Genomic DNA, 165,349 nt, shown 5'->3' with positions numbered 1-165,349 from the left:
CGGACTGTCAGACCTTCCTCGCGGTAAAGCCGCTGTGTCTTCTTGCGGTTGATCGTGATGCCCTCCCGCCGCAGCAGGATGTGCAACCGCCGATAGCCGAACCGTCGGCGCTGCTGCGCCAGCTCGCGCAGACGCGACCGAAGGTCGCCATCATCTGCCCGGCTTGAGCGATACCGCATGCTCGTGCGATCCGCCCCGACGACAGCACACGCCCGCCGCTCGCTCATCCCCAGCGCCGTCTGGAGATGCGCGACCGCTTCCCGCTTCGCGGCGGGCGTCACCATTTTTTTGCCAGCAGGTCCTTCAGACCTGCGTTGTCCAGCATCGTGTCCGCGAGCAGTCGCTTGAGCCGGGCGTTCTCCTCCTCGAGCGCCCGCAGCCGCTTCGCATCGGACACCTCCAAGCCGCCGAACTTGGCTTTCCAGGCGTAATAGGTCGCGCTCGACATCCCGTGCCGCCGGCACAGATCCGTCACCACCGCACCAGCCTCGGCCTCCTTCAGGATGCCGATGATCTGCTCTTCCGAAAACTGCTTCCGCTTCATCTGTCCGTCCCTTTCCGGGGTCGGACTCTAGCTCCAACTGGAGGAAAAAACGGGGGTCACGTCACGCGCGATGTCCTTTGTAACTCTGGATCCTGACTTTCGTCAGGATGACAGGAGGCGGTCCGCCCGCCATCAGCGGACCGCCTTTCCCACCAGATCACGCCCGCGGGATCAAAGGCCCCACGACAGACGGATATAGCCGAACTGCCCCGGCACGTCATACGTGGTCGGATCGTAATTCGGCCCGGTGCAGCTGAAGCAGGCCGGCGGGTCCTGGTTGAACACGTTGTTCACGCCGATCGTCAGCCCCAGCCGGTTCTGCAGCCAGCCCGGTGCCAGCGTGACCTGAACGTCGCCGTAGAACGTGCTCTTGAGCTTTTTGCCATCGGCTTCCTTCACGCTGTCGATATAGCGGCCGGTAAACGACGCGCGCGCTGCGCCGATATCCCAGTCGATCACCCCGTTTCCCTTGAGCTTGGGGTAGGATTGATCCGGAAAGCCGCGGGTCGTGCCGCGATAGTCGGTGGTGGTGAAGCCCGTCGCCGCCGGGAAGGTCTCGGCATATTTCAGCAGGATATTGCCGTTGAGCGACAGCCCGAACGTCCCCGCCGAGGTGCGCGGCGAGCGGTACACCATCGTCACGTCGACACCGCGGGTGCGGATCCCGCCGATATTCTGCAACTGCGCGTTGATCCGCGAGATCAGCCCGTTCGAGGTCCGCGTGATCGCCGCACAGCTCAGCGCATCGCCCGATTCCGCACAGCGGCTCAACGTCAGCTGCGCTGCGACGGGTGCGATCGCGTCGGTCACCTTGATGTCGTAATAATTGCCCTCGATGCTCAGCTGGCTCGCAAAGCCGCTGTTCCTCGCCCAGTTCGGAGCATAGACGCCGCCGAACAGCCAGGTCCGCGAGGTTTCCGGTTTCAACGCGGTGTTGCCGCCCGTCAGCACGCCGAGCTGGCCGCCATTCGGCTCCTGGTAACTCCCGTTTGCCGGCACGCCGTTTGCAGTGCAGTTCGCACGCACCGTGGCGGACGTCTGGTACGGCGACCCGGCGACGTTGGTGCAGGGATCGTCGATCGGTGCGTCCGAGCGGGATTCCGCCCCGAACAGCTCGCCGATGCTCGGCGCACGGAAGCCCTGCGCATAGGACGCCCTGAACAGCAGGTCGCTGACCGGCTTCCACAACCCGCTGCCGGTGTAGGTCGTGTTGCTGCCGCTGGTCGAATAGTTCGAATGCCGCACCGCGCCGCCGACTTCGAGCGAATGGATCAGCGGCGTGTCGTGGATCAGCGGTACGCGCAACTCGGCATAGACTTCGTCCGAATTGAAATTGCCGCGTGCGGGCTGCGCCGGGATGTCCGCACCGAGACCCGCGGTGATCAGAGGATCGGGCGTAAAGCTGCCATATTGGACGCGGTGCTCATAGCCCGCGGCGATGCCGACCGGCCCAGCGGGGAGGTCGAACAGGTCGCCCGATATATTGGCGGTGTAATCCTCCAGGCTCTGCGAACTACGCGCGCGCTCGTCGAACGCGATATAGGCGAGCATCTGCGGGGTAACGGAGCCCGCGCCGCCGAAGATGTTGAACGGGACGCACGCCCCGGTGCAGTTCGCGACCGGGCCCAGCGCCTGTTGTAGAAGCGCCGCATTGATGTTGCCGGTGAACAGCTGCTTGGCATCGTTGAAGCCGAGCACCGCATTGGCGTCCCAGTAGAATTTACGGCTGCCGACGGTGAACGAGCCGTCGAGGGTCGCGGTCGCCGACATCGTGTCGACGGTCTGCGAATAGGTCCGCTGCCCCGCCTCGACGAGACGACGCCGCACCGTCGAATAGTTCGCCGGCGCGTTACCCGCGCCGCCCGCCGACAATGTGTAGCCGAACGGGTTGAACGGGTTGGTCGCATCGATCGAGATCGTGTCGAGCAGATTGCCGTTGCCGGCGTCCGGCCCGACGAACAGCGGCAGGAATGCCGCCTGGTTTTGCGAATTGCGCCGCGTGTAGTTCATCTTCACGCGCAGGTTTACGCTGTCGGTCAGCTCCTGCTTGGCGCTGACGAAGAAGCCGTACCGCTCCGACGGTGTCAGGAAATAGTTGAACGGCGCGAAGTTGAACCGGTCCGACGCGGTGAGCAGGCGGAAGTCGCTGTTCGCGCCCGTGGGGTTCGCCGCATCGTAGCGCGGTCGGCCAAGGATCGGCGCGGATTTGAGCGTCAGCGCGGCGCCGGTGAGTTGCACATAGCCGTTCACCGTCGCGCTCGAACAGCCGCCGATCGGATCGGTGCAGCTCGTCTGGCCGGGGTTGGGGAATTGCGAGATCGCGCGGTCGCCGGTGCGCACCGCCTCCTGCTTCACATAGCTGCCGCCGAACACCACGCTCGTCCGCGGCGCCTGGATCCCGTAGCTGACATTATAGTCCTGCGTATGGCCGTCGCCCTGCCGGAACGTACCGAACTGCGCCGACGCCTTCAGCCCCTTTTGCTGCGACTTGGTGATGATGTTGACGACGCCGGCCAGCGCGTCCGAGCCATAGAGCGGCGACTGGCCCGACTGGAGGATCTCGATCCGCTCGATCGAGCCGACCTGGATCGTGTTGAGATCGACCGTCGAGGGGATACCGCTCGCCGAGGCGCCGTTGACGAAGCGCAGGCCGTCGACCAGCACCAGCGTCCGTTTGGCGGTGAGGTAGCGCAGGTCGATCTCCGCCGACCCTGCACCGACGCCACCGCCGTCGGGCGGATTGCCGATGTTCCCCGAATTGTTGACCTTCGAGTTCAACCCGCCCGCCGCGCTCGGCAACCGCTGGAGCACGTCGGCGACCGACGACAGCCCGGTCCGCTGGATCGATTCCGCATCGACCGTGATGACCGGCGACGGTTGATCGAGCGGACTGCGACGGATGCGCGACCCGGTCACGACGATATCGCCGCCGGTCTCATCGTCGGCTACCGGCGCCGCTTGCGTGGCTGGCGTGGTCACGGTCTGGGCTTGGGCCGCCGTCGCCGCCAGCATCGTTGCCAGCGCCAACCCCCCGGCGCTTGCATAGGAAAACGTCTTGAACGCGCGCATGAACCTGTCCCCCTGTTCGTGTATCCGTCCGGCATCCGCTCTATTTATTTTGTATACGGATCACGGCTTGGGCGTAACGAAGCAAGGTGATATCGGTCTATGCGACAACTTTATTGCGAAATATGTCGGTTCTGTTGCACGAATGCCACGTTCGAGGGTTAGACCAGAACCGGCGCGGCCGCGCGATCCGCTTCGCCGAACACGCGTAGATAGCGAGCGATCTCCGTCGGTTCGCCCGTCGCCTTGGCGGGATTGTCCGACAGCTTCACCGCCGGGCGCCCGTTGGCCGCTATCACCTTGCAGACCAGCGAGATCGGCTCCAGCGCAGTCGCCCCGTCCGGATCGCAGCCGCGGAAGTCGTTGGTCAGGTTCGTCCCCCAGCCGAAGCTCATGCGCACCCGGCCGTGGAAATGCCCGTAAACCTGCTCGATCGTGTCGATGTCCATGCCGTCGGAAAAGATCAGCAGCTTGGTCTTCGGATCGACCCCCTGTTCCTCCCACCAGCGGATGATCTGCTCCCCACCCGCGATCGGCGGCGCGCTGTCGGGGCGGAAACCGGTCCATTCCGCCAGCCAGTGCGGCGCGTTGCGCAGGAACGCGGTCGTTCCGAACGCGTCGGGCAGCGCGATCAGCAGGTTGCCGTTATAATGCTGTCGCCAATGCTCGAGCACGCGGTAGGGCGCCTCGGCCAGCTCCGCGTCGCTGTCGGCCAGCGCGGCGGTGACCATCGGCAGTTCGTGCGCGTTCGTGCCGATCGCCTCCAGATCCGCATCCATCGCCAGCAGTACGTTCGACGTGCCGATGAACCGGTCGCCGAGCCCTTCCTTCAACGCCTCGACGCACCAGCGCTGCCAAAGAAAGCCGTGCCGCCGCCGCGTGCCGAAGTCCGACAGCACGAGGTCGGGCAGTTCGCGCAACCGCTCGACCTTCTCCCACAGCTTGGCCTTGGCGCGCGCATAGACGATGTCGAGCGCGAACCGCCCGCGATCGCGCAGGGCTGCGCGCGATTTCAGTTCGTTGATGATCGTCAGCGCTGGGATTTCCCACATCGTCGTGTGCGACCAAGGGCCCTCGAAATGCAGCTCGTACTGGCCGTCGACTTTGCGCAGATCGTATGCCGGTAGCTGGAACTCGGCGAGCCAGCCCAGAAACTCCGGCCCGAACATCTTCTGCTTCCCGTAGAAGCTGTTGCCCGCGAGCCAGATCAGCTCCTTCTTCGCAAACCTGAGCGTCCGCGCGTGATCGAGTTGCGCGCGCAGTTCGGCCTCGTCGACGATTTCCGCCAGCCGCACGGTCTTCGTCCGGTTGATCAGCGCGAAGGTCGCGGTCACGTCCGGATAGACCTGCCGGATCATCTGCAACATCAACAGCTTGTAGAAATCGGTGTCGAGCAGGCTGCGCACGATCGGATCGAGCCGGAAATTGTGATTATACGTCCGGGTGGCGATATCGGTCACGGCCATGCGCGTGGGCTCCTGCGTTGCGTTAGGCGGCGGGTGTCCGAGAAGACGCGAGTGTGTCAAGCAGCGGGCAAAGGAGACGGGCGATGGCGCGGTTCGTGGTCGTGGTGGATACGCAGTGGGATTTCATGGCGGAGCAGGGCGCGCTGAGCGTGGCGGGAGCGGCGGCTCTGGTCGCGCCGATGCAGGCGTGGCTCGCGGCGCTGAAGCCCGGCGAAACCGCGGGCGTCCTGTTTACCTTCGACACGCATTTCGTCGAGACCTATCCGACGTCGCCCGAGGCGAAGATGTTCCCGATCCACTGCGTTAAGGGTACGCAAGGGTGGCGCAACATGCTCGACGTGGCACTGATCGAGCCGGCGATCCCGGCGTGGCGGATCGAGAAGGGGGTGTTCGACATGTGGGCCGAACCGGCCCTCGCGATCGAGGGCGCGCGCGAGGCGGGACAGCCGTCCATCTTGCGTGACGAGTTCTTTGCCGGACTCACCGCAAAGGGCGTCAGCGAGGTCACGGTGATCGGTGTCGCGGCGGACTATTGCGTTCGCTGGGCGGTCGAGGGACTGATCGCCCGCGGTTTCGCGGTGACGATCCCGCGCGATCTCACGCGCGGCATCGAGCGCCAGATCGACCGGGTTGCAGCGGAAGATTTCGCGGGCCAGCGCCTGGATATCTCCGGTCGATAGCGTTGGGCGCATCACGTCCTCGCGCAAACGGTCTCGCCCGTCGCGTCTGACCGGCAATGCGTTGATACGTACTTGAAACACTGCGGACAGGATCGGCGCGCATGCCTAGCCCGAAAACTCGGAGGGAAATGTCATGCAGCGCCTGTTGGTACCATCGCCGGAATGCTCGACCGGACGCCATGTGCCGCGGTCGCGTCACCGGGATGCGCCGAGCGATGCGATTCAGCGGTCTGCGTGTCGTCGGTGCGGTGTCGCGATCGTAAAATCCGCCGTAAGTCGCCGCTGGATCGTCTCCGGGCTGCTCGGCTGAAACTCCATCGCCACCGGAGAGAATCGACATGACATCGCGGGAGTATCCAGTCTCGCGCCGTTTCGGGATCAGGGCCTGACCGGCTCCCGGTCGCCGATCGGCGCGGCGGGCGCGTCGGATCCGTTGCGCCATGTCTCGGCTCCCGCCTGGGGCAACTCGCCACAGGTGAGCGCACCATCCTGGTTGCGGTCGAGGGCCGCGAACCGGAGCGTCGCGGTGGTGGTGAACTCACCCGCGTCGATGCCGCGGTTACCGTTGCGATCGGCCGCTACGACCGGCTCGGGGAAGTCGAAGAACCCGTAACGTGCCGCGCCCAGGCGTTCGCGTGGCCCCGCGGTCTTGCTGGCGCCGCCATTCCCGAAGCGCATGGCCGGCCCGCCACGGGCAGTATTGCCGGCAGTGCCGTCGTCACCCGGCCTGCTCCCATCGGATCTATGGCGGCCGCCGACGACGCGGATTTCCGGGACGAGCACGTTTTCATAGGAAGCGATGTCGTCCGGATCGATTTCGCCGTCCTTGCGGCGATCGAGTGTGGAGAAGAAACGCAGTGCGTCATGCTGGAATTCGACCAGCGTGATCCGCCCGTCACCGTCGGTATCCGCACCTGCAAACCACAGGTTTCGCGCTGCTCCGGGGCGAAGGATCGTACGAAACGGTTCGCCCATCGGGCTGATGAACAATTGGCCCCGACCGCGTTCGGGCGGACCGCCGGGGCGGGGGAGGCCTGTGGCACACCCTGCCAGTGCAGCGGCAAGCCCAATCGTGATGACACGTCGCATGGCGGTTCCTGGATGTTGAAAAGGATAGGGCCGGTCAGCCGGGCAGCGTGATACGGGCGCGCAGACCGCCTTCGGCGCGCGCCTCGATCGTCGCGTCGCCGCCATGTGCGCGCGCGACGGCACGGACGCTTGCGAGACCCAGCCCGATCCCGCCGGTATCGCGGTTGCGGGATTGTTCGGCACGGAAGAAGGGTTCGAACGCGCGGACCAGATCGTCGGGCTTCATGCCCGGGCCGCGATCCTGCACCTCGATCACGACCATGTCGCGGTCGCGGTACAGCAGCATCTCGGCATGACCGGCATATTTGACCGCATTGCCTATCAGATTGCCGATCAACGCCTTCAACGAGGGCGCGTCGCCTTCGATCGTCAGGGGGCCGCCGGACTGAAGCACGACGTCGTCGCCGCGGTCTGCGAACTCGTCGGTAACGCTCTCCGCGAGCGATCGCAGATCCAGACGCTGGCGGCGGACATGGCGGGTCATATCGCGCACGAAGGCCATCGCCGCGCCGATCCGGTGGCTCATCTCCTGGATGTCTTCCTCGGTGGCGATTCGGATATCTTCCGGTGCCTTTTCGAGCCGCAACGACAGCCGCATCAGCGGTGTCCGCAGGTCGTGCGCGACCGCGGCGATCAACGTCGTCCGATCCTCGACATAGCGATTGAGTCGTTCCTGCATCACGTTGAAGGCAACCGCCGCCTCGGCGATCTCGGGCGGACCGGTGAGCGTCAGGGGTTCTGCCCGCGGATCGCGACCGAGCCGTTCGACCGCAGCGGTGAACTGACCGATCGGCTTGACCACCCGCCGCGCCAGCGCCCACGCGATCGGCGCGACCACCGCCAGCGCCACCAGAAACCACAGGATGATGCGGATCCGCCACGGTCCCATCACGGCACTGGTCGGGCGGATCACCCGCCATCGACCGCCGCCCAGGTCGATGGAGACGATGAACGGGCCGAACAGCGCGTTCTCCAGGGCGGCGAAATTGTGATGGCGACGCGGTCCCATCGACGGTCCCATCGGTATCGGCGGCCGGAGCGCGCCTGCGAACATCGGGCTTCCAGACCGCTCGGCCTCGACGACGACCGCGGACGTGGGCAGGCCCAGATCGCTGGCGATCACCGCGCCGATCCGGCGGTCGCGCGGACTGTCGGTCGGGTCCGGTCGGCGCGTCGAGATTTGGGTCTTCAGCAACTTGGCGGGATCCACCCCGGTGCGCGCGAACGCCGCGATACGGGTGGTCGTGAAAATAATCGGCGTCGGCGGCGGCATCAGCAGCAGCGTGGCGAAGTTCAGCACCTGCACCAGCAATACGGTGATCAACATGAGCGCGAAGATCCGCAGGAACAACGGCCAGGATCGTTGCAGATTGCGCGCGCGCGCATCGTCCCTGCCGGTGTCCCTGCCGATCGGGTGGGACGCCCCGGTCATAGCCGCACCACGCGTGGGACGAAGAAATACCCCTCGTTGCGGATCGTCCTGATGATGTCGTCGCCACGCGAGCGGAGTTTGCGTCGAAGACGGCTGACCTGGACGTCGATCGCCCGATCGAAGGCGTCGGTATCGGGCCCGCGCGCCGCCTCCAGCAACGCATCGCGTGCCAGGACGCGTCGGGGGCGCTCGACGAACGCACGCAGCACGGCAAACTCGCCATCGGTCAGGTCGATGAGCGTGTTGTCGGCGTCGAACAGTTCATGCGCGGCGAAATCGACCCGCCAACCGAGAAAACCATAAGCCCGCCCTTCGCTGGCATCCTGCATCTCACGCGCACGTAAGGCTGCGCGGACGGTGGCGAGGATCTCACGCGGACTGCACGGCTTGGTAAGATAGTGGCTGGCACCGATCTCGAGCCCCAGGATCCGGTCGGGTTCCTCACCGAGGGCGCTCAGCATCACCACCGGCGGCCCGGCAGCGCGCGCGAGGCGGCGGCAGACCGACAGGCCATCCTCGCCCGGCATCATGACGTCGAGCAGGATCAGCGACACAGACTGGCGCGCCAGCACGCTGTCCATCTCCTGTGCACTCGTCGCGGTTTCGACCTGATAGCCGTGCATGCCGAGGCTCTGCGCCAGCAGCGTGCGGATCATGTGGTCGTCGTCGACTATCAGCAGCGTCGGTTTCGGCGACGCGCCGTCGGTAGCCGCATTGAACGATTCGGGGACGGGATTCGGCATCATGTGGCGATCCTAGCGCGCGCGTGTGTTCGCGATGTTTCTGCATGCGCCAAAGTACGTCGCCTCGCATCCTCTCGTTGCGAGAAACGTAGGTTAGAGAGGCCGTTACTAGCCTATGTGTCACGGTGGGGCAGGGGGCGTCACATCGGGAAACATCCCGGACAAACACCGGGTGCAGTTGGGACGGCATGGCTCACCGTCTCCCTCTCCCCGAAAGTCGCCGGCGATGAACGTTTCCCAGCATTACGAACCTGCGATCTCGCGCCCGCCGCTCATCGCCGAGTGGCGGGATGATGCGACACACGATCCCGCGGAGGACACGGCGTATCACGCCGCGCGGATCATCATCGTCGATGACGACCCCGGTCTGCGCGAGCTTCTGACCGAGTTTCTCGTCGATAACGGTCTCGGCGTGGAGGCGGTGTCGAGCGGTGCGGCGTTAAGGGCAAGGCTGGTTCAACGGCCCTGCGATCTCGTGATACTCGACATGATGATGCCCGGCGAGGATGGTCTTTCCGTGTTGCGCGGACTTGCCCAGTTCGCCGATCCCCCTGGCGTCATCATGTTGTCGGCCCTGTCGAGCGAGGTCGACCGCGTGGTCGCGCTGGAGATGGGCGCGGACGATTATGTCACGAAGCCATCCACCCCGCGTGAGATCCTCGCCCGCATCAGGTCGGTATTGCGGCGTCGCAATCGGACCACAGCCACGGGTACGGACGTGGGGATCATCGCCGAGCCAGGGGAAGCCGCGCGTTACAATACGACGTACCGGTTTGCCGGCTGGACGCTCAATTGCCGCATGCGATCGCTGCAGGCGCCCGGCGGCGAGATCGTGTCGTTGACCGAGGGGGAGTTCCAGATGATGGATGCTTTCGTCACGCATCCGCACGCGGTTCACACGCGCGAGGACATGATCGCATTGTCGGGACGCGCCGATACCTCGTCCAAAGATCGGACGATCGACGTCAACATCAGCCGTTTACGGCGCAAACTTGCCGCCTTCGATCGGACCGAGATCATCCGGACGGTACGTGGCAAGGGCTATCTTTTCATCGCCGACGTCATCGCCGCCTGATCAGGCAGGTCGTTCGCGGCGTCGGGCTGAACAGGTGGCGGACTCAGGCGCTGGAGTCGGTCGCCGGAATTATGCGGCGGCGCGCGGCGTGCTTGCGGCGTCGCCCGGATGCGCCATGAACCATTCCAGGAATTGCGCCGCGGGCATCGGTCGGGCGAACAGGAACCCCTGGGCCTCGTCGCACTCCATCGTCGACAAGCAGGCTGCGACGCCTTCGGTCTCGACGCCCTCCGCGACGACCCGGTAGCCAAGCTCGTGCGACAACCGGATCATCGTCCGGACGAGCGTCTGCTCGTCGCCGCCGTTGAGGGTCGAATCAAGGTCGCGCATGAAGCTCTGGTCGATCTTGACGACATCGACCGGCAGTTGCTGGAGATAGGCGAGACTGCTGTAGCCGGTGCCGAAATCATCGATCGCGAGCCGGACTCCGGCGGCCCGTAGCGCGGCGAGTTGCTCGCGCGCCTGCGCTACGTTCCGCATGATCGCGCTCTCGGTGACCTCGAGCTCGATCCGGTCGGCGCGGATCCGGTGTTTCAGCAGCAGCAATTGGATCCGCGCGGCGAAATCCGGTTCCTCGAGATTGTTTGCCGACAGGTTGATCGACAGATTGCCGGTAAAACCGTCGGTAATCCAGCCGCCGAGTTGCTCCAGTGCCCGGTCGACGACCCATTGTGTGAGGGGTTTGGCATGCGAGGTCTGCTCGATCAGCGGAATGAACTCCGCAGGCGACACTTCACCCAGGATCGGATGGTTCCAGCGCAACAGGACTTCTGCGCCCAGGCACCGGCGACACGTTAAATTGACGCGGGGCTGGTAGACCAGTCTTAACTGATCGTCGGTCGCCAGCGCAGCCTCGAAGTCCCGCAGCAGATCGTAGCGGCGGCGGTGGACCGTGTCGTTGGCCGAGGAGAAGAACGACACGGTCGTTTCGAGCGTTCGCGCATCTTGCGCCGCACCATGTGCGAACCGCAGCACGTCGGTCGGTTCGACCATGCCGAGAATGATCGGCACGACGCCGACTGCGCCGGTGGTCGAAAACCGCAAAGTCGATGTCCTGCTGCACTGCTCGACTTTTTCCGTCAGCAGGGCGACGTAGGCGTCGTCTTCGACGTCGGGCTCGGCGAAGAACACGAACTGGGTTGCGGCGACATGATAAGCGCGACGATTTTCGGCTAGCGCATCGCGCAATTGAAGCGCTGCGACCTTGACCATATCGACGACGTGCTCGGAGCCAAGGACCCGGGTCATGTTGTCGATCTGATCGGTCCGGGCGAGGTCGAGCATCACCAGCAGGCGGCGCTCCCCGCCGTGGTCGCGCGTAAGATCGTCCAGATCGTCGAGAAATTGCCGACGGTTCGGCAATCCGCTGATCGGGTCGATTCGCCCAAAGGCATGTTGCAGCTCGATCTGCGACATCGTCATGGCCGCGAGGTCGCGCAAGGCGGCCATCTCGTCGGCAGTCACGGTGCGGGGTTCGGTCCCAGTCACGCACAACGAGCCCAGGCCGAAGCCATCGCGGGTCGTCAGCGGCGCTCCAGCATAGAATCTCGTGCCCGACAGCGCGAGTTGGCTCGTCTTGTAGAAAGGGTGGTCGAGCAAGTCGGGAATCACCAAAGGCCTGGTCGTCTCGGCGACTTCCGAACAGGGCGCGCTGCTGCGGTCGAGTTCGGTGTGTTCGACGCCGACACGGGATTTGAACCACTGACGATCCTCGTCCGTCAACGAGATCGCCGACACCGGCAGGCCGAAAATCTGACTTGCCATCCTGGTGATCCGGTCGAAGCTCTCGCTGGCCGGACTATCGAGGATGTTGAGCTGCAGAAGTGCGTCGAGCCGCGCTTCCTCGTGCACCGTTTTGGTCATGATAGTATTTTGGCCTATATGACTTAAGTGAGTGTAAACTTAAGACCAATTATTTATAATCCGCGTTAAGTTCTTCGCAGGTGATGCTTGCGCTTCGCGGCATACAGCGCTGCATCGGCACGTCGCAACGCCGCCGCGAAGCTCTGGACTGCGGGTGTCGTGGTCGATCCGTCCATGAGAACCGCGCCGACGCTGCCACTGATTGGCAGCGGGGCGTCGTTGATCGTCATGCGCTCGGCCAACGCGCGTTCGATCCGATCGGCAACCACGGATAACCGGGCGTCATCGGCTTCGGGTAACAACACGGCGAATTCGTCGCCGCCAAGCCGCGCAAGATGATCGCTAGCGCGCACGGCGCCGCGCAGACGCCTGGCGACCTCGACCAGGACCGCGTCACCGACGCTGTGGCCGAAGCGGTCGTTGATCGCCTTGAACCGGTCGAGATCGATCGCGATGATCCCGACGGAGACGCCGGGCTTGGTCTGTTCGAGTCGTTGGTCGAGCCCTCGACGGTTGAGCAACCCGGTCAATGGATCGGTTTCCGCGGCGACGACGGCGCGCAATTGTCTTTCCCGATCTTCCGAGATGTCGATCGTCACGCCGACGATGCGCAAGGGACTGCCGTCCGGGGCACGAAGCAGCTTGCGGTCGCATCGCATCCAGCGCGGACCGTTGATCGTCGAAAGCTCGTACTCGACGGAGGCGTCGTCGATCTCGCCGTCGAGCAGCGTCTGGACCGAGGCGGCATCGCGGTTGGCCGGCGCGATATATTCGCCGTACGTATCGAGGTCGATCGGGCCCGCCCCCTCCGGCCCACGCACGAATCGCGAGAAACTCGGGGAGGTTTCGAAGCGTTTGGTTTCCACGTCGATGTGCCAGAAGCCGCCGCGTACGGCCTCCATCGCCAGCGTGAGCCGCGCGTTGATTTCCTGAAGGGCGCGATCCGCGCGCCGGCGCTCGGTCACGTCCTGGATATGCGCTATCATCCGGATCAGGCTGCCGTCCGGTGCGCGGACCGCCGAGACCGCGAGCGACGCGTGGACCGGCTCGCCGCTTGGATGAAGGTAGCGCTTTTCCAGCGTATATTCGTCCCGGTACCCTGCCACGATCTCTCCGAAGAGCAGCGCGTCGGCATTTTGATCGTCGGGATGCGTGATCGTCCGGAAATCAAGTCCTGCAACATCCTCGATCGTCCGTCCAAGCATGGCGGCGAATGCGGAATTCACCCGCTCCATCCTCCCGTCTGCGTTGGTGACGGCCATGCCGACGGGGGCATGCTCGAACGCATCGTTGAACATGATCTCGTTCTCGGCAATGCGCGCCTCGAGATCGCTGCGCACGCTGATATCGGTCACCAGCACGACGATCCCGCGGACGGCGCCGTCGCTATCGACGTCGGGGACGTAGCTCCCCTGGACACGCCGTGCGTTGCCGCCGTCGAACAACGCATATTCATAGGTAACCGGCATGCCGGCCAGGGCGTCGATCAGGCGCGGCAGGACGGTCGGAAAGTTGAGGTCGCCGACGATGTCGCGACAATGTCGTCCGACGATCTGGTCGGGGGCGATGCCGCGCCATGATGCGTAGGTCGCATTGGCGTAGCGATACGTCAGGTCACGGTCGAAATACGCCACGAGCCCAGGGAGCATGTCGAGCATCGCCGTCGCGGAGGGCATGCCGTCCGAGGATCGACCGGGTTCGCGCGAAACAGGTCGATCTTGAAAACTATCGGTCACGGGACGTGGGCAGTGGGTCATGCCACGGCTTACAGCCGGCGTGGTTAAGCGATGGTTCGTACCGCCGAGCGCCAGCACGCGATTATCGGGAGGCAACTGAGAAATCGAGCGATCACCTAAGGATGCATGACGTTTTACGCTCGCCGGACGTTACATTGTAGAAACCCTTGAGAAACCTGGTGTCTGTTGCGGTCATCCGTTCCGCGCGACCTGGAACCCCGCGAACGACTGGCTGACCGGCATGATCTCCAGCCGGTTGATATTGAGATGCGGCGGCAGTTCGGCAATCCACAGCAGCGTCGCGGCCAAGTCGGCGCCGGTCATCGGGTCGGCGCCGCCGTACAGCGTATCCGACGCCGCCTGATCGCCGGCGGTGCGGACGAGGGTGAATTCGGTTTCGATCATGCCCGGCTCGATCGACGTCACGCGGACGCCCTTGCCGTGCAGGTCGGAGCGCAGCCCGAGCGAGAATTGTTCGACGAACGCCTTGGTCCCGCCATACACGTTGCCGCCGGTATAGGGGTAGGTCGCGGCGACCGACGAGATATTGATCACCGCACCCTTCCGCGCGATCAGGCCGGGCAGCATCCGGTGCGTAAGCGATACGAGCGCGGTGACGTTGGTCGCGATCATCGTCTTCCACTGGTCGACGTCCGCCTGGTCCGCAGGCTTGGTGCCCAGCGCGAGCCCGGCATTGTTGATCAACAGGTCGACGTCGCGAAACGCCTCGGGCAGCGCGTCCAGCGCGGCATCGCGAGCGCGCTCGTCGCAGACGTCGAATACCGCGGGATGGACCGTGTCCGCGCCCAGTGCGGCGACCAGCGCATCGAGCCGCTCGGCGCGACGCCCGGTCGCGATCACCCGCCAGCCCGCACCGGCAAAGGCGTGGGCGGCGGCTTCGCCGATCCCCGAGGTGGCGCCGGTGATGAGAACGGTTCTGGTCATGTCGTTTCCTAGCCGAAGTCGCCCGGGGTGGGGGCAGGGGCTATCTAGGCACGAACGTCCGCCGCGCAAATGGTCCGCTCTTAAAGTGCGCGCACCGCCGCGAGGATCATCCGGCCGGTCAGCCGTGCCGTCTCGTCCTCCGACAGGCGCGGGCGCGACAAGGTGCGGTGGCCAAGTCCGAACATGAACGCCAGGATCAGCTCCTCGGCACCCTCCAGTTCCTTTTCCTGCAGATCGGGGTTGGCGACGCAGGCCAATTCGCGGATCATCTGGCGGAACCCGCGGCAGAGCTCGGCGATCGTGTCCGCGACGTCGGCATTGCGGTGCGCCTCGGCCATGATCTCGAACGACAGCGCCTCGTCGCCCTTGGACAGCGCGCGCCGCGCGAGCTCGACGAACCCGTCCTCGATGGTCAGCCCTTCGCATTTGACCGAGTCGTTCATCGTCTGCAATTCGGCCATCTTGGCGATGGCATCTTCCATTACGATCGCCTGGATCACCGCATTCTTGCCGGTGAACAGGCGATAGATCTGGCCGACGGAAACACCCGCCGCCACCGCCAGTTCGGACATCGGCGTCTGATGAAACCCCTGGGTCGCAAACAGATGACGGGCTGCGGCAACGATACGCTCCCGGCTACCCAGTTCATGCTGCACTGCACTCAAAATCATGTTCCCGATGCGTTTTTTGGTTGACCTGCCGCTCGCACAATCCTAGCGGGCAAGCAAGCGGAATGAACGTTCATTCCGGTAAAACTCATCTGCACGGACGTCGGGATGCTCAACATGCAGCGATTGAACCTCAAGGGATCTGTGGCACTGACCGCGCTTGCGCTGCTGTCGGCCTGCAACAAGGAGCAGGCGCCGCCACCCCCGCCGACTCCGACGGTCGGCGTCGTCAGCGTCGCCGAGGAGCCGGTGGTGCTCACCTCCGAGCTGCCCGGCCGGATCGCCGCGGTGGAGACGTCCGAAGTTCGCCCGCAGGTCAGCGGCGTGATCCGCGATCGCCTGTTCACCGAAGGCGCGATGGTCAGCAAGGGCCAGGTGCTCTACGCGATCGAGGATGCCCCCTATCGCGCGGCGCTCGCCAGCGCGCAGGGCCAGCTCGGGGCCGCGCAATCGCAGATCAACGCGACCCGTTTGCAGGCCCAGCGCTACGGCCAGCTCGTCGCGCTGAACGCGGTCAGCAAGCAGGAGGCGGACAACGCCACCGCCTCCGCGCAGCAGGCTCGCGCCAATGTTGCAGCGCAGCAGGCGGCGGTGCAGTCGGCGCGAGTCAACCTCGGCTTCACGCGCATCAAGGCGCCGATCTCGGGTCGCATCGGCCGCTCGCTGGCGACCGTCGGCGCGCTCGTCCAGACCGGCCAAACGGATGCGCTCGCGACCATCCAGCGCACCGACAGCGTCTATGTCGACGTCAACCAGTCGGCGGCGCAGCTGCTCGATCTCAAGCAGGCGATGGCGACCGGCGGCGTGACCCGCGGCGACGGCAGCGCGCGCGTCCAGCTGATCCTTCCCAACGGCACGATCTATCCGATCGAGGGTCGTCTTCAGTTCGCCGAAGTGACCGTCGACCAGACCACCGGTGCGGTGACGCTGCGCGCGCGCTTCCCCAACCCCAACGGCCTGTTGCTGCCGGGCATGTACGTCCGCGCCAAGTTGGTCGAAGGCACGCGCCGCAACGCGATCATGGCGCCGACCGCCGGTATCACGCGCGATCCGCGCGGCGGTGCGACCGCGTTGGTCGTCAACGCGCAGAACAAGGTCGAGCAGCGCACCGTCACCACCGATCGCGTGATCGGCGACAAGTGGATCGTCACCAGCGGCCTAAAGCCCGGCGACAAGCTGATCGTCGAGGGGCTGCTCAACCTGCGTCCCGGCGCGACCGTCAAGCCCGCCGCGCCGCAGCAGGTCACCAAGCCCGCCGGCAACGGCGCCGCGAATGCCGGCGCTGCTGCTGATCCAGCCGCCGCCCCGGCAGCAGGCAATACACAGGCCGGGAAGTAACCGCCCATGTCACGCTATTTCATCGATCGACCCATCTTCGCATGGGTCATCGCGATCATCCTGATGCTGGCCGGTATCCTCGCGATCCGTCAGTTGCCGATCGCCCAGTTCCCTGAGATCGCCGCGCCCAAGGTGACGGTCGCGACGTCCTATCCGGGCGCCGACGCGCAGACGCTCGAGAACACGACGACGCAGATCATCGAGCAGCAGATGAAGGGGATCGACAACCTTCGCTACTTCGCCTCGACCTCGGACGGCTCGGGCAATCTCGCGATCACGCTCACCTTCGAGCAGGGCACCGATCCCGACATCGCGCAGGTCCAGGTCCAGAACAAGCTGCAACAGGCGACGCCGCTCCTCCCGCAGGAAGTCCAGCAGGCCGGTCTCCGCGTGACCAAGGCGACCGCCAACTTCCTGCTCGTGATCGCCGCCTATTCGGAAAACGGCGCGCACGACCAGGTCGATCTCGGCGACATGATCGCCTCGAAGCTCCAGGATCCGCTGAGCCGCATCAAGGGCGTCGGCGACACGCAGGTGTTCGGCGCGCAATACTCGATGCGCATCTGGGTCGATCCGTTCAAGATGTCGAACCTCGGCGTCACCGTCACCGACATCACTTCGGCGCTGACCGCGCAGAACGCACAGGTTTCGGCGGGTCAGGTCGGCAGTCTTCCGGCGGTGAAGGGCCAGTCGCTCAACGCCACCGTGACCGCACAGTCGCGCCTGCAGACGCCGGAGCAGTTCCGCGCGATCATTGTCCGCTCGGCAACCAGCGGCGCGACCGTGCGCCTGTCGGATGTCGCCCGCGTCGAGATGGGGTCCGAGAACTACAGCTTCCAGGCGCGCTATAACGGCAAGCAGGCGGCAGGCTTCGGCGTGAAGCTGGCGCCGGGCGCCAACGCGCTCGACACCGTCAAGCTGGTCAAGGCCGAGGTGAACCGGATCGCCAAACAATTCCCGTCCGACGTCAAGGTCGCATTCCCGGTCGACAACTCCACGTTCGTGCGGCTGTCGGTCGAGCAGGTCGTCCATACGCTGGTCGAGGCGATCATCCTCGTCTTCCTCGTGATGTTCCTGTTCCTCCAGAACTTCCGCGCCACGCTGATCCCGACGATCGCGGTGCCGGTCGTGCTGCTCGGCTCGCTCGCGGTGCTGTACGCGGCGGGATTCACGATCAACACGCTGACCTTGTTCGGCATGGTGCTGGCGATCGGATTGCTCGTCGATGACGCGATCGTCGTCGTCGAGAACGTCGAGCGCCTCATTCAGGAGGAAGGGCTTTCCCCGAAGGAAGCCGCCAAGAAGTCGATGGACGAGATCAGCGGCGCGCTGGTCGGCATCGGTCTTGTCCTGTCCGCAGTGTTCCTGCCGATGGCGTTCTTCAGCGGTTCGACCGGCGTGATCTTCCGCCAGTTCTCGATCACCATCGTGTCGTCGATGGTGCTCTCGGTTCTGGTCGCGTTGATCCTGACGCCGGCGCTCTGCGCCACCATTCTGAAGCCATCGAAGCAGGATCACGGCGAGAAGAAGGGCTTTTTTGGCTGGTTCAACCGCACCTTCGACAAGGGCGTCGGCAAATACGGCAATGGCCTGCGCCGCGTCGAGAAGGGCTGGGTCCGCACGATGCTGGTCTATGCCGTGATCGTCGTCGCGATGGCGTTCGTCTTCCTGCGCCTGCCGTCGGGCTTCCTGCCCGAGGAAGATCAGGGGCTGATGTTCGCCCAGGTTTCGATGCCCACCGGCACGCCGATGGAAGAAACCGCGCGGACGATGGACAAGCTGCGCGATCACTTCCTCGTCGACGAGAAGGCCAACATCGCCGGCATCTTCACGATCAGCGGCTTCGGCTTCGTCGGCCAGGGCCAGAATGTCGGCCTCGCCTTCATCCAGCTCAAGCCGTGGGAAGATCGTAGCGGCGCCGAAAACACCGTCGCCGCGGTTGCCGCCCGCGCCAACCAGGCGCTTGCCGGGATCCGTGCCGGCATGGTGATCGGCTTCGTGCCGCCGGCCGTGCAGGAACTCGGCAACGCCAACGGCTTCGACTTCATGCTGAAGGACAATGCCGGCGTCGGTCACGAGAAACTGCTCGAGGCGCGCAACATGCTGCTTGGCATGGCCAGCCAGGACAAGCGCCTGATACAGGTCCGCCCGAACGGCCTGGAGGATGCGCCACAGCTGAAACTGAACGTCGACCAGGCACAGGCGGGGGCACTCGGCCTCAGCCAGGCGGACATCAACACCACCGTCAGCACCGCGTTCGGCGGCGCCTACATCAACGACTTCATCGACCGCGGTCGCGTGAAGAAGGTGTTCGTCCAGGCCGATGCACCGTTCCGCACCTCGCCCGCGGATCTCGGCAACTTCTACGTCCGTGGCACCACCAGCAACGCGATGGCGCCGTTCTCGTCCTTCTCGACGACCAACTGGCAATACGGCCCGTCGCGCCTGGAGCGCTACAATGGCGTCGCGTCGTTCGAGATCATGGGCTCGCCGGCACCGGGCGTCAGCAGCGGCACCGCGATCAAGGCGATGGAGGAGATGGCAGCCAAGCTGCCCCCCGGCATCGGCTATGAGTGGACCGGCCTCAGCTATGAGGAAAACCTGTCCGCCGGCCAGTCGACCACGGTCTATGCGCTCTCGCTGCTGATCGTGTTCCTCTGCCTCGCCGCGCTGTACGAGAGCTGGTCGATCCCGATCGCCGTGCTCCTCGTGGTGCCGCTCGGCGTGCTCGGCGCGGTGCTCGCGGCGATGATCGCGGGGCTGAACAACGACATCTACCTCCAGGTCGGTCTGATCACGACGATCGGCGTGGCAGCGAAGAACGCGATCCTGATCGTCGAGTTCGCCGAGGAGAAGATGGGCGACGGGATGAATGCGGCCGATGCCGCGGTCGAGGCGGCGAAGCTTCGCCTTCGCCCGATCCTGATGACCTCGTTCGCGTTCATCTTCGGCGTGTTGCCGCTCGCACTGTCGAGCGGTGCCGGCGCCGGCGGCCAGAACGCGATCGGCTGGGCGGTGGTCGGCGGCATGCTGTCCGCGACCGTCCTCGCGATCTTCTTCGTGCCGCTGTTCTTCTTGCTCGTGAAGCGCGTCTTCAAGCAGGACAAGGCCGGCTCGGGGCAGGACCGCGATCAGGTACGCAATGATGACGATAACCGTGACGGCGGCCACGACGATAGCCGTCGTCCGCCCCACGACCAGCGGCCGCAGGAGGCCTGATCCGATGTTGACCCCCATGCTCTCGCGCAAGACCGCGCTCGTGTTCGCCGCCGGGCTCACGCTCGCCGGGTGTAACCTCGCCCCGAAATACGCCCGGCCCGAATTATCGGTGCCGGTGGCGACCCCCGTCGGTCCCGCCTATGCGGCGACCGATGCGGCGGGCGCGATCATGCCCGCCGACACGTCGTGGGAGGTGTTCTTCACCGACGACCGCCTGCGTCGCGTGATCCGCACCGCGCTGGAGAACAACCGCGACCTGCGCGTCTCGGTCGCCAACGTCGCGCAGGCCCGCGCGCAATACCGCGTACAGCGCGCCGACCTGTTCCCGACGCTCGCCGCCAACGGTGGTGCGACCTATCAGCAGTCGCCGTTCGGCGTGGTCGGTGGCGGTACCGGCGGTGGAACGGGCGGTACTGGCGGCACCGGAGGCGGTGCGGGCGGCGCGGTGTCCAGCGGCCGTGCCGATATCTATTCGGCCAATGTCGGCGTCTCGGCATGGGAAATCGACCTGTTCGGCCGCGTCCGCAACCTGACTCAGGCGCAGCAGGAACAGTATTTCGCCGCAGAAGAAAACCGCAACGCAGCCCAGGTTTCCTTGATCGCCGAGATCGCGACGCAGTGGCTGACGATGGCGGCGGATCAGGATCGCCTGAAGATCGCGCGCGATACCGAGCGGGCGTTCGGCCAGACGGTCAAGCTGACGCAGGACCGCTTCCGGATCGGTATCGCCTCCGAACTTGAAGTCCGCCAGGCCAGCACCAGCTACGATCAGGCCCGCTCGGATATCGCCGAGGCGACGACGCTGATCGCGCAGGACCAGAACGCGCTGAACCTGCTTGCCGGCACTACGCTGACCGCGGACATGCTGCCGGCGCGGCTCGAGGAAACCAGCCCGACGCTGGAGAACCTGCCGGCCAACCTGCCGTCGGAGGTATTGCTGCGCCGTCCCGACATCGCCTCGGCCGAGCATCAGCTGATCGCCGCCAACGCCAATATCGGCGCGGCGCGCGCGGCATTCTTCCCGAACATCTCGCTGACCGCGGCGTTCGGGACGATCAGTCTCGGCCTGTCGAACCTGTTCGGCAGCGGTACGCAGAACTGGTCGGTCGCGCCGTCGGTCAGCCAGACGCTGTTCGACTTCGGCCGCAACAAGGGCAATCTGCGCTATGCCCAGGCCACGCGCGACGCCGCCGTCGCGACGTACGAGAAGAGCATCCAGACGGGTTTCCGCGAAGTCGCCGACGCCCTCGCGCGGCGTGGCACGATCGGCGCACAGCTCACGGCGCAGACGTCGTTGCGCGACAATGCGGCGGGCGCGTTCAAGCTGTCGGAACTGCGCTTCCGTGCGGGCATCGACGCGTTCCTGAACACGCTCGATTCGCAGCGGTCGCTGTATACGGCGCAACAGAGCCTGCTCGCGGCCCGCCTGACCCGCGACAGCAATGCAGTGGAACTGTATCGCGCCCTGGGCGGCGGGGTCACGACGACCCGGTCGCCGGACCCGCGCCCGCAAAACTGACCCGGTAATCCTCCCACGCCCGGGGGGATGTGTCTGGCGCTTGCCGGACGCAGGAAGAGGAAAGGGCGACGTAGGTTGGGTATCCGCCCCCTCCGTCACCTTCGGTGCCACCTCCCCCTGGCGGGGGAGGATCGTACGTGCCGAATGGCGGTTGGCCCCAGACCCTGTCTCCAGATGCTACCGATCGGGCCCATAGCGGGGCGCGGACCGTTGCGCCCCGGTGCAACTCTTCGAAAGCCTCGATGCGATCCTGCTCGCCGCGCTGGTCCTGCTGGTCCTCGCGCGCAAGCTGAACGTCCCTTATCCCACCTTGCTGGCGGCGGCGGGTCTGGGCTTTGCGCTGCTGCCGTTCGCGCCCAAGATCGCGGTCGAGCCGCATCTGGCGCTCGCGCTGTTCATCGCGCCGGCGCTGCTCCACGCGGCCTATCACACCAGCCCGCGGGCGTTGCGGCGCTACTGGTTCCCGCTCCTGTCGCTGGCGGTGTTCGCGGTGCTCGTCACGGCGGCGATGGTGGCGCTGGTCGGCATGACTCTCGGCGGCCTGCCGCTCGCCGCCGCCTTCGCGCTGGGGGCGATCGTCGCGCCGCCCGATGCCGCCGCTTCCGAGGCCGTGCTGGGCGAGGTCGGCATTCCCCGCCGCGGACTGTTACTGCTTCAGGGCGAAAGCCTGCTCAACGACGCCACCGCACTGCTCCTGTTCGGGCTCGCGGTGGCGTTCGCGACGCATTCGGACACGCCGGTGACGCCGCTCGCGCTCGCTGCCGCGGTGCCCGGCGGGATCGTCTTCGGCGCGCTGTCGGCATGGATCTATCTCCGCGTCGCACCGCTGTTCGCGGGCACGCTGGGCGCCAGCCTCGCCGATTTCGCCGTGACCTTCGGGATCTGGCTGCTGGCCGAACGGCTGCACATTTCACCCGTGCTGGGTGTCGTCACGTTCGGCATGATCGTGTCGCAGCGCCGTCCGATCGGCCAGCCGGCCCGCGACCGGCTCCAGAGTGCAGCGGTATGGTCGGCGGCGGTCCTCGTCCTCAACATCATCGCCTTCGCACTCATGGGGCTGCAATCGCGCGACGTGCTGGAGCGTCTGCCCGCGGCCGAGCGCTGGCCGGCGATCGGGTTCGCCGCCGCGGTGCTCGCGACCGTGCTGGTGACGCGAGTCGCGTGGGTATTCCTCGTGCGTTTCGTGGAGGGCGTGATCGCCAGCCGCTATGCGCCGTCCTGGCTCCCCAAGCCGCCGCCGTGGAATGCGTCGTTGATCCTGTCCTGGTCCGGCATGCGGGGTCTGCTGACGCTGGCCACCGCGTTCGCGCTCCCGAGTTCGGTGCCGGGCCGTGACCTGATCGTGCTCGCCGCGTTCGGCGTGGTGATCGGTACGCTGATGCTGCAAGGGCTTACGCTCGGCCCGCTGATCCGACGGTTGAACCTCGGTGCGGATTCCGGGCTCGCGGACGAGATCGCCCCCGCGCGCAAACGCCTGATCGAAGCCGGCCTCGCCGTGCTGCCCGCGCGCGCCGGCGAAGCGGCGGATGCGCTGCGCTTCCGCTATGGCGCCGCGGGCAAGGTCACCGCCGAGGCCGACGATCCGCAGGCCACTTCCGAATTCGACGAACTCCACCTTGAGATGATCGCCTGCCAGCGCGTCGTCCTCCACCGGATGCGCGACAGCGGCGAAATCGCCGAGGACGTCTATCGTCGGTTGCAGGAGGAACTCGACTGGTCCGAGGTCGACGCACGCTCGTTCGGCGACAATATCCTCACGGCGACCTGATCGCCCGGGTGAGCGCGACGGAACCACGTGCCGGGAACATCGGCGCACGCTACGCTGTTTGAGAGAACCACCCAAACCCCAGAACTGCCGTAGAAAGGGTCGATGCATGTCCGAGGCGAATTCATGAGCAAGTCCGTGAAGCCAGCACCGCCCACGGCGCTCGTGATCTTCGGGGCATTCGGCGATCTCACCCGTCGGCTGCTGATGCCCGCGCTGATCAATATGACGCGGCTGGGCCTGGTCGGCGATGACTTCCACGTGCTCGGCGTCGGCATCGACGAGGGGAACGACCAGACGCTCCGCGATGCGCTCGGCAGCTTCGATGCGAAGGGCGGCGAGGGCGCGGGCGAGAAAGGCGAGGCCTGGGCCCGCCTCAAGGATCGCGTCGGCTACCTCCAGGGCGATTTCACCAAGGACGACGTCTACGAAGCGCTCAAGACCCGCGTGACCGGCAACGTCGCGTTCTACTTCGCGGTCCCGGCCAAGTTCTTCGGCGATATCGTCGACAAGCTCGCGGAGCACGGCCTGATGGCCGAAACCCCGCACGCCTTCCGTCGGATCGCGATCGAGAAGCCGTTCGGCCATGATCTCGCTTCCGCACGCGATCTCAATGCGCGCATCCTCGACAAAGTTTCGGAGGCGCAGGTCTACCGGATCGATCATTTCCTCGGCAAGGAAACCGTGCAGAACATCATGACCGCGCGATTCGCGAACATGATGATCGAGCGGGTCTGGAATTCGGACTGCATCGCGCACGTCCAGATCACCGCGGCAGAAACCGTCGATGTCGGTACGCGCGGCAAATTCTACGATGCGACCGGCGCATTGCGCGACATGGTGCCGAACCATCTGTTCCAACTGCTCGCGATGGTCGCGATGGAGCCGCCCGCGAACTTCGATGCGGAGGCGATCCGCAACGAGAAGGGCAAGGTGCTCAAGGCTGTCCGCGCCTATTCGCCAGCGCAGGCCAAGCGCAACGGCGTCCGCGGCGCCTATACGGCGGGCAAGGTGCAGGGCCACGACGTCCCCGACTACACCGCCACCGCCGACGTCGCGCCGGACAGCCATACCGAGACCTATGTCGCGCTGAAGCTGATGGTCGACACCTGGCGCTGGGCGGGAGTGCCGTTCTACCTGCGCACCGGCAAGGCGATGACCTGTCGCGACACCGAGATCGTGATCACCTTCAAGCCCGTGCCGTTCGCCTCGTTCCCGGGTGCCGCGGCGGACATGCTTCCGCCCAACCGCCTGATCATCCAGATCCAGCCGGACGAGGGGCTGAGCATGGACATCAACATCAAGCGCCCCGGCCTCGAAGTCGCGACCGCCCCGATCGCGCTCGATTTCCGCTACGCCGACGCGTTCGATATCGGCCACCTGACCGGTTACGAGTCGCTGATCTACGATCTGTTTGCCGGCGACCAGACCCTGTTCCAGCGTGCCGATGCGATCGAAGCCGGCTGGGCCGCGGTACAGCCGTTCCTCGATCTATGGGCGACCGACCAGAGCATTCCGGAGCCGTACGAAGCCGGCACGCTCGGCCCGGCCGCGGCGGATGCGCTGCTCGCCCATGACGGCCACGAATGGCACGAACTCGCGCCGGCGGGTCAAACGGTGCCGTAAGACCACCCCTAAAACGACCCGCAGAATACCACCCCGGCGAAGGCCGGGGCCCAATTGGGGGACGGCAATAACGAGGCTCTGCGCTCCATTACGCCAACCTTCGCAATTGGGCCCCGGCCTTCGCCGGGGGGGTACTGTTACGATGTTGGTTTGAGTGCGGACCTGCCTTCAAACCCGCTCGGTCAGCTCGATCTCGCCCTCGACCTCCATCTCGTCTTCGTCGCCCATCTCGTCCATGTCGGGCATCGTGAAGTCGGCCTTCCAGTCATAGACCTTCTCGACCCCGCCCTGCACCCAGACGCGGACCGCGCCCGAGGTGATCTCGCCGCCCATCGCGCCGACGAAGTCCGCCACCAGCGAATCCGCCGCATCCTCGTGATCCGTCGCACCCGGGATCGTCGCGGCCGTCATCTCCTCGTCGAGTTCGATGATCTGCGCCCAATATTGCTTCGCCATGTGTCGCTCCTGCGTAAGATGAGATGCCGTCAGCCGGCGGTGATGATGGGATGATCCTCGCGCAGCCGGTCCGCCAGCCGCTCGACCGCGTCGACCTCGCTCGCGCTGCCCGACGGCGTCACCGCCCAGTTGCAATGCGCGTGCGTCGCGAGGCTGTAGACCTTCACGTCGCCGACGATCAGCCGCCACCGCCGCCGATCGCCGCTATTGTACCGGACGAGGTTGGTGACGAACAGGCTCTGGAGATCCGATGCGGTCATCCGCGCCCCATAGCCACAACCGCGCACCCGCCGCCACCGCAAACGGGACGCCGTGGACCCCTTCCAAAATTCGGCGCGTTTGGGACGTAACGGGATCATCACCAGATACGGGAATTACACATGGCCGGAACGGCATTGGTAGTGGGTACGAGCGGGATCGTCGGCAGCGCGACCGCGGCGGCGTTGGTGAAGGCGGGTTGGGCGGTATACGGCCTCGCGCGGCGGCCGACCGAACAGGATGGCGTGCAACCGGTCGCCGCCGACTTGCAGGATCCGACCAGCCTGGAGGCGGCCCTGACCGGCATCAGGCCCGACGCAGTATTCATCGCAACCTGGTCGCGCCAGGACAGCGAGGCGGAGAACATCCGCGTCAACGGCGGCATGGTCCGCAACCTGCTCGGCGCGCTCAGCCCCGGCGGCAGCGTGCGCCACGTCGCGCTCGTCACCGGGCTCAAGCATTATCTCGGACCGTTCGAGGCGTACGGGAAGGGCGTTCTCCCGCAGACCCCGTTCCGCGAGGAACAAGGGCGGCTCGACGTCGAGAATTTCTACTATGCGCAGGAGGACGCGGTGTTCGAGGCGGCGGAGCGCGACGGCTTCGGCTGGAGCGTCCACCGCCCGCACACGATCATCGGCAAGGCGGTCGGCAACGCGATGAACATGGGCACCACGCTCGCGGTCTACGCCACGCTGTGCCGAGAGACCGGCCGCCCGTTCCGCTTCCCCGGTTCGGCCGCGCAGTGGAACGGCCTCACCGACATGACCAGCGCCAGCCTGCTCGCAGATCACCTGTTGTGGGCCGCGACCACGCCAGCCGCGCGCAACGAGGCGTTCAACGTCGTCAACGGCGACGTCTTCCGTTGGAGCTGGATGTGGGGCCGCATCGCAGACTGGTTTGGGATCGAGGCAGCACCGTTCGACGGCACCGTTCTGACGCTCGAGGAACAGATGAAGGACGACGCCGGCATCTGGCGCGAGATCGCCGCCCGCGAAGGCCTCGCCGAGGCAGATTTGTTGCGGCTTGCGTCCCCCTGGCACACCGACGCCGATCTCGGTCGCCCGATCGAAGTGGTGACGGACATGGGCAAGAGCCGCCGGCTTGGGTTCAAAGAGTACCAACCGACCGACGACGCGTTCTTCGACCTGTTCGAACAACTCCGCGCGGACCGGCTGATCCCGTAACGACGACGGGGGCGAACCATCTGCGATCCTCCCCCGCCAGGGGGAGGTGGCGCCGTAGACGACGGAGGGGGAGGACACGGAGCGGAGGTTTCGCTTACCTCCCCCTCCGTCTGGCAAAAGCCAGCCACCTCCCCCTGGCGGGGGAGGATCGCAAGGTCGGACGCTAGCCCTTCACCGCCACCGTAGCCGTAACCCCCGGATCATCCCGCAAGCGCAGGTACAGCATCCCCCCAACCGGCTTCGGCACCGCAAACGAGCCCCCGGTAAACCCCTCCGGCACCACAGCCGCCTCCGCAAACCCCGCATTTGCCGCCACGGACTCGATCAAGAACAGATCCGTCCCCGCCAGCATGCAAGTCTCCGTACAGGTCACCCCGATAACACCCGGCACCCGCACCAGGGTCGTCAACGGCACCCAGTCGCCCGCGACTCCGTTCTGCACCAGTCGCCACTTGAGCGGCCCGTGCGCCGAAACGCCAAGCGCCTTGCCCGGCTCGACCGTCGCCACCGCGATCCGATCGTCCTGCACGGTCAACCCGCGCCCCGACGAAACACTCGTGGTCGTCTTCCCATCCGCCGTCGCAATCTCGACGCTATCGCCAGCGGAAAACCGCGTACCCTCGGCGCGCAGCGAAAACGTCAGCCGGGCATCCTGGGAAATCGCCGTATCGCCCACCAGCACCACGGGAAGCCCGGGCGAGGGCGGCGCCACTACGCTCTTGGCGATCAGCGTCGCCTTTGGCCGCGCGACCGCGACGACGAACTTCACCGAGCGCTTCCGCCCATCCGTCAGCGTGACGAGCGCCGTCTTCGCCTGACCCGCCGCAAACGCCGGCGCCGTATCCGCGACCAACCCCAGCCGATCCACCTTGTCCGCCCGAACGACATCGCCCGGCTTGAACGCCACGCCGTCCACGGTCATCGACGCCACCAAGTCCAGCCGCGTCCCCGCCAGCGTCCCCGCAGCATCGCCCGCATACAGCGTAAGCCCATCGATCCGCCCCGCCTCAGCGAGAGCGGTCAGCGCGATCTTGTCCGGCGCCTCGACGCCATATTGCTTCACCAGCAGCGACAGTTTCCCCGGCGCGGTTTTTGCCAGCGGGAGGGTCAGCCCGATCCGATCCCCCGTCGTCGTCCACGCGAGCGGCACCTGACCCGCATCGCTCACCAGCGTCACCGCCTCGACGCAACTCGGCGTCGGCCCCGCCAGCGCCACCGCATTGTCGCGGCCTACGACCAGGCTCTCGGGATCGGTATCGACCATCGTCCATCCACCGGCGCGCGGCACCTGCAACCGAAACCGCGGCCCGTCGAACGGCGTGAAACCCCAGCGTCCATGCAACGTCGCATCGGTCACGCTGCCAAGCCCGGCGGTCCGCATGCCGACCTGATCGAGCACATAGCCGCCACGCTCGGCATCCGCCTGCACCGGCAGTTCGACCACGCCACCCTGCGGCGTCGTCACGCGCAAGCTCATGTCGTGCGCGAACTTCGTCGCGTAGATCAGCGGCGCCCCCTCGACCGGCAGCACCAGATCGGGCCGGGCCGCACAGACCAGCCGGTCCGCCTCCGCCCGCCGCATCGTCGGAGTCTGTGGCGCGCCCGTCTCGATCACCGGCATCGCGACCACCATCACCGATTTCGGACTCGCAAACGACGGCGCCGCATTCAGCAACAGCGCCAGCCGATCGTCATGCGCCCGCGCCAGCGCCGGGATGTACCGGAACTGCGTCGACTGGAACGCGCCGAAGATCTTCGCCAGATCGCGCACCACGCCGATATACGGGCTGTAATAGCCAAGCCCGCCCTCCGGCGTCGCGCTCAGTTGCAGTGCCAGATCGGTCGGCGCACCCACCAACGTATCCGCCAGCGTCGAGCCCTGCCCATCCGCCAGCACCAGCGAATCGCGGCTTTGCGTGAGGCAGGAGGCTTGCAGGTCCGCCGCCAAATCGAGGCATTCCGCCTTCAGCTTGATCGCCAGACTGCGCGACAGCAACGGCGACACCGCCTCGATCCGCTCGGGCCGCGTCCGCTCCAGCGCATGGATCCCGTCGAGAAACGCATCGAGCCGCGCCCGATCGAGCGACGCCTGGTCGAGATCCTGCACCGCGCGTACGAACGCGCCCGGTTGCTTGCGCACCGCGGACACGACCGCATCGAACCCGCCGCTCTCCGGCACCAGGAACACGACCAACTGCCGCGCGCCCTCCGGCACCTTCAACGCGAGAGCGTTCTTCTTCTCTTTCCACGTCTCGGCCTTGAAGAACCACGATTTCGGCGGCGGCTCGGTCGCACCCCGCAGGAACGCCGCGACCAGCAGATAGCGCGCGCCATCGTCCTTCTTGCCGGTTGGCAGATCCGCCGCGATCGACACGCGGTCGCCGGTGGCGAGCTTGGGCACCCGCGCGATCGGCAGCGTCGTCGTCCCATGCGTCACGGCGACGCGCAGGGTCGGCCCGGTCAGGTCGAACGGTGCCGGATCAGCCTGTGTCGCCGAGGGCACGAGCAGGGCTGCGATCAGGCATGAGGGGAAGAGTCGAAGCTTCATCGGGGCACGATCTCGGATTAACGACGAAAGGATACGTCAGCCATGCTGTCTGCGCGCAAGCGATGTCGATTTTGAGGCACGCTTGGTCGCGACCCGTCGCTGCCCGAAATGCCGCAACTAAATCCAAAGATAACGGCAATTTAAGGATCGGCTGCGATGTAACCAGAATGAGTTGAACCGGACCTGATTCGGTTCGAAAGGGAGATGGATGCAACAGGGCAGGACACCAGCCAGCGGCCCGCGAGGGTCGTTGGGCAGCGCATTTCAACGTCTGCGCTCCGACCGCAAGGGGTCGGCGATCGCCATGATGGCGGCCGGGCTAATTCCGGCAATCGCCGCGCTGGGTTCCGCGATCGACGCGGGACGAATCTACATCGTGAAGTCGCAACTGCAAACCGGCGTGGACGCGGCGGCGCTCGCCGGCGCCCGCGCGTTTTCGGTATCGGGTACCGCGGCCAATTCGCGTGAAAACCAGGTTTCGGCCTATTTCAGTGGGAATTTTCCCGAAACCTATATGGGCGTCACGAACCTGAAGGTCTCGCCGGAGTTCACGGTGGTCAAGGATATCAACACGACCACCGTCGTGGCCAGCGCGACCCTGCCGATGTCGTTCATGCGACTGTTCGGTTTCGCGCAACAACCGGTCCGCGCAATCGCCAAGGCCTCGATCAACCCGCACCCGCTAGAAGTGATGATGGTGCTCGACAATACCGGCTCGTTGAAGGCCAATCTGCCGCGCGATTCGAACGGTGTGGTGAAGACGCGCATCACCGCGTTGAAGGATGCCGCCAAGAGCTTCAACGACATCCTTTTCCAGGGCAGCGACACCCGCAAGGATCTGGCGATGGGGTATGTCATGTACGACATCACCGTAAACGTCGGCAAATTGCTGACCGACTGGCGATCGTCGTCGGTACGCCAGATGTTCGGATTCAACGACACGATCGCCAACACCTATGGCGGCACATGGCCGAGCAACAAACTCAGCTGGAAGGGCTGCGTGTTCGGTGACGACACGGTCAAGGATCTGAACGCGACGCTTACGTACCGCGAGCCGAACGCGTGGGATATCGATCGTACGCTGCCAGGCGAGGGCGCGCATCCGCCGGTGAGCCCGTATTTCATCCCGCCGATGTACGTTCCGCAGATGCAGGGCAACGCCGTCGCGAATGGCGCCAGGTCGAACCCTTCTAGCGCGTATTACAGCGTCGCCAATGTCGAGCCGAACAACAATCTCTACAAGCTGCATCCAAGCTATTACGAGCAGATGCTGAATTGGGATTTCTACGCAAACCAGTTCGCCAACAATCCGTATCGCAAGGCATTTTACGACGCGTATATCGGGCTGAACGACACCGCAGCGAAGATGGACGACGACGTGATCGTCCGCGCGGACAATGGGGGCTTCTACGATCCGTCGAGCAATCCGTGGAATTTCTCCACGCGTGCGGGCGCGCAGTTCAGGATCCGCTACGACAAGATACCCCAGTTCAACAACTGGAAGGATCCTACGGAATATACGGTCAACCGGCTTGGTGGCAGCGTCGATGACGGGTCGAAGAACAAGACCGAGTTTCCTTCCCCCAACTGGCAGTGCCCGGAGGCCGCGACGAAGGTCGATTACGGTCGGTCGCGCAGTTTCTACAACGACGTGATCGATCGCCAGAACGCCGCCATCTATCCTGCCAATGGGACCCTGCATCATGCCGGACTCCTATGGGGCTATCGCCTGCTGGTACGCGACGACGTGTTCAAACGAACGCCGCCCAGGGCGCAGGAGCAGCCCAAGCGCGCGCTGGTGTTCATGACTGACGGCGAAACCGCGCTGGCGACGGGCCAGAACGGGTATGAGGACCGGACCTGGACGTTCTACGGCAACTATGCGGACTCGCCGATCTCTTCGAGCAGGAGCGGTCTGATAGGCCAGTCGGAACGCCGCTTTGCCAAGACCTGCGCGGCGCTTCAGGCCGAAGACAACGCGCCCAAGGTCTACATCGTCGCGCTGACGACGACCGATCGCAATACGATCTCGATGTTTGAGAAATGCGCGCCCGGCCACGTGTATCAGACGTCGGATACCGCGACGCTCAAGGCTGCGTTCGACGATATCGCGTCCGAACTCGTCGACCTGCATCTCGTCCAGTGAGAGCGTTCGCTACGCTGCGCGCGGACGTACGCGGTGTCACCATCGTCGAGTTCGCCATCATTCTGCCGGCGATGTTGTCGCTTATCTGCGGTGCGATCGAGTTCGGCCACATGATGTTTGCACGGGTGGTGCTGGAAGGGGCGGTGACGGAAGCCGCCCGCGCCGCCACGGCCACGCTGGAAACCAAGGAGTCGGAGCGCACCGCGATCATGCGCGCGAGCATTGCAAAGTCGATGGGCGAGTTCGGCACCGCGCCCGGCAGGTCGATCGATATCAGCACGACCGTTTATCGGGATTTCAGCACCGCATTCCCGGAAACCTTCACCGACGCGAATGGTAACAAGCAATATGACAAGGGCGAACCCTATGTCGACCGCAACAAGAACGGCATGTGGGACAACGCGACCCCCGTTGCCGGCAATACGCTTGGCGGACCCGGCGACGTCGTCAGCTATACCGTCAAATTTCCCAAGCGCGTGCTGTTCGGCTTCGTCGGTAGCGTGATCGGCTATGGCTCGGGAGTCATTCCGCTGTCGGCCTCGACCGTCGTCCGCAACGAAGCCGTCGTGACGAGCGCGTCATGAGGCGTCGTCTGCCCCCCGTGCTGCACCTTGTCCTGCCCCGCGTGCTGCCCCGCGCCCTGCTCCGCGATAAACGCGGGGTCGCGATGCTCGAGTTCGCGTTGGCCCTTCCGCTGTTCCTGGGGTTCGTGCTGACCGCGATCGAGTTCGGCAATTACGTTATGGCGAACAATCGGGTGCAGCGGCTCGCGGCAATGAGTGCAGATCTTGTTGCGCAGAGCGGAACCGGCGAAATCGGCATCGGCGAAGGGCAGATATACGATCTGTTCAGTGCATTGGACCTGACCGCGCGACCGTATGACCTTCGCAATGACGGCCGCATCGTCATTACCGGCGTTCGTGGCACCGATATCGACAATAACGGCACGACCGAAAATCGCATGCTGTGGCAACGCTTCGACGGCGGCTATGTGATCGCGCCACAGGTGGGGTGCAACAAGACGGTCGCGATCGCGACCCTGCCGAATGCGCGTGCGCTGCCGCTGGGCGAGATCCTGTTTCATGTCCAGGTCAGTTACAAATACCGGCCGATCCTTACCGATATCCCGTTTCGCATGCTGTCGCTGCCCGTTGATTTCACGCGCATTGCGATGTTCCGCGCGCGAAACAAGGACTTCCAGTCGCCGACGCCCGACGACCGGTTTCCGCCCAAGGATAAATGCACGACGGCGAGCGGCCTGTGAGCGCTTGCTCTGTCGCTGCAGGTACCCCACACCGCAATTAGATGGGGCAGGGGGATACGCCATGAAAACCGCTATGATTTTCGCCGCCGCGGCGCTTTCGAGCGCTACCGCTACGGCAGCCGATGCGAAGACGGTGATCGTCACCGCCGCGCACATGATCGATGTCCTCTCGGGCAAGCGTATCGACAACCCGCAGATAACGATCGTCGACGGGCGTATCACTGCGGTCGCACGCAAGGGTGACCCGCTTTCTGCGCCTGTGCCTGCAGATGTCGAACGGGTCGACCTGGGCGAGCGTACGCTGCTCCCCGGCCTGATCGACATGCACGTTCACCTGACCAGCGACCCGACGTTGAGCGGCTATCGGCAACTCGAATTCACCGATAATTTCTGGACCGTCGTCGGGGTGGCGAACGCGCGTCGTACGCTCGACGCAGGGTTCACGACCGTCCGCAATGTCGGCTCTTCGAATTACGACGACGTTGCACTCAAGCAGGGCATCGAGCGCGGCTATGTCCCCGGTCCTCGCATCGTCCCTGCGACCTATGCGCTCGGTGCGACCGGCGGGCACTGCGACGCGACCGAATTCCCGCCCTCGATCCAGGTTCCGCATCCGCAGATCGCCAACACGCCCGACGAGTTTCGCGGCGCCGTGCGGACGATCCGCAAATATGGCGCGGAGGTGGTCAAGGTCTGCATGACCGGCGGCGTCCTCTCGAAGACCGACAGCGTCGGTGCGCAGCAGATCAGCCTTTCCGAGATCAAGGCGATCGTCGAGGAGGCGCACATGCTGGGAATGAAGGTCGCGGTCCATGCGCACGGGGCGGAGGGTATCAACGACGCGTTGCGGGCCGGCGTCGACACGATCGAGCATGCGAGCCTGGCCGACGCGGAATCGTTCAAGCTCGCCAAGGCGAGCGGCGCCTGGTTCGACATGGATATCTATGACGACGATTATATCCTCGCCGAGGGCGCGAAAAATGGCGTGTTTCCGGAAAGTCTCGAGAAGGAACGCCAGGTCGGCCTCAAGCAACGCCAGACCTTCCGCGCCGCGCACGCCGCCGGGGTGAAGATGCTGTTCGGTACCGATGGCGGGGTTTATCCGAACGGCAACAATGCGCTCCAGTTCGCCAAGATGGTCGAGTGGGGGATGACGCCGATCGAGGCGATCCAGGCTGCCACCTCCAGCGCGGCGGTGGCGCTTGGCAAGACCGCGGACGTCGGCGCGATCGCCCCCGGTCGATTCGGCGACTTGGTCGCGGTCGACGGCGATCCGCTCGCCGATGTCCGCCAGCTACAGCATCCCAGCTTCGTCATGAAGGGCGGGGCAGTGGTCATCGCCCCAAAATAAACTCGCCGTCCGAATCCTCCCCCGGCAGGGAGAGGATTGATATTTGACGTCGTTACGCCAGCCACGCTTCACCGCTATCAAGGCGCAACTCGTCGCAACGCGGGTTGCCGTCGGGCCGTGTTCAGCCTCCCCCGCCCACAACGCCGCGACCAATGCGGGCAGGGGATTTTCGACGATGACGACCGATCGCGGGGCGCTGGCCGCCCTGCTCGCCACCATGACGATGCTTGCGTCGGCAAGTCCGGCAACGGCACAGACCGAGCAGACCGCGCCGGTCCGTGGCCTGGAGGGCTTGGGCAGCCCCGCGCCCCAGACCAACACGACGATCCCGATTCCCGACGCGCCGACGATCGTCCTGCCGAGCGAGACGACCGCGCCCCGCCGCGCACCGCGTCCCCGTGCAGCCGAACCAGACGCCGCAGGAAAAACTGCTGCCGAAAAGGCCGTTGTCGCACGGCCCGCCGCGCGCAACGAATCCGAATCGACACAAGCTCGCACCCCGACTGAGTCGACAAGTTCATCGGGCTCCGCCAAACTCGCGCCGATAGCCACCCCCGCACCCGAGCCGGCATCGGCTCCGCCGCCGTCGGAAGCATCGTCGACGGAATCCGCCCCGCAGGTCGCTGCTCCGCAACCCACGCCCCTGCAACCCGTGCCCACGCCCGACACGACGACACAATCGACGGTTACCGCGCCCGAGACGGGCAGGGCGATGCCGCTCTGGCTTTCGCTCGCGGTGGTTATCGTGGTCCTCGGCGGGCTCTGGCTACTCCGCCGCAAACCCCGCGGCCGTAGGCAGGACCGCAAAGAGGTCGAAACCGTCGTCCAGCCGACACCGGAGCCATTCGCGCCTGAGCCCGTAGCTGCGCCGGAACCCGCCGTCGGCCCCGCCTCATCGATCGAGCCTATAGCGGCCCCGGTCGTGCCCGCTACGTCCGCCGCAATCCCCGTGACCGCGGCGGCCGCGCCGAAATTTCTCGAACCGCGCGCTAAAACGCCACCGCCGCCGCCTGCCGTCCCGCGGGCTCGGGTCACCTGCGACCTTCGTCCCTTGCGCGCCGGTCTCAACCTGCTGAGCGCGACGGTCGAGTGCGAACTCGTCGTCACCAACACCGGCACCGCGCCCGCCGAGGCGATTCGCACCGGCGTCGCGCTGCTGACCGCGCATGTGGGTCAGGATACCGATCTTGCCCAGTTCAATGCCGCTCCGATTGGCCGCCCGGCCACGCCGCCGTTCGCGCTCGCACCCGGCGAGTCCCGAACGATCCGGACCGTCGTCGCGATCGCGCGCGAGGCGATCCAGATCATGACCGCTGCCAACCGTCCGATGTTCGTGCCTGTCGTCGCCACCAACATCCTCTACGTGACCGCCGGCGAAGGCGCGCAGACTGCCCGTGCGTGGGTCGTCGGCATCGAACGCGTGGATTCCGCCAAGCTCGCGCCGTTCTGGCTGGATGCCCCCGCCAAGATGTTCACGACGGTCGCCGCCCGGCCGCATGCGGCGACGTTCGAGCGGTAGACCGAAGGGAGGGGCGAGACGTCGCTAGCCCTCATCCCGTTCGTGCTGAGTAGAGACGGAGTAGCTTCGCAGAAGCGTATCGAGGGCTCGTATCGAAGCATAGGTTCCGCGCGTAACCTCAGCGCGTGAAAGGCTACCCACCATCACCCCGCACGAAAAAGGGCGACCCCATCGCTGGGGCCGCCCTTTTTCTTAGCTGCGGCCAGCAGGGGCAAAGCCCCTGCTTCGTCGGTCGGCATGAATGCCGCCGGCCGGCCTTGCGGGAGTGCGGGCCAGTATGACCCGTCTCTCCCGCTGCGGCTTACTTGACCTCGACGGTCGCGCCGGCTGCTTCGAGCTGCGCCTTGATCTTGGCGGCCTCGTCCTTCGACACGCCTTCCTTGACGGCCTTGGGAGCCGACTCGACCAGCGTCTTGGCTTCGGTCAGGCCGAGCGCGGTGATCGCACGGACTTCCTTGATGACGTTGATCTTCTTGCCACCGTCGCCGGTCAGGATGACGTCGAATTCGGTCTGCTCTTCTGCTGCAGGAGCAGCGGCGCCGCCGCCTGCTGCCGGTGCTGCGACCGCTGCTGCGGCCGAAACGCCCCACTTCTCTTCGAGCAGCTTCGAAAGCTCAGCTGCTTCGAGAACGGTCAGTTCGCTCAGGCTCTCAACGAGCGCGTTCAGGTCTGCCATGATAAATCTCCATCTCGGGGCTCATGCCCCATCAGTTCAAAAAGGTAACGAAAGGCCTGCAAGATCAGGCGGCTTCCTTCTCCGCGTAGGCGGAAAGCACGCGCGCGAGCTGCGCTGCCGGAGCCTGCGTGATCGTTGCCAGCTTCGTGGCAGGTGCCACGATGAGGCCAACGATCTTGGCACGCAGTTCGTCCAGCGAGGGCAGCGTTGCGAGCGCCTTCACACCGTCGACGTCGAGGGTCGTCGCGCCCATCGCCCCACCCACGATTTCGAACTTGTCGTTCGTCTTCGCGAATTCCACGACCACCTTGGCGGCCGCGACGGGATCAATGGAGCTGGCCAGACCGACCGGACCCGTGAGCATGTCGCCCAGCGAGCTGTAGTCGGTGCCGTCCATTGCGATCTTGGCAAGCTTGTTCTTCGAGACCTTGTAGGTCGCGCCGGCGTCGCGCATCTTGTTCCGCAGCACAGTGGACTGTGCGACGGTCAGGCCGAGGTTGCGCGTGACAACGACGACGCCGACCTCGGAAAAGGTGCGGTTCAGCTCGGCTACGGCCGCGGTCTTTTGATCACGATCCATGCCATTCTCCACGTTTTACGAGTTCACCGCTTGCGCAGTGGACCCGGTTACTAACCGGAGGCGCAGACAAACCCGCGCTTCCGGGGTGTCTCGTCGATGGGGCATGGGAGAGGGGCGGCACGCAGATGGGCCGACAAAATCTCATTCCCCGTCTAGGTGGGAGATTAAGCACCGGCAAACCCGCTGCACCCACTGTCTCGGACGGAGTTCGACGAGCAAGCCCGCCGAACGAAGCCGCGCCTTAGCGGAATTGGCGGCGGAGTCAATCGCCGAAGGGGCGTCCGCCGCTTATCCGTTCGTGTCGTTGCGTCCCGCCATGCTCTCCAGCTGGACTGTGCGTGTCGATGTTTCGGAGCACGCCTTGCATCCAGGGTCTTTCGGCAACCTGATCGTACGGAACCGCAGCGCCAGCAGGTCGACCAGCAGCAGCTTGCCCGCCTGGTCGTCGCCGAAGGGCGCGATGGTGCGGAGCACTTCGAGCGCGGCGAGGCTGCCGAGGACGCCGGTGACGGGGCCCAGCACGCCGTCCTCCGCGCAGCTCGTTTCCGCCCGCTCGGGATCTTCGCCGACGAAACAGCGATAGCACGGTTTGTCAGGCTCCCAGCCGCGATAGGTGGCGAGCTGGCCTTCGAACTGGCCGACTGCCGCAGACACCAGCGGGATGCGCAGCGTGTGCGCGGCATCGGCGACGCAGAACCGGGTGGCGAAATTGTCGCAGCCGTCGAGCACGACGTCCGCGCCGGCGAGCAGGTCCGCGACGTTGGTCGGGTCGATCCGGACGCAATGCGCGGCGATATCGACATAGGGGTTGATCCGACGCGCGGCGGCGGCGGCGGCGTCGACCTTGGCGATGCCGGTGTCGGCGGTCGTGAAGATCGTCTGGCGCTGGAGGTTGGAGGGCTCGACGCTGTCGTCGTCGATCAGGATCAGCCGGCCTACGCCTGCCGCGGCGAGATACTGGATCGCTGGCGAGCCGATCCCGCCCGCGCCGACGACGGCGACGGTAGCCGCCTTCAGTCTCGCCTGGCCGGTGCCGCCAAATTCCTTCAGGACGATATGACGGGCGTACCGGACGAGTTCGTCGTCGGACAGCGTCACGCCGGTCAATTGCCTGCCCAGGTGAAGGTCATGCTCGTGCGATACCAGGTGTCGACCTGCGTATCGTCGAGATCGATCGCGTCGCGCGCGGTGCCGACCAGCACGCCGGCGGCATATTGCTCGACCGTGGGGCAGTCGATCGCGCGCGGCGTCACGCGGCGCAACCGGCCTTGCGGCGTCGCCAGGACCGCGAGATCGAGGGTGAGCGCCCAACCCTGTGCGGTCCGCACCGCCTTTGCACAGCGTCCCGCCATCACTTCGCCGTGGACGTACATCGAGGTGTTGGCCTGGATCGTCGCGGACCGGCGGATCGGAAGAAGGGGCAGCCCGCTCCAGTCCTGCGGCGGCAGGGGGACGCTGGCGGTTGGCGTGGCGGCAGATGGTGCGGCCGGCGCGATCTGTGTCGCGACGCCCGGCGGGGCGACGGCCTGGAACAGGATGAGCAGCGCAGCGATCATCGGCCGGTCGATCCGAAGCCGCCTGCACCGCGGGTGGTGTCGTCGAGCGTCGCGACCTCGTCGAGCGTGGCGCGGAGGACGACCGCGGGGACCAATTGCGCAATTCGGTCGCCACGCGCGATCGCGAACGGGTCCTGCCCGAGATTGGCGAGGATCACCTTCACTTCGCCGCGATAGTCGCTGTCGATCGTGCCGGGGGTGTTGAGGCAGGTGACGCCGTGCTTGAGAGCGAGGCCGGAGCGCGGGCGGACCTGGACCTCGTGCCCCGCAGGAATGGCGATCGCGAAACCGGTCGCGACGGCGGCGCGGTCGCCGGGGGCGAGCGTCAGCGCTTCGGCGGCGACGACATCCATCCCGGCGGCTCCTTCGGTCGCATAGGCGGGCAGCGGCAGGCCCTCGCCATGCGGCAGGCGCTTCAATTCGATACGGATCATGACACCGCTTCTAGCGCATCGGCGATACGGTCCGCCAGTCTCGCGGCAACCGCGTCCTTGGGAAGCCGCTCCCAGCTCTCGACGCCCGCGGCGGTGACGAGGTGCACGCTGTTGTCCGCGCCGCCCATCACGTCGCCCGAGACGTCGTTGGCGACGATCCAGTCGGCGGTCTTGCGGATACGCTTGGCGACGGCGTGTTCGAGCACGCGTTCGGTTTCGGCGGCGAACCCGACCAACAGGCGGGGACGGTGCGGGCTGCGCGCCAAAGTTGCGAGAATATCGGGATTTTCCGCGAGCGTCAGCGTGGGCGTGGCGTCGCCCTTCTTGATCTTCTGTGGGACGGACTCGACGTGCCAGTCCGCGACGGCAGCCACCATGACTGCGGCGTCGGCAGGCAGCGCGTGGTCGACCGCATCGGCCATCTCGCGCGCGGTCTCGACGTCGATCCGGTCGACGCCGTGTGGAGTCGGCAGCGTCACCGGGCCCGCGACCAGCGTCACGCGTGCGCCGAGCCGTGCCAGCGCTGCGGCGATCGCAAAGCCCTGTTTGCCCGACGAGCGGTTGGCGATGTAGCGCACCGGATCGATCGGCTCGTGAGTCGGTCCGGCGGTGACGAGGACATGGTGGCCCGTGAGGCGCTTCGGCAGGGCAGGGGTGAGCAAGGCCTCGATCGCGGCGACGATCGCGGGCGGCTCGGGCAAGCGGCCCGGGCCGTATTCGCCGCACGCCATCGCGCCTTCGTCGGGCATCATCACCGTCACGCCGTCCGCGCGAAGCTGCGCCACGTTGCGGACGGTCGCGGGGTGGGTCCACATGCGGACGTTCATCGCCGGCGCGACGAGGACCGGCTTGTCGGTCGCGAGCAACAGCGTCGTCGCGAGGTCGTTGGCGAATCCGCCTGCCATGCGCGCCATCAGGTCGGCGGTGGCGGGGGCGACGACGATCAGGTCGGCCTGCCGGCTGAGTTGGATATGGCCCATCTCGGCCTCGTCCTTGAGGTCCCAGAGCGTCGTGTAGACCTTGTCCTCGCTGAGCGCGGCGAGCGTCATCGGCGTGACGAAATGATGCGCCGCCTCGGTCATCACGCAGCGCACCGCGTGACCCCGCGACTTGAGCAGGCGGATGAGTTCGGCGGCCTTGTAGGCGGCGATGCCGCCGCCGACGATCAGGAGGATGCGCGTCATGGGAGCGTCTTTAGCGGATAACGCGCGTCACGGTAATGCGTCGGCTGTCACTTGCCGCACGCACCAGATCGCGGACGCCATCTACCGCGAACACCATGCCGACGAGCGAGACCGGTGCGATCAGCAACGCCCAGTAGAAGGTGTCGAGGCGTCCGAACAGGCCGAGCATCAGGCCATAGCCTGCGAGCAGGGCGGTCATCCTGGTGGCGATCGGATCGTGCCATGCCGTCCAGCCCAGCAGCGCGATTCCGACCAGGGGCGCGGCGATCGCCAGCGGGAACAGGCTGAGCGCGGTAGCGTCGACGATCGCGCGTACGACGAACCCGAACCCCAGCATGCCGTCCCATCCCTGCGACGCTGGGTCGAGCGGACGAACGACGAGCGACACGGCCTGCGCGTGAAGCACCAGCACGACCACGACGACGACGAGTGACAGGATCCAGCCTGCGGCCTCGCGGCGGCGGCCTTCGAAAAACGCGAAGACCGCCATCAGCGCCAGATACGGCGCAGCGGTCTCGCGGATGAGCACGGCGGCAAGGCCTAGCGCGACCGCCTCGATCCAACGCCCCGGGCGACGCAGTGCCAGCGACAGCGCGATCAGCAGTCCGGCCCATATCTCGTGAAACAGGATCAGGCCCGACTGGAAGAACGCCAGCATCCCGCCGAGCAGCAAGATCATCGCGGTCGCCAGCGCCGGTCGGCTGAGCGCGGGCAGCAAGCGTCGATACCAGGCGATCATCGTCGCCATCGCCAGCGCGTACAGCAGGCCCACGACCGCAAATGGCGGCATCGCCGCGGCGCTGACCGCGAGGGTCGGCAGGCGCATAGTGACGAACGGCTTCATCGGGTAGTTGCCGGAACGCATCGCCTCGGCGGCAACCGTGTAATAGGGGCCGCCATGGCGAACGCCGTCGACGATCGCGGCGTAGAGCGCCATGTCGGTGCCGTGGTCCGCGCCGGTTTCGGGGGGCGCGGCCGGCACCGCGAGCGCTAGCCACGTCGCGGCGACCAGAGCGAGGACCAGCGCCAACATCGCCCGTGCGCCGGACTGCGACATCACCGCGAACCGCGACGGCGTCGTCATCCACACGGGCGCTACTGGACGGCGCATCGTCCGGTCCGGCGGGCGAACGTCACCGCAACAAGAGCCAGGTCGCACCGATGCTGGTCAGGGCGGTTGCGAGCGCCACCGCCATATAGCGCCAGCCGCCGCCGATCCGGATCACTTCGATCTCGCGCAGCGGCATGGTCGGCGGGGCGCCACCGGGGGCGGGGTAATGCGCTTCGATACGGCGGACCAGCTCGGGCAGCCGGGTGAGCGTCTGGAAGTCGGCGATCAGCCGGTCGGCGATCATCGCCTCGGGGCCGAGTTCGCCGCGGATCCAGTCGCGGACGAACGGCTCGGCGGCTTCCCAGAGGTTGATGTCGGGGTTGAGGCTGGTCGCGACGCCCTCGACCATCACCATCGTCTTCTGGAGCAGCAGCAGGTGCGGCTGCGTCACCATGTCGAAATCGCGCGTGATCGAGAACAGGCTGTCGAGCATCATGCCGATCGACATGTCCTTGACCGGCAGCCCGCGCATCGGCTCGCCGACCGCGCGAAGCGCCGTCGCGAACTCGCCGACGTCGTGATAGGCGGGAACATAGCCCGCCTCGAAATGGATCTCGGCGACGCGCTTATAGTTGCCGGTGATCAGGCCGTAGAGGATCTCGGCGAGCCAGACGCGGGCGCGGCGATCGATCCGGCCCATGATGCCGAAATCGATCGCGGCAATGCGGTTGCCGGGTAGTGCGAACAGGTTTCCCTGGTGCATGTCGGCATGGAAGAAACCGTCGGCGATCGCCTGGCGCAGGAACGCGCGAACCAATGTCTGGGCGAGGGCGGGGAGGTCGTAGCCGGCAGCGACGAGCGCCGGGCGGTCGGACAGTTTGATGCCGTCGATCCACTCGATCGTCATAACCTTGTTGGTCGAGCGCGCCCAGTCGATCGCGGGGATGACGAAATCGGGCTCGGCGGTCATGCCCTCGGCGAGTTCGGACGCGGAGGCGGCTTCGCGACGGAAGTTCAGTTCGCGCAGCGTCCAGCGCTTGAACGTCTCGATCGTGAGGCGCGGGCGCAGGCGCATCGCTTCGGGGCTGAGAGCCTCGAGTTGGGCCGCGGCCCAGCTATAGGTGTCGATCGCGCGGGCGAAATCGTCCTCGACGCCGGGGCGGAGAACTTTCACCGCGACCTGGCGGCCATCCGTCGTAACGGCGCGGTGGACCTGCGCGATCGACGCGGCGCCGACCGGGATCGGTTCGATGCGCGAGAACAACGTCTCCAGCGGCTTGCCGAAGCTCGCCAGCATCGCCGCCTCGATCGTCTCGTAGGGGACGGGGGAGAGCTGGTCCTGGAGCCTTAGCAGATCCTGCGCGGCATCCTCGCCGACGAGATCGGGGCGGGTGGCGAGCGTCTGCCCGAGCTTGATCGCCGCAGGACCGATCGCCTGGAACGCGTCGGCATAGCGCGGCACTGCCGGCACGCGCGCGCCGAACCGGGCGATCCGGGCGAGGCGGCGGACGGGGGCTGGCGTGTTCGGGTCACGCTCGATCCCGCGCAGCGCGCCGTGGCGAGCTAGGATGCGGCCCCATTTGAGGAGGCGCCAGACATGGGTTGTGGACGCGGTCACTGGGCGGGAGCGCCTTGAGAAGGGGTTTGTTCACGCGAAGGCGCGAAGGCGCGAAGAGAGATTGGTTCACGCGGAGACGCGGAGACGCGGAGAGAAAGAAGAAGTGGTTTGCGCAGAGGCGCAGAGGCGCAGGCGTGTTGGACCTCGCCGCGCTTGCGGCTTTTCATCACGAGCGAAGCGGTTTCAAGGCGCTGGCGCGCGAAAGCGTTTCCGGCGCCTTCGCGCCCACTTACTCTCCGCGTCTCCGCGTCTCCGCGTGAACCACTCTTCGCGCCTTGGCGCCTTCGCGTGATCACTAGATCTTCCACCCGCTGTGGATCGCGACGAGCCCACCCAGCAACGGCTCGACCTTCGTCTGCACGAACCCCGCATCCGCGATCATGCCCTTGAACTTGGGCATGTCCGGGAAACGGCGGATCGATTCGATCAGGTAGCGGTAGCTGTCAGCGTCCTGCGCGAGAAGCTGGCCGAGCTTCGGGACCATCTTGTGCGAATAGGCGTCGTACACTTCGGCGAAGCCGGGCCAGACGGTGGTCGAGAATTCGAGGCAGTAGAATCGCCCGCCGCGGCGCAGCACGCGGTGGGCTTCGCGCAACGCCTTGGGGATGTCGGTCACGTTCCGGATGCCGAACGCGATCGTGTACGCGTCGAAGAACTTGTCGGGGAAGGTCAGCGTTTCCGCGTTGGCTTCGGTCCAGACGAGACCGTCGATCCCGCGCTTCTGCGCGCGCTGCATGCCGACTTCGAGCATCTGCGGGTTGATGTCGGCGACCGTGATCGACGCGCCCGACGGCTCCATGCGGAAGGCGATGTCGCCGGTGCCGCCGGCCATGTCGAGGATCTGCTCGCCCTCGCGCGGCTTCACGCGGCGGACGAAGCGGTCCTTCCACAGCCGGTGCATGCCGCCCGACATCGCATCGTTCATCAGGTCGTATTTGCCCGCGACGTTCGAGAAGACCCCGCCGACGCGGGAGGTCTTTTCGGTGGCGGGGATGTCTTCGTAGCCGAAGGAGACGGTATCGGGCGTCGAAGCGGGCGCGGGCGCGATCAAGTCGTTCATATCCTGCGCTCTAGCCGCGCCTTGTGGCGCGAGCAAACGCAACCTAGCTGCAAAGCGTGCCAGAATTACCAGAAGTCGAAACCACCGTGCGCGGGCTGGAGCCCGTGCTCAAGGGCCAGCGCCTGACTTCGGTCGAGCCGCGCCGCGCCGACCTGCGGAAAGCGATCCCGGTCGACCTGCGTCAGCGGATGACGGGCGCGACGGTCACGACGCTCGGGAGGCGTGCCAAATACGGGCTGATCGATACCGATCGTGGGGATACTTTGGTGTTCCATTTCGGCATGTCGGGACGCTGGCGGGTCGATCCGAGCGAGCTGCTCGCACACGATCACCTGCTGATCGGCACCGCGGCGGGCCGGACGGTTGCGCTCAACGACCCACGGCGATTCGGCTTTCTCGATCTTTGGGCGACCGAGGACATCGCCAATTATCCGCCGTTCCTCAGCATGGGGCCGGAGCCGCTCGGACCAGACCTGACCGCCGCGTATCTGCTGGAGGCGCTCGAAGGGCGGGGGGCGTCGATCAAGGCGATGCTGCTCGACCAGCGGATCGTCGCGGGACTCGGCAACATCTATGTGTGCGAGGCGCTGCACATGGCGAAGATCGCGCCGAGCCGGGCGGCGGGGCGGATCTCGCTGTTTCGGCTCGAGCGACTCGTCGAGGCGATTCGGACGGTGCTGACGGCGGCGATCCTCGCGGGTGGCTCGTCCTTGCGCGATTACGTCCGCCCCGATGGCGAGCTCGGCTATTTCTCGAAGCAATGGCGTGTCTACGGGCGTGAGGGCGAGGCGTGCGAATGCGGCACGACCGTCAGGCGGCGGACCGAGGGCGGGCGCTCGACCTTCTGGTGTCCGAAGTGCCAGCGCGGCTGAGCGTTTCGGTTGACGCGCAGGAGCAAAGTGAGTAGGGCCGCGGCTTCGAGAGGGCGTAGGAGCAATCCGGCGCCCCTTTTTATTCATTCGAACATCTAGAGGGCTTCATGGCGAACACGCCGCAGGCGAAAAAGCGTATCCGTCGCAACGACCGTCGCGCGGAAGTGAACGGCAACCGAGTCGGCCGTATCCGTACCTTCATCAAGAAGGTCGAGGCCGCACTGGCGTCGGGCGACAAGGGCGCAGCGACCACCGCACTCGCGGCCGCACAGCCTGAGCTGCAGCGTGGCGTCGCCAAGGGCGTGCTGCACAAGAACACCGCGAGCCGCAAGTTCGCGCGTCTGACCAAGGCCGTGACCGGGCTCGCATAAGCGAACCCTCACTGTCGAAAGCGGATCACCCGTCGGGACCTTCCCGGCGGGTTTTTTGCGTCTGCGAAGGGAACCTCCGGAGAGTCCGCATAACTCTAGGATTCGCCACGATTCGTGTGCGAGAGAATCACGTCATGCAATCGCCAAAATTGCAAAAAATGCGTAAACACAGCGACTTATAAAAATATCGACGCATTTCCGCGGCTTGATCAAGTCAACCCGCTTTATTTCGAAAATGTGACGCGTCGGGGCCTTGCTCGGATCGCTGATCGCTTCATAACGGGGCTCACAGCGACGGTGGTTTCCACCGCTGCATCAACAAACAGGGCGAAGATGCCGGATGACCCTTGGGGTCGTCTGGGGGCCATTTTCTGTCGGGACTATGTCACCTGCACGCGTGTCGTGCGGGGTCGGAGAAGTGTGCGCGTGACGAAGTGGCAAGGACCGATGACCCACGCGACCGAGGCCGAGAAGGCCTGGGCCCGCGTGCGTGCGTCCTTGCGCGAGTCGGCGGGCGCACGACTGTTCGAGCAGTGGCTGAAGCCGATCGAGCTGATCCCGGGCGAGGACCGCGACACGATCCGCCTGGCGCTACCATCGGCGTTCATGACCAACTGGGTCCGCAATCATTACGCGGACCGACTCGTCCTCGAATTCAAGCAGATCCTGCCGAACGTTCGCACCGTCCAGATTGAGACCCGGGCACCGGGCCGCGCGCCCGTCGTGCTGGCGATCGAGCCGGTTGCCGCGGTCGAGCCTTCCGCGCCAAAGCCGGTTGTCGAAGCGAAGAAGGCCGTCGAGCTCAAGACGGTCGTCGAGCCCAAGCCGGTCGCGGAGCCTGCACAGGTTTCGATGAAATTCGGCGTCGATCCGTCCCTGAAGCCGGCACCGGCGCCGGTCGTGGCATCGGCCCCGGTCGGCGTGCCGGCCGAACGCCCGCCGCTCGATCCGCGCTATACCTTCGAGCGATTCGTCGTCGATCCGTCGAACAAGGTGGCGTTCAACGCGGCCAAGGTGCTCGCCGAGCCGGGGCCCGTGCGATTCAGCCCATTGTTCCTCCACAGCGGCACGGGGCAGGGCAAGACCCACCTCATGCACGCGATCGGCCACGCGTTCCTCGAGCATAACCCGCACGCGATCGTGCTGTGCATGTCGGCCGAGCGGTTCATGTACGATTTCGTCGCGTCGATGCGCGCGCGCGATACGCATGCCTTCAAGCAGCGGCTGCGCGGTGCCGACCTGCTGCTGATCGACGATCTCCAGTTTATCGCCGGCAAGGACGCGACGCAGGAGGAGTTCTTCCACACGGTCAACGAGATCATGGCGGCGGGCAAGCGGCTGGTGATCTCCGCCGATCGCTGCCCGCAGGCGCTGGAAGGCGTCGAGGCGCGGATCATCAGCCGGATGGCGGTCGGGCTGGTCGCGGACATCAAGGCGCCCGATCTGACGCTGCGCCGGACGATCCTAGATCGGAAGCTCGTCGACCTGCCCGACATGCGCGTGCCGACCGACGTGCTCGACCTGCTGGCCAGCCGCATCCATGCGAACATCCGCGAGCTCGAGGGCGCGCTGAACCGCGTCGTGGCGTATGCACAGCTCACAGGGGACACGATCGACCTCGACTTTGCTGTGGCGACGCTCGGAGAGGTGCTCCGCGGGGCGCAAAAGCGCGTGACGATCGATGAAATCCAGAAGCTCGTGTCCGCGCATTTCGAACTGAAGCCGCTCGACCTGATTTCGGCGCGACGCGCGCGGGCTGTCGCACGGCCGCGGCAGATCGCGATGTATCTGGCGAAGCGGCTGACGACCCGCTCGTTGCCGGAGATCGGCCGAAAATTCGGCGGGCGCGATCACTCGACGGTGATCCATGCTGTGCGGAAGATTGAGGAACTGCGCGATTCGGATCGCGATATCGATGCGGCGGTGCGCGTGCTGATGCGCGAGCTGGAAGGCTAGGTCACAACGTCTGTCATCCTGACGAAAGTCAGGATCCAGAGTTACGGATGCTACCCTGCATGGCTCTGGATCCTGACTTTCGTCAGGATGACAGGACGGCTCAACCGTCATGCCAGTACCACCGTCATCCCAGCGAAAGCTGGGATCTTTCAGTTTGGCGGATGTCGCGTGCAACGGGGGAGACCCCAGCTTTCGCTGGAGTGACGGTTATAGTGCAGGGGTGACGGTCGGGTACTCAGGCGCCAAGTGAACCGTCACGATAACGGATAAGCGGTCTCAGACCTGCAACCCCATCGCGTGCTGCGTCGCCTTCAACACCGGTGCCGCCAGCGCACGTGCCTTCTCCGCCCCCGCCTGCAACACCGCGGTCACCGCACTGCGATCATCGAGCAACCGCACCATCTCGTCACGGATCGGGCCGAGCTTCGCCACCGCCAGGTCCGCCAGCGCAGGCTTGAACGCGCCGAAGCCCTTGCCGCCGAACTCGCCGAGCACGGTCGCAACATCGCTATCCGCCAACGCCGCGTAGATCGTCAGCAGGTTGCGCGCCTCCGCTCGATCGCCCAGCTCCTCGACCGTCGCTGGCAGCACGTCGGGGTCGGTCTTCGCCTTGCGAAACTTGTCGGCGATGGTGTCGTCGCTATCGATCAGCTTGACCACCGACTGCTCGGACGGGTTCGACTTCGACATCTTCGCCGACGCATCGCGCAAAGACATGATCCGGGGCGCTGCCTTGCTGATCAAGGGTGCGGGGAGCGTGAACAGGTCGACGCCGTAGTCGCCGTTGAACTTGGTCGCGATATCGCGCGCGAGTTCGAGATGCTGCTTCTGGTCCTCGCCGACCGGCACGTGCGTCGCGTTGTAGAGCAGCACGTCGGCGGCCATTAGCACCGGATAGTCGTACAGGCCGACGCTCGCGCCTTCGCGGTTCTTGCCCGCCTTGTCCTTGAACTGCGTCATCCGGTTCAGCCAGCCGACGCGAGCCACTGTATTCAGCAGCCACGCCATCTCGCTGTGCGCGGGGACGCGGGCCTGGTTGAACAGGATCGATTTTGTCGGATCGATCCCTGCGGCGATCATCGTCGCGGCGACCTCGATCGTGTGGGCCGACAGTTCCGCCGGCGCGATCCATTCGGTCGGGGCATGGAGATCGGCGATGAAGAATAGCGACTCGCCGCCCTGCGCCGCGACGTCGTCCTGCAGCGCCACCCATTGCTTCACGGCGCCAAGGTAATTGCCGAGGTGGAGATTACCGGTGGGCTTGATGCCGGAAACAACGCGCATTGAGAGACCTATCGTGAACGACGCAGAAGCGTGGAAATGTCGCCCAACCGGAACGCGCCGGTGAGCAATGTCGCGATCGCATAGACCACCCCGCCGGTGGTAACCAGCACCAGCATGGCCCCCCAGCGCTGGATACTGGTGCCGGTCACGAACGGCTGGAACAGGTCGTTGAGGAAAAACATCACGACCCCCATGATCAGCGCGGCGACCAACAGCCGCCACGTCCGCCGACGAAGCCGTGCATCAGGCGTGAAATGCCCCCGGCGGACGAGCGTGCGGTAGAGCATCGCGACGTTGACCGTGCTCGCGATCGCGGTGGCGAGCGGCGGGCCCATATGGCCGAGCGGCTTGATGAAGGCGAGATTGAGAACGAGGTTCACGACCATCGACATCGTCGCGTAACGCACCGGCGTGCGCGTGTCCGACCGCGCATAATAGCCCGGTGTCAGCACTTTCACGAGGATGTACGACGGCAATCCGATCGAGAACGCGGCGAGCGCCTGTGCGGTGAGCACGCTGTCGTCGAGTGCGAACTTGCCGTGCTGGAACAGCGCGCCGACGATCGGCACGCCGCAGACGATCAGCGCGACCGTGGCGGGCAGGGTGAGGAACAGCGCGAGTTCCATGCCGCGGTTCTGCGTCGTCATCGCCTCCGCATCCTCGCCGCGGCCGAGCTGGCGCGAGATGGTGGGAAGCAGGACGGTGCCGAGGCCGATGCCGATCAGCCCGAGCGGAAGCTGGTTCAGGCGGTCGGCGAAATAGATGTAGGAGACCGAGCCCGCCGGCAGCAGAGCGGCGGCGAGCGCGGTCGAGACGACGAGGTTGATCTGCACCGCACCGGCACCGGCGGCGGCGGGCCAGATCAGCGACATCAGCTTCTTCACGTCGGGATTGAGCTGCGGGCGCTTGAGCCGGAGTTTCACGCCCGACGCGCGACAGGCCCAGATCAGCCAGAGAAGCTGCAACGCCCCCGAAACCGTCACGGCAATCGCCTGGTTGCGCGCGGTCAGCAGCGGCTGGCGCTCGTGGAACAGCAGCAGCGCGGCGATCAGCGTCGCGTTCAGGAGGATCGGCGCGGCGGCGTTGATCCAGAATTTATGCAGCGAATTGAGGATGCCGCCGAGCAGCGACACGAGGCTGATCAGCAGCAGATAGGGGAGGGTGATCCGCGACAGATGGACGACATAGTCGAACCGCTCCGCGCTGGCGCCGTTGAAGCCGAAGGTCAGCAGCCACGTCATCGGCCATGCGGCGAGCTCGAACAGCACCGTCATCGCGATCAAGGTGGGCAGCAATACCGACAGCGCGTCCTCGGCGAACGTGATCCCGTCGGGCAGTCCGCGCCCGGTCTTGTCGCCCACCTTCCGATTGAACATCGGGATAAAGGCGGCGGAGAACGCGCCCTCCGCGAAGAGGGCGCGGAACATGTTGGGGAGGCGGAACGCGATCAGGAACGCGTCCGACGCGAACCCCGCTCCGACGAACCGCGCGAACAGCGAGTCGCGGACCAGCCCCAGGACACGGCTGGCGAGCGTCAGCCCGCCGACCGATCCCAGTGCCTTGGTCAGGTTCATCTACGCGCGCCCCGCCTCCGGTCGATCAGGCCTGGCCGAAATCGCCGACGTTCGGCTGGATGCCCTGCTGCTCCGACTGGGTCAGGTACAGCTGGCCGAAATCGATCGGCTCGAGCAGCAGCGGCGGGAAGCCACCATCACGCACCGCATCCGACAGCACGCGGCGGGCGAACGGGAACAGCAGGCGTGGCGCTTCGCCGAGCAGGAACGGCTGGACATGCTCGGCCGGAATGTTTCGGAGCCCGAACAGGCCGGCATAGGAAAGGTCGACGATGAACGCGACCTGCCCGTCGGTCTCGGCACGGACGTCGATCTTCAGAACGACCTCGTGCACCTCGTCGCCGACCTGCGCCGCGCCGATGTTGAACTGCACGTCGATCGCCGGCGGGGTCTGGTTCTGGTAGACGGCGGGCGCGTTCGGGTTCTCGAACGACAGATCCTTGACGTATTGCGAGATCAGGCCGGCGGCGGGAATCGTGTCCTCGCCGTTCACGAGCTGGTCGCCCATCTGGTCGGGCGCGGTCACGCCATTGTCCTGATCATCCATTCGTCGTGTCCTTGCGAAGAAGCGTGAAATAGGGACCGAAGCGGCACGCTTGCGCGTTCATGTCGGTCAGGGGGCTGCGAGTAGCAGTGCCGACCGGGCGTTTCAACGGGCCCGGGTTTGAATAAGCGCAGCTTTGGCCTATGTTAGCCCGAAGATCGGAGGCACGGTTGTTTTACGTAGTTCTTCTCGCGATGGTTGCAGGCTTCTTGGCGATGCGACTGTATAGCGTGCTCGGCAAGCGGACGGGGCATGAACAGCCTTTGCCGCGCGCGGCCGAGGACCGTCCTGCGCTCGCCGCCGTTCCGCGAACGGTGGATGCGACGCCCGAACCCCGCGAGGTCGCCAGCCGCAACATCGAGCCGGGCGCCGAGGCGGGGCTGCGTTCGATCGTCGCCGCCGAATCCGGGTTCGACGTCAACCAGTTCCTCGAAGGCGCTCAGGCGGCGTACCGCATGGTGCTCGAGGCATTCTGGAAGGGCGACGAGGAACAACTGGGCTATCTCGCCGAAGACGACGTCCGGGCGGCGTTCGCCGAGGCGATCGCAGCGCGGGTCGCGGCCGGCGAAGTGCTCGACAACCGCCTCGTCTCGATCGAGCGCGCGGTGATCTCCGATGCGAGCGTGTCGGGTCGCGATGCGCGGATCACGGTGCGGTTCGATGCCGACATCGCGGCCGTCACGCGCGACGGCGAGGGCAATGTCCTGGCCGGGTCGCTGACCGACGCGGTCGAGACGCACGACGTCTGGACGTTCGCACGGACGCTGAAGAGTAGCGATCCGAACTGGAAGCTCGCCGACACCGACGAGGCGTGACCGTGCGCTTCAGGGGGGCGGGGCTCGGCGGACTTGGTCTTTCGCTGCTGTTGAGCGCCTGCGTCGGTGGCGTCGAGCCGCCGCGTTCTGGTTCTGCACCGGTCGATCGGGGCGGTACCGCCGACCGCGAACCTTCGCGCGAGCCGGTGCGTGTGCATCCTTCGCGCGATACGGGTGCTTCGCCCAACATTCGTGGCATCCAGATGCCGGCGCGGATCGTCGGCGCTGTGCCGATGTTGCCGATCCCCGTCGTATCGCCGACTGCACCGACGAACGCGGTTGCTGCGGGCGTCATCGCCGGTCCGCCGGTCGCCAGCCTGCCGATCGACGAGACGCAGGCGCAGTCGGCGCTGTCGGCGTTCGTCACGAGTTGTCCTTCGCTGATGCGCCGCACCGATACGTCGGGGCTAACGCGTGGCAGCGATTGGCAGCCGGCCTGTGCGGCGGCGGCCTCGGTTCCTCGCGGCGGTGCGCGGACCTTTTTCACGCAGTGGTTCGAGGCGGTGCAGGTCGGTGACGGCAAGGCGTTCGCGACGGGCTATTACGAGCCTGAGATCGCCGGCTCGCTCGAGCGTCGCGATGGCTATGCGCCGATCTACGGGCGGCCCAACGACCTGATCGACGTCGATCTCGGTGCGTTCTCGACCAGCTTGAAGGGCAAGAAGATCCGCGGTCGCGTCGATCGCAGCAATCTGGTGCCCTATTACGACCGCACCGCGATCGAGCAGGGTGCGCTTTCGGGGCGCGCGCCGATCCTCGCCTGGGCGCGCGATCCGGTGGAATTGTTTTTCCTGCAGATCCAGGGTTCGGGGCGGCTTCGGTTGCCCGATGGCGAGATCCTGCGGATCGGCTATGCGACGCAGAACGGCCGCGATTATACCGGCATCGGCGCGCTGATGAAGTCGCGCGGGTTGCTGCAACCGGGGCAGACCTCGATGCAGGGGATCGTCGCCTGGCTCCACGCGCACCCGGCCGAGGGGCAGGCGATCATGCGCGAGAACAAGAGCTTCGTGTTCTTCCGTGAACTGGAGGGGGCACCCTTGGGCGCACTCGGCCTGCCGGTCACCGGCCAGGTGAGTGCGGCGGCAGACGTCAAGTTCGTGCCGTTGGGGGCACCCGTGTTCCTCTCGCTCGATCGGCAGGATGCGAGCGGTTTGTGGGTGGCGCAGGATACCGGCGGTGCGATCAAGGGGAGCAATCGCTTCGACACGTTCTGGGGCGCCGGGCCGGCGGCGGAGTCGACCGCGGGCGGGATGGCGGGACGCGGCACCGCGTTCCTGTTGCTGCCGATCGGCACCGTCCAGCGTCTCAACGGGCAAGCGAATGGGGCGCAATATGGCGGGCCGACCCCTCAACCCTGACCCCCTCACCCCCGAGGAGGCGCAACTCTGGGCGCGGGTGATGCAAACCGTTCGGCCGATGCGCGCGGTCGCCGTCCGCATTCCCGAGCGCGCACCGCCGCTGCCGCCTCCGCCGAAGCCGGTGATCGGGCCCAACGGCAAGGTCGTGCCGCCGCCACCGGCACCGCTGGGCCGGGTGAAACCGATCGTTCGTACCGTTGTCACGCCGTTCGCCAGCCGCCCGGGTGCGAAACCGGCGGTACCGCCGCGGCCGGTCGCCAAGCCGATCACCGCGAATACGCTGGATGGTGGGTGGGACAAGAGGCTGACGCGCGGCGTGGTCAGTCCCGACAGCTCGATCGACCTGCACGGGCATACGCTGGCGTCGGCGCATGCGATGCTCGATGTCGGTCTGGGGCGGGCGATCGCGCGTGGCGACCGCGTGCTGCTGCTGGTGACGGGCAAGCCGCCACGACCCGAGAGCGAACGGCCGCATGCGCGCGGGGCGATCCGCTCGGCGGTGGCGGACTGGCTGGCGGGGTCGCGTCATGCGGACTCGATCGCGGCCGTGCGTGGCGCGCATCCGCGGCATGGCGGGCAGGGGGCGCTGTATATCGTCCTGCGCCGCGGGCGGGGGGCCGAATAGACGGAGGTTTCTCGACCTCTCCAATACCGTCATTCCAGCGAAAGCTGGGATATTTCACCGTTCCCATATCACCCGCCAAATGGGGATACCCCAGCTTTCGCTGGGGTGACGATATTTGTAGGAATGATGGTATTCGCGGTGATGCCAGTATTTGCGGCGATGCCGGGAACGGTAGGCGACAGGGGCCTGCGTCGCTTATTTATCGCAGCGCGCGGTCGATTACGCCGGCATAGATATTCGTCAGCGCCAGCAGGTCCTCGACCGCGACCGCTTCGTCGACCTTGTGCATCGTCGCGTTGATCAGGCCGAACTCGACCACCGGGCACAGCTTCGAGAGGAAGCGCGCGTCGGAGGTGCCGCCGGTGGTCGACAACTCCGGCGTGCTGCCCGTCGATGCGAGGATCGCGTCCGAGAGAAGCGCGGAAAACGCACCCGGCTCGGTCAGGAACGCTTCGCCTGACACCTTGCCCGTCACCACCGCACCCGCCGCATGACGCTCGGCAATCGTGCGGATGCGCTCGATCAGGTCGGCCCCGCGATGGCGGTCGTTGAACCTGATGCTGAGCCGGACCGAGGCCTTGGCCGGGATGACGTTGTGCGCCGGGTTGCCGACCGTGATGTCGGTGACCTCGATGTTCGACGGCTGGAACCAGTCGGTCCCCGTATCGAGCACCACGGTCTCGACCTCGGCGAGGATCGCGATCAGTCGCGGGATCGGATTGTCGGCGAGATGCGGGTAGGCGACGTGGCCCTGGCGCCCGGGCACGTCGATCCAGATGTTCACCGAACCGCGCCGCCCGATCTTCACCATGTCGCCGAGCCGCGCGGTCGAGGTGGGTTCGCCGACCAGGCACAGATCGGGTACGATTCCCCGCGCGGCCATCCGCTCCATCAACGCAACGGTGCCGTAGGTCGCCGGCCCCTCCTCGTCGCCGGTGATGATCAGCGAAAGCGTGCCGGCATCACTGCGGCTGGCGGCAGCTACGAATGCGGCAACCGCGCCCTTCATGTCGACCGCGCCGCGTCCGTACAGCAGCCCGCCGCGGACTTCGCCGGACCAAGGCGAACCGGTCCAGCCCTCGCCCGGTGGCACGACGTCGACATGGCCGGCGAACGCCAGATGCCGCGGTCCGGTCCCGCGTATGGCGAGCAGATTCTCCACCGGACCGTCCGGTGCGTCGCCAACCACGAACCGATCGACCGCAAAGCCGAGCGGCACCAGCGCCGCCTCCAGCACATCGAATACCTCGCCGCACGCGGGCGTGACGCTATCCGCGCGCAGCAACGCCTGCGTCAGCGCGACGGGGTCGATCATGCGGTTGCGGGCGTGGGCTGCTCATATTGCTCGAGCACCCATTCTTCTTCCTGCGCCGCCGCGATCCAGTCCTGCATGAAGGGATGCTCGAACATCGCCTGCATATAGCCGGCGGCAAAGCGCGCGATCGGCAACTGGTAGGTGACGATCCGGGTGACGACCGGCGCGAACATGATGTCCGCCGCGCCGAACTGGCCGAACAGGAAATCGCCGCCGCCACCGAAGCGCGCGCGGGCCTGCGCCCAGATCTCCATGATCCGCTGCAACTCGGCCAGCACGTCGTCGTCGGGGGTGCGCGCCGGAAACACCTGGCGGACGTTCATGCTGTGCTTGCGACGCAGCGCGGCAAAGCTCGAATGCATCTCCGCCGCCATCGACCGCGCCATCGCCCGCGCGGCATTGTCCTCGGGCCAGAAGCGCTCGCGCCCGACCTTGTCGGCGAGATAGTCGACGATCGCGAGGCTGTCCCACACGACCGCGTCGCCGTCCCACAGGATCGGCACCTTGCCCGACGACGGCGCGAATTCGTTCCCTGAGCGGCGCTTTTCCCAATCGGCGTCGTACATCGGCACGACCACCTCCTCGAACGGCAGCCCGGACTGCTTGCACGCGAGCCAGCCGCGCAGCGACCAAGAGGAATAGGCCTTGTTGCCGATGATCAGTTTCATGCGCGCGGTGCTAGGCGAGGGGACGGAAAGAGGCAATCGTTCCGCGTATCGCTTACGCCCATATCCCTCGTGTCCGTCTCCCCTGTCGCCACGGGATCGATCAGAACAGCCCCGGCACCTCGCGTTGGGGCGTATCGGGATGATCGGGCATCAGCAACGCATGCCCCGTGTCGGGCGCCTCCAGCGTCGCCCGCGTCTGCATGGACTGTCGATCGGCACCCGCATTCGCGCTCGTGCTTGCGCTCGAACTGGCCGTAATCGGCGTGCAACTGCGCCCGGCAAGGAAGTCGAGTGCCTGACGGGTCGACGATTCGAGCGGATCGCCCAACTGATAGGCGATATCGTCGTTCGCCCGGCATGTCGCCTCTACGGTGGTCACCAGGCCGTCATAGTAATTGCCGTTGCGCGCCGCATTCTGCGTGGCCAGCGCCACCACGCGGAGGCGGTCGTCGCAGGCCGCCCGGTCGAGTGGTATCTGGCCAACCGGCTTGCCGAAGGTGTTGGTGCCGATCAGCGCGGAATTGGTGCGCAGATACGGCGTGAAGGCGTTGATGACGATCTCGCTCGCCGACGCGGTACCGCCAGTACCGATAAAGGCGATCTTGGTCGGGGCGATCGATTCGGCCTGTGGCTTGAACAGGCGCGTGGTGTTGTTCGAGGCCTTTTCGGTCCGGAACGTGACGTAATCGAATACCTCCGCCGTCGACCGACCGCCGCCGAGCAGGTCGCCCAGATATTCCGCCGTAGCGATCAGGCCGCCACCATTATAGCGCAGGTCGACGATCACGTTGGTGATGCCCTTCGCGCGGAAATCGGCGAACGCGGCCTTCAATGCGGGCTCGGCGGTGGTGATGAACGTGCGGAGGTTGAGGTAGCCGACCTGCCGTCCGCCATCGTCGATGACCTTGGCGCCATAGCGCGTCGACACGGGCAACAACGTGAAGTCGGTCTTGGTGACGGTCACGTCGCGCGTGCCGGCGGAGTCGGCGATGCGAAGGACGCGCGACGTGCCGGCGGTGTTGGGACCCAGCGCGGTGTTGAGCCCAGCGGTGCCGTCCGACGCGATGATCGCCGACACCGTCCGCAGGTTCGCCGCGGTCGTGCCGATCGCCAGGATCTCGGTGCCGCGATCGATGCCGGCGGCGAGGGCAGGCGTATTTTCGAACGACTCCGCGGAGAACAGCCTTTGCCCGGTCTGGTCCAGAGCTAGGCGAATGCCGAACCCGGCGCTGGCGCCCGAATCATAATAGGCATCCTCTTCCCGGATCGACGTCAGATAGGTGAAGAACCGATCCTTGCGCTGCGCCCGCGCGGTTGCGGTCAGCGCATCGATGTAGGCGTCGACCGTCGTGTACGGCGCAGGGTCGAGGCTCGCCGGCAGCGTTTCCGGGAACAGATACCATTCGCGGAGCTGTGCCGCCGCCCAATCCTGGCGCTCGCGCAGCGTGCATCCCGTGCCGGTCGAGGCCGTGGGCGTGGGCGTGGGCGTCGCCGACGAACTGCCTCCCGTCGAGATCGACCCGCTATCGCTACCCCCGCAGCCCGACAGTATCGCCGTCATGGCAAGCATCGCCCCGAACCGCATCCGCATCACGCTATCCCCTTTGGCAGGAAGCTACGGATTTCAGAGCGAAATGTCAGTCGGAAAAGAAAGCCCGGCCCGACGCTGCTCGATCAACTGACCGCTTCGACCACCGCCGCGCGGAGTTCGGGGATACCCATGCCGTATTCGCTCGACGTGACGAGGATGTCCGGATGCGCGGCGGGACGCTTGCGCGCCTCGATCGCGGTGCGCTCGGTCACCTCGACCAGTTCGGACGCCTTGATCTTGTCCGCCTTGGTCAGGACCATGCGATAGCTGACCGCGGCCTTGTCGAGCATCTCTAGGATCTCGCGGTCGACATCCTTGATGCCGTGGCGCGAATCGATCAGCACGAGCGCACGCTTCAACACGTCACGTCCGCGCAGGAAGTCGTTGATCAGGAAGCGCCATTTCTTGACGACGTCCTTGGGAGCCTTGGCAAACCCGTAGCCGGGCATGTCGACGAGCCGGAACGCGAGCGGCGCGCCGACGTCGAAGAAGTTCAGCTCCTGCGTACGGCCCGGCGTGTTCGACGTGCGTGCCATCGAATTGCGCCCGGTGAGCGCGTTCAACAGCGACGACTTGCCGACGTTCGAGCGGCCCGCAAACGCCACCTCCGGCACCGACGCATCGGGCAGGAACTCGAGCGTCGGCGCGGACTTCAGGAAGCCGACATGCCCAGCGAACAGCTTTCGCGCATGCTCCAGCATCTCGGGCGTGAACGGCGCGCCGGTCTGCTCGAGGTCTGGACCTAAGTTCGGAACGTCATTCACTTGGTCACCGGCACTTTCAGGCCCGGATGGCGGGCGTAGAGCAGCTTCTGCTGGATGATCGTCAGGACGTTCGACGTGATCCAGTAGATCTGGAGACCGACCGCGAACGGCGCCATCACGAACATCAGCACCCATGGCAGCAGCTTGAAGACCTGCTTCTGCGTGTCATCCATCGGCGTCGGGTTCAGCTTGAACTGGAAGTACATGCTGATGCCCAGGATGATCGGCACCACGCCGATCGCGATCATGTGCGGCGGCGTGAACGGCAGCAGGCCGAACAGGTTGAGCGGTGTCAGCGGATCGGGCGCGGACAGATCCTTGATCCAGAGCACAAACTCCTGATGACGCATTTCGATCGTCAGCATCAGCACCTTGTACAGCGCGTACATGATCGGGATCTGGAGCAGCGTCGGCGCGCAACCCGCAAGCGGATTGACCTTCTCCGCCTTGTACAGCGCCATCACTTCCTGCTGCATGCGGACCTTGTCGTCCTTATACTTCTCCTGCAGCAGCTTCATCTTCGGCTGGACGGCGCGCATCGCCGCCATCGACTTGAACTGGCGCTGCGCGATCGGGAACAGCAGGCCGCGGATCGTCACGGTCAGCAGGATGATCGCGACGCCGAAATTGCCGACCATGCGGAACAGCCAGTCGAGATAATAGAAGATCGGCTTCTCGACGATCCGGAACCAGCCCCAGTCGATCGCATAATCGAGCTTGGCGACGCCGCCCGCCTGATCGGTGTAGCGATCGAGCAGGCGGACTTCCTTGGCACCCGCGAAGAAGCGCGACGTCTGCGTGATCGCCTGGCCGGGGGCGACTTGCTTGGGTTGGAGCGCGTAATCGGCCTGGTACGCCTTATTGGCGCCGGCGCGGAACTGGCCGTCGAACGCCTGGCCCTGGTCGGGGACGAGCGCGGTCAGCCAGTATTTGTCGGTGAAGCCGAGCCAGCCGCCGGTCGTCGTGAATTTCTGCGCGGCCTCGTCGATGTCCTTGTAGTTCGGACGGTAATGCGCGCCGCCATTGTCGACCGACATCGGCCCGACATGAATCGTCATCGACGACGGATCCTTCGAGATGCCGACCCGGTTGACGAGGCCGTAGGTGGCGACGGGGACAGGCGCGGTGCCGGCGTTCAGGACGGTCTGGCGGACCGTGAACATGTAATCCTGGTCGACCGCGATCTGGATGCGGAACCGCTGGCCGGTGGCGTTGGTCGCGTCGAGCGTGACCGGCGTGGTCGGCGTCAGCGTGGTGGCGCCCGACGACGTCCAGACGGCATCGGCGGCAGGCGGGGCCAGGCCCTGCGCGCGCCAGCCGAAGCTCGCGAAATACGCGTCCGGTGCACCGGCGGGCGAGAGCAGACGGATCGGCGGCGAGTTCTTCGCGACCGTCTCGTCATAGCCCTTGAGCACGAGATCGTCGATCCGCGCGCCCTTCAGGTTGATCGAACCCGACACGCGGGGGGTCTCGATGCGGATGCGCGGGGTGCTTGCGATCACGGCGTTGCGATCGCCGATGGCTGCGGCGCCGTCCGCGGCGGGATCGGCGGCGGGGTTCGCCACGGGCTTGGACTTGCCGCCCTCGATCTTCGTGACCGGCGGATTCGCGGTCGGGAAGAACTTGCCCTGGATCAGCGGCCATCCGAACAGGATCAGCGCCGCGATCACCGCGAACAGCACGAAATTCTGCTTGTCGTCTTTCACAGGGCGGCGTCTTTCAATTTCTTGTCGATGTCTGGGTCGTGGTCGGGAACCGGGTCAGGTCCGTACCCGCCCCACGGATGGCAACGCGCGATGCGCTTCGCCGCCAACCAGCCCCCCTTGAGCGCGCCATAGCGCCCAACGGCCTCTATTGCATAGGCGGAACACGAAGGATCGTAGCGGCAACTCGACGGCAGGACGAGCGAGGGACCGAGTTGCCAGCCGCGCGCGACGAGGATGAGGAGGCGGGCTAGCATGGTGCGGCCAAGGCCAGCACGCCCCAAGATTGTCTTCCCGCGAAGGCGGGGACCCAGACTGGGCTCCCGCCTTCGCGGGAGAACAAGGAGGAGGAGTGGAGCGTCGAGTTCGACCCGCTACCACGTAACCCGAGTACCACCCCGGCGAAGGCCGGGGCCCAATTGGGGAACAGAGGTAATGAGCCGCAGCTATTCATCACGGCCGCTTTCCCATTTGGGCCCCGGCCTTCGCCGGGGTGGGGGCGCTTCCTGTTGTGTCAGCGCTCTGCGGCGTAACCTTGCGAAACGCCTTGCCGAGCTCAGTCCGCAACAAGGCGAAATCCCGCTCGACCCCGCCATTACGCCCGATCAACACATGATCGGCCCCGGCAACGCCGCGCTCCGCCAACAGCTCGCGCGCCAACGCCCGCAACCGCCGTTTCATGCGGTTCCGGACGACGGCGTTGCCGATCTTCTTGGTGACGGTGAAGCCGATTCGCATCGTCTCGTCACCGTCATCGCGGGGGCGCATGAGCAGGACGAATCCCGGCATCGGTGCGCGCTTCCCCGCATTCGCCGCGAGAAAATCGCGGCGCTTGTCGAGAATGGTTAGGCCGACAGCTTCTTGCGACCGCGGGCGCGGCGTGCGTGGATCACTGCCCGGCCGCCGACCGTCGCCATCCGTGCGCGGAAGCCGTGACGGCGTGCGCGTACCAGGTTGCTCGGCTGAAAGGTCCGCTTCATTGGTCATTCCCTAGGTCATCAAATAGAAAACGGCCGCCACGGGGACGGCCTTGATGGCTGGGCGCTTACGGAAAGGGCGGCGGTAAGTCAATTCGCACCGGCCTTGGCAGCCGCGCTTTTCGACGCTTTCGCCCGCTCGTGCCGCCGCATCGCGCTCTGTCGCCGCATCATCCGGTCGACGAAATGCCCGGCGCGAGGCCAGCGCCGCTTCAATCGCGCCCATTTCAGCCGCGCCCAGCGCGAATTGCGCAGCACGAGCACCATTCCGCCCGCGAACAGGAATATCCCCGCCGGCCCCGGCAACGGCGCAAGGATCGGCGCGCTCAGGATCAAGAGAACCCCGAGCAGCAACTGGCCGATGCGCAGAATGGGGGAGCGGACAGCGTTCACGGAAGGCATGTGGGTCCGGTGTATTAGGATGGCAAGACGGCGCGGATCGACGGCATCATGTCGCGCGTCCTTGCAGACATGGCAATTCGGGTATGAATAAGGCGTGACGTCGTGTTCCGGGGGAGCGGGCATGGCGGCGATCGTGGCGACGGTGGCGTATCTCGGGCTGGAGGCGCGCGCGGTCGAGGTGCAAGTCCAACTGATTCCAGGACTTCCCGCGTTCAACGTCGTCGGATTGGCGGACAAGGCGGTCGGCGAAAGCCGCGAACGCGTGCGCGGCGCGATCGCCGGGATGGGACTGTCGCTGCCGCCGAAACGGATCGCCGTGAACCTGTCGCCGGCCGATCTGCCGAAAGAAGGGTCGCATTTCGATCTTCCTATCGCGCTGGCGTTGCTGGCTGCGATGGGGGTGGTCGATGCCGAGGCGCTGGCGGATTACGTGATCGTCGGCGAACTCGGCCTCGATGCGCGGATCACCGCGTCGCCCGGCGTGCTGCTCGCGGCGCTGCATGCGTCGGAAGTGGGGAAGGGGCTCGTCTGCCCCGCCGCGCAAGGATCCGAAGCGGCCTGGGCTGGTGAGATCGAGGTGATCGCCGCGCCCGACCTGCTGGCGTTGCTCAACCACTTCAAGGGCCACGGCCTGCTCAGTCCGCCCAAGCCCGGCATCGCCGACCAGGCCGATCACGGCCCGGACCTGCGGCAGGTCAAGGGCCAAGAGACTGCCAAGCGCGCGCTGGAGATCGCCGCCGCCGGATCGCATAACCTTCTGATGGTAGGGCCTCCTGGTTCGGGCAAGTCTCTCATGGCCTCCTGCCTGCCCGGCATCCTGCCGCCACTCGACCCCGCCGAGGCACTCGAAGTGTCGATGGTCCAGTCGGTGGCGGGCACGCTCTCCGGCGGCCGCCTGACCCGTACACGCCCGTTCCGCGCCCCGCATCACTCCGCATCGATGGCGGCGCTCACCGGCGGTGGCCTGAAGGTGAAGCCGGGCGAGGTGAGCCTCGCGCATCTCGGCGTGCTGTTCCTCGACGAACTCCCCGAGTTCCAGCGTGCCGTCCTCGATTCGCTCCGCCAGCCCTTGGAGACCGGAACGGTCAGCGTCGCTCGCGCCAATGCGCACGTCACGTTTCCTGCTCGCGTGCAGTTGATCGCGGCGATGAACCCATGTCGGTGCGGTCATCTCGGCGATGCGAGCCTGGCCTGCGCGAGAGCCCCGAAATGCGCAGCAGACTATCAGGCGAAGGTCTCGGGGCCGCTACTCGACCGGATCGACCTCCACATCGACGTCCAGGCGGTCAGCGCCGCAGACCTGATCCTACCGCCGCCCACCGAAGGCTCGGCAGAGGTTTCCATCCGCGTCGCTGCCGCCCGCGCGATCCAGTCCGACCGCTACCGCGATCACCCGGTGCGCACCAATGCGGAGGCGGATGGGGCACTGCTCGACGCGGTCGCCACGCCGGACGAGGCCGGACGGAAGTTGCTCGCCCAAGCGGCCGAGGCGATGCGCCTGACCGCACGTGGCTACACGCGCATCCTCCGCGTCGGCCGCACCATCGCCGATCTCGCCGGCAGCGACACCGTCGGCCGCATCCACATCGCCGAAGCGCTCAGCTACCGCCGCCAACCACCGAGAAACTGAGCAAGCGCGTTTTCCGATCAAGACAGCTTGCGGCAAACGAAAGCTTCGTCTAGCCAACCCGCCGCTGCCCCTGTGGCGAAATTGGTAGACGCGACCGACTCAAAATCGGTTGCCGCAAGGCATGCTGGTTCGATTCCGGCCAGGGGCACCACCGCATATCGCCGCGCATTTGTGCAAGGCGAGGCGGATCGACCATCCGCAACGCTCGGCTCGGCTCGCACATTCCACGCGACGGTGTGACCGATCGCCGGCAACCTTAGCCCCTTGGCTTCCCTACCGCCGGGTCCACAGATCCAGCCGGTACGATGCCGTCCGCTCCGCACACTCGACCGTGATGGCGTCGCCGAGCGCTGCGGATATCTTGTCGACGGCCGCGTCTCCGGTCTGCGGATAGTCGGTGTCGCCGATCCAGTGCACCAGCACTATCCGTCCGCCGGGGACGACATGCGCCCGTAACCACGCCCCGGCGGCGGTGATGTCTTCATCGCTCCAATAATACACGACCTCGGAGAGTAGGACGAGATCGAGCGCGTTGGTCGCGGGAACCTGATCGGGGAAAACGACCTTCTCGAAGCGAACCTGCGGCAGGCCTTCGCACCGCTTGCGTGCATAATCGATCGCCTGCGCGGCAATGTCGATGGCGAGGAGATCGTCGCATAAAGGCGCCAATTGCCGTGTGAGCACCCCGTGAGCACAGCCGATCTCGAGCGCGGCGGCGTAGCGACGATCGTCCAGCTCGGCGATGGTGCGCGCAAACTTGGCCGCTTCATACGGGCTGCTGGCCAGCGACCACGGATCGTCGTCGCCGGCAAAAATATCCTCGAAATAGGCGGCGGCCAGGCTGCCCCCGCTGTGGGGCGGCTTATCGGGCATCGGCAATTCCGTTCAGATGAAGGACGTCCTCCGCCGGCATCCGCCAGGCGGTCCGCGCAAGGCGAAAGCCCGCGCCATAGGCTGCACCCGTCTGGCTGCGATGCGCCAGGAGTGCCCGGCGGCGCTGGCCGACCGGCATCGGGCGCGTGCGGAATGTCGTACGCGCAGGCGGCACGGCGGGATCGGTCCATACGCGGTAGTCGAATATCCTCACCGTGCGCCGGGCGGCGCGGATTGCGGCGAGCGCGATCGTCCGGAACGCGGTATGATCGCAATGCGGTTCGTCGGCGCCGGTGACCGCGATCGCATCGACGCCACGTGAACGGATCAATGATGCAAGGCGACGGACCGTCGCGCGCCATGCCGGGCCGTCGGGGCGATGGGGATGCGCGTCGGGCCAGTCGAGGAACACGGGCAATGCCGCATCGCGTCCGGCCAGCCGCCGGACCGCCAACGCCGCCTCACGCCGCCGCACCCGCGCCAACCAGGCGCCGCCCGCGTCGTGCGATCCGGCACCATCGGTCAGGTAGACGACCCCCGCGAGGCGACGTGCCGCCGCCGCCTCTGCAACCAGCGCACCTGCGCCCAGCGTCTCGTCATCGGCATGCGGCGCCAGCACCAGCCATCGCGCGCGCGCGAACCTGCTCGTCGCGAGCCGGCGGGCAATGCCTACCACAGGCGATCCTCGCCCCAGCAATCATGATCGATCCAGTCGCGCACGGCGGCGTCGCGGACCTGGTCGGGCCCTGCCTGACGCAAATACAGGCTGAGATCACGGATGATCTTGTCGATGCGCTGCCCCTCGAACGTGCTGCGGGTGCCAACAAGCCGTGCCGCATGCTCCATCACGTCGAGGCCGGCGCGCTCGACGACGCCGCGGGTCATCCGTGCGAACGCCGCCGCGTCGGTATCCTCGCGCGCCGCGCGCGCCGCCGCCTCGCGCACCCACAGCCCGGCGGTGCGGGTCGCGACGACCGCGTGCCCGAATGCCGCGCGCACCAGCGGATCGGCGCGTGCCGCCCCCGAGAGCGCCGCGCGAGTCTCCGCCAGCAGCGCCTCGATCCCGCCGAGTTGGACCGCGGTGAACCGCCACGCACCCGCGGTGAAGCGCGGTTCGCGATCATAGTCGCCGGGCTGGCCCAGCAGCGCATCCTCGTCGATCGGATAGCCGGTCAAGTCATAGGCGCCGCTCATGCTCGCGCGCATGCCCCGGACACGCCAGCCGCTGGCATCGGTCCGGCCGGGATCGTCGGCGCCGACGATGGCGAGTCGGCGGTCGCCGCTATCGGGCTGGATCGTGACGATCGCATAGCCGATCCCGCCTGCGCCGCTGGCGAAGCTCTTTGCGCCCTGCAATGTTCGCCCGCCCAAATTCTCGATCAACGCGACCCCCGGCGCCGGCTCGGTTGCCCATACGCCGAACGCGGCGCCATGATCGAGCACGCGGCGTAACCAGTCCTTCTGCCCGATCGTCGCATACCAGTCGAACAGCGCCATTGCGTTGACATGACCTTCGAACAGGCGACCGACGCTCAGATCGCCGCGACCGACGCGACGCAGCGCGTCGTACATCGCCTGGTGCCGCGCGTCGGCATCGGCAAACTCTTCGCCCCCCGATTCGACCGGGGCGAACCGGCGTAGCAAACCCGCCTCCGCGAGCAGCGCGATGCTGTCGGCGGGATGCGCGCGTTCCGCGTCATAGCGTTCGCCAAACTTGGCGAGCGCAGCGACCAGCGGATCGTCGAGCACCGTCGTCATTCGTTCGCTCATCCGCACTCTCCATCGGCCAGGGCCATCACATAGGCTGCCAAACGGGCCGCGCCATTGGGGTCGTCGAGCGCCGCTTGCGCTTCGGGGTCGAGCCGCCCTGCCAGGGCAAGCAAACGGGGCCAGTCTGCGGTCGCGGCGTCGTCGCACAACAGCGCCGCGCCCGCTGCGAGCAGTTGTGCCGCCTTTGATCGCTGTTCGTCGAACGGCCGATCTTCCGGCAGGCAAATGAACGGACGGCGCGCGGCAAGCACCGCGCCGACCACGCCATCCCCCGCGCTCCCGACGACGATCGCCGCACGCGCGATCCGGGCGGGGGCATCGTCGACCCATCCCACCCTTACGAAATTCGGCGGTGGGTCGAGCACCGGTGGACAGTCGCCGATGATCTGCCAAATCCGATCGGGCGTAGTCCGCGCCGCTCTAGCCCAGACAGCGCCATCGATCGCAGAACCGCCTCGCCCCCTGACGACAACGACCGAATCAGGGTCCACGACGGTCGTCGTGACCCGGTCGACCAGCCCAGGGGCGTAAACGGTCTTGTGTCGCACCCAATCCGGGGTGGCCGGATCATCGAGCGCTTGCGCGAACGGCGCGACGATCGCGGTAGCGGCGCGATACGCTTCGAGATGCGGGATGTCGTCGCGCCGACCGCCGAGCCTTACGTAGATCGTGGGGACCGATGCGAGCCGAGCCAGCATCGCGACCTCGCACGACACGTCGACGATCATCAGCGCCGGGCGCTGTTCCGCAATCCAGTGCGTGATCGCCGAGACCCTGCGTCGTATTCCATCGTGATCGAGCGGCGCATAATGCAGCGCCGAGGGGCGTTCGGCACCGCCGTCGCGACCATCGAACATCGGATCGAGGCGATCGTCCGGGATGTCGACAAAGGGATGCTTGCCGGTCTGGCCGGCGAGATGCGTGCCGATCAACGTGATCCGTCCCTCCGCATGGTCGGCGATGGCGGATGCACGTGCGCGATGGCCTGCGCCGTGGTGATGGACGTAATAGCCGATCGGACGCGTCATGACCCGGCCGGCGATGCAACGTTCACCGCGCAGGCCCGATCGGCGCAGGCGGGCAGAGGCATGTCGGCGGGCATCGGCGGGAGATCGGCCTCTAGCGCCAGCATCGCTGCGACGCCGTGTGCGCTTCGTTTGGCACGGCGCCAGATCGCGCGGGCGCGCCAATGATCGAATCCGGGCATCCATGGAGCGTCCCCCCGATCGACGGTTGCCGCGAGTTCGGCCATCGCGATCGCCATGCCGCCGGCAGCGCGGCCGTCGGTGCGGGCCGACACGCGTGTCCAGACCGCTGGTGGATGCACCAGCCGACCCCCGGCGGCGATCGCCGCAACGACCATCGAGCGGTCCTCACCCGACGCGATCGCGGGAACGCCGCCGATTGCGCGATACAGCGCGGCGTCGATCGCGATGCTCGCGCCGGTGTGATCGCCGTGGCGCGGTGGCGGATCATGGGGAGAGGGATCGATCGCGTCCTCGATCGCGCGCACCGCCGCCCAGTAATCGTCGAAGCGCGACCGCATAGCGACGATGACCGGATTGATCGGCTCGGCGTCGTCCAGAACGATCCGTCCACCGACGATGTCCGCACCCGAGTCGATTGCGCCGAGATTGGCCGCGATCCAGCCGGCCGGGGGCCGACAATCCGCATCGGTCGACATCAGCACGCCGCGGGCGCCGCCAAGACTGCGATACCCCATGTCCATCGCATGGCCGCGCGCGCTGCCGGCATGCGCCAGGGGTGGCGCGAATGTACGGGACTCCGACATGATATCGAGCCGCCCGGCATGACGTGCGGCAACGTCCTGTACCGTGGATACGCTGTCGTCGTCGCTATTGTTGATGCACACCGCGACGGGAATGCGACCGGCGATCGTTTGCGCCGCGAGCGCGTCGAGCAGTATCGGCAGGCGCGTGGTTTCGTTGCGGGCAGGGACGCAGACGCAGAACGGGGTAACGATCATCGTGCGTGTGCGCTCACCGGGGCTGGGCGACCTGCCGCGACCATCGCCGGCCACATCGTCCGTGGCGTCAGCGGAACCGGGACCGCGGCGGCGACCATCTCCGCATACAAAGCCTCGTAGCCGTCGATCATCGTTTCGGCGTCGCAGATCGCGACGGCACGTGCACGACTGTCCGATCGATCGAGCTGCATCGCTCTAACGGCGGCCGCGGCGAGCGATGCGACGTCATCGGGCGTGGCCAGCACGCCGCTGGTCGAATCGAGCAATGTCGGGATCGCCCCGCGTGCAAAGGCCGCGACCGGCGTTCCGCACGCCAGGGCCTCGGCGACGACCAGCCCGTAGGGCTCGTCCCAGCACGGCGTACACAGGAACGCCCGGGCGCCACCGATCAGCAACGACAGATCCGTGTGATCGAGATGGCCGAAATACTGCACGGCAGTGCCGATATGCGGTGCGATCTGCGCGGCATAATAGGCAGGATCCGAAATCGGCCCGGCAATACGCAGCGTCAACCCGATACGCTGCGCCACGGCGATCGCGAGATGCAGGCCCTTTTCGGGGACGATGCGACCATACCAGACGAGATACGGATCGGCGTCGGGGATCGCCTGATAGGGAAACCGGACGAGATCGATGCCGTTGCCGACGACGCGGTCGATCGGCACGATCGGCGACCACATCGATCGAATAGCTTCCGATACCGCGACGAACCGGGTCGCTTCGGCACGGCAGAGCCGGATGCCGCTTTCCAGCCAGCAGAACGGCGGCGTATGCAAGGTGGTGACCATCGGCATCGGCAACGTATCGGCCATCGCAACCGGCAGATAATGCAGCGAATTGTTATGGACGATGTCGAACGGCCCGCCGCGAAGCTCCGACATCAGGCGCAGATAGGCGTGATGTTCGCGAAAGAACGCGACGTCGGTCGCTTCCGCGATCCCGGTCGCCATCAGCGCGGTCTCGTCGCAGATCGCGGCCAGACCGGTGGCGGGGTCGGAGCGGGTCGACGCGAACAGCGTCACGGCGTGGCCACGGGCGCGAAGCCGGGTCGCCAGCATGTGCGTGTGCATTTCCAGCCCACCCGCAAAAGGCTCGACGATCGCATGCTTCAGATGAGAGATGATGGCGATACGCATGATCGAGCCTCGGAACCCCCCCGTTTTGGTGGAGCTGTCGTAACGACCAAAGACGCGTACAGGGCCCGTATAGAGATGGTAAATCATGCTGATAGGGATCAATAGACTCGCTATACTATCGAGCGAGCGGCTAATCATACGCAAGTCACGCACCCCGCGACGGATATCTATAGCCTTTTGACGGACAAGATTTTTGTCGGGCAACCAGTCGCTTACAGGCGCACGACTAGCCATAAGGCAGGATGCTGGACCGCGTTAGTCTATACGCCGTGGCGCATGACAGTCGACGGCACGGTACTGGCCATTCAGCGCTGCGGCTGGTCGAGATTACCGGTGACGGCTTCGTTCACGCTGAGAATGTGGCCGATCCCGCCATCAGTCTCCGCGATTTCGATCGCGCGATGAAGATGGCAGGCGGCGTGATCGGCCCGATCGCGATCAAGCAGGGCCAACGCCATCTTCATCAGCGATACTGCAGTTTGCGGGCGAGTGAGCATGATGTAAGTTAGGATGACTGGGTCTGGCAGGCAAGCCAAAGCGGCGTGTTACGTCCGGTTCGGATACGACGAGCGGCCATTGCCCTGTCTGCGCGGAGGTTTGCGAAACGCCTGACCGAACCGCAGCACGCGGCGCTAACGAACCTGACGAACTCTGCGTTCAGCCCAACATGCCGGCATAGGTTTGCGGGGGGCGCGGAAGCCAGACGCGTGCAGCAATGCCACCGCTGACGATCAGACCGAGCGCGCCGGTACCCACCACGAGGATCTTCACTGGTGGTGCGCGATCGGCGAGCAGGACCGTGGCCACCGCGGTCGCGATCATCGACCACAGGTGATAGCGCAGGTCCGAGGCGATGCTGAGCACCGCGAAACTCGCTTCCAACGCCAGCGCGGAGACGAGCAGCGCCGTGGCGAAGTCCCGCACGGCGTCGCGTCGGCGCGACAGGCACGTCGCCAGCGCGACGATTGCGACGACGATCCACGCGATCGGCCACCCCAGTGGCGTCTCGACAATCGCGGCGGTCAGGCTTTCCCAGGTGCGCGCGGCGGCGTTGGGGTAGGCGAGGCCGATCGTGTTCGGCTCGGACGCGGTCGGCGGCGCGGCGCTTGGCCAGCGGAACGGCACGAGCCAGCGATCGGTCGAGTTCAGATGCGCGAAGCGGTGCGTCGCGTAGGCGATCGGGTGATGCAGCGCCGCGGACGCCAAGGTGACGTAGAGCGTCGCGGTCGGCAGCGCGCGCAACCGCGCCATCGTCGTTCCGCAATGCGCGTCGTCGCCGAGCGGATCCCAGAAGAATGGTTTCGCGCAGTGGCGGGCGATCACGGTGGCGGCTTCGGCTTGCCTCAGGCCGGTGGTGGCGCTGTCCGGTGCACGCGCGGCGATACCGGCGAGGTCGTAGAGCGCTTGGGTCGACTCCACGCCGCTGCGTTGCGCGTCCAAGACTTGATGGTTGATGATCGGCGCGACGCCGAGGACGACTACCACCGCGATCAGGCCGGTGACGGTCTTGGCGGATAGGCCGGCGGGGCGGGGCGCGAGCATCACCACCAGCGGCACGACGATGAACACGGCGTTCGCCCGCACCAGCACGGCATAGGCGAGCAGCAGCGTCACCGGAATCCACATCGCGCCGGGCAGGGGGCGGCCCGCGAGACGCCACCAGCCCACGATCCCGACCGCGGCCAGCAATGCCCCGGCGAGTTGCGCGTCCTTGAGCACGACGCCCTGCCAGCCGAGGAATGGCGGTAAAAGGCCTATGACGAGGATCGCGAGCGCGCTGCGAGAACGCCCGAGCCGCGCGAGCGCACCGGCGATCAGGCCGAGACCGAGCCAGTAGGTGACGAGCTGCAGGACGAGCATCGGCGTCGCACCGGGCCCGAACGGTGCCAGCACCGCCCAGGTGCGCGCCATGATCGGTGGGTGCCAATCGTCGTACACGCCCGACAGGACCTGGCGATATTGCGCCACGGTGTCGTACATCGCGATCCCCGGCCAGAAGAGCGCGAGCGAGGCGACGCACAGCGCGGTTGCGGCGAGAATGGCGATGCGAGCGGTGGCGCGTGGTACGGGTTCGATCGACATTCGCGGGTCCTGCACCGGGGGCTTGTGTTCGCGGAATCCTGGAGCGCTGAACCCCGCGACCGACACGCCCCTTTGAGGGGACAGGAGCGATGGTCAAGCGAGATAGGGCCGAAACGGGATGGTTTGCCCGACTTGACGGGTCGGCCGGGTGCAGAATGGTCGGGGGTGGTCTGCATGCACCCGCCTGCCGTCATCCTGACGAAAGTCAGGACCCAGAGCCGAGGGGGCTGCGGTTGGTACCCTGGGTCCTGACTTTCGTCAGGATGACGGGGAAGGGCGGTATAAAGCGCGTATCCTCCCCCTTGCGGGGGAGGATCGCAGGGTCAGTAATGGATCGCCCGGCCATAGGCGGCGAGGACGCTCTCGTGCATCATTTCGCTGAGCGTCGGGTGCGCGAACACGGTTTCCATCAGCTCGGCCTCGGTCGTCTCGAGCTGGCGCGCGACGACATAGCCCTGGATCAGTTCGGTCACCTCGGCGCCGACCATGTGTGCGCCGAGCAGCTCGCCGGTCTTCGCGTCGAACACCGTCTTCACGAAACCCTCGGCCTCGCCGAGCGCGATCGCCTTGCCGTTGCCGATGAACGGGAATTTGCCGACCTTCAGCTCGTATCCGGCTTCCTTGGCCTTCGCCTCGGTCATGCCGACGCTCGCGACCTGTGGGCGCGAATAGGTGCAGCCGGGGATGTTGGCCTTGTCCATCTGGTGCGGCGAGCCGCCGGCGATCTTCTCGACCGCGATGATGCCCTCATGGCTCGCCTTGTGCGCGAGCCACGGCGCGCCGGTGACGTCGCCGATCGCCCAGATGCCATCGACGTTGGTGCGGCCATAGCCGTCGGTCTTGATATGCCCGCGGTCGGTCTCGACGCCGAGCGCCTCCAGCCCGATATTCTCGGTGTTGGGGACGATGCCGATCGCGATGATCGCGTGGCTGAAGGTCTCTTCCGAAACCTTGCCGTCCTTCGCCTTGATCTTCGCGGTGACGCCGTTGGCCGACGGAGCGAGACCCTCCAGGCCGGTCTGGGTCAGCAGCTTGATGCCCTGCTTCGACAGCGCCTTGTCCATGAACGCGGAGACTTCCTCGTCCTCGACGGGGAGTATCCGCGGGAGCATCTCGACGATCGTCACGTCGGCGCCCATGTCGTTGTAGAAGCTCGCGAATTCGACGCCGATCGCGCCCGAGCCGATGACCAGCAGCTTGGTCGGCATCTCGGTCGGCACCATCGCGTGGCGATAGGTCCAGATCCGCTCGCCATCGGCCTTGGCGAACGGCAGGTCGCGCGCCCGCGCGCCGGTCGCGACGATGATGTTCTTGGCCTCGAGTTCGACGGTCTTGTCGCCCTGCTTGACCGACAGCTTGCCCTTGGCCGTCACGGTGCCGACGCCTTCGACGACCGTCACCTTGTTCTTCTTCATCAGGCCCTTCACGCCCGCATTCAGCTGGCCCGCGACCTTGCGCGACCGGTCGACGATTTTGGCGAGGTCGAAGCCGACATTGTCCGCCTTCAGGCCGTAGCTCTCGGCGTTCTGCATGTAGTGATAGATTTCCGAGGTGCGGAGCAGCGCCTTGGTCGGGATGCAGCCCCAGTTGAGGCAAATGCCGCCCAGCCGCTCGCGCTCGACGATCGCGACCTTCAGGCCGAGTTGCGACGCGCGGATCGCGGCGACGTAACCGCCGGGGCCGGAACCGAGGATGACGAGGTCGAAAGTATCAGCCACGTGAGAGTCCTTCAGAAAATCAGTTGGTTTCGGGCGGCACGGGCCGCGGTTTGCGATCGTCGCCGACCGCCACGAAGATGAAGCGCGCCTGGGTTACCTTGCAGCTGTCGTTGCTGTGGCGGGCGCGGCGCCAGGCCTCGACCTCGATCGTCATCGAGGTGCGGCCGACCGCGATCAGGTCTGCGTAGACCGACACCTCGTCACCGACGACGACCGGCATGTGGAACTTCATCGCGTCCGCCGCGATCGTGACGGCACGGCCGCCACTACGCCGCGACGCTACCGAGCCGGCGGCAAGATCCATCTGGCCCATCAGCCAGCCGCCGAAGATGTCGCCGTACGGGTTGGCGTCGGCGGGCATCGCGGTGACGCGGATCGTCGGAGCTTTGTTGGGGGGCAGGTCGGTCACGCTTCACTCCTGCGGGTCGTTTGGTCGAGACGACGCGCGCGGCGCAAAGGCCCCACGCCCATCAGCACCGTCGCGACCATCGCCGCCGCACCGCACGCCCAGATCACGTCCTGTCCGAGCGGATAGGACCATGCCGCCGCCCAGGTGATCGCGATGGCAACGACGAGGCCTGCGAGGATGTGCAGGATCTCGATGGTCGTCTTCTTCATCTCGAACACCCCCTAAACCGTTCGTGCCGAGCGTAGTCGAGGTACATGGGTCTCATGCCCTTCGACTTCGCTCAGGGCGAACGCGGTAGGGGAGGCGGTCGTCACGGGCTTACGCCAGCATGCCCAACGGGTTCTCGACTAGGTGCTTGAACGCCTTCATGAACTGCGCGCCGTCGGCACCGTCGATCGCGCGGTGATCGAAGCTGCCAGTCGCCGACATGACAGTCGCCACGGTCAGTTCGTCGCCGACGACGTACGGACGCTTCTCGCCCGCGCCGACCGCGAGGATCATCGCCTGCGGCGGGTTGATGACCGCATCGAACTGCGTGATGCCGAACATGCCCATGTTGCTGATCGAGGCGGTGCCGCCCTGATATTCCTCGGGCTTCAGCTTGCCGTCGCGGGCGCGGGCGGCGAGATCCTTCATCTGCGTCGAGATGGAGGACAGCGAGGCGGTGTCGGCACCGACGATGATCGGCGTGATCAGGCCCGACGGCGTGCTCACCGCGACCGAGATGTCGGCACGCTGGAAGGTGATCAGCTGGTCGGGCGTGAACATCACGTTGCAGGTCGGGATCTGCATCAAGGCCACGGCCTGCGCCTTGATGAGCAGGTCGTTGACCGAGAGCTTCACGCCGCGCGATTCGAGGCTCTTGTTGAGCTCGCCACGCAGCTTGAGCAGCGCGTCGAGGCGAATGTTCACGGTCAGGTAGATGTGCGGAACGGTCTGCTTCGACTCGGTCAGGCGACGCGCGATCGTCTTGCGCACGTTGCTGAGCTTGGTCGCCTCATGCGGGATATCCGGCACGGCCGCCGGCTTCGCGGCAGGCGCGGGGGCCGCAGCCGCGGTCGGGGCCGTTGCTTCGGTCTTTGCAGCGGCAGGCGCTGCACCCGGCTTCGCGCTCTCGACGTCGGCCTTGACGATGCGACCCTTCGGCCCCGAACCCGACACGGCGCCGAGATCGATACCCTTGTCGGCAGCCAGGCGACGCGCGAGCGGGCTCGCCTTCACGCGGTCACCCGACGAGGCCGGACCAGCCTCTGCCGGACGGCCATGATCCTCGGCCGAAGCCTCGGTGCGCTCGACCGGCTTGGCCTCGCTACCCGTGTCGTTGGCATCCTTCGGGTCGGGCTTGGCTTCCGATTCCTTGGCGGCGGGCTCGGGCGTCTCGCTCTTCGCAGGCGTGGAAGAAACGGAGGACGCGTCCTCGCCCTCTTCGGCGATGATCGCGATGACCGTGCCGACCTTCACGTTGTCGGTACCCTCGGCGACGAGGATCTTGACCACGGTGCCTTCGTCGACGGCTTCGAATTCCATCGTTGCCTTGTCGGTCTCGATCTCGGCCATCAGGTCGCCGGATTTCACGACGTCGCCTTCCTTGATCAACCATTTGGCGAGGGTTCCCTCCTCCATGGTCGGGGACAGGGCAGGCATCTTGATCTCGATCGACATGGATTTCCCCAGGGCGTGACGTAACGGCATGCCTACTCGCGCCCTCGTCCGCTCGGGTCAACCCCGTCGGCGCAACTCCGCGGTCTTGCGTCGTGCACGGCTTCGGGCCACCTACGTCGCATAACGGGGGCCAAAATGCGCATTTATCTGGTGGTTATTGACGACAGTCCCGAAGCCGGCATCGCCTTGCGCTTCGCCGCGCGTCGCGCCGTGAAGACCGGCGGCGGCGTCGAGATCCTGACGGTGATCCCGCCACAGGAGTTCATCGCGTTCGGCGGCGTCCAGGCGACGATCGAGGAGGAGGCGCACCTTCACGCCCAGGGTCTGGTCGCGGGTGCGGCGGGGACGTTGCTCGAGGAATCGGGGCTGCGTCCGTCGATCACGGTGCGCGAAGGCGAGGGGCCGAAGATCATCCGCGCGATGATCGAGGCGAACCCGGATATCGCGGCGCTGGTGCTGGGGGCCGCGGCAACCGGTGCGCCGGGCGAACTGATCGCGCATTTCACCGGTGCCGATGCGGGTGCGCTGCCCGTGCCGGTGATGATCATCCCGGGATCGCTGACTCGCGAGGCGATCGACCGGCTGAGCTGAGCCGCGGCGTTATGAAATCGGCGTCTGGTTGTTGCTCGAGTTCAGGCGACGGGTATGGCGAGTCTCTGGTCCAGCAGGCGTTCGACCTTGTCGATCCCGGTCTGCGTGAGTTGCAGTGCGTCGATACCCGCGCGCACCGGTTCGATAAGGGTCTTGGACTGGAGCACGCGCAACCAGCGCTCGATCGTCGCGCGCGATAGCGAGAGGTGGTCGGAAACCATCTCCGTGGAGGCGATCCGACCCTCCGCTTCGGCGACATAGGTCAGCAGCAGGATCGTCCAGGCATGATCGGCGAACAGCTCCGCTCCCAGGATTTCATCGCGCGCATGCATGATGTCGAGAAATTCTCGAGCGCGGCGCCATAATCTACGGGGTCCGTGGTCAAGATCCTGGTCGTCATCGATCGTCGACAAGGTCCCGATCAGCAGACCGCCATCACATCCTGCAAGTCGCGAAACCTGCACTTCCATCTTAATGACGTCGCCCTTGCCACCGATATAACGTTTGCGAATTCGGGTCGACTGCCCGTTGGTCCGTAATGCTCCAACCTTCGCGAGATTCAGGGCTAGATCATCGGGATGCGTAATAGAGATATACGATATACCGATGAGTTGATCGCGATGACGTTGCAGCAGCGTCGCTACCGGATCGTCGATCGCTTGGATAACGCCGTCTGCGTTCGAGATAGAATGCCCGACAATCACCGGCTGCTCCTACAAGACCATCATATGTTTAGCAGAAATTATGAAAAAAATATCATACTTAGATTAGATTGCGACCAACCCCGCGGCTTGTAAGGATCTGACAACGTTGGCAACCTCGGCCGAAACCGGGATGGTGAGATCCAGTATCGGGTTCGCGCACTAATGACTTGAGCCGCACGACCGATGGCGCCACGGTTCGCAGATGTCATTCTTCATCGTACCCCTGCTTCTCGCAGCCGCCCCGCCAGCTTCCGCACCCGTCCGGTTGCCGCCACCGTCCGCAACGCGGCTCAAGGCCGATGTCACGACGATGGTCGGTTTCGGTACCCGGCACACGGCGTCTGTGACCACCGATCCCCGGCGCGGGATCGGTGCGGCACGAAACTGGGCGGCGCAAAGGTTCACGCAGATCGGCGCGTCATGCGGTGGGTGCGTCGTCGTCGACCGGATCGCGCGGACGTTCACGGGCCCGCGTGCACCGACCGGTGTCGTGGTCGAGGACGTGCTCGGCATCCAGCGGGGACGCGATCCGAACCGCGTCGTGATCGTCGGCGCACATATCGACAGTCGCGTGACCGACGTGATGAACGTCACCTCCGACGCACCGGGCGCAAACGACAACGCGTCGGGGGTCGCTCTGGTACTCGAGGCGGCGCGGCTGTTATCGCAGCGGACGTTCGATGCGACGATCGTCTACGCGGTGTTCTCGGGCGAGGAGCAGGGGCTCTGGGGCGCCGAGCTGCTGGCCGACACCGCCAAGGCGCGCGGCTGGAAGGTGACGGCGATGCTCAACAACGACATCGTCGGCAACACCGTCGGGCAGGGCGGCGTCCGCATTGCCGACAAGGTCCGCGTGTTCTCCGAAGGCATTCGCGCCTCCGAGGATCTGGTCGCGCAACAGGGCCGCCGGGCCGAGGGCGGCGAGGACGATGGCCCCAGCCGCGCGCTGGCCAAGGCGATCGACGGCATCGCCGGCGGCATTCCCGGTGGTCTCGACGTGATGCTCGATCGCCGGCCCGACCGGTTCGGCCGTGGCGGCGATCACGAACCCTTCCTGAAGCTGGGCTATCCCGCGGTGCGGTTCTCGGTCGCGGCGGAGAACTGGGATCGTCAGCACCAGGACCTGCGTACCGAAAAGGGCGTCGACTATGGTGATACGATCGCCGGAATGGACTTCCCGTATCTCGCCAAGGTGACGGCGATCAACGTCGCCACGATCGCGCGGATTGCGGACGCCCCCGCCGCACCGGAAGACGTCTCGATCGCTGGCGCACTGTCGCGCGATACGACCGTCAGATGGAGCCCGGTGTCGGGTGCGACCGCGTACCGGGTCCGCTGGCGCCGCAACGATGCGCAGAACTGGACGGATGCACGGGACGTGCCGGCAACCGGACCAAACCTCCAGACGATCCTGGCGCAAGTGCCGGTCGACGACACGTTCGTCGGCGTTTCAGCAGTTTCGGCCAATGGCGCGGAAAGCGTTGTAAGCTTTGCGGGGCGTGAGCGACGCCGCTGATCGCACGCCTTCGATCGCCACCATGACTGCGGATGACGGTCATACGCGCGATCCGAGACTACGCGGCGACCGCGTCCTTCCAGCGGCGGTTGGCGAGCGCGCGGGCGTCTTCGGCGGACATCGGTCGACCGAAATAAAACCCCTGCGCCTTGGTGCAGCCGAGATCGTGGAGAACCCGGAGCTCCGCTTCGGTTTCGACACCCTCGGCGGTCGTGGTCATGCCGAGGCTCGTCGCAAGTGCGATCCCGGCGCGGACGATCGCCACCGCCTCGCGTACGCCGCTGGCGGTATCCCGGACGAAATCGCGGTCGATCTTCAGCGAGGTGAAACGCGTGCGACTGAGATAGCCGAGCGACGACTGACCCGTGCCGAAGTCGTCGAGACTGAGCCGGACGCCGAGTTCGGCGACCCGGTCGAGGATCTGGGTCGCGCCGAGACCTTCATGCATGAACATGCCTTCGGTCACTTCGAGTTCCAGCCGTTCGGGCGATACGCCGCTGCTGGCGAGCGCCGACGCGATCGTCGTCACGAAACTGGGATTGCGCAGCTGATCGGCGGAGACGTTCACCGCGATCCGCATGTCCGACGGCCATCGCGCCGCCTCTTCGCACGCAGTCCGGACCACCCAGGCGCCGATCGGCCCGATCAGTCGAGTTTCCTCGGCGAGCGGAATGAACTTCATCGGCAAAACGTTGCCGAATTCGGGGCTGGTCCACCGCAACAGCGCTTCGAAACCGCAGGGCATTTCGCTGTCGGTCGCGACGATCGGCTGATAGACGAGGTGCATCTCGCCCTTCTCGATCGCGTGGCGCAACGCCATTTCCAGCACCCGCCGTTCTTCGGCCTGAACATGAAGTTCCGGTTCGTACCGGCGAAACACGCCGCGTCCCGCATCCTTGGCACGGTAGAGGGCAAGGTCTGCCGAGCGGATCAGCATATCCGCGGTGCGCCCGTCGCGCGGCCCCATCGCCAGGCCGATACTTGCGCCGATATGCAGGGTATGCGCGTCGATCTCATACGGCCGCGACAGCGAGGCGATGATCCGTTCCGCGAGATGCTCGACCGCGGCCGTATCGCTGGCGTCGCGGACGACGACCGCAAATTCGTCGCCGCCAAGGCGCCCGCAGGTTTCGTTGACGCCCATCAACTGATGGATCCGTTCCGACACGCGGCCGAGCAGCCGATCGCCGACCGGATGGCCGAGCGTGTCGTTGACCGTCTTGAAGCGGTCGAGATCCAGCATCATGAACGCGTAGCGCCCGCCCCAGCGATCCGCATCGGCCATGGCCTTGACCAGAGTCTCGTTGACCATCAGCCGATTCGGCAGGCCGGTCAGCGTATCGAAACGCGCCATCCGGTTGATCTTGTCCGCCGAGGCCCGTTGTTCGGTGACATCCGAGCCGACGCCGCGGAAACCATAGAATTCGCCATGATCGTCGAAGCGCGGCGAGGCGGCCATGTCCCACCAGCGATCCTCGCCGCCAATCTGGACGGGGAGGCGCAAATCGCGAAAGCTCTCACGCCGTTTCAACCGCTCGGCCAGCGTTCGTAATCCCGTATCGAATTCTCCGGTTTCCCAACACGGCCCTGCCAGTATCTGCAGCAGCGGCATCCCATTGATGCTGGCCGGATCGAGGCCGCACGCAAAGGCAAAGCGGGGACTGGCCTTCACGACACGACGGGTTGCGTCGGTTTCCCAGAGCCAGTCGGCCCCGGCGCCCCCGAACTCGCCGAGCAACAGGCTGACCGTCTCGTCGCGGTCGTCGAGGACGATCTCGCCGGCGCGGATCATGACGAGCGCGCGGGCGCCGTGAATGCACGCGGCCATCAGCAGGCCCGTGAACAGCATCATGCCGACCGCGGCGGCCAAACTGCCGGCAAACGCGAGCTGGACGACCATCGCCGCCCCGAGATAGCCGAGGAACACGAGCGTCGCGAGCACCAGCGGTGCCATCGACAGCGCAGCGGTGGCCATCAGGACCGCCAGCGTAAGGCCCAGCCCCGCCGTCGTTCCGGTCGGTGCGTGCGTGCAGAAGAATACCGGCACCGCGGACCACATGATCGCGAGGACGAAGCCGTCCCACATCGTCTGCCTCAGATCGCGCAGGCTCGCATAGCCATCGCCGCGGTGATGCGTGGCAAGCCTGCGGAACCCGACCCACACCGCCGCCGCAGTGACCAATGCCCCCCAAGTGGCGATCTGCCAGTGCGGCACGACATCGCGGATCAGGAATGCGATCGCCAGCATGGCCATCATGTTGCTGGCCAGCAGAAACAGCGCGACCCGTCGCCCCGCGAACAGTTGCGCCGCGCGAATGCGACCCCAGACGGCGGGATCGCCACCTTCGCGGATGCCCAACAGAGTGGCGAGGTCGACGGCAATGCTGCTCGACTTTGGAAGCGGGGTCTTGGTCACGCCAACGGGGTATACACACGCTGGTTAGCGGAACGTGATCACCGCACCGAATTGGATCCAATTCCCGTCGTTTTGGTCAAATCTAACCAATGCGCCGTCGTTTTTGGCGCCATCGGGCTGTCAGGCCGCGATGTCGTAGGGTTTGATGTCGCCACTGAGATACAGGTTGCGGGCCTTGGCGCGGCTGAGCTTGCCCGACGACGTGCGGGGCAAAGTGCGCGGCGGGATCAGTTCGATCAGGCAGTTCATGCCCGTCACCGACCGCACGCGCTCGCGGATCTCGTCGCGCAGGCGAAGCCGTTCGGCTTCGTCCGAGCTGCGGCACTGGACCAGTACGGCGGGCGTTTCCTCGCCGCCGGGCGTCGTGATCGCGAACGCGGCGATGTCGCCGGCCTTGAAGCCCGGAAGCTGTTCCACCGCCCATTCGATATCCTGTGGCCAGTGGTTCTTGCCGTTGACGATGATCATGTCCTTGGCGCGGCCGACGATGTAGATGTAGCCGTCCGACATATAGCCCATGTCGCCGGTATCGAGCCAACCGTCCGCCATGCACGCCTCGGTCGCGGCGTCGTCGCGGAAATAGCCGACCATCACCGACTTGCCGCTGCACCACACCTTGCCGATCGCGCGATCGGGGAGCGGCGTGCCGTCCTCTTCGCGGATCTCGATTCGCATGTCGCGGACCGGCTTGCCGCAGTTGACGATCGCCCGGTAGCGCTGCGGACGGTCCCCGCCGCGCGAGCCGCCCGAGAGCTGCGTTTCCTCGACGAGTTCGACGCGGATGCCTTCGCCCGGCGGCATCAGCGAGACCGCGAGCGTCGCCTCTGCGAGACCATAGCTCGGCAGGAAAGCGCTGGCCTTGAAGCCGGCATCGGCGAACGCGTCGACGAACGACTGCATCACGTCGGGGCGGATCATGTCGGCGCCGTTGCCCGCAACCCGCCAGCGCGACAGGTCGAAGCGGTCGCTCGCCTTGGTCTGCGACGACATGCGGCGCGCGCAGATATCGTAGCCGAAGGTCGGCGAATAGCTGAGCGTCGTGCCTTCGTTACGGCTGATCAAATCGAGCCACGCAAGCGGGCGGCGCGCGAAATCCTCGGTCTTCAGATAGTCGGTCGAGACCTGGTTGGCGATCGGCGACAGGAAGCAGCCGACCAGTCCCATGTCGTGATACCAGGGCAGCCACGACACGCAGCGATCGGTGTCGCAGACTTCCATGCCGTGGCTATGCGCGGCGAGGTTGTTGAGCAGCGCGGCGTGCGTGATGACGACGCCGTGCGGGAAGCGCGTCGAGCCGCTCGAATATTGCAGATAGGCGATGTCGTCCGGCTTGGCCTCGGGCAGCGTCGCGACCGGTGCCTCGCGCATGGCAAACTCGGACCAGTCGATCCCGACGGTACCCGACAGGCGCGCGGCCTCGCCGGCCATCTGCGCGAGCTCCGGCGGGAAGATCAGCATCTTCGGATCGCAGCTCGCGAGCTGGACGCGGAGTTGTTCGATGTACGAATCGCGCCCACCGAACGAGGTCGGCAGCGGCAGCGGCACGGGCCATGCGCCGGCATAGACGACGCCGAAGAACAAGGCGGCGAACTCGGGGCCCGTCTCGGCGACGAGCGCGATACGGTCGGCAGGAGCGACGCCGGCGGCGACCAGGCGATCGGCCATCGCGCGGGCGTCGGTGCGAAGTTGCGAATACGGGTAGGGCTGCGACAATGTCCCGCGCGCATCGTGGAAATTGAGCCCGCGGTTACCGCTTGCCGCGTAGTCGAGGGCTTCACCCAGCGTGCCGAAATCGGCGAAGCGGCGCGGCAGGGCGTCTTGGGTCGGCGTCGCAACGATCGTCGCTACGGTCGTGCCGCCCTTGTTGGCCATTTCGGTCGTCATCGCAGTTCCTGCCTTGGTTGGTCGCGGTGCTCGCACACCACACCTATCTTCAGTCTAGCCGTTCAACTTCGGGTGCCAGTGTGGCACAATGATGGCGTGACCGATGATAGCCACAGCGAAAGCAACGCGTTTCCCTCGTCGCTGGATGCCGGCGACCGGGAAAACGACGGGTTCGATGACAGCGGCGGCACGAAGCGGCGCGGCGGCAAGAGCTGCGGCAAAGGCGGCGGGAAGGGCGGCGGCAAGGAGCGTGACAAGGAACGGGCCCGCGAGCGTCCCGCGCCGAAACCGCTCGATGCCGCGGCGCTCGAACAGATGGCGCTGCGCTATGTCGAGCGGTTCGCGACGACGCGCGGCCGGCTGACAGATTATCTGATGCGCAAAATCCGCGAGGGCGGTTGGGACGGGGGCACCGCCGCGGCACTGGCCGAGCCCGCCGAACTGGCGCAGCGGATGGCCGATCTCGGCTATGTCGACGACCGGGCCTTTGCCGAACAGCGGGCTGCTGCGATGCAGCGACGCGGGCTTGGCGCGCGTCGTGTCGCGGGGGCGTTTCGCGAGGCGGGGATCGATGAGGGCGATGCGGAGTCGCTGGCGCCGGCGATCGCCGATCGCGCAGTCGAATCGGCGCTCGCCTTTGCGCGTCGCAAGCGAATCGGGCCTTACGGGAGTGGCGACGGTGACCGGAAGCTTCACAAAAAACAGCTCGCGGCGATGATGCGGGCGGGCCACCGGTTCGATCTCGCACGCAAAATTGTTGCTGCACCGCCGTCCGATGCACCCGAATCGATGGATTTCGACTAAGGGCCGCATCGGGTTCATTGCGGTTGCGACGAAGCGTGCTAGCAAGGGGTTCAGGGGTGTAACAATGCGTAACGAGACGCAGCAGGATGCGAACATGACGGCGCAGGCCGTATCGGTGATGCTCGGGGTACCGGGATCGGTCTCGGAGCCGGTCTTCGAGGTCGCCGAGCAATCGCCCGAGCAATCGCCCGAGCAATCGCCCGAGAAGTCGGTTGCGGGCACCCCCATGGCGACGGTCGACGCGCGCGCGATCGGCGGCGTGATCAAATGGTTCGACGTCACGCGCGGCTTCGGCTTCGCGGTCGCCGACGACGAGACCGTCGGCGATATCCTCGTGCATTTCTCCGTCCTGCAACCGCATGGCCGCCGCAGCCTTCCCGAGGGTGCGCGAGTCGAGACAGTGTCGGTGCAACGCGGCCGCGGGTTCCAGGCGCGGGAGATCGTCTCGATCGACATGACCAACGCGGTCGAGGAACCGGTTCGCGCCCCGTCGTCGCCCGACCGGATCGATCCGATCGCGATGATCGACGCCGCCGGGCCGTATGAAGCGGCGGCGGTCAAATGGTTCAACCGTTTGAAGGGCTATGGTTTCCTGGTACGGGGCGCCGATGGCAGCGACATCTTCGTCCACATGGAAACGCTGCGCCGCGCAGGGATCGAATCGGTCGAACCCGATCAACCGCTGCGCGTGCGTGTCGTCGCCGGGCGCAAGGGGCCGCTGGCCGTTGCGGTCGAAAAGGATCTGGGATGAGTTTCGTTGCCAAGGCCGCGTTGGCGGCGGTGCTGGCGCTGGGCGCCGGCGCCGGGGGCGTCGCATATATGAATAGCGGCGCTAAATCGGATGTGGCGACCGTCGCCACGTTGCCGCTCTCGATCAAGAGCACGAACGGGACTCACACGTTCGAGGTGGAGAGCGCCAAGACGCAGGACGAGCAGGCGCGCGGGCTGATGTTTCGCACCGACCTGAAGCCCGACGGCGGCATGCTGTTCTGGCCGTACCCGCCGACCGGCGGCGCTCCGGTCGCGGCAAGCTTCTGGATGAAGAACACGCCGAGCTCGCTGGATATCCTGTATATTCGCGCCGACGGCACGATCGCTCGGATCGCCGAGAACACGGTGCCGTTCTCGGAAACGCCGATTCCGTCGGGGGAGCCGGTCGGCGCGGTGCTGGAACTGATGGGCGGCAGGGCTGCCGAACTGGGGATCGCCGAGGGTGATCTGGTGACGTGGGACAAGGCGAAGTAAACGCTTTCTCCGGGGTGGGCTAAAACGCTCCTCAAAAGCTCGTCATCCCAGCGAAAGCTGGGATCTCACCGTTCCAGGCCAGCGCTCGCCAACGGGGATACCCCAGCTTTCTCTGGGGTGACGGAATAGTGGGGGTGACGGAATAGTGGGGATGACGGAATAGTGGGGGTGAGTGATTACGGTCCAAGGACGCTTGGGCTGACGGAGGGGGAGTTCGTTATCGAGGGGGCGTCACCCCTCCGTCTGGCTTCGCCAGACACCTCCCTTTGCGGGGGAAGATCAATCCTGACGGCATCGGTGGCTGTATTCGCCTATCATCGAGGTTGAAGCCCGCCCCCAGTCGGGTTAAGCGCCCGACATGGGCTTTCTCGCATCGACATTCACGTGGTGGAACGGCGCCACCCTCGGTACCAAATTCGGCCTGCGCAGCATGGCGAAGATGGGGGAGGACGCGCTCGGCAACGTCTATTACCAGGGCGGCAAGGACACCGCGGGCAACCCGCGCCGCTGGGTGATCTATCAGGGCGCGACCGACGCCAGCCGGGTGCCGCCCGCGTGGTTCAGCTGGCTGCATCACCAGGTCGACGACGTGCCCGATCGCGCGCTGCCGCCGATCCGCGCCTGGCAGAAGCCGGCCGTGCCGAACATGACCGGTACCGCGCTCGCCTATCGTCCTGCCGGTGCGCTCGAAAAGGGCGGCAAGCGCGCCACCGCGACGGGTGACTACGAAGCCTGGACGCCCGAAGGGTGATCATGCGCTGGCTCGCCGCGGCCGTGTTGGTCGTGGCGTTGGCGGTGGGCGGCTGGTTCGGATACCGCGCGCTGACCAAGCCTGCGGCGCCGGTTGCCGCGGTCCAGCAGGACCTGCCCGGCGCGGACGATCCGGGCAATTCCTCGATCGAGACGATCGAGACCGGTGCCGCGGCGATCGCCAATGGCGGCACGCCGATGGCGCAGCGCGTTGCGGTGCTGGGCCTGCTCAACAAGCGTAACGGCGAGACCCGCGAGGTGACGCTGAAACCGGGCCAGGCGACTCGGATGGGCGATGTCGTGCTGCGGCTGCGCGCGTGCGAACAGACCGCGCCATGGGAGCAGGAGCAGCTGACCGGTGCGTTCGTCCAGGTGCTGGTGCGCGGCGTCGACACGCGTTGGCGGCGGACGTTCTCGGGCTGGCTCTACAAGGAACGCCCCGCGCTGAACGCGGTGCAGCATCCGGTCTACGACGTCTGGACCAAGAGCTGCGCGATGACTTTCCCGGCGACCGGCCCCGATACCGCACCGCCCGCCGAGGCCTTGCCCGCCAAGCGATCGAGCGCACGGAAATCGCCGGCTGCCGAGGCTGCCCCGGCGGCGGACGGCGGCTTGAGCGCACCGTTAAGCGCCGCACCCAGCAACGCGACGTAATCCGCGCGGTCGATCTCGATCGCGCCGAGCGAGGCGAGGTGCGAGGTCTGGAACTGGCAATCGAGCAGCGTGAATCCGCCCGCACGTAGCCGCGCAACAAGGTGTGCGAGCGCGACCTTCGAGGCGTCGGTCGCGCGGCTGACCATGCTTTCGCCGAAGAACGCGCGGCCGAGCGACAGGCCGTAGAGCCCGCCGACCAGCTTGCCGCCGTCCCAGCATTCGACCGAATGTGCGAAACCCATCGCGTGGAGGGTCTGGAAGACACGCTCGATGCCGTCGTTGATCCATGTCTCAGGGCGGCCCTCGACGCTTTCGGCGCAGAGCTGCACGACGCGGTCGAAGGCGGTGTCGACGGTGACCTGGAAGCGGTCCGCGACGATCGTTTTCCGCAGCGAGCGCGAGAGCTGGAAACCATCGAGCGGGAGCACCGCGCGGCGGCGTGGCTCGACCCAGTAGACGCTGGCGGCATCGCGGCTGTCCGCCATCGGGAATACGCCGACCGAATAGGCGCCGAGGACGAGCTGCGGGTCTAAAACGTCGCTCATGCAGCGAGTCTGTGTTCGATCCGGCGCCAAAGATCCGCAAACGCCTGCGCGGCGACCGACTTCGGTGCGAACACGCCGACCGGGGCACGCTTGACCGCCATCGATTCGATTCCGCTTGCCATCGGGATGACCGGCCAGTCGGGATGGCGTGCCAAGGCGTCCGCATGCAGCGCGCGGCGCTTGTCGACCATGACGTGGACGGGGAGCAGCGGCGTCCGACCGCCGAGATGCTGGACGACCGCCTCGTACGCGCGAGTCGAGAGCGGGGAGGGGATGACGGGTATGACGATCAGGTCGGCGGCGCGCATCACCTGATCCGCGGTCTCGGTCAGCCCCGGCGGGCAGTCGAGGATCACGCGGTCATAGGCCTTCAGGTCGGCGAGCAGCTTGGCAAGCCGCTTCTTCTTGTCGAGATCGTGGAACAGCTGGTCGAGCCCGCGCAGCGACGCGTCGGCGGCGATCAGGTCGAGATGTGGGTAGGCGGTCGGCCGCGCCTGCTTGGTGACGGCGACGTCCTTCGAGAACATCGCCTGCGCCTGGTCGACCCTGTTCGCGCCACCGAGCACCCAGGTCGAGGCGGCCTGCGGGTCGAGGTCCCATAGCAGGGTGCGGCGGGCGGACAGGGTTGCGGCGCACCACGCCAGGTTCACCGAAAGCGTCGTCTTCCCGACGCCGCCCTTGAGGCTGTAGATCCCGACTGTTGCCATGCCGCTACGGTGCCGGTCCGCGACGGCGAGGGCAAGAGCGCGCGACACAAAGAAAAACGGCCGGCGAATGATCCGCCGGCCGTCAGGACTATCGATATCGCGCCTGGATCAGGCGGTTAGATCAGGCGTGGCAGATCAGGCGTGGCAGGTCTGGGCCGACTTGCCAGGTGCGGTCAGCGTGACGTTGGTGTCGTCACCGGTCATCGACCAGCCGCCCTCGGCCGTCTTCGGCGCGCCGGCGACGTCCGACTTCAGCGTCGTTGCGGGGCCGTCCTTCTTGGTGCGGACTCGGGCTTGCTTGTCGCCCTGGAAGAACGTCACGTAGAGCAGGCTGTTGTCCTTGCAGCGCAGCGTCGCCTCGGACTTGATCGCGGGCGGCAGCTCGACCGGCGCGGCGTTGGCGAGCGTGTTGGCCATCGGATCGGGATTGCTGTCCAGCACCTCCGGCGCGGCGGGCTGGGAGTTGCAGGCGGCCAGCGCAAGCAGCGCGGCAACGGCGGAGAGGGGGAGGATCTTCATAACGGAACCCCGCTTCGCGCATGCAGCATTGAGCGTCAAGGATTATGGCCCATCCCAACCGGGGCCAATGGCGAACGAGCGACGAACGGGTGCCTACCGATGACGAACCGGCGGGCAACCGCGACCCGCCGACACCTATGCGGATGGATGGATCAGGCCGGACCATCCCGCTCGGCCATGCCGGTCCGCTCCGCCACCCGGTCTTCGAGCAAGGCGAGCGGAGTCGCGATGTGCGCGGCAACCAGCGTATCGCCCACCGACTCCATCATCGTCACGGCTTCCCTCAATAGGGTCAAGGCATCCAGATAGGGTTCCACAGCGACTATCCCCTGCAAGCGACGACCATTTCGCATAACTGGACGCGACAAGACCAATCCTCTTAGATTAACATAGGTTAGGATTCATTTCACGCTGTTTTAAGACAGCGCGACTGGTAGGTTGGCAGGCCGAGGATGTCATTACGGCAAATGCGCGCAGTGGAAATCGGAGAGAATTCAGCGAGATCCGGGCCGACGGCTCAGCGCGTTTAACGGCGCAAACTTTCCCTCGCTTGCTCCGGGCGGGTCGCCGCGCCACATATTGACGATGCACACGACACCCGACACGCTCGCCCTTATCGGCAATACTCCCCTGGTCCGGCTGAAGGGACCCAGCGACGCCACCGGCTGCGATATCTTCGGCAAGTGCGAATACGCCAACCCCGGTGCGTCGGTGAAGGATCGCGCCGCGCTGTTCATCGTCGAGGACGCCGAGCAGCGCGGGTTGCTCCAGCCCGGCGGCACGATCGTCGAGGGGACCGCGGGCAATACCGGGATCGGCCTCGCGCTGGTCGCCAATGCGAAGGGCTACAAGACGATCATCGTCATGCCCGAGACGCAGAGCCGCGAGAAGATGGACACGTTGCGCGCGCTGGGTGCCGAACTGGTACTGGTCCCTGCCGCCGCCTTCTCCTCGCCCTGCCATTTCGTTCATACCTCGCGGCGGATCGCCGAGGAGACGCCGGGCGCGATCTGGGCGAACCAGTTCGACAACACCGCAAACCGCCGCGCGCACATCGTCGGTACGGCCGAAGAGATCTGGGCGCAGATGGAGGGCCGCGTCGACGGGTTCACCTGCGCGGCCGGGACCGGCGGGACGATCGCCGGAGTCGGCCTGGGGCTGAAGGCGAAGGACGAAAAAATCTGCATCGCGCTCACCGATCCGCACGGCGCGGCGCTGTATAACTATTATGCGCACGGCGAGCTGAAGTCCGAGGGATCGTCGGCCGCCGAGGGGATCGGGCAGGGGCGTATCACCGCCAACCTGGAGGGCGCGCCGATCGACACGCAGTTCCGGATTTCCGACCAGGAGGGCTATGCCTGGGTCCGCCACCTGCTCGACGAGGAAGGGCTGTGCCTCGGTCTGTCGTCGGGCATCAACGTCGCGGGCGCGGTGGCGCTGGCACGGCATCTGGGACCGGGCAAGCGGATCGCCACCATCCTGTGCGACACCGGATTCCGTTATCTTTCGACTCTGTACGATCCGGCGTGGCGCGAGGCGAAGGGCCTCGCTTGAGCGTCCAGCGGCCTGAGGCACCGTCCCGGCATCGACAGGCGGGCGGTGGTCGGGTATCGGGGCACGACAAGATGAAGGTATCACACGAACCCTCGCAGACCATGCAGCGCATCAAGGTCGGGATGATCGGCCTGGCCGCGGTCGTGCTGTTGATCGGGCTGGCGAGCGCGATCATCGGTTCGACGAATCGCGAACGACCGGTCGCGACGGCAGGTACCGCGAAGGCCGATGTGGTGGCGAACATGGCCGTTTCGAACAGCACCGCGGTGGCCGGAGCGGGCGAGCCGCTTGCCGAGCTTGGCGTTGCGCCGAGTGCGAACGCACAGGCGCCTGCACAATAGGCTGACGTCTCCGGTTCTGGTTGCCGCGCTGCATTCTGCGCCCGGCAAGCCCAGAGTCCATCCGGCTACGAATTCGTATCGAGATTTGCGGCTATCTCGCAGTCGTCGGGTGCGACGTGCGGGCTCATCCCCGGAATTCCCCAGCCATGATCACCCTCCGCCACAGCTCACATCCGTTCTGCGACTAATATTCCCCCGGAGTGAGCGTCGAAACCGGCGTGAAATCCGTCCAATCCCCAAAAATCCCGTTGCGTCCCCGTGCTGCTATGATAGATGGAAGTTAATAGGGGCACGTTCACCGTTAGCTTGAAAGCGCGGTCGGGACGCGACGATGGTCGCTTTCCGGGATGGTGAAACGTGTGCGCCATTTCGAAGGGTTTTGGCGTGTCGGTACGGGGTCGCTATCAAGGAGACGGTATCGGCCTTGTCGACGACAAGGGCCGGGTAGCCATCCCTTCGGCGCTCCGCACGACTCTCTCCGCAAATGCCCCCAAGGCGAACGGGAAGGACGGCGGCACCATCATCATCGGCGCGCACCAGAAGAACCGTTGCCTCGTTGCCTATGATCCGGGTTACGTCGACATCCTCGCCGAGCGCCTCGATCGCCGCGAATCCGAGAACACGTCCGAAAACGGCGAGTACGACTACAACATCAAGCGTGCCGCCGCGTCGGGCGAAGCGGTGCCGTTCGACGGCTCCGGGCGCTTCATCATGCCAGCCTTCCCGCGCTTTTATGCGGGCATCAAGGGTCATGCGTTCTTCTACGGCGTGCTCGATTATATCGAGATCTGGGACCCCGCGACGCTGATCGCCACCGACGGCATGCCCCCCGTCGTCAAGGAGATGGCGCGCTTCTATATGGCCGAGAAGGGGGTTGCGCTGTGAGCACTCCTGAAGCTCCGCATATCCCCGTCCTGCTCGACGAAGTCCTGGCCGCGCTTTCCCCTGAGCCCGGCGAGACGATGGTCGACGGCACGTTCGGTGCGGGCGGCTACACGCTGGCGCTGCTCAAGTCCGGTGCGCGGATCGTCGCGTTCGACCGCGATCCAGACGCGATCGCGAATGGTCGCGCGATGGAAGAAGCCGAAGAAGGCCTGACGCTGATCGCCGCGGACTTCTCGGCGATGGCGTCCGAACTCGAAGCGCGCGGGCTGGCACCGGTCGACGGCGTGACGCTGGATATCGGCGTGTCGTCGATGCAGCTCGACCAGGCCGAGCGCGGCTTCTCGTTCCAGTCGGATGGCCCGCTCGACATGCGGATGGCGCAGGCCGGCATGTCGGCGGCGGATTTCGTCAACGAAGCGGACGAGAACGAGATCGCCGACGTGCTGTATCAATATGGCGACGAGCCCAAGTCGCGGCGCGTCGCGCGCGCGATCGTCGCGGCGCGCCCGCTGACGCGGACCGGCGAGCTGGCGCACATCGTCCGGCGTGCGCTCGGCTACAAGGCGCACGACAAGAAGGACCCCGCGACGCGCGCCTTCCAGGCGATCCGTATTCACGTGAACCGCGAGCTGGGCGAGCTGGCGGACGGTTTGCTGGCGGCCGAGCGCGTGCTCAAGCCCGGCGGTCGGCTCGCGATCGTGACGTTCCACAGCCTCGAGGACCGGATGGTGAAGCGCTTCCTGCGCACGCGGTCCGGCGGGTCGCCTTCAGGTTCGCGTCATCTTCCGCAGGTGAAAGCCGCGGCAGAACCTAGTTTTTCTCATGTCGGCCGCGGTGTTCGCGCCGGCGAGGCCGAGATCGCACGCAATCCGCGCGCGCGCTCGGCGACATTACGGACGGCGCGGCGGACCTCCGCGCAACCCTGGACGGAAGAGGTGACGACATGACGGCGGCGTATCGGATGAAGGGTGTAGGCTGGTTCGGGGGCTGCGTGGCCGTCGTGCTCGGTTTCTACCTCGTGTCGCTGCAGGTCGCCGCCGAGCGCAAGAAGCTGGAGGCGGTCAATGGTCAGATCCGCGTCGCCCAGCGTGACATCCGTGCGCTGGAGACCGAATTCGACACGCGCGGCAACCTGGCGCAGCTCGAGCGCTGGAACGGCGACACGCTCGCGCTGTCGGCACCGACCGCGGGCCAGTTCGTGGTGAGCGAGGCCGCGCTCGCGGCGCTCGACGTCAACAGCCTGCGCGCCGATGGGGTCCAGACCGCCGCGCTGCTGGTGCCGTCGGGGGCGGGGTCCGTCGTCTCCACCTCGATCGTGCCGGTGACCGCTGCTCCGCCAGTCGTGAAGCTTGCCCCCATTGCTCCAATTCAGATGGCGCAGGTTACCGCACCGCGCGCGATGAACGTCGCGATCCAGGCGGCTTCGAAGACCGCGCTCAAGCCGGTCGTGATCCGCGCATCGGTCTCGACGCCGCGCTCCGCCGAAGCCGCACTCGTCCGCGCCGCCAAGACCGAGCGCCTCGCCGCTGTCGCGAAGGTCCGTCCGCAGGCGGTTGCGATGCTCGACCGCAAGCTGCTGTCCGATACGACGCTGGGTGACATCATGAGCGGCGCCCGCTCCGAGAGCCGTAAGCGGCGGTGACCGCCTTGGTCGCCCGGCCTGTCTCGCAACAGCGTAGCGCCAACCAGCGTCACGCCCTGGTGGCGACGGCGCACACGCGCCTGATGATGCTGATGTTCCTGTTCGGTGCGGCGGTGCTGGTGGTGGTCGGGCGGCTCGGCATGCTGGCGGTGCAGGCCTCGCTGGCCGATCCGCAGGCGCGCTCGGTGGCGATCGCGGCGCGCGGCGATATCGTCGATCGCAACGGCTCGCCGCTGGCGCGGACGATCGATGCATGGACGATCGCGGTTCACCCGAAGAAGCTGATCGGCGATCCGACCGAGATCGCCAGCAAGCTTGCGGCGCTGATGCCGGAGGCGGGCGACCAGGCGCATTATTATGCGTTGCTGACGTCGCGGAAGAACTTCATCTATCTCCAGCGGCGTGCGTCGCCGGCACTGGTCGAGCAGGTCAATGCGATCGGCGAGCCCGCCATCGTGTTCGACCGCGATACGCAGCGGCTCTACCCGCAGTCGACGATGGCGGCGCATGCGCTTGGCTTCCTGTCGACCGCGGGGCACGGCATGAGCGGGATGGAACGCGTGCTCGACGAACGGCTGACCAACCCGGCGCTGAACGGCACGCCGGTCGCGCTGTCGCTCGACAACAGAGTCCAGGCGGCGATGGAGAGCGAACTCGGCCGCGCGATGACGACCTTTTCGGCACGCGGCGCTGGCGGCATCGTCCTCGACGTGGCGACCGGCGAAGTGATCGCGATGGTCTCGCTACCGACCTTCAACCCCAACCGTGTCGGCATGTCGGGCACCGAGGAACTGCGCAACATCACGACACAGAGCGTGTTCGAGCTCGGGTCGACGTTCAAGCCGATCACGATGGCGACCGCGATGGATACCGGCGTGGTGACGTCGTTCGCGCGGCGCTTCGACGCGACGCATCCGCTCAAGGTCGGTCGCTTCACGATCCACGACGAGCGCGGCGATCCGAAGCGCTGGCTGAACATGGCCGAGACGCTGATCTATTCGTCGAACATCGCCACTGCGCGGGTTGCCGACGAGGTGGGTCCCGCGAAAATGCAGGCGATGTTCAAGAAGCTGGGCTTCGATACCAAGCCGGATATCGAACTGCGCGAAAAGGGTGGCCCGTTGTGGCCGAAATACTGGGCGCGGACGACGACGATGACCACGGCCTATGGCCACGGCATCGCGGTGACGCCGCTGCATCTGGCAAGCGCCTATGCGGCCCTGGTCAATGGCGGGATCTGGCGGCCGGCGACCTTGCTGAAGGTCGCGCCGGGCCATGCGCCGGTCGGGCGTCGCGTCATCAGCGAGCAGACCAGCGCGCGGATGCGGCAGATGCTGCGGCTGATCGTGCAGCGCGGCACGGGTCGCAAGGGCGATGCGCCGGGCTACCGCGTCGGCGGCAAGACCGGCACCGCAGAGGCGGCGGTCTCGGGCGGGTATGATCATTCGCGCAACGTCGCGACGTTCGCCGCGGCATTCCCGATGGATGCGCCGCGCTATGTCGTGCTCGCGATGCTCGATTCGCCGCTCGGCACGAAGGAAACCTCCGGGTGGAAGACCGCGGCGTGGAACACCGCGCCGGTGGTGGGCCGCACGATCTCGCGCGTCGGTGCGATCCTGGGCGTGGTGCCGGACGCGCACCGCGACATCGACGTGTCTGACATCCTGCCGACTTTGTGGCAGGACCCGTCGCGTACACAGCCGACCGGGCAATGAGGACTATTGCATGAAACTCGCAGCGCTGACCGACGGGACGGAAGAGGCGCAGGTGACGGGGTTCGCGATCGATCACCGCAAGGTCGCGCCGGGCACGGTGTTCGGCGCGTTCGAAGGCGCGCGCGTGAATGGCGAGGACTTCATCGCCGACGCGATCCGGTCGGGTGCGATCGCGGTGGTGGCGCGGCCGGGCCTGACGGTCGAGGGCGCGACGTACATCGCCGATGACAATCCTCGCGAGCGTCTCGCGCAACTGGCCGCGAAGTTCTTCGCGCCGTTTCCCGAGACTTCGGTGGCGATCACGGGGACCAACGGGAAGACGTCGTGCGTCGAGATGACTCGGCAGCTTTGGCGGATGGCCGGGTTTCATGCGGCGTCGATCGGGACGCTGGGGGTCACGACCGCTGACGAGCGGGTGACGACCGGGCTGACGACGCCGGACGTCGTGACGTTCCTGTCGAACGTCGCCGGTCTCGCGCGCGAAGGTGTCACGCATCTGGCGTTCGAGGCGTCGAGCCACGGTCTGACTCAGTACCGCACCGAGGGTCTGAAGGTTACCGCGGCGGCATTCACCAACCTCAGCCGCGACCATCTCGACTATCACGGCGACATGGCCGCGTATTTCACCGCCAAGATCCGGCTGTTCTCTGAAGTGCTGTCGACCGACGGTGCTGCGGTGGTCTGGGCGGATGATCCGCAATCGGCACGCGTGATCGACCTGGCCCGCGAACGCGGCAACCGCTTGGTGACGGTCGGCACGCAGGGCGAAACGTTGCGATTGGTCGGCCGAGATCCGACTTTGCTGGGGCAGGGGCTGACGATCGAGGCCGAGGGCCACACGTATAAGGTGACGTTGCCGCTGATCGGCGCGTACCAGGCGGCGAACGCGCTGGTGTCGGCCGGGCTGGTGATCGCTACGGGCGGCGATGTGGCGGCCACGATCGCCAATCTCGCGCGGTTGCAGCCGGTGCGCGGGCGGCTGGAGCGGGCGGTGATCGCAAAATCCGGCGCACCGGTGTACGTCGATTACGCGCATACGCCCGACGCGCTGGAGGCGGCGATTGCGGCGCTGAAGCCTCATGCTGGGGGCAAGCTGATCGTGGTGTTCGGGGCAGGTGGCGACCGCGATGCGGGCAAGCGCGAGACTATGGGGCAGGTGGCCGTGCAGCATGCCGACCGGGTGATCGTCACCGACGACAATCCGCGGACCGAGGACGCGCGGGCGATCCGGTGCGACGTTTTGAAAGGCGCGCGCGGGGCTGAGGAAATCGGTGATCGGCGCGCGGCGATCGGTGCTGCGGTGCGGGAAGCTGGGCCTGAGGATATCGTGCTGATCGCGGGAAAGGGCCACGAACAAGGCCAGATCGTCGGCGATCTGGTCCTGCCGTTCGATGACGTGACCGTCGCGCGGGAGTGCGCGGCGTGAGCGCGGCGACGTCTTCATTCCCCTTCCGCTTGCGGAAGGGAGTGGGCTCTTTTCTCCCCTCCCATTCATGGGAGGGGTCGGGGGAGGGCATGACGTACGTACTGGCGTCCGGTCTGTTTGGTCAGCCCCTCCCCCGACCCCTCCCGCGATCGGGAGGGGAGCAGTGAGTCTCTGGATTTCCGCCGAGATCGCGGCCGCTACTGGCGGTGTCGCGTCTGGTGATTTCTCCGTCAGCGGCGTGGCGTTTGATTCGCGCGAGGTTGGCCCGGGCGATTTGTTCGTCGCGATGAAGGGGGAGGCCAGTGACGGGCACCTCTTCCTCGACCAAGCCTTTGCGCAGGGCGCAGCCGGCGCGATCGTTTCCGAGCCTTGCGATCATCCGCACGTGCTCGTGGCGGACAGTTTTGCCGCATTAAACGCGCTTGGCGCTGCCAGCCGCGCACGCTCGTCCGCGAAGATCATGGGCGTCACCGGCTCCGTCGGGAAGACCAGTGCGAAGGAGGCGCTGTTCGCCTGCCTCGACCGCGCAGCCCCCGGCGAGGTGCATCGGTCGGTCAAGAGCTACAACAACCACACAGGCGTCCCGCTCAGCCTCGCCCGCATGCCGCGCGATGCGAAGTTCGGCGTGTTCGAGATGGGGATGAACCATGCCGGTGAACTCGCCGAGCTGACCAACCTCGTCCGCCCGCACATCGCGATGATTACCGCGATCGCCCCCGCGCATACCGCGTTCTTTGCCGACGAAAGCGCGATCGCGGATGCGAAGGGGGAGATCTTTGCCGGGCTCGAACCGGGTGGGGCGGCGATCGTGCCCTACGACAGCCCGCACCGTGATCGCCTGCTCGGCCACGCCGCGGCGCATGCCGCGCACATCGTCACGTTCGGCAGCGAAAAGGGCGCCGATGTCCGCGCGATCGAGGCGATGCGACTGCCGACCGGCGGGACGTTCGTCACCGCGCGGATGGGGCAGGGGGCCGAGCACGAACTGAGCTTCACGATCGCGCAGCCCGGCGCGCATTGGGTGTCGAACGCGGTGGGCGTGCTGGCGTGCGTGCAGGCGGCCGGGGGCGACCTCGGGCTGGCCGGACTCGCGCTGGCCGAGCTTGGTGGGCTGCAAGGTCGCGGCGCGCGGTCGCTCGTCGAGGTTGGCGACGGGCAGGCGCTGGTGATCGACGAGAGCTACAACGCCAACCCCGCCTCGATGCGCGCAACGCTCAGCGTCCTCAGCCACGAACCCGGCCGGCACATCGTGGTGCTCGGCGAGATGCGCGAGCTGGGCGAGGGCTCCGACGACTATCATGCCGGACTCGCCGAGCCGATCCTCGCCGCGCGCGTCGAAATGGCGCTGCTCGTCGGTGAAGCGATGGCGCCGCTAGCGCAGGTGCTTGAGAGACAGATCGAAACCGTCCATGTGGGCGACGCTGCGGCCGCGCTCGCGTCGTTACGGACGATCCTGGCGCCGGGCGATGTCGTGCTCGTCAAGGGATCGAACGGGGTGGGCCTCGCCCGCGTCGTGGCTGGTCTTCAAGCTGGCCTCAAAGGCGGGATTAACTGAATGTTGTACTGGCTCGCCGAGCATCTGGGGTTTCCCGGCCTGCTGAACCTCATCCGTTACCAGACGGTGCGGACCGGCGGCGCCGTCGCGACCGCGCTGATCATCGGCCTGATCATCGGGCCGAAGTTCATCGGCTGGTTGCGCGTACGGCAGGGCAAGGGGCAGCCGATCCGCGCCGACGGTCCGCAGACGCACCTGTCGAAGCGCGGCACGCCGACGATGGGCGGCCTGATGATCCTGACCTCGATGTGCCTCGCGATCTTCCTGTGGATGGACCTGAGCAATCCGTATGTCTGGGCATGCGTGTTCGTGACGCTCGGCTTCGGGACGATCGGGTTCCTCGACGATTACGACAAGGTACGAAAGGCGAGCACCGCGGGGATCAGCGGGCGCACGCGTCTGCTGCTCGAGTTCGCGATCGCCGGGATCGCCGCGACGATCATCATGTCGCAGAACGGCCCGCATCTCTACCTGCCGTTCACCTCGCGCATGTACCTTGATCTCGGCTGGTTCTTCCCGGTGTTCGCGGCGTTCACGATCGTGTCGTTCGGCAATGCGGTGAACCTCACCGACGGGCTCGATGGGCTGGCGACGATGCCGGTGATCATCGCCAGCGTCGCGTTCATGGTGATCGTGTATCTCGTCGGGAACGTGAAGTTCGCCGATTACCTCGGTATCCCGCACGTCCCACGCGCCGGTGAGCTCGCGATCTTCTGCGGCGCGATCGTCGGCGCGGGGCTCGCGTTCCTGTGGTTCAACGCGCCGCCGGCTGCGGTGTTCATGGGTGATACCGGGTCGTTGGCTTTGGGTGGCGCGCTGGGGACGATCGCGGTCGTCGCGCATCACGAGATCGTGCTGGGGATCATCGGCGGGCTGTTCGTGATCGAGGCGCTGTCGGTGATCATCCAGGTGTTCTTCTACAAGCGCACCGGCAAGCGGGTGTTCCGGATGGCGCCGATCCATCATCATTTCGAACAGCTCGGCTGGGCCGAGGCGACAGTGGTGATCCGCTTCTGGATCATCGCGCTAGTGCTCGCGCTGGTCGGCCTTTCGACGTTGAAGTTGCGGTGATTATTGCGAAGGCCTGGCGCGGGAAACGCTATGCGGTGCTAGGGCTGGCGCGGTCTGGGGCTGCGACGGTGCGCGCGCTTGTGGCTGGTGAGGCGAGCGTTGTCGCTTGGGATTCGGATGAGGCTCGGCGTGACGCAATCCTCCCCGGCACGGGGAGGGGGACCAGCTCTGCTGGTGGAGGGGGGGCTGTTCCGGGCGTTGCGCTTGCGGATGGCCCCCTCCACCCCCAGCCTGCGGCTGGCGGTCCCCCTCCCCGTGCCGGGGAGGATTTGAGTGTCGCGTCGTTGGAGGATCTATCGGAGTTCGACGCGCTCGTCGTTTCGCCGGGGGTGCCTCTCAACACGCATCCGCTCGCTGCCGCCGCGCGCGCGGCTGGCGTGCCCGTCATCGGCGACATCGAACTCTTCGCGCAGGCTCGCGCCGACCTGCCCCCGCACAAGGTCGTCGGCATCACCGGCACGAACGGCAAGTCCACCACTACCGCGCTCGTCCACCATATCCTCAAGACCGCGGGCGTCCCGACGCTCATGGGTGGCAATATCGGCCTGCCGATCCTCGAACAGCAACCGCTTCCCGAGGGCGGCGTCTATGTGCTCGAACTGTCGAGCTACCAGATCGACCTGACGCAGACGCTCGATTGCGACGTCGCGGTGCTGCTCAACATCACGCCGGATCATCTCGATCGTTATGACGGGTTCGAGGGCTATGCGGCGTCCAAGGCGCGGTTGTTCGCGATGCAGTCGGCCGGGCATGACGCGGTCATCGGGATCGGCGATGCGCCGTCCGCGCAGATCGCGCGCGGTCTGTCGGCAAAGGGCGAGCATCTCACCAAGATCGCGCCGGGCGTGTGCATGGATCAGAGCAACTGGCCTGCGCTCCAAGGCCCGCACAACGCACAGAATGCGCTCGCGGCGATCGCGGTCGTGAAGGCGCTGGGCGTGAGCGAGGTCGACATCGACCGCGGCCTCACCAGCTTTGCCGGCCTGCCACACCGCATGCAGCAGATCGCCTCGTATGGCGGCGTCGCCTATGTCGACGACAGCAAGGCGACCAATCCCGAAAGTACGGCGCCCGCGCTGGCCGCGTTCGATCGGGTCCATTGGATCGTCGGTGGCCGCGCGAAGGGCGACGACCTCGACGCGTGCAAGCGCGCTTTCGGCCACGTCGTCCGCGCCTACGCGATCGGCGAGGCGGGGCCGCGGTTCGCCGAAATCCTGAAAGATTCCATGCCGGTCGAGAACGTCGGTACGCTCGACGCAGCCGTCCGCAGTGCCGCAGCCAACGCGAAGCCCGGCGACACGGTGTTGTTATCCCCCGCTTGTGCTAGCTTCGACCAGTTTCGCGATTACGAAGCGCGCGGGGCGGCGTTCCGCGCTGCGGTGGAGTCGCTGGCATGACCGATATGCGCGCTGGGACCATGGATATGGGTGTGTCCGGACAGAAGAACGGGATCGTCGCGAAGATGAAGCGGCGCGGCGGGCGGGGCGACCAGTCGCCGCTTGGCACGTGGTTCTGGGACATCGACCGGATGCTGCTGTTGCTGACGCTGTTCCTGATCGCGATCGGCCTGATCGCGGTGGCGGCGGCGTCGCCGGCGAGCGCGGTTCGCTATTCGGGCGAGCATCACAAGATCGCGCCGCTCTATTATTTCTGGCGGCAGTTGATGTGGGTCGGGGTGTCGCTCCCCGTGCTGTTCGGCGTGTCGATGATGCCCGTCTCGATGGCGCGGCGGATGGCGATCGGCGGGTGTGCGCTGTTCGTGCTGATGCTGATGGTGACGCCGTTTATCGGGGTCGAGGCGAACGGCGCACGCCGCTGGCTTGGCGTCGGGTTCGCACAGTTCCAGCCTTCGGAGTTTCTGAAGCCGCTGTTCATCGTGACCGTCGCGTGGCTGCTATCGCTGCGTGCGAAGGATGCCGAGCTGCCGACCGTGCTGATTACCGGCGCGATGACCGCGGGGGTCGCGGTGCTTCTGATGCTGCAACCCGATTTCGGCCAGACGATCATCTTCTGCTCGGTATGGCTGGCGCTGCTGATGATTGCGGGGACGCCCGTGAGGGTACTTGTCGGGCTCGTCGCGATGGCACCCGCCGGACTGGTCGCCGCCTATATCTTCTACGGCGTGGCACGGTCGCGGATCGACGCGTTCCTGTTTCCCGGCGTCGAAGGCGAGGGGGCGGGCGACCATTTCCAGACCAATGCCGCGCATAATACGCTGACCGCGGGCGGCTGGACCGGGACTGGCCCCGGAGCCGGTGCGGCTAAGTTCGGGCTGCCCGAGGCGCATACCGACTACATCTTCTCGGTGATCGGCGAGGAATTCGGGCTGATCGCGTGTTCGGTGATCGCGGTGATCTTCCTCGCGATCGTCGTTCGCGTGTTCGTCAAGCTGCTGGACGAGCAGGACGAATTCAAGCTGCTGGCCTCTGCCGGGCTCGCGACGCAGTTCGGCGCGCAGGCTCTGGTGAGCATGGCGGTGAATACCGGCCTCGCGCCATCGAAGGGTATGACGCTGCCGTTCATCAGCTATGGCGGGTCGTCGATGGTGGCATTGTCGGTGGGCATGGGGTTGCTGCTGGCGTTTACCCGGCGCAATCCGTTTCTCACGCGGAGCCCCTATGTCGTCCGCTGGAGTGGTGAATGAACGTTAATCAGTCTCGGCACTATGTCCTCGCAGCCGGCGGTACCGGCGGACACATGGTCCCGGCAGCGGCACTCGCCGCCGAGCTGACCAAGCGTGGCCACCGTGTCGCGCTGGTCAGCGACGCGCGCGGCGTGCGGTTTCCGGGGCTGTTCGAGGAGATCCAGACGCATGTCCTGCCGGCGGGGCGCTTCAGTGGCGGGCCGCTGGGCTGGGCGAAGGCGACGCGCGAGATGTGGCGCGGGCGGGCGATGGCGCGCGAGCTGTATCGGACTTTCAAGCCCGCTGCGGTGATCGGCTTTGGCGGGTATCCTGCGTTGCCGGCGTTGCTGGCGGCGTTCGCGGACAAGATTCCGACCGCGGTGCATGAGCAGAATGCGGTGCTGGGGCGGGTGAACCGGTTCGTCGCGGGGCGCGTCGATGCGATCGCGACGTCGTCCGAGCCGACCGAGCGGTTGGCGCCGAAGCTGCTGGGCAAGACGCATCTGGTGGGGAATCCGGTGCGCGAGGCAGTGCTGGCGCTGCGCGCGCGGCCCTATCCGCTGCTGGAGGAGGACGGCATCTTCCGCGTGCTCGTGACCGGCGGAAGCCAGGGGGCGAGCATCCTGTCGCAGGTCGTGCCCGACGGTCTGGCGATGCTGCCGGTGACGTTCCGGCGTCGGTTGCAGGTGACTCACCAAGCGCGGATCGAGGATATCGACGCGGTGCGCGCCAAGTACGCCGAGCATCATATCCCGGCCGAGCTGGCGACATATCTGCCCGACATGCCCGAACAGCTGGCGTGGGCGCATCTGGTGATTGCGCGCGCGGGCGCTTCGACGATTTCGGAGCTGACCGCGGCGGGGCGGCCGGCGATTTTGGTGCCGCTGCCGAGTGCGACCGACGATCACCAGACGGTGAACGCGCGCGAGATCACGAAGGCGGGCGGCGCGCGGACGATCGCGCAGGGAGATTTTACCGCAGTGGAACTGGCCAAGCAGATGCAGAAACTCGGGCTCGATCCGGCGGCGTTGCAGAATGCGGCAGGCCGCGCGCGGAGTTGCGGGCGGCCGAACGCGGCGAGCGATCTAGCCGATCTGGTCGAGAGCCTGGACGCGCCGGTGTCGCGTATTCCGGTCGGTGCGCCCTCCAAGCCCAAGGCGCAGTTCGCATGAGGGGTGTCGCAACGGACATCGGCACGATCCACTTCGTCGGCATCGGCGGGATCGGCATGTCGGGCATCGCCGAGGTGATGAAGAATCTCGGCTACCGCGTGCAGGGATCGGACGTGGCCGAGGGCTATGTCGTGCAGGGATTGCGCGACAAGGGCATCCCGGTCGCGATCGGCCATGCCGCGTCGAACATCGGCGACGCCGCGGTGGTGGTCGTGTCAACCGCGATCGTGCGTTCGAACCCGGAGGTCGAGGCGGCGCTCAACGCCCGCGTGCCCGTCGTGCGGCGCGCGGAAATGCTCGCCGAACTGATGCGGTTGAAGTCGACCGTCGCGGTCGCCGGCACGCACGGCAAGACCACGACGACGTCGATGGTGGCGGCGTTGCTCGATGCGGGCGGGGTCGATCCGACGGTCATCAATGGCGGGATCATCAACTCCTACGGCTCGAACGCGCGGCTGGGCGCGAGCGACTGGATGGTCGTCGAGGCCGACGAGAGCGATGGCAGCTTCCTGCGGCTCGACGGCACGATCGCGGTCGTCACCAACATCGATCCCGAGCATCTCGATCATTACGGCTCGTTCGACGCGGTGAAGGATGCGTTCGTCGAGTTCGTCGAGAACGTGCCGTTCTATGGTGCGGCGCTGCTGTGCCTCGATCATCCGGAGGTGCAGGGAATCCTGCCGCGCGTGCGCGATCGGCGCGTGGTGACGTACGGTTTCTCGGCGCAGGCGGACGTGCGCGGCGTCGAGGTTACCCCGATCCCGGGCGGCAACCGCTTCGACTGCGTGGTGCGCGAGCGGGATGGTGCGACGCGGACGATCGCGGGGATCGAGATGCCGATGCCGGGGCGGCATAACGTGCAGAACGCACTGGCGGCGATCGGTGTGGCGCTGGAACTCGGGATCGCGGATGCGACGATCCAGCAGGGGTTTGCCAAGTTTGGCGGTGTGAAGCGCCGGTTCACCAACGTCGGGGAAGTGGCCGTCGAAGGTGGGAGCGTCACGATCATCGACGATTACGGCCATCACCCGGTCGAAATCCGGGCGGTGCTGGCGGCGGCGCGCGAAGGCGTGAAGGGCCGCGTTATCGCGGTGGTGCAGCCGCACCGCTATTCGAGGCTCGGCAATCTGATGGAGGACTTCCAGACGGCGTTCAACGACGCCGATCGGGTGCTGGTGACGCCGGTCTATGCGGCGGGTGAGGCGCCAGTCGAGGGTGTCGACGCTGGCGGGCTGGTCGAGGGACTGAAGCGCCGCGGACACCGGTTTGCGGGTGTGGTCGCGGATGCGGATGCGCTAGCGGTGGAACTAGCGGCAACGATCGAGGCGGACGACATGGTCGTGTGCCTCGGCGCCGGCGACATAACGAAATGGGCGGCGGGCCTCGCCGATGCGATCGCGGCCGAGCGCGCGAAGGTGCCGACGTGAGCGGTACGTCGCAAATCCTCCCCGGCACGGGGAGGGGGACCATGCAAGGCATGGTGGAGGGGGGTGTCCGTGAGCGTGACGCTTCTGGCAGCCCCCTCTCCACCGCCTTCGGCGGTCCCCCTCCCCGTGCCGGGGAGGATTTGCGTGGGTCTCTGACGGCTAATGGCAGTCTGGCTGACTTCATCTGGTTTCGGACCGGCGGGCCGGCGGAGTGGCTGGTGCGGCCTGCGGATATTGAGGATCTGGCGGGGCTGTTGAAGGGGCTGAATCCTTCGACGCCCGTCCTACCCGTAGGGGTCGGCTCGAACCTGATCGTACGCGACGGTGGCGTGCCGGGGGTCGTGGTGCGACTGCCCAAGGCCATGGCGAAGGTTTCGGTGCAGGACGGTTGCGTTCGTGCAGGCGCGGGGGCGATGGGGATTACGGTCGCCAGCGCCGCGCGTGATGCTGGGATTGCCGGGCTCGAGTTTCTGCGCGGGATCCCGGGGACTGTCGGCGGCGCGGTTCGGATGAACGCGGGCGCTTATGGACGGGATGTCAGCGATATTCTGGTTGAGGCCACCGTTGTTACGCGGGACGGTTCGGTCGAAGTCTGGCCTGCTGAGAAGCTTGGTTTTACCTATCGCCATTCGGACTTGCCGGCCGGCGCGGTCGTGGTCGAAGCCGTATTCTCCGGCACTCCCGGAGATCCGGCGGTGATTGGTGCGGAGATGGATCGGATCGCGGCCGAGCGGGAGGCTTCGCAACCGCTCCGCTCGCGCACCGGGGGCTCGACGTTCAAGAACCCCGAGGGGCACAAGGCTTGGGCGTTGATCGACGCGGCCGGGTGTCGGGGGCTGACTCGCGGCGATGCGCAGGTCAGCGAGAAGCATTGTAATTTCCTGCTGAACCTCGGGTCCGCGTCGAGCGCGGAGATCGAGGCGCTGGGTGAAGAGGTACGGGACAGAGTGAAGGCGCATTCGGGGGTGACGTTGGAATGGGAAATCCAGCGGGTTGGTGAACATGCTTCCCCCGCCCGCTTGCGGGAGGGGGCAGGGGGTGGGCCAGCGCTCTCCACCAGCGATGCGGCCGGTGATGGCGGGCGCCCACCCCTCGGTCCCCTCCCGCATGCGGGAGGGGAGGCATGACGGTGCCTCTTCACATCGCGGTTCTCATGGGCGGCTGGTCGGCGGAGCGTGAGGTTTCGCTGATGTCGGGCAATGGCTGTGCCGACGCGCTGGAGTCGCTCGGGCACCGGGTCACGCGGATAGATATGGGGCGCGATGTTGCCGCCAAGTTGGCCGAGGCCAGGCCCGACCTCGTGTTTAACGCGCTCCACGGCACCCCCGGCGAGGACGGGTCGGTACAGGGGCTCCTCGACCTGATGGGCCTGCGCTACACCCACTCCGGCCTCGCGACGTCGGTGATCGCGATCGACAAGGTGCTGACCAAGCTGCTCCTCGTCCCCGCCGGTATTCCCATGCCGGGCGGGCGGATCGTCAAGTCGGCGGACCTGTTCGAAAGCGATCCTATGGCGCGGCCTTATGTGCTTAAGCCAGTCAACGAAGGCTCGTCGGTCGGCGTGGCGATCGTCACCGACAGCGGCAATTACGGAAATCCGATCGCGTGCGACAGCGTCGGACCTTGGGGCGAATTCGAGGAACTGCTTGCCGAGCCCTATATCCGTGGGCGCGAACTGACGACCGCGGTGCTTGGCGGCAAGGCGCTCGGCGTGACTGAGTTGAAGCCCAAGAGCGGCTGGTACGATTACGACGCGAAGTACACCGACGGGATGACGGTTCACGTCTGCCCGGCGGAGATCCCCGACGAGATCACCGACGCCTGCAAGAGCCTCGCGCTCGAAGCGCACCGGTTGCTCGGCTGCAAGGGCGCGTCGCGGTCGGACTTCCGCTGGGACGACGAGCGCGGTGTCGACGGGCTGTTCCTACTCGAGGTCAACACGCAGCCGGGGATGACTCCGCTGAGCCTCGTGCCCGAACAGGCGCGACACATCGGCATGAGTTATGCCGAGCTGGTCCAGGCGATCGTCGACGAGGCGCTGGCGGATCATCCGCTTGCGCAAAGCGGGGCGCCATGAGCCGCACGATCAAACGCGGTCCGCCGCCCAAGCGGCCCGCCCCACGGCGGAAGGTTGCGGTCAAGAAGGTGTCGGCGATGGATCGGCTGGTCGGGATGCTCCCGGTCAGCGAGGAGACGCTGAAGAAAATCGCGACCTGGTCGATCCTCGGCGCGGGCGGTGCAGTCGCGATCGCGGCGGCGACGTGGGTCGGCATTCCCGGGATGATCGGCGCGGCGCTGGCCGAGGGCGCCGGGCGCGCGGGCTTCAAGGTCGAGCAGATCGAGGTGACGGGCCTCAAGCGGATGGACCGGATGTCGGTCTACGCGGTCGCGCTGGAGGACAAGCAGAACCAGACGTCGATGCTGTCGGTCGATCTTGAAGCGGTGCGGCAGAAGCTGCTGCGTTATGGCTGGATCGCGGACGCGCATGTGTCGCGGCGGCTGCCGAATACGATGCTGGTCGATATCGTCGAGCGGACGCCGGCTGCGGTGTGGCAGGACAATGGTCAGCTGACGCTGATCGATTCGTCGGGCGTGCTGCTGGAGCCGGTGCAGCCGGATGCGATCCCGAATCTCCCGCTGGTCATCGGGCCGGGCGCGGATCGGCAGGAGGCGTCGTACCAGACGTTGCTCGCCGCCGCACCGGCGCTGAAACCACGCGTGAAGGCGGCGACCTGGGTCGGTAATCGCCGCTGGGACCTGACGTTCGAGAGCGGGGAGACGCTGGCGCTGCCGGAATACGGTGCGCCGCGCGCGCTGGTGAAGTTCGCGGAGCTGGATGGCGCAAGGCCGCTGCTGGGGCGCGGCTGGATCCGGTTCGACATGCGCGATCCGACCAAGCTGGTCGCGCGCAAGCCGGGCGCGAGCCTGGCGCACAGCGTCGACGTGCCGGCCCCTGCCAGCGTGGGGGCTGGCGCGCCGGCAACGGGCGAGACTACGACTAATCCGTCGCAAACGGCGGGCGCGAACGTAACGGGCGGGGAGGGATGACATGGCAAAGGTGGCACCGGAAGGGCTGATCACGGCGCTTGATATCGGGTCGTCGAAGGTTTCGGCGATGATCGCGCAAAAGGGGGACGGCGGCGAGCTGATCGTGCTCGGCACTGGCCAGCGCGAGAGCCGCGGCGTCAAGCGCGGCTATATCGCCGACATGGCGACGACCGAGGCGGCGGTACGCGAGGCGGTCGAGCAGGCGGAGCGGATCGCCGGCATCAACATCGAGAATGTCTGGGTCGGGTTCTCGGCCGGCGGGCTCGTGTCCGATGTCGCCGAGGTCGAGTTCGAACTGGGCGGCCACCGCGTCGAGCAGCAGGATATCGATGCGTTGCTTGCCGCAGGGCGCAACTCGATCGATCCGCAGGGTCGCATGGTGCTGCACGCTCAGCCCGCGCTCTACACGCTCGACGGGCTTACTGGGGTGAAGACGCCGCTCGGGCTGCATGCCGATCGGCTTGGCGTGCACATCCATGTCGTCGCGGCGGACGGTTCGCCGGTGCGCAACCTCGATCTCTGCGTGCGGTCCGCGCATCTCGAAGTGAAGTCGATCATCGCCTCGCCGGTCGCGACCGGGCTCGCCTGCCTCAGCGAGGAGGAGCGCGAGCTCGGCGTCGCGCTGGTCGAGATGGGGGCCGGGATCACCAACGTGTCGCTGTTCGCGGGCGGCATGCTGGTCGGGCTGACCTCGATCCCGATGGGCGCGGCGGACATTACCGATGATATCGCCAGCGCATTCGGCACGCGGCGACAGAATGCCGAGCGGATGAAATGCTTCCACGGCTCGGCCAACGCCAGCCCTCGCGATAATCACGACATGATCCCGGTCATGCCGATCTCGGCCGAGGACGGTGCGGGCGAGGGCGCGCAGATCACCAAGGCGCAGCTGATCGGCGTGATCCGCCAGCGGCTCGAGCATCAGATGGGCGAAGTGCGGAACGCGCTGACCAAGCTGAAGTTCGAGGGGCCGGTCGGGCGTCAGGTCGTGCTGACCGGCGGTGGTGCCGAGCTGAAGGGTATCGCCGATTACGCGCAGCAGGCGCTTGGGCGGTCGGTGCGGATCGGTCGACCGCGCGGGCTGACCGCCTTGCCAGAGGCGCATGGCGGACCGGCGTTCGCGACGCTAGCGGGGTTGGCCTTCTACGCGGCGACCAACCCGATCGACCTTCGCGGGCTCGCGCCACAGCGGACGACGGTGCATCGGCCAAAGGGTATGGGCATGGTCCGCAAGTTGATTCAGGCGGCACGCGCGAATTATTAAGAGTTTCGAAGCGTCTGGCGTTATTTCGGCTGGAACAGGCCGTGACGTTGGTGCACACAGATTAATCAGGGGCCCGGCCGTAGCGTATCTACCGGGTTGTGCGGAGAACGGCGATGAGCATCGAATTCCTTAGTCCCGAAGTGGACGATCTGGCCCCCCGCATCGCGGTGATCGGCGTCGGCGGCGCGGGCGGCAACGCGATCGCCAACATGATGCGGGCCGACGTCCAGGGCGTCGACTTCCTCGTGGCGAACACCGACGCGCAGGCGTTGAAGCAGTCGACCGCACCGCAGCGAATCCAGCTCGGTACCAAGATCACGCAAGGGTTGGGCGCCGGTTCGCGTCCCGAGATCGGTCGCGCGGCGGCGGAAGAGACGATCGACCAGCTCGCCAAGATGCTCGAAGGTGCGCACATGTGCTTCATCACCGCCGGCATGGGCGGCGGCACGGGTACGGGCGCGGCACCGGTCATCGCCAAGGCGGCGCGCGACATGGGCATCCTGACCGTCGGCGTCGTGACGAAGCCATTCGCGTTCGAGGGCAACCGTCGCGCCAAGTCGGCCGAGGGCGGCATCGACGAGCTCCAGAAGTATGTCGACACGCTGATCGTCATCCCGAACCAGAATCTGTTCCTCATCGCCAACGCGAACACGACCTTCAAGGAAGCGTTCACGATGGCGGACGAGGTGCTCCAGCAGGGCGTCCGCAGCATCACCGACCTGATGGTGATGCCGGGCCTCATCAACCTCGATTTCGCCGACGTCCGCTCGGTGATGCAGGAGATGGGCAAGGCGATGATGGGCACCGGCGAGGCAAGCGGCGACAACCGCGCGCTCGAGGCGGCGCAGAAGGCGATCTCGAACCCGCTACTCGAAGGCGTCAGCATGCGCGGCGCCAAGGGCGTCATCATCTCGATCACCGGCGGCGACGACATGCGCCTGCTCGAAGTCGACGAAGCCGCGAATCACATCCGCGACCTAGTCGATCCCGATGCGAACATCATCTGGGGTTCGGCGTTCAACCAAGAGCTCGAAGGCAAGATTCGTGTCTCGGTCGTCGCGACCGGGATCGATGCCGATGCGCGCCCACCAGAGGTTGCACCCGAGCCGACTCGTTCGTTCAGCTTCGGATCGCGCAAGACCGACGAAAACACCTCGTTCCGTCCGAGCGAGCCTGCCGCATCGTCGGCTGCACCCGTCGCGTCGTCCGCTGACGAAGAGCCGCTCGACCTGAACGCATCGTCGGAAGTCGAGCCGTCTTCGTCGAAGTCGGACGACGAACTCGTGCTCGGGGCCGAGACGATCGTACCGCAGGCAGCACCTTTGGCTGCGCCCGCGCCGGCCGCACCGGCGCCGCAGCCGGCTCCCGCGCCGCGCGTCTATGGTGACGAGCCCTATGGTCGCGGTCCGATCGCACGTCCGGCCTCGGCATCGGCCGTGCCGCCGGCCCGCGCGCCGATCGCACCCGCCATTCCGGCGCCGACGCCTGCCGCGGACGAGGGTGGCGCGCGTCGCCGCTGGCTCGCGCCGGGTGCTGAAACGGCTCCGGAAGCGGTTCCGGCCGCACCGCGCGTGAAGCTGGGTGGTACGCTGTTCGAGCGCATGTCCAACGCGGCCCGCGGCGCGGCGAAGGAAGACGGCGAAGCGACCCCGCAGGATCCGCTCGACATCCCGCGCTTCCTGCATCGCCAGAACAACCAGTAAGCGGCTTTGCCGTTCTCGGGTTAGGGAGCGGCAAGCTAGTTCTGGGCGTAAACGATCCGACAATCCTCAGTCATGCCGGGCTCGTTCCGGCATCCACGGCGCCGCATACTCACCGACCAGAAATGCGCGGCACGGTCGACCCCGGAACAAGTCCGGGGTGACGGGGCGTTTGGGACGAAGTCCGCTCCGAACCAACAGACGCGCCGCATGACTGCACGACCGCTTCCAACCCATCGTTCGTCGCCGTCTCACCCCGGTTCGCCGTGACCTGCGCATCCAAACATTGCCGGTTCGATCCGGCTGGGGTCTAGATAAACGCTCCGATGAACTGCTCGTCCAATCATCTCCTGACTGCCGCGCTGGCGCTCGTGCTGGCCGCCGTGCCGTGCGCGGTTGGAGCGCAGGAAGTCGTGCAGGCGATCCCGGGGACGACCGATGCGGACAAGCTGGGTGATCTGATGCGCCGGGTCGCGAGCAATCCGCGCGACGTCGATGCGCTGATTCGGGCGGGCGACCTATCGATGGGGCTGGGCGATCTGAGCGGTGCCGCGGCATTGTTCGCACGCGCCGAGAAAGTGAACCCGCGCGATGGTCGGATCAAGGCGGGGATGGGGTCGATCCTGGTCCGCTCGGAGCGGCCGGGCGAGGCGTTGCGCTATTATGCGCAGGCGGAAGCCCTCGGCCTCGACCCGCGGAATTTCGCGGCAGATCGCGGGCTCGCCTACGATCTGATCGGCCAGCAGGATCGCGCGCAGCGCGATTACCGGGTCGCGCTCCGCAATGCGCCGGATGACGAGACGATCAGACGCTATGCGCTGTCGCTGGGCATTTCGGGGAAACCGGAACTCGCGATACAGCAGCTCAATCCTTTGCTGCTCAAGAGCGATCGCGGTGCATGGCGCTCGCGCGCGTTCATCATCGCGATGAACGGCGACGTCGCGGGTGCCGAGAAGATCGCGACCACGATGATGCCCGCCGGTACCGCGCAGGGTCTGCAACCGTTCTTCCAGCGCCTGCCGACCCTGCCGGCGAGCGACCGTGCGTTCGCGGTGCATTTCGGTGAGGTCCATGCGACGCCGGCGCGCCTGGCGGATGCGCGGATGGCGCCGCCGCTGGGCATCCTCGCCGCCGATCCGACCGCGCCGGTGATGATGGCTGCGGCGCCGCAACCGGTCGTTGTCGCCGCGTCCGGCAAGAGCAAGCGTGGCCGTCGCAGCAAGCCGGGCCGGACCGAGATGGCCGCGACGACGCGCGCCACAACGCCGGTCCCCGTTGTAGCGACGCCTACTCCGACCACCCCCGCTCCGACTATTCCCGCTGCGGTCGCACCGCCGGTTCAACTCGCGTCGTCGTCGGTCCCGATGGTGCAGGCCTTGCCTGCGCAATCGACAGCGGCACGTGTCGCGACACCACAGCCGACCTACCGTGCACCGCAAGTCGCGCAGACCACCACCGTCGCGTCGCAGACACCGGCACCGGTTGCAGTTGCACGCGTCGCACCGACCTCGACGCCGGTGCCCACCTCCGCGTCGACTTCGACAGGGGCGCTGCCCGCGACCACGGTCACGCAGATGGCGGCTGTGCCCGCGGGGCGGATTCAGTCCGAAAGCAACACGCGCGTGGCCAATTCGATCGCGGCCGCGGCGGTCGCGTCGACGGGTACGACGGCTAAGCCGGTAGCGCCCAGCCCCGTGACACCGGCCCCGGTGCAACAGGCCTCGGTCCAGTCGCCACCCGTGACACCGGCGCCGGTGCAGCAGGCTTCGGTCCAGCCACGGCCGGTTCAGCAGGCGAGTGCAGCACCGCTACCGACCCCCGGGTTCTCCGCAAATGGAGCGACGACGACTACGACGCCGGTCGAGGTTGCCGCGGCGATGCCGCCGCGCGCAGTGGCGGCGAGTGAGGATACGATCCTCGCGCGGATCGTTGCCGGGTTGTCGATCCCGGCGTCCGAACTCGATGTCGCGCCGATGCGCCCCGCGCCCGTCGTGACGCAGGCCGCAGTGCCAGTCTCCGACGACGCCGAGCGCGTGCTCGCCGAGGCGAAAGCAAAGCTCCAGCGCGATGCGGCGGCAAAGAAGATCGCGGCCGAGCAACTCTCTGCCGACAAGAAGGCTACCCTCGACAAGAAGGCGGCGGCGCGCAAAGCCATCGCCGACAAGAAGGTGCTAGCCGAGAAGAAGGCTGCCGCCGCCGAGAAGCTTGCTGCCGACAAGGCTGCGGCCGAGGAAAAGCGGATCGCGCGCGCCAATCCCGAACGCATCTGGGTGCAGGTGTCGACCGGCGCGACCGAGGGCGATCTGCCCAAGGCGTGGAAGGGTGTGAAGGCCAAGGCTCCGGCCGTGGTCGGCAGTCGCAGCGGCTGGACAACTCCGTGGAAGGCGACGAATCGCGTGCTGGCCGGGCCGTTCAAGACCGATGCGGAGGCGCGCACCTTCGTCAATCAGCTCGCCAAGGAAGGCGTTTCGACGTTCAGCTTTACCAGCGAACCGGGCCAGGTCATCACGAAGTTGCCGTCGAAGTGAGTTACCGCGCGCCCTGGGCTTCAGACCCGGCGCGCAGCAAAGGACGGCTTCAGGAAGAACAGAACGGGTCCGTCCGTGGCCCTCGCGATGCCTTTCAGCGCGACCGAGACCGGATCATCCACTCGATCAGCTTCCGTCGCCTGCGGCACAAGACGCAGGTGTTCATGGCGCCGGACGGCGACCATTTCCGGGTACGCCTGACGCACAGCCTGGAAGTCGCGCAGATCGGCCGGACGATCGCGCGGACGCTGGCGCTGAACGAGGATCTGACGGAGGCCTTGTGCCTGGCGCACGACATCGGCCATCCGCCGTTCGGCCATGCCGGCGAGGATGCGCTGAAGGCGGCACTGACCGGACAGGGTGGGTTCGACCACAATGGTCATACGCTGCGCACGCTGATGACGATCGAGCGGCCGTATCCGATGTGGAACGGGCTCAACCTGACCTGGGAGACCCTGGAGGGGCTGGCCAAGCATAACGGGCCGGTGCGGCATCCGGGTTGGGCGCTAGCCGCGGCGGATGCGGAGTTTCCGTTGGCGCTGACCAGTTTTTCGTCGCTGGAGGCACAGGTCGCGGCGATTGCGGACGATATCGCGTACGACAATCACGACATCGACGATGGCTTGCGCGCTGGACTGTTGACGCTCGACCAAATGCTGGCGGTGCCGCTGGTCGCGAGCGGCTGGGACGATGTCCGCCGGCGGTTCCCGGACGTTGCGCCGAAGCGGCTGGTCGGCGAACTCGTCCGCACGCAGATCGGGACGATGGTCAACGATCTGATCGCCGAAACCCGTCGGCGGATCGCGGCGAGCGGCGTTGCGAGCGTCGACGATGTCCGTGCCGCCGGGCAGTGCCTGGTCGGGTTTTCGAGTGAGATGCGCGAGGCTGAGCGTGATCTCAAGCGCTTCATGTATGCCAATCTGTATCATCACCCGCGCCAGTTGGCGGCGGCGGATGCGGCACATGGCATCGTGTCCGGACTGTTCGCGGTGTATCGCGACGATCCCGCGACGATTCCCGAGGAGTGGCGCGAGCGGCTGCCGTCGTATGATCCCGACCGTAGCCGGCATATCGCGGATTTCATTGCGGGGATGACGGACAGGTATGCCGTATCGCGCTACCGCGAACTGGTTGGCCCGATCGATCTGCCTGAAGGGTTCTGAGTCCGATACGGCGCTTATCCTCCCCCGCTAGGGGGAGGTGGCTGGCTCTTGCCAGACGGAGGGGGCGGGAAGGGCAAACCGAGGTTCCGTGTCCGCCCCCTCCGTCGCTTCGCGCCACCTCCCCCTGGCGGGGGAGGATTGCGGATAAGTGGCGGCTCTAACGCAAATCGGCGGCCGGACCGTGGTCCGACCACCGATTGTACCATCGTCGATGTTAGCGACGTTTAGCGCGTGACCGAAGCGATGCCGCCGGCTGCGCCAGTGGCTTCGACGGTCTTGAATGCGACCGGGACGCCGCCCGACACACCCGATACGCGATCGCCGCGGACGATCAGGTGGAACTTCTGGCCCGACGGGTAGCGACGGCCGTCGATGACCTGGCGGCCACCGTCCTGGGTCGAGGTGTAGACATAGGTGCTGCCCTCATGGACGAAGCTCTGCTTGGACTCTGCGGCCATGCCGATCGTCGAGGTGAGGGCGGCTGCTGCTGCTGCGATGATCTTGAAACTAGTGCGCATGATCGTGTCTCCCGCGTTGTGCGTCGAGCCGGATCAGGTCCTCTCCCAACTCTCGAGTCGGGTAAATATTGCGCTGCAGCATAAGTCGCAATTGCAAAGCCGGCGATCACGCTTGCGTGCGCTGCAACGATGTAGCGCCCTGACGATGCGGTGAACCGCAGTGGTGACATAGTTCCGCGACATCTCAGGCGCATAGCCGACGCGAAGGAGAGGGATCGTGTCTGCTTCCAGTATCGCGCTCAATCGGTTCGGCCTTGGAGCGAGGCCCGGTGACGGCGTTTCGGGCGATCCGGCGAAATGGGTGCTGGCGCAATGCGAGCGCTTCGACGCCCGGCCCGCGGCGATCGCCAGCGCGCCGTCGACGTCGAGCGTTTCGGCGACCCTGGCGACGTATTTTGCGCAGCAGAGGATGATCAGGGCGGAGTTCGGACCTCGTAGGCCGAAACCGGCGCCGGGCGAAGCGGCGTCGATGAACGGGCCGGGCACCTCTACGCCGATGGCGGCACCCGCCATGCCAGCCACGATGGCCCCGCCCGCCATGCCCGGTCCAGCCACAGACAATCCTGGCGAAGCGGCCCGGCGCGCCGCGCGGCAACTCGCCGGCAAGCAGAGTCGCGACGATTACGGTGGCGCGGTTGCGGCCCGGACGATCGCCGCGCTGACGAGCGATGCGCCGTTCGTCGAGCGGCTCGTGCATTTCTGGGCGAACCATTTCGCGGTTTCCACCGACAAGCTCGAAGTCACCGGGCTCGCCGGGCCGATGGAGTTCGAGGCGATCCGCCCGCACGTCCTCGGCAATTTCGCAGACATGCTGAACGCGGTCGAGCGTCATCCGGCGATGCTGCTGTATCTCGATCAGGCGGTATCGGTCGGCCCCGACAGTCCGTTCGCCGCGCACCGACCCAGGCGACGCACCGGTCTCAACGAAAATCTCGCGCGTGAAATCATGGAGTTGCACACGCTCGGCGTCCGCAGCGGGTACACCCAGGCCGATGTCACCGAATTCGCGCGGGCGATGACCGGCTGGACGGTCGCGGGGATCGGTCGCGGGCCCGGTGCGCGCACGCAGGACGATCGCCGGCAGGACGATGCTCGGCCGGGCGCGTTCGTCTTCCTCGCCGACGTGCATCAGCCGGGCGACCGGACCGTGATGGGCAAGCGCTATCCCGCGGCAGGCGAGGCGCAGGCGCAGGCGGTGCTGGCCGATCTTGCGGTCCACCCGGCGACCGCGGCCCACATCGCGACCAAGCTCGCGCGGCACTTCGCCGGCGATACGCCCCCGCCGGCGATGGTGAAGCGACTCCAGGCCGCGTTCCTCGAGTCGGGCGGTGACCTGCCCATAGTCTATCGCGCGCTGGTCGCATCGCCGGAAGCGTGGGTGACGCAGCCCGTCAAATTCAAATCGCCGTGGGAATGGTATGTCTCGACGCAGCGCGCGCTCGGTACGACGATGGTCCAGCCGGGGCTGACGGTGGGCATGATGAACCAGCTCGGCCAGCCGGTGTGGAAGCCGGGGCAACCGGTCGGCTACGACGATATCGCTGCGGCCTGGGCCGGACCTGACGCGATCCTGCGCCGCGTGGAGGCGGCGGAGCGGTTTGCCGCGCGTGCCGGGCCGGTCGATGCCCGTGCGCTGGCGCCGACGCTGTTCCCGGCGTCGGTCAGTCCTGCCACCACGCAGGCAATCGCCCGCGCAGATAGTCCGGCGCAGGGGCTTGCGTTGCTGCTCGTCGCCCCCGAATCCATGCGGAGATAGTCATGCTCGACCGTCGTTCCTTCCTCTCGACCGGTACGCTCGGCGTGCTGGCGTCCGCCTTCGCACCGCGCATCGCCTTCGCGCGGGCCGCGACCAACAAGCGGTTCGTGTTCGTGATCCAGCGCGGGGCTGCGGATGGGCTCGGCACGATCGGTGCGGTCGGCGATCCCGCATTCGCCGGGGTCAGGGGTGATCTCGCGGCCGACTTCGCCACCGGCAAGAAGCTCGACGGCATGTTCGCGTTGCATCCGGCGATGACGGCGAGCGCGGGTCTCTACAAACAGGGGCAGGCGCTGTTCGCGCACGCGATCGCCTCGCCCTATCGCGATCGATCGCATTTCGACGGGCAGAACGTGCTCGAGACCGGGGGCGTGAGCGCGTACCAGGTGCGCGACGGGTGGCTGAACCGGCTGCTCGGCGTGCTGCCCGCAGACGAGGCGCGCGCGATCGCGGTGGCGGCGACCGTGCCGATGGCGCTTCGCGGCCGGCGTGAGGTGGCGTCCTACGCGCCGTCGAACCTGCCGAATGCGTCGGACGACCTGCTGCAGCGGGTGGCGATGCTGTACGACGGCGACCGGCAATTGCACGCGCTGTGGAGCGAGGCGATGGCGACGCGCCAGCTGACCAGCGATCTCGGTCAGGACGGTGGCCGCAACGCCGCCGCGACCGGCGCGCTCGCCGCACGGTTGCTAAAGCCCGACAATGGTGCGCGGATCGCGATGATCGAGACGGGTGGCTGGGATACGCATACGGGGCAGCGCGGGCGGCTGGCGGCGCAGTTGAAGGGCCTCGATGCGATGGTCGCTTCGCTGCAGGCGGGGCTGGGGCCGTTATGGGCGGACACGATGGTGTTGGTGGCGACCGAGTTCGGGCGGACCGTTGCGGTCAACGGCACCGGCGGCACCGATCATGGCACGGGCACGGCGGCGATGCTGTTCGGGGGCGCGGTGAAGGGCGGGCGGGTCGTGTCGGACTGGCCGGGGCTGGCTCCCGGCGCGTTGTACGAGGCGCGCGATCTGAAGCCGACGATGCAGCTGGATGCGTTCATCGGCGGGGCGGTGTCGTCGCATTTCGGCATCGAGCCGGCAAGGGCGATGGCGGCGCTGTTCCCGGCGAGCGCGACGACGGCCGCGGTCGAGGGTCTGGTGCGGATTTGAAGGTGGGGATGGTCTTTAGATGTTTCCGGGCGGGGCCGCCGTTCGGCGGCGTGTTTTTGACGACATGCCCGTGACCTTCACCAAGTCCGTCATCCTGACGAAAGTCAGGACCCAGAGTAACAAGCGTCGTCCTTTGTAACCCTGGGTCCTGACTTTCGTCAGGATGACGGGGAGTGGCGGGCTAAGCGGGGGGACCGTCTCGCCCGTCATCCCCGCGGAGGCGGGGGTCCATATCTTCGAAACAGCCGTAATTTACCGCGAGGCCAGCCAATATGGGTTCCCGCCTCCGCGGGAATGACGCTGGGACTAGTCGACACGTATCAACCAGCCTCTCTGACGGGATTAAAATTGAGCGCCGTGCTGCTATGGTCTAGAGCGCGCGCTTCCTTGTGATACCGGAATTGCCATGACGCTCTACGCCCGTTTCGCCGCGCATATCGATGCGGCGCTCGACACGCTGACCGCGGCGGGGACGCTGCCGACGGGGCTCGACCGCAAGAACGTGACGGTCGAGCCGCCGCGCGACACGAGCCACGGCGATCTCGCGACCAACGCCGCGATGGTGCTGGCCAAGCCCGCCAAGACCAATCCGCGCGTGCTCGCCGATGCGCTGGTCGCCGAGCTGTCGAAGCTTGAGGACGTCGCGTCGGCGAGCGTCGCCGGGCCGGGCTTCATCAACATGAAGCTGACCGACGACGCTTGGCGCGCCGAACTCGCGGCGATCCCCGAGGCGGGCGCCGATTACGGCCGGTCGACGCAAGGCGCGGGGATTACCGTCAACATCGAGTATGTCTCGGCCAACCCGACCGGACCGATGCACATGGGGCATTGCCGTGGTGCAGTGGTCGGCGATGCACTGGCCAGCCTGCTCGAATTCGCCGGGCACCGGGTGATCCGCGAATATTACGTCAACGACGCCGGCGGCCAGGTCGACGTGCTCGCGCGCTCGGTCCACCTGCGCTACCGCGAGGCGCTCGGCGAGACCGTCGAGATTCCCGAGGGTCTGTATCCCGGCGACTATCTCGTCCCCGTCGGCCAGTCGCTCGCGAAGGAGTTCGGCGACCGCTACGTCGGCGCGCCCGAGGGCGAATGGCTTGCCACCTTCCGCACCCAGGCCGTCGCCGCGATGATGGTGATGATCCGCGCCGATCTCGCGCTGCTCGGGATCGAACACGAGGTGTTCTCGTCAGAAGCCGAGCTTCAAGCCGCAAAGAAGCCCGAAGCGGCCGAGGCGGAGCTGCGGTCGCGCGATCTTGTCTATGACGGTGTGCTCGAAGCGCCGAAGGGCGAGACGCCGGACGATTGGGAGCCGGTCGAGCTGCCGCTGTTCCGCTCGACGCAGTTCGGCGACGACCAGGATCGCCCGATCAAGAAGTCGAACGGATCGTGGACTTATTTCGGCGCCGATCTCGCCTATCATTTCCAGAAGAGCCAGAGCGCCGACCAGCTGATCGACATCTGGGGCGCGGATCATGGCGGCACCGTGAAGCGGATCGTCGCGGCGGTGGCGGCGCTGACCGGCGGCAAGACGCGGTTCGACGTGAAGCTGGTCCAGATGGTCCGGCTGCTGCGCAACGGCGAGCCGGTGAAGATGTCGAAGCGCTCGGGCAATTTCGTCACGCTGGCCGACGTCGTGCGCGAGGTCGGCAAGGACGTCGTACGCTTCACGATGCTGACGCGGCGGTCCGATGCACAGATGGATTTCGACTTTGCCAAGGTGGTCGAGGCATCGAAGGACAACCCGGTTTTCTACGTCCAGTACGCGCATGCCCGCATCGCATCCCTCCATCGGCGCGCGGAAGAGGCGGAAATTACGCCGATTGCGGCCGATTTGTCCCGGCTTGATACGGACGAACTTGCGCTCGTGCAGCTCGCGGCGCAGTTTCCACGGCTCGTCGAGATCGCCTCCACGGCGCGCGAGCCACATAGAATCGCGTTCTATCTCTATGACTTGGCGGCGGCGTTCCATGCGCTGTGGAATGTCGGCAACGACCGTCCCGATCGCCGTTTCCTGGTGATCGAGGATCCGCAGGCCACCGCCGCACGGCTTTTCTTGGCATCCGCTATAGGGCAGATTATTCATAATGGCCTCGCCATCATGGGTGTCGAAGCGGTTTCGGAGATGAAGTGATGGCCGAAGACATGGATCTGCGCGAGGAAGACCGGCTCCCCTGGCTCGAAACCGTCGAGCCGGACGAGCAGGATACGGTCGGCATCGGCCGCGTGATCGCGCTGGTCGTACTCGGCCTGGCGGTGCTCGCGGCGATCATCTTCGGCATCTACAAGCTGCAACAGCGCACACCTACGGGCGAGGGCCAGCTGATCGCCGCGCAGGAGGGCGATTACAAGGTCAAGCCCGACGACGCCGGCGGTCTGAAGGTCAAGGGCGAGGGCGACTCGGCAATCGCGACGAGCGCGGGCAAATCGGGCAATGGCGCGATCGACCTGCGCGGCGTGCCGGAAGTGCCCGTCGACGGCAAGCGTGCGGTGGCGGCCAAGACCTCCGACGCGGCAGGTCGCAACGCCGTCGCACAAGTGCCGGCCTCGAGCGGCCGTCTGGTCGCTGCCGCACCGATGGCGCCGTCACGCTCGGGCAACGCGAATGCGGCGACGGGTGGCTCGCTGGTTCAGCTCGGCGCCTATCCGAGCGAGGCCGTCGCGAACGCGGCTTGGACGAATTTCTCGAAGCGCTTTTCGTATATCGCGGCACTCGGCAACTCGGTCCAGCCGGTCGCGACGGGCGGACGCACCTTGTATCGCCTGCGCGTGAATGCCGGGAGTGCGAACCAGGCGGCGGACATCTGTGGTCGGTTGCGCGTTGCCGGCGAGACGTGCTTCGTAGCAAGTTGATCGAGGCGGTGGGGCCGCATATCGTGCGGTCCCACCGATAAAGCCGGATTACACAGCGGTCCACACGACCTTCAACAGCACTGGCCGCTGCGTCCGCACGCTACCTTAGAGCTTGTCGCCTCGATCCGGGACCGGTGTCCCCAAATCTAGCTGCGAGGTCTAGCGGCGGTGCTTTCCACCGTATTTCCGTCCGATGTAATCACCGATTTGCGCAACTTCGGCTGCGGCGGCGCGGGCACCGTTCATCTGGCAGGGCAGCGGGTCGCTGGCGTGATCGCTGGCACGGCGACTCACTGTGTCGCAAAGCTCCTCAATATCCGCGCGGGACAGGACGTTCTTTTCGCGCAACAGGCAAATCAGGCTTTGCAAGATGACCAGATTTTTGTCGTCGGGATCAGTTTGGAGGTCTGGGTACGTTGCCATTAGGGGTCTCCTCTCACGGTAAACCGAGGATATGCCGAATGGGCCAACAAGCAAGCTGTAAGATCTACGCTGGGTAAATCCCCTGCCACCAGAGGTCGAAGGCCTGGTTCTGTGCTGTGCTCATCCTCAGTCCAATTTTGCTGCGGCGCATTAATGCATCTTCGGGTATCCTCGCCCATTCGCGATCGTGCATCCAGCGTGCCTCGATCTCCGTCAGGCCATTACCAAGGTCTGCACCGAGTCCTGCGGCGTCGGTGACGTCCGCCAGCATCTGGTCGAGCAACGCGCCATACGCACGTGCCATCCGCGCGCTGCGGGCATCGCCGAGGAACGGCCACCGGGCTCGGACCTGCGCGAGGTAGATAGGAAAAGGCGGGATTGCCCCGCCAGGGAAAGGCCGGCTCCGGGTCATAGGACGGACCGCTTCGCCAAGCGCTGGCGCGATCTTTTCCATGGCTTCCTCGGCAAGATGGCGCGCGGTCGTGATCTTACCGCCGAACACCGACAGCAAGGGCGCTGCGCCGGTGTCGCCAAGGGTATCGAGTTCGAGGACATAGTCGCGCGTTACGGCCTTCGCCTCGCTCGCACCGTCATCGTATAGCGGCCGCACGCCGGACCAGGTCGAGGTGACGTCGGCGGGGGTGATCTGACGGATGAAATGCTGGTTCGCAGCGTCGCAGAGATACGCGATCTCGCCCGCGTCGGTCACCGCGTCCTCCGGGCGATCGACAGGGATGTCGGTCGTCCCGATTTCGGTTTGGCCCTGATACGGGATCGCGAAGACGATGCGGCGGTCGGCGAGCTGCAGGATATAGGCGTGGTCGCCCTCGTACAGCTTGGGCACGACGATGTGGCTGCCCTTGACCAGCCGGACGCCAGCGCTGGCGTTGATCCCGAGCCGCCCGAGTAGGTCTGCGACCCACGGCCCGGCGGCGTTGACCAGCGCGCGGGCGGTGACGTCGCGATCGTCCGACAGCTTTGCGCGCCAAAGTGCGCCGTCGCGGCGTGCGGTGACGAGTTCGGTGCGAACTGCGATTTCGGCGCCGTTGTCGTGCGCGTCCACCGCGTTCAATACCGTGAGCCGGGAATCGTCGACGAACGCATCGGAATAGACGAAGCCGCGCGCGCCGTTCTTGAGGGGGGCGGTATAGGCGGTGTCGCTCTTGCGCAGGCCACGGGACCGCTTCAGCGTCATCCGGCCGCCGAGCCAATCGTAGAGGTACAGGCCGAGCCGGACCATCCACCAGGGGCGCACCGCGTTCTCGTGCGGCAGGACGAAGCGCATCGGGCGGATGATGTGCGGCGCGGCCTTCACCAGGCGTTCGCGTTCGCGCAGTGCCTCGGCGACCAGCTTGAAGTCGTAATATTCGAGGTAGCGCAGGCCGCCATGGATCAGCTTGGTCGATGCGGACGAGGTTGCGCCGGCGAGGTCGCCTTTCTCCACCAGCAGCACCGACAGGCCGTTCAGCGCAGCCTCGCGGGCGATCGCGGCGCCGTTGATCCCGCCGCCGACGATCAGAAGGTCGTAACTTTGCGTCATGCGAGCAGCTTAGCCGTTTGGTAATGGCGGGCCTACCGCCTATCTCTAGCCCATGTACAAACCAAAAGCCGGTCTTCCGACGCGCGAGCAGATCCTTGACTTCATCGCCAATTCCGACGTGCCCGCGGGCAAGCGCGAGATCGCCAAGGGCTTCGGGCTCAGCGCGCAGGACAAGATCGGGCTAAAGGCGCTGTTGAAGGACATGGCCGACGAGGGGCTGATCGACAGCGCCCCCGGTCGCGCGTTCCACAAGATGGGTGGCATCCCTAAGGTGACGGTGCTGCGGATCGCGGACGTCGATGACGGCGGCAATGTCTGGGCGGTGCCCGAGCGCTGGGAGGCCGAGGGCATCCCGCCGCCGCGGTTGCGCGTGCGCGAGCGGAAACGTGGGGCGCTCGGGGTTGGCGAGCGGATCTTGGCGCGGACCGAGGAAGCTGGAAACGGCTGGATCGCGCATCCGATGAAGGTGCTCGCGCCTGCCTCCGAACAGGTGCTCGGCGTGTTGCGCGAAGAGGCCGGGCGGTTGTGGCTGACGGGGGTCGACAAGCGCGAGCGGCGCGAATTCGCGGTGGCGGATGCGGGCGGCGCGGCGCCGGGTGATCTCGTATTGGCGGAACTCACGGGCAAGCCGCCGAAGATCGCCGCGCGCGTCGTGTCGAAGCTGGGCGATCCGTTTGCGGCGCGCAGCTTCTCGCTGATCGCGATCCACAAGCTCGGCATTCCGGACGTGTTCTCGCAAGAGGCACTCGACGAGGCTGAGCGGGTTTCGAAGTTGCCGCTGGGGGAGGGGCGCGAGGACCTGCGCGACCTGCCGATCGTCGCGATCGACCCTGAGGATGCGCGCGATCACGACGATGCGGTGTGGGCGGAGGCCGATGACGATCCTGCGAACGCTGGCGGATGGAAGGCGATCGTCGCGATCGCCGATGTCAGCTTCTACGTGCGGCCCAAGTCCGAGGTCGACCGCGAGGCGCGGCGGCGCGGGAACTCGGTGTATTTCCCCGATCGCGTCGTGCCAATGTTGCCCGAGATCCTGTCGGCGGAGGTGTGTTCGCTGAAGGAAGGCGCGGATCGTGCCGCGCTCGCGTGCCATTTGCGGATCGGCAAGGATGGTTCGCTCAAATCTTGGCGCTTTACGCGCGCGGTGGTGCGGATCGCGGCGAACCTGGCGTATGAAGAGGCGCAGGCGATCATCGACGGGATGGCCTCGAACGATGCCCTCCTGTCCGACGGATCTATCTCGTCCGACAGCCCCAGCCCGTCACCCCAGCGAAAGCTGGGGTCTCCCTCCACAGAGGACGCCCTCGCGGAAGGAAATCCCAGCTTTCGCTGGAATGACGGCCGGGTAGATGACGGGCGTGTGGTTGCATCGCTCGTCCCCCTCTGGGCCTGCTGGCATGCGCTCGCGAAGGCGCGTGACGCGCGGGCGCCGCTCGATCTCGACCTCCCCGAGCGCCGTGTCGTGCTCGACGAGAAGGGCCGGATCATGTCCGTATCGCCGCGCGAACGGCTCGACGCACACCGGTTGATCGAGGATTACATGATCGCTGCCAACGTCGCCGCCGCCAAGGCGCTGGAGGCGAAGAAGGCGCCGGTGATGTACCGAATCCACGAGCCGCCGAGCCGCGAGAAGTTGGCGGCGCTGAAGGAATATCTCGAGACGTTCGACGTGCCGTTCGCGCTCGGGCAGGTCGTGCGGCCAGCAACGTTCAACCACATCATCGAGCGGATCGGCGATGCGGACTTCCGTCCGCAGGTAATGGAGCAGATCCTTCGCACGCAGACCCAGGCCTATTACGCGCCCGGCAATCACGGGCATTTCGGGCTGAGCCTCGGCAGTTACGCGCACTTCACCTCGCCGATCCGGCGCTATGCCGATCTGCTCGTCCATCGCTCGCTGGTGTCCGCTTACGGCCTCGGCGAGGGCGGGTTGCCGGCGGACGACGCGGTGAACATGGAGTCGGTCGGAGAGATCATCAGCCGGCTCGAACGCCGCGCAATGGAGGCGGAGCGCGACACCACCGATCGCTATGTCGCGGCGTTCCTCTCCGAGCGCGTCGGCCAGGTGATGGACGTACGGATCACCGGCGTGACCAATTTCGGCTTCTTCGCGACGGTCGAGGGGATCGGCGGCGACGGCCTGATGCCGGTGCGCGATCTGGGCGGCGAGTATTTCCGCTTCGACGAGGGCGCGCGGACGCTGACCGGCGAGCATAGCGGCGACGTCTTCGCGCAGGGCCAGACGCTGGAACTGCGGTTGGCGGAGGCAAACCCGGTGTCGGGGGCGCTACGCTTTGAGATGCCCGAGGGGAAGGGGGCCGCCCCTCCCATGCGCGGCGGACGCAAGCCGGTGCGCGAGATCAAGCGGCGGGGGCGTCCGGCGAACATCCGCCATCAGGGCAAGCGGCGTTAGGATTTGCGCAAACACCCCGCGGTATGCGACGTCTTACCCGGGGGGGAGACAAGTATGTGGGGACTTAGGTCAGGCCGGTCGCGGCGGCGGATCGTCAATGATTTCGTCGCAGCGAAGGCCACGACGGCTGCGCGCGCGATTGCCTATGAAGCGGCTGACCCGCGGACGTTTCGACGCTTGTGCGGCTATGGCGCGATCGTCGACGACGGCGCGGGGCGCTATCATCTCGATGCAGGCAGGCTCGGCGCGTTTCGCGGTGCGGTGCGCAAGCGGGCCGCAGCGATTGCGGCGACGTCGGGCCTAGTCGCCAGTGCCGCTGCCGCAGCGACGGTGTTCGTGCTAGCCGAGTGACGCTGGTTTCGTGAGTGTGCAATGGTCAGCGGCTGGATTTTTCCGCAGCCGGCGGGTTTCTGAACTGATTGTTTCCCCGCGAAGGCGGGGATCCAGACTGGGCTCCCGCCTTCGCGGGAGAAAAAAGGGTCGCTGTTGCGAGATTGCGATCTCGCTTCACATCATCCGACCGTGAAGCTCAGTCCTGCCTTCGCCACCAGCCGATCGCGCAGTTTTGCCCCCATCAACGCGCCCGGCGTCCAGATACCGCCATCGCCCTGCACGTCCTGCACGAGGCACAGCGCGGCCTCCGCGATCATCTTGCTGGTCGAGCCATAGCCGGGATCGCGATCGCCGGTGACGACCGTATCGATCCGCTTCCCATCGGGCATGATACCGACGAACAGCAGGTCGTAATGCCCGGCATCGCGCTCTTCCTTCGATGGCCCTTCGCCGAGCTTCGGCCCCTTGTCGCTCGAGAACGGATTGAACTTCGCGATCGCCTCCGCCGCGACCTTGCCGAGATCGCCGAGCCCTGCGACCATCATCTCGTCATAGACGAAGTCCGCGCCATACGCCTCGCCGAGCAGGAAATTGGTGCGATGGACGTTCTTGGTATTGATTGGCGCCATGACGAACGGCGCGACCCAGGCCGAGATGGTCGTGTCGTATTCGGGGATCAGCCCGGTCGACTGATGCGGGCCGCTGAAACCGGGGGTGAGCGCGAACGGGCTGGTCAGCAGCTTGACGATGCCGGGATCGCGCGCGGCGGCGGCGAGCGTCGCCTTGAGGCTAGCCGCGGTGCCGCCCGAGAACGTCCCCTGCATTTTCCGCACGCGACCTTTCACGCGGGGCGCTGGGATGCCGTATTTTGTCTTCGCGGCGTCCTGCAACGTCAGCACGCCGAGATCGAACGGGATGCTGTCGAACCCGCACGAGAACACGATCCGTGCGCCGGTTCGCGTGGCTTCGCCCTCATGCGCGTCGATCATGTGGCGCATCCAGGCGGGCTCGCCGCAGAGGTCGACATAGCCGGTGCCGGTCGCGGCGCAGGCGGCGACGAGGTCCGAGCCGTACAGCTGGTACGGACCGACCGTCGAGATGACGACGGTGGCGCGCTCCGCCATTGCACGAAGGCTGGCGGGATCGTCCGAGTCGGCGGTGATGAGCGCCGTATCGGCGGGTGCACCTATCAGGTTGCGGACTTCCTGGAGCTTCGCCAGCGAGCGGCCTGCCATCGCCCAGCGGACGCCGGTCGGGTACGTTTGGACGAGATATTCGGCAACCAGCCGTCCGGTGAACCCGGTCGCGCCGTACACGATGATGTCGAAGTCACGCATGTCCGTCTCCTGTTTCGCCGAGTTTGCGCGCGTGGGCGCGACGTCGCAAGCTAAACACCGTCGTCGGCGTGGCTCGCCATCGGCCCGCCGATCTGCCAGCATCGGCAGATGGCATCCGATCGCAAAACCGTCGCGTTCATCGTCGACCAGCTCGCCGCGGCGGGGGAGGTCTCCGCAAAGCCGATGTTCGGCGAATACGGGCTCTATTGCGATGGCAAGATGGTCGGCTTGATCTGCGACGACCAGCTGTTCGTGAAGCCGACTCCGGGAGGGCGGGCGTTTGCGGGAGCAATCGACGAAGGTGCGCCCTATCCGGGCGCGAAGCCGTGCCTGCTGATAGATGCGGATCGCTGGGACGATGCCGACTGGCTGGCCGACCTCGTCCGCATCTCAGCCGCGGAATTGCCTGTGCCGAAGCCGAAGAAGGCGAAGGCCAAGAAGGGCTAGGACGCTCGGCGTTTTGTTTAGACCCGGCAAGCCGGCACGGTACTATAGCACCGAGATATTCTGGTTTGCGGAGCGGACATCGGAGCAAGCATGTTTCCCCGCGAAGGCGGGGATCCAGACTGGGCTCCCGCATTTGCGGGAGAACAGGGAAGAGCGGACTGTCGTTCGAACGATGTCCGTGACGGAACGGTTTTACCGTAGCGTCTGATCAAGCCGCTAAATCTCGATCGCCCCTATGCCGCCTCGTTGAACTGCAGGCTCGCCAGTCGCGCGTAGAGTCCGCTGTTGGTCATCAGCGATCCGTGCGAGCCTTCCTCGACGATCTGGCCGTCGGTCATCACGATGATCCGCTCGGCTGCGCGCACGGTGGCTAGGCGGTGTGCGATGACCAGCGTGGTGCGGTTCGCCATCAGCCGTTCGAGCGCTTCCTGCACCAGCCGCTCGCTCTCGGCATCGAGCGCACTCGTGGCCTCGTCGAGCAGCAGGATCGGCGCATCGCGGAGGAGCGCGCGGGCGATCGTGACGCGCTGGCGCTGGCCGCCAGACAGCCGTGCGCCGCCTTCGCCGAGGAACGTCTCCAACCCCTCAGGCAGTTTGCGCAGAAACTCGGCGGCGTTGGCGGCTTCGGCGGCGGCCCAGAGCTGGTCGTCGGTTGCGGACCAGTCGCCGTAACGCAGATTGTCGCGGGCCGACGCGCCGAAGATGATCGTCTCCTGCGGCACCATTGCGATCCGCGCGCGGACCTCCGCCGGGTCGGCGTCGCGCAGATCGATCCCGTCGAGCGTCACGCGGCCGGCGTCTGGATCGTAGAAGCGCTGGACCAACTGAAACAACGTGGTCTTGCCCGCACCCGAGGGACCGACGACCGCGACCGTCTCGCCCGGCTTCACGTCGAGCGAGAAGCCGTTGAGTGCGGCGACGTCGCGGCGTGTCGGATAGTGGAACTGCACATTCTCGAACGCGAGCGCGCCACGGGGCGGCTGAGGTAGCGCGGCCGGGTTGGCGGGTGCGGCGATCTCGGGCTTTTCGCGGAGCAGTTCGGATAGCCGCCCGGCGGCACCGGCACCGCGCAACAAATCGCCATAGACCTCGGTCAAAGCGCCGAACGCGCCTGCGACGATGCCGCCCGTCAGCACGAACGCGGCGATCGCACCGCCGCTGATCCGCCCTGCCGCGACGTCGATAGCCCCTTCCCACAGGACGAGCGTGATCGAGCCGAACACGAGCCCGATCACGATCGCGGTCATCACGGCACGCAACAGGATCCGCGCCCGTGCCGCGGCAAACGTCGCGGCAACCGCGTCCGAGAAGCGGATCGCCTCGCGGTCCTCCTGGCCGAATGCCTGGACCACTTTCATCGCGCCGAGCGTCTCGGTGGCGATCGAACCGACATCGGCGACACGGTCCTGCGAGGTGCGCGAGTAATTGCGGACGCGTTTGCCGAGCAGCGCGATCGGCAGGATGATCAGCGGGATGCCGATCATCAGCATGCCCGCGAGCTTGGGCGAGATCGCGAACAGGTAGATCAGCCCGCCGATGCCGGTGAAAGTGTTGCGCAGCGCGATCGACACCGTGCTGCCGACGACCTGCTCGATCAGCGCGGTGTCCGAGGTGAGGCGCGAGGCGATCTCGGACGGGCGGTTCTCCTCGAAGAAGCGCGGCGTCAGGCGGAGCAGATGGCGTTGCACGTTGGTGCGAATGTCCGCGACGACGCGCTCGCCGAGCCACGAGACGTAATAGAAGCGCACCGCGGTCGCGAGTGCGAGCACGACGACGATCATCAGCAGATAGTGGAACGAGTTGGCGACCGATCCGCCCTCGCCGGGGCCAAAGCCGCGATCGATCACGCGCTTGAACCCGTACGGGATGCCGATCGTGGCGGCCGACGTCGTTAGCAATGCGAGCCCGGCGAAGGCGATTTGGCGTGGATAATTCGCGGCGTGACGCCACACCATCGCGAGATCGCCGATCCGGCGGGACGTCTTTTCTTCGGGTATCGGCTTGGCCATGCGCGGGACCTAGCAGTGGCGGGGGTGGCGCTCAACGACAACCGGGCGATCGGGCGTGAGATCCGCTGGGGCCGTCCTTGGAATGCCGCATTGCGCCGCAGCGGATTTGCGTTACCACTTCGGCAGCCCATATTAGGGCAAAGGATACCGCATGCTCTACGATGCTTACGAATTCCAACGATCGATGTTGTCGGGCGCCAGCAAAATGGCGAGTTTCGGTGCGGAAATGCTCAGTCATCCGGCAAACCCGTTCTCCTATTTGGGCGGTGGTGCAGTCATCGGATCGGCGTTGGAGGTGTTCGCACACGCGAATGCGACTCGCGGAAAGCCTGCCTTCGGGCTCGACTCGACGACGATCGACGGCCGCGAGGTCGCGGTACGCGAGGAGATCGTACTGCGGAAGGATTTCGGGCAGCTGAAGCGCTTCGTGCGGGAGGGTGTCGAGGGCGGTCCGAAGCTGCTGATTGTCGCGCCGATGTCGGGGCATTACGCGACTCTGCTGCGCGGCACGGTCGAGCGGATGCTGCCGTTTGCGGACGTCTACATCACCGACTGGCGTGATGCGCGCAGCGTGCCGGTGTCGGCGGGGCGTTTCGATCTCGACGACTATATCGATTATCTGATCGCGTTTCTCGAGCAGATCGGTCCGAACGAGGGGCAGGGGGGCACGCACATGCTCGCGGTCTGTCAGCCTTCGGTGCCGTGTTATGCGACCGTTGCGCTTATGAGTGCGGATAATAATCCGTGTCGACCGAAGACGCTGACGATGATGGGCGGTCCGGTGGATACGCGTGAGGCGCCGACCGCGGTCAACACGCTGGCAACCGAGCGGCCGCACGCGTGGTTCGAGCAGAACGTCATTGCGACGGTGCCGGGTAATTATCCGGGTGCAGGGCGGAAGGTGTATCCGGGGTTCCTGCAACTTGCCGGCTTCATGTCGATGAACCTTGGCAACCACATGGTTTCGCATTGGGAGATGTATAAGCACCTCGTCCAGGGCGACGGCGCGAGCGCATCGCAGAGCCAGGATTTCTACGAGGAATACCGCTCGGTCTGCGATATGACCGCGGAATTCTACCTCCAGACGATCGATGTGGTGTTCCAGAACCATGCCTTGCCGCGGGGGATCATGACGCATCGCGGGCGGCTGGTCGATCCGGCGGCGATCACGGACATCGGGCTGCTCGCGGTCGAGGGGGAGCGTGATGATATCTCGGGATTGGGGCAGACCAAGGCTGCGCTGACGCTGGCGACCGCGTTACCTGACGACAAGAAGCGCTATTTGATGGCTGAGGGTGCCGGCCATTACGGGATCTTCAATGGATCGCGCTGGCGGGATAAGATTGCGCCGGCGGTGGAGGAGTTCATCACCGCGAATGGGTAGGGCTTTTAGTCTGTTTCAATAGTCCGTCACCCCAGCGAAAGCTGGGGTCTCCTCGTTGGTTTGCGTTGAGTCTCAAACCGGGAGATCCCAGCTTTCGCTGGGATGACGGAGGGGAGGGGGCGGTAGTTTTACACCCCCTCCCCGCCGGTCTTATGCGATCGAGTTCACCACTGCGTGGCTGCTCGATTCGTCCGACTGGATCGTGCCGCCGAACAGCATCTTGAGGCGGCCGCCGATCGAGATGTCGGTTTCCCAGAGCTCAGCGCTGTCGATGTCGAAGCGCAGCAGCGTGAGGTTCGGGTCTTCCTTGCCGCCCGGAAACCACGCCTCGACCTGGTTGTTCCAGAGCTTGTCGATCTGCGTGCGGTCGTTCGAGGTCGAGACGTCGCCGGACATGCAGGCGAAGAAATCATGACCCTTGCCGACGAACTGCGCCATTGCCGCGCCGCCCTTGGCGATACGATTGTCGCGGCCGGCGAAGAAGAACAGCGTGTTGGGCTGATCGTCGTCGATCTGCGCGGTCATCGGCTCGGAATGCTGGCTTCCCGAATGCTGGCCATCGTGCAGGCCGATCATCACGAACGGACTGGCCTTCAGCTTGTCGATGAACTTCGCTGCGACTTCCTGTGGGGTATCCTTGTCGGCCATCGTCATTCTCCTAGTGGCTTGGATTGCCTGTGAGAACGGGTGGGGCGGAGGTTGGTTGCGCGGAGCGGTCGAGTCGACACACGTGATGCCGCTTGGAGAAAGCGCGTGCGAAGCGCCAAGGTGACGACGGCAGCAGTTCTGCTGCCGAACACGAAAGGATCGAGAATGTCTCTTGTCGATCTGTGTCTGATACTAGGCGTGCTCTTTGCCTTCGCGACCTTGGTCGTGAAGATCATCGAAGTGGCACGTAGAGGATAAGCACACGGGTGGGGCTCGATCTAGCAGTCGGGTCCCAAACGTATTGAGCCCCAGCCGCTAGCACGACCGGGGCTCACACAGAAAGGCGAGAATGTCCTTCGCCAAAGACTAAATATCCCTTCAGCGGATATCTTTCAAGTTCACAGTACTTCGAACAACCCGGCTGCGCCCATGCCGCCGCCGACGCACATCGTGACGACGACATACTTCGCGCCGCGACGCTTGCCTTCGATCAGCGCGTGGCCGGTCGCGCGCGCGCCGGTCATGCCGTAGGGGTGGCCGATCGAGATCGCGCCGCCGCTGACGTTGAGCAGCTCGTCGGGGATGCCGAGATGGTCGCGGCAGTAGAGTACCTGCACCGCGAACGCCTCGTTCAGTTCCCACAGGCCGACATCGTCCATCTTCAGGCCGAAGCGCTTCAGCAGCTTGGGGATCGCCACGACCGGGCCGATGCCCATCTCGTCGGGCTCGGTGCCGCCGACCGCCATGCCGACATAGCGACCGAGCGGCTGGAGACCGCGCTGGGAGGCGATCTTTTCTTCCATCAGCACCGACGACGACGAGCCGTCCGACAGCTGCGACGCGTTGCCCGCGGTGATCGTGAAGTCGGGGCCCATTACGGCTTTGAGCGACTGGAGACCCTCCAGTGTGGTGTCGGCGCGGTTGCCCTCGTCCTTGGTGATCGTCACGTCCTTGTACGTGACTTCCTTGGTCGCCTTGTCGACGATGGCCATGTTGGCGTCGACGGGGATGATCTCCGCGTCGAAATAGCCGGCGGCCTGCGCGGCGGCGGTGCGCTGCTGCGACTGGAGCGCGTAGGCGTCCATCGCGTCGCGGCTGATGCCGTAGCGCTTGGCGACGACTTCGGCGGTCTGCAGCATCGGCATGTAGACGTCCTTGTGCATCGCGATCAGCTGGGGATCGGGCGCGACGCGCATCTGCGGGGTCTGGACGAGGCTGATGCTCTCGACGCCGCCGCCGATCGTGATTTCCATGTTGTCGGTGATGATCTGCTTGGCGGCGGTGGCGATCGCCATCAGGCCCGACGCGCACTGGCGGTCGACCGACATGCCCGAGACGGTCACCGGCAGCCCGGCGCGGAGCAGCGAGGTGCGGGCGATGTTGCCGGCCTGGTGACCCTGCTGGAGCGCGCAGCCGAAGACGACGTCGTCGACTTCGGCGCCGTCGATGCCGGCACGCTCGACCGCGGCCTTGATCGAATGCGCCGCCAAAGTGGGGGCGGGGGTGTTGTTGAAGCCGCCGCGATAGGCGCGGCCGATGGGCGTGCGGGCGGTGGAAACGATGACGGCTGAACGCATGAGGTGGCTCCTAAGGGATTTGCCCGTCACCCCAGCGAAAGCTGGGGTCTTCCAGTTGGTGAGCGACGTGGCTCCAACGGGGAGATACCAGCGTGCGCTGGTATGACGACTTTGGTTGATGGGGTCTGGTTGCTGGTGATTAAACGAAGACCTGGCTGATCCATTCGGCGATCAGCGCGGGCTTTTCCTGGCCTTCGATCTCGACGGAGAAGGCGTTGGTCTGCTGCCACTGGCCGGGGCGCTTTTCGTCGAACGAGAGTAGCTTGAACCGGCCGCGGACCTTCGAGCCGGAGCGGACGGGGGTCAGGAAGCGGACCGAGTTGCCGCCGTAATTGACGCCCATCTTGGCACCCTCGATGGTCGGCGCATCGGGCACCTTCGACGACAATAGCGGCATCAGCGACAGCGTCAGGAAGCCGTGCGCGATCGTGCCGCCGAACGGGGTCTGCGCCGCACGTGCAGGATCGATATGGATGAACTGGTGGTCGCCCGTCGCGTCGGCGAACTTGTCGATCATGGCCTGCGTCACCTCGACCCAGTCGGAGACGGTTTCCGTGCCGATACGGGCCTGCATCTGGGCGGTGGTGATCGTTGCCACGGGGTTCCTCTCTGGTTGGCGCTGAACGCTAGTGCGTCTCTAAACGCGTCAGCAAGGCTCCTGCAAGCCTCGACCAACCTAAAAGTGGAAAAACCCGTATCTGCTAAGACGCAGGTGCGAACCCGATATTCTAAACTTCAGCGCGCGCCGGCCCACCTTCGGGATACGGCATGACCACCGAGCCATCCGGCGCCGCCATCATGTTGACCTGGGTCGGGAAGGCGATCTCGATTTTTTCGTCGTTGAAGCGCTTCAGGATCGCGATGCCGACCGCGGTGCGGCCGTCGTAGAAGCTCGCATAATCCGGACCCTTGCTGTCGAACTGGACCTCGAAATCAAGGCTCGATGCGCCGAAGCCGGTGAAGCCGGCGCGGGTGAAGATCTTGTCGTTGGCTTCGACGATCTCCTTCAGCATCGCGGGGATACGCGAACAGACTTCGGGGGGCGTCGAATAGGTGACGCCGATGAGGAACTTCGCGCGGCGGTGGTTGCGTTGCGTGTTGTTGAGGATCTCCTTGTTGAGGAGGTTCTTGTTCGAGATCACGCGCTCCTCGCCGTCGATCCCGCGGATGCGCGTCGATTTGAGGCCGATCGCCTCGACGCTGCCCGATGCGGTGTCGTAGCTGATCGAGTCGCCGCGGCGGAACGGGCGGTCGAAGATGATCGCTAGCGCGGCGAACAGGTCGGCGAAGATGCCCTGCGCCGCTAAGCCGATCGCGATGCCGCCGACGCCGAGACCAGCCACCAGGCCAGTGACGTTGACGCCGAGATTGTCGAGCACCACCACCAGCGCGACCGCGAACACCACGAACGTGACGAGCAGGCGGATCAGGCCCATCGCCGATAGCAGGGCTTCACCCGAATAATGCTCGGACTGCGTGCGGTGTTCGATCGCGCCGAGGATGATCTCGCGGACCCAGACGGCGGCCTGCATGACGGCGGCGACGGTGAAGAGGAAGTCGATCGTCTTCGATACCTCGCCGGGGGCGGCGGAATAGCCGGAGACGAGTTTCGCGGCGAGCATGACGATGAAGAAATTGCCGGTCCGTGCGATCGCCTTGCCGACGACCAGCCCCCAGCCGTTCAGCGCGCGCGGCCGTTCGCAGAGCTTGCTGCCGAAGCGGCGCGCGGTGTGGAGGACGAGGACGATGACCGCACCGATCCCGAATGCGATCAGGATCTGGAGCCAATAGGCCTGGACCCAGGCGATGCTGGCGGTGACGAAGCCCTGGGCGTGATCGCCAACGTCGCTTGCGTCGAAGATCGGTTGCTTGGCGGCGGCAGTGGTATTGGTCATGGAGATACTCGTCAGGCCGCTTTTGCGATCGTTGCAACGGCGGGCGTGCCGGTTTCGAGGAAGGTGATCAGGCCACATTCCTCGCGGCTCATGTAGCGCTTGGCGCGGGGGAGGCGGAGGGCCTTGCGGAAGGTCGACTGGCCGGTCTTTACCAGCGCGATGAGCGACGGGTGAACATAACTTTTCCGCGCAATCGCGTGGGTGTTGCCGAGGCGGGCGACGACGGGTTCGAGCATCGCCTTGAGGCTGAGGTCGCGTTCGGCCGAGGCTAGCGCCTCGAACGCGGCGACGCTGGCGGCCCAGGTGCGGAAGTTCTTGGCGGTGAAGTCGGTGCCGGTGACGTCGCGGATGTAGCAGTTGACGTCGGTCGAGGTGACCGGGTGCGCGACGCCCGCGTCGTCGAGCCATGCGAACAGATGCTGTTCGTCGAGGTCCTGGCATTTTTTGACGAAGCTGCTGAGCGAGCGGTCGGTGATCCTGAGCGTCCGCATCTTGCCGGACTTGCCCTTGTACTGAAGCTTGAGCGTTGCGCCCTTCACCTCGCCGTGGCGCTTGCGCAACGTGGTCGCGCCGAAGCTCTCGTTCGCTTCGGCATAGGCTTCGTTGCCGATGCGGATATGGCCGCCGTCGAGCAGGCGGATGACGGCGGCGACCGCGCGTTCGCGGGTCAGCGAGCGTTTGCGCAGGTCGGCTTCGACCGCCTTGCGGATCTTGGGGAGGGCGTGGCCGAAATCGGCGCAACGCTCGTATTTGGCGGCTTCCTGCGCTTCACGGAAGCCGGCGTGATACCGGTATTGCTTGCGGCCCTTCTCGTCCCAGCCGATCGCCTGGATATGGCCATTGGGCTTGGGGCAGAACCACGCGTCGCCGTAAGCGGGGGGCAGGCCGATCGCGTTCAGCCGGTCGATCTCGTCGCGGTCGGTGATGCGCTCGCCCCTGGTATCCCAATAGCCCCAGCCGTTCCGCATCTTCTTGCGGGTGATGCCGGGCTTGGAGTCGTCGGAATACACGATCTTGGTGGGCAATGCGCTGGTCCTTCCGGTCTCGAAATGTTCGGGGGGACGCATCGTTCCGGAACGACCCGCGCGACGCGGGGTTGAGGGGGCACGGGATTTCACTGGAGACATGACATGACCGATCTTTCCCAAGCTCGCGTATTGATGCTCGCTGCCGATGGTTTCGAGACCGTCGAACTGTTCGAACCGAGGAAGGCGCTGGAGGCGGCGGGCGCGAAGGTGCAGCTTGCCTCGATCAAGATGGACCCCATTCAGGGCATGAAGGGCGACATCAACAAGGCCGAGACCGCGACGCCCGACCTGACGCTCGACGAGGTCGATACCGACGATTACGACGCGCTGGTGCTGCCGGGCGGCGTCGCCAACCCGGACACGATGCGCCAGCAGGAGCGCGCGATCGAGATCATCACCGAGTTCATGGAGGACGGCAAGATCATCGCCGCGATCTGCCATGCGCCGTGGCTGCTGGCCGAGGCGGACGTGATCGACGGTCGTCGCGTGACGAGCTTCCCGTCGATCCGGACGGACCTGGAGAATGCGGGCGCGGATGTGGTGGACGAGGAGGTCGTGGTCGACGGCAATTTGATCACCAGCCGCAAGCCGGACGATATCCCCGCGTTCAACAAGGCAATCATCGCGGCGCTGGAGGAAGAGCTGGCCGACGAGCCGGTCGACTGAGCTGTTCCCCTTCCGCTTGCTGGAGGGGTTAGGGGAGGGGAACGGGCGCTGACCTTTACGGCCGCCCCTCCCCCTATCCCTCCCGCGGGCGGGAGGGGAGCCCGTTGAGCCAGCGTTGGGCGGGGCGTTCTATCAGGTGATAGAGCGCTATCGAGGCCAGCAGGACCATCGCGAGGTACAGCGCGATCTTGGCGGGCGACACGGCGGTCGCGTCGTTGACGAAGGCGAGCTTGAACGCTTTCCACAGGATGAAGTGGCTGAGATAGGTCGCGTAGCTGATCTCGCCGAGATAATGGACCAAGCCCGTCTCGAACGGATTGTGATCCCGCCCCGCAGTCAGTGCGAGCAGCAGGAGCGCGACGGCGAAGAGCGCAGGGACGACCAGCGTTTCCGGTGCGCCGATGCGCCACAGCGCGACCAGCACCAAGATTGCTACCGCGGCGTATATCGGTGCCAGCGTACCCCTCCACCGTAGCCATAACGCGCAGACGATGCTGCCGGTGGTAAACTCGACCAGACAGCGCAGCAGGCCGTAGCGCGGAATGTCGATGCCCAGCGTGGGGGCGCCCATCGCCAGATACAGGCCGATCAGCAGCACAGCCGCGATCGACAGCAGCGCGAGGCTTGGCAGACGTCGCCAGTCGACCGCTATCACCAGCACCGGAAACAGCAGATACGCCCCCAGCTCCGCGCTGATCGACCAGGCGGGATCGTTCCAGGCGAGATGATGCGTGAAGCCCCAGTTCTGCAGTAGGAGAATGTGCAGCGGCAGTTCGGGGAACACGAATTGCGGATCGCTACGGCCGGTTGCGCGCAACATTAGTGCCAAGGCGACCGCACTGCCGAGTGTTACCAGATGCAGCGGCCAGATCCGGGCGATGCGCTTTTGCAGGAAGCGGGGGATACTCGTCATGCCGCCGGTACGGATACGGCCGGACCATGTCAGCCAGATCACGAACCCGGACAGCAGGAAGAAGAAGTCGACCGCGAGATAGCCCTTGGCGAAGAAGTCGCGCAGGCCCGTCGGCAAACCCGCGATCGACAGGCGGATGTGGTAGAACACGACGAACCACGCCGCGATCCCGCGCACGCCGGTCAGTGCGCGGAGTTCGTGCACCGGAGCGCGATCCGTCACGCCGGAGATGGCGCGGCACTGCGGCGCATCGGCCGGAACGACTGTTCGCTCCGCTTGCGCGCGAGATACGTGTCGAGGCCGATCTGGGCGCCGATCAGCATATAGATGAACGGCTGGAACGCGATCGCGATGAACGCCGCGCCGAGCAGGTAGACGATGTGACCGCTCTGAAGTGCCGCGGCGAGCGGTCCGGCCCAGGCGAACTCGCCGTCCGGATCGCGGTAGCGGCGGCGCACGATTTCCATGCGGACGATGCCGATGAGGTTGATCGCGAGCCACAAAGCGAGGCCGGGATAGCCCTGTTCGCCGAGCATCTCGAAATACGCACTGTGATAGGCGCGCGCCTTGTCGACCTCGACCTTGGGTGCTTCGGCGGCTCCTGGTGTCGTCTTCAGATCGTAGCGAATGCGGTTGCCTAGATACGCGTTGAAGCCACCGCCGAACGGATGCGTCTTCGCGTATTCGATCGTCCATTGCCACACCGCGAGCCGCGTCGAGGCGGATTCGTCGGCGTCATAGGTCTTGATGGTGTTCATCCGGCTGGTGAAGGTCGACGGCAGGAACGGGATCGCCGCCACCCCCAGCACGCCGAGCATCGCCAGATACGCGACCTTGCGCTTCACGTTGCGGATCGACAGCAGCGCGAGCAGGCCGATGCAGAGCAACCCGGTGCGCGTCGAAGTGCCGACCGGGATCAGCAGGCACGCGAACACTAGCGCGAGACAGTAGCTCTTCACGCGCCAGTCGGGCTTGAAGATCGTGCCGTGGTGCATGAACCAGATGATGATCGGAACGATCGCGATCGCCACCGCGCTGATCGTGCTGCCCTCGTAGAGCCCGCTATTGTTGTCGACCATCAGGTTTAGCTGACCGTAGCCGCCGCCGCCGCTCGCGATCGTCTTGATGCCGCCGACGACGATGATCGACGACGCCGCGAGGATCATGAACAGCAACAGCGCCTCGATCCGGACGCGCGTCCGCAGCGTCAATGGGAGGAAGGCGGCGAAGGCGAGCGCCTTCCACACCCAGTCCCATTTCTCCTTGGCCTCGGCGGGGAAATCGGCGGCGATCGTCGTACCCCAGCAATAGAGCAGCAGCAGCACGATCAGCACCTGTCGCCCACCGATCCGCGTATCGCGCTTGTTGTCCGCGACCATCCAGCCACCGACCGCCAGTGCGACCGCGATCAGCGAGATCGGCACGCTGTTGAGCAGGAGATAGGTCAGCCGCTGAGGCGAGACGATGTCGATATAGACATAGACGAGCACGAGCAGGAACGGCCGCTTGAAGCCCATCGCGAAGAACGCGAGCAGGAAGGCGATGAACGCGAGATCACGCATCGGGGCGGGGTTTCTCGGTCGGAGAGGGGCGCTTGGGCGTGTCGTGCGGGCTCGGCTCGCGGTCGAGGCCCGGGCGCTTGAGCAGCAGGAACGCGGCGAGCATCATCAGCCCGTGGCTGAGGCCGAGCGCGAGATTGTCGATCATGGGTCCGGCCTCCTTCCCCGAGGGCTTGCGAGTGTCGTGCGTAGCCATAGTCGGTTGACGCGCCGTTAAGCGATCTGTGGCAGACCGCGTCCACGATGCGTATTCTTCATATCCTCGATCACGGCCTGCCACTGCAAAGCGGCTACACGTTCCGCACAAGGGCGATCCTCAAGGCGCAGGAGGGGCTGGGCTGGTCGGTTGCGGCGGTTACCGGCCCGCGTCACGGCGTCGCGCCTGCCTCCGTGGAGTCGGTCGACGGCCTGACCTTCTACCGGACGGCGGCCGAAGTGCAGTCGGGTCCGGTCGGCGAGGTCGTCGGGATCGCGGCGTTCGCCAAGCGGATCGAGGCGGCGGTCGATGCCTTCAAGCCCGACATCCTCCACGCGCATTCGCCGGTGATCGATGCGCTTGCCGCGCTGATCGTCGCACGCAAGCGGAAGCTGCCTTTGGTGTACGAGATCCGCGCGTTCTGGGAGGATGCGGCGGTCGGCAACGGCACGGGGACGGCGACGTCGCTGCGCTACCGGGCGACGCGGGCGCTGGAGACGTGGGCGGTGAGGCGCGCGGACGCGGTGGCGGTGATCTGCGAGGGCCTGCGCAGTGATCTGGTCGAGCGGGGGATTGCGGCGGACAAGATCACGGTGTCGCCCAATGGCGTCGATCTCGACCTGTTCGGGACGGCGCCACCTCGTGACGACGCGCTTGGGGCTGAGTTGGAACTCGATGGCGCGGATGTCGTCGGATTCATCGGCAGCTTCTATGATTACGAAGGGCTCGACGACCTGATCGCGGCGATGCCGGCTTTGGTAGCCAAGCGGCCCAAGGCACGGCTGGTGATGGTCGGCGGCGGACCGATGGAGGCGGCGTTGCGCGCGCAGGCCGACGCATCGCCGGTGGCGGATGCGATCCGCTTCGTCGGGCGTGTGCCGCACCAGGAGGTCGAGCGCTATTACGGGCTGGTCGACATCCTTGCCTATCCGCGCAAACGGATGCGATTGACCGATCTGGTTACGCCGTTGAAGCCGCTCGAAGCGATGGCGCAGGGGCGGCTGGTCGCGGCGTCGGACGTCGGCGGGCATCGCGAACTGATCCGTGACGGGGAAACGGGGACGCTGTTTCCGCCGGACGATCCGGCGGCGATCGCGACCGCGCTGGCGGGCATGTTCGCGGATCGATCGGGTTGGGACGAGCGGCGGGCGCGGGGTCGCGCATTCGTTAAGGATGAACGTAACTGGTCGTCAAACATTCGGCGCTATGATCCTCTTTATGGACGGCTGATCGCGGCCGCCGCACGGGAAAAACGATGATCGCGCTTGGCCGCCAACCCCTGATCCGCGCGCTGCCGCTTTACGGCGCGGTGGCCGGTGGGCTGCTCGCCGCCATCGGCGTGCTGGTGATCTCGAGCGACACGCTGGAGACTTTGGTGTGGACCACCGGCGTGGCCGCATTGGTGCCGGCCGCCGCGCCGCCGCTTGGGATGATCGCGCGAATCCTCCTGGCGCTCGGCAGTGGGGTATTGGTCGGCGCGTTGCTGTGGTCGTCGCTGTTCCTGCTGTTCGGGCCGGGCGGATTTTTGGTTCGGCGCACGCCGCGGCAGGACGGCGTGCCGGTCGTGCGCCGCGCCGACGCGCATCCCGACGCGCCACCGCGCAAGCCGATGTCGGCGGCCGATCTGGGTACGCCGATGATGGAGCTGGGCGTGCGTGGCAGCGGAGTGCGCGACGAGCGGGCGATCCCGGTCGATCTCGATCTGCCGCTTGCCGCGTTCGATCCGAAGGCGATCCTGCCGGTGCCGATGGAGCCGGTGCGCCCGGTAGCGCCGCTTGCGCAGCCGATGGTCGCGCCGGTGGTGGAGATTCCGCGTTCGGCCGAACCGGCGACGTTCGTGACCGCGCCCGCGCCCAAGCCGGTCGAACGGCCGGTCGAAATTGCGTTGGAGGAGTATGCTCCCGAGCCGGTGCCCGAAACCATGTCCGACCCTACGCCCGAGATGATCGCGCCGACCCCGATTGCGCGGCCCGGTCGCCCGCCTGCCGAGCCGGCAACCCCGCCGACGATCGAGGCACTGCTCCTGCGGCTCGAACAGGGCGCGCTGAAGCGGGGGCGTATCGGCTCGCACTGAGCGGTGACGGTCCGATCCTCCCCCGTAAGGGAAAGGTGTCGCCGAAGGTGACGGAGGGGGAGGGTACGAAACAGATGTTTCGCTTCCCTCCCCCTCCGTCTGGCAAGAGCCAGCCACCTCCCCCTGGCGGGGGAGGATTGCAGGATGCGCTGGCGTACCCGACACTGCCGAAAGCGCTGTTTCTCTCTTCTTCCCTCTGATACCCGTAGCTCGAAAAACATCGAGGAGGGATCATGGCGGGTGCGCAAACCATCGTGGACGAGCCGGAAAAAGGCGCGTCGCGCTATGCCTGGTACGTGCTGTCGGTCCTGTTCCTCGTCTATGTCCTGAACTTCGTCGACCGGCAGATCATCTCGATCCTGGCGGAGGACATCAAGCGCGACCTGGGGTTGAAGGATCAGGATCTCGGCTTCCTGTACGGCACCGCGTTCGGCGTGTTCTATTCGCTGTTCGGGATCCCGCTCGGACGGCTGGCGGACAATTGGCACCGCGTGCGGTTGATGACGATCGGGTTGTCCTTGTGGTCCGTTATGACCGCGTTGTCGGGTTTTTCGCGAACCGGTGGGCATCTGGCGGCGGCGCGGATCGGCGTCGGGATCGGTGAGGCTACCGCTAGTCCGTCGGCCTATTCGATCATCTCCGATTATTTCCCGAAGCGGCTGCGGGCGACCGCGCTGTCGATCTATTCCGCGGGCCTGTATGTCGGTGGCGGCTGTTCGCTCTTTATCGGCGGGTTGATCGTGCAGGGGTGGAACCGCGCCTATCCGGGGGGCGGGCCGCTCGGGCTGGTCGGCTGGCAGGCGGCGTTCATGGCGGTCGGCCTGCCGGGGCTGCTGCTGGCGATCTGGATCGCGACGTTGAGGGAGCCCATTCGCGGGCTGGTCGAGGGACTGCCTGAGCCGGAGAAGCATCCCGCGCCGTTTCGTGCGTTCGGCGCCGAGTTGGTGACGATCGTGCCGCCGCTGACGTTGATCGGTGCGGCGATGGGCGGCGCGCGGGCCCTTGGGTATAATATCCTGGCGCTCGCGGTGGTGACGGCGGCGGTGTCGGGATTGGTCGCGGCGGGCGAGCCGTGGCCGCAATGGGTGGCGATCGGGATCGGCGTCTATGCGGTGTTCTCATGGGCATCGGCGCTGAAGCGGCGCGATCCGCCGACCTTCGCGCTGATCGTCGGGACGCCAGCGTTCCTGTGCACGGTGGTGGCGTATGGGCTGAACGCGTTCCTGAGCTATGCCGCGAGTTTCTGGGCGGCGCCTTACGCGTTGCGTGAGCTTGGCGCGACGCCGGCATCGGCGGGGTTCATAATCGGCAGCCTCGGCGCGACGGCGGGGTTCCTCGGGTTGACGATCGGCGGGGTGGTTTCTGATCGGTTGCGGCGGGGCAATCCGGCGGGGCGGCTTTGGGTGGTGATCTTCGGTGCGGTGGTGCCGGTGCCGTTCCTGATCCTTGCCTTCACCGCGTCGTCGTCGACCGCGTTCTACACGGGGATTTTCCTCGCGCAGTTGACTGCTTCGTGCGCCTTGGGCGCGGCGGCGGCGACCACGCAGGACATGGTCTTGCCGCGGATGCGCGGGACGGCGACGGCGACGTTCTTCATCGGGACGACGCTGATCGGACTGGCGCTCGGGCCGTATATGGCCGGGCGGGTGTCGACGCTGACCGGGAGCCTGTCGATCGGGATGTTGTCGCTGCTGGTGGTGACGCCGATCACGCTGGCGTGTGCGGTGGCGGCGTACCGGCTGGCGCCGCGGGCCGAGGCTACGCGGGAGGCGCGGGCGCGGGCGGCGGGGGAGGTGATTTGAGCTTTGCGATCCTCCCCCGCCAGGGGGAGGTGGCGCCGTAGGCGACGGAAGGGGAGGATACGGAACAGAGGTTATCCCTTTCCTCCCCCTCCGTCTGGCAAGGGCCAGCCACCTCCCTCTGGCAGGGGAGGATCGCGCGGTTTGGAGGTCCGCGGGACGCTCACCCATTTTCCGTTCGTCCCGAGTGGCCGTCGAGTAGCTGCGGTAGCAGCGTATCGAGACGGCGTATCGAAGGACAGGTTGGCGCGCGGAACCCATGCTTCGATACGAGCCCTCGATACGCTTCTGCGAAGCTACTCGGTCTCTACTCAGCACGAACGGTAGTTGGGGCCTTACCCCGCCTGGAACACACCGCAGGCGATCCGTCCGCCGCTGTTGCCGGCCGGGTCGGTCATCATGTCATCCGGACCCGCATGCACCACGAAGGCCGAGCCGTCCGCGTCCATCAGGCCGGCCATCGTCGCGCCCGGGATCGTAATGCCGATCGTGCCGCGACCATCGGTGCCGATGATCAGGTTGGGGAGGTCGCCCTCATGCGGGCCCTGCGGGTTCATGCTGCCGTGCTTCATGCCGGTCGGGTTCCAGTGGCCGCCTGCGGTCGTGAAGTCCGGTGCGTCGCAGCGGCCGACCATGTGGATGTGCGCGCCGTGCGTGCCGGGGGGCATCGCCTTGGCGTCGAGCGTGAAGCGGATGCCGCCCGCGACTTCGGTGGCGGTGGCGCGGCCGACGTCGGTGCCGGTCGCGGTCTGGAGCATCGCGGTGGCGCGCTGGCCGCCCGCCATCGGCGTGCCCGTGTCCATCCCGCTCTTGTCGCAGGCGCTGAGGCCTATCGTCGCCGCGCCGAGCAGTGCCAGTGTCGCAATCCGCATGTCGTTTCTCCCTGTTGATCTCGTGATCTCTTGGCGAACCCTTCGCCGTCGCTCAGGTTCCGTCCCCGCTATCGAGCGTCCAGCGTGCGACCGGTTCGTAGGTCGCGCCGTCGCGGCCGAGATGGCTCTGGTACAGCACGAGATGGGGTAGCGGGAAGGGCGCGCTCGACAGGGCGGCGTGCGTTGCCAGCCACGCGTCGATCGCGAACCCGACGCCCGCCGATCGCGCCAGTCGTCCGACCGTGACGTGCGGCAGATAGGCGCGGCGTTCGGGCTCCAGCCCCGCGCGGACGCAGGCTTGGTCGACCTTGCGGTGGAGCGCGGCGAGGGCGTCATGCGGGGTCACGCCGACCCAGAGCGTATCGGTCCGCCCGCGCTTCTCGAAGCGACCGACTCCAGTCAGCGACACGCGCGGCGCCGGCGCGACGACCTGGCTCAGCGCGACCGCGATATCCTCGGCGACGGGCCGCTCGACCGGGCCGATGAAGCGCAACGTGAGGTGCAACTGCTCGTCGTCCTGCCAGCGCGCGGCGGGGACGCCCTCCATTATGTCGAGCAAGCTCTGACGGATAGCCGGCGGTGGGCGGAGGGCGACGAACAGGCGGATCATATAGTGCGGCAGGTTAACCGCGAACCATGGCGCCGATGCAACCACTCAGCTTGAAAAGCGTCCTGTAAAAGACGATATTCATCGTAACCGGCATTATGCCGGACAAAGGAGCTGATTTCACAATGGCTAATTGGTCTGACCCCCGGCCCCGTGCCGCGCCGTTCGGAACGACGGCCACGGGCCAGCGTACCGAGGCCTATGACGCTGGTCTCCGGTCGTACATGCTGTCCGTGTATAATTACATGGGTTCGGCTGTCCTGCTGACGGGCATCGTCGCGATGCTGTTCGCATGGGGCGGCGCACAATCGCCTGCCGCTCAAGTGTTCATGAGCGGCGGCATCCTGAAATACGTCATCATGTTCTCGCCGCTCGCGATCGTGTTCGGCATGAGCTTTGGCCAGAACAAGATGTCGATGGGCACGATGCAGTTGCTGTTCTGGGGCTTTGCCGTCCTGATGGGTCTGTCGATGTCGACCATCTTCCTGGTCTATAGCGGCACGTCGATCGCCGGTGCGTTCTTCGCCACCGCTGCCGGTTTTGCTGGTCTGAGCCTCTATGGCTACACCACGAAGCGCGACCTGTCGGCGTTCGGGACGTTCCTGATCATCGGTGTCGTCGGCCTGCTGGTCGCGAGCCTGATCAACATGTTCTTGCAGTCGGGCGTGATGCAACTGGTCATCAGCGGCGTCGGCGTGCTCCTGTTCGCAGGCCTCACCGCCTACGACACGCAGCGCACCAAGGCACTGTATGCGCAGGTCGCGGGGACGGACATGGTCGGCAAGGTCGTCATCATGTCGGCGCTGAGCCTGTATCTCGACTTTATCAACATGTTCATGTTCGTGCTGCGTCTGTTTGGTAGCAGCCGTAATTAACTCCCGCTAAGGGTGTGACGAACGCAGGGCTCGGCGGGACACCGCCGGGCCCTTTTTCTTTGGCTTTAGGACAGGAATGGGACGCGAAATGCGGCTCTCGATCGACGTGCGTCTGGATTACGGGATCACCGGGGACGCCGACGTACTCCTCCAGATCGAAGCGGCGGCGATGGCCGACCAGACGATCGAGTCCGAGTCCCTCACCTTGTGGTCCGACAGTCCGATCCGGGCGGTCCGCGGCGAGGACGGGATCGGCCAGCGCTGCTGGTCGCGCGGGCATGGCCGGTTCACCGCCGAGTATAAGGCCGTGGTTGCCGTGAAGCGCGAGCGAGTCCAGCTCGAGCTGTATCCGGCGACGCCGCCGCGCATGCTCGATGGCGAGCTGACGCCGTATCTGATGCCGAGCCGCTATTGTCCGTCGGACCGCTTCGAGGGGTTCGTCGCGCGCGAGTTCGGGGGGCTGGAAGGTGGTCCGCTCGCCGCCGCGTTGACCGAGTGGGTGTACCAGTCGCTCGATTATCGCTGCGGGTCGAGTAGCGGCGAGACGACTGCGCTTGATACGTTTGCTTCGAGGTCCGGCGTGTGTCGCGATTACTCGCATCTGCTGGTGTCGCTGGCGCGGGCGGGCGGGATCCCGGCGCGGTGCGTGTCTGCCTATGCGCCGGGGGTCGATCCGCCGGACTTTCATGCGGTTGCCGAGCTGTGGCTGGCGGGAGACTGGCGGCTGATCGATGCGACCAAGATGGCGACGTGCAGCGATATCGCGCGGGTCTGTGTAGGGCGCGATGCGACGGATATCGCGTTCATGACGGTGTTTGGGCAGGCGTATCTGTGGGAGCAGACGGTGAAGGTTACGCCGCTGGATACGCCGTCATCCTGACGGAAGTCACGACCAAGAACCACAAGCATAGCCCCCGTTACGCTGGGTCCTGACTTTCGTCAGGATGACGGTTGTGCGCTTGGGCAGGAACGCTCCGCCACTTCGACCGTTGGTCATCGCCAAGATTAAAGAGGGACGTCGCAATGACCGACATAGACAAGAGTGCGCTGGACAGCCTGTCCGTAGCGCCCGACGATAAGGATTCAGAGGGCAAGAGCTCGGGTCGCGATCCTCGTCAGGAAGCCGGGCAGGACAGGTCGATCGGCAAGCGTCTGCAGAAGAACCCCGACAGCGCCGACGCGCGGCTCGACAACGGGCTCGACGAATCGATGGACGGCAGCGACCCGATTTCGGCAACGCAGCCAGGGTCGGGCAACGAGCCAGCCAAGTCGTCGGGCTATGACGAGGATGCCGAGCGGGCGCTGCGCGAAAAGCAGGCGTAACCCTCGCATCTGCTCAACGAACGGGCGTCGGTCGACAGCGACCGGCGCCTTTTTGTTGCCCAAACGCCTCGCAAGACGATCAAATCGCTTAGTTTCGTTCGGTTCGTCGCAGCCTTGTTGCAGCGCAACAGCTTTCATGGTCGCTTGGCGTTACGGAAAGATGAGGCGCGATAGGAACGTTGTTAACCATCCGGGCGCATAGTCTGCCGGTTCCTTGACGAGAGCGGGGTGACGACATGGCTTCCAGAATGAAACCGGCACAGGGCTCGATGACGCTGGCCGAGATGAAGGAATTTGCGGCTTTTCCGAGTTCGACGCAGCGGTACATCCGCCGTTCGCTCGACGTGGGGCTCGATCGCGAGGACGCGATGCTGCGCTGGTCGCGCGATGTCGTCGAGGCGGCGAGTATCCGGGCGCAGGCGCGGCTGTATAACAATTTGCCCGATCTGCGGGCGATGGTGCCGGACGACAGCGGTCTCGATGCGATCGAACCGTTTCTGGCACCGTTGATGACCCTCGTCGCGTTCGATCTGGGTCAGGGGCGGCTGACGAGTTTTTCGGCGCTGCGGTTCCTGTACGAACGGTTGATCGGGGCGGAGGTTCGGCCCTGGTTGCCGTCGGCGTTCTGTGCCGCGGCGGCGCTCCCGCATCTGCATCCGGAATTGCGTCGGAAACTGCTCCAGTCGATCAGCGAGGCTGCGGCGACCGCATCGGGCTGGTCGAACCGGCAGCCGGCTTTCTTCCCGTATTGGGTGGAGAAGGTGGATTCGGGGACGACGTTGGCGAGTTGAGGTTTGGCTTTAGCCAATCCTCCCCCGCAAGGGGGAGGTGGCAGGCAACGCCTGACGGAGGGGGAGGCACGCGAAACATCTGCTCCGTGTCCTCCCCCTCCGTCACCTTCGGCGCCACCTCCCCCTTGCGGGGGAGGATTGAAACTTTTCTCAATTGGGCTGCAACGGGCTTCGGCCGCGCGCTCCTCACCACCCCGGCGAAGGCCGGGGCCCAATTGGTGAGGTTGTCGTAACGATGCGCTACGCTTGTCATTTACGTCCCCCAATTGGGCCCCGGCCTTCGCCGGGGTGGTAGAGAAGGGGGGCGCCGGGGTAGTTGTGGAAGGCGTGGTTACGCGCTCCATGTCCGAGCTACCCAGCTACCCAGCTACCCAGCTACCCAGCTACCCAGCTACCCAGCTATCCAGCCCCATTCACCGACACGCTCGCCAGCCCATCGATCCACGGTTCGCCTGATCCAGATGCAAGTGGTCGGCATGCGCGGCGTTGTAGTCGGGGGACAAGGTCGTCGCGAACACCTTGCACGCCCCGTCTCGCACCTCGCGGAGGAAGGCAGCCTTCGCAGCGTCGCCCTTCCAGTCGCGCGCGACGGTGATGCGGGTGCCGTCGGTCAGGCGGAAGCCGGCGATGTCGACCGCGTCGGCGGTGGAGTGTTCGCTCCAATTGCCGGCATCGCGCCCGTAGATCCGCCGGCAACTATAGCTGCCGAAATGATCGATGCTGGCCACTCGCGCGCCGAAATGCTTCACTGCGGCCGGCTGGAGCACGTCCCATTCCCACATCGACAGTGCCGCGGCGACGGGGCAGGCGATGCCGAGCGCGGCGGGCACGAACCCGATCTTCCGCGCGCCGCCGGTCAGTCTGACGCCATCCGAATAGCCGCATTGCCCTTCGCCCTTGCGCGGTGGCAGGACGGTGTAGCGCACCCCCGCACGATCGAGCAGCGCGCGGCATTGCGGGAAATCCTCGGTCAGCGCGGTCAGCTTGCGACCGGTGAACAGGCCGATCGGCTGGCCGAGATCGAGCGGCGCCCAGGGCAGATCCTGCGGGCGGCCGCGCGCCATCGACCAGAGCATAAGCGCGAGCGTCGCGACGATCGCCAGCCCCACGAGCCAGCCAAGGGTGAGCCGCACCCCCCGCATGTCAGCCGCGCACCGCGTCCGACATCGGCTCCGACGTCACGGGATAGCCGAGATCGTCGGGAATGCAGAGATGCTCGACGCCGTCCCGTGTCTCGGTCCACGGCGTCACGGTCCGCACGGGATGCGCGCGCGCGTCCGTCACGGCCGCCTCGAAGTCCGCGAACTGTGCCAGCCGTTCGAGATTGCGCCGGGTCGGAAAGATGATCGTCGCCCGTCCCGCATCCGCCTCCGCGAGGACGTCCGCCGCGGTCGCCCAGACCAGTCGAACATTCTCCGTCGCATCGACCCGGGCCGCGGGCGCACCTGCGGGCAACCGCGCCAGATAGAAATGCGTGTCGAATATGCGGGCATGCGCATGCGCCGGGCGCCAGCGCGCGAAATACGTTAGCGCGTCCAGATCGAGACCCGCTTCCACGTCGGCCAGCGCCTGGCCGAATGCAATTCCTTGGTGCAACGCCGCGCGCAAACGCTCGAACGCATTCATAGCGGGAAGGGGCGAGAGCCCCACCGGGATGCCGACCTCTTCGATTGTCTCGCGGATCGCGGCGATCCGGGCTGCGGCGTCAGGATCGCCTCGGCCTGACACGGTTGCAAGTGCGTGATCGCCTGGATCGATGCGGCCGCCCGGAAAGACCAGCGCGCCACCGGCAAAAGCCATGGCCTTCGCCCGTTCGACGAACAGGAGTTCGGGACGCTCAGCGCCGCGTGCGCGAAAAATAACCAACGTGGCGGCGGGGATCGCTGATGGCAGGGGCGGCGTATCGGTCATTGATCGACGTAACGCGCGACGCGGCGATCGGGTAGCGCGGTCATGGTACCGTCTTCCACCAGCGCGGCACCGTCACGAGATGGGGGCGGGGCGGGCGGCAGGCGGGGGATGGCTAGCCGATAGGCGAGCGACCAGCCTGTCGGGAGATAGTCGGTCGACATGTAATAATAGAACAGGCATTCGCCATCACGGCGGTACGTTCCGCCCTTCACGAGGCCCAGCGCGATGGTGCCGTCGAACACGGGCGCGCCGCTGTCGCCGGCCTTGCACGTCGGACCTTCTACCGCGACCCAGGTTGGCAGGCATGCGCCGCCGCAGAGATCGCCCGCCGGCGCAAAATCGACGATCGCGACCTGTGCGCAACTATATCCGGTCCGCTCACCGCGATGGCAGACGAAGTCGCCAGCGCGGGTGCTTTCACGATTGCGCCAGGTCGAAACGGTGCGGGTGCGCGTCTTTGCGGTGTTGGCGTAGAAGGACGGGGCAAGTGGTGGCCCGGCGGCGACCGTGTTGACCTGGACATCCTGATATCCCCATCCCCATTGGCCGATGAAATCGAGTGGTATGCCACCCTGGCGCGTGTCCACATAGGTCAGCACGTCGGGACAATGCGCCGCCGTCGCGATGCCGAAGCGGGATCCGTCGGTGACGACGAATCCGGTGGTGCACGCATAGCGCTTGCCTCCGACCACCCCGACGACCCGGGCACCGCCCTCCACGGACGAGAGGCCGGTAATCGGCGGGGGCGGCGAAACGGCGACCATATTTGGGATTGGCGCAAGGGGATCCCGACCGGTTTCGACCGGCGCGGTTTGGATTGGGGGCACGCCCGCGGGATTGCCTGCCCCGCTGGCGATGGCCGTGCTGTCGATGCCCCTGCTGTCGATAGCCGGGCTGTCGACGGCCTCGATCCGCACGGGGACACCGGTCATCGCCTCGATCCGAGCCCGCAATGCGCCGTCCCGGTCCAGTTCGGCATCGCGGCCACTGATCATGACGAGCAGGGCCCCAGTTCGCGGGTCTATCCCGAGGCCTGGCGGATGCGGCAGGGCATCGCGGATCCGCGCCTGATAGGTGGAGATGATCGCCAACATCCCTGTCCGGTTCATCGCCGCCCCGGTGCGAAACACGATCGGGATGACGATCCCGCCGGCCACGATCGACTGGTCTGGCACCGGCTCCGTGCCGGTCAGCAGGATCACGATCCGATAGGTCGGGCGATGATCGACCGCGATGCCAGCCCAGCGATCGCGGTACGTCTCACGCAGGCGATCGGTCACGGCGATGCTCTCGGACTGGGCGCGCAACCGGTGCATCGCCTCGTCGAGCGTCACGTCGAACGTGCGCGCATATTCTCCCGCATCCTGCATTAGTGCGTCGATCGGCAGCTGCAGGCGCGGCACGGGCTGTTCCGCGGGCGTGCCAAGGGACGGGGCCGGGGCGATCGTCGGAACTTGCGCGGCGGTTGGGGACGGTACCATGGTCAGCAGGGCGAGGCCCAGGAACGGGCGGGCTCGAAACATCGACATCAAGGAGCATCGCACAGGAGGGAGGGCCACCAAACGGCATACCCAGTGCGATCAAACGCATGCAAGCCGTCGTCCGATCCCATTCCCCGTCATGGTATCCACGTCACGACATCGACGTCTCGGCCATCCGCGTCAGGCGGGCATTGCGCATATCCGGCCGCCCGGGGTTTTGGCCTTGCCTGCGGACGGGACCGGCGTGTCGGATGTGTCGCGACGGCGTGTGGCCCGTCCGTGTCGTGCTCGGTCGGTCGTCTAGCGCTTTAGCCGAAGCGCGCGCGACCATGCGGCTGCCTGTGAAAGGCCCAAGTATCTGGACGCACGGTGAAAGTAGCAAGCCGATCGAGGTTGCGGTATCGGGGGGGCATGAAGATCGATCATCCCGCCGCCACCGATGCGCGCGTCGAGGAACGCGCTGCCGTCGATGCCGCGACGTTCGCCGCCGAGGTAGCGCCCAGCGCGACACCCATCGTTCTCCGCGGGCAGGTTTCGCACTGGGCCAGCGTCGACGCAGGGCTGAAAGGCGATCGATCGGTCGCCGCGTATCTGGCAGGGCTAGGCAATGGTGGCCAGCCGATGGAAGTGCTGGTTGGCGGGCCAGAGTTCGGCGGTCGGTTCTTCTACCGCGGCGACCACCTCGAAGGGTTCAACTTTCACCGTGAAAAGGCATCGCTGGGAATGCTGCTCGGTGAATTGCTCCGCCTGTCCGACATTCCCGAGCGCGAGCGACACACGCTCTATGCCAATGCCGCGACCGCACCGGAGCATCTGCCGGGCTGGGCTGCGGCCAACCCGCTCGATCTGCCGATGCGCGGCGCGGTGCCACGGTTGTGGATCGGTAACGGGACGCAGACCGCCACGCATTACGATGGCTCGACCAATCTCGCCTGTGTCGTCGCCGGCCAGCGCCGCTTCACGCTGTTTCCGCCCGATCAGGTTGGCAATCTCTATATCGGACCGCTCGACCGGACGCTTGCGGGGCCTCCTGCAAGCATGGTCGATCCTCTGGCGCCCGATTTCGATCGCTATCCGCGTTATGCCGAGGCACTCGCTCATGCACGGGTCGCCGATCTGGGTCCGGGCGACGCGATCTTCATGCCGGCGATCTGGTGGCATCATGTCCAGGCGTTCGGGACGCTGAACGTGTTGTGCAATTATTGGTGGTCGTTCGATCCGACCGTTTCGGCGTTCCACGCGGTCGTGCACGCTCTCATGGCGGTCCGCGATCGACCCGCGGCGGAGAAAGCCGGCTGGCGCGCTTGGTTCGACCATTATGTGTTCGGTGACGATGCCGCGGCGGCGGGCGACCATCTGCCGACGGCGGCGCGCGGCGTGCTTGGACCGGCAAGCGACGAGCGTACCGAGCGCATCCGCACCTATCTGCTCAAGTCGCTTCAGCGTCGTTGAACGGTAGACTGCGGGGCAAGCCCGGCTTCGTCAGCGGCGTTCGAACCGCGCCAGCGCCTCGGCATGGGGAGGCATGTGGGCCAGCGACGCGGTAACGACCTGCTCGATTTGCGCGATCCTCGTCGCAGCACGGTCAATCGGTAGCGCCGCACACAATGGATCATGACCCTCGACGACCGCATTCTGCCCGGTCAGCAGCGATAACCAGCTAGTCTCGTTGAACAGTTCGTCAGATTCGCGAAAGATGCGGCCGCCGTGGCGAAACAGGGTGAGTTTGTCGGCGAGGCCTTCGGGTATCGGCGCCGCCGCGCGGTCGCGCCAGAATGTCTCCGGGCGCGCATTGAGATGATAATGCGCAACGAGAAAATCACGGATGCGAACGAACTCGGCGGTCATGACGCGGTTATACCGTTCGATCACGACGGACGATGCCGCACCCGTGCCGGGCAGCATCTGCAAAAGATGCTGGAGCCCGCTCTGTACGAGGTGGATGCTCGTGGACTCGAGCGGCTCCATGAACCCCGCGGCAAGTCCCAGCGCGATGCAGTTGCCGGACCAGATCTGACGGCGATGCCCGGTTGCGAAACGGATGACGCGTGGATCGGCGAGCGCTTCGCCCTCGATTGCATCCAGTAGCCGCGCTACGGCCTGGTCCTCGCTCATATAGCGGCTGCAAAACACATGGCCGTTGCCCGTCCGGTGACGGAGCGGAATGCGCCATCGCCACCCGGCAGGTTGCGCGATCGCGCGCGTAAGCGGCAGCGGCGCGGCATCCGCGGACGAGGGGACCGCCACCGCCCGATCGCACGGCAGCCACGTCGACCAATCCTCCCAACCGGCCTTCAGCGCGCCCTCAATCAGCAACGCGCGGAAGCCGGTGCAATCGATGAACAGGTCCCCATCTATGCGCCCGTCTGGACGCCCGTCTGGACGAGTGCCGTCCGCCACATGCACTGCCGCGATCCCCGCCGGACCTCTTTCGACACGGGTCACGGTGCCTTCGCGGCGAATGACGCCCTGCGCTTCTGCCTGCGCACGGAGAAAGCCGGCGTAGCGGGCGGCGTCGAAGTGATACGCGTAACCGATCCGCGAGAGTGGCGAATCGCCATTGGCGATCGGTCGTGAAAAACGGCCTGTCTCGGCTGCGCGGGCCTCGAGCGAATAGCGATCCAGGTTTTCGGCGTCCCCGGCCTGCCGGGCACGGAGCCATTGCGCGGCAAACGGCAAGCCGGCGATGTCAGTGCCGATCTGGCCGAATGGGTGAACATAGCTTTCGGTGGGGCGCGACCAGCCTTCGAAACGAATGCCAAGCTTATAGCTCCCGCCGGTTGCGGTCAGGAACGAGTCTTCGTCGATTCCGAGCATGGCGTGAAAAGTGCGGATCGGCGGGATCGTCGCTTCACCGACCCCGACCGTCGCGATCGCGTCCGATTCGATCAGCGTGACCTGTCCCCCGGCGGGCACGAGCAATCGACCAAGCGCGACCGCGGCCATCCACCCTGCGGTGCCGCCCCCGACGATGACGACCTTGATGCCGCGCGGCTGTTCGGTGGTACCGGGTGATGGTCTGGGTTTCATGCGATCCTCGGAAGGGGGAGCGTCTCGACGACACGTACCGTGGCGCGTGTCATGCAGACGATAAGGCCGGTCTGGTCAATACCCGATCTTCTGTTGTCACCGATACACCGGCCTATGACCTGGGTGCCATCCGAGATGATCTGCGTATTAATCGAGATTATAGCGACTCGATGTCTGCCACGCGATCGGCGAGGCGCCCCTCAGAGGCCTCGCCGAAGCAGATTCCGGGAGCAAACAAATGTACATTTATTTGGTTTAATCCAAACTCTGTCGAACTCCGTGGTACCGTTACAAATAATGTAACATTTGTGGCCATCTGTTGCATTTTCACACTAGCTGAGCCGCTATGCTCGCGCTACCAATCCTCTGTCAAAGCGCGCAATTCATAAATGATAGCGCTATCAGGAAAGAGGGGATACGAGGCATCATGCAGCGAGATTCTGGCATTACGCGGTCGTTCATTCGCGGCGCGGCACTCAAGGGTGGCGTATCGATGTTTGCGGTGTCCCTTGCTGCACTGCCCTACGCCGCGATGGCGCAGTCTGCCGATGGTTCGGCTGACTCGCCAGCGTCGCAGAGTACGCCGACCCCGAACGCGCTTCAGCGTACCGCACCTTCTGATCGTGCCGCAGCGGCGGCGCCGTCGACTGCTACTGGCTCTCAGCCGTCGGCCAATGCGCAGGTTCCGTCGGGTGGCGTCACCGCGACGCAGGCCGAACAGTCGACTGCCACTCCGCAACAGGAAGCGGCAACGCAGGACATCGTCGTCACCGGCATTCGCCGCAGTTTGCAGAGTGCGCAGGCGATCAAGCGCAATTCCGAAGTCGTCGGTGACTCGATCTCGTCCGAAGATATCGGCGCGCTGCCCGACCGTTCGGTGACCGAAGCGCTGCAGCGCGTGCCCGGCGTCTCGATCAGCCGCTTCTCGGCCGGCGCCGATCCCGATCACTTCGCCACCGAAGGATCGGGCGTCACCGTCCGCGGTCTCAGCTACACGCGCTCAGAGATCAACGGCCGCGATTCGTTCAGCGCCAACAACGGCCGCGGCCTGTCGTTCGCCGACGTGCCCGCCGAGCTGCTGGGCGGCGTCGACGTGTTCAAGAGCCCGTCGGCGGACATGATCGAAGGCGGCATCGGCGGCTCGGTCAACCTCCGCACGCGCCTGCCGTTCGATTCTACCGGCCTGGTGCTCGGCGGGACGCTCGAGAACAATTACGGCGATTTCGTCAAGAAGTCCGCGCCGACGGTCTCGGTCCTCGGCAGCAATCGCTGGGAAACCGGCATTGGTGATTTCGGTTTTCTCGCCAGCTTCGTGCGTTCGCAGGTCCGCAGCCGCGCCGACAGCGTTCAGATCTCCAACTGGGGCGAGCGCGTGATCGGCGCCGACGGTTCGCTGCTGCAGCCGATCGACGCAACCACTGGCGTGGTCAATACCGGTCGCACAGTGTATGTCCCGCGCGGCGCGGCAATCCGCAGCCAGGAATTCAACCGTACGCGCTACGGCTATTCGGCCGCCGGCCAGTGGCGCAGCCCCGACAAGTCGATGACCGCGACCGCGCAGTTCCTGCGCACCGACTCGCGCGAGGCGTGGACCGAGAATTCGATCGAGGTCGCGACCGACAACGTGCTGGCGGCGGGCGATACGCAGCCCTTCCCCGGCACGAACTTCACCTATGACGACGACAACGTCTTCACGAGCGGGATCATCACCGGCCCGAACGGTTTTGCAGCGGACGGGCAGGCTGGGGGCGATGGCCGCACGCCGACCAACGGCCTGCAGAGCAACAACATCTCGCGCGGCAACAATTCGCGCTTCCGCACCAACGACGCCAGCTTCAACCTGAAGTGGCAGGCGACCAGCCGGCTCGGCATCAACCTCGACTATCAGCATGTCTGGTCGCAGGTGAAGGTCACCGACCTGACGGTATGGGGTACGTCCTATCAGAATGCCGATATCCGGCTCGACGGGACCAACCCTGCCTATGTGAACTTCATTCCCGTTACGAACGGTCGGAACAATTACCAGAACGCGGCGAACCCGAGCTACCTCGACGCGTATAACAACTTCTATCGCTCGGCGATGGATCATATCGAGGACAGCAAGGGCAACGAGGATGCTGCGCGCATCGACCTCGATTATTCCTTCCCCGAGGACAGCTGGCTGACCTCGGTCCGCGTCGGCTATCGGTTCGCCGATCGCCAGAACGAAGCGCGCTCGACCGCGTACAACTGGGGTGTGCTGAGCGAGATCTGGGGCGGCGGCAACAACCAGACCGATGCGACCGCACCGACCGGTCCGGGTGGCCCGGTCTGGTTCGATCGCCCGATCGACGGCAATCCCGTCACGCGGAACGAGGGCAATCTGGGGCCGCAGCAGGCGTTCCTTTACGACAACTTCTTCCGCGGTCAGGCGAACGATTCGTCGAACGGCGGACGCGTGTTCGTGCCAGGGTCGTTCCTGCAGAACTACGATAGCGCAACGCAGGCGATCACCCAGATCGCGCAGGAATGGCGCAACTTCAGCAGCAACCTGTCGGGCGCAGAGGGCTGGGTACCGCTGGCAAACCGCGCCGGTGCCATTGCCGGAACCCCGTTCCTCCCGGGCGAAATCAACCCGGTCAGCGAACGCAACAACGCGGTCTATGCGATGGCGCGGTTCGGCAACGACCTGTCGAACGGCTGGAACCTGAGCGGCAACCTTGGCGTGCGCTACACCAAGACGCGGCGTATCTCGTCGGGCTTCTTTGCGTTCCCCCAACAGGCGTTCAACTGTCCCCCACTGACGCCGGAGCAGGTCGCCGCAGGTCAGGTTCCGTCGCGCTTCTGCTCGCTGCCGCAGGGCGTGCGCGACTCCGCGGCCGCATTCCAGAACGGCCAGCTTACTCCAAACGATGCCAAGCTGACCTATGACTACTTCCTGCCGAGCTTCAACGTGAAGCTGGCGGTAGGCGGTGGTCTGCAGTTCCGCGCGGCCTTCACCAAGAGTGTCGCACCGCCCGATTTCGGGCTGACGCGCTCTTTCTACAACATCAACCTGAACACGAGCGACCAGACGATCCTGTTCAACGGCGCGCCGATCGCGAACTTCTCGGTCGGCAACCCCTTTCTGAAGCCGGTCCGCGCGGACAATTACGACCTGACCGCGGAATGGTATTTCTCGAACGTCGGCCAGCTCACGCTGTCGCTGTTCAAGAAGGACCTCTACGGCGTGCAGACCAACAGTCTGCAGCGCCAGAGCTTTACCAACAATGGCGCGACCTTCGAGGGGATCATCACGACCCCGCTGAACTCGACCGAAACGGGTCGCGTGAAAGGCTTCGAAGTCGGCTATCAGCAGACCTATGACTTCTTGCCCGGTTTCCTGAGCGGTTTCGGTCTCGCCGCTAACTTTACCTATGTGCAGTCGTCAGGCGTGTCGCAGGAGAACCTCGACGAGAACGATCCGAACGTCGCGGCCGGGATTATCTCGAACGTCGACACCAGCGGACTGCCGTTGCAGGGCCTGTCCAAATACCAGTTCAATCTCGCGCCCTTCTACCAGCGCAACGGCCTGGAAATCCGGGCCGCGTATAATTGGCGGTCGAGGAACTTGCTGACGATCCGCGACGTCATCGTCCCCAACGCGCCGGTCTATGCAGAGAAGTACGGACAGCTCGATGCGTCGATCTTCTACGCGGTGACGCCGTCGGTGAAGATGGGCTTCCAGGGCGTCAACCTGACCAACTCGATTACGCGCACGTCGTACGTCATCAACGACGATCTGCTGACTCGGCCGCGCAACTGGTTCATCGCAGATCGCCGTTTCACCTTCTCGATCCGCGCCTCGTTCAAATAGGCGCCCTCGAGTCCGCCAATGGCGGAACCCTCTCCTCCACCTGGGGCGTCCCGTTCGCGGGGCGCCTTTTTTTTGGAATTATCCTGTCCGGCATCCCGACGTTTGCCGATCGCCTATGCAAGCCAGCGCAGTGTGCGTCAGGGACAGATACGGTGGAGCGGATCGGCAGCTTCGAGACAAACGGCGAAAGGCGGCAATACGGCCTGATCGATCGCCGCCTTCACCTTGACGTCGCGTTTAGGTCGGCAAGGACTATCAGATCAGCCCTTCGTGCTGCATCGCTATCTGGACGGAAGGACGGCTCCTCAGTCGGTCACGGAAGGCGGAAAGTTTCGCAGGGACTTCAAGTTTGTTCTTCCGCGCCCAGAGCAGCATGACGAACAGGTAGAAATCCGCCACGCTGACATCCGCGCCAACGACGTAGTCGCCCTCCATCGTGTCCGCCAGGTCTGTCATGCGGGCCAGGATCGTCTTTGCCGCTTTCGCCTTCTCGGCATCGCCGGCATCCGAGAAGAAAGGCTTGAAGCTCTTGTGAATTTCGGTCGAGATGAAAGCCAATGCTTCGAGAAGGTGCGTGCGGCCCAGTTCACCCGCCGGTTTCAGCGCGCTATTTTGATGCGCGATCCAGTCGAGAATGGCGATGTTCTCGGTCAACGTCTCGCCCGTATCGAGCGTCAGGGCAGGGACATAGCCCTTGGGGTTTATCGCTGTGAAATCAGCGCCGGTCTCGGTCCGCTTGGCCTTCAAATCGACCTTTTCGTGTTCGAACGACAAGCCTGCTTCATGCAGTGCGATATGGTCTGCGAGACTGCAGGCGCCGGGCGAATAATAGAGCTTCATGGTTCTCTCCGTATTGAACGGCTAGAACGCGCAAGATCGCTATCGGCTGCCCGGGGCCTACCGCACCCAGTGAGGATTACTTATTCGAGATCGTCATCGTCGATGACGACGACGTTGGCGTTGGGGCGCTGGTCGGCGACGTCGGCGCAGACGTCGAGGATTTCATCGCTGAATCGTTCGAACAATTCGAGCGCGTCGTTCTCAGGCTCATCACCACTCAGTTCGCGCAACACGGCATATTTGACGGCGAAATCGCGCTCGTCGCCGTCGATTTCCGCGGTGAATTCGATCTGATGGGCAATGTCGTTATCGGTAAGGCTGGCCTGGTCGACGGTGATACGGCTTGGCATGGCTTGACACTCCTAGAAAAGGACAGGCCCTGCCCAAGAGCGGGGGCGCAGGCAAGGGGTTCGGGCTTCAGAGGAAACATTCACGTAAATTCGCATGGGTAACGCGTGCGGTGCGGCGTCGGCTGTGGCATCCCGGCGACGCGCATCGCGGTGCATGCGTGACGGAAATACGTGCTAGTCATCGCGTGCCGGTCACCACGGGCTCGTCATCACGGGGCCTCGGAGACGGCGGCGCCAGGGCTGCAGGCGAGCACGCGACGGATGAAGAGGGGATGGGGGGAATGGTTTTGGCGGACGTATCGGTGCCGTCCAATCGGCGGCTGGTGAGGCTGGTGACCGACAGTCCGATCCCCTCGGTCATCAGCGACCCGCGGCTGCCCGACAACCCGATCGTCGCGTGCAACCAGGCATTCTGCGACCTGACCGGGTATCCCGCGGAAGAAGTCGTGGGGCGCAATTGCCGGTTCCTGTCCGGACCGGCGACCGAACCGTGGCTGTCCGAGGAAATCCGGCGCGGGGTCCGCGAGCACAAGCCGGTGCTGGTCGAGATCCTCAACTACAAGCGCAACGGCCAACCGTTCCGTAACGCCGTCCTGGTCGCGCCGCTGTACGACGAGGAGGACCGGCTGCTGTATTTTCTCGGGTCGCAGGTCGAGATCGACACGAATGCGGCAGCGCCGACCAGCATGCGGCGTATCCGCGCGGCCGAGATGGTCAAGGCGCTCTCGCCGCGCCAGGGGCAGGTCCTCAAGCTCGTCGCGCAAGGCCTGCTGAACAAGCAGATCGCAGGAGAGCTTGGGCTCGCCGAAAAGACCGTGAAGATGCACCGGGGCATATTGATGGAGCGGCTCGGTCTCAAGACCACCGCCGACCTCATCCGACTGGCCGTCGAAGCGGGTCTTTGAGACGCGCGACGCGGTCGGCATAGCCGCGCCGCCAGAGCCGCAAATGGAACGACCGATATGGACCAAGTTCCGTATCGCAGGCCGGTTCGCGGAGGCGTATTCCGATCCCGGTCGTCACAGCGGCCAGGTTTCGCGGCGTATCAGCCAACGTCGCGGGGCCTGGGTGGAACTCCCTCCGATACCCTTCAAGGTCGCTGTGGCGCCATCCTCGGGTGACCCCGAGCCGGTGCGATCATCGGCTCGCGTCGCCCGCAACTAGCCCGGCATGCCACCGTAGCAAGCCCGGCGCAGCAAGGCGATGGAGATCCCGATGGATATCATAACCCCGTTCCAGTTCTCGCTGGTCTACAATGCGTTCTCGTTCACCTTTGCGACGATGGCCGCGGCAACCGCCTTTCTCTGGCTCAGTCGGTCGCAGGTCGCGCCGGCGTATCGCACCGCGCTCACGATCTCCGGGTTGGTGACCGCGATCGCGGCCTATCATTATCTGCGCATCTTCGAGAGTTGGAACGAGGCCTATTCGTTCAAAGACGGCCTGATCGCAACCACGGGTATCGCGTTCAACGACGCCTATCGCTACGTCGACTGGCTGCTGACCGTGCCGTTGCTGCTGATCGAACTCGTCCTCGTGATGCGCCTGTCCCCTGAACAGACGTCGTCGAAGGCGGTTCGCCTCGGTTCCGCCGCCGCACTCATGATCGTTCTCGGGTATCCCGGCGAGATCTCGACCGATATTCCGACCCGCGCCCTTTGGGGTACGCTGTCGTCGATCCCCTTCGTCTACATCGTCTGGGAACTGTTCCGCGGGCTGGGCGACTCGATCGAGCAACAGCCGGTCGCGGCACGCGGCCTGATCCGTCGCGCACGCCTGTTGACCTTCGCGTCCTGGGGTTTTTATCCGATCGTCTACATGGCGCCCTTCGCCGGATTGACGGGTGCTTCCGCAACGACCGTGATTCAGCTTGGCTACACCATCGCAGACATCGTCGCGAAGGCCGGCGTTGGCGTCCTGATCTACATGATCTCGGTACGCAAGTCGCAGGTCGAAGCGCATGGCCCGGTGGCCTACGCCGAGTGATCGCCACGAAGCGCGACGCATGACGATCGCTGCCACGAGCCTACACCCTCGCCGCGTCCATATCGGGCGCGGCGATGCCGTGCCTGCCGCATTCTGGATCGCCGGCGCGTATCTGGTCACCGCGTTCGCCGCGGGCCTACCGCTCGACGGGCCTGTCGCAACGATGGTTGCGACCGTGGTATTTCTCGCCGGTGGCATGCCCCACGGCGCCTACGACATCGCGCTGCTCACCCGTTCGACCCGTCTTCGCGGAAGCGGGCTGGGGCTCGCGATACTGGCCTATATCGGGGTCGCGTCCGCGATGGCCGTCCTGTGGCTGATCGTACCGATAGCCGCGCTGGTCCTGTTCCTGGCGGTCGCGGCCATCCATTTCGGCGAGGACTGGACGATGCTCGACGAGCCATTGCTCAAGATAGCGGCCGGCACCGCGATCCTCGCGGCGCCCGCGATCGGCCATCCCGTCACCGTCGCACAGCTTTTCGTCAGTATGGCGGGCAGTCCGAGCGGTGAATTGATCGCTCGCGCGATGATCGCGGTCGCGCCCGTCGCCTTGCTGGTGACCATCGTCGGAATCGGAGCGGCCTGGCGCGAGGGTGCACGCGAGTGGGCGGCAGCGACGGCGTCCGCGATCATGGTCCTGATCGTCGTGCCCCCGGTCATGAGCTTCGCGCTCTTCTTCGTGTTCCTGCACTCGCCACGCCATCTTACCGCCGCCCGCGTGCTGCTGGCTGATATGCCAAGGACGCGGTGGCTGGCGACGGGGGCGGTCATGTCCGCACTCGCGATCGGCGGGTGGCTGATATTCGCATCGCAAACCGACGGATTACCTGCCGATACCACGGCGCAGGCATTCCAGTTGCTTGCGGCCGTCGCCTTGCCGCACTTGCTGCTGTCGCGGTGGTTGGAAAGGCGGCTAGAACAGCGGGTCGACCGGCCACCGGTATCGCCGCAGGTGACCTAGCCTGGCGACCTAGCTCGCCGATCTAGCCTGCCAGGATTCGGTCGGCGAGCATGCGGCCGGACAGCCACGCGCTTTCGATCCGCGGCGCAAGCAGCCAATCGCCCGCCACGCCAAGCCTGGCTTCGGCGTTCCATAACGCACCATGGTCGTCAGCGCTGGTACCGGCGGCAGGGGTAGCACTGGCTGCAGGGGTCGCACGCGCGTAGCGCCAGCGATGGCCCGTTCGGACGATCGGTTCCGGCATCGGGCCTTCGACGTAATCCGCCAACGCCGCGAGCAGCCGATCGACGACGCTGTCGGCGGTGTCTTCCAGATGGGTCGTCGACCACTCCGGCGTGGCCTGGACCACCCACGCCTCGGGACCGCTGCGACCCGGCTTGGCGGTGTTGCGTGCTGCCCAGCCGATGATACCGGCATGCCTGATGACGTCGTCGGGTATCGCCAGGCGTTCGGCAAAGCCGAGCATCGCGGTCCAGTTCGGCGAGGAATGACAGGCCTCCGCCTGGGCCGCCATTGCCGGATCATGATCGGCCAACAAGGGCGCCGCCTGTTCGGCGGGAACGGCGATGACGACGGCGTCGAACGACGCGGTCGTGACGGGGGTGGTTGTCGACACGTCAGTCGAGGCGGTGCCGGTCTTGGATGAGCCGCCGGTCTGGGGCGCATCGTCAACGGACAGGTCGACATGCCACCCTGAATCGTCGCTGCGGATCGCGGTGACCCTGTGCTGCCAATGAACGTCAGCGTGGTCAGCGAGATGCTTGACGATCGCGTTCATGCCTGGCGTGCCGACCCAGGCGTCGTCTCCAGCCGCCGGCCAGCGCGCGACCACGCCGGCCACCCTCCATTCGTCGATAGCCTCGACGAAGGCCGGATCGCGTGCCGTCAGATACTGCGCGCCATGATCGAATGCAGCGTCGCCAGCGGATGTCTCCACCCGGCGTGTCGACATCCGGCCACCTGCGCCGCGGCCCTTGTCGAACAGCGTGACGTCGTGGCCGGCATCCTGCAGGCGCACCGCGCAGGACAGACCGGCAATGCCGGCACCAACGATCGCTATTCTCATGATGGTCTCCGTAGCATCCGTATCGCCGCGTACAGGCGCCCGCCGCATGAACGGTTCGATCCTACGCTACAACACCGGTCGAATGCCGATCTCCGGGATCTCGTACGAAGTTGATCTCCCTCAATCGGACGCGACCGTTGCCGCCGCCATCGCCGCGGGCATATCCGTTCTGTCAGCGCGACGTGGCCAACGCGCAGACCGCATAGCCGAGCGGGGGGAGCGTGACGGAAAAGCTGCCGGGAGCCACGACCGTGCCGCAGCCCTTGCCGGCGAGCGTCCGGGCGGCCGTCGCACCGACGCCGATTTCCACGGTCCTGGTAATCGCGGTCGTCGAGGTGTTGAAGGCCAGCAGGACCTCTGCCTGGGTACCGGGATCGAACCGCGAAATCGCGAGCAGGCCCGGTGCTTCTTCGCGTGCCCGCAACACCTGTTTCCCGCGGGTGAGGGCCGGCGTGACGGTGCGCAACCGGGCCAGCGCAGCGGTCTGGCGAAACAGCGGATTGTCCTGGCCGAAATGGGCCGTGGCGGTGGTGCTGTCGGTACCGAGCAAACGGTTGTCGTTGTACACGGCGACCTTGCTGGCGAACATGTCCTCGCGGGCATCCTGGTCGTTGCCGTCGCTGACGAAGCCTTGTTCGTCGCCCGAATAGATCGTCGGCACCCCGCGCAGCGTCAACAGCATTGCGTTGGACAGCATGACCCGCGAGAGCACTTCGTCGTCGCCTGCGTTCGGAAAGGCCTTGCGCACGAACGTCGCGAACCGACCGTCATCGTGATTGCCGGTGAAGGTCGGCAGCGTCACCGCGGTGTCGAAGCCACGGGCATACAACGCGTCGCCGTCGAACAGCGCCTCGAACGCATCGGTGCCGCGGGTGCCCGCAACCGTCTCGACGATCGCCTGCCGGAACGAGAAGTCGAGCACCGCAGGCAGCTTGTCGACGATCGTGTGTTGCGCCAGCACCGCCGGACGCACCTCGTGATCGGAAACTTCGCCGAAGATGTGGAAATTGGGAATGTTCTTCGCGGCGGCGCGAGCCTGCATCGCGGGAACGAACGCGGCCCAGAATTCGGGGTTCACATGGCGCGCCGTGTCGATGCGGAAGCCGTCGATGCCGTAGCGATCGATCCAGTCGCCGAAGATGTCGATCATTCCGGACACGACGCGCGGGTTCTCGGTCATCAGATCGTCGAGACCGACGAAATCGCCCATCGTCGAACTCTCGTTGCGATAGGTCGTGTCGCCGCGATTATGATAATAGCGCATGTCGTTGAGCCATGCGGGGGTCTTCACGTCGCGCTCGCCGGCGGGCACGAACGGGGTGTACGCATAGTCGTTGCGGGTGAGCCTGGCGAAGTTGTCGGCAGTGCGGACGTCGTCTCCGGCAAAACCGGGATTGATCGGTGCGCCGTTCGGGCCGAGCCGGCGCTGGTACGGATAATCGGCCCGGCTGCGATAGGGACATTCGCGCGCGCCGACACATTCGCGGTACTGGATCACATCGGCCGTATGGTTGACGATGATGTCCATATAGACCTTCATCCCCCGGCCATGCGCCGCCGCGACCAGCGCCGCGAAATCGGCGTTGGTGCCGAGATGCGGATCGATCTGCGTGAAGTCGGTGATCCAATAGCCGTGATAGCCGGCCGATTGATGGCCCGGACCGCCCTGAACGGGCTTGTTCTTGAAGACCGGGCCGACCCAGATCGCGGTCGCACCCAGGCTCTGGATATAGTCCAGCCGCCGGGTCAGGCCTTTGAGATCGCCACCGTGGAAATAGCCCTTTGCGGTGGGATCGAAGCCGGTAACCGTCGGGCCACCCTTCAGCCCGCCGCGGTCGTTGGCAGGATCGCCGTTCTCGAAGCGATCGGGAAGCAGGAAATAAATGACCTCGTCCTGCGGCAGACGCGCGCGGTAGTCGGTCGTCTTTGGGAGATTGGCGGGCGCGGAGTTGGCGGGCGGGGAATTGGCGGGCGGGGAATTGGCGGGCGGGGGGCTGGCAACCGCCTGTGGCGCGGCGAACGCCATCGCCAAGATCATCGTGGATTTCGTGGCGAGCCTCGACATGCACTTCCCCTCCGTCGTCGCATGGGCGATCTGGTGCCGGCCATGTTCGTGTCCTGCGCTGTGCGGACGCTGGGGCGCGAAACCAAGCGTCGCACATACGTATTCACGCGGAATGTCCATGCGATCCAGAGGCGGAATGGCGCCGACATGCGCGCCGCCGCGGCCGGCGCGCGCGTGACCGCCGCGCACCGCAGCGTCATCGAACCCGTATCGTCGGTGAGACGATCAGGACGATTTCGATCGCCCGGAGCCCGCCTTTTGCCGGTCTGGCAGCGTGCGGTATTTTGCGAGCTCGGGCGTCCGGACCAGGGCCTTGACCACGCCGAGCGCGACGGACGCGTGGATCACCGCCCGCCGCCTGCGCCCGCGGCGAGCGCGGTGGCGGCACGCAGCACGCGTCCGATAGTGCGATATCCACACCTGATCCTCCGAAAAGATCGGCTTGTCATCGAAGGGACGCTCCCGGACGAGCTTGGTCGGGATCATCCCGCAGCTGTTCGACCAAGTGTAAGGTGTTTCCTGTCATGGCTGCGATCGCCCGCGAAGAGTGGCGCGTTATACCTAGAGCCGAAAATCATTATGAAGCGTCGTTGATCGGCATCGCCGCCGCCCGAGCATTGAAGTCCATGAGGGCATCGCGACGGCTATTCGCGGATCGATCTGTGATTCAACGCTCAGCGAGAGACGGTAAGCCACACGCTCGTGTGCGAGGCATTCCATGGCCCGCGCCCGGCAGGCGTCGACGCAGCCGATAAGAGCGGGGTTAGAACCGCCAGCACGCCAGAGAATCGACTATGGGTGACCCGCGCGGAAAATGTCGCACGCAAGAAGGACAATAGCACACCGGTGAAGGCGTCGCTCACTTCATGCTGAGTGCAGATGATGGTCTTGGCATTCGCTCGCGCCATAAAGCCGGTGAGACATTTGCTACGATAGCGAGGGCGTTTGCTGTTTGGCCTCGAACGGTGGCGAAGGTCGTAAGATGTGAGAGAGAGGCCGACATCCCACCACAGGCGAATAAAACGTGATGGCAGCTCGCGCCGAGACAATGCAACCCGACTAAGACCGGAACACGGAGTTTAGATTATGTCGGAAAGTGGCGACTTTATGTGGTGCACCCGACTGGTCTCCGTTAATCGCGTCAATTCAATATGTTGGCTTGGCTAACCGGCAGGGCGCCGGCCGCGGAATCCTGCGGCTCTCCGCCAAACTGGCTAACCGGTCGTGAGCACTCTCGCGCGCTCTTTCAGCGAGGTCGCGACTGGCATCCGTGACCGCTCACGCTCGAACTCCCCCGTGCGCCGCAACAGTCACAATGCTGGCGGTTCCGAGGTGTCCCTGTGGCGCACACACAACACGTTCCCGAAGACCGAACACAACGCGCGTATGCGCGCGGCCGAGGCGTTCGAGCATGAGACCAAGCTGCCGGGCAAGCGCAACGGTGCCCTCGGTTCGATCGGGCTCGACGTCCTGCGCTGCCTGCTGCGCCTGCGAGGCCGTAAGGACGGCCGGCTCGATCCGACCTATCAGTGGATCGCTGACAAGATACACAAGTCGCGTAGCGCCGTTGTCGAAGCCGTCGCGCGTCTGAAGGCGTGCGGCTTCCTCGATTGGATCCGGCGGTGCGTACCGATCGAGGACGCGCTGCCCGATGAGCAGCAGAGCGAGCAGATCTCGAACGCGTTCATCCTGTTACAGCCGCCAACGGTGCGCGAGTCCGTTCGCCGTATGCTTCGTAAGCCTAGCGAGTTCGTCCGCGCGGTTGCTGAGAAGTTGGCACGACAGAAGAAGCTGGACACCGCCACGGTCGACGACGTGATCGCCGAGGTCCAGAGCCCCGAGCTGCGCGCCATCCTCGCCCGCGTCCGCGCTTTTGTTGATAGTGCAAATCCGCCGAGCGGTCACACAGAGGCCCTGTAAGATCTAAATATAAAAGGAACGCCTATGGCGTGCGCAGTTTGAAGCTTCGCCAGGCCCCAAGGTCCTGAACCCAACGAGTTCAACATCCAGCGACCGCGGGTGAGCGTGCCGGCTTGCGCCGTCCCGTGCATCCTAGAAAGGATGAGTGAATTCGGTTGCGCAACCTATGCTCGTTTTGGGCACTTGCAGGATGTCGGAATGGGAGCATCTAACGGTTTCCTAAACCGTAGGCCGCGTGTTCAAATCTCGCCGGGGGCACCAGCTTTTCCGACATTTCCGACTGTTTTGGGCTTTATACGGACGCGCGAAACGCGCGGATAGCTACGGTTTACGTGGGCACAGCGGGGGGCACAGTCTGTTCACGCTACGAACCCTACCGAAGGCTGCTCCGCCCTAAGCTGATTGTATGGGCGCAGTTAATGCGGGCACTGACCTCCTCAGGCTTCCGCGTCGGCCGGGGGCACAAAAAACGGCACAAAATCGTGTGCAACTTAGGATCTAATTTGCGGTTCTGATTAGCAGCGCTAGAGCTCTAGCTCGCCCGGAATGCTGGGCTGGGAATCGCGGGAATGGGGAGGAAAGCGGAGTCGCTGCCTTGGACACCCGATGGATGCCGAAGCCTTTGGATTCGGCCCCATGTAAGGTTAGTGGAGCAGCTAATCCGTTCATTCCCACGGCGTTACGTTTATCTTTTACGTCGCACAACCGGGCTCTAAGCACCGGTCAAATTTGCCGCATTAAAGTCTACGTAATGACCGACCCAGACCCCTGATTATTAATCTGAAAATGGCCAGAAATTCAAGATTTTAAGTAATGATAATATTGCAATAATTATAGGCGTTGCAATTCTAATTACGTCAATTGCCATTTCATCTAATTTTGTAACCAGTTCTTTCCGACGGAATTTCGGATCGAATATTTGCAAAGTCATTCTCAGACTCGATTAGCAACCTTTTTGCACTGTAAATAATTCTATTATAACTCGAATCCATATGCTGAAAGCGAAGATCGCGCCCCTTTCGAAGAAGGCTTAATATACTGTTACGCTCCATGGTTCGCGCATACTCTTCGCCGGCCGCTAATTGAACATCCTCCGCTGGAGCATTATCGCGAATTAACTTTTCTTTCTGAAGAGTAGCAGCTTCTATAATATCGTCAGCAACCTTCAGACGAGCGGACATCCTTTCTTCAAAATCACCAACTGGCGTTTCGTCATGAATGTCTATTGGCGGACCTATTGCCTCGAATTGGGCGCGTGCGTTGTCCAACCGCTCTTTGGCCGAAACCAGCTCATCCGCTCTTCGGAATATAAAGCGATCTCTTAGTAGGATATCATACGTCGCCACCAACTGGGCAATTAAAAAACCGTACTGGATTAATAAATATGTAGTTCCGAATACCAACGCGGTAGCTAGCTTTCGAGCAGGAAGCTTCACCACTTTTACAACACTTGCCGCCGCATTTTCATCGTAAAGGCCAAGAGAGATAATTAGTAGCACAGACGAAGAAAGGTAGAGCCACTTTCTTGTCTTCATTATACGTATGTAAGTTCCTTCTGCTGCGGTGTGTTCGTCGTCACCAAAAAATAATTGCAACATGATACCTTGAACCGCGCCGGGTTTGTCGGAGGCTCCAACTCCTGAGAAGGTGGAGCCATGACGAGCAAGACGACGAACAAGTTTGCGCCCGAAGTCCGCGAGCGGGCGGTACGGATGGTTTT

145 protein-coding genes, 1 tRNA gene and 2 pseudogenes are annotated in these 165,349 nt (G+C 65.7%); 70 read left to right on the top strand and 78 right to left on the bottom strand.

All coding sequences use genetic code 11. The features are described from left to right. The 3 genes and pseudogenes from U1737_RS16525 to pncB all read right to left on the bottom strand — a co-directional run. Positions 1 to 544 (bottom strand): annotated as a pseudogene (locus U1737_RS16525) (transposase); the annotation flags it as partial. 171 nt (positions 545 to 715) lie between these two features. Beyond that, on the bottom strand, positions 716 to 3,613 hold the full coding sequence (locus U1737_RS16520; protein WP_248523275.1) for a TonB-dependent receptor domain-containing protein: 2,898 nt from the start codon (positions 3,611 to 3,613) through the stop codon (positions 716 to 718). 158 nt (positions 3,614 to 3,771) lie between these two features. Continuing rightward, positions 3,772 to 5,076, bottom strand: coding sequence for a nicotinate phosphoribosyltransferase (gene pncB / locus U1737_RS16515; RefSeq protein WP_248523277.1), 1,305 nt, complete (start codon positions 5,074 to 5,076; stop codon positions 3,772 to 3,774). Positions 5,077 to 5,159: 83 nt separating this feature from the next. Between pncB and U1737_RS16510 the strand changes: the two genes are divergently transcribed. Then, positions 5,160 to 5,756: a cysteine hydrolase family protein gene (locus tag U1737_RS16510; RefSeq protein ID WP_248523279.1), complete on the top strand. Its 597-nt coding sequence runs from the start codon at positions 5,160 to 5,162 to the stop codon at positions 5,754 to 5,756. Between the two features lie 378 nt (positions 5,757 to 6,134). On the opposite strand, the gene U1737_RS16505 is transcribed toward U1737_RS16510, so the two are convergent. The 3 genes from U1737_RS16505 to U1737_RS16495 are packed head-to-tail and all read right to left on the bottom strand — an operon-like array spanning position 6,135 to position 9,023. After that, positions 6,135 to 6,845, bottom strand: coding sequence for an EF-hand domain-containing protein (locus U1737_RS16505; protein WP_332797520.1), 711 nt, complete (start codon positions 6,843 to 6,845; stop codon positions 6,135 to 6,137). Between the two features lie 34 nt (positions 6,846 to 6,879). Continuing rightward, positions 6,880 to 8,277: a sensor histidine kinase gene (locus U1737_RS16500; RefSeq protein WP_332797519.1), complete on the bottom strand. Its 1,398-nt coding sequence runs from the start codon at positions 8,275 to 8,277 to the stop codon at positions 6,880 to 6,882. Further along, complete coding sequence (locus U1737_RS16495; RefSeq protein WP_332797518.1) at positions 8,274 to 9,023, bottom strand: response regulator; 750 nt, start codon at positions 9,021 to 9,023, stop codon at positions 8,274 to 8,276. The genes U1737_RS16500 and U1737_RS16495 overlap by 4 nt, the downstream gene beginning before the upstream one ends. 223 nt (positions 9,024 to 9,246) lie before the next feature. Between U1737_RS16495 and U1737_RS16490 the strand changes: the two genes are divergently transcribed. Continuing rightward, positions 9,247 to 10,095, top strand: coding sequence for a response regulator (locus U1737_RS16490; protein ID WP_332797517.1), 849 nt, complete (start codon positions 9,247 to 9,249; stop codon positions 10,093 to 10,095). 69 nt (positions 10,096 to 10,164) lie between these two features. Here the strand turns inward: U1737_RS16490 and U1737_RS16485 are convergent, their stop codons facing one another. From U1737_RS16485 to U1737_RS16470, 4 genes are all read right to left on the bottom strand, one after another. Continuing rightward, complete coding sequence (locus tag U1737_RS16485; RefSeq protein WP_332797516.1) at positions 10,165 to 11,958, bottom strand: putative bifunctional diguanylate cyclase/phosphodiesterase; 1,794 nt, start codon at positions 11,956 to 11,958, stop codon at positions 10,165 to 10,167. Between the two features lie 65 nt (positions 11,959 to 12,023). Beyond that, a complete protein-coding gene (locus tag U1737_RS16480) occupies positions 12,024 to 13,634 on the bottom strand; it encodes a GGDEF and EAL domain-containing protein (protein ID WP_332797515.1) in 1,611 nt (536 codons plus the stop codon). Between the two features lie 252 nt (positions 13,635 to 13,886). Next, entirely contained in the window at positions 13,887 to 14,639 is a 753-nt protein-coding gene (locus U1737_RS16475) for an SDR family NAD(P)-dependent oxidoreductase (RefSeq protein ID WP_332797514.1), read from the bottom strand. Between the two features lie 80 nt (positions 14,640 to 14,719). Beyond that, positions 14,720 to 15,310, bottom strand: coding sequence for a TetR/AcrR family transcriptional regulator (locus U1737_RS16470; protein WP_248525083.1), 591 nt, complete (start codon positions 15,308 to 15,310; stop codon positions 14,720 to 14,722). 114 nt (positions 15,311 to 15,424) lie between these two features. Here U1737_RS16470 and U1737_RS16465 point away from each other — a divergent pair, with 114 nt between their 5' ends. From U1737_RS16465 to zwf, 5 genes are all read left to right on the top strand, one after another. Further along, positions 15,425 to 16,645: an efflux RND transporter periplasmic adaptor subunit gene (locus U1737_RS16465; RefSeq protein ID WP_248525081.1), complete on the top strand. Its 1,221-nt coding sequence runs from the start codon at positions 15,425 to 15,427 to the stop codon at positions 16,643 to 16,645. Between the two features lie 6 nt (positions 16,646 to 16,651). Next, complete coding sequence (locus U1737_RS16460; protein ID WP_332797513.1) at positions 16,652 to 19,864, top strand: efflux RND transporter permease subunit; 3,213 nt, start codon at positions 16,652 to 16,654, stop codon at positions 19,862 to 19,864. Between the two features lie 4 nt (positions 19,865 to 19,868). Further along, complete coding sequence (locus U1737_RS16455) at positions 19,869 to 21,383, top strand: efflux transporter outer membrane subunit (protein ID WP_248525076.1); 1,515 nt, start codon at positions 19,869 to 19,871, stop codon at positions 21,381 to 21,383. Between the two features lie 220 nt (positions 21,384 to 21,603). Then, complete coding sequence (locus U1737_RS16450) at positions 21,604 to 23,151, top strand: cation:proton antiporter (RefSeq protein ID WP_332797512.1); 1,548 nt, start codon at positions 21,604 to 21,606, stop codon at positions 23,149 to 23,151. 123 nt (positions 23,152 to 23,274) lie between these two features. Next, the gene (zwf, locus tag U1737_RS16445) at positions 23,275 to 24,774 is read left to right on the top strand and encodes a glucose-6-phosphate dehydrogenase (RefSeq protein ID WP_332797511.1); all 1,500 of its coding nucleotides are present in this window, start codon (positions 23,275 to 23,277) and stop codon (positions 24,772 to 24,774) included. 168 nt (positions 24,775 to 24,942) lie between these two features. Here the strand turns inward: zwf and U1737_RS16440 are convergent, their stop codons facing one another. Together U1737_RS16440 and U1737_RS16435 are read right to left on the bottom strand one after the other, a co-directional pair. Continuing rightward, positions 24,943 to 25,230: a hypothetical protein gene (locus U1737_RS16440; RefSeq protein ID WP_056047554.1), complete on the bottom strand. Its 288-nt coding sequence runs from the start codon at positions 25,228 to 25,230 to the stop codon at positions 24,943 to 24,945. Positions 25,231 to 25,259: 29 nt separating this feature from the next. Then, positions 25,260 to 25,490, bottom strand: coding sequence for a hypothetical protein (locus tag U1737_RS16435; protein WP_056047557.1), 231 nt, complete (start codon positions 25,488 to 25,490; stop codon positions 25,260 to 25,262). 120 nt (positions 25,491 to 25,610) lie between these two features. Between U1737_RS16435 and U1737_RS16430 the strand changes: the two genes are divergently transcribed. After that, positions 25,611 to 26,672 (top strand): SDR family oxidoreductase, encoded by a 1,062-nt coding sequence (locus U1737_RS16430; protein WP_332797510.1) that lies wholly within the window; start codon positions 25,611 to 25,613, stop codon positions 26,670 to 26,672. A gap of 163 nt (positions 26,673 to 26,835) precedes the next feature. On the opposite strand, the gene U1737_RS16425 is transcribed toward U1737_RS16430, so the two are convergent. Then, positions 26,836 to 29,220 (bottom strand): hypothetical protein, encoded by a 2,385-nt coding sequence (locus tag U1737_RS16425; RefSeq protein ID WP_332797509.1) that lies wholly within the window; start codon positions 29,218 to 29,220, stop codon positions 26,836 to 26,838. A 250-nt stretch (positions 29,221 to 29,470) separates the two neighbouring features. Between U1737_RS16425 and U1737_RS16420 the strand changes: the two genes are divergently transcribed. The 5 genes from U1737_RS16420 to U1737_RS16400 all read left to right on the top strand — a co-directional run bounded on the left by U1737_RS16420 (position 29,471) and on the right by U1737_RS16400 (position 35,500). Further along, the gene (locus tag U1737_RS16420; RefSeq protein ID WP_332797508.1) at positions 29,471 to 31,366 is read left to right on the top strand and encodes a pilus assembly protein TadG-related protein; all 1,896 of its coding nucleotides are present in this window, start codon (positions 29,471 to 29,473) and stop codon (positions 31,364 to 31,366) included. Beyond that, positions 31,363 to 31,950, top strand: a complete 588-nt coding sequence (locus U1737_RS16415) for a TadE/TadG family type IV pilus assembly protein (RefSeq protein WP_332797507.1) — start codon at positions 31,363 to 31,365, stop codon at positions 31,948 to 31,950. Before U1737_RS16420 ends, U1737_RS16415 begins: the two co-directional genes overlap by 4 nt. After that, positions 31,947 to 32,630, top strand: a complete 684-nt coding sequence (locus U1737_RS16410; RefSeq protein WP_332797506.1) for a TadE/TadG family type IV pilus assembly protein — start codon at positions 31,947 to 31,949, stop codon at positions 32,628 to 32,630. The genes U1737_RS16415 and U1737_RS16410 overlap by 4 nt, the downstream gene beginning before the upstream one ends. 61 nt (positions 32,631 to 32,691) lie before the next feature. Next, positions 32,692 to 33,981 (top strand): Xaa-Pro dipeptidase, encoded by a 1,290-nt coding sequence (locus tag U1737_RS16405; RefSeq protein ID WP_332797505.1) that lies wholly within the window; start codon positions 32,692 to 32,694, stop codon positions 33,979 to 33,981. A 43-nt stretch (positions 33,982 to 34,024) separates the two neighbouring features. Then, positions 34,025 to 35,500: a hypothetical protein gene (locus U1737_RS16400; protein WP_332797504.1), complete on the top strand. Its 1,476-nt coding sequence runs from the start codon at positions 34,025 to 34,027 to the stop codon at positions 35,498 to 35,500. Between the two features lie 301 nt (positions 35,501 to 35,801). Here U1737_RS16400 and rplL read toward each other — a convergent pair whose 3' ends face one another. The 9 genes from rplL to U1737_RS16355 all read right to left on the bottom strand — a co-directional run bounded on the left by rplL (position 35,802) and on the right by U1737_RS16355 (position 43,659). Further along, complete coding sequence (rplL, locus tag U1737_RS16395; protein ID WP_056047577.1) at positions 35,802 to 36,176, bottom strand: 50S ribosomal protein L7/L12; 375 nt, start codon at positions 36,174 to 36,176, stop codon at positions 35,802 to 35,804. A 64-nt stretch (positions 36,177 to 36,240) separates the two neighbouring features. Then, the gene (rplJ, locus tag U1737_RS16390) at positions 36,241 to 36,756 is read right to left on the bottom strand and encodes a 50S ribosomal protein L10 (RefSeq protein WP_055879768.1); all 516 of its coding nucleotides are present in this window, start codon (positions 36,754 to 36,756) and stop codon (positions 36,241 to 36,243) included. A 288-nt stretch (positions 36,757 to 37,044) separates the two neighbouring features. Further along, positions 37,045 to 37,854 carry a HesA/MoeB/ThiF family protein gene (locus U1737_RS16385; protein WP_332797527.1) on the bottom strand — a complete coding sequence of 270 codons (810 nt, stop codon included), beginning with the start codon at positions 37,852 to 37,854 and terminating at the stop codon, positions 37,045 to 37,047. 5 nt (positions 37,855 to 37,859) lie between these two features. Then, entirely contained in the window at positions 37,860 to 38,312 is a 453-nt protein-coding gene (locus U1737_RS16380) for a hypothetical protein (protein WP_332797503.1), read from the bottom strand. Continuing rightward, on the bottom strand, positions 38,309 to 38,746 hold the full coding sequence (dut, locus tag U1737_RS16375) for a dUTP diphosphatase (protein WP_332797502.1): 438 nt from the start codon (positions 38,744 to 38,746) through the stop codon (positions 38,309 to 38,311). Before dut ends, U1737_RS16380 begins: the two co-directional genes overlap by 4 nt. Further along, complete coding sequence (coaBC, locus tag U1737_RS16370; protein WP_332797501.1) at positions 38,743 to 39,930, bottom strand: bifunctional phosphopantothenoylcysteine decarboxylase/phosphopantothenate--cysteine ligase CoaBC; 1,188 nt, start codon at positions 39,928 to 39,930, stop codon at positions 38,743 to 38,745. The genes dut and coaBC overlap by 4 nt, the downstream gene beginning before the upstream one ends. A gap of 10 nt (positions 39,931 to 39,940) precedes the next feature. Then, positions 39,941 to 41,041 (bottom strand): hypothetical protein, encoded by a 1,101-nt coding sequence (locus U1737_RS16365; RefSeq protein ID WP_332797500.1) that lies wholly within the window; start codon positions 41,039 to 41,041, stop codon positions 39,941 to 39,943. 22 nt (positions 41,042 to 41,063) lie between these two features. Further along, the gene (gene ubiB, locus U1737_RS16360; protein WP_332797499.1) at positions 41,064 to 42,599 is read right to left on the bottom strand and encodes a 2-polyprenylphenol 6-hydroxylase; all 1,536 of its coding nucleotides are present in this window, start codon (positions 42,597 to 42,599) and stop codon (positions 41,064 to 41,066) included. A gap of 295 nt (positions 42,600 to 42,894) precedes the next feature. Then, positions 42,895 to 43,659, bottom strand: coding sequence for a class I SAM-dependent methyltransferase (locus U1737_RS16355; protein ID WP_332797498.1), 765 nt, complete (start codon positions 43,657 to 43,659; stop codon positions 42,895 to 42,897). A gap of 56 nt (positions 43,660 to 43,715) precedes the next feature. Here U1737_RS16355 and mutM point away from each other — a divergent pair, with 56 nt between their 5' ends. The 3 genes from mutM (at position 43,716) to dnaA (ending at position 46,858) form a co-directional block, all read left to right on the top strand. Continuing rightward, on the top strand, positions 43,716 to 44,531 hold the full coding sequence (mutM, locus tag U1737_RS16350) for a bifunctional DNA-formamidopyrimidine glycosylase/DNA-(apurinic or apyrimidinic site) lyase (RefSeq protein WP_332797497.1): 816 nt from the start codon (positions 43,716 to 43,718) through the stop codon (positions 44,529 to 44,531). 107 nt (positions 44,532 to 44,638) lie between these two features. After that, positions 44,639 to 44,902 (top strand): 30S ribosomal protein S20, encoded by a 264-nt coding sequence (gene rpsT, locus U1737_RS16345; protein WP_031394736.1) that lies wholly within the window; start codon positions 44,639 to 44,641, stop codon positions 44,900 to 44,902. Positions 44,903 to 45,349: 447 nt separating this feature from the next. Further along, positions 45,350 to 46,858: a chromosomal replication initiator protein DnaA gene (gene dnaA / locus U1737_RS16340; RefSeq protein WP_332797496.1), complete on the top strand. Its 1,509-nt coding sequence runs from the start codon at positions 45,350 to 45,352 to the stop codon at positions 46,856 to 46,858. 276 nt (positions 46,859 to 47,134) lie between these two features. Here dnaA and trpS read toward each other — a convergent pair whose 3' ends face one another. From trpS to secB, 3 genes are read right to left on the bottom strand one after another with little or no spacing between them, the layout of a single operon-like run. Then, positions 47,135 to 48,142, bottom strand: a complete 1,008-nt coding sequence (gene trpS / locus U1737_RS16335) for a tryptophan--tRNA ligase (protein ID WP_332797495.1) — start codon at positions 48,140 to 48,142, stop codon at positions 47,135 to 47,137. A gap of 8 nt (positions 48,143 to 48,150) precedes the next feature. Beyond that, complete coding sequence (murJ, locus tag U1737_RS16330) at positions 48,151 to 49,716, bottom strand: murein biosynthesis integral membrane protein MurJ (protein ID WP_332797494.1); 1,566 nt, start codon at positions 49,714 to 49,716, stop codon at positions 48,151 to 48,153. Positions 49,717 to 49,741: 25 nt separating this feature from the next. Further along, a complete protein-coding gene (gene secB, locus U1737_RS16325) occupies positions 49,742 to 50,263 on the bottom strand; it encodes a protein-export chaperone SecB (RefSeq protein ID WP_128453359.1) in 522 nt (173 codons plus the stop codon). 167 nt (positions 50,264 to 50,430) lie between these two features. Here secB and U1737_RS16320 point away from each other — a divergent pair, with 167 nt between their 5' ends. Genes U1737_RS16320 through U1737_RS16310 form a run of 3 tightly spaced genes read left to right on the top strand, consistent with a single transcriptional unit; the run spans position 50,431 to position 53,061 of the window. Next, complete coding sequence (locus U1737_RS16320; protein WP_332797493.1) at positions 50,431 to 51,075, top strand: Tim44/TimA family putative adaptor protein; 645 nt, start codon at positions 50,431 to 50,433, stop codon at positions 51,073 to 51,075. A gap of 2 nt (positions 51,076 to 51,077) precedes the next feature. Then, the gene (mltA, locus tag U1737_RS16315) at positions 51,078 to 52,436 is read left to right on the top strand and encodes a murein transglycosylase A (RefSeq protein ID WP_332797526.1); all 1,359 of its coding nucleotides are present in this window, start codon (positions 51,078 to 51,080) and stop codon (positions 52,434 to 52,436) included. Further along, complete coding sequence (locus U1737_RS16310; protein ID WP_332797492.1) at positions 52,411 to 53,061, top strand: Smr/MutS family protein; 651 nt, start codon at positions 52,411 to 52,413, stop codon at positions 53,059 to 53,061. Before mltA ends, U1737_RS16310 begins: the two co-directional genes overlap by 26 nt. A 199-nt stretch (positions 53,062 to 53,260) precedes the next feature. Here the strand turns inward: U1737_RS16310 and dapE are convergent, their stop codons facing one another. From dapE to U1737_RS16265, 9 genes are all read right to left on the bottom strand, one after another. Next, positions 53,261 to 54,376, bottom strand: a complete 1,116-nt coding sequence (gene dapE / locus U1737_RS16305; RefSeq protein WP_332797491.1) for a succinyl-diaminopimelate desuccinylase — start codon at positions 54,374 to 54,376, stop codon at positions 53,261 to 53,263. Beyond that, the gene (locus U1737_RS16300) at positions 54,373 to 55,044 is read right to left on the bottom strand and encodes a glutathione S-transferase (RefSeq protein WP_332797490.1); all 672 of its coding nucleotides are present in this window, start codon (positions 55,042 to 55,044) and stop codon (positions 54,373 to 54,375) included. The genes dapE and U1737_RS16300 overlap by 4 nt, the downstream gene beginning before the upstream one ends. A 100-nt stretch (positions 55,045 to 55,144) precedes the next feature. Continuing rightward, positions 55,145 to 56,635 carry a S41 family peptidase gene (locus U1737_RS16295; protein WP_443027144.1) on the bottom strand — a complete coding sequence of 497 codons (1,491 nt, stop codon included), beginning with the start codon at positions 56,633 to 56,635 and terminating at the stop codon, positions 55,145 to 55,147. An 83-nt stretch (positions 56,636 to 56,718) separates the two neighbouring features. Further along, the gene (yihA, locus tag U1737_RS16290; protein WP_056052878.1) at positions 56,719 to 57,336 is read right to left on the bottom strand and encodes a ribosome biogenesis GTP-binding protein YihA/YsxC; all 618 of its coding nucleotides are present in this window, start codon (positions 57,334 to 57,336) and stop codon (positions 56,719 to 56,721) included. A 59-nt stretch (positions 57,337 to 57,395) separates the two neighbouring features. Beyond that, positions 57,396 to 59,105 carry a membrane protein insertase YidC gene (gene yidC, locus U1737_RS16285; protein ID WP_332797489.1) on the bottom strand — a complete coding sequence of 570 codons (1,710 nt, stop codon included), beginning with the start codon at positions 59,103 to 59,105 and terminating at the stop codon, positions 57,396 to 57,398. Beyond that, on the bottom strand, positions 59,102 to 59,359 hold the full coding sequence (gene yidD / locus U1737_RS16280) for a membrane protein insertion efficiency factor YidD (RefSeq protein WP_332797488.1): 258 nt from the start codon (positions 59,357 to 59,359) through the stop codon (positions 59,102 to 59,104). Before yidD ends, yidC begins: the two co-directional genes overlap by 4 nt. Positions 59,360 to 59,555: 196 nt before the next feature. Continuing rightward, positions 59,556 to 59,891 carry a ribonuclease P protein component gene (gene rnpA, locus U1737_RS16275; RefSeq protein ID WP_443027143.1) on the bottom strand — a complete coding sequence of 112 codons (336 nt, stop codon included), beginning with the start codon at positions 59,889 to 59,891 and terminating at the stop codon, positions 59,556 to 59,558. 56 nt (positions 59,892 to 59,947) lie between these two features. Then, the gene (rpmH, locus tag U1737_RS16270) at positions 59,948 to 60,082 is read right to left on the bottom strand and encodes a 50S ribosomal protein L34 (protein WP_031393806.1); all 135 of its coding nucleotides are present in this window, start codon (positions 60,080 to 60,082) and stop codon (positions 59,948 to 59,950) included. Positions 60,083 to 60,169: 87 nt separating this feature from the next. After that, entirely contained in the window at positions 60,170 to 60,481 is a 312-nt protein-coding gene (locus U1737_RS16265) for a hypothetical protein (protein ID WP_332797487.1), read from the bottom strand. Between the two features lie 121 nt (positions 60,482 to 60,602). Here U1737_RS16265 and U1737_RS16260 point away from each other — a divergent pair, with 121 nt between their 5' ends. Together U1737_RS16260 and U1737_RS16255 are read left to right on the top strand one after the other, a co-directional pair. Next, positions 60,603 to 62,111 (top strand): YifB family Mg chelatase-like AAA ATPase, encoded by a 1,509-nt coding sequence (locus tag U1737_RS16260; RefSeq protein ID WP_332797486.1) that lies wholly within the window; start codon positions 60,603 to 60,605, stop codon positions 62,109 to 62,111. Between the two features lie 66 nt (positions 62,112 to 62,177). After that, positions 62,178 to 62,262: transfer RNA gene (locus U1737_RS16255), tRNA-Leu, on the top strand. Positions 62,263 to 62,384: 122 nt separating this feature from the next. Here the strand turns inward: U1737_RS16255 and U1737_RS16250 are convergent. The 12 genes from U1737_RS16250 to U1737_RS16195 form a co-directional block, all read right to left on the bottom strand. After that, on the bottom strand, positions 62,385 to 62,984 hold the full coding sequence (locus U1737_RS16250; protein ID WP_332797485.1) for an SAM-dependent methyltransferase: 600 nt from the start codon (positions 62,982 to 62,984) through the stop codon (positions 62,385 to 62,387). Next, on the bottom strand, positions 62,974 to 63,660 hold the full coding sequence (locus U1737_RS16245) for a PIG-L deacetylase family protein (RefSeq protein ID WP_332797484.1): 687 nt from the start codon (positions 63,658 to 63,660) through the stop codon (positions 62,974 to 62,976). The genes U1737_RS16250 and U1737_RS16245 overlap by 11 nt, the downstream gene beginning before the upstream one ends. Then, positions 63,654 to 64,754, bottom strand: a complete 1,101-nt coding sequence (locus U1737_RS16240) for an acyl-CoA dehydrogenase family protein (RefSeq protein WP_332797483.1) — start codon at positions 64,752 to 64,754, stop codon at positions 63,654 to 63,656. The genes U1737_RS16245 and U1737_RS16240 overlap by 7 nt, the downstream gene beginning before the upstream one ends. Beyond that, positions 64,751 to 65,782, bottom strand: a complete 1,032-nt coding sequence (locus U1737_RS16235) for a glycosyltransferase (RefSeq protein ID WP_332797482.1) — start codon at positions 65,780 to 65,782, stop codon at positions 64,751 to 64,753. Before U1737_RS16235 ends, U1737_RS16240 begins: the two co-directional genes overlap by 4 nt. Further along, positions 65,779 to 66,741 (bottom strand): glycosyltransferase family 2 protein, encoded by a 963-nt coding sequence (locus tag U1737_RS16230; RefSeq protein WP_332797481.1) that lies wholly within the window; start codon positions 66,739 to 66,741, stop codon positions 65,779 to 65,781. The genes U1737_RS16235 and U1737_RS16230 overlap by 4 nt, the downstream gene beginning before the upstream one ends. Beyond that, positions 66,738 to 67,877, bottom strand: a complete 1,140-nt coding sequence (locus tag U1737_RS16225) for a glycosyltransferase (protein WP_332797480.1) — start codon at positions 67,875 to 67,877, stop codon at positions 66,738 to 66,740. The genes U1737_RS16230 and U1737_RS16225 overlap by 4 nt, the downstream gene beginning before the upstream one ends. A gap of 305 nt (positions 67,878 to 68,182) precedes the next feature. Further along, the gene (locus U1737_RS16220) at positions 68,183 to 68,341 is read right to left on the bottom strand and encodes a hypothetical protein (RefSeq protein WP_332797479.1); all 159 of its coding nucleotides are present in this window, start codon (positions 68,339 to 68,341) and stop codon (positions 68,183 to 68,185) included. Between the two features lie 193 nt (positions 68,342 to 68,534). Further along, positions 68,535 to 69,959, bottom strand: coding sequence for a hypothetical protein (locus U1737_RS16215; RefSeq protein WP_332797478.1), 1,425 nt, complete (start codon positions 69,957 to 69,959; stop codon positions 68,535 to 68,537). 323 nt (positions 69,960 to 70,282) lie between these two features. Further along, entirely contained in the window at positions 70,283 to 71,677 is a 1,395-nt protein-coding gene (gene lpdA / locus U1737_RS16210) for a dihydrolipoyl dehydrogenase (protein WP_332797477.1), read from the bottom strand. Between the two features lie 19 nt (positions 71,678 to 71,696). After that, complete coding sequence (locus tag U1737_RS16205; RefSeq protein WP_093399601.1) at positions 71,697 to 72,038, bottom strand: acyl-CoA thioesterase; 342 nt, start codon at positions 72,036 to 72,038, stop codon at positions 71,697 to 71,699. Between the two features lie 44 nt (positions 72,039 to 72,082). After that, positions 72,083 to 72,295: a hypothetical protein gene (locus U1737_RS16200; RefSeq protein ID WP_332797476.1), complete on the bottom strand. Its 213-nt coding sequence runs from the start codon at positions 72,293 to 72,295 to the stop codon at positions 72,083 to 72,085. Positions 72,296 to 72,404: 109 nt separating this feature from the next. Continuing rightward, a complete protein-coding gene (locus tag U1737_RS16195; RefSeq protein ID WP_332797475.1) occupies positions 72,405 to 73,748 on the bottom strand; it encodes a pyruvate dehydrogenase complex dihydrolipoamide acetyltransferase in 1,344 nt (447 codons plus the stop codon). Between the two features lie 135 nt (positions 73,749 to 73,883). Between U1737_RS16195 and U1737_RS16190 the strand changes: the two genes are divergently transcribed. Continuing rightward, entirely contained in the window at positions 73,884 to 74,339 is a 456-nt protein-coding gene (locus tag U1737_RS16190; protein ID WP_248521389.1) for a universal stress protein, read from the top strand. Positions 74,340 to 74,380: 41 nt separating this feature from the next. Here U1737_RS16190 and U1737_RS16185 read toward each other — a convergent pair whose 3' ends face one another. Beyond that, positions 74,381 to 74,803: a hypothetical protein gene (locus tag U1737_RS16185; RefSeq protein ID WP_332797474.1), complete on the bottom strand. Its 423-nt coding sequence runs from the start codon at positions 74,801 to 74,803 to the stop codon at positions 74,381 to 74,383. 442 nt (positions 74,804 to 75,245) lie between these two features. Here U1737_RS16185 and U1737_RS16180 point away from each other — a divergent pair, with 442 nt between their 5' ends. Beyond that, on the top strand, positions 75,246 to 76,559 hold the full coding sequence (locus U1737_RS16180; RefSeq protein ID WP_332797473.1) for a M20/M25/M40 family metallo-hydrolase: 1,314 nt from the start codon (positions 75,246 to 75,248) through the stop codon (positions 76,557 to 76,559). 58 nt (positions 76,560 to 76,617) lie between these two features. On the opposite strand, the gene U1737_RS16175 is transcribed toward U1737_RS16180, so the two are convergent. Continuing rightward, positions 76,618 to 78,975 carry a putative bifunctional diguanylate cyclase/phosphodiesterase gene (locus U1737_RS16175; RefSeq protein WP_332797472.1) on the bottom strand — a complete coding sequence of 786 codons (2,358 nt, stop codon included), beginning with the start codon at positions 78,973 to 78,975 and terminating at the stop codon, positions 76,618 to 76,620. A gap of 120 nt (positions 78,976 to 79,095) precedes the next feature. Continuing rightward, entirely contained in the window at positions 79,096 to 80,859 is a 1,764-nt protein-coding gene (locus U1737_RS16170; protein ID WP_332797471.1) for a fatty acyl-AMP ligase, read from the bottom strand. Between the two features lie 96 nt (positions 80,860 to 80,955). Here U1737_RS16170 and U1737_RS16165 point away from each other — a divergent pair, with 96 nt between their 5' ends. The 5 genes and pseudogenes from U1737_RS16165 to U1737_RS20765 all read left to right on the top strand — a co-directional run. Beyond that, on the top strand, positions 80,956 to 81,663 hold the full coding sequence (locus U1737_RS16165; protein WP_332797470.1) for a regulatory protein RecX: 708 nt from the start codon (positions 80,956 to 80,958) through the stop codon (positions 81,661 to 81,663). Between the two features lie 226 nt (positions 81,664 to 81,889). Then, positions 81,890 to 82,414, top strand: coding sequence for a cold-shock protein (locus U1737_RS16160; RefSeq protein ID WP_332797523.1), 525 nt, complete (start codon positions 81,890 to 81,892; stop codon positions 82,412 to 82,414). Continuing rightward, positions 82,411 to 82,908: a DUF192 domain-containing protein gene (locus U1737_RS16155; RefSeq protein WP_443027142.1), complete on the top strand. Its 498-nt coding sequence runs from the start codon at positions 82,411 to 82,413 to the stop codon at positions 82,906 to 82,908. The genes U1737_RS16160 and U1737_RS16155 overlap by 4 nt, the downstream gene beginning before the upstream one ends. A 358-nt stretch (positions 82,909 to 83,266) precedes the next feature. Next, on the top strand, positions 83,267 to 83,659 hold the full coding sequence (locus tag U1737_RS16150) for an NADH:ubiquinone oxidoreductase subunit NDUFA12 (protein WP_248521378.1): 393 nt from the start codon (positions 83,267 to 83,269) through the stop codon (positions 83,657 to 83,659). Between the two features lie 2 nt (positions 83,660 to 83,661). Next, positions 83,662 to 84,090: pseudogene (locus U1737_RS20765) on the top strand (DUF2155 domain-containing protein); the annotation flags it as partial. 35 nt (positions 84,091 to 84,125) lie between these two features. Here U1737_RS20765 and aat read toward each other — a convergent pair. From aat to U1737_RS16125, 4 genes are all read right to left on the bottom strand, one after another. Further along, positions 84,126 to 84,857: a leucyl/phenylalanyl-tRNA--protein transferase gene (gene aat / locus U1737_RS16140; protein ID WP_248521377.1), complete on the bottom strand. Its 732-nt coding sequence runs from the start codon at positions 84,855 to 84,857 to the stop codon at positions 84,126 to 84,128. After that, a complete protein-coding gene (locus U1737_RS16135) occupies positions 84,854 to 85,564 on the bottom strand; it encodes a ParA family protein (RefSeq protein ID WP_332797469.1) in 711 nt (236 codons plus the stop codon). Before U1737_RS16135 ends, aat begins: the two co-directional genes overlap by 4 nt. A gap of 135 nt (positions 85,565 to 85,699) precedes the next feature. Continuing rightward, a complete protein-coding gene (locus U1737_RS16130; protein ID WP_248521373.1) occupies positions 85,700 to 86,083 on the bottom strand; it encodes a hypothetical protein in 384 nt (127 codons plus the stop codon). Between the two features lie 152 nt (positions 86,084 to 86,235). Continuing rightward, positions 86,236 to 86,400 (bottom strand): hypothetical protein, encoded by a 165-nt coding sequence (locus tag U1737_RS16125; protein WP_332797468.1) that lies wholly within the window; start codon positions 86,398 to 86,400, stop codon positions 86,236 to 86,238. A 268-nt stretch (positions 86,401 to 86,668) separates the two neighbouring features. Between U1737_RS16125 and U1737_RS16120 the strand changes: the two genes are divergently transcribed. The 20 genes from U1737_RS16120 to U1737_RS16025 all read left to right on the top strand — a co-directional run bounded on the left by U1737_RS16120 (position 86,669) and on the right by U1737_RS16025 (position 111,197). Further along, a complete protein-coding gene (locus tag U1737_RS16120) occupies positions 86,669 to 87,637 on the top strand; it encodes a cysteine synthase A (RefSeq protein ID WP_332797467.1) in 969 nt (322 codons plus the stop codon). Positions 87,638 to 87,708: 71 nt separating this feature from the next. Beyond that, the gene (locus U1737_RS16115) at positions 87,709 to 87,978 is read left to right on the top strand and encodes a hypothetical protein (protein ID WP_248521369.1); all 270 of its coding nucleotides are present in this window, start codon (positions 87,709 to 87,711) and stop codon (positions 87,976 to 87,978) included. A 384-nt stretch (positions 87,979 to 88,362) separates the two neighbouring features. After that, positions 88,363 to 88,863, top strand: a complete 501-nt coding sequence (locus tag U1737_RS16110; RefSeq protein WP_332797466.1) for a division/cell wall cluster transcriptional repressor MraZ — start codon at positions 88,363 to 88,365, stop codon at positions 88,861 to 88,863. Continuing rightward, on the top strand, positions 88,860 to 89,810 hold the full coding sequence (rsmH, locus tag U1737_RS16105) for a 16S rRNA (cytosine(1402)-N(4))-methyltransferase RsmH (protein WP_332797465.1): 951 nt from the start codon (positions 88,860 to 88,862) through the stop codon (positions 89,808 to 89,810). The genes U1737_RS16110 and rsmH overlap by 4 nt, the downstream gene beginning before the upstream one ends. Further along, positions 89,807 to 90,505 carry a hypothetical protein gene (locus U1737_RS16100; protein ID WP_332797464.1) on the top strand — a complete coding sequence of 233 codons (699 nt, stop codon included), beginning with the start codon at positions 89,807 to 89,809 and terminating at the stop codon, positions 90,503 to 90,505. Before rsmH ends, U1737_RS16100 begins: the two co-directional genes overlap by 4 nt. Then, a complete protein-coding gene (locus U1737_RS16095; protein ID WP_248521365.1) occupies positions 90,502 to 92,220 on the top strand; it encodes a peptidoglycan D,D-transpeptidase FtsI family protein in 1,719 nt (572 codons plus the stop codon). The genes U1737_RS16100 and U1737_RS16095 overlap by 4 nt, the downstream gene beginning before the upstream one ends. 10 nt (positions 92,221 to 92,230) lie before the next feature. Further along, a complete protein-coding gene (locus tag U1737_RS16090) occupies positions 92,231 to 93,646 on the top strand; it encodes a UDP-N-acetylmuramoyl-L-alanyl-D-glutamate--2,6-diaminopimelate ligase (protein WP_332797463.1) in 1,416 nt (471 codons plus the stop codon). Positions 93,647 to 93,809: 163 nt separating this feature from the next. Continuing rightward, positions 93,810 to 95,201 (top strand): UDP-N-acetylmuramoyl-tripeptide--D-alanyl-D-alanine ligase, encoded by a 1,392-nt coding sequence (locus U1737_RS16085; protein WP_332797462.1) that lies wholly within the window; start codon positions 93,810 to 93,812, stop codon positions 95,199 to 95,201. Further along, positions 95,202 to 96,272, top strand: a complete 1,071-nt coding sequence (mraY, locus tag U1737_RS16080; RefSeq protein WP_332797461.1) for a phospho-N-acetylmuramoyl-pentapeptide-transferase — start codon at positions 95,202 to 95,204, stop codon at positions 96,270 to 96,272. Next, positions 96,269 to 97,669, top strand: coding sequence for a UDP-N-acetylmuramoyl-L-alanine--D-glutamate ligase (murD, locus tag U1737_RS16075; RefSeq protein WP_248521362.1), 1,401 nt, complete (start codon positions 96,269 to 96,271; stop codon positions 97,667 to 97,669). The genes mraY and murD overlap by 4 nt, the downstream gene beginning before the upstream one ends. Positions 97,670 to 97,734: 65 nt before the next feature. After that, positions 97,735 to 98,916 (top strand): FtsW/RodA/SpoVE family cell cycle protein, encoded by a 1,182-nt coding sequence (locus tag U1737_RS16070; protein ID WP_432715049.1) that lies wholly within the window; start codon positions 97,735 to 97,737, stop codon positions 98,914 to 98,916. After that, entirely contained in the window at positions 98,913 to 100,067 is a 1,155-nt protein-coding gene (gene murG / locus U1737_RS16065; RefSeq protein WP_248521361.1) for an undecaprenyldiphospho-muramoylpentapeptide beta-N-acetylglucosaminyltransferase, read from the top strand. The genes U1737_RS16070 and murG overlap by 4 nt, the downstream gene beginning before the upstream one ends. Then, positions 100,064 to 101,494, top strand: coding sequence for a UDP-N-acetylmuramate--L-alanine ligase (gene murC, locus U1737_RS16060; protein ID WP_332797460.1), 1,431 nt, complete (start codon positions 100,064 to 100,066; stop codon positions 101,492 to 101,494). The genes murG and murC overlap by 4 nt, the downstream gene beginning before the upstream one ends. A 140-nt stretch (positions 101,495 to 101,634) precedes the next feature. Next, on the top strand, positions 101,635 to 102,621 hold the full coding sequence (gene murB, locus U1737_RS16055; RefSeq protein ID WP_248521359.1) for a UDP-N-acetylmuramate dehydrogenase: 987 nt from the start codon (positions 101,635 to 101,637) through the stop codon (positions 102,619 to 102,621). Continuing rightward, entirely contained in the window at positions 102,618 to 103,571 is a 954-nt protein-coding gene (locus tag U1737_RS16050) for a D-alanine--D-alanine ligase (protein WP_332797459.1), read from the top strand. Before murB ends, U1737_RS16050 begins: the two co-directional genes overlap by 4 nt. Further along, entirely contained in the window at positions 103,568 to 104,542 is a 975-nt protein-coding gene (locus U1737_RS16045) for a cell division protein FtsQ/DivIB (RefSeq protein WP_332797458.1), read from the top strand. The genes U1737_RS16050 and U1737_RS16045 overlap by 4 nt, the downstream gene beginning before the upstream one ends. Before the next feature lies 1 nt (position 104,543). Continuing rightward, complete coding sequence (gene ftsA / locus U1737_RS16040; protein ID WP_132897832.1) at positions 104,544 to 105,806, top strand: cell division protein FtsA; 1,263 nt, start codon at positions 104,544 to 104,546, stop codon at positions 105,804 to 105,806. A gap of 113 nt (positions 105,807 to 105,919) precedes the next feature. Beyond that, a complete protein-coding gene (gene ftsZ / locus U1737_RS16035; protein WP_332797457.1) occupies positions 105,920 to 107,509 on the top strand; it encodes a cell division protein FtsZ in 1,590 nt (529 codons plus the stop codon). Positions 107,510 to 107,832: 323 nt separating this feature from the next. After that, positions 107,833 to 110,034 carry an SPOR domain-containing protein gene (locus U1737_RS16030; protein WP_332797456.1) on the top strand — a complete coding sequence of 734 codons (2,202 nt, stop codon included), beginning with the start codon at positions 107,833 to 107,835 and terminating at the stop codon, positions 110,032 to 110,034. Further along, positions 110,031 to 111,197 carry a deoxyguanosinetriphosphate triphosphohydrolase gene (locus U1737_RS16025; protein WP_248521349.1) on the top strand — a complete coding sequence of 389 codons (1,167 nt, stop codon included), beginning with the start codon at positions 110,031 to 110,033 and terminating at the stop codon, positions 111,195 to 111,197. The genes U1737_RS16030 and U1737_RS16025 overlap by 4 nt, the downstream gene beginning before the upstream one ends. Positions 111,198 to 111,421: 224 nt before the next feature. Here U1737_RS16025 and U1737_RS16020 read toward each other — a convergent pair whose 3' ends face one another. Then, on the bottom strand, positions 111,422 to 111,715 hold the full coding sequence (locus tag U1737_RS16020) for a hypothetical protein (RefSeq protein ID WP_332797455.1): 294 nt from the start codon (positions 111,713 to 111,715) through the stop codon (positions 111,422 to 111,424). 217 nt (positions 111,716 to 111,932) lie between these two features. Between U1737_RS16020 and U1737_RS16015 the strand changes: the two genes are divergently transcribed. The 4 genes from U1737_RS16015 (at position 111,933) to U1737_RS16000 (ending at position 117,478) form a co-directional block, all read left to right on the top strand. Continuing rightward, the gene (locus U1737_RS16015) at positions 111,933 to 113,471 is read left to right on the top strand and encodes a DUF1800 domain-containing protein (protein WP_332797454.1); all 1,539 of its coding nucleotides are present in this window, start codon (positions 111,933 to 111,935) and stop codon (positions 113,469 to 113,471) included. 2 nt (positions 113,472 to 113,473) lie between these two features. Further along, positions 113,474 to 114,628, top strand: a complete 1,155-nt coding sequence (locus tag U1737_RS16010) for a DUF1501 domain-containing protein (protein WP_332797453.1) — start codon at positions 113,474 to 113,476, stop codon at positions 114,626 to 114,628. A 406-nt stretch (positions 114,629 to 115,034) separates the two neighbouring features. Beyond that, positions 115,035 to 116,759, top strand: coding sequence for an arginine--tRNA ligase (gene argS / locus U1737_RS16005; RefSeq protein ID WP_332797452.1), 1,725 nt, complete (start codon positions 115,035 to 115,037; stop codon positions 116,757 to 116,759). Continuing rightward, the gene (locus U1737_RS16000) at positions 116,759 to 117,478 is read left to right on the top strand and encodes an SPOR domain-containing protein (RefSeq protein ID WP_332797451.1); all 720 of its coding nucleotides are present in this window, start codon (positions 116,759 to 116,761) and stop codon (positions 117,476 to 117,478) included. The genes argS and U1737_RS16000 overlap by 1 nt, the downstream gene beginning before the upstream one ends. Before the next feature lie 159 nt (positions 117,479 to 117,637). Here the strand turns inward: U1737_RS16000 and U1737_RS15995 are convergent, their stop codons facing one another. Together U1737_RS15995 and glpD are read right to left on the bottom strand one after the other, a co-directional pair. Continuing rightward, a complete protein-coding gene (locus U1737_RS15995; RefSeq protein ID WP_332797450.1) occupies positions 117,638 to 117,901 on the bottom strand; it encodes a hypothetical protein in 264 nt (87 codons plus the stop codon). 64 nt (positions 117,902 to 117,965) lie between these two features. Then, a complete protein-coding gene (gene glpD, locus U1737_RS15990; protein WP_332797449.1) occupies positions 117,966 to 119,441 on the bottom strand; it encodes a glycerol-3-phosphate dehydrogenase in 1,476 nt (491 codons plus the stop codon). Between the two features lie 52 nt (positions 119,442 to 119,493). Here glpD and U1737_RS15985 point away from each other — a divergent pair, with 52 nt between their 5' ends. Next, positions 119,494 to 121,854, top strand: coding sequence for a ribonuclease R family protein (locus U1737_RS15985; protein WP_332797448.1), 2,361 nt, complete (start codon positions 119,494 to 119,496; stop codon positions 121,852 to 121,854). Between the two features lie 54 nt (positions 121,855 to 121,908). Next, entirely contained in the window at positions 121,909 to 122,205 is a 297-nt protein-coding gene (locus U1737_RS15980; RefSeq protein WP_332797447.1) for a hypothetical protein, read from the top strand. 161 nt (positions 122,206 to 122,366) lie between these two features. On the opposite strand, the gene U1737_RS15975 is transcribed toward U1737_RS15980, so the two are convergent. Beyond that, complete coding sequence (locus tag U1737_RS15975) at positions 122,367 to 123,524, bottom strand: saccharopine dehydrogenase family protein (RefSeq protein WP_332797446.1); 1,158 nt, start codon at positions 123,522 to 123,524, stop codon at positions 122,367 to 122,369. Positions 123,525 to 123,632: 108 nt separating this feature from the next. Between U1737_RS15975 and U1737_RS15970 the strand changes: the two genes are divergently transcribed. Then, positions 123,633 to 123,971 carry a TfoX/Sxy family protein gene (locus tag U1737_RS15970; protein WP_332797445.1) on the top strand — a complete coding sequence of 113 codons (339 nt, stop codon included), beginning with the start codon at positions 123,633 to 123,635 and terminating at the stop codon, positions 123,969 to 123,971. Positions 123,972 to 124,204: 233 nt separating this feature from the next. Here U1737_RS15970 and U1737_RS15965 read toward each other — a convergent pair whose 3' ends face one another. Further along, the gene (locus tag U1737_RS15965) at positions 124,205 to 125,980 is read right to left on the bottom strand and encodes an ABC transporter transmembrane domain-containing protein (protein ID WP_332797444.1); all 1,776 of its coding nucleotides are present in this window, start codon (positions 125,978 to 125,980) and stop codon (positions 124,205 to 124,207) included. 151 nt (positions 125,981 to 126,131) lie between these two features. Here U1737_RS15965 and U1737_RS15960 point away from each other — a divergent pair, with 151 nt between their 5' ends. Then, positions 126,132 to 127,364: a polyhydroxyalkanoate depolymerase gene (locus tag U1737_RS15960; protein WP_332797443.1), complete on the top strand. Its 1,233-nt coding sequence runs from the start codon at positions 126,132 to 126,134 to the stop codon at positions 127,362 to 127,364. Between the two features lie 150 nt (positions 127,365 to 127,514). On the opposite strand, the gene U1737_RS15955 is transcribed toward U1737_RS15960, so the two are convergent. The 5 genes from U1737_RS15955 to U1737_RS15935 form a co-directional block, all read right to left on the bottom strand. Then, complete coding sequence (locus tag U1737_RS15955; protein WP_132738710.1) at positions 127,515 to 128,012, bottom strand: pyridoxamine 5'-phosphate oxidase family protein; 498 nt, start codon at positions 128,010 to 128,012, stop codon at positions 127,515 to 127,517. A 398-nt stretch (positions 128,013 to 128,410) separates the two neighbouring features. Continuing rightward, the gene (locus U1737_RS15950) at positions 128,411 to 129,589 is read right to left on the bottom strand and encodes an acetyl-CoA C-acyltransferase (protein WP_248521329.1); all 1,179 of its coding nucleotides are present in this window, start codon (positions 129,587 to 129,589) and stop codon (positions 128,411 to 128,413) included. A 139-nt stretch (positions 129,590 to 129,728) separates the two neighbouring features. After that, complete coding sequence (locus U1737_RS15945; RefSeq protein ID WP_248521501.1) at positions 129,729 to 130,163, bottom strand: MaoC family dehydratase; 435 nt, start codon at positions 130,161 to 130,163, stop codon at positions 129,729 to 129,731. 154 nt (positions 130,164 to 130,317) lie between these two features. Further along, complete coding sequence (locus U1737_RS15940; RefSeq protein ID WP_332797441.1) at positions 130,318 to 131,484, bottom strand: mechanosensitive ion channel family protein; 1,167 nt, start codon at positions 131,482 to 131,484, stop codon at positions 130,318 to 130,320. 11 nt (positions 131,485 to 131,495) lie between these two features. Continuing rightward, positions 131,496 to 132,551, bottom strand: coding sequence for a DNA topoisomerase IB (locus tag U1737_RS15935; RefSeq protein ID WP_503676867.1), 1,056 nt, complete (start codon positions 132,549 to 132,551; stop codon positions 131,496 to 131,498). A 63-nt stretch (positions 132,552 to 132,614) separates the two neighbouring features. Here U1737_RS15935 and U1737_RS15930 point away from each other — a divergent pair, with 63 nt between their 5' ends. Next, on the top strand, positions 132,615 to 133,178 hold the full coding sequence (locus tag U1737_RS15930; RefSeq protein ID WP_332797440.1) for a type 1 glutamine amidotransferase domain-containing protein: 564 nt from the start codon (positions 132,615 to 132,617) through the stop codon (positions 133,176 to 133,178). 73 nt (positions 133,179 to 133,251) lie between these two features. Here the strand turns inward: U1737_RS15930 and U1737_RS15925 are convergent, their stop codons facing one another. Genes U1737_RS15925 through U1737_RS15915 form a run of 3 tightly spaced genes read right to left on the bottom strand, consistent with a single transcriptional unit; the run spans position 133,252 to position 135,798 of the window. Further along, entirely contained in the window at positions 133,252 to 134,295 is a 1,044-nt protein-coding gene (locus tag U1737_RS15925; RefSeq protein WP_332797439.1) for an acyltransferase family protein, read from the bottom strand. 14 nt (positions 134,296 to 134,309) lie between these two features. Beyond that, positions 134,310 to 135,653 (bottom strand): putative O-glycosylation ligase, exosortase A system-associated, encoded by a 1,344-nt coding sequence (locus tag U1737_RS15920; protein ID WP_332797438.1) that lies wholly within the window; start codon positions 135,651 to 135,653, stop codon positions 134,310 to 134,312. After that, on the bottom strand, positions 135,646 to 135,798 hold the full coding sequence (locus U1737_RS15915) for a hypothetical protein (RefSeq protein ID WP_332797437.1): 153 nt from the start codon (positions 135,796 to 135,798) through the stop codon (positions 135,646 to 135,648). Before U1737_RS15915 ends, U1737_RS15920 begins: the two co-directional genes overlap by 8 nt. Positions 135,799 to 135,893: 95 nt before the next feature. Between U1737_RS15915 and U1737_RS15910 the strand changes: the two genes are divergently transcribed. From U1737_RS15910 to U1737_RS15900, 3 genes are all read left to right on the top strand, one after another. Beyond that, complete coding sequence (locus U1737_RS15910; protein WP_332797436.1) at positions 135,894 to 137,105, top strand: TIGR04063 family PEP-CTERM/XrtA system glycosyltransferase; 1,212 nt, start codon at positions 135,894 to 135,896, stop codon at positions 137,103 to 137,105. Beyond that, on the top strand, positions 137,102 to 137,920 hold the full coding sequence (locus U1737_RS15905; RefSeq protein ID WP_332797435.1) for a hypothetical protein: 819 nt from the start codon (positions 137,102 to 137,104) through the stop codon (positions 137,918 to 137,920). The genes U1737_RS15910 and U1737_RS15905 overlap by 4 nt, the downstream gene beginning before the upstream one ends. A 233-nt stretch (positions 137,921 to 138,153) precedes the next feature. Continuing rightward, positions 138,154 to 139,722: a spinster family MFS transporter gene (locus U1737_RS15900; protein WP_332797434.1), complete on the top strand. Its 1,569-nt coding sequence runs from the start codon at positions 138,154 to 138,156 to the stop codon at positions 139,720 to 139,722. Positions 139,723 to 140,054: 332 nt separating this feature from the next. Here U1737_RS15900 and U1737_RS15895 read toward each other — a convergent pair whose 3' ends face one another. Next, positions 140,055 to 140,591, bottom strand: coding sequence for a superoxide dismutase family protein (locus U1737_RS15895; protein WP_332797433.1), 537 nt, complete (start codon positions 140,589 to 140,591; stop codon positions 140,055 to 140,057). Positions 140,592 to 140,643: 52 nt separating this feature from the next. Continuing rightward, a complete protein-coding gene (thpR, locus tag U1737_RS15890) occupies positions 140,644 to 141,201 on the bottom strand; it encodes an RNA 2',3'-cyclic phosphodiesterase (RefSeq protein WP_332797432.1) in 558 nt (185 codons plus the stop codon). Between the two features lie 122 nt (positions 141,202 to 141,323). On the opposite strand from thpR, the gene U1737_RS15885 reads away from it, so the two are divergent. The 4 genes from U1737_RS15885 (at position 141,324) to U1737_RS15870 (ending at position 144,187) form a co-directional block, all read left to right on the top strand. Then, positions 141,324 to 142,073, top strand: a complete 750-nt coding sequence (locus tag U1737_RS15885; protein ID WP_248521309.1) for a Bax inhibitor-1/YccA family protein — start codon at positions 141,324 to 141,326, stop codon at positions 142,071 to 142,073. Positions 142,074 to 142,161: 88 nt separating this feature from the next. Beyond that, on the top strand, positions 142,162 to 142,953 hold the full coding sequence (locus U1737_RS15880; protein WP_332797431.1) for a transglutaminase-like domain-containing protein: 792 nt from the start codon (positions 142,162 to 142,164) through the stop codon (positions 142,951 to 142,953). Between the two features lie 143 nt (positions 142,954 to 143,096). Next, on the top strand, positions 143,097 to 143,396 hold the full coding sequence (locus U1737_RS15875; RefSeq protein WP_332797430.1) for a hypothetical protein: 300 nt from the start codon (positions 143,097 to 143,099) through the stop codon (positions 143,394 to 143,396). Positions 143,397 to 143,632: 236 nt separating this feature from the next. Continuing rightward, positions 143,633 to 144,187 carry a hypothetical protein gene (locus U1737_RS15870; RefSeq protein WP_132740394.1) on the top strand — a complete coding sequence of 185 codons (555 nt, stop codon included), beginning with the start codon at positions 143,633 to 143,635 and terminating at the stop codon, positions 144,185 to 144,187. Positions 144,188 to 144,600: 413 nt separating this feature from the next. On the opposite strand, the gene U1737_RS15865 is transcribed toward U1737_RS15870, so the two are convergent. Genes U1737_RS15865 through U1737_RS15855 form a run of 3 tightly spaced genes read right to left on the bottom strand, consistent with a single transcriptional unit; the run spans position 144,601 to position 147,501 of the window. Beyond that, positions 144,601 to 145,329 carry an extensin-like domain-containing protein gene (locus tag U1737_RS15865; RefSeq protein ID WP_248521304.1) on the bottom strand — a complete coding sequence of 243 codons (729 nt, stop codon included), beginning with the start codon at positions 145,327 to 145,329 and terminating at the stop codon, positions 144,601 to 144,603. Position 145,330: 1 nt separating this feature from the next. After that, positions 145,331 to 146,098, bottom strand: a complete 768-nt coding sequence (locus tag U1737_RS15860) for an NUDIX hydrolase (RefSeq protein WP_332797429.1) — start codon at positions 146,096 to 146,098, stop codon at positions 145,331 to 145,333. After that, positions 146,095 to 147,501 (bottom strand): chymotrypsin family serine protease, encoded by a 1,407-nt coding sequence (locus tag U1737_RS15855; protein ID WP_332797428.1) that lies wholly within the window; start codon positions 147,499 to 147,501, stop codon positions 146,095 to 146,097. Before U1737_RS15855 ends, U1737_RS15860 begins: the two co-directional genes overlap by 4 nt. A 489-nt stretch (positions 147,502 to 147,990) precedes the next feature. Here U1737_RS15855 and U1737_RS15850 point away from each other — a divergent pair, with 489 nt between their 5' ends. Continuing rightward, complete coding sequence (locus tag U1737_RS15850; RefSeq protein ID WP_332797427.1) at positions 147,991 to 149,031, top strand: cupin-like domain-containing protein; 1,041 nt, start codon at positions 147,991 to 147,993, stop codon at positions 149,029 to 149,031. A 30-nt stretch (positions 149,032 to 149,061) separates the two neighbouring features. On the opposite strand, the gene U1737_RS15845 is transcribed toward U1737_RS15850, so the two are convergent. After that, a complete protein-coding gene (locus U1737_RS15845) occupies positions 149,062 to 150,609 on the bottom strand; it encodes a tryptophan halogenase family protein (protein WP_332797426.1) in 1,548 nt (515 codons plus the stop codon). Positions 150,610 to 151,036: 427 nt separating this feature from the next. Between U1737_RS15845 and U1737_RS15840 the strand changes: the two genes are divergently transcribed. After that, a complete protein-coding gene (locus U1737_RS15840; protein WP_332797425.1) occupies positions 151,037 to 154,444 on the top strand; it encodes a TonB-dependent receptor in 3,408 nt (1,135 codons plus the stop codon). A gap of 255 nt (positions 154,445 to 154,699) precedes the next feature. On the opposite strand, the gene U1737_RS15835 is transcribed toward U1737_RS15840, so the two are convergent. After that, positions 154,700 to 155,284: a glutathione S-transferase N-terminal domain-containing protein gene (locus U1737_RS15835; protein WP_332797424.1), complete on the bottom strand. Its 585-nt coding sequence runs from the start codon at positions 155,282 to 155,284 to the stop codon at positions 154,700 to 154,702. 80 nt (positions 155,285 to 155,364) lie between these two features. Then, on the bottom strand, positions 155,365 to 155,634 hold the full coding sequence (locus U1737_RS15830) for a DUF1488 family protein (RefSeq protein WP_248521294.1): 270 nt from the start codon (positions 155,632 to 155,634) through the stop codon (positions 155,365 to 155,367). A 281-nt stretch (positions 155,635 to 155,915) separates the two neighbouring features. On the opposite strand from U1737_RS15830, the gene U1737_RS15825 reads away from it, so the two are divergent. The 3 genes from U1737_RS15825 to U1737_RS15815 all read left to right on the top strand — a co-directional run bounded on the left by U1737_RS15825 (position 155,916) and on the right by U1737_RS15815 (position 158,578). Further along, the gene (locus tag U1737_RS15825; protein ID WP_248521292.1) at positions 155,916 to 156,539 is read left to right on the top strand and encodes a PAS domain-containing protein; all 624 of its coding nucleotides are present in this window, start codon (positions 155,916 to 155,918) and stop codon (positions 156,537 to 156,539) included. A gap of 310 nt (positions 156,540 to 156,849) precedes the next feature. Continuing rightward, positions 156,850 to 157,617, top strand: coding sequence for a bacteriorhodopsin-like (locus tag U1737_RS15820; protein WP_248521291.1), 768 nt, complete (start codon positions 156,850 to 156,852; stop codon positions 157,615 to 157,617). Positions 157,618 to 157,636: 19 nt separating this feature from the next. Continuing rightward, positions 157,637 to 158,578, top strand: a complete 942-nt coding sequence (locus U1737_RS15815; protein ID WP_248521290.1) for a Brp/Blh family beta-carotene 15,15'-dioxygenase — start codon at positions 157,637 to 157,639, stop codon at positions 158,576 to 158,578. A 22-nt stretch (positions 158,579 to 158,600) separates the two neighbouring features. Here the strand turns inward: U1737_RS15815 and U1737_RS15810 are convergent, their stop codons facing one another. The 3 genes from U1737_RS15810 to U1737_RS15800 all read right to left on the bottom strand — a co-directional run bounded on the left by U1737_RS15810 (position 158,601) and on the right by U1737_RS15800 (position 162,195). Then, complete coding sequence (locus U1737_RS15810) at positions 158,601 to 159,644, bottom strand: NAD(P)/FAD-dependent oxidoreductase (RefSeq protein ID WP_248521289.1); 1,044 nt, start codon at positions 159,642 to 159,644, stop codon at positions 158,601 to 158,603. A gap of 172 nt (positions 159,645 to 159,816) precedes the next feature. Then, the gene (locus U1737_RS15805; RefSeq protein ID WP_248521287.1) at positions 159,817 to 161,709 is read right to left on the bottom strand and encodes an alpha-amylase family glycosyl hydrolase; all 1,893 of its coding nucleotides are present in this window, start codon (positions 161,707 to 161,709) and stop codon (positions 159,817 to 159,819) included. A gap of 225 nt (positions 161,710 to 161,934) precedes the next feature. Further along, positions 161,935 to 162,195, bottom strand: coding sequence for a hypothetical protein (locus tag U1737_RS15800; RefSeq protein WP_248521285.1), 261 nt, complete (start codon positions 162,193 to 162,195; stop codon positions 161,935 to 161,937). A 738-nt stretch (positions 162,196 to 162,933) separates the two neighbouring features. Between U1737_RS15800 and U1737_RS15795 the strand changes: the two genes are divergently transcribed. Beyond that, the gene (locus tag U1737_RS15795) at positions 162,934 to 163,629 is read left to right on the top strand and encodes a hypothetical protein (protein WP_332797423.1); all 696 of its coding nucleotides are present in this window, start codon (positions 162,934 to 162,936) and stop codon (positions 163,627 to 163,629) included. Positions 163,630 to 164,498: 869 nt separating this feature from the next. Here the strand turns inward: U1737_RS15795 and U1737_RS15790 are convergent. Continuing rightward, on the bottom strand, positions 164,499 to 165,349 hold an 851-nt coding region (locus tag U1737_RS15790; RefSeq protein ID WP_332797422.1), incomplete at its 5' end, for a hypothetical protein.

This window comes from Sphingomonas fucosidasi, assembly GCF_036663855.1.
In the GTDB taxonomy this organism is placed as follows: domain Bacteria; phylum Pseudomonadota; class Alphaproteobacteria; order Sphingomonadales; family Sphingomonadaceae; genus Sphingomonas; species Sphingomonas faeni_B.
This window is presented reverse-complemented; position numbering and strand designations above follow the sequence as displayed.

What these genes read in the sequence shown, in the direction of transcription:
- U1737_RS16520 (WP_248523275.1), bottom strand. Translation starts at nt 3,613, where the DNA reads ATGCGCGCGTTCAAGACGTTTTCCTATGCAAGCGCCGGGGGGTTGGCG.
- pncB (WP_248523277.1), bottom strand. Translation starts at nt 5,076, where the DNA reads ATGGCCGTGACCGATATCGCCACCCGGACGTATAATCACAATTTCCGG.
- U1737_RS16510 (WP_248523279.1), top strand. Translation starts at nt 5,160, where the DNA reads ATGGCGCGGTTCGTGGTCGTGGTGGATACGCAGTGGGATTTCATGGCG.
- U1737_RS16505 (WP_332797520.1), bottom strand. Translation starts at nt 6,845, where the DNA reads ATGCGACGTGTCATCACGATTGGGCTTGCCGCTGCACTGGCAGGGTGT.
- U1737_RS16500 (WP_332797519.1), bottom strand. Translation starts at nt 8,277, where the DNA reads ATGACCGGGGCGTCCCACCCGATCGGCAGGGACACCGGCAGGGACGAT.
- U1737_RS16495 (WP_332797518.1), bottom strand. Translation starts at nt 9,023, where the DNA reads ATGATGCCGAATCCCGTCCCCGAATCGTTCAATGCGGCTACCGACGGC.
- U1737_RS16490 (WP_332797517.1), top strand. Translation starts at nt 9,247, where the DNA reads ATGAACGTTTCCCAGCATTACGAACCTGCGATCTCGCGCCCGCCGCTC.
- U1737_RS16485 (WP_332797516.1), bottom strand. Translation starts at nt 11,958, where the DNA reads ATGACCAAAACGGTGCACGAGGAAGCGCGGCTCGACGCACTTCTGCAG.
- U1737_RS16480 (WP_332797515.1), bottom strand. Translation starts at nt 13,634, where the DNA reads ATGCCCTCCGCGACGGCGATGCTCGACATGCTCCCTGGGCTCGTGGCG.
- U1737_RS16475 (WP_332797514.1), bottom strand. Translation starts at nt 14,639, where the DNA reads ATGACCAGAACCGTTCTCATCACCGGCGCCACCTCGGGGATCGGCGAA.
- U1737_RS16470 (WP_248525083.1), bottom strand. Translation starts at nt 15,310, where the DNA reads ATGATTTTGAGTGCAGTGCAGCATGAACTGGGTAGCCGGGAGCGTATC.
- U1737_RS16465 (WP_248525081.1), top strand. Translation starts at nt 15,425, where the DNA reads ATGCAGCGATTGAACCTCAAGGGATCTGTGGCACTGACCGCGCTTGCG.
- U1737_RS16460 (WP_332797513.1), top strand. Translation starts at nt 16,652, where the DNA reads ATGTCACGCTATTTCATCGATCGACCCATCTTCGCATGGGTCATCGCG.
- U1737_RS16455 (WP_248525076.1), top strand. Translation starts at nt 19,869, where the DNA reads ATGTTGACCCCCATGCTCTCGCGCAAGACCGCGCTCGTGTTCGCCGCC.
- zwf (WP_332797511.1), top strand. Translation starts at nt 23,275, where the DNA reads ATGAGCAAGTCCGTGAAGCCAGCACCGCCCACGGCGCTCGTGATCTTC.
- U1737_RS16440 (WP_056047554.1), bottom strand. Translation starts at nt 25,230, where the DNA reads ATGGCGAAGCAATATTGGGCGCAGATCATCGAACTCGACGAGGAGATG.
- U1737_RS16435 (WP_056047557.1), bottom strand. Translation starts at nt 25,490, where the DNA reads ATGACCGCATCGGATCTCCAGAGCCTGTTCGTCACCAACCTCGTCCGG.
- U1737_RS16430 (WP_332797510.1), top strand. Translation starts at nt 25,611, where the DNA reads ATGGCCGGAACGGCATTGGTAGTGGGTACGAGCGGGATCGTCGGCAGC.
- U1737_RS16425 (WP_332797509.1), bottom strand. Translation starts at nt 29,220, where the DNA reads ATGAAGCTTCGACTCTTCCCCTCATGCCTGATCGCAGCCCTGCTCGTG.
- U1737_RS16410 (WP_332797506.1), top strand. Translation starts at nt 31,947, where the DNA reads ATGAGGCGTCGTCTGCCCCCCGTGCTGCACCTTGTCCTGCCCCGCGTG.
- U1737_RS16405 (WP_332797505.1), top strand. Translation starts at nt 32,692, where the DNA reads ATGAAAACCGCTATGATTTTCGCCGCCGCGGCGCTTTCGAGCGCTACC.
- rplL (WP_056047577.1), bottom strand. Translation starts at nt 36,176, where the DNA reads ATGGCAGACCTGAACGCGCTCGTTGAGAGCCTGAGCGAACTGACCGTT.
- rplJ (WP_055879768.1), bottom strand. Translation starts at nt 36,756, where the DNA reads ATGGATCGTGATCAAAAGACCGCGGCCGTAGCCGAGCTGAACCGCACC.
- U1737_RS16380 (WP_332797503.1), bottom strand. Translation starts at nt 38,312, where the DNA reads ATGATCGCTGCGCTGCTCATCCTGTTCCAGGCCGTCGCCCCGCCGGGC.
- dut (WP_332797502.1), bottom strand. Translation starts at nt 38,746, where the DNA reads ATGATCCGTATCGAATTGAAGCGCCTGCCGCATGGCGAGGGCCTGCCG.
- coaBC (WP_332797501.1), bottom strand. Translation starts at nt 39,930, where the DNA reads ATGACGCGCATCCTCCTGATCGTCGGCGGCGGCATCGCCGCCTACAAG.
- U1737_RS16365 (WP_332797500.1), bottom strand. Translation starts at nt 41,041, where the DNA reads ATGCGCCGTCCAGTAGCGCCCGTGTGGATGACGACGCCGTCGCGGTTC.
- U1737_RS16355 (WP_332797498.1), bottom strand. Translation starts at nt 43,659, where the DNA reads ATGAACGACTTGATCGCGCCCGCGCCCGCTTCGACGCCCGATACCGTC.
- rpsT (WP_031394736.1), top strand. Translation starts at nt 44,639, where the DNA reads ATGGCGAACACGCCGCAGGCGAAAAAGCGTATCCGTCGCAACGACCGT.
- dnaA (WP_332797496.1), top strand. Translation starts at nt 45,350, where the DNA reads ATGACCCACGCGACCGAGGCCGAGAAGGCCTGGGCCCGCGTGCGTGCG.
- trpS (WP_332797495.1), bottom strand. Translation starts at nt 48,142, where the DNA reads ATGCGCGTTGTTTCCGGCATCAAGCCCACCGGTAATCTCCACCTCGGC.
- murJ (WP_332797494.1), bottom strand. Translation starts at nt 49,716, where the DNA reads ATGAACCTGACCAAGGCACTGGGATCGGTCGGCGGGCTGACGCTCGCC.
- secB (WP_128453359.1), bottom strand. Translation starts at nt 50,263, where the DNA reads ATGGATGATCAGGACAATGGCGTGACCGCGCCCGACCAGATGGGCGAC.
- U1737_RS16310 (WP_332797492.1), top strand. Translation starts at nt 52,411, where the DNA reads ATGGCGGGCCGACCCCTCAACCCTGACCCCCTCACCCCCGAGGAGGCG.
- dapE (WP_332797491.1), bottom strand. Translation starts at nt 54,376, where the DNA reads ATGATCGACCCCGTCGCGCTGACGCAGGCGTTGCTGCGCGCGGATAGC.
- U1737_RS16300 (WP_332797490.1), bottom strand. Translation starts at nt 55,044, where the DNA reads ATGAAACTGATCATCGGCAACAAGGCCTATTCCTCTTGGTCGCTGCGC.
- U1737_RS16295 (WP_443027144.1), bottom strand. Translation starts at nt 56,635, where the DNA reads ATGCGGATGCGGTTCGGGGCGATGCTTGCCATGACGGCGATACTGTCG.
- yihA (WP_056052878.1), bottom strand. Translation starts at nt 57,336, where the DNA reads ATGCTGGAGCATGCGCGAAAGCTGTTCGCTGGGCATGTCGGCTTCCTG.
- yidD (WP_332797488.1), bottom strand. Translation starts at nt 59,359, where the DNA reads ATGCTAGCCCGCCTCCTCATCCTCGTCGCGCGCGGCTGGCAACTCGGT.
- rnpA (WP_443027143.1), bottom strand. Translation starts at nt 59,891, where the DNA reads ATGCCGGGATTCGTCCTGCTCATGCGCCCCCGCGATGACGGTGACGAG.
- rpmH (WP_031393806.1), bottom strand. Translation starts at nt 60,082, where the DNA reads ATGAAGCGGACCTTTCAGCCGAGCAACCTGGTACGCGCACGCCGTCAC.
- U1737_RS16265 (WP_332797487.1), bottom strand. Translation starts at nt 60,481, where the DNA reads ATGCCTTCCGTGAACGCTGTCCGCTCCCCCATTCTGCGCATCGGCCAG.
- U1737_RS16260 (WP_332797486.1), top strand. Translation starts at nt 60,603, where the DNA reads ATGGCGGCGATCGTGGCGACGGTGGCGTATCTCGGGCTGGAGGCGCGC.
- U1737_RS16250 (WP_332797485.1), bottom strand. Translation starts at nt 62,984, where the DNA reads ATGCCCGATAAGCCGCCCCACAGCGGGGGCAGCCTGGCCGCCGCCTAT.
- U1737_RS16240 (WP_332797483.1), bottom strand. Translation starts at nt 64,754, where the DNA reads ATGAGCGAACGAATGACGACGGTGCTCGACGATCCGCTGGTCGCTGCG.
- U1737_RS16235 (WP_332797482.1), bottom strand. Translation starts at nt 65,782, where the DNA reads ATGACGCGTCCGATCGGCTATTACGTCCATCACCACGGCGCAGGCCAT.
- U1737_RS16230 (WP_332797481.1), bottom strand. Translation starts at nt 66,741, where the DNA reads ATGATCGTTACCCCGTTCTGCGTCTGCGTCCCTGCCCGCAACGAAACC.
- U1737_RS16225 (WP_332797480.1), bottom strand. Translation starts at nt 67,877, where the DNA reads ATGCGTATCGCCATCATCTCTCATCTGAAGCATGCGATCGTCGAGCCT.
- U1737_RS16220 (WP_332797479.1), bottom strand. Translation starts at nt 68,341, where the DNA reads ATGAAGATGGCGTTGGCCCTGCTTGATCGCGATCGGGCCGATCACGCC.
- U1737_RS16215 (WP_332797478.1), bottom strand. Translation starts at nt 69,959, where the DNA reads ATGTCGATCGAACCCGTACCACGCGCCACCGCTCGCATCGCCATTCTC.
- U1737_RS16205 (WP_093399601.1), bottom strand. Translation starts at nt 72,038, where the DNA reads ATGCCCGCCGACGCCAACCCGTACGGCGACATCTTCGGCGGCTGGCTG.
- U1737_RS16200 (WP_332797476.1), bottom strand. Translation starts at nt 72,295, where the DNA reads ATGAAGAAGACGACCATCGAGATCCTGCACATCCTCGCAGGCCTCGTC.
- U1737_RS16195 (WP_332797475.1), bottom strand. Translation starts at nt 73,748, where the DNA reads ATGTCGATCGAGATCAAGATGCCTGCCCTGTCCCCGACCATGGAGGAG.
- U1737_RS16190 (WP_248521389.1), top strand. Translation starts at nt 73,884, where the DNA reads ATGCGCATTTATCTGGTGGTTATTGACGACAGTCCCGAAGCCGGCATC.
- U1737_RS16180 (WP_332797473.1), top strand. Translation starts at nt 75,246, where the DNA reads ATGTCATTCTTCATCGTACCCCTGCTTCTCGCAGCCGCCCCGCCAGCT.
- U1737_RS16170 (WP_332797471.1), bottom strand. Translation starts at nt 80,859, where the DNA reads ATGACGACCGAAATGGCCAACAAGGGCGGCACGACCGTAGCGACGATC.
- U1737_RS16160 (WP_332797523.1), top strand. Translation starts at nt 81,890, where the DNA reads ATGGCGACGGTCGACGCGCGCGCGATCGGCGGCGTGATCAAATGGTTC.
- U1737_RS16155 (WP_443027142.1), top strand. Translation starts at nt 82,411, where the DNA reads ATGAGTTTCGTTGCCAAGGCCGCGTTGGCGGCGGTGCTGGCGCTGGGC.
- U1737_RS16150 (WP_248521378.1), top strand. Translation starts at nt 83,267, where the DNA reads ATGGGCTTTCTCGCATCGACATTCACGTGGTGGAACGGCGCCACCCTC.
- aat (WP_248521377.1), bottom strand. Translation starts at nt 84,857, where the DNA reads ATGAGCGACGTTTTAGACCCGCAGCTCGTCCTCGGCGCCTATTCGGTC.
- U1737_RS16135 (WP_332797469.1), bottom strand. Translation starts at nt 85,564, where the DNA reads ATGGCAACAGTCGGGATCTACAGCCTCAAGGGCGGCGTCGGGAAGACG.
- U1737_RS16130 (WP_248521373.1), bottom strand. Translation starts at nt 86,083, where the DNA reads ATGAAGATCCTCCCCCTCTCCGCCGTTGCCGCGCTGCTTGCGCTGGCC.
- U1737_RS16120 (WP_332797467.1), top strand. Translation starts at nt 86,669, where the DNA reads ATGCACACGACACCCGACACGCTCGCCCTTATCGGCAATACTCCCCTG.
- U1737_RS16115 (WP_248521369.1), top strand. Translation starts at nt 87,709, where the DNA reads ATGAAGGTATCACACGAACCCTCGCAGACCATGCAGCGCATCAAGGTC.
- U1737_RS16100 (WP_332797464.1), top strand. Translation starts at nt 89,807, where the DNA reads ATGACGGCGGCGTATCGGATGAAGGGTGTAGGCTGGTTCGGGGGCTGC.
- U1737_RS16090 (WP_332797463.1), top strand. Translation starts at nt 92,231, where the DNA reads ATGAAACTCGCAGCGCTGACCGACGGGACGGAAGAGGCGCAGGTGACG.
- mraY (WP_332797461.1), top strand. Translation starts at nt 95,202, where the DNA reads ATGTTGTACTGGCTCGCCGAGCATCTGGGGTTTCCCGGCCTGCTGAAC.
- U1737_RS16070 (WP_432715049.1), top strand. Translation starts at nt 97,735, where the DNA reads ATGAAGCGGCGCGGCGGGCGGGGCGACCAGTCGCCGCTTGGCACGTGG.
- murG (WP_248521361.1), top strand. Translation starts at nt 98,913, where the DNA reads ATGAACGTTAATCAGTCTCGGCACTATGTCCTCGCAGCCGGCGGTACC.
- murC (WP_332797460.1), top strand. Translation starts at nt 100,064, where the DNA reads ATGAGGGGTGTCGCAACGGACATCGGCACGATCCACTTCGTCGGCATC.
- U1737_RS16050 (WP_332797459.1), top strand. Translation starts at nt 102,618, where the DNA reads ATGACGGTGCCTCTTCACATCGCGGTTCTCATGGGCGGCTGGTCGGCG.
- U1737_RS16045 (WP_332797458.1), top strand. Translation starts at nt 103,568, where the DNA reads ATGAGCCGCACGATCAAACGCGGTCCGCCGCCCAAGCGGCCCGCCCCA.
- ftsA (WP_132897832.1), top strand. Translation starts at nt 104,544, where the DNA reads ATGGCAAAGGTGGCACCGGAAGGGCTGATCACGGCGCTTGATATCGGG.
- ftsZ (WP_332797457.1), top strand. Translation starts at nt 105,920, where the DNA reads ATGAGCATCGAATTCCTTAGTCCCGAAGTGGACGATCTGGCCCCCCGC.
- U1737_RS16030 (WP_332797456.1), top strand. Translation starts at nt 107,833, where the DNA reads ATGAACTGCTCGTCCAATCATCTCCTGACTGCCGCGCTGGCGCTCGTG.
- U1737_RS16020 (WP_332797455.1), bottom strand. Translation starts at nt 111,715, where the DNA reads ATGCGCACTAGTTTCAAGATCATCGCAGCAGCAGCAGCCGCCCTCACC.
- U1737_RS16010 (WP_332797453.1), top strand. Translation starts at nt 113,474, where the DNA reads ATGCTCGACCGTCGTTCCTTCCTCTCGACCGGTACGCTCGGCGTGCTG.
- argS (WP_332797452.1), top strand. Translation starts at nt 115,035, where the DNA reads ATGACGCTCTACGCCCGTTTCGCCGCGCATATCGATGCGGCGCTCGAC.
- U1737_RS16000 (WP_332797451.1), top strand. Translation starts at nt 116,759, where the DNA reads ATGGCCGAAGACATGGATCTGCGCGAGGAAGACCGGCTCCCCTGGCTC.
- U1737_RS15995 (WP_332797450.1), bottom strand. Translation starts at nt 117,901, where the DNA reads ATGGCAACGTACCCAGACCTCCAAACTGATCCCGACGACAAAAATCTG.
- glpD (WP_332797449.1), bottom strand. Translation starts at nt 119,441, where the DNA reads ATGACGCAAAGTTACGACCTTCTGATCGTCGGCGGCGGGATCAACGGC.
- U1737_RS15985 (WP_332797448.1), top strand. Translation starts at nt 119,494, where the DNA reads ATGTACAAACCAAAAGCCGGTCTTCCGACGCGCGAGCAGATCCTTGAC.
- U1737_RS15980 (WP_332797447.1), top strand. Translation starts at nt 121,909, where the DNA reads ATGTGGGGACTTAGGTCAGGCCGGTCGCGGCGGCGGATCGTCAATGAT.
- U1737_RS15975 (WP_332797446.1), bottom strand. Translation starts at nt 123,524, where the DNA reads ATGCGTGACTTCGACATCATCGTGTACGGCGCGACCGGGTTCACCGGA.
- U1737_RS15970 (WP_332797445.1), top strand. Translation starts at nt 123,633, where the DNA reads ATGGCATCCGATCGCAAAACCGTCGCGTTCATCGTCGACCAGCTCGCC.
- U1737_RS15965 (WP_332797444.1), bottom strand. Translation starts at nt 125,980, where the DNA reads ATGGCCAAGCCGATACCCGAAGAAAAGACGTCCCGCCGGATCGGCGAT.
- U1737_RS15960 (WP_332797443.1), top strand. Translation starts at nt 126,132, where the DNA reads ATGCTCTACGATGCTTACGAATTCCAACGATCGATGTTGTCGGGCGCC.
- U1737_RS15955 (WP_132738710.1), bottom strand. Translation starts at nt 128,012, where the DNA reads ATGGCCGACAAGGATACCCCACAGGAAGTCGCAGCGAAGTTCATCGAC.
- U1737_RS15950 (WP_248521329.1), bottom strand. Translation starts at nt 129,589, where the DNA reads ATGCGTTCAGCCGTCATCGTTTCCACCGCCCGCACGCCCATCGGCCGC.
- U1737_RS15945 (WP_248521501.1), bottom strand. Translation starts at nt 130,163, where the DNA reads ATGCAGGCCCGTATCGGCACGGAAACCGTCTCCGACTGGGTCGAGGTG.
- U1737_RS15940 (WP_332797441.1), bottom strand. Translation starts at nt 131,484, where the DNA reads ATGACCAATACCACTGCCGCCGCCAAGCAACCGATCTTCGACGCAAGC.
- U1737_RS15935 (WP_503676867.1), bottom strand. Translation starts at nt 132,551, where the DNA reads ATGCGTCCCCCCGAACATTTCGAGACCGGAAGGACCAGCGCATTGCCC.
- U1737_RS15930 (WP_332797440.1), top strand. Translation starts at nt 132,615, where the DNA reads ATGACCGATCTTTCCCAAGCTCGCGTATTGATGCTCGCTGCCGATGGT.
- U1737_RS15920 (WP_332797438.1), bottom strand. Translation starts at nt 135,653, where the DNA reads ATGCGTGATCTCGCGTTCATCGCCTTCCTGCTCGCGTTCTTCGCGATG.
- U1737_RS15915 (WP_332797437.1), bottom strand. Translation starts at nt 135,798, where the DNA reads ATGATCGACAATCTCGCGCTCGGCCTCAGCCACGGGCTGATGATGCTC.
- U1737_RS15910 (WP_332797436.1), top strand. Translation starts at nt 135,894, where the DNA reads ATGCGTATTCTTCATATCCTCGATCACGGCCTGCCACTGCAAAGCGGC.
- U1737_RS15905 (WP_332797435.1), top strand. Translation starts at nt 137,102, where the DNA reads ATGATCGCGCTTGGCCGCCAACCCCTGATCCGCGCGCTGCCGCTTTAC.
- U1737_RS15900 (WP_332797434.1), top strand. Translation starts at nt 138,154, where the DNA reads ATGGCGGGTGCGCAAACCATCGTGGACGAGCCGGAAAAAGGCGCGTCG.
- U1737_RS15895 (WP_332797433.1), bottom strand. Translation starts at nt 140,591, where the DNA reads ATGCGGATTGCGACACTGGCACTGCTCGGCGCGGCGACGATAGGCCTC.
- thpR (WP_332797432.1), bottom strand. Translation starts at nt 141,201, where the DNA reads ATGATCCGCCTGTTCGTCGCCCTCCGCCCACCGCCGGCTATCCGTCAG.
- U1737_RS15885 (WP_248521309.1), top strand. Translation starts at nt 141,324, where the DNA reads ATGGCTAATTGGTCTGACCCCCGGCCCCGTGCCGCGCCGTTCGGAACG.
- U1737_RS15880 (WP_332797431.1), top strand. Translation starts at nt 142,162, where the DNA reads ATGCGGCTCTCGATCGACGTGCGTCTGGATTACGGGATCACCGGGGAC.
- U1737_RS15875 (WP_332797430.1), top strand. Translation starts at nt 143,097, where the DNA reads ATGACCGACATAGACAAGAGTGCGCTGGACAGCCTGTCCGTAGCGCCC.
- U1737_RS15870 (WP_132740394.1), top strand. Translation starts at nt 143,633, where the DNA reads ATGGCTTCCAGAATGAAACCGGCACAGGGCTCGATGACGCTGGCCGAG.
- U1737_RS15865 (WP_248521304.1), bottom strand. Translation starts at nt 145,329, where the DNA reads ATGCGGGGGGTGCGGCTCACCCTTGGCTGGCTCGTGGGGCTGGCGATC.
- U1737_RS15860 (WP_332797429.1), bottom strand. Translation starts at nt 146,098, where the DNA reads ATGACCGATACGCCGCCCCTGCCATCAGCGATCCCCGCCGCCACGTTG.
- U1737_RS15850 (WP_332797427.1), top strand. Translation starts at nt 147,991, where the DNA reads ATGAAGATCGATCATCCCGCCGCCACCGATGCGCGCGTCGAGGAACGC.
- U1737_RS15845 (WP_332797426.1), bottom strand. Translation starts at nt 150,609, where the DNA reads ATGAAACCCAGACCATCACCCGGTACCACCGAACAGCCGCGCGGCATC.
- U1737_RS15840 (WP_332797425.1), top strand. Translation starts at nt 151,037, where the DNA reads ATGCAGCGAGATTCTGGCATTACGCGGTCGTTCATTCGCGGCGCGGCA.
- U1737_RS15835 (WP_332797424.1), bottom strand. Translation starts at nt 155,284, where the DNA reads ATGAAGCTCTATTATTCGCCCGGCGCCTGCAGTCTCGCAGACCATATC.
- U1737_RS15830 (WP_248521294.1), bottom strand. Translation starts at nt 155,634, where the DNA reads ATGCCAAGCCGTATCACCGTCGACCAGGCCAGCCTTACCGATAACGAC.
- U1737_RS15825 (WP_248521292.1), top strand. Translation starts at nt 155,916, where the DNA reads ATGGTTTTGGCGGACGTATCGGTGCCGTCCAATCGGCGGCTGGTGAGG.
- U1737_RS15820 (WP_248521291.1), top strand. Translation starts at nt 156,850, where the DNA reads ATGGATATCATAACCCCGTTCCAGTTCTCGCTGGTCTACAATGCGTTC.
- U1737_RS15815 (WP_248521290.1), top strand. Translation starts at nt 157,637, where the DNA reads ATGACGATCGCTGCCACGAGCCTACACCCTCGCCGCGTCCATATCGGG.
- U1737_RS15810 (WP_248521289.1), bottom strand. Translation starts at nt 159,644, where the DNA reads ATGAGAATAGCGATCGTTGGTGCCGGCATTGCCGGTCTGTCCTGCGCG.
- U1737_RS15805 (WP_248521287.1), bottom strand. Translation starts at nt 161,709, where the DNA reads ATGTCGAGGCTCGCCACGAAATCCACGATGATCTTGGCGATGGCGTTC.
- U1737_RS15800 (WP_248521285.1), bottom strand. Translation starts at nt 162,195, where the DNA reads ATGATCCCGACCAAGCTCGTCCGGGAGCGTCCCTTCGATGACAAGCCG.